The organism is Paenibacillus violae (genome assembly GCF_032461945.1).
Classification (GTDB): Bacteria; Bacillota; Bacilli; order Paenibacillales; family NBRC-103111; genus Paenibacillus_E; species Paenibacillus_E violae.
Map to the genome: position 1 here is coordinate 1 of NZ_JAWCUD010000009.1, position 230,686 is coordinate 230,686.

At 44.0% G+C, this 230,686-nt stretch carries 231 protein-coding genes, 1 tRNA gene, 1 other RNA gene, 4 pseudogenes and 1 riboswitch (1 of these 238 cut by a window edge); of the genes and pseudogenes, 78 read left to right on the plus strand and 159 right to left on the minus strand.

The genetic code is table 11. The annotated features are described in order from the left end of the window. Positions 1–153: 153 nt before the first annotated feature. A complete protein-coding gene (locus tag RQP52_RS23035) occupies positions 154–360 on the minus strand; it encodes a bacteriocin immunity protein (RefSeq protein WP_315954027.1) in 207 nt (68 codons plus the stop codon). 133 nt (positions 361–493) lie between these two features. Beyond that, on the minus strand, positions 494–868 hold the full coding sequence (locus tag RQP52_RS23040; protein ID WP_315954028.1) for a hypothetical protein: 375 nt from the start codon (positions 866–868) through the stop codon (positions 494–496). Between the two features lie 199 nt (positions 869–1,067). Between RQP52_RS23040 and RQP52_RS23045 the strand changes: the two genes are divergently transcribed. Beyond that, positions 1,068–2,192, plus strand: a complete 1,125-nt coding sequence (locus RQP52_RS23045; protein ID WP_315954029.1) for an IS110 family RNA-guided transposase — start codon at positions 1,068–1,070, stop codon at positions 2,190–2,192. A 500-nt stretch (positions 2,193–2,692) separates the two neighbouring features. On the opposite strand, the gene RQP52_RS23050 is transcribed toward RQP52_RS23045, so the two are convergent. The 13 genes from RQP52_RS23050 to RQP52_RS23110 all read right to left on the minus strand — a co-directional run bounded on the left by RQP52_RS23050 (position 2,693) and on the right by RQP52_RS23110 (position 14,740). Then, positions 2,693–3,139, minus strand: a complete 447-nt coding sequence (locus tag RQP52_RS23050) for a hypothetical protein (protein ID WP_315954030.1) — start codon at positions 3,137–3,139, stop codon at positions 2,693–2,695. 165 nt (positions 3,140–3,304) lie between these two features. Then, positions 3,305–3,694: a hypothetical protein gene (locus RQP52_RS23055; protein WP_315954031.1), complete on the minus strand. Its 390-nt coding sequence runs from the start codon at positions 3,692–3,694 to the stop codon at positions 3,305–3,307. Between the two features lie 98 nt (positions 3,695–3,792). Further along, on the minus strand, positions 3,793–4,152 hold the full coding sequence (locus RQP52_RS23060; protein WP_315954032.1) for a hypothetical protein: 360 nt from the start codon (positions 4,150–4,152) through the stop codon (positions 3,793–3,795). A 149-nt stretch (positions 4,153–4,301) separates the two neighbouring features. After that, positions 4,302–4,679, minus strand: coding sequence for a hypothetical protein (locus RQP52_RS23065; RefSeq protein WP_315954033.1), 378 nt, complete (start codon positions 4,677–4,679; stop codon positions 4,302–4,304). A 235-nt stretch (positions 4,680–4,914) separates the two neighbouring features. Beyond that, positions 4,915–5,256 carry a hypothetical protein gene (locus RQP52_RS23070; RefSeq protein ID WP_315954034.1) on the minus strand — a complete coding sequence of 114 codons (342 nt, stop codon included), beginning with the start codon at positions 5,254–5,256 and terminating at the stop codon, positions 4,915–4,917. 62 nt (positions 5,257–5,318) lie between these two features. Then, the gene (locus RQP52_RS23075; RefSeq protein ID WP_315954035.1) at positions 5,319–5,675 is read right to left on the minus strand and encodes a hypothetical protein; all 357 of its coding nucleotides are present in this window, start codon (positions 5,673–5,675) and stop codon (positions 5,319–5,321) included. A gap of 160 nt (positions 5,676–5,835) precedes the next feature. Further along, entirely contained in the window at positions 5,836–6,639 is an 804-nt protein-coding gene (locus RQP52_RS23080; RefSeq protein ID WP_315954036.1) for a class I SAM-dependent methyltransferase, read from the minus strand. Positions 6,640–6,882: 243 nt separating this feature from the next. Next, positions 6,883–7,374 carry a hypothetical protein gene (locus RQP52_RS23085; RefSeq protein ID WP_315954037.1) on the minus strand — a complete coding sequence of 164 codons (492 nt, stop codon included), beginning with the start codon at positions 7,372–7,374 and terminating at the stop codon, positions 6,883–6,885. 594 nt (positions 7,375–7,968) lie between these two features. Next, positions 7,969–11,655: a rhamnogalacturonan lyase family protein gene (locus RQP52_RS23090; RefSeq protein WP_315954038.1), complete on the minus strand. Its 3,687-nt coding sequence runs from the start codon at positions 11,653–11,655 to the stop codon at positions 7,969–7,971. A 527-nt stretch (positions 11,656–12,182) separates the two neighbouring features. Continuing rightward, entirely contained in the window at positions 12,183–12,482 is a 300-nt protein-coding gene (locus RQP52_RS23095; RefSeq protein WP_315954039.1) for a hypothetical protein, read from the minus strand. Between the two features lie 131 nt (positions 12,483–12,613). Then, on the minus strand, positions 12,614–13,429 hold the full coding sequence (locus RQP52_RS23100; protein WP_315954040.1) for a hypothetical protein: 816 nt from the start codon (positions 13,427–13,429) through the stop codon (positions 12,614–12,616). Positions 13,430–13,652: 223 nt separating this feature from the next. Beyond that, positions 13,653–14,252, minus strand: a complete 600-nt coding sequence (locus RQP52_RS23105) for an SMI1/KNR4 family protein (protein WP_315954041.1) — start codon at positions 14,250–14,252, stop codon at positions 13,653–13,655. Between the two features lie 161 nt (positions 14,253–14,413). After that, positions 14,414–14,740 (minus strand): HIT family protein, encoded by a 327-nt coding sequence (locus RQP52_RS23110; RefSeq protein ID WP_315954042.1) that lies wholly within the window; start codon positions 14,738–14,740, stop codon positions 14,414–14,416. A gap of 9 nt (positions 14,741–14,749) precedes the next feature. Here RQP52_RS23110 and RQP52_RS23115 point away from each other — a divergent pair, with 9 nt between their 5' ends. Further along, positions 14,750–14,941: a hypothetical protein gene (locus tag RQP52_RS23115; protein WP_315954043.1), complete on the plus strand. Its 192-nt coding sequence runs from the start codon at positions 14,750–14,752 to the stop codon at positions 14,939–14,941. Here RQP52_RS23115 and RQP52_RS23120 read toward each other — a convergent pair. The 6 genes from RQP52_RS23120 to RQP52_RS23145 all read right to left on the minus strand — a co-directional run bounded on the left by RQP52_RS23120 (position 14,925) and on the right by RQP52_RS23145 (position 18,551). Then, positions 14,925–15,440, minus strand: a complete 516-nt coding sequence (locus tag RQP52_RS23120; protein ID WP_315954044.1) for a hypothetical protein — start codon at positions 15,438–15,440, stop codon at positions 14,925–14,927. The genes RQP52_RS23115 and RQP52_RS23120 overlap by 17 nt on opposite strands. Positions 15,441–15,688: 248 nt before the next feature. After that, complete coding sequence (locus RQP52_RS23125) at positions 15,689–16,195, minus strand: hypothetical protein (protein ID WP_315954045.1); 507 nt, start codon at positions 16,193–16,195, stop codon at positions 15,689–15,691. A 224-nt stretch (positions 16,196–16,419) separates the two neighbouring features. After that, on the minus strand, positions 16,420–16,779 hold the full coding sequence (locus RQP52_RS23130; RefSeq protein ID WP_315954046.1) for a DUF7674 family protein: 360 nt from the start codon (positions 16,777–16,779) through the stop codon (positions 16,420–16,422). A 256-nt stretch (positions 16,780–17,035) separates the two neighbouring features. Continuing rightward, positions 17,036–17,515 (minus strand): hypothetical protein, encoded by a 480-nt coding sequence (locus tag RQP52_RS23135; protein WP_315954047.1) that lies wholly within the window; start codon positions 17,513–17,515, stop codon positions 17,036–17,038. A gap of 125 nt (positions 17,516–17,640) precedes the next feature. Beyond that, on the minus strand, positions 17,641–18,132 hold the full coding sequence (locus RQP52_RS23140; RefSeq protein WP_315954048.1) for a hypothetical protein: 492 nt from the start codon (positions 18,130–18,132) through the stop codon (positions 17,641–17,643). A gap of 68 nt (positions 18,133–18,200) precedes the next feature. After that, complete coding sequence (locus RQP52_RS23145; protein WP_315954049.1) at positions 18,201–18,551, minus strand: hypothetical protein; 351 nt, start codon at positions 18,549–18,551, stop codon at positions 18,201–18,203. A gap of 496 nt (positions 18,552–19,047) precedes the next feature. On the opposite strand from RQP52_RS23145, the gene RQP52_RS23150 reads away from it, so the two are divergent. Both RQP52_RS23150 and msrA (RQP52_RS23155) read left to right on the plus strand, forming a co-directional pair. After that, positions 19,048–19,251 (plus strand): peptide-methionine (R)-S-oxide reductase, encoded by a 204-nt coding sequence (locus RQP52_RS23150; RefSeq protein ID WP_315954315.1) that lies wholly within the window; start codon positions 19,048–19,050, stop codon positions 19,249–19,251. A 1-nt stretch (position 19,252) separates the two neighbouring features. After that, on the plus strand, positions 19,253–19,780 hold the full coding sequence (msrA, locus tag RQP52_RS23155; protein WP_315954050.1) for a peptide-methionine (S)-S-oxide reductase MsrA: 528 nt from the start codon (positions 19,253–19,255) through the stop codon (positions 19,778–19,780). A gap of 284 nt (positions 19,781–20,064) precedes the next feature. On the opposite strand, the gene RQP52_RS23160 is transcribed toward msrA (RQP52_RS23155), so the two are convergent. Next, complete coding sequence (locus RQP52_RS23160; protein ID WP_315954051.1) at positions 20,065–20,403, minus strand: winged helix-turn-helix transcriptional regulator; 339 nt, start codon at positions 20,401–20,403, stop codon at positions 20,065–20,067. 266 nt (positions 20,404–20,669) lie between these two features. On the opposite strand from RQP52_RS23160, the gene RQP52_RS23165 reads away from it, so the two are divergent. After that, positions 20,670–21,557 carry an alpha/beta fold hydrolase gene (locus RQP52_RS23165; protein ID WP_315954052.1) on the plus strand — a complete coding sequence of 296 codons (888 nt, stop codon included), beginning with the start codon at positions 20,670–20,672 and terminating at the stop codon, positions 21,555–21,557. Positions 21,558–21,611: 54 nt separating this feature from the next. Beyond that, entirely contained in the window at positions 21,612–22,007 is a 396-nt protein-coding gene (locus tag RQP52_RS23170) for a dihydrofolate reductase family protein (protein WP_315954053.1), read from the plus strand. 70 nt (positions 22,008–22,077) lie between these two features. On the opposite strand, the gene RQP52_RS23175 is transcribed toward RQP52_RS23170, so the two are convergent. The 5 genes and pseudogenes from RQP52_RS23175 to RQP52_RS23190 all read right to left on the minus strand — a co-directional run bounded on the left by RQP52_RS23175 (position 22,078) and on the right by RQP52_RS23190 (position 26,191). Continuing rightward, positions 22,078–22,479 carry a DUF2398 family protein gene (locus RQP52_RS23175; protein WP_315954054.1) on the minus strand — a complete coding sequence of 134 codons (402 nt, stop codon included), beginning with the start codon at positions 22,477–22,479 and terminating at the stop codon, positions 22,078–22,080. After that, positions 22,476–23,828: pseudogene (locus RQP52_RS23180) on the minus strand (TIGR02677 family protein). Before RQP52_RS23180 ends, RQP52_RS23175 begins: the two are co-directional and overlap by 4 nt. Before the next feature lie 345 nt (positions 23,829–24,173). After that, positions 24,174–24,995 carry a hypothetical protein gene (locus RQP52_RS23185; protein WP_315954055.1) on the minus strand — a complete coding sequence of 274 codons (822 nt, stop codon included), beginning with the start codon at positions 24,993–24,995 and terminating at the stop codon, positions 24,174–24,176. Positions 24,996–25,529: 534 nt separating this feature from the next. Next, positions 25,530–25,910: pseudogene (locus RQP52_RS36520) on the minus strand (TniQ family protein); the annotation flags it as partial. A gap of 11 nt (positions 25,911–25,921) precedes the next feature. Continuing rightward, complete coding sequence (locus tag RQP52_RS23190) at positions 25,922–26,191, minus strand: hypothetical protein (protein ID WP_315954056.1); 270 nt, start codon at positions 26,189–26,191, stop codon at positions 25,922–25,924. A gap of 166 nt (positions 26,192–26,357) precedes the next feature. Between RQP52_RS23190 and RQP52_RS23195 the strand changes: the two genes are divergently transcribed. Further along, positions 26,358–26,702, plus strand: coding sequence for a helix-turn-helix domain-containing protein (locus tag RQP52_RS23195; protein WP_315954057.1), 345 nt, complete (start codon positions 26,358–26,360; stop codon positions 26,700–26,702). A gap of 266 nt (positions 26,703–26,968) precedes the next feature. Here the strand turns inward: RQP52_RS23195 and RQP52_RS23200 are convergent, their stop codons facing one another. The 6 genes and pseudogenes from RQP52_RS23200 to RQP52_RS23225 all read right to left on the minus strand — a co-directional run bounded on the left by RQP52_RS23200 (position 26,969) and on the right by RQP52_RS23225 (position 32,639). Next, a complete protein-coding gene (locus tag RQP52_RS23200; protein WP_315954058.1) occupies positions 26,969–27,190 on the minus strand; it encodes a hypothetical protein in 222 nt (73 codons plus the stop codon). Between the two features lie 225 nt (positions 27,191–27,415). After that, positions 27,416–28,144: an AraC family transcriptional regulator gene (locus RQP52_RS23205; RefSeq protein ID WP_315954059.1), complete on the minus strand. Its 729-nt coding sequence runs from the start codon at positions 28,142–28,144 to the stop codon at positions 27,416–27,418. 34 nt (positions 28,145–28,178) lie between these two features. Then, positions 28,179–28,685 (minus strand): annotated as a pseudogene (locus RQP52_RS23210) (ADP-ribosylglycohydrolase family protein); the annotation flags it as partial. A 108-nt stretch (positions 28,686–28,793) separates the two neighbouring features. Continuing rightward, positions 28,794–29,768, minus strand: coding sequence for a TniB family NTP-binding protein (locus RQP52_RS23215; protein WP_315954060.1), 975 nt, complete (start codon positions 29,766–29,768; stop codon positions 28,794–28,796). A gap of 2 nt (positions 29,769–29,770) precedes the next feature. Further along, entirely contained in the window at positions 29,771–31,831 is a 2,061-nt protein-coding gene (locus tag RQP52_RS23220) for a Mu transposase C-terminal domain-containing protein (RefSeq protein WP_315954061.1), read from the minus strand. A 160-nt stretch (positions 31,832–31,991) separates the two neighbouring features. Next, on the minus strand, positions 31,992–32,639 hold the full coding sequence (locus RQP52_RS23225) for a TnsA endonuclease N-terminal domain-containing protein (protein WP_315954062.1): 648 nt from the start codon (positions 32,637–32,639) through the stop codon (positions 31,992–31,994). Positions 32,640–32,957: 318 nt separating this feature from the next. Here RQP52_RS23225 and RQP52_RS23230 point away from each other — a divergent pair, with 318 nt between their 5' ends. Next, the gene (locus RQP52_RS23230) at positions 32,958–33,203 is read left to right on the plus strand and encodes a helix-turn-helix domain-containing protein (RefSeq protein WP_315954063.1); all 246 of its coding nucleotides are present in this window, start codon (positions 32,958–32,960) and stop codon (positions 33,201–33,203) included. A 38-nt stretch (positions 33,204–33,241) separates the two neighbouring features. Here RQP52_RS23230 and RQP52_RS23235 read toward each other — a convergent pair whose 3' ends face one another. Beyond that, positions 33,242–35,023, minus strand: coding sequence for a TniQ family protein (locus RQP52_RS23235; RefSeq protein WP_315954064.1), 1,782 nt, complete (start codon positions 35,021–35,023; stop codon positions 33,242–33,244). A 247-nt stretch (positions 35,024–35,270) separates the two neighbouring features. Further along, positions 35,271–37,922, minus strand: a complete 2,652-nt coding sequence (locus tag RQP52_RS23240) for an adenosylcobalamin-dependent ribonucleoside-diphosphate reductase (RefSeq protein ID WP_315954065.1) — start codon at positions 37,920–37,922, stop codon at positions 35,271–35,273. 322 nt (positions 37,923–38,244) lie between these two features. On the opposite strand from RQP52_RS23240, the gene dat reads away from it, so the two are divergent. Next, positions 38,245–39,072, plus strand: coding sequence for a D-amino-acid transaminase (gene dat / locus RQP52_RS23245; RefSeq protein WP_315954066.1), 828 nt, complete (start codon positions 38,245–38,247; stop codon positions 39,070–39,072). 289 nt (positions 39,073–39,361) lie between these two features. Here dat and RQP52_RS23250 read toward each other — a convergent pair whose 3' ends face one another. Beyond that, on the minus strand, positions 39,362–40,201 hold the full coding sequence (locus RQP52_RS23250) for a lipoate--protein ligase family protein (protein WP_315954067.1): 840 nt from the start codon (positions 40,199–40,201) through the stop codon (positions 39,362–39,364). Positions 40,202–40,459: 258 nt separating this feature from the next. On the opposite strand from RQP52_RS23250, the gene RQP52_RS23255 reads away from it, so the two are divergent. The 3 genes from RQP52_RS23255 to RQP52_RS23265 all read left to right on the plus strand — a co-directional run bounded on the left by RQP52_RS23255 (position 40,460) and on the right by RQP52_RS23265 (position 44,318). Beyond that, the gene (locus RQP52_RS23255) at positions 40,460–42,250 is read left to right on the plus strand and encodes a DEAD/DEAH box helicase (RefSeq protein WP_315954068.1); all 1,791 of its coding nucleotides are present in this window, start codon (positions 40,460–40,462) and stop codon (positions 42,248–42,250) included. Beyond that, positions 42,247–43,236: a YqhG family protein gene (locus RQP52_RS23260; protein WP_315954069.1), complete on the plus strand. Its 990-nt coding sequence runs from the start codon at positions 42,247–42,249 to the stop codon at positions 43,234–43,236. Before RQP52_RS23255 ends, RQP52_RS23260 begins: the two co-directional genes overlap by 4 nt. A gap of 116 nt (positions 43,237–43,352) precedes the next feature. Beyond that, positions 43,353–44,318 (plus strand): hypothetical protein, encoded by a 966-nt coding sequence (locus RQP52_RS23265; RefSeq protein WP_315954070.1) that lies wholly within the window; start codon positions 43,353–43,355, stop codon positions 44,316–44,318. Positions 44,319–44,385: 67 nt separating this feature from the next. On the opposite strand, the gene RQP52_RS23270 is transcribed toward RQP52_RS23265, so the two are convergent. Both RQP52_RS23270 and RQP52_RS23275 read right to left on the minus strand, forming a co-directional pair. Continuing rightward, positions 44,386–44,577, minus strand: a complete 192-nt coding sequence (locus tag RQP52_RS23270; RefSeq protein ID WP_315954071.1) for a YqzE family protein — start codon at positions 44,575–44,577, stop codon at positions 44,386–44,388. 78 nt (positions 44,578–44,655) lie between these two features. After that, positions 44,656–44,937 carry a hypothetical protein gene (locus RQP52_RS23275; RefSeq protein ID WP_157325733.1) on the minus strand — a complete coding sequence of 94 codons (282 nt, stop codon included), beginning with the start codon at positions 44,935–44,937 and terminating at the stop codon, positions 44,656–44,658. 210 nt (positions 44,938–45,147) lie between these two features. Between RQP52_RS23275 and RQP52_RS23280 the strand changes: the two genes are divergently transcribed. Then, on the plus strand, positions 45,148–45,312 hold the full coding sequence (locus RQP52_RS23280) for a hypothetical protein (RefSeq protein ID WP_315954072.1): 165 nt from the start codon (positions 45,148–45,150) through the stop codon (positions 45,310–45,312). Positions 45,313–45,376: 64 nt separating this feature from the next. On the opposite strand, the gene RQP52_RS23285 is transcribed toward RQP52_RS23280, so the two are convergent. From RQP52_RS23285 to RQP52_RS23295, 3 genes are all read right to left on the minus strand, one after another. Continuing rightward, positions 45,377–46,030, minus strand: a complete 654-nt coding sequence (locus tag RQP52_RS23285; protein WP_315954073.1) for a Bax inhibitor-1/YccA family protein — start codon at positions 46,028–46,030, stop codon at positions 45,377–45,379. Between the two features lie 97 nt (positions 46,031–46,127). After that, entirely contained in the window at positions 46,128–46,946 is an 819-nt protein-coding gene (locus RQP52_RS23290) for a DUF695 domain-containing protein (RefSeq protein WP_315954074.1), read from the minus strand. 135 nt (positions 46,947–47,081) lie between these two features. Continuing rightward, a tRNA-Leu gene (locus RQP52_RS23295) sits at positions 47,082–47,165 on the minus strand. 122 nt (positions 47,166–47,287) lie between these two features. Here RQP52_RS23295 and RQP52_RS23300 point away from each other — a divergent pair. After that, positions 47,288–47,467: a hypothetical protein gene (locus RQP52_RS23300; RefSeq protein WP_315954075.1), complete on the plus strand. Its 180-nt coding sequence runs from the start codon at positions 47,288–47,290 to the stop codon at positions 47,465–47,467. Between the two features lie 97 nt (positions 47,468–47,564). On the opposite strand, the gene RQP52_RS23305 is transcribed toward RQP52_RS23300, so the two are convergent. After that, entirely contained in the window at positions 47,565–48,287 is a 723-nt protein-coding gene (locus tag RQP52_RS23305; protein WP_315954076.1) for an adenosylcobinamide amidohydrolase, read from the minus strand. Beyond that, complete coding sequence (locus tag RQP52_RS23310; RefSeq protein WP_157325741.1) at positions 48,274–48,537, minus strand: hypothetical protein; 264 nt, start codon at positions 48,535–48,537, stop codon at positions 48,274–48,276. Before RQP52_RS23310 ends, RQP52_RS23305 begins: the two co-directional genes overlap by 14 nt. Before the next feature lie 145 nt (positions 48,538–48,682). Here RQP52_RS23310 and RQP52_RS23315 point away from each other — a divergent pair, with 145 nt between their 5' ends. Then, positions 48,683–49,000, plus strand: coding sequence for a hypothetical protein (locus RQP52_RS23315; RefSeq protein ID WP_315954077.1), 318 nt, complete (start codon positions 48,683–48,685; stop codon positions 48,998–49,000). Between the two features lie 82 nt (positions 49,001–49,082). Here the strand turns inward: RQP52_RS23315 and RQP52_RS23320 are convergent, their stop codons facing one another. Beyond that, positions 49,083–49,409 carry a hypothetical protein gene (locus RQP52_RS23320; RefSeq protein WP_079413697.1) on the minus strand — a complete coding sequence of 109 codons (327 nt, stop codon included), beginning with the start codon at positions 49,407–49,409 and terminating at the stop codon, positions 49,083–49,085. A gap of 80 nt (positions 49,410–49,489) precedes the next feature. After that, the gene (locus RQP52_RS23325; RefSeq protein ID WP_161409454.1) at positions 49,490–50,059 is read right to left on the minus strand and encodes a xanthine phosphoribosyltransferase; all 570 of its coding nucleotides are present in this window, start codon (positions 50,057–50,059) and stop codon (positions 49,490–49,492) included. Between the two features lie 262 nt (positions 50,060–50,321). On the opposite strand from RQP52_RS23325, the gene RQP52_RS23330 reads away from it, so the two are divergent. After that, a complete protein-coding gene (locus tag RQP52_RS23330; RefSeq protein WP_315954078.1) occupies positions 50,322–51,050 on the plus strand; it encodes a hypothetical protein in 729 nt (242 codons plus the stop codon). A 65-nt stretch (positions 51,051–51,115) separates the two neighbouring features. On the opposite strand, the gene RQP52_RS23335 is transcribed toward RQP52_RS23330, so the two are convergent. Further along, the gene (locus RQP52_RS23335) at positions 51,116–51,721 is read right to left on the minus strand and encodes a DedA family protein (protein ID WP_315954079.1); all 606 of its coding nucleotides are present in this window, start codon (positions 51,719–51,721) and stop codon (positions 51,116–51,118) included. 142 nt (positions 51,722–51,863) lie between these two features. On the opposite strand from RQP52_RS23335, the gene RQP52_RS23340 reads away from it, so the two are divergent. Next, positions 51,864–52,904 carry a YkvI family membrane protein gene (locus tag RQP52_RS23340; RefSeq protein ID WP_315954080.1) on the plus strand — a complete coding sequence of 347 codons (1,041 nt, stop codon included), beginning with the start codon at positions 51,864–51,866 and terminating at the stop codon, positions 52,902–52,904. Here the strand turns inward: RQP52_RS23340 and RQP52_RS23345 are convergent. Genes RQP52_RS23345 through RQP52_RS23365 form a run of 5 tightly spaced genes read right to left on the minus strand, consistent with a single transcriptional unit; the run spans position 52,845 to position 59,366 of the window. Next, positions 52,845–53,276: a hypothetical protein gene (locus RQP52_RS23345; protein WP_315954081.1), complete on the minus strand. Its 432-nt coding sequence runs from the start codon at positions 53,274–53,276 to the stop codon at positions 52,845–52,847. The genes RQP52_RS23340 and RQP52_RS23345 overlap by 60 nt on opposite strands. Before the next feature lie 28 nt (positions 53,277–53,304). Next, a complete protein-coding gene (locus tag RQP52_RS23350; protein ID WP_315954082.1) occupies positions 53,305–53,616 on the minus strand; it encodes a hypothetical protein in 312 nt (103 codons plus the stop codon). A gap of 46 nt (positions 53,617–53,662) precedes the next feature. After that, positions 53,663–56,896, minus strand: a complete 3,234-nt coding sequence (locus RQP52_RS23355; protein WP_315954083.1) for an AAA family ATPase — start codon at positions 56,894–56,896, stop codon at positions 53,663–53,665. Beyond that, positions 56,893–58,170 carry a metallophosphoesterase family protein gene (locus RQP52_RS23360; protein WP_315954084.1) on the minus strand — a complete coding sequence of 426 codons (1,278 nt, stop codon included), beginning with the start codon at positions 58,168–58,170 and terminating at the stop codon, positions 56,893–56,895. The genes RQP52_RS23355 and RQP52_RS23360 overlap by 4 nt, the downstream gene beginning before the upstream one ends. A 20-nt stretch (positions 58,171–58,190) precedes the next feature. Continuing rightward, a complete protein-coding gene (locus RQP52_RS23365) occupies positions 58,191–59,366 on the minus strand; it encodes a glycosyltransferase family 4 protein (protein ID WP_315954085.1) in 1,176 nt (391 codons plus the stop codon). A gap of 172 nt (positions 59,367–59,538) precedes the next feature. On the opposite strand from RQP52_RS23365, the gene RQP52_RS23370 reads away from it, so the two are divergent. After that, positions 59,539–60,675, plus strand: coding sequence for a GGDEF domain-containing protein (locus tag RQP52_RS23370; RefSeq protein WP_315954086.1), 1,137 nt, complete (start codon positions 59,539–59,541; stop codon positions 60,673–60,675). Between the two features lie 59 nt (positions 60,676–60,734). On the opposite strand, the gene RQP52_RS23375 is transcribed toward RQP52_RS23370, so the two are convergent. The 5 genes from RQP52_RS23375 to RQP52_RS23395 form a co-directional block, all read right to left on the minus strand. Further along, positions 60,735–61,034 carry a DUF6509 family protein gene (locus RQP52_RS23375; RefSeq protein WP_127454422.1) on the minus strand — a complete coding sequence of 100 codons (300 nt, stop codon included), beginning with the start codon at positions 61,032–61,034 and terminating at the stop codon, positions 60,735–60,737. A gap of 68 nt (positions 61,035–61,102) precedes the next feature. Further along, positions 61,103–61,903, minus strand: a complete 801-nt coding sequence (locus tag RQP52_RS23380) for a polysaccharide deacetylase family protein (RefSeq protein WP_315954087.1) — start codon at positions 61,901–61,903, stop codon at positions 61,103–61,105. A 192-nt stretch (positions 61,904–62,095) separates the two neighbouring features. After that, positions 62,096–62,614: a peptide-methionine (S)-S-oxide reductase MsrA gene (msrA, locus tag RQP52_RS23385; RefSeq protein WP_315954088.1), complete on the minus strand. Its 519-nt coding sequence runs from the start codon at positions 62,612–62,614 to the stop codon at positions 62,096–62,098. A gap of 323 nt (positions 62,615–62,937) precedes the next feature. Continuing rightward, on the minus strand, positions 62,938–63,042 hold the full coding sequence (locus RQP52_RS23390; protein WP_127454428.1) for a YjcZ family sporulation protein: 105 nt from the start codon (positions 63,040–63,042) through the stop codon (positions 62,938–62,940). 93 nt (positions 63,043–63,135) lie between these two features. Next, on the minus strand, positions 63,136–64,329 hold the full coding sequence (locus RQP52_RS23395) for an MFS transporter (protein ID WP_315954089.1): 1,194 nt from the start codon (positions 64,327–64,329) through the stop codon (positions 63,136–63,138). Between the two features lie 299 nt (positions 64,330–64,628). Between RQP52_RS23395 and RQP52_RS23400 the strand changes: the two genes are divergently transcribed. Next, entirely contained in the window at positions 64,629–65,510 is an 882-nt protein-coding gene (locus tag RQP52_RS23400) for a LysR family transcriptional regulator (protein ID WP_315954090.1), read from the plus strand. A 40-nt stretch (positions 65,511–65,550) separates the two neighbouring features. Here the strand turns inward: RQP52_RS23400 and RQP52_RS23405 are convergent, their stop codons facing one another. Next, the gene (locus RQP52_RS23405) at positions 65,551–66,246 is read right to left on the minus strand and encodes a DUF421 domain-containing protein (RefSeq protein ID WP_315954091.1); all 696 of its coding nucleotides are present in this window, start codon (positions 66,244–66,246) and stop codon (positions 65,551–65,553) included. Between the two features lie 32 nt (positions 66,247–66,278). Then, positions 66,279–68,234 carry a PAS domain S-box protein gene (locus tag RQP52_RS23410; RefSeq protein ID WP_315954092.1) on the minus strand — a complete coding sequence of 652 codons (1,956 nt, stop codon included), beginning with the start codon at positions 68,232–68,234 and terminating at the stop codon, positions 66,279–66,281. 182 nt (positions 68,235–68,416) lie between these two features. On the opposite strand from RQP52_RS23410, the gene RQP52_RS23415 reads away from it, so the two are divergent. Further along, on the plus strand, positions 68,417–69,571 hold the full coding sequence (locus RQP52_RS23415) for an S-layer homology domain-containing protein (RefSeq protein ID WP_315954093.1): 1,155 nt from the start codon (positions 68,417–68,419) through the stop codon (positions 69,569–69,571). A 75-nt stretch (positions 69,572–69,646) separates the two neighbouring features. Here RQP52_RS23415 and RQP52_RS23420 read toward each other — a convergent pair. From RQP52_RS23420 to RQP52_RS23435, 4 genes and pseudogenes are all read right to left on the minus strand, one after another. Then, positions 69,647–69,991 (minus strand): annotated as a pseudogene (locus RQP52_RS23420) (VOC family protein); the annotation flags it as partial. Positions 69,992–70,082: 91 nt separating this feature from the next. Further along, on the minus strand, positions 70,083–70,538 hold the full coding sequence (locus tag RQP52_RS23425; RefSeq protein WP_315954095.1) for a DinB family protein: 456 nt from the start codon (positions 70,536–70,538) through the stop codon (positions 70,083–70,085). Next, a complete protein-coding gene (locus RQP52_RS23430; RefSeq protein ID WP_315954096.1) occupies positions 70,535–70,843 on the minus strand; it encodes a DUF1330 domain-containing protein in 309 nt (102 codons plus the stop codon). Before RQP52_RS23430 ends, RQP52_RS23425 begins: the two co-directional genes overlap by 4 nt. A gap of 186 nt (positions 70,844–71,029) precedes the next feature. Then, on the minus strand, positions 71,030–71,905 hold the full coding sequence (locus RQP52_RS23435) for a LysR family transcriptional regulator (RefSeq protein WP_315954097.1): 876 nt from the start codon (positions 71,903–71,905) through the stop codon (positions 71,030–71,032). A gap of 404 nt (positions 71,906–72,309) precedes the next feature. On the opposite strand from RQP52_RS23435, the gene RQP52_RS23440 reads away from it, so the two are divergent. From RQP52_RS23440 to RQP52_RS23450, 3 genes are all read left to right on the plus strand, one after another. Next, positions 72,310–73,467 (plus strand): MFS transporter, encoded by a 1,158-nt coding sequence (locus RQP52_RS23440; RefSeq protein ID WP_315954098.1) that lies wholly within the window; start codon positions 72,310–72,312, stop codon positions 73,465–73,467. Positions 73,468–73,708: 241 nt separating this feature from the next. Beyond that, positions 73,709–74,500, plus strand: coding sequence for an SDR family oxidoreductase (locus RQP52_RS23445; RefSeq protein ID WP_315954099.1), 792 nt, complete (start codon positions 73,709–73,711; stop codon positions 74,498–74,500). Between the two features lie 41 nt (positions 74,501–74,541). Next, entirely contained in the window at positions 74,542–74,883 is a 342-nt protein-coding gene (locus RQP52_RS23450) for a nuclear transport factor 2 family protein (RefSeq protein ID WP_315954100.1), read from the plus strand. 308 nt (positions 74,884–75,191) lie between these two features. Here the strand turns inward: RQP52_RS23450 and RQP52_RS23455 are convergent, their stop codons facing one another. The 7 genes from RQP52_RS23455 to RQP52_RS23485 all read right to left on the minus strand — a co-directional run bounded on the left by RQP52_RS23455 (position 75,192) and on the right by RQP52_RS23485 (position 81,235). Beyond that, positions 75,192–75,956, minus strand: a complete 765-nt coding sequence (locus RQP52_RS23455) for an SDR family NAD(P)-dependent oxidoreductase (protein ID WP_315954101.1) — start codon at positions 75,954–75,956, stop codon at positions 75,192–75,194. A 44-nt stretch (positions 75,957–76,000) separates the two neighbouring features. Then, entirely contained in the window at positions 76,001–77,062 is a 1,062-nt protein-coding gene (locus RQP52_RS23460; protein ID WP_315954316.1) for an LLM class flavin-dependent oxidoreductase, read from the minus strand. A 45-nt stretch (positions 77,063–77,107) separates the two neighbouring features. Next, a complete protein-coding gene (locus RQP52_RS23465) occupies positions 77,108–77,587 on the minus strand; it encodes a MarR family winged helix-turn-helix transcriptional regulator (protein WP_315954102.1) in 480 nt (159 codons plus the stop codon). Between the two features lie 15 nt (positions 77,588–77,602). Then, positions 77,603–77,953, minus strand: coding sequence for a DoxX family protein (locus tag RQP52_RS23470; RefSeq protein WP_315954103.1), 351 nt, complete (start codon positions 77,951–77,953; stop codon positions 77,603–77,605). Positions 77,954–78,341: 388 nt separating this feature from the next. After that, entirely contained in the window at positions 78,342–78,962 is a 621-nt protein-coding gene (locus RQP52_RS23475; RefSeq protein WP_315954104.1) for a response regulator transcription factor, read from the minus strand. Continuing rightward, entirely contained in the window at positions 78,959–80,095 is a 1,137-nt protein-coding gene (locus RQP52_RS23480) for a sensor histidine kinase (protein WP_315954105.1), read from the minus strand. The genes RQP52_RS23475 and RQP52_RS23480 overlap by 4 nt, the downstream gene beginning before the upstream one ends. 72 nt (positions 80,096–80,167) lie before the next feature. After that, the gene (locus RQP52_RS23485) at positions 80,168–81,235 is read right to left on the minus strand and encodes a fatty acid desaturase (RefSeq protein WP_315954106.1); all 1,068 of its coding nucleotides are present in this window, start codon (positions 81,233–81,235) and stop codon (positions 80,168–80,170) included. 323 nt (positions 81,236–81,558) lie between these two features. Between RQP52_RS23485 and RQP52_RS23490 the strand changes: the two genes are divergently transcribed. Both RQP52_RS23490 and RQP52_RS23495 read left to right on the plus strand, forming a co-directional pair. After that, the gene (locus RQP52_RS23490; RefSeq protein ID WP_056625586.1) at positions 81,559–81,759 is read left to right on the plus strand and encodes a cold-shock protein; all 201 of its coding nucleotides are present in this window, start codon (positions 81,559–81,561) and stop codon (positions 81,757–81,759) included. 65 nt (positions 81,760–81,824) lie between these two features. Continuing rightward, on the plus strand, positions 81,825–82,055 hold the full coding sequence (locus RQP52_RS23495; RefSeq protein ID WP_315954107.1) for a cold-shock protein: 231 nt from the start codon (positions 81,825–81,827) through the stop codon (positions 82,053–82,055). 860 nt (positions 82,056–82,915) lie between these two features. Here the strand turns inward: RQP52_RS23495 and RQP52_RS23500 are convergent. Then, positions 82,916–83,122 carry a helix-turn-helix domain-containing protein gene (locus tag RQP52_RS23500; RefSeq protein ID WP_315954108.1) on the minus strand — a complete coding sequence of 69 codons (207 nt, stop codon included), beginning with the start codon at positions 83,120–83,122 and terminating at the stop codon, positions 82,916–82,918. A 462-nt stretch (positions 83,123–83,584) separates the two neighbouring features. Here RQP52_RS23500 and RQP52_RS23505 point away from each other — a divergent pair, with 462 nt between their 5' ends. Beyond that, entirely contained in the window at positions 83,585–83,989 is a 405-nt protein-coding gene (locus RQP52_RS23505) for a helix-turn-helix transcriptional regulator (RefSeq protein ID WP_315954109.1), read from the plus strand. Between the two features lie 74 nt (positions 83,990–84,063). Here RQP52_RS23505 and RQP52_RS23510 read toward each other — a convergent pair whose 3' ends face one another. The 3 genes from RQP52_RS23510 to RQP52_RS23520 form a co-directional block, all read right to left on the minus strand. Beyond that, positions 84,064–85,032 (minus strand): peptidoglycan-binding domain-containing protein, encoded by a 969-nt coding sequence (locus tag RQP52_RS23510; RefSeq protein WP_315954110.1) that lies wholly within the window; start codon positions 85,030–85,032, stop codon positions 84,064–84,066. A 214-nt stretch (positions 85,033–85,246) separates the two neighbouring features. Beyond that, entirely contained in the window at positions 85,247–85,549 is a 303-nt protein-coding gene (locus RQP52_RS23515) for a Dabb family protein (protein ID WP_315954317.1), read from the minus strand. Between the two features lie 101 nt (positions 85,550–85,650). Further along, positions 85,651–86,556: an ATP-dependent DNA ligase gene (locus tag RQP52_RS23520; protein WP_315954111.1), complete on the minus strand. Its 906-nt coding sequence runs from the start codon at positions 86,554–86,556 to the stop codon at positions 85,651–85,653. Between the two features lie 327 nt (positions 86,557–86,883). Here RQP52_RS23520 and RQP52_RS23525 point away from each other — a divergent pair, with 327 nt between their 5' ends. Further along, the gene (locus tag RQP52_RS23525) at positions 86,884–87,351 is read left to right on the plus strand and encodes a ferritin-like domain-containing protein (protein WP_315954112.1); all 468 of its coding nucleotides are present in this window, start codon (positions 86,884–86,886) and stop codon (positions 87,349–87,351) included. A gap of 118 nt (positions 87,352–87,469) precedes the next feature. On the opposite strand, the gene RQP52_RS23530 is transcribed toward RQP52_RS23525, so the two are convergent. The 6 genes from RQP52_RS23530 to RQP52_RS23555 all read right to left on the minus strand — a co-directional run bounded on the left by RQP52_RS23530 (position 87,470) and on the right by RQP52_RS23555 (position 92,222). Then, complete coding sequence (locus RQP52_RS23530) at positions 87,470–88,243, minus strand: RnfABCDGE type electron transport complex subunit D (RefSeq protein WP_315954113.1); 774 nt, start codon at positions 88,241–88,243, stop codon at positions 87,470–87,472. Further along, entirely contained in the window at positions 88,244–89,137 is an 894-nt protein-coding gene (locus RQP52_RS23535) for an FAD:protein FMN transferase (RefSeq protein ID WP_315954114.1), read from the minus strand. It abuts the gene before it with no gap. Continuing rightward, the gene (locus tag RQP52_RS23540) at positions 89,137–89,562 is read right to left on the minus strand and encodes an FMN-binding protein (protein WP_315954115.1); all 426 of its coding nucleotides are present in this window, start codon (positions 89,560–89,562) and stop codon (positions 89,137–89,139) included. Before RQP52_RS23540 ends, RQP52_RS23535 begins: the two co-directional genes overlap by 1 nt. An 89-nt stretch (positions 89,563–89,651) precedes the next feature. Continuing rightward, a complete protein-coding gene (locus RQP52_RS23545; protein WP_315954116.1) occupies positions 89,652–90,956 on the minus strand; it encodes a sensor histidine kinase in 1,305 nt (434 codons plus the stop codon). Next, the gene (locus tag RQP52_RS23550) at positions 90,956–91,648 is read right to left on the minus strand and encodes a response regulator transcription factor (RefSeq protein WP_315954117.1); all 693 of its coding nucleotides are present in this window, start codon (positions 91,646–91,648) and stop codon (positions 90,956–90,958) included. Before RQP52_RS23550 ends, RQP52_RS23545 begins: the two co-directional genes overlap by 1 nt. 25 nt (positions 91,649–91,673) lie before the next feature. After that, on the minus strand, positions 91,674–92,222 hold the full coding sequence (locus tag RQP52_RS23555) for a hypothetical protein (protein WP_315954118.1): 549 nt from the start codon (positions 92,220–92,222) through the stop codon (positions 91,674–91,676). Between the two features lie 255 nt (positions 92,223–92,477). Here RQP52_RS23555 and RQP52_RS23560 point away from each other — a divergent pair, with 255 nt between their 5' ends. Together RQP52_RS23560 and RQP52_RS23565 are read left to right on the plus strand one after the other, a co-directional pair. Then, entirely contained in the window at positions 92,478–93,389 is a 912-nt protein-coding gene (locus RQP52_RS23560) for a CapA family protein (protein ID WP_315954119.1), read from the plus strand. A 121-nt stretch (positions 93,390–93,510) separates the two neighbouring features. Continuing rightward, entirely contained in the window at positions 93,511–94,278 is a 768-nt protein-coding gene (locus RQP52_RS23565; protein WP_315954120.1) for a YheC/YheD family protein, read from the plus strand. 198 nt (positions 94,279–94,476) lie between these two features. Here RQP52_RS23565 and RQP52_RS23570 read toward each other — a convergent pair whose 3' ends face one another. Beyond that, positions 94,477–95,574, minus strand: a complete 1,098-nt coding sequence (locus tag RQP52_RS23570; RefSeq protein WP_315954121.1) for a threonine aldolase family protein — start codon at positions 95,572–95,574, stop codon at positions 94,477–94,479. 99 nt (positions 95,575–95,673) lie between these two features. Between RQP52_RS23570 and RQP52_RS23575 the strand changes: the two genes are divergently transcribed. After that, positions 95,674–95,970, plus strand: a complete 297-nt coding sequence (locus RQP52_RS23575) for a Rieske (2Fe-2S) protein (RefSeq protein ID WP_315954122.1) — start codon at positions 95,674–95,676, stop codon at positions 95,968–95,970. 75 nt (positions 95,971–96,045) lie between these two features. After that, positions 96,046–97,458 (plus strand): amino acid permease, encoded by a 1,413-nt coding sequence (locus RQP52_RS23580; protein ID WP_315954123.1) that lies wholly within the window; start codon positions 96,046–96,048, stop codon positions 97,456–97,458. On the opposite strand, the gene RQP52_RS23585 is transcribed toward RQP52_RS23580, so the two are convergent. After that, a complete protein-coding gene (locus RQP52_RS23585; protein WP_315954318.1) occupies positions 97,373–98,002 on the minus strand; it encodes a LysE family transporter in 630 nt (209 codons plus the stop codon). The genes RQP52_RS23580 and RQP52_RS23585 overlap by 86 nt on opposite strands. A gap of 165 nt (positions 98,003–98,167) precedes the next feature. Here RQP52_RS23585 and RQP52_RS23590 point away from each other — a divergent pair, with 165 nt between their 5' ends. Next, positions 98,168–98,935 carry a MerR family transcriptional regulator gene (locus RQP52_RS23590; protein ID WP_315954124.1) on the plus strand — a complete coding sequence of 256 codons (768 nt, stop codon included), beginning with the start codon at positions 98,168–98,170 and terminating at the stop codon, positions 98,933–98,935. A 174-nt stretch (positions 98,936–99,109) separates the two neighbouring features. On the opposite strand, the gene RQP52_RS23595 is transcribed toward RQP52_RS23590, so the two are convergent. The 3 genes from RQP52_RS23595 to RQP52_RS23605 all read right to left on the minus strand — a co-directional run bounded on the left by RQP52_RS23595 (position 99,110) and on the right by RQP52_RS23605 (position 102,497). Continuing rightward, positions 99,110–100,492 carry an MATE family efflux transporter gene (locus tag RQP52_RS23595; protein WP_315954125.1) on the minus strand — a complete coding sequence of 461 codons (1,383 nt, stop codon included), beginning with the start codon at positions 100,490–100,492 and terminating at the stop codon, positions 99,110–99,112. A gap of 139 nt (positions 100,493–100,631) precedes the next feature. Continuing rightward, entirely contained in the window at positions 100,632–101,651 is a 1,020-nt protein-coding gene (locus RQP52_RS23600) for a Gfo/Idh/MocA family protein (RefSeq protein WP_315954126.1), read from the minus strand. A gap of 3 nt (positions 101,652–101,654) precedes the next feature. Beyond that, complete coding sequence (locus RQP52_RS23605; protein ID WP_315954127.1) at positions 101,655–102,497, minus strand: sugar phosphate isomerase/epimerase family protein; 843 nt, start codon at positions 102,495–102,497, stop codon at positions 101,655–101,657. A 154-nt stretch (positions 102,498–102,651) separates the two neighbouring features. On the opposite strand from RQP52_RS23605, the gene RQP52_RS23610 reads away from it, so the two are divergent. Continuing rightward, complete coding sequence (locus tag RQP52_RS23610; protein WP_315954128.1) at positions 102,652–103,557, plus strand: AraC family transcriptional regulator; 906 nt, start codon at positions 102,652–102,654, stop codon at positions 103,555–103,557. A gap of 309 nt (positions 103,558–103,866) precedes the next feature. On the opposite strand, the gene RQP52_RS23615 is transcribed toward RQP52_RS23610, so the two are convergent. The 9 genes from RQP52_RS23615 to RQP52_RS23655 all read right to left on the minus strand — a co-directional run bounded on the left by RQP52_RS23615 (position 103,867) and on the right by RQP52_RS23655 (position 114,571). Continuing rightward, positions 103,867–105,582 carry a hypothetical protein gene (locus RQP52_RS23615; protein WP_315954129.1) on the minus strand — a complete coding sequence of 572 codons (1,716 nt, stop codon included), beginning with the start codon at positions 105,580–105,582 and terminating at the stop codon, positions 103,867–103,869. Between the two features lie 37 nt (positions 105,583–105,619). After that, on the minus strand, positions 105,620–106,918 hold the full coding sequence (locus RQP52_RS23620; RefSeq protein WP_315954130.1) for an efflux RND transporter periplasmic adaptor subunit: 1,299 nt from the start codon (positions 106,916–106,918) through the stop codon (positions 105,620–105,622). Positions 106,919–106,930: 12 nt separating this feature from the next. After that, a complete protein-coding gene (locus RQP52_RS23625; RefSeq protein ID WP_315954131.1) occupies positions 106,931–110,044 on the minus strand; it encodes an efflux RND transporter permease subunit in 3,114 nt (1,037 codons plus the stop codon). 113 nt (positions 110,045–110,157) lie between these two features. Further along, positions 110,158–111,552 carry a HAMP domain-containing sensor histidine kinase gene (locus RQP52_RS23630; RefSeq protein WP_315954132.1) on the minus strand — a complete coding sequence of 465 codons (1,395 nt, stop codon included), beginning with the start codon at positions 111,550–111,552 and terminating at the stop codon, positions 110,158–110,160. Continuing rightward, positions 111,549–112,226 (minus strand): response regulator transcription factor, encoded by a 678-nt coding sequence (locus tag RQP52_RS23635; protein WP_315954133.1) that lies wholly within the window; start codon positions 112,224–112,226, stop codon positions 111,549–111,551. Before RQP52_RS23635 ends, RQP52_RS23630 begins: the two co-directional genes overlap by 4 nt. Positions 112,227–112,261: 35 nt before the next feature. Continuing rightward, positions 112,262–112,960, minus strand: coding sequence for a 7-cyano-7-deazaguanine synthase QueC (gene queC, locus RQP52_RS23640; protein ID WP_315954319.1), 699 nt, complete (start codon positions 112,958–112,960; stop codon positions 112,262–112,264). A gap of 112 nt (positions 112,961–113,072) precedes the next feature. Then, a complete protein-coding gene (locus tag RQP52_RS23645; RefSeq protein WP_315954134.1) occupies positions 113,073–113,753 on the minus strand; it encodes a 7-carboxy-7-deazaguanine synthase QueE in 681 nt (226 codons plus the stop codon). Then, the gene (gene queD, locus RQP52_RS23650; protein WP_315954135.1) at positions 113,753–114,226 is read right to left on the minus strand and encodes a 6-carboxytetrahydropterin synthase QueD; all 474 of its coding nucleotides are present in this window, start codon (positions 114,224–114,226) and stop codon (positions 113,753–113,755) included. Before queD ends, RQP52_RS23645 begins: the two co-directional genes overlap by 1 nt. Positions 114,227–114,289: 63 nt before the next feature. Further along, on the minus strand, positions 114,290–114,571 hold the full coding sequence (locus tag RQP52_RS23655; protein ID WP_246239435.1) for a hypothetical protein: 282 nt from the start codon (positions 114,569–114,571) through the stop codon (positions 114,290–114,292). A gap of 176 nt (positions 114,572–114,747) precedes the next feature. Between RQP52_RS23655 and RQP52_RS23660 the strand changes: the two genes are divergently transcribed. Next, positions 114,748–115,377, plus strand: coding sequence for a nitroreductase family protein (locus tag RQP52_RS23660; protein WP_315954136.1), 630 nt, complete (start codon positions 114,748–114,750; stop codon positions 115,375–115,377). A 67-nt stretch (positions 115,378–115,444) separates the two neighbouring features. Here the strand turns inward: RQP52_RS23660 and RQP52_RS23665 are convergent, their stop codons facing one another. The 8 genes from RQP52_RS23665 to RQP52_RS23700 all read right to left on the minus strand — a co-directional run bounded on the left by RQP52_RS23665 (position 115,445) and on the right by RQP52_RS23700 (position 131,503). After that, the gene (locus RQP52_RS23665; protein WP_315954320.1) at positions 115,445–116,521 is read right to left on the minus strand and encodes a hypothetical protein; all 1,077 of its coding nucleotides are present in this window, start codon (positions 116,519–116,521) and stop codon (positions 115,445–115,447) included. A 301-nt stretch (positions 116,522–116,822) separates the two neighbouring features. After that, positions 116,823–118,259, minus strand: a complete 1,437-nt coding sequence (locus tag RQP52_RS23670) for a tetratricopeptide repeat-containing glycosyltransferase family 2 protein (RefSeq protein ID WP_315954137.1) — start codon at positions 118,257–118,259, stop codon at positions 116,823–116,825. A gap of 6 nt (positions 118,260–118,265) precedes the next feature. Next, a complete protein-coding gene (locus RQP52_RS23675; RefSeq protein WP_315954138.1) occupies positions 118,266–119,978 on the minus strand; it encodes a hypothetical protein in 1,713 nt (570 codons plus the stop codon). 114 nt (positions 119,979–120,092) lie between these two features. Beyond that, a complete protein-coding gene (locus tag RQP52_RS23680; RefSeq protein ID WP_315954139.1) occupies positions 120,093–120,893 on the minus strand; it encodes a Cof-type HAD-IIB family hydrolase in 801 nt (266 codons plus the stop codon). Between the two features lie 115 nt (positions 120,894–121,008). After that, complete coding sequence (locus RQP52_RS23685; RefSeq protein ID WP_315954140.1) at positions 121,009–127,470, minus strand: PKD domain-containing protein; 6,462 nt, start codon at positions 127,468–127,470, stop codon at positions 121,009–121,011. Between the two features lie 556 nt (positions 127,471–128,026). Then, positions 128,027–129,073, minus strand: a complete 1,047-nt coding sequence (locus tag RQP52_RS23690; protein ID WP_315954141.1) for an S-layer homology domain-containing protein — start codon at positions 129,071–129,073, stop codon at positions 128,027–128,029. A 177-nt stretch (positions 129,074–129,250) separates the two neighbouring features. Beyond that, the gene (locus tag RQP52_RS23695) at positions 129,251–130,003 is read right to left on the minus strand and encodes a pseudouridine synthase (protein ID WP_315954142.1); all 753 of its coding nucleotides are present in this window, start codon (positions 130,001–130,003) and stop codon (positions 129,251–129,253) included. A gap of 6 nt (positions 130,004–130,009) precedes the next feature. Beyond that, entirely contained in the window at positions 130,010–131,503 is a 1,494-nt protein-coding gene (locus tag RQP52_RS23700; protein ID WP_315954143.1) for an RsmB/NOP family class I SAM-dependent RNA methyltransferase, read from the minus strand. Positions 131,504–131,649: 146 nt separating this feature from the next. Here RQP52_RS23700 and RQP52_RS23705 point away from each other — a divergent pair, with 146 nt between their 5' ends. Then, positions 131,650–132,159 carry a thioredoxin family protein gene (locus RQP52_RS23705; protein ID WP_127454514.1) on the plus strand — a complete coding sequence of 170 codons (510 nt, stop codon included), beginning with the start codon at positions 131,650–131,652 and terminating at the stop codon, positions 132,157–132,159. 42 nt (positions 132,160–132,201) lie between these two features. On the opposite strand, the gene RQP52_RS23710 is transcribed toward RQP52_RS23705, so the two are convergent. The 15 genes from RQP52_RS23710 to RQP52_RS23780 all read right to left on the minus strand — a co-directional run bounded on the left by RQP52_RS23710 (position 132,202) and on the right by RQP52_RS23780 (position 147,358). Continuing rightward, positions 132,202–133,299, minus strand: a complete 1,098-nt coding sequence (locus tag RQP52_RS23710; RefSeq protein WP_315954144.1) for a GerAB/ArcD/ProY family transporter — start codon at positions 133,297–133,299, stop codon at positions 132,202–132,204. Positions 133,300–133,310: 11 nt separating this feature from the next. Next, the gene (locus RQP52_RS23715) at positions 133,311–133,544 is read right to left on the minus strand and encodes a hypothetical protein (RefSeq protein ID WP_315954145.1); all 234 of its coding nucleotides are present in this window, start codon (positions 133,542–133,544) and stop codon (positions 133,311–133,313) included. A 4-nt stretch (positions 133,545–133,548) separates the two neighbouring features. After that, positions 133,549–134,748 (minus strand): Ger(x)C family spore germination protein, encoded by a 1,200-nt coding sequence (locus RQP52_RS23720; protein ID WP_315954146.1) that lies wholly within the window; start codon positions 134,746–134,748, stop codon positions 133,549–133,551. A gap of 14 nt (positions 134,749–134,762) precedes the next feature. Beyond that, positions 134,763–136,358: a spore germination protein gene (locus tag RQP52_RS23725; RefSeq protein WP_315954147.1), complete on the minus strand. Its 1,596-nt coding sequence runs from the start codon at positions 136,356–136,358 to the stop codon at positions 134,763–134,765. A 160-nt stretch (positions 136,359–136,518) separates the two neighbouring features. Beyond that, positions 136,519–137,304 (minus strand): ABC transporter permease, encoded by a 786-nt coding sequence (locus RQP52_RS23730; RefSeq protein WP_315954148.1) that lies wholly within the window; start codon positions 137,302–137,304, stop codon positions 136,519–136,521. A gap of 19 nt (positions 137,305–137,323) precedes the next feature. Then, positions 137,324–138,139 (minus strand): ABC transporter permease, encoded by an 816-nt coding sequence (locus RQP52_RS23735; protein WP_315954149.1) that lies wholly within the window; start codon positions 138,137–138,139, stop codon positions 137,324–137,326. Further along, positions 138,136–139,140 carry an ABC transporter ATP-binding protein gene (locus RQP52_RS23740; protein WP_315954150.1) on the minus strand — a complete coding sequence of 335 codons (1,005 nt, stop codon included), beginning with the start codon at positions 139,138–139,140 and terminating at the stop codon, positions 138,136–138,138. Before RQP52_RS23740 ends, RQP52_RS23735 begins: the two co-directional genes overlap by 4 nt. Beyond that, entirely contained in the window at positions 139,133–139,558 is a 426-nt protein-coding gene (locus RQP52_RS23745) for a DUF309 domain-containing protein (RefSeq protein WP_315954151.1), read from the minus strand. The genes RQP52_RS23740 and RQP52_RS23745 overlap by 8 nt, the downstream gene beginning before the upstream one ends. Positions 139,559–139,561: 3 nt before the next feature. Further along, complete coding sequence (locus tag RQP52_RS23750) at positions 139,562–140,359, minus strand: GTP pyrophosphokinase (RefSeq protein WP_127454532.1); 798 nt, start codon at positions 140,357–140,359, stop codon at positions 139,562–139,564. A 26-nt stretch (positions 140,360–140,385) separates the two neighbouring features. Further along, the gene (locus RQP52_RS23755; RefSeq protein WP_157322616.1) at positions 140,386–141,483 is read right to left on the minus strand and encodes a quinone-dependent dihydroorotate dehydrogenase; all 1,098 of its coding nucleotides are present in this window, start codon (positions 141,481–141,483) and stop codon (positions 140,386–140,388) included. 153 nt (positions 141,484–141,636) lie between these two features. Further along, a complete protein-coding gene (locus RQP52_RS23760) occupies positions 141,637–142,470 on the minus strand; it encodes a PRD domain-containing protein (protein WP_157322619.1) in 834 nt (277 codons plus the stop codon). Positions 142,471–142,527: 57 nt separating this feature from the next. Continuing rightward, positions 142,528–143,976 carry a PTS transporter subunit EIIC gene (locus tag RQP52_RS23765; protein ID WP_315954152.1) on the minus strand — a complete coding sequence of 483 codons (1,449 nt, stop codon included), beginning with the start codon at positions 143,974–143,976 and terminating at the stop codon, positions 142,528–142,530. Between the two features lie 138 nt (positions 143,977–144,114). Continuing rightward, positions 144,115–144,954 (minus strand): carbohydrate ABC transporter permease, encoded by an 840-nt coding sequence (locus RQP52_RS23770; RefSeq protein WP_315954153.1) that lies wholly within the window; start codon positions 144,952–144,954, stop codon positions 144,115–144,117. Between the two features lie 46 nt (positions 144,955–145,000). Then, the gene (locus tag RQP52_RS23775) at positions 145,001–145,906 is read right to left on the minus strand and encodes a carbohydrate ABC transporter permease (protein ID WP_315954154.1); all 906 of its coding nucleotides are present in this window, start codon (positions 145,904–145,906) and stop codon (positions 145,001–145,003) included. Between the two features lie 87 nt (positions 145,907–145,993). Then, on the minus strand, positions 145,994–147,358 hold the full coding sequence (locus RQP52_RS23780; protein WP_315954155.1) for an ABC transporter substrate-binding protein: 1,365 nt from the start codon (positions 147,356–147,358) through the stop codon (positions 145,994–145,996). Positions 147,359–147,727: 369 nt separating this feature from the next. Here RQP52_RS23780 and RQP52_RS23785 point away from each other — a divergent pair, with 369 nt between their 5' ends. Beyond that, positions 147,728–147,862 (plus strand): hypothetical protein, encoded by a 135-nt coding sequence (locus RQP52_RS23785; RefSeq protein WP_258567649.1) that lies wholly within the window; start codon positions 147,728–147,730, stop codon positions 147,860–147,862. Positions 147,863–148,020: 158 nt separating this feature from the next. Here the strand turns inward: RQP52_RS23785 and RQP52_RS23790 are convergent, their stop codons facing one another. The 7 genes from RQP52_RS23790 to RQP52_RS23820 form a co-directional block, all read right to left on the minus strand. After that, positions 148,021–149,466 (minus strand): L,D-transpeptidase, encoded by a 1,446-nt coding sequence (locus tag RQP52_RS23790; RefSeq protein WP_455430406.1) that lies wholly within the window; start codon positions 149,464–149,466, stop codon positions 148,021–148,023. Between the two features lie 235 nt (positions 149,467–149,701). After that, positions 149,702–151,321 (minus strand): stalk domain-containing protein, encoded by a 1,620-nt coding sequence (locus RQP52_RS23795; RefSeq protein ID WP_315954157.1) that lies wholly within the window; start codon positions 151,319–151,321, stop codon positions 149,702–149,704. A 23-nt stretch (positions 151,322–151,344) separates the two neighbouring features. Then, a complete protein-coding gene (locus RQP52_RS23800; protein WP_315954321.1) occupies positions 151,345–153,144 on the minus strand; it encodes a FecR family protein in 1,800 nt (599 codons plus the stop codon). Between the two features lie 32 nt (positions 153,145–153,176). Then, positions 153,177–155,024 (minus strand): adenylate/guanylate cyclase domain-containing protein, encoded by a 1,848-nt coding sequence (locus tag RQP52_RS23805; RefSeq protein ID WP_315954158.1) that lies wholly within the window; start codon positions 155,022–155,024, stop codon positions 153,177–153,179. Between the two features lie 164 nt (positions 155,025–155,188). Next, the gene (locus tag RQP52_RS23810; protein ID WP_127454548.1) at positions 155,189–155,422 is read right to left on the minus strand and encodes a ferredoxin; all 234 of its coding nucleotides are present in this window, start codon (positions 155,420–155,422) and stop codon (positions 155,189–155,191) included. A gap of 66 nt (positions 155,423–155,488) precedes the next feature. Further along, positions 155,489–155,995, minus strand: coding sequence for a molybdopterin-guanine dinucleotide biosynthesis protein B (gene mobB, locus RQP52_RS23815; protein WP_315954159.1), 507 nt, complete (start codon positions 155,993–155,995; stop codon positions 155,489–155,491). Positions 155,996–156,002: 7 nt separating this feature from the next. Beyond that, positions 156,003–157,304, minus strand: a complete 1,302-nt coding sequence (locus tag RQP52_RS23820) for a DNA polymerase IV (protein ID WP_315954160.1) — start codon at positions 157,302–157,304, stop codon at positions 156,003–156,005. A 213-nt stretch (positions 157,305–157,517) separates the two neighbouring features. Here RQP52_RS23820 and cimA point away from each other — a divergent pair, with 213 nt between their 5' ends. Beyond that, positions 157,518–159,137: a citramalate synthase gene (cimA, locus tag RQP52_RS23825; protein ID WP_315954161.1), complete on the plus strand. Its 1,620-nt coding sequence runs from the start codon at positions 157,518–157,520 to the stop codon at positions 159,135–159,137. A 60-nt stretch (positions 159,138–159,197) separates the two neighbouring features. Here cimA and RQP52_RS23830 read toward each other — a convergent pair whose 3' ends face one another. After that, a complete protein-coding gene (locus RQP52_RS23830; RefSeq protein WP_315954162.1) occupies positions 159,198–159,731 on the minus strand; it encodes a TlpA family protein disulfide reductase in 534 nt (177 codons plus the stop codon). A 134-nt stretch (positions 159,732–159,865) separates the two neighbouring features. Between RQP52_RS23830 and RQP52_RS23835 the strand changes: the two genes are divergently transcribed. Next, positions 159,866–161,185 carry an MFS transporter gene (locus RQP52_RS23835; RefSeq protein WP_315954163.1) on the plus strand — a complete coding sequence of 440 codons (1,320 nt, stop codon included), beginning with the start codon at positions 159,866–159,868 and terminating at the stop codon, positions 161,183–161,185. A 44-nt stretch (positions 161,186–161,229) separates the two neighbouring features. Beyond that, positions 161,230–161,655 carry a M67 family metallopeptidase gene (locus RQP52_RS23840; protein WP_315954164.1) on the plus strand — a complete coding sequence of 142 codons (426 nt, stop codon included), beginning with the start codon at positions 161,230–161,232 and terminating at the stop codon, positions 161,653–161,655. Here the strand turns inward: RQP52_RS23840 and RQP52_RS23845 are convergent. The 3 genes from RQP52_RS23845 to RQP52_RS23855 are packed head-to-tail and all read right to left on the minus strand — an operon-like array spanning position 161,649 to position 164,934. After that, positions 161,649–162,383, minus strand: a complete 735-nt coding sequence (locus tag RQP52_RS23845; protein WP_127454562.1) for an exonuclease domain-containing protein — start codon at positions 162,381–162,383, stop codon at positions 161,649–161,651. The two genes, RQP52_RS23840 and RQP52_RS23845, sit on opposite strands and share 7 nt — an antisense overlap. A gap of 44 nt (positions 162,384–162,427) precedes the next feature. Continuing rightward, on the minus strand, positions 162,428–163,510 hold the full coding sequence (locus RQP52_RS23850; RefSeq protein WP_315954165.1) for a DUF294 nucleotidyltransferase-like domain-containing protein: 1,083 nt from the start codon (positions 163,508–163,510) through the stop codon (positions 162,428–162,430). Between the two features lie 38 nt (positions 163,511–163,548). Beyond that, complete coding sequence (locus RQP52_RS23855; protein WP_315954166.1) at positions 163,549–164,934, minus strand: ammonium transporter; 1,386 nt, start codon at positions 164,932–164,934, stop codon at positions 163,549–163,551. A gap of 304 nt (positions 164,935–165,238) precedes the next feature. Between RQP52_RS23855 and RQP52_RS23860 the strand changes: the two genes are divergently transcribed. Both RQP52_RS23860 and RQP52_RS23865 read left to right on the plus strand, forming a co-directional pair. Further along, complete coding sequence (locus tag RQP52_RS23860) at positions 165,239–165,679, plus strand: MerR family transcriptional regulator (protein ID WP_127454568.1); 441 nt, start codon at positions 165,239–165,241, stop codon at positions 165,677–165,679. Positions 165,680–165,700: 21 nt separating this feature from the next. Further along, positions 165,701–166,393 (plus strand): zinc metallopeptidase, encoded by a 693-nt coding sequence (locus RQP52_RS23865; protein ID WP_127454570.1) that lies wholly within the window; start codon positions 165,701–165,703, stop codon positions 166,391–166,393. Between the two features lie 55 nt (positions 166,394–166,448). Here RQP52_RS23865 and RQP52_RS23870 read toward each other — a convergent pair whose 3' ends face one another. Then, a complete protein-coding gene (locus tag RQP52_RS23870; RefSeq protein ID WP_315954167.1) occupies positions 166,449–167,333 on the minus strand; it encodes a LysR family transcriptional regulator in 885 nt (294 codons plus the stop codon). A gap of 160 nt (positions 167,334–167,493) precedes the next feature. On the opposite strand from RQP52_RS23870, the gene tpx reads away from it, so the two are divergent. Next, complete coding sequence (tpx, locus tag RQP52_RS23875) at positions 167,494–168,012, plus strand: thiol peroxidase (protein WP_127454574.1); 519 nt, start codon at positions 167,494–167,496, stop codon at positions 168,010–168,012. Between the two features lie 48 nt (positions 168,013–168,060). On the opposite strand, the gene RQP52_RS23880 is transcribed toward tpx, so the two are convergent. Both RQP52_RS23880 and RQP52_RS23885 read right to left on the minus strand, forming a co-directional pair. Next, positions 168,061–168,450 (minus strand): DUF1499 domain-containing protein, encoded by a 390-nt coding sequence (locus RQP52_RS23880; protein WP_127454576.1) that lies wholly within the window; start codon positions 168,448–168,450, stop codon positions 168,061–168,063. Between the two features lie 145 nt (positions 168,451–168,595). Further along, on the minus strand, positions 168,596–169,945 hold the full coding sequence (locus RQP52_RS23885) for an Nramp family divalent metal transporter (RefSeq protein WP_315954168.1): 1,350 nt from the start codon (positions 169,943–169,945) through the stop codon (positions 168,596–168,598). 161 nt (positions 169,946–170,106) lie between these two features. On the opposite strand from RQP52_RS23885, the gene RQP52_RS23890 reads away from it, so the two are divergent. Together RQP52_RS23890 and xylB are read left to right on the plus strand one after the other, a co-directional pair. After that, positions 170,107–170,607: a GNAT family N-acetyltransferase gene (locus RQP52_RS23890; protein WP_315954169.1), complete on the plus strand. Its 501-nt coding sequence runs from the start codon at positions 170,107–170,109 to the stop codon at positions 170,605–170,607. 135 nt (positions 170,608–170,742) lie between these two features. Further along, positions 170,743–172,275 (plus strand): xylulokinase, encoded by a 1,533-nt coding sequence (gene xylB, locus RQP52_RS23895; protein ID WP_315954170.1) that lies wholly within the window; start codon positions 170,743–170,745, stop codon positions 172,273–172,275. A 70-nt stretch (positions 172,276–172,345) separates the two neighbouring features. On the opposite strand, the gene ssrS is transcribed toward xylB, so the two are convergent. From ssrS to RQP52_RS23910, 3 genes are all read right to left on the minus strand, one after another. Beyond that, a non-coding RNA gene (gene ssrS / locus RQP52_RS23900) (6S RNA) lies at positions 172,346–172,527 on the minus strand. 50 nt (positions 172,528–172,577) lie between these two features. Further along, positions 172,578–173,417 carry a YesL family protein gene (locus RQP52_RS23905; RefSeq protein WP_315954171.1) on the minus strand — a complete coding sequence of 280 codons (840 nt, stop codon included), beginning with the start codon at positions 173,415–173,417 and terminating at the stop codon, positions 172,578–172,580. 208 nt (positions 173,418–173,625) lie between these two features. Continuing rightward, positions 173,626–175,233, minus strand: a complete 1,608-nt coding sequence (locus RQP52_RS23910; RefSeq protein ID WP_315954172.1) for a DEAD/DEAH box helicase — start codon at positions 175,231–175,233, stop codon at positions 173,626–173,628. 291 nt (positions 175,234–175,524) lie between these two features. Between RQP52_RS23910 and RQP52_RS23915 the strand changes: the two genes are divergently transcribed. The 5 genes from RQP52_RS23915 to RQP52_RS23935 all read left to right on the plus strand — a co-directional run bounded on the left by RQP52_RS23915 (position 175,525) and on the right by RQP52_RS23935 (position 178,465). Next, the gene (locus tag RQP52_RS23915) at positions 175,525–176,061 is read left to right on the plus strand and encodes a DUF4178 domain-containing protein (RefSeq protein ID WP_315954173.1); all 537 of its coding nucleotides are present in this window, start codon (positions 175,525–175,527) and stop codon (positions 176,059–176,061) included. A gap of 52 nt (positions 176,062–176,113) precedes the next feature. Beyond that, positions 176,114–176,803, plus strand: a complete 690-nt coding sequence (locus RQP52_RS23920; protein ID WP_315954174.1) for a DUF4247 domain-containing protein — start codon at positions 176,114–176,116, stop codon at positions 176,801–176,803. 149 nt (positions 176,804–176,952) lie between these two features. After that, positions 176,953–177,777 carry a YitT family protein gene (locus RQP52_RS23925; RefSeq protein ID WP_315954175.1) on the plus strand — a complete coding sequence of 275 codons (825 nt, stop codon included), beginning with the start codon at positions 176,953–176,955 and terminating at the stop codon, positions 177,775–177,777. Between the two features lie 126 nt (positions 177,778–177,903). Further along, positions 177,904–178,098 (plus strand): hypothetical protein, encoded by a 195-nt coding sequence (locus RQP52_RS23930; protein ID WP_079413795.1) that lies wholly within the window; start codon positions 177,904–177,906, stop codon positions 178,096–178,098. Positions 178,099–178,228: 130 nt separating this feature from the next. Next, positions 178,229–178,465 carry a Sec-independent protein translocase subunit TatA/TatB gene (locus tag RQP52_RS23935; protein WP_315954176.1) on the plus strand — a complete coding sequence of 79 codons (237 nt, stop codon included), beginning with the start codon at positions 178,229–178,231 and terminating at the stop codon, positions 178,463–178,465. A gap of 46 nt (positions 178,466–178,511) precedes the next feature. Here RQP52_RS23935 and RQP52_RS23940 read toward each other — a convergent pair whose 3' ends face one another. Then, on the minus strand, positions 178,512–179,669 hold the full coding sequence (locus RQP52_RS23940) for an MFS transporter (protein WP_315954177.1): 1,158 nt from the start codon (positions 179,667–179,669) through the stop codon (positions 178,512–178,514). A 103-nt stretch (positions 179,670–179,772) separates the two neighbouring features. Between RQP52_RS23940 and RQP52_RS23945 the strand changes: the two genes are divergently transcribed. After that, on the plus strand, positions 179,773–180,957 hold the full coding sequence (locus RQP52_RS23945) for a putative glycoside hydrolase (RefSeq protein ID WP_315954178.1): 1,185 nt from the start codon (positions 179,773–179,775) through the stop codon (positions 180,955–180,957). Between the two features lie 146 nt (positions 180,958–181,103). Continuing rightward, positions 181,104–182,063, plus strand: a complete 960-nt coding sequence (locus tag RQP52_RS23950) for a D-2-hydroxyacid dehydrogenase (RefSeq protein WP_315954179.1) — start codon at positions 181,104–181,106, stop codon at positions 182,061–182,063. Positions 182,064–182,122: 59 nt separating this feature from the next. Here RQP52_RS23950 and serS read toward each other — a convergent pair whose 3' ends face one another. The 5 genes from serS to RQP52_RS23975 form a co-directional block, all read right to left on the minus strand. Continuing rightward, positions 182,123–183,406, minus strand: coding sequence for a serine--tRNA ligase (serS, locus tag RQP52_RS23955; RefSeq protein WP_315954180.1), 1,284 nt, complete (start codon positions 183,404–183,406; stop codon positions 182,123–182,125). 333 nt (positions 183,407–183,739) lie between these two features. Then, the gene (gene pfkA, locus RQP52_RS23960) at positions 183,740–184,708 is read right to left on the minus strand and encodes a 6-phosphofructokinase (protein WP_315954181.1); all 969 of its coding nucleotides are present in this window, start codon (positions 184,706–184,708) and stop codon (positions 183,740–183,742) included. A gap of 35 nt (positions 184,709–184,743) precedes the next feature. Then, positions 184,744–185,850, minus strand: coding sequence for a tetraprenyl-beta-curcumene synthase family protein (locus RQP52_RS23965; RefSeq protein ID WP_394358173.1), 1,107 nt, complete (start codon positions 185,848–185,850; stop codon positions 184,744–184,746). After that, a complete protein-coding gene (locus RQP52_RS23970; protein WP_315954182.1) occupies positions 185,801–186,433 on the minus strand; it encodes a hypothetical protein in 633 nt (210 codons plus the stop codon). Before RQP52_RS23970 ends, RQP52_RS23965 begins: the two co-directional genes overlap by 50 nt. 30 nt (positions 186,434–186,463) lie before the next feature. After that, positions 186,464–186,778, minus strand: a complete 315-nt coding sequence (locus tag RQP52_RS23975; RefSeq protein WP_315954183.1) for a hypothetical protein — start codon at positions 186,776–186,778, stop codon at positions 186,464–186,466. Positions 186,779–186,960: 182 nt separating this feature from the next. Here RQP52_RS23975 and RQP52_RS23980 point away from each other — a divergent pair, with 182 nt between their 5' ends. The 12 genes from RQP52_RS23980 (at position 186,961) to RQP52_RS24035 (ending at position 199,987) form a co-directional block, all read left to right on the plus strand. After that, positions 186,961–188,295: a multi antimicrobial extrusion protein MatE gene (locus tag RQP52_RS23980; RefSeq protein WP_315954184.1), complete on the plus strand. Its 1,335-nt coding sequence runs from the start codon at positions 186,961–186,963 to the stop codon at positions 188,293–188,295. A gap of 22 nt (positions 188,296–188,317) precedes the next feature. Further along, entirely contained in the window at positions 188,318–189,496 is a 1,179-nt protein-coding gene (locus RQP52_RS23985) for an MFS transporter (protein ID WP_315954185.1), read from the plus strand. Between the two features lie 25 nt (positions 189,497–189,521). Further along, positions 189,522–190,214 (plus strand): ABC transporter ATP-binding protein, encoded by a 693-nt coding sequence (locus RQP52_RS23990; protein WP_315954323.1) that lies wholly within the window; start codon positions 189,522–189,524, stop codon positions 190,212–190,214. Next, positions 190,211–191,560, plus strand: coding sequence for an ABC transporter permease (locus RQP52_RS23995; RefSeq protein ID WP_315954186.1), 1,350 nt, complete (start codon positions 190,211–190,213; stop codon positions 191,558–191,560). The genes RQP52_RS23990 and RQP52_RS23995 overlap by 4 nt, the downstream gene beginning before the upstream one ends. Positions 191,561–191,573: 13 nt before the next feature. Then, the gene (locus RQP52_RS24000) at positions 191,574–192,677 is read left to right on the plus strand and encodes an efflux RND transporter periplasmic adaptor subunit (RefSeq protein ID WP_315954187.1); all 1,104 of its coding nucleotides are present in this window, start codon (positions 191,574–191,576) and stop codon (positions 192,675–192,677) included. 80 nt (positions 192,678–192,757) lie between these two features. Further along, on the plus strand, positions 192,758–193,405 hold the full coding sequence (locus tag RQP52_RS24005; RefSeq protein ID WP_157322670.1) for a nitroreductase family protein: 648 nt from the start codon (positions 192,758–192,760) through the stop codon (positions 193,403–193,405). 503 nt (positions 193,406–193,908) lie between these two features. Then, on the plus strand, positions 193,909–195,009 hold the full coding sequence (locus tag RQP52_RS24010; protein ID WP_315954188.1) for an amidohydrolase/deacetylase family metallohydrolase: 1,101 nt from the start codon (positions 193,909–193,911) through the stop codon (positions 195,007–195,009). Next, positions 194,987–196,090: a DgaE family pyridoxal phosphate-dependent ammonia lyase gene (locus RQP52_RS24015; RefSeq protein WP_315954189.1), complete on the plus strand. Its 1,104-nt coding sequence runs from the start codon at positions 194,987–194,989 to the stop codon at positions 196,088–196,090. Before RQP52_RS24010 ends, RQP52_RS24015 begins: the two co-directional genes overlap by 23 nt. Position 196,091: 1 nt before the next feature. Beyond that, positions 196,092–196,847, plus strand: coding sequence for a 2-dehydro-3-deoxy-phosphogluconate aldolase (gene dagF, locus RQP52_RS24020; protein WP_315954190.1), 756 nt, complete (start codon positions 196,092–196,094; stop codon positions 196,845–196,847). Then, on the plus strand, positions 196,840–197,856 hold the full coding sequence (locus RQP52_RS24025; protein WP_315954191.1) for a sugar kinase: 1,017 nt from the start codon (positions 196,840–196,842) through the stop codon (positions 197,854–197,856). The genes dagF and RQP52_RS24025 overlap by 8 nt, the downstream gene beginning before the upstream one ends. Positions 197,857–197,867: 11 nt before the next feature. Further along, positions 197,868–198,581 carry a GntR family transcriptional regulator gene (locus RQP52_RS24030; protein ID WP_315954192.1) on the plus strand — a complete coding sequence of 238 codons (714 nt, stop codon included), beginning with the start codon at positions 197,868–197,870 and terminating at the stop codon, positions 198,579–198,581. A gap of 80 nt (positions 198,582–198,661) precedes the next feature. After that, on the plus strand, positions 198,662–199,987 hold the full coding sequence (locus RQP52_RS24035) for a GntP family permease (RefSeq protein ID WP_315954193.1): 1,326 nt from the start codon (positions 198,662–198,664) through the stop codon (positions 199,985–199,987). A 131-nt stretch (positions 199,988–200,118) separates the two neighbouring features. Here the strand turns inward: RQP52_RS24035 and RQP52_RS24040 are convergent, their stop codons facing one another. Together RQP52_RS24040 and RQP52_RS24045 are read right to left on the minus strand one after the other, a co-directional pair. After that, positions 200,119–200,316 carry a cold shock domain-containing protein gene (locus RQP52_RS24040; protein WP_028556542.1) on the minus strand — a complete coding sequence of 66 codons (198 nt, stop codon included), beginning with the start codon at positions 200,314–200,316 and terminating at the stop codon, positions 200,119–200,121. 127 nt (positions 200,317–200,443) lie between these two features. Next, a complete protein-coding gene (locus tag RQP52_RS24045) occupies positions 200,444–201,160 on the minus strand; it encodes a methylase (RefSeq protein WP_315954194.1) in 717 nt (238 codons plus the stop codon). A 254-nt stretch (positions 201,161–201,414) separates the two neighbouring features. On the opposite strand from RQP52_RS24045, the gene RQP52_RS24050 reads away from it, so the two are divergent. The 5 genes from RQP52_RS24050 to RQP52_RS24070 all read left to right on the plus strand — a co-directional run bounded on the left by RQP52_RS24050 (position 201,415) and on the right by RQP52_RS24070 (position 205,399). Continuing rightward, positions 201,415–201,606, plus strand: a complete 192-nt coding sequence (locus RQP52_RS24050) for a hypothetical protein (protein ID WP_127454723.1) — start codon at positions 201,415–201,417, stop codon at positions 201,604–201,606. Between the two features lie 273 nt (positions 201,607–201,879). Further along, positions 201,880–202,716 (plus strand): TerC family protein, encoded by an 837-nt coding sequence (locus tag RQP52_RS24055; RefSeq protein ID WP_315954195.1) that lies wholly within the window; start codon positions 201,880–201,882, stop codon positions 202,714–202,716. An 88-nt stretch (positions 202,717–202,804) separates the two neighbouring features. After that, positions 202,805–202,987: a hypothetical protein gene (locus RQP52_RS24060; protein WP_127454635.1), complete on the plus strand. Its 183-nt coding sequence runs from the start codon at positions 202,805–202,807 to the stop codon at positions 202,985–202,987. 248 nt (positions 202,988–203,235) lie between these two features. Then, positions 203,236–205,026 carry an oligoendopeptidase F gene (gene pepF, locus RQP52_RS24065; RefSeq protein WP_315954196.1) on the plus strand — a complete coding sequence of 597 codons (1,791 nt, stop codon included), beginning with the start codon at positions 203,236–203,238 and terminating at the stop codon, positions 205,024–205,026. 64 nt (positions 205,027–205,090) lie between these two features. Further along, positions 205,091–205,399 (plus strand): LapA family protein, encoded by a 309-nt coding sequence (locus RQP52_RS24070; RefSeq protein ID WP_315954197.1) that lies wholly within the window; start codon positions 205,091–205,093, stop codon positions 205,397–205,399. Positions 205,400–205,469: 70 nt separating this feature from the next. On the opposite strand, the gene RQP52_RS24075 is transcribed toward RQP52_RS24070, so the two are convergent. Then, positions 205,470–206,288 carry a DUF92 domain-containing protein gene (locus tag RQP52_RS24075; protein WP_315954198.1) on the minus strand — a complete coding sequence of 273 codons (819 nt, stop codon included), beginning with the start codon at positions 206,286–206,288 and terminating at the stop codon, positions 205,470–205,472. A 175-nt stretch (positions 206,289–206,463) separates the two neighbouring features. On the opposite strand from RQP52_RS24075, the gene RQP52_RS24080 reads away from it, so the two are divergent. Beyond that, the gene (locus tag RQP52_RS24080; RefSeq protein WP_315954199.1) at positions 206,464–207,654 is read left to right on the plus strand and encodes an HD domain-containing phosphohydrolase; all 1,191 of its coding nucleotides are present in this window, start codon (positions 206,464–206,466) and stop codon (positions 207,652–207,654) included. A 53-nt stretch (positions 207,655–207,707) separates the two neighbouring features. Here the strand turns inward: RQP52_RS24080 and RQP52_RS24085 are convergent, their stop codons facing one another. Further along, complete coding sequence (locus RQP52_RS24085) at positions 207,708–208,331, minus strand: fumarylacetoacetate hydrolase family protein (RefSeq protein WP_315954200.1); 624 nt, start codon at positions 208,329–208,331, stop codon at positions 207,708–207,710. A 17-nt stretch (positions 208,332–208,348) separates the two neighbouring features. Next, positions 208,349–209,596, minus strand: coding sequence for a CapA family protein (locus RQP52_RS24090; protein WP_315954201.1), 1,248 nt, complete (start codon positions 209,594–209,596; stop codon positions 208,349–208,351). A gap of 153 nt (positions 209,597–209,749) precedes the next feature. Here RQP52_RS24090 and RQP52_RS24095 point away from each other — a divergent pair, with 153 nt between their 5' ends. Both RQP52_RS24095 and RQP52_RS24100 read left to right on the plus strand, forming a co-directional pair. Beyond that, entirely contained in the window at positions 209,750–210,523 is a 774-nt protein-coding gene (locus RQP52_RS24095) for a metallophosphoesterase family protein (RefSeq protein ID WP_315954202.1), read from the plus strand. 82 nt (positions 210,524–210,605) lie between these two features. Then, the gene (locus RQP52_RS24100) at positions 210,606–210,824 is read left to right on the plus strand and encodes a hypothetical protein (RefSeq protein WP_315954203.1); all 219 of its coding nucleotides are present in this window, start codon (positions 210,606–210,608) and stop codon (positions 210,822–210,824) included. 90 nt (positions 210,825–210,914) lie between these two features. Here the strand turns inward: RQP52_RS24100 and RQP52_RS24105 are convergent, their stop codons facing one another. Beyond that, positions 210,915–211,550: an O-methyltransferase gene (locus RQP52_RS24105; RefSeq protein WP_315954204.1), complete on the minus strand. Its 636-nt coding sequence runs from the start codon at positions 211,548–211,550 to the stop codon at positions 210,915–210,917. 115 nt (positions 211,551–211,665) lie between these two features. Here RQP52_RS24105 and RQP52_RS24110 point away from each other — a divergent pair, with 115 nt between their 5' ends. Further along, positions 211,666–212,805 carry a THUMP domain-containing class I SAM-dependent RNA methyltransferase gene (locus RQP52_RS24110; RefSeq protein ID WP_127454649.1) on the plus strand — a complete coding sequence of 380 codons (1,140 nt, stop codon included), beginning with the start codon at positions 211,666–211,668 and terminating at the stop codon, positions 212,803–212,805. Positions 212,806–212,900: 95 nt separating this feature from the next. On the opposite strand, the gene RQP52_RS24115 is transcribed toward RQP52_RS24110, so the two are convergent. From RQP52_RS24115 to RQP52_RS24125, 3 genes are all read right to left on the minus strand, one after another. Next, entirely contained in the window at positions 212,901–214,079 is a 1,179-nt protein-coding gene (locus RQP52_RS24115) for a DUF2920 family protein (protein ID WP_315954205.1), read from the minus strand. Positions 214,080–214,449: 370 nt separating this feature from the next. Next, a complete protein-coding gene (locus tag RQP52_RS24120) occupies positions 214,450–214,791 on the minus strand; it encodes a hypothetical protein (RefSeq protein WP_315954206.1) in 342 nt (113 codons plus the stop codon). 559 nt (positions 214,792–215,350) lie between these two features. Continuing rightward, positions 215,351–216,127: a metallophosphoesterase gene (locus tag RQP52_RS24125; RefSeq protein WP_315954207.1), complete on the minus strand. Its 777-nt coding sequence runs from the start codon at positions 216,125–216,127 to the stop codon at positions 215,351–215,353. 314 nt (positions 216,128–216,441) lie between these two features. Here RQP52_RS24125 and RQP52_RS24130 point away from each other — a divergent pair, with 314 nt between their 5' ends. Beyond that, entirely contained in the window at positions 216,442–217,950 is a 1,509-nt protein-coding gene (locus tag RQP52_RS24130; RefSeq protein ID WP_315954208.1) for a copper amine oxidase N-terminal domain-containing protein, read from the plus strand. A 192-nt stretch (positions 217,951–218,142) separates the two neighbouring features. Here the strand turns inward: RQP52_RS24130 and gloA2 are convergent, their stop codons facing one another. The 8 genes from gloA2 to RQP52_RS24170 all read right to left on the minus strand — a co-directional run bounded on the left by gloA2 (position 218,143) and on the right by RQP52_RS24170 (position 225,628). Beyond that, the gene (gene gloA2, locus RQP52_RS24135; RefSeq protein WP_315954209.1) at positions 218,143–218,541 is read right to left on the minus strand and encodes an SMU1112c/YaeR family gloxylase I-like metalloprotein; all 399 of its coding nucleotides are present in this window, start codon (positions 218,539–218,541) and stop codon (positions 218,143–218,145) included. A 70-nt stretch (positions 218,542–218,611) separates the two neighbouring features. Then, complete coding sequence (locus RQP52_RS24140; RefSeq protein ID WP_315954210.1) at positions 218,612–219,526, minus strand: exopolyphosphatase; 915 nt, start codon at positions 219,524–219,526, stop codon at positions 218,612–218,614. Between the two features lie 130 nt (positions 219,527–219,656). Further along, positions 219,657–219,956, minus strand: a complete 300-nt coding sequence (locus tag RQP52_RS24145) for a hypothetical protein (protein WP_315954211.1) — start codon at positions 219,954–219,956, stop codon at positions 219,657–219,659. A gap of 103 nt (positions 219,957–220,059) precedes the next feature. Beyond that, a riboswitch (cyclic di-GMP riboswitch) is annotated at positions 220,060–220,153 on the minus strand. Positions 220,154–220,253: 100 nt separating this feature from the next. Then, complete coding sequence (locus RQP52_RS24150; protein ID WP_315954212.1) at positions 220,254–221,480, minus strand: MDR family MFS transporter; 1,227 nt, start codon at positions 221,478–221,480, stop codon at positions 220,254–220,256. 217 nt (positions 221,481–221,697) lie between these two features. Then, positions 221,698–222,489 carry an ABC transporter ATP-binding protein gene (locus tag RQP52_RS24155; protein WP_315954213.1) on the minus strand — a complete coding sequence of 264 codons (792 nt, stop codon included), beginning with the start codon at positions 222,487–222,489 and terminating at the stop codon, positions 221,698–221,700. Between the two features lie 21 nt (positions 222,490–222,510). Further along, complete coding sequence (locus tag RQP52_RS24160; RefSeq protein ID WP_379171649.1) at positions 222,511–223,761, minus strand: MFS transporter; 1,251 nt, start codon at positions 223,759–223,761, stop codon at positions 222,511–222,513. 37 nt (positions 223,762–223,798) lie between these two features. Next, positions 223,799–224,500 (minus strand): FadR/GntR family transcriptional regulator, encoded by a 702-nt coding sequence (locus RQP52_RS24165; RefSeq protein WP_315954215.1) that lies wholly within the window; start codon positions 224,498–224,500, stop codon positions 223,799–223,801. 126 nt (positions 224,501–224,626) lie between these two features. Continuing rightward, on the minus strand, positions 224,627–225,628 hold the full coding sequence (locus RQP52_RS24170) for a glycine-rich domain-containing protein (protein WP_315954216.1): 1,002 nt from the start codon (positions 225,626–225,628) through the stop codon (positions 224,627–224,629). Positions 225,629–225,763: 135 nt separating this feature from the next. On the opposite strand from RQP52_RS24170, the gene RQP52_RS24175 reads away from it, so the two are divergent. Beyond that, positions 225,764–226,654 carry a TIGR01777 family oxidoreductase gene (locus tag RQP52_RS24175; protein ID WP_315954217.1) on the plus strand — a complete coding sequence of 297 codons (891 nt, stop codon included), beginning with the start codon at positions 225,764–225,766 and terminating at the stop codon, positions 226,652–226,654. 24 nt (positions 226,655–226,678) lie between these two features. Next, positions 226,679–227,173, plus strand: coding sequence for a glutathione peroxidase (locus tag RQP52_RS24180; protein ID WP_315954324.1), 495 nt, complete (start codon positions 226,679–226,681; stop codon positions 227,171–227,173). 46 nt (positions 227,174–227,219) lie between these two features. Here the strand turns inward: RQP52_RS24180 and RQP52_RS24185 are convergent, their stop codons facing one another. After that, complete coding sequence (locus RQP52_RS24185) at positions 227,220–227,441, minus strand: DUF1450 domain-containing protein (RefSeq protein ID WP_127454674.1); 222 nt, start codon at positions 227,439–227,441, stop codon at positions 227,220–227,222. After that, positions 227,441–227,743, minus strand: a complete 303-nt coding sequence (locus tag RQP52_RS24190) for an iron-sulfur cluster assembly accessory protein (protein WP_315954218.1) — start codon at positions 227,741–227,743, stop codon at positions 227,441–227,443. Before RQP52_RS24190 ends, RQP52_RS24185 begins: the two co-directional genes overlap by 1 nt. A 249-nt stretch (positions 227,744–227,992) precedes the next feature. On the opposite strand from RQP52_RS24190, the gene RQP52_RS24195 reads away from it, so the two are divergent. The 3 genes from RQP52_RS24195 to ytvI are packed head-to-tail and all read left to right on the plus strand — an operon-like array spanning position 227,993 to position 230,269. Continuing rightward, positions 227,993–228,352 (plus strand): winged helix-turn-helix transcriptional regulator, encoded by a 360-nt coding sequence (locus RQP52_RS24195; protein ID WP_145659322.1) that lies wholly within the window; start codon positions 227,993–227,995, stop codon positions 228,350–228,352. A 32-nt stretch (positions 228,353–228,384) separates the two neighbouring features. Next, a complete protein-coding gene (map, locus tag RQP52_RS24200; RefSeq protein ID WP_315954219.1) occupies positions 228,385–229,131 on the plus strand; it encodes a type I methionyl aminopeptidase in 747 nt (248 codons plus the stop codon). Positions 229,132–229,156: 25 nt separating this feature from the next. Continuing rightward, positions 229,157–230,269, plus strand: coding sequence for a sporulation integral membrane protein YtvI (gene ytvI / locus RQP52_RS24205; RefSeq protein ID WP_315954220.1), 1,113 nt, complete (start codon positions 229,157–229,159; stop codon positions 230,267–230,269). A 46-nt stretch (positions 230,270–230,315) separates the two neighbouring features. Here ytvI and RQP52_RS24210 read toward each other — a convergent pair whose 3' ends face one another. Further along, positions 230,316–230,686, minus strand: the 3' portion of a protein-coding gene (locus tag RQP52_RS24210) for an AraC family transcriptional regulator (RefSeq protein ID WP_315954221.1). Its footprint extends 412 nt past the window's final position; only the last 371 of its 783 coding nucleotides appear in the window; the start codon falls outside the window, past its right edge; its stop codon occupies positions 230,316–230,318.

The window sequence follows — 230,686 nt, forward strand, 5'->3', positions numbered from 1 at the left end:
AAGTGACCCACAGCAACGGGCTGTGGGTCATAATATTATGAATAACTGCCCGTTTAGGTGAGCGAAAGGCTGCCGATCGTGCCTGCAACCTCCCATTATTGTGTATTAAACAAACGTTCCCAGATAGTTCAACACTATGCTCAATGTTTACTGCTAAATGGGCTTATAACTTAGTGCTTGTTCAACGACTTCTTCTGCAGTCAGTTCATTTTCATTCCAGTAAATTAAATCACTAACTTCAGGATGTGGGACGCTAAACTTGAGAAATTCAATCATATTATCGATTTCTTCCTCACTACCTTCAACGCGCATTATTTTTCTTACTAACTCGATCAATTGATCTTTACTTAGAGCCTTCATTATGGCCACCCATCCTCTAAATGATGAATAAATTATTTCTGCGTAGTCATTGCGCCATCCTGCCCTTACACTGCGGCCACAGACTCAAGCCGACTGTTACGCCGAAGCTATTTGCTCTGGATCACCGATTGTATTATCGGTACTGGTTCGGATCATATGGTTTAAAAATCGGTTCTTGATTCTTAAAATACCATTCTACCACTCTATCAGTTAAATCATCATATATGTCATCTTCTAAATAGGGACTATTGAATTTCCTAAGCCTCTTTATATTGCTCTTAATTTTCATTTTCTGTAGCATGCTAAAAACTCCAGAATTACATAAATTTATTTCCAGAAAATCACAAAACATTTCGAAACAACTATCCCAATTGCCATTTCCGTTCCTCTGAGCTTCATCCCTTAATTTCTCTATAGCTCTTATTAACTCACCTTGTACTGTCTCTGATTGACCTTGCTTTGGTACAAAGGATTTCCATAAATGTTTTGCCTCTACGAAGTATTTCATAAAGAAACCTCTTTTATTAGTTGTATAGTAATGGAAATATTCTATCACAACTTTGTTCAGGTGTGTTGCGTTAAACTCCCGATAGTCATAATGAACGAGGCGGCCCCATTTCGCTTATCGTAGGTTACATTTGGTAAAAATGTGTAGTGGATTCTACTTAAAACCAAATGCAGAGCTACATTCGAAAGGAGCCGCTACTATGAAGGATTACACAAAATTTGTTGGTTTAGACGTATCAAAAGATTCAATTTCTGTTGCTGTTGCAGACACAGGACGTGGTGAACCACGTTTTCTCGGCAACATTCCGCATACACCTGAAGCGATTCGCAAGTTGATGAGAAAGCTAGGCACTCCCGAGCAATTGCAAGTATGTTATGAGGCAGGACCAACTGGGTACGCTCTTTTCAGATTTCTCATCTCCTTAGGAATTGACTGTATCGTTGTAGCTCCAACACTTATCCCTAAGCGTGCAGGAGACCGAGTTAAAACGGACCGAAGAGATTCTTTGAAACTTGCAAAGCATCTTCGATCTGGTGAACTTACACCTGTTTGGACACCAGATGAAGATCATGAAGCATTAAGAGATCTCGTTCGTGCTCGTCATGATGCTAAGGAAGATTTGCATCGCGCTCGTCTTCGTCTTGTCCAATTTTTGCTTCGTCATGATCTGCGTTCTCCAAAAGGAACACGAAATTGGTCGCTTAAACATCGCGAATGGTTGAATAGTCTGCATTTTGAAAGATATTCATTACGAATTGTTTTTCAAGAGTATCTTCATGCTATCGATGAAGTCGCTGATCGAATGAAGCGCATCGAAGCTGAAATACATGAGCAAGCCATGAGCAGTGTTCATGCTCCTGTTATCCAAGCTCTTCAAACCATGCGTGGTGTTGCAGAAGTAACTGCAACCACATTGGTAGCCGAAATTGGACAGTTCTCTCGTTTCTCAAGCCCCAGGCAATTAATGTCTTACGCGGGACTAGTTTCTAAAGAATATTCAAGTGGAACTACCAGATGGCAAGGCTCCATCACCAAGGTTGGAAATGCTCACATTCGTCATGTTGTCGTAGAATCGGCTTGGGCATATCGTCACTCGCCATCATTAAAAGGCCAACTCCTTGCTCGACAAAATGGACAAGACCCTGAGGCCAAACGCATTGCGTGTAAAGCTCAGCACCGTTTGCATAAAAAATATCATCAAATAACTTCTCGAGGGAATGCCGGAAAGAAGGCCGCCGTTGCTGTTGCTAGGGAACTCATGGGGTTCATTTGGGCTATTGGTTGTGAAATTGAAAAGCGAACGGAAACTGTTGCAGCAGGTTAATTTTTATTAAAACCCAATTAGTTTATGGGAATAGTTTTGAGGTTTTGGCTCGGAGGCAAAGCTCTGGTAAGGAGAACCCTCATGTTAAGCTATGCACTAGGTCTGTTTATTAACCGAATGTGCGCCGTTAGTCCGAGGCAGCTCCACGACGGATGGAATGAAATGCGGTAACCAACCCGCGCATATCAGACTGTTAACCACCGTCAACTACTTTGCCTTCGTGCTAAGATCTTAAAGCACCTCTTTTTCAGCGCGGCCATTATATCCTTTCTCTCCGTTTGATTGTCAAGGACGCAAAGTCACCGTCCTTGACAATCACTTCGCGAAAGAATCTTTAGGTTATTAGGCTGAAAAAATGAAAGTGAAGAACTAAGAAAACCTTCCAAAAAATGGGGTGTTGACCGCCTCGTTCATATCAGCTTAATGACAAAAGGAGCGGCTGCCGCGGCAACCTGCTCCTTGGTTAGTTTGAAATACGTTACCTGTTAAATGGAACGAAACTATTTCTGTTTTGATTCTGTAATGTTAAAAGTACCCGTTCCCTTATTAATATGGTTTCCTTCGAGCCAATCCACTTCTACCGATACAGGTATATTAATCGGCAGATCTAAATCGGATAATGTTATCTTTTCATTCGATTCTAATTTTGAAACAATTGTTTTTGAATCAGCTTTTACAGTTTTACCTGCAAGCTTTTCTTTTGTATCCACTCGGTAATATACAACTACACTTTTAACAGAAGCGCTCCCTATATACATAAATTCAATATCGTAACCCTGTTGTCCTAGAGTATTGATTTTTGGAATCATTACTAATTTCCAATTTTCTAAGCCGTTTTGATTGGTTAATGCAGTAACGACGGGAAGAATTTTAGAATCTTTATCAGTATTTTTTGAACAACCCATAATAAATATGATGCATACCATTACGATCAAAAATTTTCTCATTACTTCATCACCTCTTTTTCTTATACGAAAAACAAGTAAATTTGTTTCATTTTTCCAGAGTTAAATACGAGCTGAGAACAAGCAAACCTCCGTTATTTCAACAGACAAAGGAGGCAGCTTTTCGTGCGCAGCTACCTCCTTTGTCTGTTGAAGTATAGTTCCCAATTAACTTAATCCATAATAACTTCTATAAAACTCCAAAACTTTATCCCTTCCTATTGTTTTAAGCTTCTTGAGATAATCTAATTCATTTTCCGCTTCAGCGGTTTTTAATGTTCTTAAATACGAAATGGTTTCTTCTAGTCCCGCACCTATTAGCAATTCCCCATCAATATAACAACCTGTATCGAAATTAATATTTTTTGCCTTCCATATCTGCAATGTATCCTCAGCAATTCCATAAGTATATACAAGGATACAGAGTGTTTTCAGGTATTCATTATCCTCACGTTCCTCATTTAAAGACTCGCTACGTAGCAACTCTTTAAGAATATCCCTATGTTGTCTCATTGGTTCTAAGCCATACTGTTCAAGTAATAGCTCCGTTCTGTCCATGGAATCATCACCGTTTCAAAATATTATTAATTGAGCTAACGTCCTCTCGTTAGTGCAATCATGTTTCTCATATAAAGCACCAATAATACTATCTCTTATTACTTTATAAATTCGGGATAGAACCAATGCAAATCAAAGAATAATTTTTCTAATTTTTCGAACCCATCACTTCCATCAAACACTCTATTCCATTGTCTTTCCGCCTCATAAGTATCAATGTATCTAAATTCTAATTTATTACTTTCTAATTGTCTTACTAATAGTTTAGGCCCTTCATAAGGATAATTCACTTGATTTTGAACAATATATAAATCACAAACTGAAGTCCATCCATAAATATGATTTGAATATTTAGAATCTCTAACAGATACCACCAAGTTGTAGATACTAAAAAACTTGTTTTCTTTATTACTTAATCGTTTATAATCAGAACAAATATCATCCCATTTTCTTATCATAGCAATTCTCCATATACAGTTTTTCATTCTCAACTAACACAGTATGATACCATCCCCGAGTTAAAGATTTCACCGCCACACTATCGTTCCCAGTTAGTAGAACTGAAACCGCTAAAAAAACCACAATACGGGAACTCGCCATATTGTGGTCAGAAATCACTGGAATCAGATGGAATTATCCACTTCTCTTCGTATCCGCCTAGGAGAGCGGTTGGGTTTTTACCATGTATGTTATTTACTACACTTACTCCCCTATACCATGCTACAAGTTCTGCCTTGGACTTACTATATGTAACTTTATAGATAACATTACTTTTATTAGAGTCCTCTGCAAACGGGCTGACGTTGGGGTCTACTCTCTCAATTTTCATTACTTTCCCCCCATTGGAAGAGATAACCTTTCTTATTTCTTCTTCATGTTTCTTTTCGAGTGAGTGTAAGCTAATAATCAACGCGATAGCAGTTATCCCTAGAAGTATTAAAATAATAATAGTTATCCATTTTGAAAACCTTCGTTTATAAAGCATCTAACACACCATCCATTTCAACCAAGCATACTTACCCACTCTGAGTGTTTATTTTAGCACTAATTTCCCAGCTTTATTAATGTATTGCTGAATTATATGTTTATGAGTAGCAACAATTACAAGAGACTTGATATCATCTTGTTTCAAGAACAAGTCCACCGATCATGCAGGCAGTCTCCAATAAGTGTGTTTATTTAACAAACGTTTTCCGTTTGAATGGATAGCTGTTTAATGACTAGATGTCGTCTGGAGGAGCATCTCCTGGTTTACTCCAGTATTTTAACCCATCCATAGCTCTTTCTAAATCATCCATATCATCTTTACCTAATGTGTTATCAAACTTTTCGGACAACACACCTCTAACTTTAGCAAGCCTATTCGTTACCTTCCATTCATCAATGAAACGGGTGGTTTCCTTTTCATATTCCGAATTGTCTTGTATCAACTCTCCTTCTTGATATTTTATAGCATAATAAGAACCCATCTTGTGTAATGATGTCATAATTAACTCAATCTCTTTAAGCACCTCTATTATTTCAGAGCCTGACATACTTATTTGCTCATTTGCTTTTAGCATTTTCGCATCTCCCACTCCTTTATTTGTTCAACTTTAGTTCTTACGTTAGCACAATCTTCTTTTCAAAATTTTAGTTCGTTCTTTGCTAAATCCAAAGCTACGGCTATTTTAATCTGATTCGTTTTACTATGTCCCTTAATCAAATTCTCTATTGGATACACTTCTAAAATCGGAGCTATTTTATCATCGTATCGATCCAATTCAATATTCATAACTGTGTGTGTATCCACAAGAAAAGTGATAATATCTTCCCCCTGCTCAAGTGTCCAGTATAAAATGTACGCAGTTTTCATTGTGGGAAAGGTATCTCTAATAATGTTCAAATACCTTCGCATGGATATATCATCGAGAAGACGAATTCTTGAGGCTTGTAATTCTTTTCTATACGCCTGTTCTGTAATAGTCCCCCTAAGTTTCATGATTTGCCTCCTATTATAAAAAAGACTACGATTATTTGTACATAGCTTATTCATGACAATTCCACGCAATCCTGCCCGTTACTTCAACAGACAACGACAGCCATTACCGGCTGCCGTTTTAGCAATGTTTGAACTATAGTTCATCGTTAATAGAATTTAATTACGAAGCTTTTGCTGTTAATAAGTGATAATAATTAATTATTTTCAATCCTTTTGAAGTTGCATATTTATTAAAAATCCTCTCTACATCTTGCAAGCATTCCTGCCAAACAATATCTCTAAGTTTTTTGCTCTGTCCAAAGCATTTTTTAATTAGAACATCTTCTGGTGTAGATAGGTATTCTATTTCTTCAAGTAGCTCTACATTAATATCCGTTAAACCACTTCCATGAAGATTAAGCACACGCAATATGTCATTTGCTTCTGGTTTTGGTATTTGGGAATATAGGCCTGGGAATAATTCACGTAAAGCACCGTGGCTACCAGCATGGTAGAACCCTATAATTGTCCCACCTGCTCTAACAATTCGATTACCCTCGTGATACCAATCTCTTGGACCTTTTTTTGTATATGCTACATCGAAATAATCATTTGGAAAGGGCAAATTACCATTCCCATCAATAATTAGAAAGTTGATATTTTCTACTGATTTAGTTTTATTACCCTTTTCAATAAAACCCTTTTCTACATCAATCCCTACAACTTCTTTTGCATTTAATGCAAATTGAAACGCAAATTCACCATGACCACATCCAACATCCAATAATCGACCTTCACATAGGGAGGAATTTATTTTTTCTGCCAATATCATTTCAGCTCTCGGTTCATCAAACGTTGACTTCCAAGGATATTTATATTCTCCCACTTCTCCAAACAATTGTTTATACCACTCTGGGCTATGGGGTACTACCCATTCGGGGTGTTTCATTGGGTCAAAAAGAATTTTTTCCAAGCCATCTGACATTTTATTCCCTCCATAATCTTATGTATCTCTTCCCTATATTATTTTCTGGAATTTTGTGGAAAATCCTTTTATTGTTTCAAGAATAATTGATTCAGCAATCTTGCCAGGTCCTTTAAACTTGCGTAGCTTTCCGCCACGGTCTACTGCCCGTTAGCGCAACGCGGCTGCCGATCCATGCCGGCTGCCGCGTTTTAGTTATTTATTCAACTATCGTTCGCCGTTAGTTGAACACTGAATAATCCTTTAATAAACGATTAAACTACCCGTAGGCCATTTCCCTTGATATCCACAGGGAAAGTTTCCTGAAGTATAGATATTTAATAAGTCCTTACTATAAAAGCCTCTTATTCCTTTTGGTACTTTCTTTTGGTATGAATATTCCATCACAATGGATAGCAAATCCCATTTCACACATTCAATAAACAAATTATTTATTGAATGTGTTTCTTTATAATCGTAAATCTTTGGAAAGATTCTCGTTTCCAAAAATATCTTTGCTTCTATGACTAGCTTATTCCAATAAGAGTATTCTATTTGATATTTATCGTGTAAGAACTGTGTTAGTTCGTTATGAGCGTATAATGTCGTTTCTTCCCAATTGCTATCAGTGAAGTATTTAGTTGCTTCATTCCAAGAATAAATATATATGCAATCAAAATCCTTAATTGGATTTCCACAATTACCAAACCAATTAATGTAACTTAAACGATAGCAGATTTCTTCATCTAACTTCATTCACCGATGCCCCCAAACAAAATGCTTTCTTCTCCATTGTCAGTTATATGGTATCACATTAGGAAAATAATGTATTGGGGAATTGTTGCCGAGTTTCCGCTATACTGCCCTTTAGTTGAATAGAAAAAAGAGACCCACAGCAACGGGCTGAGGGTCTAAGGTTATAATTTAAAGGGGGTCAAGTTATATTATAGGCTTAATTCATTAATATCACATGAATGTAAGATTTCAATTATGTTACATCCGCTTAACTCTCGTGTCCCGTTAGCGTAACGAGGTTTCAGTCTACAACTATTTTTCAATCTAACACATTTTATTTTCACCGAACACATTTTCTTGGATTTCATTTCTTCTATCATTCCTTTACATAAAACAAAGAAGAACCTTGTGAGATTCTCCCACAAGGTTCTTCTAATTCACTTCATGAATAGTAGCACGAGAACCTTCACATATCATCAACTGCTTTCATTCAACTGTTGAGGAGCGGGAGACGACGATTCTAGGTTTACTCTTAAAAATTCTTTTACTTCCTCTTGAAGATATTCATAACCAAATGGATTTTGAGTTGGATCGTTAGCCGGTTCTCTTCGTCGTTTATTTCTTGTGTGATTGATCGTGCGGTACACTGACATTAACAGACTTAATGGTTTGATTTCCGGCTTTATCGGTCGCCGTATACATGATGGTGTACATCCGTCCTATACCTTGACCCGATCGTTCCGCACGTAGACTGAACGATGGGTCAAGGGTTCCGTATTCGGCATTTTGGATATCGTTTGGCTGATCATCGGCGCCTGTCCCTTGATCCGGTTCGTTGCTCGTAATTGAGGTCAGGACGATCGAATCGATACCGGATATGTCGTCGCTTCCGTCAACTTGAGCAGTTACTGAAACGAGTTTATGATTGGCTGGCCAAAGCTGTGTATTATCTAACGAGACATTCAGATTAGGTGCCGTTTTATCAATTTGGATTGAAACCGTGTGCGTCTTTTCTACGTTTCCGGCATTATCTGTGCTCCAGTAAACAAGAGAATGTATGCCTTCCTCTTTAATGTTAACCGTCGTTCCCGTCTGCTGGACGCCTCCGTCCAGTGTATAATATGTCGCCGCAACGCCGGAACCAATATCACTTGAAGTAAAAGTAACCGAAACATCATTGTTCACCCAGCCAACAGGTGCATTATCAGAAGTTGTTGGTGCTGTAATGTCAACTAGATAGATATTAGGTATTGGCGGCTTCTCCATACCGTTGCCAAGATAGAAGCTCGTATGCGGCGGTTGATTATAACCGGTGTTCTGCCAAGCGACGCCGAGCCTGTAGACGGGGTCATGCATTAAGGTGTAAATCCGTTGATCCGTCACAGCTGTTGTCGAATAAATGCGAAGCGCGCTACTGTCTTCCGTCCTTACCATGACCTCTTCTCTCCAATCCCCCAGAATATCCGCTTGCAGTGACGGATTTCCTTTGGTGCCGTTATTGGAGAAAGTTCCGTTTAGCGTGGCGATACGGGATAATTTATTGTTCTCATAATCCCATTTATCGATCTTCGGAACACCATTTGTTCCGTCCCAATCATGATCCAAAAGTTCCCGGCTTAAATCTCCGTCCCACCAGACCGCGAAGTTCGAAGTTGGGATTTTGCTCGAGATTCTCGTGCCATCGGTATTGAACATAAAACCGTTCGAATTGGTCTCCGTGGCTGCTGACTTGGTCGCATCTATCGCCCAGGACTCTTCTCCCACGTACCTCGGATCCACATCGGCCGAAAGGCCTCTGCCCGTGTCCGCGCCAACTTGGAGTTGACCATACAGTACTTTGCCAGTTCGGGCATCCAACATAGTCGCAGAATATGGACTGTTCGTCTCCTCCTGTACCGTCCACAATTCCATGCCCAAACGGGCAGGGTTCAGATCTCCCAGATGCATGGCATCCCCATGTCCCAAACCGCTGGCCCATAACAACGTACCGTCATTGTTAATGGCCGTATTTCCAGTAATAATTTCATCCTTGCCGTCTGCATCCACATCCGCTACACTCAGCTGGTGATTTCCTTGTCCATGTCCCGGATTAGGAGAATCGAATTCCCACTGCTTGGTCAGCTGACCATCTCTCCAGTTGTAGGCAACCAGCACCATACGGGTATAGTATCCTCGTTGTAAGATAAGACTCGGTCTCTGTCCATCCAGATACGCAATTGCTGCACCAAAACGGTCCACACGATTGCCGTAGGTATCTCCCCAGTCACCGACATTTCCTCTTGACGGATCGTAATTTGCGGTGTTCAGCGCTTTGCCAGTTGCACCTTCGAATATCGTGAAATATTCAGGGCCAGATAGGACATAACCGCTTGAATTTCGATAGTCCGCTGTAGCATCACCGATTACCGTTCCTATTCCGTCAACGGTGCCGTCAGCTGTTCGAGCCGCTACCTCTGCTTTCCCGTCTCCATCCAGGTCATAAACCATAGGGTGCAAATAATGAGCACCAGCTCGGATGTTTTTCCCCATATCCAATCTCCAGAGGCGGGTACCGTCCATCTTATAAGCGTCCAAATATGTATTGCCAGTAATCCCGGACTGTGAATTGTCCTTCGAATTGCTCGGGTCCCACTTCAATACAATCTCGTAATTGCCGTCGCCATCCAGATCACCGACGGAAGCGTCATTAGCACGGTAAGTATAAGCTTCACCTGTACTGGTGACCCCATCCGCAGGTTTTTGAAGCGGCACAGTGAGGTAATTCGCATTCCATGGTTTTACCGTCTCGGATTGGTTCTTTTCAATTCCATTGATAACGGCACGGACAAAATAAGAGGAATCCGCTCTGCCTTCAGGATCCAGATAATTGGTGCTATCTGTTATCGGAATTGAATTCATTTTGACACCATTACGGTACAGGTTAAAAGCTATATTTTCCGGCTCTGTTCCGAGCAATCGCCATCCTAAGAATACATGGCCGCTGTCTTGAATGGCTACGAGACCTCGTCCCAAATCCTCCATCTGTCTTGCCGGTAGCAATTTTGGTGTAGCGCTCAGACTTACCGCTAACGACTCCGATAGACCTTCATTTTCATATTGGTAAATACCGGTTACTTTGAAGGTATAGGTTATACCGTTCGTTAGCCCGTTTATGGTAGCGACGTACGTCCCTTTCGGTACTGCAGCTACTAATGTTTGAGTTTGATCTGGGCCCACTACATAGATATGGGCTTCTTTGTATGCAGGATCCATCGGCGCTTTCCATCCGACAAGAACTTTTGAATCACGTCCTTCCGCATTTACATCCATGACTGCGGGGGACTTTTCCAGCTTGTTTACATTGATCGTATAGGTTCTGGACACATCCGTATATACGTTAGAAGTAACCGTAATCCCGATGGAAGAAGATGCTCCGGTTAATGGCACAGAAATCGAGGATCCGCTAGCCATACTTGAAGATCCAACCTTCAAATTTACATTAGATGCGTTGTTTGCAACCGGAGCTATTGTTAGATCATTAACAGAATAGGGAACATTAATGGTGTAGTTCTCAATGGTTGGGTCAAAAGAAAACGGCGGAACAAAATTTCCAGAACTTAGTTCCACACTTTTCAACGCAAGGTCCAGCGAGGTTACTTTGAAGTTAGCTAAATTGAATTTGCCTCCACCCGCGTTGGTAAAAAATCCAAAACTACTGATTCTATCTCTAGCACTATAGAAATCATCCGTTGATGAGACCGTACTTCCTGTGTTCAAATCGAGAATGCTGACCGTATATTTTTTCTTTGGAATATTGAAGATCATAGTAAACCGGTACCAATGCGTCGGATCATAGTTCATGAGGGTTGGACCATTATTACGCTTAAAAATCCCAGCATCCATCTGAAAGCGCATTGCTGCAGCAGTTGTTGCATTCACCTTCCCGTCCATCACCCAGAAGGTTCCACCTTTATTAGTTGGGAGGTTCACATCAAATTGCATGATAAAACCTCCGGTCTGTGGAGCAAACCGTTGTCCGAAATAGGAAGAACCAGTTAAATCATGGCTGATGGCGGCATAAGTCAATCCCGTCACCGTATTTTGTACGACATTGACGACCGGGGCGGTTCCTTCCACAGTCCAGTTGTTAGCGCTTCCGATTTTTACAGACCCCAATGGATATGTACTGAAATTCTCATTTACAAAGGTCGTATCTGCCGCTAATACGGGGGCAACGTTTAAAGGCATCAATAACGAAAAGAGGAATAAGGCGATAAGCAGCTTAGATACACATGAGTAGCATGGTTTTTGAAAAAAATACATCCCTTTCAACCTCCTATTCATAGATCAACTTCGTAGAACCCAGCCTTTGCTGACTTAGCTAAAGAATCCGATTTCCGGTTTACTGAACCTCCTCTCGTATTCTCGAGCTAGTGTCCAAGCACTGGAGCAAGCTCATTATAAGCAATCTATTCCACGTATTCTATGCAAAAAACAGTAATAAATCTAAAAAAAACAGTGTTTATTGCACATAAGAAAAAACACCGTAATCCCGAAAATCTTAGCGGTGTTGAACACAAAAGGAGTTCGCGAATCAAGCTTCACCACTCTCCCTTCTCGTTACTTTTATTGAAAATGAAACTAAGCTTAATATTCGCCTTTTACTGGTTACTCATTATGTGCAAGAAAATGTTTGTTAACAACTTCATTTATAGGAGTATCTCCAGATATTTCACCGTTTTTCAACTTAAAAATCATGAAAACAAGGAGCAGCTGCTGTGGCAGAACTACTCGTTGTTTAGTTCAACTATCGTTCCTCGTTAGTTCAACGAGATGCGCGAGTAACTATCTTACTGAGTAATTCTTGTTGTGCTTTTAGAAGCTAGTTGTTGTATTGGGTACTCAATATTGCATACATCACAATGATAAGCATAACTTCTAACTATTCGTTCTGTATGTGTATACAGTGTTTTACCGTCAACACCTTGATCAACAAATGACTTATCGCCAAGCGAGTGGTCTTTAATTTTTTTCTTCATTTTTGCCCCACAACCTGGACACAATTTCTTTTTAAAAAACATATATATAAATTCCTTCAAAGTAAGACTTGCTTCTATTCTCTTCCCACCCATTGACCAATTAGTAACCAATTTCTTACCCCCAAATATTAAAAAATAATTGAATATCACTAATAAAAACAACCTACTCAAACCCGTTACATTGATGAAGAAATTGTATTAAACTATAGTTCCTCGTTAGTTTAGTAATTGATCTGAAAATTTTATATGAATCTAACGGGTTCTGGTCTGTACAGCTTTATTTTATGTTTCTGAAAAAGCTCTTTCACTTTTGCACTCACAATCAATAAGCGGGTTTCGTACACATTCAGATATTCAAATGTCAAATTAAAGTCCCGAAACTTTTCCATCTCCTCTTTCCTATAAATCATTTCAGAACGGATAATCCCTTTGAACCTGCATTCACAACAAATGATAGGATGATGTCCATAAGACTCAAAACGTACCTGATCGTCTAATGGAGGCAAAACGTTTTTTACAACTAACTGATACACCTTTTGTACATTCCGATTCTTATAATCACTGGCAGGAAGGATATCACATCCAGTAAGCTGATTGCTTTCAATTACTTCCTTGGCGTAATCAGTAATTATTAATTCCGGCTTGATTTGTACAAAATGTTTCGTTCTGATCTTCTTCACATCTAATTTCAATTCAGAAGCCTGAATTTTACCGCAATACTCGCAGCAATGATCGTTAGCAAATTTGTACTTCGTCCCATAATGCTCAGCATCCTTGAGAGCATCATGTTCCCACGGATAGTAAACTCCCACATCAAAAAATGCTGCTTCCTTCATTTCTTGCTTTGTGTATTCCCGATTCTCTGCATAGGTGTGACTCAGGTTCTCATTCTTGATCAAAGAGATTAAATCTTGATATCCAGACCTGTCTTCATCTGTTTTTATTTGGAGACCACTAGGTTGGAATGAAATCTCATCTAATCTGTCCTCAAAAAGGCTATGAATTTTTTGAAGTGTGTCACTACTATCTCTAATATGTATAAACGCTGTGCGTTTCACTAAAACACCTCTGAACTAGTTTTTATGCAGAAACTGAACAAATAACTAAGAATAATTTCGTCGACTTTTTACTTATTCCTTTTTTCCCAACAAATCTCCGTTACTTCAAAGAAATCAAAAAGGAGCTACCGCAGCAGCTCCTCAGCTATCGTTATCCGTTAGCATAATTCGTCAAGCCTACATTGATAAATCAAACGCTAAATAGCTTTCTTCATTAGCGTGTTTACTGTCTTTTACTTTTGAATTTTTCAACCAATTTTAGAAACTCAGGTGTCGTCTTCACACTAACAATACCAAGATCCTTGGGTAGATTTTCATCCTCTACTATTTGAAAACTTAGGATAAACTCCGAGAATGAATTTGCTATTAAGTAAACATTATTCCATAATTCTTCTTCGCAGGGGTCGAAGTGTTCTTGGTCATGATCCCAAAAGTAAATTTTTCCCCTTACATCCTCAGTAACTCCAATACAAAGTTGATCCCCACCTGTAATATCCGCAAATGGTATCATGCTTTCAGGCATTCGCCCTAGATAGCGTTCGATATTAGTAATTAAATCATTATTGTCATTTTGTAAGTTATAAAAATACCCCATTCTCCCTCGTTCATCGTGCTTTGGAATGTTGGTTAATTGTGAATAGCTTATTTGATGGTTATAGTTTATTCTCCCATATGTCAAAAGAAATTCTTTATAATCTTGAGGCAAGTGAAACCCATATTTCTGCTCGAATGAAATAATTAAATTATCAGAGTGAATACCACTTTCACTAGTGATGCCTACCTCTAATAATTTCTGTTTTACCTTTTCAAAACTAATCTGCATCTTTATTCACTCCACCCATATAGAGACACATTTACTGGAAATATCTTATCACAAATTACTTATACTTAACTACGTTAACCTACCCTTTAGTTCAGCAAAGGCTGCCAATCAGCCGGCAGCCCATTTTGATTTTTATTTATAAACTAACGTTCACCGATAGCTTAATCGATTTTCTGATTCTTTTTAAATAAATATCGAATACCTTTTCCGGCCATTAATTCGTCAGCATAACGAGGAATTACATGTAAATGTGAATGAAAAATATGTTGTCCTCCCACATGACCACAATTCCATCCAACATTGTAGCCATCTGGCTTGTAATTTTGATCCAAATACAGTTTTACTTCTTGTAGTAACTGAAATGTTTCATTCCATTCATCTTGAGTTAAGTCAAAAACAGTTTCCCTATGTTCTTTCGGGACAATTATACCAGCCCCTTTAATCTCTTGTTCTTTAAGTAAAGTATAAGTGCAACTTTCATTGCTCATTATGACTTCATGACTGTTATCATCGGAAATATTGCAATATGGACAATTAAGCAAACTCCACACCTCACAGAAAATGCTGCTGATCCTGATTATTATTTTCTTTTCTTCACCGTAAAGCTCTTAATGATTGTGACGGCAGCTTTTTCACTCAACTATCGTTCGCCGTTAGTTCGACAAGCTAATTCTATTTACAAGGTGTAATTGGCGCGAAATAAGCTAGTACTCTTTTCGTTCCTATTAAATCAATGAATTTCACTTTAAGTTCTGTATCCTTACCTTCGCCAATGATCTCAAGAACTTTACCTATTCCAAATTTAGCATGTTGAATCTCATCTTCGACCCTAAGTGATTCAATAAATTTTAATTGCTCATCCGGGATACTTTCGGACTCATAAATTTCTACTACTGAAGCTACTCTAAGGTACTCAGGCGGTTCCGGATATGACTTATTGGTATTATCGTAATATTCGCCTTCATCACCTTGAACTCGAGCGCCAATTCTATTTGCAATTGTAATCATTAAACCGATCACCGTATCATTAGCACCACATAGAGTAATTCTGCCGTCTTGAAAAATAAATGGTATCCCTTTATAGGTGTTTAGAATATCTGCAATTTTTATTACATCATCTTTTGTTATTGGGTTTTGCTCACTAGCAATCCAGTGTTCAGCCTTTGTAATATGTAGATCGTAACTCATCGAAACCACTTCCTCCGATATTTGTATTTAAAAGAGATATTCTCCATTACAATTTAATCCACCTTCTGCTTACATATTAACCTGCCTTTTATTTCAATGAAAAAAAGGGAGCAACTGCCGTGGCAATCTACTCCCTGGTTATTCAACTATCGTTCGCCGTTGAACAAAGGCAGCCGATCAATGCTGGCTGCCGTCATGTCGTGATTGAACTATAGTTTTTCGTTAATTGAAACAGCTTCGGATATCGACTACCTTTGCATTCTCCGAATACGATATAATCGTATTAATATAATGCCTACAATTGCTATTATAAAAATAACGAACACAAACCAGTATATTTGATTTCTATTATTCGCAGACTGCTCAATTGTTAATTTCCCTGTATTTAGATCTTTAATTTGTTTTTTATTTACCTCAGACCAATCTCTTGAATTACCACATATATTAGCTTCTAAATGACCATCACGCTGACTTGCGAATATTAAGTAATCTTGACCTTCTATAATTTCCTTCCACATGTTACCTATAGAAATCCCTTTTTCAATAACATCTGTACTTCCTTTCCAAAGCGTCTTCAAACTAAAAACAACAGTAAAATCGTTTTCTAATGTATTAGAATTAAGAGCTGTACCCATAAGTACAATCGAGCTATTCGCAAACTCTTCTTTTATTGATTCTGGATGTGCGCATGAAACTGCACTAACAGGCTCATTCAATACAATACTAAACAACAAACATATAACAAATAATGGCACAATACATATCCTCATCTTATCACCTCTTATATATATCTTAGATAAGTTTCAAGAATGATACTTGTTTGAAACTGCCCGCTTAGCCGCATGAAGGGCTGCAACGCTGCAACCCTTCATTGTTTAACTATAGTTTCTTCGTTAGCGTAATGAATCTTGCCGAATGACAGATGCGTGAATGCGGATTTAGAGGTTGACGGTGGCTTCAGAGATATACATAGAAATTCTCATAATCTCCCCCATGCTCTTTCAATATTATCCGACGCTTTTCTGGTTTCCTTACCCATGTATCTATAAGCAACTTCTAGTATTTCCTTTTCGTCCCCAAGCCTCTCTAGAATAGTACAAGACAAAACTTCTTTAACTAAAGTATCCCCCTTTAATTCCATCCTCTCATAAAATTCAAACAATCGTATTAGTAACTCGGGTTCTATATCTTTTCTTAGTAATTCGATCAAATAATCATTTAAGTCACCAAAAAACACATGGTTAAGAACTTCTTCATATAATGCTTCATGATCAGTAAGGTTAAGCCTGAATTTTGGAAATTCATTAACAAATATTTTTGAAAGTTCATTATATTTCAAGCCTATCCCACCTTCTTAAATTCTAATATATTCGCCTGCCTTGCCTAAGATATTCGCGAAGTTATTGAACTATCCTCCCATTACGTAAAAAGGGAACAGTCTACCGGCCACGGCGTTCTGTTCCCATGTTATTCAACAATCGTTCTTACGTTAGCTTAATGATCCGATGTGGTAGGTTGTGCAAGTTGTCTGCATTAATCTCTTCATCGATAATTCCTGGTGGATCAATGAGTCTAGAAATTGCATTAAAATTGGTTTATAGTTTTGTATAACTTTCTTCATTAAAAGATATTCCTCCTCTTGCAGTTAATCCAAGTGATTGCTCACCAGTTAGAATAGGTTTTCTCCTAATAAATTGTGTATATCCAACGGATTTAAAAGTGATATCTCCTTGATTAGACGAAATATACCAAGACCATTCAATATTTCTATTAATGTATTCTTTATTTCGAGGTTCTTTAGGTTCACTCCTAAACACTTTATCTATCTCAAAACCACCAAATATAGATAAATTAATATCTAGATCATAAACATTCTCAAATACCAGTGTGGAAGGTGCCACCCAAAACTTGAAGTAAATGTTGTCCTTCTCTGGCTTAACCCATTCTAAAATATAATCTATATCAAATATTAGTTTATAATTTTCATTGTCAAAACCAATTCCATACACCTTACAATCATGCCAACTCATGTTATCAAAATCTTCATCATTCCATAGATACTTATTAGTTTGCATGTTTTATCTTCCTTAATTTAGATTTCAGGTTTTTTTACATAACGTCTTATTAATAAACTTTGCACATTTTCGGACAGTTGCCGGTTACGGCGATCTGTCCCTTGTTTTTGCGCTATTGTTTCCTTTTAGTTAAACGAGTCTTCATTCAAAATGACACAAAACTCCTCAAATCTTTTTAATTCATCAAGCGCATCCTGCACTATATCTTCTACCTCTCCGTAAATACCTGCAGTTGCTAAATAATATCCGTCACTTAACCGATCTAAAAATGAAAACTCATTTAACTCTTTATCAGAGGTGCATCCATGTACATACAATGCATAAATATAAGAAAAGAAATTTACTATCGATATTTTCTCATTAATAAATTCTGATCGTATTTTACCCAATATTAAATACATTGGATGTTGAAAATCATGCTCTCCGTACAAAGATTTTAAAATTGAAAGCATGTCGGTAATCTTCTTGGAACTGGAGAGAGATAGTTCAATAAAATTATATGGAACATCATATCTTTCAATACAATTATCCGCCCATTTTATGATATCATTTTTATTTTTATAACCCGTTGCTAATGCGAGATAATAGAAACCTGCAAGTAATCTCAAGTTATTCATATGCACTTTATCCTTCGCAGTTTATTATGAAACGTTCTGCTTTTAGTTTAATCAATTAATATGTATCGTCACCATTCGGTTCCCCAGCAAATTGAGATGTAAGGTTTCGTCCGAAGAGTTAAGATCTTAAGATTTTTATCACGGAATAATAGCTGTGCGAATTCAGAGGCTCCTTGTTTTTTTATTTCTATTCCATAAACTTTCTCCAAAGTAAGTTCAACTAGAACATTATTTTCTTGATGCCATCTTATATGAATAAAACAGTTGCTCGGTTCGATTTCTATCTCTAAAACATCAGTTCGCCTTTTTAGAATGAATCTCCATTGATTGTAGTATTCGGGAATGTCTATTTCATCTAAAAATTGTGGCTCACATTCAAAAAGCCCAATAAGTTCGTGTTTATCAGGAAATATCTCCATTCTTTAACCCGCTTACAATAACCGACATTTCCCACATTATACCACATATGGATTGCGCTAAACTGCCCGTTAGCGTAACGCGGCCACCGTTTCACGCTGACGTTTTTATTTAGCTCCCCCGCCAGTTAGATCAACCAGGAACTGACGTGATTAAGAATACATAGATATACAATGCTTAGTGGGATCCGTCGGGAATGTCATAATATTCTTGTCACCCGACAAGCGTAAATCAAATGTCGTTGGAAAAGAACATATATCTATTACCCCCTAATAGAAAAATTCCCCGCTTTTTTAAGGGGAATGCAAAGTCATCTTTTATATTCAGAATTCAGAATACACGTTTGCTTTTTTATGGTAAGATAGTTCTTCAACAGTAAAAAACAACAGGTTTGAGTCACGCATACCGCGGGTATAATGGTTGAGGATCTAACGAAGCTCTAAGTTAGTTAGAAAAACATTGCCTTTCCAATGCGGATATGGGACATCCTAGACAAGGATCTTCGAGTCCCATAAGACGATAAGGACCGAGGTTAGATTCACTCACGGCGATAGCTATCTCGGTCACGTCTTCCCGGATGGCTGGGCTAATTGCGGTGGCCTACGCTACTGCATCAATTCCGCGTCGCTCCGATTCATCCATCGCGGCGACACGGAGAGCGAGGGCTACGGCAAATATCTCGATCAGATTGAGGAGGTTTAACATGCAGCAGCGCGCTGTACTCGCTGGGGGATGCTTCTGGGGAATGCAGGACTTGATCCGCAAGATTCCCGGCGTCGTCTCAACTCGCGTCGGCTATACTGGCGGTGACACTCCGAACGCGACCTATCGCAACCATGGCGCTCATGCGGAGGGGATCGAAATCGTCTTCGATACTGCGGAGACGAGCTACCGGCGCATCCTGGAGTATTTCTTTCAAATCCACGATCCTACGACGCGGAACCGTCAGGGCAACGATATCGGCACAAGCTACCGTTCGGCGATCTACTATGCGAGCGACGAGCAGAGAAAGATAGCAGAGGAAACGATCGCCGACGTGAACGCGTCGGATCTGTGGCCGGGCAAGGTCGTCACCGAAGTGACGCCTGTCGGCGACTTCTGGGAAGCAGAGCCGGAGCACCAGGACTATCTGGATCGCTATCCGAACGGCTACACCTGCCACTTCCCGCGCCCCAACTGGGTCCTTCCCAGGCGGGAGGCCAGTGGCGCCCCGTCAAGTAGACAACAATGAAATAAGAGCACTAAGCAGCCTTAGTTCGGTACTACACCGGACTAAGGTTGTTTAACTTCTTCTCTGAAACCGCTTGTGGTTGTAAAAGTGAATGTACCGGTGGACCTCATCGATGAGCTGCTTCTGTCCCTTCTTTATTCTGACTACAGGGTGAAATCCTACGAATTCATAAGTCTGAGTGAGGAAAAAGAATCATTTCGAGGGAGTCCAATATGCAATAATTTCCCTTGGCTTAGCTTTTGCATTTTGAGTCCTTCCGCTCCCATGCTTCGTTTCATTCACTTCTATGTCATCTCTCCTGCCCCACTCTCGGTTAAGCTATTTTCCTTAACCCATGTCCACATAGCCGCAAAAATAGGTTGCAGATTCCACCCTCGCTCAGTTAGCTCATATTCGATGTGCAGGGGCACACCGGGGTATTGAGTGCGCGTTATTATCCCCTTCTCCTCCAGCACCCGCAGTCGATCCGTTAACGTCTTCGGGCTAATCGGGTGCAGCTTTCGCCGCAGCTCTCCAAATCGCTTGGTACCGACAAACAACTCTAACAGAAGAGGGAGAGTCCATTTACCATCCAAAATTTCCAACAAAGGATCAATGGCTTCGATACAAGAGCGATCCAACATTTATGTTTCCTCCATAGTTCATTTTTTGAAACTATTGCACTTTATTGTAACTACTTTTCAAATATACCACAGTGATGTAGTCTTATATAAGAGCCATAACACAAAATTCTAATACATATCGATATCAACCCCTAAGTGGTGCGCGCAACCGGGATGCTCAATCGATATAAGCAGGGCTTTGAATCACAATTAATATCTGAATATTCAAATAAGTATTCCGAGAAATTTAAACGCCGTTTAAAACAATTGGCAGAATGGAGGCATAAATGCAAAGACCGTTTGATGTAGATGCATCGGAGTATCCGTTTAAGGACCACTGGATGCCTTACCGCGATGGCGTAATTCATTACATTGACGAGGGACAGGGTCCTGTCATTCTTCTCCTACACGGAAACCCCACCTGGTCTTATCTTTACCGGAACGTCATCAAAGAATTGAGCGATGAATGCCGTCTGATTGCATTGGATTACCCAGGACTCGGAATGTCACGAGCTCCATCCGATTATGGCTATACGCCAAAGGAGCATTCTGAGGCGGTCACAGAATTTATCCGGCGACTGAATCTCAAGGAATTCGTACTAGTTGTCCAAGATTGGGGGGGCCCGATCGGATTCAACTACGCCGTAAGGCACCGTGAGAACCTGCGCGGAATTGTCGTGATGAATACCTGGGCATGGCCGGCCACGCTCCCTGCGATGAAACTATTCTCGTTAGCCATGGGTGGATGGCCCTTCGGGTACTGGCTTCAGACAAGACGAAACTTCTTTGCCAAGAAGATTGTCCCGAATGGGATCTATCATTCCGAGAAAATCACGGATATCTTGAGAAATGCCTACACCGATCCATTCCCAACTCCAAAATCTCGGAAACCTACATGGGTATTCCCGAGGCAGATTCGTAAAGCGCGTGCGTGGCTCGCGGAAATCGAGGCGAAACTGCCAGTTCTATCGAATTTGCCAGCACAGATTCTGTGGGGAATGAAGGATAGCGCAGGCTTTCCACCCGAAGAGATGGCTAAATGGCAAGGTTATTTGAAATTAAACGAAACCGAGTCGTTAGACGATGCCTCTCACTACGTGCAAGAAGATCGGCCGGACCGGGTGGTCGCATCCATCCGCAGAGTCCTTGAACGGACATCGCGGCATTCAAGATAACTAGGTTGAACTATAATCACCGTTTATTTTAATCGATTTTTAGGAGGCAATCTAATGAAAACAATTCTTTGGGCAACACTAACAGGCAATGGCAACTACGCTCAATCGAGTCCGAATAATCCCCCAAAAGAGGAAGCGCTCGGCGATTTTGCGACACATGTTCAAGCAGCCGGTAATTTCATTGTCGGAAGAGGCACTTTTGAAGGAATGCAGGCGAGCGAAGACGGGTGGGCTTTTACCGGAATGGATATCGTTGTCGTATCGGCAATTGTGAAAGAAATTCCCGGTGTGACGGTTGTCGGCTCACTGCTCGAAGCCTTGAGCTACCTGCGGAAAAGAGGCTATCAAACCGCCCTCGTCTCGGGGGGCGCGGACCTTCACAATGCTTTTCTGGGTCAAGGTCTTGTTGACGAGCTCATATTCAATGTCGCGCCGGACTCAATCTATTGATTGACACGGAAAAGTACCAATACAAAGAAGTGAAATTGTTAAACTTCAAATCACTCGGCAGCGGCGTCGTTCAATGGTGTTTTTCTAAAAACTTATCGTCTTGCTCCCCAAGAGTTGAACGGAGTTCTTCGCAGAAGTCGCTAATTAGAAATGTTTCGTCATATCTTCCTTCAAAGAAAGCAAACAATGCAAACAGAACAGTATAGTCCATAGAGCTTTTAAAAACATCGGGTTCCAAAACTGTATATTCGTTTGCTTCTGCAGGTATCTTCTCAAGCCTGGCGAACACTTTGCGGTGAATTACGAGTTCAAGGCCTAGTTTTTCCCTAAACCAGGTCTTTAACTGCGATTCGTATTTTTTCACCAAATCAAATTCTTCCTGTTGTTCCTCCCGGACAATCCAATACTGCTCTAAAAGCAATCTTGAATCTCTCTTTAAATCATCCTTTTTTGTATCACCCGTTGTTCTCATACAACTGCTACTCCTTTACCATGCTTTTGCAGAAGTAAAGTACCGCTCGGCATAATCAATTCTCCATCCAAACACTGCAACTTTATACTACCGTTTCCAGGAACCCATTTTAATGTGTGTCCCCATTCTGTCCGGCCAATACTATCCGCTGAGTGCATACATCTGTTTACAAGTTCCAAAATTTTTCGCCTCTGAGGTCTAGCTAAGATCGGAAGTTCTTCCACCACGATCTTGCCCTCTTGTATTAGTAACTGAAAACTCTGCTTAATCTCTTCTTGTTCCCTCATGTATGTTTCGAGCATTTCTCTTTGCTTTGCTTTATTATCAGCAATCCCACTAATTTTGCCTTTAGTGCGGAATCCCGGTTTCCGTGAGCCCAGTTCAATTGGTTCCTGATCAATGTCCCAGAAGCTTTCGATCCTACCGGAAGTATCATTTTCTTCGCAGGCGAAATGCTTTGTATACGCGACTCCGATTACCAGTGAGGCCAATTTATGAGCATCTTCATCACTACCGAGTTCATAAAAATGTTTGGCTAAATCCCAAAACTCCTGTTTTCTGCTTCGCAAATATTGCTTACTTTCCATAAGCCGGCTAGCAAAACGAAGCATTTTCCGTATAATTTCTCCAGTCTGCGTCATAACACTTTACGCATCGCTGTGTTCACCGCAAAACCAGATAAAGATGGAACTCCATTCATCTTGCAGTCTCTTTCTCATGGCTTCGGGAGACATTTTTTCACCAAAACGAAAAATCGATTGCTGATAGGACACGAGCTGTTCGATGATTTCTTCTAGCCATTGTTCATGAAACTTTTGCTCCAACATGTATTGCAACATCGGAATTTTTTTCTGAAGCACAAGAATGAAATCACGCAGATAATTAACAAGATCTCGACGGCGAACCAAGAAAACCTCACTGAGCATTTCATCTTCTGCTTGAAATGAAGAAATATGAGCTAGATAGTCGCTGGTTTTTCGATCAAGTCTACGGAAGAATTCCATTAAATCTTCCCATCTACGATATACCTCTTCAGGTTGTGTTGAGACATCTACTGAATGTAGCTGCTTAAGTGCTTCCATGATTCGATCGAATAACGTTTTATCCAACGACCCGCCACCAAAGTCTGTTTTGTTGGTCTCAAGCGTTTCTAAAAAGCGCTCTATTTAAATTGTATAATTTGTAGCCTGGTATTTAAATCTCTTAGATTTGAACTCTTCGATAGTATAATAGTCATTCGCCTCTTGACGTGTAGTGACGTTTTTCCATCCCTCAAGTACATCTAAGTCTTTTTTTAAGTCATCTATTGTGTAGGAATTAAATTCATCAAATTGTTTTAAATGCTGCAAAATGTCCTCTGCCTTTAGCTGCGTTCGGTAACCATACTGCTCATAAAAAAACGAAGAATAGGACGGTAGCGCCAAGTATTCATTGTATTCATATAGTTCATTTCTTCGATTTTGGCCGTGTACATATTTTGCATAGTGATCATCCTTTTATTAGAAATCTAGTTTTATTATACTATAGACTTCTCACAATCTACCTTGCCTATTATGTGGCATTGGGCGGCATCGTTACTCCCCTAGGGGCTATTCTACAAAGAACTTTGACGTCCGATACTAAAAGAAGGATGGCATGGCTTACTCCTTCCTTCTCTTTCGAAAGTCCAATGCTAAGTTACAGTTCAAGCCATATCACGCAATCTCCAGACGCTCGTTCTTCATTAATAATAAATTATCAATTCTCTTTTTATTAAATAAGTACCTTTTCCTCCCATCCTTCATTTCGATAATTTGATCTGGTACTAGAATCCCCTCCTTCATCCACTGTCGCGCTTTCTTCTCCCCAATATTTAATTGATCAATAACATCCTGAAGGTAATAACCCTGTTCAGATTGGTTTTCCTTTTTAATCAAATCTATACATTTCTGCAGTTCATCAATTTTGTAGTAATTTTGAGATAATGTACCTTGAATACAATCATTCATCGGCTTTAGTTCATCATTTAATGTAAACTTGATTAACTTAACAATACTTAAGCCGCATACTGAATATGTAATTAAAGCCTCATGGAACCGTATATATCCCTTCTCAATATCTGACCCCAATTCACCGCGGCATCTTTCCAGCAGCCTCTTTACTTCATCGTAATTTAGTAATTCATATCGATTTGATTTTTTATGATAAGTTTTCAGAATCCCAGCCGTAATTAACTTTGGAATAGAGTCTTTTTGGATACCTAACATTAGTGCTGCTTCACTCTTTGTAATATAATACTTTTCGTCCTCAAGTTTCTTGTCAAAAGAATTCCTCTCCACGAAATATTGTTTTCTTTTCCCCTTCTTTATTTTTATCATCTGGATTTCATTGAATTCACTCAACTGAATTAACTTTTCATAGCTCATTCTTTCTTTGGTTCTAATCTCTTCCTTTCTAATAAATTTACGTTCACTTAGCAATTCTGGACTTTTTTTAAAGACTGAAAAATCCCTACGGATCAGTCCCTTATCAATCATTTTTAGCCAAAACTTATTGTAGGCCTCCGACACTTCTCTAAATTGGTTCTTTTCAAGAATTACTTCAAATTGCTTCTTTTGCTCATAAATGTATTTGGACGGTTTACACTGTACAAAATCACTAAGCACCTTGTAAAAGTTATGAGGAAAATTTTGATACATCCAAAATACATTATTAAATGCATGTGATTGATTTTCGCTTTCTCGCTGATTATTCTTTTTTTTATTAAAACATGAGATTATATGCTCGTCACCTAAAAAGCTTTTCAATCCTTCAATTATGTAATAACTTGATTCAGCTAAAATTAAGAAGTCTAAAATACAAAGATTTAACGGGGGACACTGCGTACGTAACGGGTTAAACAATTCGTTATATAAGTATAACTGAGGAGTAATAATAGTCTCTAAAGGTACAGTTCTGTTTAAATTTGCTTGACTTAAATTAAAGTTACAGACTTTACAATTACCGTTTAGTACTGATTCTAAACAAATCAATGAATTACAACGTGGACATTTTTCAATAAGGGAGATCTTATGCTTCGTGCAGATATTCAGAGGATATAATAGCCAAGATAATCTATGATGCTTATTTCCAATTAAACAAGCCGGACAATATTTAATGCGGTTTTTCATAAGTAGTTTATCAGCGAGATCTTTTCCCGTTAATTCCTCAATCCTTATATTTGAGTGCTTTAGCAATAACTCTGGGGGCTTTGAAACTAAAACTCCCACCTGGTTTATTTGATGACTATTAAAAGCATTATTATTAAATTTTGAAATCGTCATTTTTAAATCTGATACTAGATACGAGTAAGACACGTACCGATTTAGTTTAGAAATTCGACATAAATAACTTGTTAAACTCTCTTCTTCATTTAGATCTGCTCGCTTGCAAAACATTCTCCCTTTGAACATAAAGTGTCCCCTCACGAGACATCTCTTCGAATTGATCTTCTTACGAATTCAGAAATCTTAGATGTATCTGGTACAACGTTTGCATTGAAAATCTCACCATCATAAATAACCCTAATGCTATCAATCGAATCCTTCGAATAGATTACGGGTATTAACCAAGTTCCACTTGTTGCAGCTCGAAGATACCATTGCTCTTCAATGGCTCTTGCGCATGTGTAAAAAGTTCGGTTAACATAAATACCCATTGGAGTTACAAAAGCAAAAGAAAATGTTTTTCTCATTAGATAATCTCCTTCATTAGGAAAATTTAAATTCTATAAATCTAGTACTAGTTATTCCCCAACCCCGCGATTTTAATACTTATAAATAGTAAATACTATTTTTATATTTATAAGATAATGTTTCTGTTTCGCTCCTTTGTCTACACTTTAAATAGAGGTGTTTACAATGGGCGGCGACATTTTAAAAATAGTTGGAGCAAGAGTAAGAGATATTAGAAAAGCACATGGATTAACACAGGAACAATTAGCTGAAGTTTCTGGATTTCATTTTACTTATATAGGTGCAGTTGAGCGTGGCGAAAAAAATATCACTTTGCTTAATCTAGAGAAACTAGCTGAAGCTTTAGAAACAGAAGTTCAAGAATTATTTGGATATGCTGAGTTGAATATTGGAAAAGAAAATAGTAAACAAAGAGATCTACAAGATGTGCTTGACCTCCTTATTCGCCAATCAAATGATGAGATTAAAAGAGCAAAGTTTATTTTGTCTGAACTTTATAGAAACAAATAAGTTATGATGTATAATAAAACTAAATATGCCTTGGTGTTATTTTCCAACTCTCGATCGGCTGAATAATAACAATGTAATAAAAGGAACTCATTTCAAAAATGAGTTCCTTTTGCTTTGTAAACCAATTCAAGTTCTCTAAACTTTTTGAGGTTGTGAACACGAAGCAAGGTCAATTCCAAAATAGGTTAGTGCGCAACCTGCCAAAAAGCAATCAGCTAATGTAAAAAGACTTGATTACTCAAGCCTTTATAATGAATTTCTTTTTATTAAGATGTAAATCCCCAATACAATCGGGTAATGCTTTTCACCCGTTTCATGATTTGAAGGAATGCATCAAAATCCTCCTGGGAGAGCGAATCATGCTCGCCTGTCTTGTGACCTTGCAGCGTAAGGCGGAGGAACTCCAGGTAGAAGCAGTGGGTTTGCCCGCGCTGCCTCGCATTCAGCTCCACGAGGTGGAGCTGGTGTGGCAACGCTTGGTGTCTCAACAGGCAAGCTGGGTGACACTGAACCCTAGACAAGAACAGCAACCAGTAAGCGATGGTTCACAGTGGAAGCTATAACGAAAAAGGAGCAGCTGCCATGTGGCAAACTGCTCCTTTCTATTTTCATCAATGTTCGGATCATCATATCTAAAAGGTACAGCTGCGGCGGTATTCCTCGGGAGACTGCAGCACGTATTGCTTAAAGTTGAGGTAAAAGGTCGCCATACTCTAGAACCCGCAGTCGTAACAAATTTCGGTGACACTCTGCTCTGACCCGGCCAGCAACCGTTTAGCATGTTGGATGCGAAGGGTAAGAAGGTGGTTCTTAAATTTCCTGCCTGTCGCTTCTAGAATCAAACGAGATATGTGGGACTGGCTGAGATGAAACAGCCGGCCTAATTGAAGTAGATCGAGATCCTTCTGATAATGTTCCGTGATATAAGATAAAACAGGACGAATATGCTCATAGTTTCGTAGACCATCATTCCATTTCGAACTGCTTATCTCCTGTTTAGACAGACGAAGCAACTCTACACATAGCGACAGCAACAAGCTTTTGATAGCTGTGCGAAACCCGGGAGCCATCCTTTCCTTCTCCTCCCACATATGCTGGATAATTAGACGCAATCGCGTCATACTCTCCATGTCCCCCTTCAGGAGATTACTGAAGTGGAAGGGGTAATACCGAAAAGGAACCATCAACTCAGGTTCTTCCTTCTCCAAGAGTTCGGGATCGAAATTAATAAACACGAATTCACACGGATCGTCCTCATCCGCCTGTGCAATATGATTCTCCAGCACATTCACAATGAACGTATGACCCTGAGCAATAGGATAAGTCCGGTTCCCAAAATGGAATACCCCCAGCCCTGATAAACACAAACCGATTTCAAAGCTGCGGTGATGATGTTGGATCTCCAAGACGGTTTGGGGAACCCATTTAAACTTCGCTCCCATGCAAAACGCTCTTGAAACGCCTATTTGATTATCGTTAACCCTTTAACTTCCTGAACACATCATAACTTCTCCGTGCGCACTCGGATATTGCAATCGGATGGAACCCTGTCACCTCGGCGTACAACGTATCGTTCAGTGGCTTCACCCAATGGTTCGGTAGCTGCTGGGCCCCTGGTGCAGCCCCCATAATCGAACCGACCGTGGCGCCGTTACAATCCGTATCCCCCCCACCCAATACGGATGTGGTTACTGCGACGTTGAAGCCCCCTTTTGCAAATACAAGAGAAGCCGCCACCAACGCTGCATTGTTATTCGTGTGTACAGGATCGTAATGCTTGAATGCTTCCCAAATCTGTTCAACCAAAACAAGCCGATCGTTGGTACCTTGTGCGATTTTCACAGCTTGCTTTACGTCTTGAGCAAGTCGGCAGTTCCGTGGAATCTCACTCAAACCAATTTCTACAATTCGGAGCGGGTCAGATTCTACGAATGCCGCAGCGATCATCGCAGCAACGAACATTTCCCCGTAGATATCGCTTTGATGAGTCCGATCGTCCCAATGGAGATCAAATCTTCGAGATCTTCTCCTGTATTGTCGAATTTTTTGAGGTTAAGAACTACAGACAGCAAATTGAATCACCTTTGTGAATTAATTAGACGAATTTTTGACATCCCTCTTCATTTTATTTCGCTCTTCGGCAATCGCTACTTTAAAATTAAAAGATGTGTCGTTGAATGGATTTACAACATGAGGTCTAGCTGATAGTTCAATCCCACTAAACCCAATGTATAAATCATCTTCAGTTAATTTATTACGATTAGCAGCTACCGCTTCAAATGTTGCACTCTCAATTAAACGCATTAAAATACGCATATTGCCTTTAGTTGCATAGTATAGCTTTTCTGTCATTTTTGGGTCTGACAGGTGCGACGATTCAGTAAATGGATGGGCTTCATCAATTGCTTTTAATAACCCGCGAAAATCCTTATTAAATTTAAACTGCTGCAACCTCAACCTATTTGTAAAACGAGTATCCAGTTGAATGTTATATCGAAAGATTTTTTCAGCAGATGGCACGCCAGATAGTATAATTGGTACATTAACACTGTTTGCCAAACCTTTTATCCAATCTGCCACCTTCTGTAAGACCCGTTTTGTATCACTATCAATTAGATGATTAAATTCATCTAAAATAACTAATTGTACACCACAATTTTGAATAAAGTCTACAATTCGAACTTTCATTGTTTTTTCTGTTCCTTTGTCAAAATAAGGATCTCCAAGCTCAAATAATATTTTCGATGCAACATCCTTTGGTGTTGCACTTGAAGGGAGCTCTACAATTAATACAGGAATAATCGAACCCTGACTTTCCTCACGTCTTGGAAACTTATCACGATAAAGTTCAAGTACTGTTGTCTTACCTGTGCCCGACTCACCAAATATGCACAGACATTCAGATTTTGCCGAATTTTTAGATAACATATGGCACTTGAACATTTCTTGATATATTTTTTGAAACATTGGATGGAAAACAATTAACTTTTTTACTTTTTCCATAGCCTCCTGCTGTCTTTGTAAAAGCTCAGGATTCATATTGAAGTCCTCGTAAAAACTTTCCATCTTTAACTCACTCCTCGAATTGTTTGTTTAAATGTTGGTAACTCCTCTTCCACTCCGTCGTCTAACTTTATATCCACTTCAGGTGATTCTTCACTACTTGAATCCGAATTGCTCTTTTTAGCTCCCTTCTTTTTGCTTTTAGGTTTTTTAACTTGTTCATCCATCTCTTCAATTGAGTTAATTGAATACACTTCATCGGGACAACCTAAATCATTGATAGCACTACCTAACTCAGTGAATTGCAAAATTTGTGCTTTGGTTTCCTCTAATGTATCGGAATATCCATTTAACATATCTTTCTTCTGTTGACTAATAATCTGATCTACTGCGCGAGCTGCATATCCAACATGATCATCCTCATATTTAATATGCTTTGTAAGTTCACCGCTTTTTTCAATTGAACGAAGTTGGATTTGGTAGAAAGGTACCGGAAGGTCCAAGCGGATCTTCTTATCCATCAAGATATCTTCATCTGGGTAAGCCTCAATAAAGGTTTCATTAAAAGGATCACGAATATATATCACGCGCAGATCATCTTTGTCGAATCTAACTCTCACTTCTTCATTGTCCCGATTAAACCTCACCAGTTCATTTTTGAGATCAGCAAGTTCTTCACTTTGAAAGTTTACCGTTTCAAGAGTAATCCCCTTATTAGTAATGGTTCTAAATTCTAAACCGGAACCCATTACAATCTTTAATTCTTTCAAATTTCGTGGAATAGCAAGTTTTAAATGTGGGTTTTCCTCTAAACTTTTTTGCCACAACTTATGTGGAATACCTGCACGAGTTACTGAATGCCTCCAATCATGAGAAATCATATCGACTAAAGCAATATGTACAAGATAATTAAATGCTTGTAGGGTTACGCATGCCTCCCCCTCTGAATCATATTCCCCTCTTTCAAATGGATTAGAAAATGTGGTACCTGGAGTTGCGTGTATCAATTTTTCATTTAAAGTGCGAAAAGCACGTTCAATAGTACCCTTCTGATGACCTGATGCAATGCTGCAGTACTGAATATCTATTCCGTAAATTCGACAAACGTCTTGCAAATCGTAAGATTCATTAACTTTTGCATTATCTAGTACAATCTCTTTTGGAATACCATACGCATTCCACTCATTCCTGATGAGGGGATATACTTCTTTTATATAAGTTTTTGGTAAGAAACAGTGAAGCAAGCACTGCTTAAAAGCAGCTGTATTAGGGACCTCAAATGTTGTATGGAATCCTAGTGGCTGCCCTGAATGAACATCAATTGCATAAACGATCCATGGTCGCTGTCTTTTAAGTGTTATAGGATTTACCAGCAAAATATCTGCTTGTGTCCAATCAATTTCAACACGCTCCAATATTCGTTCTGTGTGTATCCTCCCCTGCGAGCCTTTTTTAATCAAATCGGCCTTTTGCTTTCCATACTTCTGCGAATTCAATTTGTGTATATCTTTTTCTTTTTGGTGAATTCTCCAAAAAGTAGTATAAGAAAATATCTCTTCTTGTTCAGCCTCCTCCCGATACTCGTTTAATTCTTTGATCCTTAGCTTAAATTCTCTATACATTTTGTGTACTGAAGTTTTCACTTTTGTATAGGCCATTTCTTTTACCACATCTTGTGCAATTTGAATAACTTTTAGGCTCGAAGTTCGATCTCTAGGGCCGCGTTTATTTGGGACTAGATGCCGAGTATCTCGATATCTCATCCAAACTCGTAACCAGTTATAAAAGGTACCCTGTGATATTTCATGTTCCTTTAGATGGTCATTTAAATTTGCATACGTTTTGTGGCCTTTTATAAATGGTTCAAGTACAGCGAACCTTCGTTTAGCTTCTTCTGGTAAGAGGTCAGAATCATACTCAATCTCTCTTTCAGGATTATTCGACGTTATTTTAAATTTTAGTTCACCAGACATCCAAGCTTGTAATAGTTCATCAATTAAAAATGTCCCTCTGACTCCAAAGTGTACTTCCTCCAAGACCACTTCTCGATGATTAGCTTTTTTAACAACGTACTCTTTATCTTTCATCAAAAATACTGAACCATGAGAGAAATCGTGAACTGACATCTCAATCCCCCCATTCTATTCGGCTGGATTTTTGACTATTAAAAAAAATTTCAATGCCAATTATGCATTTGGTAAAATGATCAGTTTTAACCTTTAAAAATGGTCTTACTTCACCTACAAATAAGTCTAGCTGTACTATCCCGGAATTTCCCATCATTTATCACCAATCCTTCTTTTCATTAATCTCGATTATTGAAAAATCATTTATACGTTGACTCAACATGTCGGTTTTACAATATTGATTCAAAAGAAGTGTGTACACAGCCGCGTTTACTATTCCTTTTTCAACATTTGGAAATATCAGATGGAGATCTTTAATCATAATTTGTCCAAACATTTGAAAAAGTTCATATATCGCATATTGCAGTCTTATATCGATATTGAGGCGTTTAGCATCGAGTAACAAAGACACATTGTATTTCAACTGACCTTCGTATAAATCTCTATCCGTTATAACTTTAAAGGACCACCCCTTTTCCTCACAAAATAATTCACCCACTTTGAACTTAATTAGATTTTCTTGATCTTTTGTTCTGCTTAATGGTTTAATTTCAACCAATATTTTTTTCCCATCAACTTCCGTCAGCAAAAAATCGGGATAATACTTTCTCCTTTCCCCTCTATAATTAAACGCGATGCAGAGTGGTTGATATTCGATTCGAGAAATTGTTGGTAGGCAATTGCAAAGCTTGATGAAGTCTCTTTCCAACAAACTTTCACTAAAAACCATTTTTTCATCTTCGGTAGTACGACTTACTAAACATCTTCTGTTGACTCCTTTCTTGGGGCCAATCTTTCTTGCAGGCATTGTTTTCCCTCCACAAAGATAATATTTTCCTGATTTTGGTTATTACGAGTTACATCATTAGTAATAACCAAATGTACTATGAACTTATACATAAGTATCCAAAAACCTTATTATCCTGCGGATAATTCTTACAAAACTAAACACTCAAAACCCTTATCCCACAAGGCCTCACTTATAGTGTCTATAGTAGTGTCTATAAGGAATATCCATCCAAGTTCAAACATACAATCTATTAATATTTCACAAAACAACCTAAAGGTATACTAGGTTTATAGAATGGAAATAATCATGTTATAAATGCAAAAGGAGGAGTGAATCATGGCAAGTTTAAATTTCTGGAGAGCAGAGGATTTAATTTATCAGGAGATTGGAAGAAGGGTTAAAAGCACAAGAAGGAGACGCGGGTTAACACAAACTGAATTTGGGATAAAAATAAACTTATCGAGATCGTCAATTGCAAATATTGAGAGTGGTATTCAAAAAGTAACTATTCATTCTTTGTACCAGATTGGCTATGTATTAAAGGTTTCAATCTATGATTTACTTCCAGAAAATAAACATTAATTATCTTAGTATAATCCCCCCCTTCAACTTATTGTTTACTAAACATTAATTGTGTCTAGTGGCAGTTCTAATCCTACATTTGATAGGTATTCATTTAAACGCTCACTTCTTTCTAAAAGGTACCTATCTCCTGGGGCTGTTATGGAGTTAATTGGGAAAACCCCTATAGCCCCCAAAACCCTTAGTAATTTCTCACTTGAACCTATACTGTTATGTATTCGTACAATTTCTACGACAGCTACAAAATTCATTCGAAATTTACTGTAATCATTGATTGTTATCAATTGATGGTTTCCTGAGTTCATTGTCTTTTCAACATTTATGTACCCCTGCTTTACCCAGCGTTCAACTGAATTTCGTTTTACTTGTAAACGTTCAGATATCTCCTTTATACTGATAAACCCATTTTGGAGGTATGATCTAATTTTTTTTTCATCAAAATGATATTTTGAAAGTCCTTGACCGTCAACTTTAGAACTTGCATTTATGTTACCCTGTAGTATTTCGTATAAAAAGTCAGCCATACTCAGTTCATAGTTGCCTGCTATTTGTGAGGCTCGGTAAAAACCTAAACTTCTTACTGTAATACCCATTGACATTTGGTTTTCAACTTTTTCAAGGATGGTGTGGATTTCCGCCTCGCTAAATTTCCAAAAAGGATTCCCGTCTACTGTAGGTCCAGAAATAGGAGTAATAATATTTTTTTCTCTAAAGTAATCGATCTGGTCCAATCCAACTCCAAGTAATGTAGACGCTTGCTTCTTAGAGATACCACCAAACTGATTAGCTTTCTGTTCACCTCTTAAAACTCTTGCAGATATTTTGGCAGATATTTTTTTATAACTATTATCATCCATTGCAATTTGTTTAGTGAATCCATTCTGCCAATGATTCATAAAATAATAGTCGACTTGTTCGTGGATAAAGGAAAATACATTATCATTAATATTTTCTTTTAGAATTTTGTTTATATTCCCAATGCTATTGTACCTATTGTTTGAAATTCGTAGTTGGTCAATAAACACAAAAAAATTATTCGGCCAATCCCAAAATAACCTAAATCCCTCATCAATTGCATTCGTAAGATTGCTTTGAATCAAAAGCTTGGAGAAATTACTTTGTACATGGCTAACTTCTTTCCCATTAATCCACTTTGCTGAATTAATAATTAGGAGTAATAGGTGAAAAATACTAAGATTATTAAGTTCAATATAATCATCGCTTACATAAGCTTTATTATTAAACCTGTCCGTAAGGTAACTAGAAAACAATGAATCCATACATATTACTTCTGAATTTCTAAAATCAAATCCACATTTACAAAACAGTAATTCCTTTCTGTAAGGATCAATATTTCTTCCGCACTCCTTACAAAAGTCCACCATTAAGCATTTATGAGTTGGGCAAACTGTTAACAATGATATTTCCCAAATACTTTTGTGGAATTGTTCCATTTTAAAGCATTCGGGGCAAATTCTTTGTTTATTTAAACAAGTTCCCAAATGTCGGATTTGTTTTTTCATATTCTCTGATTGAATCTCTGTACTAATCTGATTAAATAACAACATTTGATCAAGTTTATATTGATCAACTCCTAGAAGGATACTTAACTCAAACAAATTAATATTTACTTCTTCATCTGGAATTAATATATTTTTTGTCTTATTATATTTTTTAAGTCCAACACTTTTGTAAATTATCATACAATCAGGTTCAAGTAAATTCCTCTCAGATATCCTGAGAATGAATCCTCTCAAACTTTCCCCCTCCATTGGCTCTGAACGTTTCAAAAGGTATTTATTTCTAACACTAAATTCCATGCTACCGACAGCTCCTTCTTAAATTTTATTTTTAATTCTGTATATCCATGATCAACAAACTATAAACATCCAAAGCCAAAAATGGCCAAGATACATAATGAGTATCTTAGCCATTTTGAATTTGCATATTTATGCATTTTTTTGTATGGAGGTTTTTTTGAAAAAATACCTACAGTAATATTTGGAACATTTACAGTTTATTATGAAAAATCACAAAAAAAACCAGGGGCTCCCGCCCCTGGTCCTCTTATGAGCAGCGACTGTAGCCACAGTTCGCGCAATTCTTACACCCTTCGCTGTTAATCAGCGAAGCGGAACCGCAAGACGGGCACAAGTCCTTCGTCGCGGCGCTAGCAGCGTTGCTGCCATGCGCGCTATGTGCGGTGTGCCCGCTAACAGCAGCCACCGGTGCCGGAGCTGGCGCATCCAGCACTTCACTCGTCGCGGTCACGTAGTTCCGCGCGTCGTCTTGCTCGTTCATCACTTCGTCGTGCTGCTCGAGCGCTTTGGCAACCGCGTCAGCGATCGACTCGACACGGTTCGTGCCAAATCCAATGGCGCCGGAGCCGCCAATGCCTTTCAAGTGCTTCACGAGCAGCTTCACTTTGTCCCCATGGTCGCCGTAACGCAAGAACAACGAGCACACGCGGCCAAGTGCTTCAGACATCGCAAAAACGTCTGATCCGGCTTTCCCCACGTTGAGGAATATTTCACTCGGCGTTCCGTTCATATCATTAATCGTAATATACGCCATGCCGAATGGAGTATTCACTTTATAGGTTGCGCCTCGCAGAATTTGCGGGCGGCGCTTATATTGCTTATCGAAAACTTGCTCTGTTTTGGCGTCAACATTAACCGCAAGCTTGCCTGAAAGATTCGTTAAGCTGGCTTCTTCTTTCACAGCTTCCGCAGCTACAGCAACAGGTGCTGCTTCTGCCTTCTCAACTTTCTTCTCCTCTTTCTTGTCTGAACTTGTGCTAAGAACTTGCACATCACGGCTTCCATCACGGTAGATGGTAACGCCTTTACAACCCAAATCAAAAGCCAATTCATACAACCGTTTGGTCTCTTCAACTGTGAAATCGGATGGGCAATTCGCTGTTTTGGAGATCGAGCTGTCAACCCATTTCTGGATCGCTGCTTGTGCTCGAATATGATCTTCAGCCGTTAAGGTCATGGAAGTTACAAAGTAATCCGGCAATTCCTGATTCGGATTAGCGTCCTTCCATTCTTGAGCAATCGGCACATATTGTTTATCAAAGCCCAGACGGCTTTGACGGAAATATTCAAAGGCAAAATACGGCTCAATCCCCGTCGAAGTGCCAACCATCGTCCCTGTGCTTCCCGTCGGAGCCTGCGTGATGACCGTTACGTTGCGCATTCCGCTGTTCTTAATGGCTTCGCCAACTTCCGGGAATACCTTGGTCATATTTTTCATAAAGCCGCTTTCCAGGAACTTATCTGCAACAAACGCTTGGAAAGATCCTTTTTCAGAGGCGATTTCCGCTGATGCCAGATAAGCTTCTCTTGCCATGAAGCCGTAGATTTTGTCCAAAAATGCTAAGGATTCCGGACTGCCGTAACGAATTTTCAACTTAATCATTAGTTCCGCCAAGCCCATTGATCCTAAGCCTACGCGGCGTTCCTTCTGTTGATTCTCACGGTTTTCTTCAAAATGATAAGGCGTTTTGTCAATGACATTATCAAGGAAACGCGTCGAGTAGCGAACAACCGTAGCCAGATCAACCCAATCAACATCATGTTTCTCTGCATCATAAAATTTGGATAAGTTAATCGCCGACAAGTTGCAAACTCCCCAAGCCGGAAGCCCCTGCTCCCCACACGGATTCGTACAAATAATCGGATTGAAATACCAGCTATTCGACATTTGGTTGTAGTATTCCATGAACACAACACCAGGCTCAGCCGATTTCCAAGCGGACTCAATAATCGTGTGCCACACCTCACGAGCTCTTACTGTGCGGTAAGGCTTGACGGCTTTGCCAAGTTGTTTCCAAGCTTCCAAATTGCCGTCCCATTTCTCGTTATATTCAGGATCCGTCGTATCCGGGAAAACGAGTTCCCACTCCAAATCTTCCTTCACGGCCTTCATAAATCCATTGCTTACGCAAACGGATAAATTGGCATTGGTGATTTGTCCCATCGTTGACTTCACCGTAATGAAATCTTCCAGATCAGGATGCCAGTCATTGATCATCAGCATGAGTGCGCCACGACGGCTTCCGCCTTGCTCAATCAGACCTGTTGTATAGCTAAACAAGCCGCCCCAAGATACAGCACCGCTCGAAGAGCCGTTAACTCCTTTGACAACGGAACGGCGTGGTCGAAGGGAAGACAGATTGATTCCCACACCACCGCCGCGTGACATGATTTCCGTCATTTCTGAAAGTGTGCTCATAATGCCGCCACGGCTATCGTGAGGAGATGGGATCACATAACAGTTGAACAACGTTAACTCGTCGCTTGCATCCGCTCCTGCTGCAATTCGTCCACCTGGAACAAGTTTCCAATCATCCAAAATATATCTGAATTTCTCCGTCCATTCCTTGCGTTTCTCGGGTGTCGTTTCCACGGATGCCATGGCTCCGGCCAAACGATCCCACATTTCTTCCGGTGTCTTTTCTATGTTTAATGTAAGCTTCTCAACTGCAGATTTGACTGTCTCGCCACTGCGTGTTCTTACTTGCACGATGTCGCCTTCACGGCTAATTATTTCGCCTACTTCTTTGGCTGGGAATTTGGGATCATCCTTCGTCAATACGAGTACGGTGTCTCCCACTTTAGCAAAGCTCGTATCCGCATTCTTAAGCGCATAGCGATCCAAAAATATTTTCTCGCTTAACCCTTCCAGCCTCTTACCTGATTGCGAAATCCCCATTGATAAATGCCCTCCCAATAAGCTACAGATTCAGCTCCAACTAAATTGAAAATTACAATATCTGGTGTGAGAAATCCATTATACAACACTAGATATGGACCTTCGAATGGCCAAAGGACCAATTTTGTTTAATAAAACAAGTAAATATCGCTTTAGCTAGAATTTCCTCGAAATCTCTCTTTATTTTATAGAAAGCGAGCTGGCGGTTCGTTGCTTTTGACGATAGCGGATTCCTCTGCTAACCTGTATTTAGGATACCACAATTCGCTCAACTTTAGAACATTTGTTCGTTATTTATTTTTCCTAAGGAGAGGTTAGAGACATGTATTTTTATAAAAATGAATTTATGAATAAAGATGATATTCAGCTCTCGCCCGATGATCGCGGTTATTATTTCGGAGACGGTATTTATGAAGTTTTCCGTGTCTATCGGGGCCAACTGTATGAGCAAGACGCCCATATGCAGAGGCTTCAAAGAACCGCCAGCGAGGTGCGGCTTACCCTCCCTTATACCATCGAAAAAATCGGTCAAATTCTCACAGAGCTGGTGGACAAAAATAAGCTGATCGAAGGCACCTTATATCTGCAAATCACCCGAGGGGAAGCTCCACGCGCGCATCCGTTTCCGACTCAGGCAGAACCGATCATGCTGGCCTATTGCACGGAAGTCCCTAGACCAACGGCAACCATACATAACGGGATTAAAGCTATTACGTTTGCCGATATTCGCTGGTTAAGATGCGATCTCAAAACGCTCAATCTGCTGCCCAACGTCATGGCCAAGCAAGCAGCGCTCGATCACGGCGTGCAGGAGGTTGTACTGCATCGAGAAGGTACGGTGACGGAGTGCAGCGCATCTAACCTGATGATGATCAAGGATGGCGTGCTTTATACGCATCCTGCGAATCATTTGATTTTGCACGGTATCACCCGAGCAGTCGTATTGCGTTTAGCTGGAGCTTTGGAAATACCGGTTAAAGAAGAGGCTTTTACGACGAAACAGCTTATGGCGGCTGACGAAGCCTTTATTACAGGAACAACGGTAGAAATAACGCCAATTCTGGAAGTGGATGGCCTCACGATTGGAGCCGGCACGCCAGGGGCATATACCCGCAAGCTGCAAGAGGAGTTTGTTCGCACGTTCTCGTAATCAGCAAAAAACCTAAGGCATCTGCCTTAGGTTTTTTAAATCCTCACACGAGGAACGCCAGGGCGCTATTTCAGCGAAATCCACCGTGTGTAGCGACGGAAGGGAACTCCAGGCCGTTATTTCGGAGCTTTCATACGAATATGCCCGCATTTTCCAGAAATAAGACCCTGGAGTTCCGTTCAAGTCCCCCGACAACTACTTTACCCCTAAATAGCGTCCTGTAGTTCCCCTATTTCCCCCTATCCTACTGGTTCAGCTACCCAAGCTTAGCAAACCCCACGCCTCACCATTATCGCCGAAAGTTCCACTCATCCGTCCCATACTTCTCTTGCACAAGACGATTGGTCAATTCGATCTCAAACGGTGTCAACGAGTCCTCAACCAGCTTCACACCTAAACCGAGACCAATTTCACGGCGGAACGCTTCTTCAACTTGCCCCAAGGTAACGGCTTCTTTCCCCTGCGCCCGCAGCAGCTCGTTAATCGCCACCGCTTTTTTCGAAAAACTCTTCTTCATCCGCTCTGCCACCTTCTCATTAGAGAAACGCAGCATACGGAACAGTTGATCCGTATCCATATCCAGCAGAATCGAGCCGTGCTGCAGCACGACGTTCTTTTGCCGTACCTGCGCGCTGCCGGCGACTTTACGCCCCTCAACCACGAGCTCATACCAGGATGGAGAATCGAAACAAGCGGCTGAGCCTGCCGATGCATATTTCTCTTTCTCCTCATCGCTTGCAAGCTGCACCATTTCAGCGTTAAGTCCTAACGCACGGAAACCTTGCAGCAGCCCCTCGCTCAAGACGCGGTAAGCATCCGTCACATTTCGGGGAATGCCCGGATAATCCTCGGCTACAATAATGCTGTAGGTCAGCTCCTTATCATGCAGAACCGCTCTGCCTCCTGTTGGGCGGCGTACGAAACCAATCCCTTCATTGGCCACGGCCTCCTGATCGACCTCGGCTGCTTTTTGGAAATAACCGATCGACAGGGTTGCTGGATTCCATCCATAAAAACGCACCGTAGGAGGGACGATTCCCTCGCTATGAGCGGTCAAAATCGCTTCATCTAAAGCCATATTTTCAGCAGGAGAACGATCTCCCGTATGTATAAATCGCCATGCCGTCATCAAAATCTTCACCCTTTCTTTCCAACCATGCTTGTCAAAAGACAACCTCTATCATACCACATAACCGCCTTAAGTTACGATTCCTCTCCCTCTCCAAGCTCCCGCCCTGATCCCCTCATCTGTTTTACCATGGAAAAAGTTATGAAAGCGCCTCTTATGGACATACTAACACGTATTCGGCGTTTAGCGCCCGTGCTTCATACAAGCTTAGGTTCACGAAGTCAGTTTTCTTATGAAAACTCTTAGGAGGGCACAACGATGCGTCAACATGAACAGCAAGAGAACATTCGCCCCATTCATCATCGGTTGGACATGCACTTTGAGAGGGACTGGTTTACTGAGCTGGATCATCGTGTGCGCGGAGGAGGGCCGTGGGACGATTGGACTTTGTACCAGCTCGCCTACGAATCGGAAGAGTCGGGGCTTATTTCTACGTTTGATGAAATGCAGTGCCTTCCTCATCTGGGGCAGCTTGAGCCTATGGCTCATCAGATAGAGACAGCGAAGCGAGTACTTAATGAAATGCGCGGTCGAGCCATCTTGGCCGATGAGGTGGGACTCGGGAAAACGATTGAGGCTGGGTTGATTTTAAAAGAATACATGATCCGCGGGTTAGTCCGCAAAACCCTTATTCTGGTGCCGGCATCCCTTGTCCTGCAATGGGTCCGTGAATTAAACACCAAATTCGGCATTCCAGCCATCGCCCATAAAAAAGCGTACATGTGGCAGCAAAGTGACATTATCGTTGCCTCCATGGACACCGCCAAACGCGATCCTCACCGGGAAATCGTGATGGGCCTGGAATACGATATGCTGATCGTCGATGAAGCTCATAAATTAAAAAATAAAAAAACGACCAACTACACCTTCGTCAATGAGCTGCGCAAAAAATATTGCCTGCTGCTCACCGCCACACCGGTTCAGAATGATTTGAAAGAGCTTTATAATCTCATCACCCTGCTCAAGCCCGGTCAACTCGGTGTTCACAGCTCCTTTAAGTCCAATTTTGTTGTCGGCAAAAGGATCCCGAAAAATGAGATTCAGCTGCAGCAGGAGCTGTCCAAGGTGATGATCCGAAATCGTCGTGGCGACGGCGGTGTTCATTACACCAAGCGGGTGGTGAAAAATATCCCGCTGACGCTTTCACCAGACGAGCAGGCGCTCTATGACGGCGTCACCAATTTCGTCCGAACGCGGTATGCAGAGAGCTCCGGCGATTTAAACAGCATGCTTTCGCTCATCACCCTCCAGCGCGAGGTCTGCTCCTCCAGGGATGCCGTCTTCATTACGCTCGTGAATTTGTTCAAAAAAACAGCGGAAGATTCGCCTGTACGCGCCAAAATATGGGAGCTTGTCGAGCTGATCCGCAGCATCAAATCGAATAGCAAAGCGGAAACCACCATGAAGCTCGTTCAAGAGATTAATGATAAAGTCATCATTTTCACGGAGTATCGCGCTTCCCAGGAGTATCTGCTCAACTACTTGAAAGAACATAAAATTACAGCGGTCCCCTATCGCGGCGGCATGAACCGTGGCAAAAAAGATTGGATGATGGATTTATTCCGCAATCGCGTACAAGTGCTTGTTGCGACGGAAGCTGGCGGCGAGGGAATTAATCTGCAATTTTGCCATAACATGATTAATTTTGACCTGCCGTGGAACCCGATGCGCGTGGAACAACGGATTGGCCGTGTGCATCGACTTGGCCAGACGCATGATGTGAACATCTATAATCTATCGACAAATAATACGATTGAAGAGCACATTCTTTCTTTGCTGCATGAGAAAATCAATATGTTTGAGATGGTTATCGGGCAGCTCGATACCATTTTGGAGAAAATCGAGAAGAAGGGATCTCTTGAAACCTCGTTATTCCGCATGGTGATGGAAGCAGGGTCACGCGAGGATATTCGCAGGAAAATCGACGAGCTGGGTCATTCTTTTACCGAAATCAAAGAAGAAATCGAACACAATCCCGTGTATGGAACTGAGTTTCAACATATCCTTGATGCCGTAGGCGGCGCGCAAAGCGGTGAGGTCAGACCATGAACAAACGAAACGTTCATACCTTTGTCATGCGGTTTCTTGAAGCTTATGATTGCACCATTCTAGAGAAAAGCCCATCTTACGTCACAGCCAAGCTGTCTCCGGAAGCAGATCGGGAAATGACGGGCCGACCTTATTATTGGAGCTTCGTCGAGCGAACCGGGACGCCTGCAGAAACCATGACCTATAAATTCGTATTCGATCCGGAACAAATGAGGCTCGATGCCAAGTCCAAGGCAGCACCGACGGCTGTGAAGAGTCCATCTAATGCAGGCGCGCAAGCCGCACCGAACCAGGAACAAGCGCCTGACGGCTCCTCCGACAGCATTCTGGGGCGTTATTTCGGCTTCGTTCCGACGACCATCACAGCGCGTGTTCCGCAGGATGATGTCACTTTTGGCAGCAGACGATTGGAGCAAATGTTCTCTATCGTTCGGGAACGCGGGAAATTCGTGCATCTGTTTGAGGAGCCCTTTCCTACGGGAGCCACCTATCACGCTGCGCTCGTGTATGATACGTGGTTTTGCATCAATTACAAGGTTGAACTCGCCTGCGACCGCAAACGAAGTGAAATCCACTCCCTTGCCATCCAATTGAACAACGGAGAGATTCGCGAGAATTTTCATAAGCATCTGTTGACCAAAGGTCTTTCTCCTAAGCTTCCGGCGAATAGTCATATTTTGCCGGATACGATATCGCTGACCAAAGCCGTGAACCTGCTGGAAACGACGCTTGAACGTAAAATAAGCGCCTATGACCATAGATGGGCGGACGAGGCGAATGAGCAGCACCGCAGCGAGATTGACCGTGTCGAATCCTACTACAACGGCCTTTTGCTAAACGCAGAGCCGGATAAAAGGGATGAAATCGAAACGCAATGCCGCAACCGCCTCAGAGAAATCGACTGGCAGCATAAGCCGCGCATCGCCGTTTCTGTCATCAATTGCGGATTGTTTCATTTAACCGCCGGGCGATCGCCTAGGAACTGACGATAGTCGCTAAAACCTCGCAAATTAACGCTGCAGGTTCTAACAATCTTTTTATAGCATAAGAATTACAATAGATTCATACAAATGAGAAGTTAGCGATAGGCAGGTGAACGCGGATGAAGCTGTGGACTGCATGGACAGCAACTTGCTTCATATGTATTGGCAGTCTCTTATTCATACCCTCCCAAAGCTCAGCGGGCGATAATCCAGATCGGACAAGCCTCGTGCAATCGGTAGGACAACCCGCAGCGATCAGCAGTCAATTAGCTGAAACTGCAAAGCCAGTGCCGGATCTGCGAAGCGAATCTACTTTAACAGCTACGGTTGATAAGTGGAGGATGGCGCTCGCTCGCGAAGAAGGATTCCACAACTGGCAATCAGCAGTTTGGAACAGTTACCCACTTGGTCCAGGGACACATGGCTGGGTCGTGATTCTCACGGATCATGGCGAGGAAGTCGGTTATATGATCGTACAGTCTGTAGAAAATGGCTCCTTCCGATTAATGGAATACGGGACAGGCAAGCATCCACTTTTCAGTTTGACCACGCTGTATCGTTCGTTGGTACAGCAAGAACTCATTCCGGCAACAATTACTTATTCAGATTTTATCGCCAATGAAACGATCGCCAAAGACCGCTTATATATGGACGGCTTAACCGCTGTTTGGAGAATCAAGCTTGACAATCAATTGTACTATGTGGATGCCAAGTCAGGCGAGGTACTCCCTATTAAAGAAGACCCGACCCCCAAGCTTGTGACCGATGATAGCACACGGATGACGACAACAGAATTAAAAGAAGCAAGCACCATCATGCATCCAGCCTTTGATCCTTATGAAAGGATGCCATGGATTGTCGGCTCACCGCTTCCTGTGGCTGGTCTGAGTGAACTCCAAAGCGCTCTTGCCTCCGATCAACATCTGACCTTTGTGACAGCGTTATACGATGGTCAGGTTACTCTGCCACTGGCCGTATTAGGCTATCAAGCATGGCAGGATGGGTTACCTTATCTGGTTCTGGATCACGAAGGACCAAGATACATTCAACTGCCTACCGCTCTGGAAATGGGGCATATTTATTAAAATGAAAAAGGACTCTCCGTCAAGTAGACGATTCTACTTATCGGGCAGCCCTTTTTTTTGTGACTTTTTATTTTTTGGGTTTAAACTGGTCAAATAACATCCGGGCTGCCAAGGGCAGCATGCCGAACCAACGTGTCTGCCAATGCTCCCGCTGTTCTTTATGCATCGCTTTTGCTTGTTGGCGAACATCTCTTGGCGTGTCTATAAACGTCACGACCTGCTGTGTTATGTACTTGACCAAGTCATCACTTTTGGCCATACGCCCACCTGCCTTTTTCTCCCTATTGTAACCAGAGAGCCCCGGACTTAAACGGTAAGGCAGGTGGAAGACATGGATTCAACTGACTCTTCCGCCGCTCTCCGAAATAATTTTATCCGCAAATGTCTTAATCGTGCTACAGCCGAGCAGCATCGGTTTGTTATCGCACTGCAGCAGCAAGGTCTGTGCGTTCATATCCCAAGCGTATTGGAAACCAACGTTCATGCCTACCACGGTAATCATGAATTTACCCGATGCAGCATTGGGAATGGTGAAGCCTTGTTTTTTGCCCACTTGTTGTAACGAACGAAACACCGAAGACGAAATCCCTCTATACGTCCAAGCATTGCAAGCCGCCATAGGTCAATCTCCTCTCTCCCCATATAGGATCACTAAATTGTATGAAGTGAGGGCTTAAATCGTGCTTGTTTCAAAAAAATCAGTCCGGCGCTGCTAGCCTTCAAACACGCTTCTAACCTCGTCCCTGCTGCATATATTAAAGTAACTAGAGAGAAAGGGGTGCATCGAATGTGGGAAGAGATGCTCCTAACTGAACAGCTCAACATCCACATGGATAAATCCAACCACATGCTGGAATTGAGGCTTCGTGACCACGAACAGGAAGATACGTTCTCTACAGTTCAGCTAAGCCATGCTGAGCTCATTTTACTTCTCCATACCCTGCTGGAAGTGAATCGATGTTTTCGCGGGGATGTCCCATATTTTCAAAACTAAAAAAGCACCTTCGATTCCCGATAGTGGGTGTCGAAAGTGCTTTTTTCCTAGCCATTTCTATCTCTTAGTCTCGGCTAACTCCAACAATGGAAGCCAAAAAGCGCAAGATGTACAAGAAGAGATTGATGAAATCCAAATAAATATTAAGTGCAGCGAGCGGAACCTCTTCGGCCGATACGCCATTGCGGTATTGAGCCACATCATACAGCACCCAACCGCTGAAAATCAGAATGCCGAGCATCGACCAAATCAAGTTCGTCATCGAACCAAAGTTAATAAACATGCCAATGACACTCATCAAGACAAGGCCAATCGTTCCAGCGAACAAAAAGCCGCCGAGGAAGCTGAAATCACGTTGTGAGCGGTGCGCATAGAAGGCTAGTCCGCCAAAAATCGCCGCTGTCGCGAAGAATGCGCCCGATACCACGTTAGCTCCGAGCATACCCCCGTAAGCCATAATAACCGGATATAGGGTTACACCGGAAATCGCCGTAAAGGCATAAAGAAAACCATATCCGATATTTTTGCCGCGAATCCGAATGACGATGGCTGCCACCAGCATGGCCACTTCTGCAATGACGAAAAGCATAATCATCGAAGGCGGAACGACCATAGCGCCAATCAGTGTCCCCAGAAAGGAAACCAAGAGGGAGATGGCAAATGTTTGAAGCACATGAGCAAAACTGCCTGAATGAGAAACCGTGACCGTTCTATCCATGAAACTGTCAACTCCTTTTGTTAGAAAACATGTACAATCTATACTATGCATTATACCTAAACTTCATGAAAACCGCTATACGCCTGGACATTAGGCACTATTTGAAGGCGGAGATCATCTTAAGGAATATACGTTTCAAATGCGCACGAAGTTTCGCAGGAAATCTCAGGATAAGACGCGTCCCCCAGCCGTCATAAGTTCCGCCGACTTCTGCGGCCAGAACGAACAATTCTTTGGTAATCGCATTGACGGTCGGAACATCCAGCGTGTGTAATTTGCTCAGGTGAAGCACGTATGGCTCCACCTGACGTGTCGTATCAAATTCGGAGACAATGACCCTGTAGCCAAGTGCGCCCACTTTGCTTTTCATCGCATCCATCCGGGTTGAATCCGGAAAATGCAGCCAATGCTGAACTTCCCTAGCTTTCTCCAGATTGTCTCCCCGACGCTTCAGCGCATAGGCGATCTTGGCATTGCGCATCCACTGCTCTTCCAAGGGTGAAGGCGCCATTTCTTCCAGGTAGAAGCTCCAGTCTGCGTCCAAATTCATCGAGAAATAATAACGGAAGTTAGGAAAATCCGCCAGTATCCGTTTCATTTCCCGCTCCCAATCCCAGTCATCCTTGGCGTAAAAGTACATTTCCATTTTATTATTTGAAGAAATGCGCCCGGCATAGAGGGCATATCCCTGATCTTTCATCCGCGAAATAAGCTTGTCTTCGAGCTCATAAAAGGCTTGCTGCGCCTTCTGCGTTGAGCTGTCCGAGAGGTCCCACAAGCTATACATATTAAATACAATTGTAATTCTTTGTCCATATCCTATGAAAGGAGCTTTCTGCTTCAAAGCAGTGTTCATAAAGACTAGAACCTGCTCCCGATCCCGGATGCGTTCGAACAAATTCCAATCTTCTTCCATAGGATGACCCCCTATTTCCTTTCAAGATAATATTTATTATATAAGTCTTAGGCCTAGCTGCCTACCCGTCTGTGCATGATTTCCTAGGAAATAAAAAACAACCCCTTCAGAATCTGAAAGGGTTGTTACGGTTGATGCGATCAAGAGGACTCGAACCTCCACGGGGGTAAGCCCACACGGACCTGAACCGTGCGCGTCTGCCAATTCCGCCATGATCGCAAATGATGTGGTGACAAAAATAAATATAACATGGGACTCGAAAGCTCGTCAACGAAACTTTTACAATCCATGCATAAATACAAACCCCGCTCCTAAACCTATTCCCAAAGGAGGGATGACGAATGGATGAGGAAGAAATCAAAGCTCTCGAACCCAAATACACAGGCAATCAGCGACATCTCACAGAAGGTGAAGCTGAAGGCATCGTACATGATCCCAATTTCAAAAATGAAGACGAAGATCCGGATGGCGTTGATGTGTATCCTGCCGGGCTCGCCTTCGGCGTTTTCCGCAAACCGTAGATAGGCGTGGCATAACAATGTTATTCATCGCTGGATGTGCCTCCGGCAAGCACCGATGTGGACATACAAAACAAACGCCCCACTGTATCCTCACGGATCAGTAGGGCGTTTTCTCATACAACTGTCCCGATGCCAAGATAGCCTCGTACACGGTTCTTCCAATCATGTTTCCCAGCGCTGTAGCCGTGCCCGCATAGCTGTACAAGCGGCCGCGGCATGTCGTGGCGATAAGCACCGCGTCCGTGGTCGTTCCAGTGGCCGGATGTCCGTCCACTTCAACGCCTAAAGCTTGAAGCGCAGCCGCCTTGGCTTCCGTCGCGGTAATCACCGCGTTGACCATCGCGGCATCCGTTAATTGCCCATGAATAACGACAATGGTATTTATCGTACCGGGATAAAGTGAGGCAGCAGGCACCTCGGCGCCAGCCCTAGCCTTGTTCCCGAGCCCTACGGTGACCCACGCACAAACGTGCAGTGGATTCGTCTCATTCTCGGTATCCTCTGCGCCATCTTGCGTCCACGTTAGCGTACTGTACCCAACATCCTTCACCCAAGCTGCAGTTAGCATACCAGCCGTCTCTTGAGGATTCAACCCTTCCCGTTGGATGAAATCATCCATCTCGCGAAGGGGATCAGCCTCGTTATATAGCTTGTGTACCTGCCTGTTCATCAACGATCCATGCATCCCGAATCCTCCGCCCCATGGCGAAGAATTCAACGTACGCATCGGACTATCGCTACGAATTAGCACGTAACTGCCGTATTCGGAATTCACCAAATCCATCTGGATGCCCGTGATGGGAACCTTATTCTGATTCATCCGCAGCATCATCCGGTTCAATCAATTCTTGCGGAAGCATATATTCCGGTGGCCGTTCAGCTTCATAAGGCTGATACACATAGCTGCGTGCGAGCTTGACCACTCTGCGATTTTTTTTGCGGATTAAAACACTATCATCATCCCAAGCGACAACAATGCCGCGGACATCATTCCTTGGGCTAACATCGCGAATCACGCGAAGCAATGTGCTTTCAACACGATAAAGATCCAATTGATCTTCTGTTATCATTTCTCATACCTCCAACCATGCAGTTTACACCTTAAGCATACACCAATTCCTGTCTAGTTGAAACTTTACATAAATCCATTAGATCAGGGTTAACTTAATCATGACGAAGAAATAGAACGCCATTATAACCTTGGGGGTTTTTATATTGGACAAAAAAACGTATTACGTGAATGTCGGGACAGGTGAAGTATTGGAAGACAGCACCGCGCTCAATTATGAATTTGAGATTTCCGCTACTGAGGAGGAATTTGATCAATTGCAGGAGCTCTTTGAGGAAACAGATAACACGTCCCAAGCCAGCTATGCGACCTCTTGGCTCCCTTGGTCGGTTTATTACTCCAATGAGACCAATCAAGAATATGATTATTATTTGACGGAAGTGTATCGCACCTTGCACCGATTAGGGAATGAACAAACCAAAAGGCATATTGAAAGTATGAACATACTAAAAAATGGTGTCTAACGAGATCTCTCCGGAAGACTGCCTATGGAATGAAAAAAGGCCAACGAATCCATAACGGATCCATTGGCCTCTTGAATTTACATTAGCTTACATGTTCCTTGGAATCATTCGTTTCAAACCAGAAATCAAGGACCTTGCTTGACATGACACGCTTCTGAATATATTCCACTTGCGCTGCGGAAAATTGCTGTTCCCATTCAATAGTCAGCTCTGTGCAGAGCTTGACGATCGTTAACAACTCAGACCAAGCGACATAGCGTTTGTACCAGAAAAATTGAGGATGTTCGATCATATACGGATATAGATCATCAAATTCTGTATGCTTACAATCAAGAGCACGTTCAAAATGTGTTTTGGCTTCCCCAAGCTTAGTCATGAAATATTCAATGGAACCATTTTCGATACCCATAGATGTCAGCCTCCTCTCTTACCTTGTAACCATTATAATGGATAATTGGCAATCAGGGAAGTCAAAGACTAGATGTAAAATCAGTCAAAAGTGATTTGCCCGTTCTCTAGCGAGGCAATTCTTGCTAACGATTCCACCCGAATGCCGCGTTCTCTAATCGAACTGCCGCCGGATTGGAACGATTTCTCCACCGCAATGCCGACACCGACGAGTTCAGCCTCCGCTTTCTCAATAATGCGAATTAAGCCGCGAGCCGCGTCCCCATTTGCAATAAAATCATCAATAAGCAGCACACGTTCACCCTTATGCAGCAAATGCGAGGAAACCATAATGTCGGTCACAATGCCTTTGGTAAAAGAAGGCACACGCTCGCTGTACGTATCTTGATCCATCGTTAATGTCTTCTTGCGGCGTGCGAAAATCATAGGGATCTCAAGATGCAATGCTGTTGTAAAGGCAATTGGAATACCAGAGGACTCTACGGTTAACACCTTGTCCGGCTTGGTGTCTCTGAAAAGTCTTGCAAACTCCCGTCCCATCTCCATGGTCAAAACCGGATCCACCTGATGATTAAGAATGGCATCCAGCTTAAGTACTTTATCCGATACAACGACACCGACTTCTTGGATCCGCTGCTTTAACAATTCCATGATACTGGCCCCCTTAATCCTGTCTATTATGAGTAAGTTACCATAATGATGAAGTAGGTTTCAAGTCCCAATTTGCGAATATTGCTCGTGGAAGTGAAACTTTTATTGCTGAATAGGTGTCTATAATCATATAGGGTTTAACTTTTTCAGATTTGTTTTAGAAATGCTCACATTTAGGCAGCAAGATCCATTGAGATTGACAACCCGAACGCAGTATGATTAGTAATATTATTTTAAGACAACTATTCGGCAGAAAGGAAAGATGATGATGAACAATGCGATGAGACCCGTCATGCTTGGCTTTGTGCCTGTTGCATTTTCCTTGCTTATCGTAGCTGGCTGCCAAGAGTCATCTGCTCCTTCCGCTCAGCCTACTATAGATCCATCGGTTCATGTTCAGAAGCAGAATCCAAGCACAACCCCGGCCAGCACGCCTGCCGTGCTGGCTGTAGAAACTCCAGCTGCTTCCTTGGCACCGGAGGATACGATAGCCAAGCATGAAGCGCAAGTTGCAAACACGAACAAAACGGACTTATCGGATCTACCTCAGAGCTCTGCAAGCGCCAAGCCAACGACAAAACCGCGGGTGAAGGCTGAAGATGCTTACCAGCAGGAGAAACCGACTCTAATGGGCTTAAAGCTTGGAACGAGCAAAAACCTGGTGCTGGACCGATTCGGCAAAGCCAAGAAACAATTCGTTATGGATGAAGACGATGATGCGATTCAGGTCTACGATTTCGGCGATTTCTCCGTTGGCTTTAATGTCAAGGATGCCCTTGAATTCGTGGATGTACACTCCACTGATATTGATCCAGGACTACGCGGCCTGCACCTCGGTCAGAAAGTAGAGGATGCCATTAGCATTCTCGGCAAACCGGATTCCAACACAACGTATGTGCTTTCTTACAAATCACAGGGTACGCTTCTGAAGCTCGATGTCGACCCGAATGCCAACACGATCCAATCGATCAAGCTTTTCGCAGATCGTTAATACCGCACTAAAACCGAAGACCATACCGTCATCCATAGGATGATAAGTATGGTCTTTATTTGTGTTCAGATCGCTCTTCTTTTTCGAAAGCGGAAATAAATCACCGCTCCTATCGCAGCCACAACCGCAAGAATAATGAAACTGACCCCCATATATTTATGTATCAAATTGAACAATCCATCCAAATTGCTGCCGATAAAATGGCCTAAGGTCAAGAAGGTTGTACACCACAGCAGCGCTCCTGTCCCCGCGTAAAGCATATATTTGTAGAATTTCACTCCGCTTACCCCGGACAAATAGCAGGTGAAATGGCGGACTCCCGGCACAAAATACCCGAAGAATACGGTCCACAGCCCATACTTATGAAACCAACCTTCCGCTCTTTCGATCCGGTCCGGCGTCAATTTGAACCATTTTCCATAGCGGTATAAGAAGGGCTTGCCCACCCGGTGGCCAATGAGATAACTCACAATCATCCCCGTCATCGTACCTGCATAAATCACAATTAACGTTGTCCCATACTCAAAAGGACCTCCAGGCGCGGTCAATGAGCCCACGAAAGCCATCAAAGTTTCATCGGGTATAGGTACGCCAACAATGCCGGCAGATAACAAAATGTACAGTGCAATATAGCCATAATGTCCAATAAAATCATAAAGAGCTTCTTTCACAAAAGACACACTCCCAATTTCTTACGTCTTTCTGTTCCTATCCATTTTATCAAAAACCAGGGCTTGCCCCAAGTTGCAGTCATGCTACTGTCTTCGTGAACATACCTTGTACTATACCAAACGAAAGAAAGCGGGGCAATCCATGCGAAAAGGATCACAGATCGTCCGTATTGCCTTTACCTATATTGGAACTGTCGTTGGAGCAGGTTTTGCTTCCGGACAAGAGATTTTGCAATTTTTTACGCGTTACGGATGGATAGCTTCATTGACGATCGCTTTATCCAGCATCCTGTTCATCTGGATTGGCATCAAACTTATGCTCATGGCTCATACATTGAAAGCCACATCTTATGAGGATTTAAACCGGGTCATTTTTGGGCCGAAAATAGGAAATTGGATCAGCTTGTTTACGATGATCGTGCTGTTCGGAATCACAACCGTCATGCTTGCCGGTGGCGGCACTGTATTTGAGGAGCAGCTTCATCTTTCCTATCAGACTGGACTTTTGGTCACGTTGGTTCTCTCCTATCTCGTATTATCGCGAGGAATTGGAGCCATCATGACGGTCAACTCGATTGTCGTTCCTATCATGCTGCTTTTTAGTGTGGTTATCGTCGTCTATACGTGGCATTCACCGTCTTCGGGAAACTGGCTGAGGATCACAACAGATGATTCGCTTGGTAAAATATGGTTTGCCCCATTTCTCTACACAGCTTTCAATTTGGCCATGGCACAAGCCGTTCTGGTGCCGATGGGATCTTCCATCACGAAACGCTCCGATCTATACTGGGGCGGACTTATCGGTGGAGCGGGCATTGGACTGCTGCTCCTCTCCGCCCACTATGCGCTTTCAGCGCAAATGCCTGGCATCGCACAGTATGAGATCCCCATGGGGAATATCATTAACAGGCTGGGCTCAGCCCCTCAGATCGCCTATTTGCTCGTGATTTACGGAGAAATTTTCACGACATTTATCGCTGACGCGTATGGCTTGTCTTTGCAGCTGCAGCAACGTACCAAATTAAACCCTAAGCTACTGCTGCTAAGCATCTTAGGACTTAGTTATCTCGTCAGCCAAATTGGTTTCAAAACACTTCTTGCCGCTCTGTACCCTGTATTCGGCTTAATTAGTGTTGTCTGGCTCGTGCTCATGATCTGGCGCAACCGTAAACGTACGGTGTAGAGCTCCTGTTTGAGCGAAGCCGAGAACGACAATCAAACGAACCATCAACAAGAGCATCCCCATCGCGCATAAAATAAGGCCCGTGAGCAAATAGGAAAAATGAAAAGCAGCCGTCGTCGCCGTTTGATCGCGCAAGATCGCGAAAAGTTGCGCTAACAATAGCAGCAAACCACTGATAAAAAGTCCGATCACCGTATAATCCATCACCGTCCAACGTGAAAAATAGCTCACCGCAATCTCCACTTGGCTCAAAGCTTTTGGCGCTGCCGCCTGCTGACGCCAAAGCTGATGAATCATCCAAGCCGTGTAAATGGCGACGCCCGTTACAAAAAGGCCTAACAACCCGCCAATTATCGCTAATAGCATATTCATGCCCTAGTCCCCCCTTCTTAATTGTCGACTATCCATGCCGCAGACCATAAATGAGGATAAGCGTCAAACCAAAGCAAAGAACCGGGAGCGCATAAAGAAGGGGGAACAGCATCCAGCTTGGGAGGTTCATCGCTGGTTTCCATAGGAGCTGAAGCCGCCTCACTTCAGCCTCCTCCGGGCTTTCTGCAGATTTGAGTGATTTAACGGATAAGGTCTCCGCTGCCCCTTCGTTCCACTCGATCTTCCCTTTTTTCCAACCAACCTGGTACGTAATTTCACGGTGTTCTTTCTTCTTCTCGCTTCCTGGCTCCACTTTGATTCCTCCAGCTTTTTTCTTCAACTTATATGAGTTTGAACCGGTTCTCATGCCATGCAGGACAACCGTTCTACAAGTTTATTAATTGATAGTTGGGTATAACGCGTGCAGCCGCATCCCGCACATGCCCGTGACACGTAAACAACAACACTTGATGCCTGCTGCTTAAGTCAGCGAGCACACGCAGACAGCTCTCCATCCGTTCCTCATCGAAATTGACCAGAATATCATCCATAACAAGCGGTAGCACCGCTTTGCCGGCGTATTCTTCCACAAGCGCAAAGCGCATGGATAGATATAGCTGCTCCGCCGTTCCGCGACTAAGTTGACTCGTGTCCACGGACTGTCCATTGGATCTAACCGCAACAAGACGCTGTTCTCCAAACGGAGCTTTGACATGGGTGAATGCTCCATTCGTCATCCTGGACAAGTAATCGGATGCTCGTAAAAGCACACCGGGTTGTCGTTCCTGCTCATAAACTTCGCGCGCTTTCTTCATGAGCAAGGAAGCGAAGGATGCCACGGCATACTGATCGACCTGTTCCCGAATCGAAGCCCGGTAAGCTTCAGCCTGAAGCTGGCCATCGGCTTGCTCAGCGCCTTGCTCCAGCTGTTCGATACGTGCCGTCAACTTACCAGTCGCTTCGCGAAGTTCATTCGTTAAGGCCGCCGTTTCCGCCATCTGCTGCTCAAGAGTCTCCAAGCGGTAAGCAATATCGGCTTCCCCTTGCGTCTCCAACAGCTCCGTATAACTGGCAAGTGACGCACGGCTTAGCAAAGCCTCTAGCGAAGATTCCAACAGCTTCTGTTCATCGGTCAACTTCTTGCGCTCTTCCTGCTCTCTCTCCTGCAAGCGGAGTGCTTCGCCATCTTCTGCAGAGGCTTCCTGCAGCAAGATGGCAAGCCGTTCACGCGTGCGCTGCTCGGCAGCATCCAGAAGCTGCAGCTCTTCTGCGACCTCTGCATAAAGCGCTTCGTTATGCTTTCTCGCTGCAAGCAGCTTCAGCTGCTCTTGCTCCTGCTCTTTCCAGCGTTTGAGCGCAAATAAAGGCTCTTGCGCTGTGGATAGTCGAAGCCGGCATACAATAGCTTCTTCATACTGCTCTACACTTTTTAACAATGCCGCAAGCCTTGCTTCCAGTTTATGGAGCTGACGGAGACTCTCCTGCCCCTGCTCAATCGTCTGAATGGTTTCCATCGCGGCATCAGGGGACAATCGCCCGCTTAAGCCAAGGGATACAAGCCAGCTGCTCCAATCCCTTTGAAGCTGCTCAGACTCCGCTACGTGCTGCTCATACACAATCCCTCGCAGCCCTTCTTGATGTTGTAGGGAGTCGCGCATTTCCTTCGCATCCTGCAGCTTGTCCACCTTGCGCTGCTGCTGGTCCAGCTGTTGCTTGTTGTGCTGGGCTTCTCTCAACCAGGCATCCAACTGAGGCTGAAAGCTATGAAGAGCGTGCGATTCAGCACGACTTCTTTGCTGCGAAGCGTGCAAAGCGGATGCCGCCGCAGCTTCGTTAAAGCCAATTTGCGTCTGGCTGGATTTCATGAACGCACTAATTTGTTCCTGCAAGCTTCGTTCCAATTCTAGAAGTTCACGAGCGGTCGTTTCATTCGGAGAGAACTCCTGGCTGGGAGACGCCGTCATCGTGCGGGAAGCCCTACGATCCGATGCCGAGCGGTCGCCGAACTGGATGTAGAGTGCCGCACCTGCAAATAGCAGAAACGCACAAACAGCTATTGCCCAACTGCTCTGCCATGCCAACAGAATGGGAACAATAATCGCCAATGCGCCGAAGAAAAGCGCCATACGTTTTCGAAGCTTTCGCGAGGCCGCCTTCCCTGCCTTGGCGGCTTCCTCCAGGCTGAGCTTGTATTGATTCTGCACAGCTTCCCGCTCTTTGTGATGCTGAACTTCCCTGACCAGAAGCTGCCACTGCGCGTAATCTCTTGCGATTCTTTGCAGCGCCGTTCCCGGGTCGATCCCTCCTGGAAATGAGGGGGCTAACCGGACATCGGCTTCCAAGAGGCGAATGGTATCTTCTACCCGCAGAAGCTGCTGTTCCAGACTTTCCAGCTCGGTTCGAACGCGCAGCTCATCCCCCCGGATCTTATGGAACTGTTCCTTGAAAGATCGAATCTGTTCGCGGAGGGAGATGGACACGGCAAAGGCGCCGAGATCCATCTGACTTTCCCCGTCTGCGCCATCTATTTGCTTCAGCAGTCTGTCGATCTGCGCGCGTGCGTGTTCTTGTTCCACACGCAGCCCGTCCAAACTGCGCTTCTGTTCTTCATACGTGGCTGCTTGTTCCAGCCAATGATTCAGCTCCGTCTGATGCTCGAGCACATCAGGATCGATGCGGATCGCGCCCAGCTGATCCGCAAGCGTCTGCTGCCGCAGGCTGAGCCTTGCGCGCTCCGCATGGAGGCGCTCCAGCTCCGCTTCTAGCGCGTCCAGCCTCGTCGAGGCGCGCTCGGGGAAGCCAGCCAGCTCCGGCAGCGCCGCGAGCTCCTGGCCGATCTGCCGCAGCCGGATCCATCCGCTGCGCGCCTTGCCGGCCAGGCTGAGCCGGAGCTGCTCCGCGCGCAGCGCCTCCTGCTGCTCCTCCAGAGCAGCAATGCGCTCTTCCGCGGAGCGGCGCTCTCCCTGCAGCCGATCATAATCGGCTGCCAAGTCACGGCTGCGGCGCAGCGACTGCTCCAGACCCTCCAGCTCCTTCAGGAGACGATTCATCTCCTGATTGCGACCGCGGGGTCTGTACAGGCCGTCGGCCTGCGCCGTCAGCTTGCGTTCGGCTTCCATAATCGCCGAACCGCTTACACCAAGCCCAGCGCTATATAGATAGCCGCTGAGCTCGTCCGTCTGCAAGGTGCGAAGCTCCTGCAGCTCGGTTAAACCAAAAGCGAACAAGCTGCGGAAGAGGTCGGCCGATAGGCCGCCCAGCAGCGTGTTCAGCAGCTCTTCTCCCCCGGTGGTGCCATCACCGAGGGTAACCTTGACGTGCCCCGCTGAGGCACGTTTGCCGCCTGCGGCGGGCGCGTCATAGCGCTCGACGCGAATGAGCTGACCCTGCTCATCCTGCAGGGTCAAAGCGCCGCCATGGGCGCCGCCGCCCAGCGGCTCGTAGCGTTCCGACCGGTTCTGCCGGGTCGGAAAGCCGAACAGCACCGCGCGGACGAAGCCCATGAGCGTGCTCTTGCCCGCTTCGTTGGCACCGTAGAACAGCGCCAGCGGGCTGTCCGTGTCGAGCTGCCGCTGCCGCAGGCTGCCGAAGCCCTCTACCTGGATGGATACGATCTTCATCCAGGCCACCCCCCTTCCGCGGACAGGAGATCCGCGGCCATTTCTTCCGCAGCGCGCAGCCATTCGCGCAGCCGGTCGGGATCCGCCGCAGCCGGATCGCCGGCTGCCTGCGGCAGGCTTTGCAGCGCGGCGAGGGCTTCGCCCGCGAACGCTTGCAGCGCGGCGTCGTCTGCACGCAGCCCAGCCGAAATCCGCAGGAGGTCGCCAAGAAAGCTCTTCTCCTGCTGCAGGGCCTCCAGATCGAGCTCACTGGCCGTTCGGTCCTCGATCGATTCGATCCAGACGAAGCGGCTCCGCTCCGCTTCGTCCGAACGCAGCTCAGCGATCAGTTCCTGAAGCATCCGCCCTTTGCGGAGCATGCCGGAGATTGCGCTTCGCCCTTCCAAAACGATACGGACGACAGCATCGCGTCCGTCTGCTTCAGCCCTGGCCCGTTCAAGTTGGTCCCCGATCTTGTCCTTCAATTCTTGCTCTGTCTGAACGCCGGCAACAGACAGCCGCATCTGGAACCAGCGCACCTGGTCCAGCGCACGAAAGGCAAGATCCGCTCGTCCATTATCCGACATATCAACGATATAACAGCCTCGCGGCCCTGTTTCCCGAATATTTCGCCCCTGCAGGTTCCCCGGATACACAATTGCCGGCTGCTCCAGAAGCACATTTCTTGTATGAACGTGGCCTAAAGCCCAATAGTGCATACCCGCCTTCAGCAAATCTTGCTTGCTGCATGGTGCATAGTTATCATGAGCCGGGTCACCATCGACATTCGTATGTAAAAGCGCAATTTGAGCCGCATCTTCGAGGCCTGGCTTAAATTGTAACGCTAAGTTCTCCATCACCGCTGCGCTGCGATAAGAAATCCCATGAATCTGGGCGATGACGCCGCGATCCGGTTTCGTTACCGTCAGCGTCTCAACATGATCGCACGCAAAAAAATGGACGTCTGCCGGCCAAACCAGCTTTGCGGCGCGTCCATCCTCCGGGTCATGATTTCCATGAATGATATAAGTAGGGATTCCTTGCGCAGCCAACTGCTCCAGCGCTTTCTGAAAGCGAATTTGTGCGCGAAGGGAACGATCCGATAAATCGTAAACATCCCCGCTGATAAGTACAAAATCCACCTGCTCTTGAATAGCTGCCGCCACGAGTTCCTTGAGCGCACCGAACGTCGATTCTCGCATGCGCTCACGAACGCGATCAGGCAGCGCCGACATGCCTTTGAACGGGGAATCCAAATGCAAGTCGGCGGCATGCATAAACCGCAGTCGTTTCATGTCTCAAGCGCCTTCCTGCTTTAGTTATTTTCGTTCTGATCTTCTTGCTTTTCCGCTTTAGGATCCTGTTCCGCTATTTGATAACTCTCATAGACACTTTTCAATTGGCGAAGAACACGGTTCAACGAATAAGTTTTCTTCGCTTTTTCCCAGGCGGTACGCGCCAGGTTGTAACGGAACGTTGGATCTATAACCACCTTCTCCAAAGCGTGGCTTAATGCCATGGCATCTCCGACAGGCACCAGCAAGCCGTTGTGTCCATGTTCAATTTGCTCTGCAATCCCTCCGACATCGGTCCCGATCAATGCAAGCCAGCATAACGCGGCTTCTGCAAATACAGAACCGAATGCTTCCGCGCGAGACGGCAATACGAAGACATCAAAAAACGGCATGAATTCCTCCGGATGCAGCATATAGCCATAAAAAATCGTTTCCTCATAAATATTATGCTGAATGGCCAGCTTCTCCAGCTCTTCCCGGCTAGGTCCATCCCCGATAATGTGTAAAACAAAAGGATGGCCGCGCTTTTTCAGTTCTCCGCATGCGATCAGCAGTGTATCCAGCCCCTTGGCAGGTACAAGACGGCACACCGTAATGAATTGTGTCACTGCATTTTCATGGGAAATCGGGCGGAAACGTTTCTCATCAAAACCGTTCGGGATTACGCCAATCCGTTCGCTATCCTGCACATACTCGGCGATATATTGTTTGAACGAGTTCGACACCGTAATAATCTGATCGACCTTTGTTTCAAGCTCCTCATAAATCTGAGTGAGAAACTGATGTTCCACGCCATTCTCTTTAATGCGACCGTTCAGTACAAGCTCTCTCTCAAAGCTGGAGTGAATGGTCAAAATCACAGGTGTTTCCGGATAAATCTCCTTCATCGCCATCGCCGCAATCGGGTGATGCGCATGAATAATGTCATATTTCTTGGTCACTCGCAGCTTCGTCCACCAAACATAATCCTTGTAAGTCTGAATGTATTTATCAACGATCGGGTTACCGGCATACTTCCGCCAATCGAAAGTGACGAATTCCACTTCCTCTGTGCCTTTATTGCGAATCCGCTTAGGCAGCGAAAATAGTTCCATTTCCCATCCCTTTTTATTAAATCGGTCCAAAATATAGGGAACCATGGATGACACCCCACCCGGTTGTTCCGGTGGGAAAAATAATGCTTGCAAGATGTTCATTGCATGAGCCCCTCTCCCAAAGCCTTGAGCTTTACCTTCTTATTGTAACTTGTGCGCGCCGAATATAAAAGAGAACAACTTTAAGCCGCTTGAAACGATTCTATCCCTCTCTCCCATTTTCCTTTATAATAGAATCACATCTTGTCGAAAAATAGGGATTTTGGGGGAACGCATGAAAGCTGTTGATCTCTTGTTCGGTGATTTAGCTTCATTATTATCGCATGTTATTGTATTGGTTATTGTGACACTAATGTTTGTCATTTCACTACGTTTGTTTCTCGATCGCCGTAAAAAAGGCTACATGTCGATGACCTTCTCCGTTATCTTCGTCGGCATTCATTACCTGCTTAAGATATACGTCTTGCTCACGGCACTAGATACAAGCTTAACGGCTTACGTATTGTTAATGCTGAAAATCGTATCCTTCGTACTTTTGAATTTTGGAGTTTATCAATTATACAACCGAACGCACCGTAAACAGTACATATTTTTTTATGGTTTGATTATTATGGGATTCGTTGTCTCTATTCTTCATTTTAGTGTGCCTCAAATGTACAGCGGCACGATTCAGCAGGTTCGGCTGCTGCAAGACATTGCCCTGGAGCTTTATGTTTTTGTGCTAATCTTCCTGTGCTTTTACATGATACCTCCTTACATTGGCCAACAAGCGAAGTATCAATGGGCGCTTACCATCTTTTTCCTGATCCAAACCTGTCATTTAATCAATGTATATATGTATGGGAATGAACAGATTTGGCTCACCCTGGCGGGCAATATTTTGCCCATCGTTTTTTACTTTTTATTATTTATCATGCTGTTTGATCGTGTTGTTGAGCTGATGCAAGCCATCTATAATTCATCCATCACGGACGGACTTACTCGTCTGTATAACCGCAAATTTTTCTACAATCGTGTTTCGCAGTATGTCGGGAGACATCTTCCTATCTCTATTTTGTTCAGCGATATTGACAATTTCAAGAAACTGAATGACACGAAGGGGCACCAGATGGGCGACGATGTGTTGAAGCAAGTGGCTCAAATTATGAAGGAAGAAGCCGAGGAATGCGGCATTGCAGGCCGTTACGGCGGGGAAGAGATGGTTGTGATGGTAACGGATCCAAGTGTGAAAATGGAGGCTTTCGCGGAACGCGTACGCAGCCGGATTGAGAAAGAGACCATCGTAACCGCCAGCATCGGGTATAGCAAATACAAAAACGGCGTAAGCGCCGAAGAGCTTATCAAGCAAGCGGATGAGGCCATGTATAAGGCCAAAACAACAGGTAAAAACAAGGTCGTCAAATACGCTTAAATTAAAAAGGGCTGTCTCCAAGGTCTTTAAATGACCCCCAAGACAGCCCTTCATTCTTTTTACTCGTCGTCTGCTTCAAGCACATGCGCTTTGCAAAATGCTTCTACTGCCGCGACTTCATCATCCTCAAGATCAAAATCCAGATAGATTTGCGTCGTTTTCTCATAAAGCTCGTACTTCAATAGCCCTGATTTGTCTTCGTCAACATTGTAGATCGCACGAATGTACAATCCGCTTTCGGAGTACAACTCATCATCTTCCTCAACTTCGATATCTATAAGAAATTCGTATCGTTGTCCGCTCAAAATACCAAACGGATCTTTGATCACTTCAACCGTATAACTCGTAATCGTAAACATCGTATCCCCCCCTTTTTCATCTGCAAGGCTTTAGTATACCTGATTATAGGAAGAATCGCACATAGGCCTCAGACCAGCTTCACGATTTGTCCCGCTGGAATTTCGACGGAGTCACCCTCCATACTGATCCAGACTGAAGTGGCTGTGGGATTATGTACAAGATGGCGATCAACCGAGTAACGCAATTGTTCCAGTGCCTGTAAGTAGGTATAAATCTCCGCATTCGTCGCGTACCAAATGTTGTTGTGCCCGCCTATCATCTCGCCAAAACGATCGATAAGGTCCCAATTGTTATCGTTTTCAAATTCATAGCTATGACCCCATACATAGAAAAGCGCCATCCGCGTGTGCCTTTGCTCAAGTTTGGCGAACTGCTCGCCATACTCCAACATCATCTTATGATGACAGGTAGGATGCCACCTTAGAAAATCGTCGGGAATATGAAATTTCCCATGGCTTGCTACGGTTCTCGCATATTCAACACCGAGAGTCGGCAGCATCGAAACAACTCGATCGCTATGTGTTCCAAACGGATAGCTCATTCCCTTAACGGGATAGCCAACCAGAGACTCTAAAACTCTGCGGTCGTCCATGATTTCCATGACGATTTGTTCATTCGGAGATTGCTCCAGGAATGGATGATCAACTGTATGCGCCGATACCTCGTGTCCTGTGAAAAGAGAGACAACTTCTTCCGCTGTAATATAGTCGTCTTTGCCCAAAAAACCACTGTTCAAGTGGAAGGTTCCTTTGATCCCGTATTCATTTAATTTCCCCACGAATCTACGGTCATGCACTCTTCCATCATCAAAGCTAAGGGTCAAGGCTTTGTGAACCCCGCCAGGAAATCGGTCATTGCGAATACGCATTTGGTTTCCCCCAATAAGTACTTCATAAAGTTATTCCCATATTTTACTTTTGGTTCTCCAATTTTTGCAAGTGATTTCCGCCACATCTTTGTTTAAGGGAACAGCTGGCCTCTATTTGGAGAAAAGACGAGCAACTCCTTCCATGAGCGAAACTATGGGGTCTTATTTCGGTTCCTTGGCTCATCACTCCGCTTATTTCCAATGTTTATCAATAAAAGCATCACGCCCCGAGGAAATCCGTTCTTCTTTATACTCCTTAGGGTTCTTGATGTGATAATTCTGGTGGTATTCTTCCGCCGGGTAAAAGGCAACAGCTGGCCTGATCTCCGTTACAATCGGCTTATCAAAACGTCCGCTTTGCGCAAGCTCCTCTTTCGATTTGGCGGCAAGCTTGCGCTGCTCTTCGTTATGATAAAAAATAGCTGTACGATACTGGCTACCACGGTCAATATACTGTCCTTCATCATCCGTAGGATCTATCTGTGGCCAGTATAACTCGAGCAGTTTTTTATATGGGAAAATAGCTGAATCAAAAGTGATTTCGACTACTTCCAAATGACCGGTTTGCCCAGTTTTCACTTGTTCATAAGTAGGATTCTCTACTGTGCCGCCCATATAACCAGATACAATACCGTGAATCCCTGGTTGTTCTTCAAATGGACTTACCATACACCAGAAGCACCCACCGGCAAAAGTCGCTTTTTGTATCATTAAAATCCCTCTTTCATCATGTATGATAGGATTGTTTGTATAGCTATTTATTATAATTATTTGCGGTTAACAAGTCCATTTTCCCGGAGCTATAAAGCGTTACTTTCAATAAAAAACAGGGAGCAACTGTCTACGACAGTCCACTCCCTGCTTCATTCACTTCGTTCCATATCTAATTACCACACAAACGTCATAGTAACAATAACCAATAGAATGAACAGAACCAAAATTGCGGCTGCACTTGTGCTACCTGCTGTATAACCCATAGATCCCATCCTCCTTTCTAAAAAAACAATCATTCGTTGTTGAGGAGGTGTACGACCTTACACACTAACTGAAGTTAGAATGATAACAAGTAAGATGAATAGAACAAGGATAATCGCTGCCGAAGTATACCCTCCACCATTGCATCCAGCTGTATAACCCATTAACAGATCCTCCTCTGATAAAGAAAAGTGTAACGACCTTATAAAGTACGAAAATTTTTGAAAAGTTGCTTGGACGAAATAACCAGTTACATGTTACCTATTTTGAGTCCCCGTTACAGCTCGAACGGTTTGCCTCCGATGATGGAACAAGTAATAAATAATAAGCGTTAAAATCATAATAAATCCACCGATCAGGAACATCGTATGATAGTTTGTCTTTGCTGCAATCACCCCGAGTAAATAGGAGCCTACTCCGTATCCAGAGTCAAAAAACACGAGAAACGTACTGATAGCAACTCCTCTGCGATGACCGGGTGAAGCTTTAACCGCAATGGTCATAAAGCTGGGAAAGATAGCCCCATATCCGACTCCAATTATTCCGGCTGTAATAAGAAACACAGGTGCCGTATAAGCTTGGCTCAACCAGATCATCCCGATAATGAATAAAATAATCCCCGGATAAGCAAGAATATGCTCTCCTTTTCGATCAAACAATCTTCCGGTAAAGGGCCGGGTTAGGAGGATCATCAAAGCAAGAATGATAAAAAAGTAGCTGGCAATACGCTCTAGCCCCAACGTTTTGGCATATACGGAGATAAATGTAGATAAAGCACCATAAGAAAACGCAAGGACGAAGCCGGCTATAGAAATCGGTATGGCAGACACCTCAATATAGCGTCGAACCCCCTTGATGACCACTTCCGACGATGGACGGTTCACATGTTTCGTGAATCTTGTAAGCATCCCGCACAATAAAGACAACAGTGAAAAAACAGCAACCATCATGAACATGACTACATAGCTAATATGTGTTGTTATCCATAAGCCTACAAAAGGCCCTATAACCATTGCAAGGCTCATAAACAAACTAAAATAGCCAACTCCCTCTCCTTTCCGATGTTCAGGAATAATATCCAGAGCAATGGCTGAAGTGGATGTCGTCACGATCCCAAAAGCAAAACCATGAATAAACCGCAAGATGAGTAGGACAGAATAGTTGTCAATCCATAGATACGACAAACTACATATCGTAGAGATAATTAATGCAAGATTTAAAAGTTTTCTTCTGTTTATCTCTTCTAACCACTTTCCGGTTAAAGGCCTTGAAATGACCGCCGTGATAACAAAAAGCGTGATAACAAGACCAATGCCTTGTTCGCTTCCGCGCAGCTCATCGAGTACAAATTGCGGCAAAGTCACGGCCAATATATAAAAGGTCATAAAGATAAAAAAGTGACTAAAACTGATCATTAGGAAATCCCGGCTCCATAATCTCTCTTTCTCCACTTCGATCCCTTCTTTCTCTCTGTAGTATCTTTAGTATCCAGATGATTCATACAACTATGCTCCTCCGTTGCATGTAAGCATTGTAGTAAAAAAATCATTGATAGATCAATACTTATATTTCAATAATAATCATCTAAAATTTCAATGATGATCATGTTAGATCGATTGAGCCCCTTCCACAAATCAATAGAATTCTTCTATCATTTCAAAAGAAATCACGCTATTGATAAATGAACTTTCATAATCTACAATGCAGGGTAGATGCTTTGAGCACGAGCAGAGGGAGGGATTTGTTGCCCATGGAGTTAAGACAACTGGAGTGTTTCAAAATGATATGCGAGGAACTTCATTTTACCCGTGCAGCTGAAAGGTTAGGAATTACGCAACCCACGTTAAGTTATCAGATTAAACTTCTCGAAGATGAATTGGGCGTCCCCTTATTTAGTCGAATCGGTAAAAAAATCGCGGTCACCGAAGCTGGCAGCATTTTATACAACCATTGCAGTACTATTTTCAGTTCCTTGACTGGGGCGCGTGAAGAGATTTTTGAGCTGCAGCACATTGAGCGCGGTACATTGTCGATTGGTGCACTAATTGGCGAAATCAACGAGTATGTGTCCAGTTTGCTGGTGGACTTCCATAACATGCACCCGAGAATTCAAATCAAACTAAATGGCGTGGTAGATGTTCTAGAACCTCTGATTCAAAACGAACTCGACTTCGCGGTTACCATTTTGCCTGTGGAAGATGAACGATTCAAAACCGTGCCTCTTTATGTAGAAGATTTTTATTTTGTGGTGAAGTCGGATCATCCCTTTGCTGATTACAAATCCATTTCTTTTGAAGTGATTAAAAATGAACCTGTCATTATGTTCCCGAGCAATCATCGTTGCCGCAAAATGATAGATCTTGCTTGTTCGAGCCTCGGTTTTGACTTAGACCCCAAAATTGAGACTACAACCATCAGATCCTTGTTGATGCTGGTCCGATCAGGTGCAGGAGTGTCTATTTTATCGAAAACCCTGTTAGAGATGTACCCTCATCAAGATTTGAAGATGATTCCCATAACGAACCCTTCGTTGCGCAGGGAAATAGGTGTGATTTACCTGAAAGATCGCTATATGGAGAAAGCTGCGAGGGAGTTTATCGATCTAATGTTAGGACGTCCGTACCCTCTTTGAACAACGCCGACGCAAAAAAAACAAGCCCTAAGGCTTGTTTTTAAGCATGTTTTGCTTCCTTAAGCTGAAAATACAGACCACTGGAATCCGACCATTCCGCGAAAAGCACACGCTCATGATGCGGAATTCCGCTAAGCTGCAAAAGCCGATCCACCCAGAGCTTGTCTCGCCCTAAGCGCTGCAATGAATCTTCATTGATGCTGCCGTTTTCAATGATGTAAGCGGGAAGGCTGACGCTGCTCTGCTGGTCTTTTGCGTTGCCGCTGATGCCTTCCGGGTCATTCTGGCGCAGCACACTGATGCTGCCATTCGTCTCGAACAAGGCATAAGCGACTTCGCGCAGCGAGAAAATATTATTTTCCCGAAGCAGCATGCCCAACTGGGCGAAATCAAGATTGTTGCGCTTCATCGCCTTGAAATCGACCACACCGTTCCGGATAATCAGATCGGGCGTTCCCGCGGCATAGCGGGATAGTCTGGGGAATCGAGCGATAAACTTTTCCAACCCCAGCGCAAGAAGCGTCCAGATTATCAGCGCGAAAACCAGATGGCTAAGATGAACTTCCTCATCATAAATCGTATTGCCTACCAATTCGCTGAGCATTAAAGAGGAAACGAAATCAAAAGCGGTCAACTGAGAGATCTCTTTTTTTCCCAGCAATCTGGTCATGATTAATAGACCTATCAAAGCGACTGTAAGTTTGACACCGATACTTACATATAGATTGGCATTCACTTTCATCTTCCCCTTCGTAAAATCAAGTGACCCTATGAGTTCATTTTTTCAACTCTTTCAATAATTTCCGATATCGCATCCATGCTGATGGGCTTGCTGATGTAAGCATCCATACCTTCGGATAAATATTTCTCACTATCGCCTTTAATGGCGTGAGCTGTCACTGCCACAATGCACGGTCTTTTCTTCCCGTTTAACTGCTCATTGATAAACTTCGTGGCCGCCAAGCCATCCATCCCGGGCATTTGAATATCCATAAAGATGATGTCATACGAATATCGCTTGACAGCTTCTACAGCTTCTTTTCCGTTTTGGACCACGGTCGTTTTGTGCCCGAGTTTCTCTATCATTTTCTTTAACACAAGTTGATTTACTTCATTGTCTTCGGCAATTAATATTTTCAAAGACCAATCTTTTGAATTTTCGGCAATGTCTTCCCCCTCGCGCCAATCATCAGATGGAGATGCGTCTGAATGAATCAATTGGACCCGAAAGTTCGCTGTGAACAGGAACGTTGATCCGATTTGATCTTTGGAAGCCTCATACCAGATCTCACCGTCCATGAGCCCAACAAGCTTTTTACAGATAGCTAATCCTAAACCCGTCCCCTCTGTTTTCCGAGTCATAAAATGATCAACTTGATAAAAAGGTTCAAATAAATGACCCACCTGATCTTTCGGTACTCCAATCCCTGTATCCTTGACGGCAAATTGAAGCCGCACATGATCCAATTCTTGCGACACCGTTTCAACGCTGATAGAAATCGCCCCTTTAGGGGTGAACTTGATGGCATTGCTGAGTAAATTCAGTAGAACTTGTCTTAACTTCGTCGTATCTCCATAAACCAAGTTAGGAACTTTAGGACAGACCGATGTTGTTATCTCCAGATTTTTCTCAAGAGCTCTAGACATGACCATATACAATGTTTCTGATAAAACAGTTCTCACACTCAACGGTTCTTCCACTAATTCCGTCCTGCCGGATTCAATTTTGGAGAAGTCCAGAATATCATTGATGATCGCGAGCAACGTGGCGCCACTTTTTTTAATAATTTCTACATATTCAATCTGCTCTTCATCCAAATCCGTCTCCAAGAGCACTTCCGTCATACCAATAACCCCGTTCATCGGCGTACGGATTTCATGACTCATCATAGCTAAAAACTCACTTTTGGCTTTATTCGTCTTTTCAGCGGCTTCTTTTTCAATGATCAACTTCTTTTGTTCCGTCATGTCTTTCGCTATGATGTAAAAGCCCATAATTTGCGTCTGTATAATGATTGGAACCAGCGTTACCAATACTTCAACTGAATGACCATTCTTATGTTGAAAGAAAGCGATATCCTTTTCGACATTTTCGATAGCATGATGATTGTTTATATGATTTTTTAAAGCCAAGAGCAACTCGGTTGAATTTTTTTCGCCAATTAATTTGGACATTCCACTGCCAATCAACTCTTCAATCAGATATCCGGTCATTTGCTGCACCATATTATTGCCATTCATAATAATGCCGTCCAAACCAAAAGAAATAATCGCATCGTGGTTGTATTTCTTTAACGACGTATACCGTTCAATACTTTCCTGCAGCTTTAGTTCAGCTAGCTTATTCTTGGTTACATCAATAAACTGAGCTATAAAATATAAGGGCTTCCCCCCCTGATCATCACGAACTAACGAAACATGGACAGAGGCCCAAACGACGTGGCCGTTTTTATTAAAATACCGATTCTCCAATTCAAATGATGGAATGTCCCCATCCAATAGCTCAGTAAGCATACCTCTGCTGTTATTACGATCATCGGGATGCCGGATATCATCTAATGTAAAGTTCCTGAACTCATCTTCCGAATAGCCGAAAATTCGGCAAACCGCCTTGTTAACATTCAGCCATTTTCGTTCCAGAGAGATTACAGCGATCCCAATCGGTGCATTTGTATATATGTGGCCAAATATAGCTTCAGAGTCAAAAAACTTCAAATCCTGCATCCATACATTCCTCCTTTTGCATTAACGCAATATGAACTTCTTATTCATATTTTACCATAAAAGAGGGACCTGTCCGTCAGCCTGATAAAAATCGAAATCATTCTCTCCTCTGACCCTGCAACATTTCCTGTTAGCCTGTCGTTTGAGATACTGAATGCAAAAACTCAACGAGGTGATAGATCTTGAAATCCCGCAAAAAACTACTAAGCTTATCCGCAGCTGCCGTTTTGTCTTTATCCTTAGCAGGTCAAAGTTTTGCAGCAACCTCAACGTTCACCGATTTGGAGCAGGTTGCGGCCAAAGATAAAATTATTTCCCTACAATCGCAAGGTCTCGTATCAGGAGTCAGCAGCGATCTGTTTCAGCCCGATGCAGCGCTAACGGCCTCCCAAGGCGTTCAAATGATTGTCAAAGCGCTTGGGTTGAACCTCAACGCAATTAATTTCTTCAAAGCACCTCAGGCAACCGACTATTTTGCGAAAGCCAACAATGATGCCTGGTATGCGCAGAGCTTAATTATTGCAGCGAATAATGACCTGAAGCTTGATACTGAACTTGATCCGAACCAGAAATGGACGAAGGAAATGTTTACAAAAGAATTGCTCATTGCCTTGGACGGTCATAATATCATGCACATGATGAAGCTCCCGCCGATCGCCATTAAAGACAAGGACGACATTACCCTTGACGCTCTCGGAGCGATCCAAGCCGCCATTTACAAAGGGATTACAACGCTTGACGCCGACGGTAATTTCCATCCGCAAGCGGATATTACACGCGCACAAGCTGCAGAAATGATCTATAACTCGCTTAAATACATCCATCCTGCTACAGGTCAGATTTCAACACCGGATTCAACGGGTGATGTTCCAAGAAATGGACAAAGCCAACCGATGATCCCTGCAGATGGTCAAACGGGTCAAGTGAAAGCCGATTCCAACGTGTATGAGAATACCCAATACGGTTTTCGTTTCACGCTGCCAAACAGTTGGAAAGGTTACACCATTGTAACGGACAAGTGGGAGGGTCTTTCCGTATCGGATACGCAAGCCGCGAACGTAGTTGAAAGCGGCGCGAAGATTAGCATCCGCCATCCCGAATGGACATCCGAACAGCCAAGACAGGATATCCCCATTCTCGTCTTTACCGTTGATCAATGGAATGAGCTTCAACAGGACAAATTCCATATCGGCGCAGCTCCAATCGGGCCTAGCGAGCTAGTCCGTAATGACAAGTACGTATTTGCGCTTCCGGCGCGTTATAATTTCGCCTACCCTGAAGGCTACCAAGAAGTAGAGGACATCTTAAAAAGTAATCCGATTCAGCCGATTTCTTAATTTAAAACGAAGAAAAAGACCAAGAATTAGTTATCTTCTTGGTCTTTCATATGCTTTAAATTATTAGCTGTAGTCTCATTTTATCATGCCTTCGGGATCACGGATGTAGGCGGGGCGATTGGTGTCCCTGTATTGAACCACTTCGCCAACCAGTTCTGCGCCATGTGCAAGCAGGCGCGCTATTACGCCATTGATATTATCGACGGCAAACATAATGCGGCGGATGCCGAGTTCGTTCACTGTAGTTTTCTCAATCCCAGTTCTGATAGCATCCGGCGTATGGAACTTGTCCAGCTCGATCCGACCTTGACCGTCCGGTGTGCGCATAAACACGAGGGTATCACGGACATTCTGAAGTGCAATGAGACGATCTACGGAGGTACCTTCGACGGTCGTTTTGCCCTCCAACTCGAATCCTAGTTGGAGAAAAAAACTTTAACGGCTTTATCTACAATATAGCCTATAATAACAAATGAATATATACTCACCCATCGTGATGGGTCTGTTAATTTTAAATTAATATTTGAAGCATAGCTGTAACTACACCCGTATGAATGGCTAAGTGTTGAGAAGTTGCAAAGAGTAATTCTCTATAATTATTAGCTTTCAGAATATTATTTCTTACGGGTGTATCCAGCTTCGTCTTTAATGATGTGTGAATCAGATTACGTAGTTCTTCCAGCTGAGCGATCAATCGCTCCCATGATGGTGGTTCTTTAGTCCAATTTGCTGGCTTTGTACTATATGTGAACATCTCTTGATATAACTTTGGAAGATTAAGTGGTTGATCTATAGAACCAAACACATGGTACTCAGTCACAGTAAGAACATGTCCTAAGTGCCAATGAAGATTAGTTTCAAAACCATCAGGAACTAACTTACGTTGATTTTCTGGGACCTTATTCATCAATTCAATAAAAGCGTCAAGTTGTTTGTCAAACAAGTAGAACACGAAATCTTCTTTCATATTTCCGAACCTTCTTTCACAAAACCATCTACTATAATACCTCGATATGTGCCACCCTTCATTCGATGCTTAACAGCATCTTGGTAAGCAGGGCTATAGTACCAAGACTTCGCTTCCTCGATACCTGGAAATTCCAACACAGCTGCTCCTTCTACTTCCGGTCCTTCAATGACTTCATGCATACCGTACATGACTAGAGGCTTCAATAAATGACCTTGAAGGGCTGACGGAGCTTTAGACGCGTAGATTTTTAATTCTTCTATATTAGTTGTCTTTTCTCTGATAAAAATAACGTAAGCTGGCATTGGAACATCAAATCCTTTCCATAATGAATATTAAAAGGCCCCGTAATAACTTAATTGGAGACATACGTTTTCCTAAACCAACTATACACACATGAATTCATATTGTATAATTTATAATTTTCATAATATTAATTAATACAAGTAATGTATGAGGGCCACAGCGCCTGTTTGAGCTAAAGAGAAGAATTAATTAAACTTTTCTTGCATATAACTAACGAATTTTTGAGCAGCCGGAGATAGGAATCTGTTTTTTTTGTAGTGTAGACCAACTTCCCAAACCCAGCCTTTTTCCTCAATCTTGATCCATCTTAAGCCATTCAGTTCCAGTCCAGCTGTTTTTGGCAATACAGATACCCCTAGACCTGCCGATACGAAGCCTGCCACTGTTGGTAGATCTTCAGCATCGTAAGTGGAAACTAAAGTGAAATTCATGTGGTGAACACGGGCCAAGAGTGAATCCTTTAGCGAACAGTTTTTCTTTAAACCTACAAACGGCTCTCCGGTTATCTCCTTCAAGCTAATTGATTCTTGATTAGCAAGAGGGTGCTGGGATGAGACGATAAGATACAGCGGTAGCGAGAGAATGGACAACCATTCATACGTATCGTCTACAGGTCTTTCAGAAGTTATCATCAAATCCGAATCACCGGTCTCAATCCGATCAAGAATCAAGCCTTTGTCTCCTTGCGTTAACTTAAAAGTTATTTTGGGATTAGCTTGTTGATATTCACGAATGAGATGTGGAATGAAATCAACTCCCAAAATATTTAAATACGAAAGATGTATGACGCCCGAATCAGGGTTTGAGTATTCTTCAATTTCCTGTTTTCCACGCTCCACTTCTTTCAATATGGTCTCCACACGCTTCGCAAACATTGTTCCATATCGATTAATCTGCAGATTTCTGCCCTTACGTTCAAATAAAGGTACACCGAGCTCAACTTCTAGCTTTGATATTGAATGACTTAGAGCGGGTTGTGTAACTGATAATGATTCTGCCGCTCTTGTTAAATGCTCCATTCGGGCAACTTCTAAGAAATATTCTAATTGTGTAAGTTCCATAAATTCCTCCTAAACTTATTCTCGTTCTAATTTCAGTTATCATCATACATACCGTATTTGATTGAAGCAATAGCAGCCATGACAGTGCAATACAAGCAAAGACGCAATTGGTGCGTCCTTTTTCTATTCTCTAAAATCGTAGATTACATGAAAATAATTAATGTAAAACATAGATATCATGCATTAGACTGATTGAATGTACATTGTTATGATAATTCAGGTGTTGCGCATAAGAGTGTTAACATCATAAACAAATTTGCTTAGAAAGGACGATCATGCATGCAATTCTATCTAGTTTATTGTTTGTTAACTCATTAGCCAAACAGGTGTGTTCCCTGCTGCCAATTAATCAGAATTTAATGCAGTTGCAATGAACTAACACTTTATATAAAAGGGGTATAAACATGTCAAACTCATTGAAAATTTTACTTCTAGCGATAGTTACCTTTTTCGTTGGAACATCTGAATATGTTATTGCTGGCTTCTTAGATATCATTGCTAAAGATACAGGAATATCTGTTGCTTCCGCGGGTCAGCTGATTTCTATCTTTTCACTCAGTTATGCAATCGGCACACCGATTCTCGTAGCATTAACAGCTAGAATGGATAGAAGAACGCTACTTATTGCGTCACTTGTTACATTTGTAATCGGTAATGCCATGGTTATTTTCTTGCCAGGATACTTACCTTTGCTTTTATCAAGAGTAGTTCTTGCTCTCAGCGCGGGTATTTTCCTGACTGTAGCAATTACAATGGCTACAAAGTTAGCTAAGCCTGAAAAAATCGGAAGTGCTATTTCTACAGTGGTAATGGGCTTTAGTACATCCTTTGTTATCGGTATTCCGCTTGGAAGACTGGTTGCCGCGAATATGAACTGGAAATTAAACTTTGCTGCATTGGGCATTCTTGGCTTTGTTGCTGTTTTCATTTTGATGGCTGCTATTCCACGTACGGAGGGTGAAACACCTATACCGTTAGTTAAACAACTCGCATTCCTTAAAAACCCAAAAATATTGATGGCACTCGTTGTAATTTTCTTCTGGATTTTAGGTTACTCGATTGCTTTTACTTACATCACACCATTCCTCCTAAACGTGGCCAATATGAGCACAAGCACGATCAGTGTGGCTTTATTCATATTTGGTTTTGCAAGTATGATTGGAGCCAAAATTGGTGGATCTGCAACGGATAAATGGGGTGTAAGAAAAACATTGCTTTCTGGACTCATCATTCACGCCATTTCTCTTGCTCTTCTTGCGCTAAGCGCCCACTCCATTGTTGCTGTACTCTTAGTTCTTGTTCTCTGGTCCTTGTCACTTTGGTCTTCTGGTCCAACCCAGCAGGTTAACCTTGTGAGTCAGGCTCCAGAAGCATCCAGTATTATGATCAGTTTGTATTCTTCCACTCAGCAGCTATCCATGGCAATTGGCGCGGGTCTTGGTGGTATTGTGCTTAAGAACATGCCAATAAGCTCTGTTGTATGGTTTGGTGCACTTGGAGTAGCTATTGCTGCTGTTCTTGCAATCCGCGTGATTCGCCCAGTCGTCAAAGTATCAAATTAAAGTATGGAATTGTATAAATCACGAGGTATTTCAGGCAATCATCTATATTTTCTTCAACAAACGTTAAATATATTATTTGACCTGAATTGGCAAGAGAGTACTTATCACTTTTAAATATTGCCCATTCATGAAAATAAATAATAAAATTAATTATTATTATCAATTAGAATTATCGTTATTGTAGGGGTATGCTAATACTTGTGATCGAAAATAATTAATTTTTATAAAGGGGATACAACAAATGAATCTTTCATCTTACGAACATGAATTTCAAGGCAAACGGGCATTAATAACGGGAGGAACAAAAGGGATGGGCTATGCGATTGTAAAGCGTTTGGCCCAAGCTGGAGCCACAGTGCTTACAACGGCTCGTACAATTCCGACGGATTATGACATTCCAGGCGTTCACTTTATTCAAACTGATATCACGAAGCCTGAAGGCACCGCGCTTCTTGTTGAGGCTGTGAAAGAAAAGTTAGGCGGTATCGACATTCTCATCAATACAGTCGGAGGTGCTTCGACTCCTCCTGGTGGTGCATTGGCATTAACTGAGGATGATTGGCTAGAAACTTTGAACATGAATTTACTTGGATCTGTCCGATTGGACAGAAGTTTACTACCAATGATGGTAGAGCAAGGAAAGGGTGTTATCATCCATGTAAGCTCTATCCAAAGAAAGCTGCCACTGTATGAAACTACCCTAGCATACGCAGCTTCAAAAGCAGCGTTGACCAATTATAGCAAAGGATTATCTAAGGAGTTTTCTCCAAAGGGGATTCGAATCAACACGATTGCGCCAGGCTTCATTCAGACGGAAGCAGCAGATCGGATGATTGACCGCATCGCGACAGTTGCTGGTAGTCGCGAAGCTGCGTTAGAGGAACTTATGGACTCGCTTGGAGGCATTCCAATCGGTCGTCCGGGACTACCTGAAGAAGTAGCGGAACTTGCAGCTTTCTTGGCATCCGATCGCTCAGCTTCCATTACGGGAAGCGAGTATGTAATCGACGGTGGTACGATTCCGACGGTTTAATTATTTTTCTGTTTCTTTTACAAAAAAAGGAGGAGTTATTTATGATTCAATTACCAGATTCCGTAAAAGCATATTTCGATGCATCAAACATAGAACATTTAGATTCATTTCTTGCTGCATTCAACGACGATGCCTACGTCTTTGACGATAACCGGGAGTTTAGAGGGTTAGAAGCCATTCGAAATTGGAGTAAAACAGATATCTTTGGTGCTCATGTTCGCTTTGAAATAACTGAGGCCACGGAACATGATGGCGTATACGCCGTTATCGCGTCGCTTGACGGCGATTTTGATAAAACCAATCTCCCCAGCCCATTCTTTTTAAAACATACATTTAAGCTGTCTGGCGGTAAAATTAATGAGTTACAAGTATCCTTACCTTAATATGGAGGAAAGCAAATTCAAATCGGCGCATATCGATGCGCCGATTATTTCTTTTTTAAAGAGGATTTCGACCGATTTTATCACCTTGTTAGTTCACTCACCTCACCACGCAAATCTGCCTTTTGTTGAGCGCTGCCGCGTGAGTCTAATAGTCTATTTTCTCAGTCTAGAACTCTATTTTTCAGTCTACTACTATATTTTCACTGACTACTATTTTTCGAATAAAATCACACTCCATAACAATGAGATTAAATGTAAAAAAAAGACGCGAAAATCGCGTCTTTAGAGAGTAAACTTTATATTCAACTTTACCAAGCGGTTGCCCCGCCGTCGACGACGTAGTTAGCTCCTGTGATGTACGACGCCCGATCAGATGCCAGAAATACCGCTAATTCAACGAGCTCTTCTGGTTTACCAAAACGTTTGAGAAGTGTCTTCTTCGTTATCGCATCTCTGGCCTCTTGGTTGTCCCCAAGATCGCGATCACTAGCCGGGGTTAGGAATGGCCCCGGGCTGATCGTCACAGCACGGATACCGTGGCGTGCGCCTTCAAGTGCCAATTGTCGCGTCATGGCAATTACGCCGGCTTTCGCTGCGCTGTGTCCGATCATCGGAGGAATTTCCCCGGCGATGACCCCTGAGATGGACGCGACATTAATAATGACGCCACCACCGCGCTCAACCAGATGCGGCCATGCGAATTTCGAGACGAAGAAAGGAATGTCGAGTTCGCCGGCGATCGTTTTCCGCCAATCTTCAACAGAGAAATCCGGCATCTGTCCGAAGTACTGGATTGCCGCATTATTATATACGACATCGAGCCCGCCATAAGCTGCCACGGCTTCTTCCACCATTTTCCGAGCTTGTTCAGGATCCGTAAGGTCAATCGGTGCAACAGCCGTCATCTCACCCCCGGCTTGACGAACAAGTTCAACAGTCTCATTGTTGGCATTAACATTGATATCAGATCCCACTACTTTGGCCCCTTCTCGAGCAAAGGCAAGTGCCGCTACGCGTCCTAAGCCACCGCCGGTACCAGTAACCAATACGACTTTATTGTCAAGTATTCCCATGATTGAATCCTCCTTTGTTGTAAAAACTCAGCAGATCGTCATTTTTATCTGGAGTCTTGCTCCATTGCTTCCAATCTTGCAACCTCTTCCCGAACGCGAGGGGCTACTTCTGTCCCCAACAGTTCAATGGCTCTCATCACTTGCTCATGCGGCATGGTACCCACAGGTAAGTGCAAGAAGAAACGGGAGAAGCCTAAATGCTGGCGCATATAAATGATTTTGTTCGCCACTGTTTCGGAATCGCCGACGTATAACGCACCTTCTAACGTGCGTGAGGCATCGAAACCTGCACGAGTATATTGAGACCAGCCGCGCTCTCTCGCAAAATAATTAAAAGATGCCTGTGTGGGAGGGAAAAACTGATCTACTGCAAGTGAAGTACTATCGGCAACGAATCCTAGCGAGTGTACAGCTATTTTTAATTTGGCTGGATCGTGTCCTGCTTGAGCGGCCGCTTTTTTATAGAGTGGAATCAACGGTGCAAAATGTAAAGGACTACCACCAATAATAGCCAATACCAGAGGTAATCCAAGCATACCGGCTCTTATAGCAGAACCTGTATTTCCCCCGCTGCCCAGCCAGATCGGCAGTTGATCCTGAACTGGACGAGGGTACACGCCTAGATTCGTAAAGGCCGGACGATGTCCTCCTCGCCATGACACTTTCTCCGACTCCCTTAACTTTAATAACAGTTCCAGTTTCTCCTCGAAAAGTTCTTCATAGTCTTTCAAATCGTACCCAAACAATGGGAAGGCATCGACCATGGAGCCTCTACCCGCGATAATTTCCGCGCGGCCGTTTGAAATTCCGTCGAGTGTAGCGAATTGCTGGAACAACCGAACAGGATCAACAGCGGAAAGTACCGTTACCGAGCTCGTTAGTCGAATTTTTTTCGTCAATGCCGCACCTGCCGCCAAAATAACAGCCGTAGCGGAATCCGCAAATTCCTTCCTATGGTGCTCACCGACGCCAAAGACATCCAGCCCAACCTGATCCGCGAGCACGATCTCTTCCACAACCTCACGCAAACGCTGTGCATGGCTTATCGTTTCTCCTGTTTGAGCATCCGGTGTGGTTTCAACAAACGTATCTACACCAATCTCCATTTTCATTTTTCATTTCCCCCTTGCGCAAAATTGTAGTTCTTTCTATTAAACAGAATCATCCTTGTTTGCCGTGGCTTCACGTTCCTTTATGCCATATCCGATCTTCTTTAGCACATGAATCAGCCCAAGCTTCTCTTCGTCTGTCGCGAAAGAGAGACTGTCGGATATTAATTGCGCATGCTTGGGAAAAATGGTATCGAAGTAGCTTCGCCCTTCCCCCGTCAAGGCTACATTCGTCTTACGCCTGTCGCCTGGGATTGGAAGCCGTTCTACGAGCCCCTTCTTCTCTAATTTATCGACGACGTACGTGATGCTTCCGCTTGGGATCGAGAAGGTTTCACTTATTTTTTGGATTGGATGCGGACCTTTGTTGTAAAGAAACTCGAGGATCTGGAAGGTTTCCCTGTCCAATCCATAGTTCTCAATATCGCGTTCCAAGCTCCCATACAGAGCATTCACCATGTTCCTTAATACGCGCGAAAGTCTTAAATCAAGAGCTTTCCCTTCAGCATCCCGTTCCGTCATTCAACTACCACCTTTTTATAGAGTATTCCAGTTCAAGCTGATGACAGCTAAGGCCAGTATCAACAGGATGAAAGGCATCATTGCTTTTGCCGCTGGATCTTTAACACGAACTAAATGGACAAGGACTGCAACAACCATCGTTACTGCAATCAATATTCCTCCTACCAGAGCATATGGATCAACCCAAATGCCAATAATAATAATAACGGCGGAAATGATTTCGACTAAGCCTGTAAAAATCCTTGTCGCTGATGACAGCCTGTATCGCTTAAATTCTTCAACCATCTGCTTGCCAAATTTCATGAGGCCAAATAACACAAACCCGATACCCAAAACGCTCTGTAGAATAATAGATAAAATATGCATCTTACACCCACTCCTCCGTATTAATTTTAGTTAGAATTATATATCCTATAATTATTTATTCTAACAATATGAAATATAATACGATTCTTTGAAGCTGTCAACATGTAAATAGTCATTGGACCGAGACATAAAAAAACCAGATCGATGATTACAGCGACCTGGTCTTCTATTTCGTTATCTTTTAACTACTCAGCTTTCGTAATATTTTTTGAGTTTCAATAATGCAATATAAGAATGATAAATTCATCATACAGTCAATGATAGCGCCCAGCAGTACTACCCATTAGGCGAATAAAAAAAGAGACCCTCAGCAACGGGCCGCGAGTCTAAATTACAAAAAGGTACCCACATACCTGAACACCTTTTTTCAAGTGCCAGCCTAGGGTACCTATTCACCTTTTTTGGGCTTGTCATTAAACCATCCCTTCTCTTTGAAACGCATAATAGCCTCAATTCGATTAGTGACATTGAGCTTATCAAGAATAACGGAAATGTAGTTGCGAACGGTTCCGCTTGTAATGTACATATGACTAGCAATTTCCTTCGTATTTTTACCGTCGGCGATCAGGGTCAGCACTTCTTTTTCCCTCTCCGTCAAAGGATTTTCTTCCTTATAGGTCTCATCTACTAACTCTGAGGCATAGATTCTCCTGCCAGCCATCACACTCCGAATCGAGGTAGCCAATTCCTCGCTTGGGCTATCTTTCAACAAATAACCGTTGGCACCCGCCTTCACGGCCCTTTCAAAATACCCAAAGCGGGCAAACGTGGTCAATATAATGACTTTACAACCCAATCCCTTTAGCTCCGCAGCCGCGTCTAGACCGTTCATTATTGGCATTTCGATATCCATGATACAAATATCTGGCTTATGCAGTTTAACAAGTTTTACAGCATCCTCGCCATTGCTTGCTTTACCAACGACTTGCATATCCTCTTCCAAATCAAGTAAGGATGCAAGTGCCCCTAACAGCATCCGTTGGTCCTCGGCAATCACAATTCGGATCATATCCGCACCTCCCTTTCTGGTGGTATGATGGCATTCGGCACTTTAATAACAATCGTTGTTCCATGATCTGAGACAATTTCCATATAACCGTTTACAAACTCAAGTCGCTCTTTCATGCCTCGTAATCCATTTCCAAGTAACACAAGACATTCTTTCGTCATGCCAATCCCATTGTCCCCAACCTTGATAACAAGATCGCTTGGTGATGGCTCAATGGAGATTGAACACTTAGTAGCGCTGCTATGTTTGATAATATTCGTAACCGATTCCTTCAAACACATACTCAGCACATTTTCATTAATCAAGGAAGTGTTAGTTAACTTCGGATCTCCCTCCAAAATAAGCTCAATCTCGGCAGCCTTCAAAATCTGTTTTATTCGAAATATCTCTTCCACTAGTCTAGTGCCGCGCATTTGCGTTACGATTTCCCGAACTTCCTTTAATGCAATTCTAGCCGTCTGACGAACATCATTGATTTCGATTTGTGCTTGGGTTGGATTATTGCTAATTAATTTCCCAGCCAAATCACTCTTCAGACCAATTAATGATAGCTTCTGACCAAGTGTATCGTGTAAGTCGCGGGCAATTCTCTGACGCTCTTCTAGTTTTACCAATTCGGAAATCCGCTTATTTGCATCCTCTAGTTGTCCTTGGAGTTGCTCACTCCTGTTTCGATTGAACGTAGTGACTGGAATGAGAATAACAGCAATGACACTAATAATGATAAAAGGCAATTGGTCAAAATACACAGGATTTTGTGATACCAATCCATAGTTAATCGTAACAATCGTCGTTACTAGATGAATGCAGTACAATGTGATAAATCCTGCCTTACTTTTCATGGTGCCAATAAAAAATGCTAAAAACAGAGAGAAATACACATAACTGAATACGATTGCCATGATAATCGAAATAATAATTTGTATACTAGTCCAAAAGTACACAATCCATCCTTTCGATACGAAGGACAGCACATAACAACTAAAGAAAACCATAATCATGATTGTGCCTAATACAATGTGATAGAGGGTCGAAGAACGAAATATGAAATAAAAAGGGAGGATATAGAAGACAACCCACACATACGGACTAAGACCGGTGTTTTTGTGAAAAATTTGATACCACTTTTGCATAGTCCGTTTAGCCTCTTTTTCTTCAACATAGATTTAATTATATTTTAGCATAAACATGAAACGATGTATTTACTACCCTTGCAAGCTTGATTTACGCACTTTTACTTTTATTGAGTTAGCAAAAGTATCATGCTCATCTTCCTTAAGGTGCACCTGTTTACTATTTTTATAACCGACAAACATTTTATTACGCTCATCCCAAAGACGGAAATTTAACGCCTTCAAACTAGTTCCAATTGTAATGGTCGTTGCTTTATGAAGCGGAGGCGTTGCATTATGCGCCTTTTCCAGATTATAATTTGGCACTTTCGGACTCAAATGATGGACATGATGAAATCCAATATTTCCAGTAATCCATTGCAAAAGCTTCGGCAGCTTATAGTAGGAGCTTCCATCTATCGCGGCTTTCACATAACTCCACTCATCCTCATTCTCGAAGTATGAGTCTTCAAACTGATGTTGCACGTAAAATAACCAGATTCCCATCAAACCCGCTATGAACATGATTGGAGCTTGGATTAGAACAAACGACTGCCAACCAATTAACAAGATCAGTCCCCCATATAAAGCAAGGATGAAGACATTCGTCATATAAGTACTGATTCTTTCCTTGCGTCTTGCACCTTTTGTATTAAAGCGGTTCGTAAATAGGAACAAAAAGACAGGACCAAGTCCGAACATAATAAATGGATTCCGATATAACCGATACGCAATTCGGACCCATAAGGAAGATGCCGCATATTCATCGACGGTAAGTACCCACATATCACCTATTCCACGTTTCTCGAGATTACCACTCGATGCATGATGGATAGAATGACTATTCTTCCATTGCTGATAGGGAAAAAGTGTAAGAATACCCGTAATCGTGCCGATTATTTCGTTAGCTCTCCGGCTTTTGAAGAACGATTGATGACAACAATCATGGAAAATGATAAAAGTTCGTATAACGAAACCGGATGCGATAATCGTAATCGGTAGTGTGATCCAATAGGATATAGAAAGGCTAAGATAAGCAACTGCCCATAGAAGGATTAATGGTCCTAAGGTGTTAATTAGCTGTTTGATACTAGCCCTCGTATTTGTTATTTCATAAGGGGCAACCTGTTTTTTTAAGTTAGTTAGCGTTGATTGTGTCATCGTATTGTTCCTCCTCGGTATGGTGCGCAGGACATGAAAGCGAATACCAGTTGTATTGTCCTATCTTCATTATAGATATCGCTTTCAATTCGTTGCAGTCATAAACATCATGTAGATGGTATGACATATGTCATATAGGAAAGGGAGAACAATACAAATTTGCTTATCACACTTTTGTGTGTTATCATTAACTAGTAAACATTTTTGACATAAACTCACATATTGAAAAAGTGATCATTTGTGTAATGTAATGGTACCTTTTTCAATGTGTGATTTTTTTGTTTAAAAAAGCATGTTAATAACAATTTGGAGGTAATTTTATTATGGAAACAGGAACAGTGAAATGGTTTAACGCAGAGAAAGGCTTTGGATTTATTGAAATGGAGGGCGGAAATGACGTATTCGTTCATTTCTCCGCAATTCAAGGGGATGGATTCAAGTCGTTGGACGAAGGACAACGCGTTGAATTTAATGTAGCTCAAGGCAACCGCGGTCCTCAAGCCGAAAACGTTGTAAAACTGTAATTCACAGTGAACTGTCCTTAACAAGTGTTAAGGGCAGTTTTTTTATCTAAGGAGGAGAGAAAACTATGTATTTTCGAAGAAAATCGTTAGAGGTGCTCATTCATGAAAACACGAAAGTCTGGGCATGCGATAAAGAAGATTGTAATGGGTGGATTCGGGACAATTTTTCGTTTGAGTACGTCCCCACTTGCCACCTCTGCCTTTCTCCCATGATTAGTAGCTTGAAAATGCTCCCTATCATTTCTAACTCCAATAAAAATATGAAGTCTCTTCATAAAGGCAGACTAATCTTCTAGTCAGTTTATGGCATATGAACTGGCTACCGTTTTTAAGACTTTTTTCATACAAATGTTCATTTGAGTTGCTCCCACGTTAAAGATTCATATAATATAACGCAATCCCACTTACTTTTTTGTTCGAGTAGCCCAGTATATTCAGAATTATCCCAAATAAGAGTGTTAGTATGCAAAGAATACAGCTAATCGCTCTCAAAAGCACTCCCATGCATTTCCAAGGACCAATTCCAAAAGGGATTTCCGTAAATAATCATACATATTTTCCTTAGATTCTTCTCAAAATTAATATTCTATTGAGAAAAGATTCTCTTCCGTTCCGTTAGTGAAGTCCATAGACAACACAAGCGGAACAAAATGTATGTAACAAATATTTATTAAATTTAGCTGCTGTAATCTGTGGATTTAAGCCTCACCAATATTTTTGTAATCTTCTGAGATACATTTTGGGCAGCACCTAATATCATTTGAAATGAATTTTCTTAATAAGGTAGCAACTGGATTTATTGCATAGATTTATTGCATACCCACTAAACATATATTTTTTTAATTTCTCAAGTTGCGAATTAAAAACGAAATAATGAGTGGTAATAAAGTATTATTATAAGACATCGTTTCTTTTTCTCTTTGTAACTATCCCTTGCTTTACTAATTAACCCATTTAAATTATTTGGAACTAACCCAATTCTTGCAGAGTTTTTATTAAAAAGTTCTTTATTCGTTTTATTTAGAGTAGAGTGTGATGAATACTTGTTATATCTAGCAACTACACTTCAGTAGTCTTCCTCTGGAAAAATCGAAAAAAAAAAAATTGATTTCGTGCATTATTTTCCCCTTTCATAAACCCTTTATTTTCTTAATCACTAATCAATCCGAAACACATCCTCCAAATCCTTTCCCAATAAATCACTTAACTTCTTTGCTGTTGCAGGTCCCACTGACTTTAGTGATCTTTCCAGTAGACTGATATAGGAATGACTTAACCCCGAGTGTTTTGCCAACTCCCTCTGGGAGTATCCTTTAATAATTCTAGCCCGCATAAACGAGTCGGTTTTAGCCTTTATCCTCATATCCCTGCTCTCCTTCAACTATTAACTTGAACGCTTATTAAAAAAACTTATGATATGTCATTTAAAACTTATCTAATAAAATGTTCTTATTAGGACCGTAACCTTCAGGAGACTGAATTATCTGAAATAAATTTTGATAAGTTGCACACACTTCTTCATTAATTTCGCCCAAAACCACTTGTTTACAAAAGTTAACAACGACTAACAAACTTTATTTTCCAGTAACGATCTTTATTTTCCCAGATCATCTGTCAGTAGTTTCTGCTCCCCTCCCGTTCTCATTTTGTTCCCCTAGTTTCTATTATATCACAATATTTAACTATTGCAATCAAAAACGTTTACTCGAAATAACAAACTTCCGGCCATCTTTCAGCCCACCGCTCAGTATACTTACTTTTGTATACATGATATTATTAAAATGTTTACTACTGTTTACTTTTCGAATCGCGAGGGTGAAAACACATGTATTTCTATGATAAATTACGAGATTTACGTAAATTAAAAGGGTTTACTTTGCGGGAGTTAGCTGACCGCTCTGGCGTTTCTGCGGCATACATCTCCCAGTTGGAAAACGGAAACCGCGGTATCCCCTCTCCGGATGTGTTGATGAAACTTTCGGAAGGACTCAACACGTCGTATTCTGAGCTTATGGACCTCGCCGGGTACTTGGAATCATCACCTTCCACTGAGAAATTTCAGAGCAACCCCGTCAATTTACGGAGGTTTCTGCGCGAGAATGAGCTGATGTTCGATGGTTTTCTTTTAACCGATGAAGACAAAGAATGGGTTGAGCGGATGCTGACCGTTTTATTTTGGAAGCAGCGTCAGGAATCGAAACTTGAGGATGGGCAAACAACTCAGGGATAAACAACTAAAAAAGCCCATTTCATCCTATAAGAATGAAACAGGCTTTTCCGCATAGTTACTCTACTATATCCCTATTAGTCGTCGTCATTTGACAGACTACCGTTACCATTGTTGCCGTTGCCGTTGCCGTTGCCGTTTCCATTGCCATTGCCATTGCCATTTCCGTTACCGTTGCCGTTCCCATTACCATTTGGTGCTGGTACCTGTCCCCCGTTACCATTCGGTGCTTTAAAGCCATTGCCGTTCGGTGCCGGCGCTACATTGCCATTTGGCATCGGTGCCTGCCCTCCGTTACCATTCGGCGCTTTATAACCATTGCCGTTCGGTGCTGGCGTCGGTGCTACATTGCCATTAGGCATTGGTGTCTGTCCTCCGTTGCCATTCGGCGCTTTATAACTGTTGCCGTTCGGTTCTGGCGTCGGTGCTCCTTGGCCACCACCTTGCCCTTTGCCGCCTCCGCCAAAGCCCTTACCTTCACCCTGACCTTGGCCTCCGCCTTGGCCACCTTGTCCGCCTTCGGTTCCACCTTGCCCTTTGCCGCCTCCGCCAAAGCCCTTACCTTCACCCTGACCTTGACCTCCGCCTTGGCCACCTTGTCCGCCTCCGGTTCCGCCTTGACCTTTGCCACCTCCGCCAATGCCTTTACCTTCACCATGACCATGACCATGACCACCGCCTTGGCCGCCTCCGGCTCCGCCTTGACCTGCTCCTTTAGCCCTTATATAAGCATATGTGATTGATTCGAGGGTTCGGTTATCTACCGCGCCAGTCACGGGAAGTCCGTGTTTTTTCTGAAAATATTTAACTCCCCTGACTGTCACATCATCATAATATCCGTTAATTTCACCTGAATAGCTGCCAAGTGTCTTCAGCATTCCCTGAATGACATATACGTCAGGACCATGCGCAGGTTTTCCAACTGCCCCTGCCAGGTTCGGCACATACAAGAGAAGCATGACTGACAGTATCACAACACCAAGATATTTTCCTGCAAAACCAGTGATTCTCTTTTTTTGCTTGTCGCTTTCCTTCCATTGTTGCACTAGCAGACACCTTCCTTAAGTTGAAAAATATTTTACAGCGATAATACTTTTCCCAACTCTCTAACGTGCTACTTCATTTCTATTATGGGAAATAAGGGTAAACTCGCGGTCTTCCATTCCCTTAAGGTAACTGGTCTTTACCTGCAATCGAGTTTCCCCAAAAGCAAAAAAGGACCGGCAAAAATCGCCAGTCCCTTCTATCAATCTGCCAACGCTATTTAATCGGGTAATCAATGACAATCACATTATCAATGATACCTTTGAGTGACTGCACAAATTCCTGATGAAGAGGATGGGGGCCATATTGCTGTAAAGATTCGCGATCTTCGAAAGTCACCCGCAATCCCAGTGTGTATCCCTGCCTATTCCCTGTTTCTTCCGTCTCATTCACACCTGCGGTAATTTCAACAATGCCGGGAATCTGACCTTTGAACGACAACAATTTCGCTATCAATTCCTGTTCCTTCTGCGCTGCTAATGCCTCTTTAAATTTAAAACAAACCATATGTTCAAACATCACGTAGATCCAACCTCCTAATTGTAATTGTTCCTGCCATATCATCCATTTTATCAAGTTGAAATGTTGCATGGAAAGGCCGCTGTTATTGTTAACAAGTCTCAATACGGCCATACGCAATCCTCAGCCCTCATATCTAAAAGAAATCCCCGAAACGTCGTCATTTCCAACTGATGCATATCCGTTCGATCCAGATAATCAATGCGGCAGCATAAACGCGGCTCCATCCACTGCGTGTTTCCCTCTCTTACCGTGCATAGCGGTCCAGCCAGCGTAAGGAATAATTCCTTGTCCGCGGTCGTAATACCCGTTGCCACTACACCAACCGGTTTATGCTTCACCGTCCTGAAATTCAGTCCGATGACCAGCTCGAAAGGGTCTATTTTATACCCCAATATTTCCACATGGATCGATTTCACAACTTTTATTTTAAGCCACTCGCTGCTTCTGTTGCCTGGCACATAAGTCGAGCCCTTCCGCTTGGCCACGATCCCTTCCATCTGCCGTTCTTTCATCATTTCGAAAAGCGCCTTCCCGTGCGTCTCCACAAACAACGTCGGCATCAGTACCGGTGTAGCATCAATAGAATCCGATAAACGCTTTTTCCGATCTACTAAAGGCTCATTTAAATGCTCTCTATCCGTATACAAAAGGTCAAACGCAACAAAAGTCACCGGATGCGTATGCACAGCACGGGCTATTTTCACTGATTGACTGATCCGGTCCCGATACATAAAGTCATCGAACGCAGGTATACCGTCACGCAGTACAATCCCCTCGCAATCCAAAATTGCAGAAGACGTCCTAATCGCTCCTAACGCATCCTGTAACTCCGGGAATTTGTGTGTGACCGCTCTCCCGCTTCGCGTGTAGGCTTCAATGCGGCTTCCCTGCTTATGGATAAGGATTCGAACGCCATCCCATTTCGGCTCAAAAATAAAGTCGTGATCGTCAAAGGGCTCCCTTCCAGGACTGACGGTCATTGGCTTGATGGCTGAAAACAACATAAAAACCCCCTCCTGTTACCAGTTTGGGGATTTCTTTGGCGATCTAAACGCCGGTTTCTCTCCTTTGACTCTCCAACCACGCAAAAGCTTTCTTAAGTTCTTCCTTCGGTACGTGGGCATACCGATCACCGATTGAAACCCATTGGAGTCTTTTGAATACAAAAAGTAGACCCACAGCAGCAAGCTGCAGGTCAAAGTGGATCATCCGAGCAGCAGATCCTGACCAATCGTTTTTCCTATTTTTATTTAGTTCTAAGCATTTACTTAGAACAATAAGAAATATTCGTACATAAAATGATCTCATTATAGAATCATTGGAGGATCAAAATGTATTGGATATATCCAAATGAATATCGTGCCACATTTCAGCCAATATGGAATGTAAACTTACAACAAGCTTTAGAATTAGTGAAATCATCCGTACAGGGTGAAAGAAATGATGAGTTGTTCTACGATGAACTTATTAAGCTTGCACCAACGTCTGAACAGTCAGCCCTTATTGCCTCCATACGTGATGATGAACGAGGACACAATCAGATGTTTCGCGGTATTTACAAAGATCTTACTGGACAGGAGATCTATGGTGTCAGCAATGAACTATACCCAAAAGTACATTCTTATACTGAAGGATTAAAACAAGCTATCCAAGGTGAATGGTCTGCAGTTGAGAAATATCGGTTAATATGGTTTGGTCTCCCTTCTGGTATTTATCGTGATACCTTGTATGGCATTATATTAGATGAGCAAAAACATGCAAGTAAATACAACTATTTGCTCACATTGAATCGGAAATAATTGATCTTATGTATATAAAAAGCCAATTTGTTTGTCTAAAGACCGACGATATTGGCTTTTTATATTAAACAATACAGAGATTTGTACCGAAGATTTGCTCTTTTGGTTTTCAGTAGCGTTATTTTTTCCTCGATCTAACCACCTGATAGGCATTACTAATAAGCAGTCCGATAAATAAGTACATTAGGCCACCAAAAAAACCATAAATAACAACACCTACTATTGCGCTTAGCACACCAAAAATCACTTGATCCTTATTGGAGACTGGCGAGGTCGGTGGGTCTGTCAGCATAAATAGAGCAAAAAACATTGAAGCGTTTATAAAAGGCGGTCGAAATGCATCGGCAGCTTCTCCAACATGCATGAACCCCATTAGTAGCAATAACAAAAAATACGCACTAAGAAATGCAAACACTTGTGGGAATTTGTTCACACGATTGGTAACTACGTAACCGCCTACTAAAAGAAATCCAATTGTCCACACCGGTAGATCCCCGAATGCTCCCCACCAGCTCTGCCCAGTTTGAAAAAAGAGAATAGACAATAGCAGACCGAAGGCAGCTGGGTTAAATACTGGTTTTTTCTTAAAAACAATAAGGTGCTTAGATAAAATAGCCATGATTACAGTAATGGCTACCAAATACCACGAAGTTGTTGTGCTTAAAATTAAGCCGATAATGAACCCTGTTATAACAGCACCGTCGGCTAGCCATTTTTTTCTTTTCCCAAACAGAAAACAGATTCCATCCATCCCTACTGCTGTTACCAGAGCAATTATAACATTATAAATTCCTTTTATATCTGATAATAATACCTCAGCTATAACTAGAAAGGCTACCAAGCAGATAATAACATAGCTCTTTGGTTTTTTATGCCATGGATGAGTAGACATTTATATCCCTCCAACTCTTTCCACATGTAACTTAGATGTAATCAATATTCCCTTCAATTCCATTTCAATCATCAATTTTTGGCCTTGATCCAGCCCATATAGACATATGACCGTTGAGAAGACATCTGCCATCATTGCATAAGGTGCCACAATACTGCAGCTAATCAACTCATGAGGCGATTGCTTGCTGTTCGGGTTAATAATATGATGGATCTCTGCACTGACTTTGCTTTTACGTTCGTAGCCGCCAGATGTACATACTGCTTCGTTCGATACTTCAATGGTTTCTATGATATGATCCTTGTGTACTGGATGCTGAATGCCAATTCGCCAAGCTTGGCCCATCTCATCTACCCCACCAGCATAAAGATCTCCACCAGCATTTATAACGAAGCCCTGAAAACAAGCCAGCGTCTGGGAGGCGATGTCGATAGCAAATCCTTTCGCAACCGCACCTAAATCAATTACCATTGGTTTATGCAAATACATCGAGCAATCTTGCTCTCGTAAGTCGATATCTCGATAAGTAGCCTTATCTGAAGCTAGATTCGAGCTGATTTCCCCTGTTAAATAATGCCGATTAAATCCATAATACTCCATTGTTTTTCCGATTGTAGGGTCAAATATCCCCTGTGTCCATTCCGCCATTTCCAAAGCAAACTTCAATGGTTGAAATAACCAGGAGCTGATCTGAACATGAGTTCCAATCTGTTGAGAAGCCTTCATTAATTCACTATCCGGAGAGAAACGGCTGCATGCCAGTTCCACATTCCGAAATGCTTCAAATGCTTGCTCGATCACCGGTTCGACCTCAGTCACTGAAAGGGAGCTAACGACCTTTATTTCAACGACCGTATCCATAAACAACTTAGTTTTTTTTAAAATACGAACCATTAGGCATTCCGCGCTTGTGTCAGTGCATTTTCAATAGCATCTTGAAATGCTTGTGTACTATATGTTGCGCCTGAAACATTCTGTACTTGAGCGCTTTGTTTTTGTATTACTTCTTCTGGCAATCCAACAACGTCTTTTTCGGAATAATGCATGGCAAAGTGACTGATTTCGACGTCGGTTATTTTATCATTTGTAATGGTCACTTTTACTCCAATGGACCCACGCCGATTACTGCCACTTCCCTCGAAGGTGCCACTCTTATATTGACTTTTGATCTGGCTTTTAACTGTATGAGTATTGGTTTGAATTTGCTGCTGTGGTTGCGATAAAGCTGCTTGCGTTTCTGTCGTTATATATCCAGCACAATACATGACGCCAATGGCTGTCGTACAAAGCGCAATCCATTTTTTATCCATTTTAGCCATATTCATTCCTCCAAGTTATACAAGAAGTACTTGTGATATCCTGCTTTACTTTTCATCTACTTCAAACATGATACATTATGTAAATGAAATTAAACTGAAATCCGCTCAGGCTGGAATTCAATTTCGAATAGACTTCCTTTCCCTTCTTCACTCGTTACATGAATGTAAGCACTGTGACTGTTCAGGATGTCCGCGGCAATAGATAGACCTAATCCAGCGCCACCCAATTCTCGTGAACGTGCTTTGTCTACTCGGTAGAAACGCTCGAATATGCGTGCGAGCTCTTCCTTGGGTATACCAATTCCCGTATCAGCTATTTGTAAAGTTGGTCTACCGTCTTGTGAAGTGAGAAATGTGATCGTTACTTGTCCGCCAGGTGGTGTATACTTAATCGCATTATCAAGTAAGATATAAACTAATTGCTTTATTTGATCGAGGTTCCCGTGAATGAATGTAAGTTCATGTTCAATTACTGGGGCATCCAACTTTAAAATAATTCCTTTCGCAAGTGCCAGCGGCTGTATCGCCTGATACATATGATGAGAAACTTGAACTAAATTAACCTTATCCATCTTTATCGGAAGTGATTTCGAATCACTGCGGGCTAAAGTTAGTAATGACTCTACAAGTCGGATCATCCTTTTCACCTCATCCTGCAAACTATCCAGGATATGCTGTTCGAACTCGGGTAATGTATCCTTGCATTCCTCCAATAATTCTACCGATGAATGAATAACACTCAGTGGTGTCCTTAGCTCATGAGATGCGTTCGTTGTGAACTCAACCTGGCGAGCATAGGATTTTTTAATAGGGACCATTGCTTTGCCAGCAAAGAAATAAGCTAACCAGATCGCAATGGATAATAAAACAACAGTAGAAAGCATGAGGATTAGCCTGATTGTACGTAGGAGCGCTTCATTTGAGGATATGTCTATGGCCATCCAATATACGCCGCCAGCATCATTTAAAATTTGAGAACTGACTAGAAAGGTTTGCTTTTTTTCACTTTCATCCATATAAAACCGTTCACCATTCTCACGTTTCATTTCATATCGTTGTGACCAATTTAAGAGTTGATTGGACATTGCTGTGTAATGACTAGGTGAAATCTGGGTTTTCTGATCCGGACTCACCCAAACAATTAATTCATCAGAAAGTAAGAATATCCACTCAACATTCTTACGGTCCATTGGTCGAATTCCTTTTGCTTGCTCCTCTATGCGATGCTCCCATTGCTGGGCCATTTTATTTTTGAGATCATCTAATTTCTGAATTTCATTGTGTTGAAGGCTTTTCTGTAGAAGCAGATAAAAAAAAGCAGTGATTAGGATGATAACAACGCCAAGGATACTGCCGAAGAATATCGTCAGTTGCTTTCTTGTTCGCTCGAACATCATTCTCCCCCCTCTACAACCAAGCGGTAACCAAGTCCACGTACATTTTGTATAATTTTATCTGAAAAGGGGTCGTCCAGCTTCTTACGCAGTAATTTAATGGTGGCATCAACTGTATTCAGTGTAATTTCCGCATCTATGCCCCATACTCGATCACTTAACTGCTCTCTACTTAATATTTGTTTTGGATGCTGTGACATAAAAGACAACAATTGAAATTCGCGGCGCGAAAGAGGAATCGAAACCCCGTTTCTACTCACTTCAAATGTACTATGGTCAATGACAAGTGTATCGCCAAATATTTTAGTATCCGCTTCCCAGTTCGTTTCCTTTCTACGATATAAGGCATGAAGGCGAGCAATCAATTCCTCAAAATCAAATGGCTTCACCAAGTAATCATCTGCACCGGCATTTAATCCTTGAACGCGGTCAGTAACGGAATCTCGTGCCGTTAGCATAAGGATAGGCGTCCGATTCTTCTTCATTCGGATTTCTTTGCACAGTTCAATACCGGTTTTGTGTGGAATCATCCAGTCCAATATATAAATATCGAAGGTCACTCTTTCCATTAAATCCAATGCATACTCCGCATCTAATGCCCATTCCACCTGGTACAGTTGCTTTTTAAGCTTATATTGAATCAGCTCGCCAAGCTTCACATCATCCTCAACCAGTAAGATATGCATAGCCATACCACCAACTTCCTCAGTTTAATCGCTATAAAAATGCATGAATCAAAAATAACACAGCAAAGGCTAGTCCACATCTAAGATGCCATTTCTTATCGAGTCTTCTGTAGCGGAATAAACCCGATATCGGTACCGGTAATAGGACGATTAGTGCAAGAAGCCCGCTAATGTTGTTGAAATCCCATTTAAAACCATACATAAAAACGGCAACTGCATGGAGTGTAATGAGTGCAAGCGCCAGAATGGCTATTGCAGCATGAAATTTTTTGGCAATGCGAAGTAACATAACCAACCCTTTTTTCATAGCAGCTAATTTCGTCCAAATCCGATGTTTTATTATAAGTGCTAAAACGTAATTCGCTAACACTACGAATAAGGCTATCCGGGCATTAGATCCATAATCTTTGAATGTATGCTCAAAACGACGATTGTGAAGCGTTGATGCTGGTAAGTGAAATAGACTCCAAAGTTGCCATATCACATAGATTGTAGCTACTCCCATCGCACTAAATACCCACAAGCGTTCTTTCTTAGGAATCCATGACTGTTTTACTTCTTGATTTTGCTGAGCGCCCATCTTACTTCCTCCACCTTCATTATGAATAGTTGTAATATACCCTATCTTTCTGAAAATGAAATGAAAAGCACAAAACCGAAAATAGTCCGTATTCGATTAGTAATGAAAGGCGTCAACCTTGAGAGGGTTAGAATGTAAAAACTCACGCGGATCCAGACATGGGTCTTTTCCTTCTGACCGTACCGGGGATGCCTAACTTACAAGCATTTCGCTATTCTATCGCATAAGGTGTAATCATGAAAGGAGTGGCTGAATGTGAAAATCACAATCGCAGCAGTCGGGGATTTGTTGATGAAAAAGCAGATGATCGCCTCGGCCGCACGTGAAGGCGGATTCGCCCCTATTTTTTCAAAAGTGAAGCCTTATCTGCGGAAATCTGATTTAACGATAGGTAATCTTGAGACGACCTTCTCCGGCAAACATTTCCGCGAAGAGCCCGGAAAACTGTTATTCAACTCTCCGGACAAATTCGCTGCTACGCTCCGGAACGTGGGCTTCGATGTAGTAGGCACAGCCAATAACCATTGTATGGACGGAAAGCTATCTGGTTTGAGGCGAACATTAAATGTCCTCGATCGACACGGTCTGCGACACACGGGCACGTATCGCTCCGCCGGGGAAGCCCGCCGGAAACTGATTGTTAACGTAAAGGGAATTAGAATCGGAATATTGGCTTATACGAAAGGAACGAACGGGATTCGAGTCCCGAAGCCGTGGTTAGTCAACCGGCTTAACCATAAAAAAATCATAGCGGACGTGCGCAGCTTGAAGAGTCGAACAGATTTTATCATCGCCTGCCTACATTTCGGGAAAGAATTTCGAACTTATCCCGACCGCAAACAAATCCAGCTCATTCAGGTGTTGTTTCATCATGGTGTGAATGTAGTACTGGGAGCGCATCCCCATGTGCTGCATCCGATAAGAATGTTTAAGGTGACGGACATCGACGGACTTACTAGAAATCGGGTAGCGGCGTCTTCTCTAGGAAATTTCGTATCCACCGAACTTCCTCGGCATACAGCTAGACTGAGAGGAACAATCTTGATGTTAACCTTGACGAAAAATGCAAAAGGGATCACGGATGTGTTGAAAATATCATGTGTGCCAACCCGTATTTTACAAAATGTAGAGAAGAAAAACGTTTATCGGGTTGTTCCTGATCGATAGAGTTAAACATTGTAGAACAGACATTGTGTGGACATAAATGTGCACTAAAGGAACCTTGGTTGTAAGTATATAGTTGTGGAGTCCAAACAACCATTAACTGTTCTTCATAATACTAAAGAGTATGAATACTGATGCTTGGGGTGAAGGCATGGTTTACTGGAATAACAAGTTAGGCAAATACAAAGCCTTACTAACAAATGAGGAAATAGCTCTTAGTCTGCCACCAACAATCCTTGCAACCGAAGCAAACGTGGAGGGGATGTTGGAAAAATATCGAATCGTTTATCTAAAGCCGAGTAATGGCACCGGTGGCTATGGTATTTTCAAGTTGTCTCGCACGGACACCCGATATCGGTTGGCGAATGGCACGCGGCACCGTTCATTCTCAACCTTTAAGGGAACGTATAGCGCATTTCAGCGTGCCAAAAGGAAGAAAGTCTACTTGGTGCAGAAGGGCATCCCCTTACTCCACTATCACGGACTTCCGTTTGATCTGCGCATTATGGTACAGCGAAACCGACAGCGTAAGTGGGAGGTAACCGGAATCGTGGGACGATTAGCGATGCCTAATAAGGTCGTGACCAATTACCATAGCGGGGGTAGGCCGATGCCAGTGGAAAAGCTGCTTTCCCCTTTTATGTCTAAAAAGGAGCAAGTTTCCTATGTGGAGTCGCTTAAGGCGCTAGGCATTAGGATTAGTAAACATATGAGTGGCATTTTTCCGAAATTTCGTTCATATGGGATAGATATAGGCATTGATAAGGAAATGAAGCCTTGGATCATAGAGGTCAATACACGTCCAGATAAATACATTTTTAATGCCCTTTCCGATAAGCGGATGTTTCGTAAAATCATACGATACGAAAGATTCACCAAATTAAGTAGATGACGTAATTCAGCTCTGGACAATAGAGGGGTAAGAAAACTAATTCAAGACACTATTTAACTCAGATACTTACCATTAAGCTAATTGCCCTTTTTCTTGAGTTGCATCTTCTCCCCTCCAGGACTGACGGCCATTGGCTTGATGGCTGAAAACAACATAAAAATCCCCTCCTGTTACCAGTTTGGGGATTTCATTGACGATCTAAACGCCGTTTTCTCTCATTTGATTCTCCAACCACGCAAAAGCTTTCTTAAGCTCTTCCTTCGGTACATGGGCATACCGATCACCGATGGAAACCTCATAACAGCAAGATGTTTCGTTTATTTCTTTTACATAATGTGTGAGTCCAACCCCAGTTGCTTCATATAAGTTGATTAACAGGGATTCCATCTTCTCTTTTGGCATTTGGATATGTACGTGGAACATATTCGTGACTGGCTGAACAGGGTTCGTAACAATGCCAGGAACCTGATTATACAAAGCAGCAAGTTCTATGGCTCCCTCGTAGTACTGCTCCATTTTATCTACACGCTGCTTGAAATAGTGACTTGCACTAACGATATATGGGTACAGACTGATTAGATCGCCGCCGTGACGTCTTTTCCATACTTTAGACTCTTTCGTAAACGTCTCGTCACCTGCAAGAATTGCCCCGGCAATGCCGCCAATCCCTTTGTAGAACGAAATATACACACTATCAAACAGCTCGCAGATTTCGCGTGCAGACTTCTGATAATAAGGAAGAATTTCGTATAGTCTAGCCCCGTCCAAATGTAATTGGATGCCCCGGCTGCGGCAATAGGCAGAGATCTGAATAAGTTCTTCATAATCCGGAAGCTGCCCGCCAATTTCCCGCTGTGGCAGTTCCAGCAAGATACAAGCGACATCCTCTTTTAGTTGTTGCACATCTTCCAGACGAATTAAACGATCTTTCTCACCAAGTAAAATAGGCTGGATGTGATGAAGTTCTTTTAATCCGTCTTCCTCGTGAATTTCCAGATGGCTGAGCGGGTGATAGGCAACTTTCTTGCTCCCTTTGCGGTCGCACCAGATGCGCAGAGCAATTTGCTGCGCCATAGTCCCACTTGGGAAAAAGACGGCCGATTCTTTTCCAAGAAACGTTGCCATTTCCGCTTGGAAATCTTCAATAAGCTTACCATTCCCGTAAGTATCTCCATCCGTAAGACCATCAACATCTTGCAAGGCGTCTATCAGAACTTGAATATTTCTTTTGCCATGCCCACCCAATGGGTAGCTAGTTTGTTGGAACGCTGCTAATAATGGATTGATTTTGTTCATTTGTATCGTACTCCTTTGTTTGTCATGGCTCACTCTTGGTCTCTGAAGGGCAGTGGATTATAATCAATCTAACGCTATTTCGAAAAAGGAGATTCAAACATGAAGGAAATCCTCATCGGTTCCATTGATCAATTTACTGCTTTTCCTGTGGAGGTTGAGCTTGACCGTGATCTATATTTTTTGATGCAGGTAGACGATGACCAGTACACCCTTTACTCAAGTGTTTGCCCTCATGGCGGCTACACCGTGGATCTGATTGACGGAGAGCTTGAATGCCCTCTGCACGGTTGGACGTTTGAAGTGCACACAGGACGGTGTCATAATGTGCCTAGCGCCAGACTCGCCTCCTATAACGTCATCCTTCGTGACAACCAGCTGTTCGCTCAGATGGCATGATCCTACGTATATTTTACCAGTGGTCAAGCTATAATAACAGCTGTTGTTATCAAATGAACGGCTTTAGGAGGCTTCATGTCCGACAAGATGAGTACGAGCAAGCCCCAGGGAATGAAGTGGTGGCAGTTGACTTTACTCGGAGTCGCCTGCACAATAGGTACCGGTTATTTCCTGGGCTCCGGAATCGCGATTCAAATGGGCGGTGTCTCCGTCCTTTTCATGTTTATACTCGCAGCTTTCGGCACTTATATTGTCTATGACGTTCTGGCCAAAATGACGGGCAAGGAACCTGCACAAGGCTCGTTTCAAACCTACGCCGCCAAGGCTTTCGGACGCTGGGCAGGCTTCAGCAGCGGCTGGGTCTACTGGTGCTCAGAACTATTAATCATGGGTAGTCAGTTAACAGCGCTATCCTTTTTTACCCGCTTCTGGTTCCCCAGGTTCCCGATGTGGGTGTTTGCCACGGCTTATGCGCTCTTAGGACTTGGTGTTATTCTCCTGGGGACCAAAGTTTTTGAACGTGCTGAGCATATTTTTGCCATTATCAAAGTATCCGCCATTGTGATGTTTGTGATTATCGCGGGCGCGGCGGTCTTTGGATTCCTTACAGGGACCTACCCGCCAAAGTTTCCGACTTCCAAGCAAGCCTTTTTGCCAAAAGGGGGAGTCGGTATTTGGTCATCCTTCATCTATGCTTTTTATGCATTTGGCGGCATTGAAATCATGGGCATTATGGCCGCCAGACTTAAAAAGCCTGAAGAGGCCCCGAAAGCCGGGAATTCGATGATTTTTCTTTTAACCATCATCTATATCGCCTCGTTAGCGCTTGCCTTGACACTGATCCCACTGAGCGGTCTGCAGGGAAAGGAAAGCCCTTTTCAGGTAGCCTTAGGTTCCTACCAACTCCCATTTGTTCCTCATGCCTTCAATGCGATATTAATCATCGCAGGGTTTTCGACCATGGTCGCTTCCCTATTTGCGGTTACCACGATTCTTGTCGCACTAGCTCAAGATCACAATGCTCCCGCCATATTTGCTAAACGAACAAAGGGCAAACGCAAAATGCCGTTACCCGCCATCGGATTTACAACTGGCGGAATAACGGCAGCCGTGCTAATGGCCTTATTTCTGCCTGAAAAATTGTACGCCTATATCACCACCGCGGCAGGCATCATGCTCCTGATGAATTGGCTCTTCATCCTGCTCTCTTCAGGACGATTACTTCAGTTATCCGTATGGGGGAAAATTAAAAGATACACAGGCATGCTTCTGATCCTAGCCGCTACCACAGGAACGGCCTTTCACCCGACGAGCAGACCCGGCTTCTGGATCAGCTGCTTGTTCATCGGAGTGATTGGCGTTGTAACTTGGGGGCTCAGCTTTAAATGGAAGGAGCAACTCTCTATGAAACAAAGAGGGCATGAAACGCTTTTATTCCAAAATGCAAGCCAAAACCAATCAAGGATAAACCTGAAACGACGGAGATGACCGAAAGTCCGCGTGGCGTCAGGAATTTACGAAATACGCTGGCTAATGAAGCCATGATGAGATCCCATAGGATAATCCCCACGAACATGATCCCCGTATACAACAGCACGTGGTTTCTATCATACTTGGCGATGGTTTCAGCTAACACCGATCCATAGATTCCCAGCCAAAACAGGATCGACAAGGGAGAACTGATTGCCATGAGGAATCCGGTAAAAAAGGATTTGGCCAACGTTTCTTCGGATTTATAGCCCTCCGTTTTCAACTTGCCAGCACTAATGACGCTTTCAATCCCTGTATAGAGTAAAACAAAACAACCAAACAGCCATAGAAACGTCTTCATAAAAGGTGTTGTAAGGAAGTGGACAAGACCGAAATAAATGAGGACGATCATGATGACGTCAGCAAGCATGCCACCTGCGCCTACCATCCATGCATGCACAAAACCGCGTTTGATGCCTCTATCCAGCATCGCAGCATTAATAGGCCCGATTGGAGCGGAAAGCGACAACCCCAAAAGTAAAAAACTTAGCATCACATACATCTCTATCACCCATTCGCTCTTTATACATACAAGCCTTATGGCTCGTAATATCCTATTCTTTGAATAGGGCTTGTATAACTTTGATCCAGGTTTTGGACAATAAAAAAAGTCATTGACATTCACGCAGCGTAAAGCTGTAGAGTGAAGTTGTCAGGAGGTGAACAGATGGAATACACCGTGCAGAGTCTCGGGAAGTTAGCAGGTGTGAGCACCAGAACACTTCGATACTATGATGAGATTGAACTTCTTAAGCCGGCAAGAATCAATTCCTCCGGGTATCGCATCTATGGGCAGGCAGAGGTTGATAGACTGCAGCAGATTTTATTTTACAGAGAATTAGGTGTGAATCTTGAGCGTATTAAAGACATCATTACTGCCCCCACTTTCAATGAGGCCGATGCTCTTAAAGAACACTATACACAGCTTCTGGACAAAAGAGCCCAGCTGGATGCCTTGATTGCCAATGTGGAAAAAACGATAGCATTAAATGAAGGGAGAATATCCACCATGTCAAATACAGAGAAATTCGAAGGCTTTAAACAACAGCTGATTGATGAGAACGAGAACAAGTACGGGAAACAAATTCGTGAGAAATATGGCGACGAGCAAGTGAATAAATCGAATCAGAAATTGAAAAATATGACGCAAGATGAGCATGACGAGGTTACGAGACTGACCCAGGAAGTCATCTCCACACTTGCAGAAGCTTTCAAAACGGGAGATCCGGCTAGTGAGGCCGCCCAAAAAGCCGCGGAATTGCACAAGCAATGGCTTTCCTATTACTGGAGCGAATACAACAAAGAGGCACATGCCGGTCTAGCCCAAATGTATGTGGATGATGAGAGATTTAAAGCTTACTATGATGATAAACAACCAGGAACCGCACAATTTCTGAGAGATGCTATACGCATTTATACCGGTTTTAAGGATTAATCGCCTAGTGTACGGGACACTAGCATTTTTTCTATCATATCCTTCAAACATCCAGTTATTTAGAAGAAACCTGAATAGAATAGTATTACACCAGCCAGCCACCAGCAGCCATGTGTATGTCAACCCCTCGACCCAAAAAAGCACAGGAACCCTTAGGGGGCCTGTGCTTTTCGGTTATGAGTTGGCTGCTACGCCGCCGCCAACAGGTTTGACCAGCGCTTTGCTTTCCCATACGCGGCTTCTCCACCGCAAATACATAATCAAGCCTCGCAACCACTCGTCGCAAGCAAAAGCAATCCATACACCTAGAAGTCCCATGTGCATGTGAATGCCCAGCCAATACGCAAGCGGCACCGCAATGCCCCACATGGAGAGAACACCCATGGCAACTGGAAATCTAGCATCACCCGCCGCACGGAGTGAATTAATAACAACGAGATTAAAGGTCCGTCCAGGCTCCAGAATTACACTTAGCAGTAGAATCCCTGATCCTATCCCAATAATCTCCGGATTATCCGTAAACAACCCGAGCAGCTCTTTGCGGAAGATAGAGGCTATACCAACAACCACAAAGGTCAGTAAGAAGGTCATTCTCAGACTGCGAATGAGCTTATGGTACGCTGCCTTAAACTCGCCGGCTCCAACCATATGACCTACGATAATCTCCGTGCCCATACCGATTGCCATACCAAGCGCCATAAAATAATTCGTAATATTCATCACATACACATGAGTACTTAACGCGACTTGACCGATGATATTAACAAAGCTCACAATCATTAAGTATTGAGATTGCCAAGACAAATGCTCTCCGGCAGCAGGGAGTCCGATGCTCAAGATTTGCTTCACAATACGTTTATCAAACGTGATGTAATCCTTGAAGCGAATCGGGAATGGAATCCGACGATATAAAATCACAAAAAGAACGATAAGTCCAAGTAAACGGCTTACAACCGTGGAGACCGCTGCCCCCGTTACGCCCCACTCAGGGAATCCGAGGTTCCCGAAGATAAGCAGAATGTTCCCTACGACATGGACCACGTTCACGCCTAGAGTCACGTACATCACATCTCTTGTCTGGCCATTGGAACGAAGTACGGAGGATACTGCATACGACAGAGCTTCAACCCATATAAAAGCACTGATGAGATTCAAATATTTCTTAGCTATGGCAATCTGGTCTGGAGCCAAGTTCATTAGCTGCATGATCGATTCGCCAAATACGACCAAGACGATACTGACGGCGATCCCGAATAATAAATTGATGGTTATCGCCAATGCCGAAATACGGCTCGCTTCCTTCGCCCTGCCTGCTCCTAAATTCTGGGCTACTGCTACACTTGTTCCGATTCCAACGAAACCAAACATCAGGATACAGAATACGATGATTTCATTGGCTAATCCGACAGCTCCGGTTACTTCATCCGAGATTCGACTGAGCATGAACACATCCGCGGTACCGAGCATCATCCGCAGAACGGAGTCAATGAAGATCGGCCACGTGATGGCGAATAGACTTAGCTTTTTCCAAGTTGCTGTTGACTGAGTGTCTATCATTTTCTTCTATGCTCCTCAATTTTCAAATGCCTTTAGTTTAGGATACGTAAGCGATTTCAGTCAAATGCTACTAATATCCAACAAAACAACCTTGGATTTTCTCTTTCGAGGAATTCCAAGGCTGTTCTATGATTTATAGCTATTTTACACGAACCCATGCACCGCGATTATCTGCCGATTCAATTTCAGCTTCAGCAATAACAATGCTGTCCATCGTACTGAAAGGTGTAGCTGTTGCTACGTCCTGTCCGGAAATCAGAGTCTCAACGAAATATTTGAGTTCCTGGTAGTAGCCCATTTCCGCAGAGATCTCTGGACTGAAGCCAGGACCGTCGTTCACATTTACTTTTAGCCCTTCTGAGTTGAAAATGATGTTGCCTTTTTCGAAATTAACGCGGAACTGCATATCGAAGCCATAATCCCCTTGCAGCGTCCAGTCCGCTTGCGCATTGATGACTTTGCCGTCTTCGTACAAATAGTTGGTTGAAACAACATCGTACCCGCTGCCTGGCACTACGTTACGAGCCAAGGTGGAGACGGATTCCGGTTTACCGAACAACCAGTTAATCATATCGATGTCATGCACGTGCATGTCGAGAAGAGCACCGCCGCTTTTCGCATTCTGCAGCAGCCATGGTCCCCAAGTCGGCGTTCCGCCGCCGCGGTAGAAATACCCAGCGAGAACTTTGCCATACGTTTCGTTTGCAACGGCTTGTTTCAAATATTCGTAAGCTGGCCAGAAGCGGAGGCATTGACCGATCATCAGCTGTTTCCCGTTTTGCTCGGCAGCTTCAATCATGTCTTTACACTCTTCGGCATTCAGCGCCATCGGCTTCTCACACAAAACGTGAAGGCCTTTATTCAAACATTGAATGGAAATCTCTCGATGCAAAAACGTTGGCAGCGTCATATCTACACAGTCCAGCTGCTCTTTTTCAAGCATGTCAGCAACACTTGTATACTTATTGTAAACACTGAAGTCAATGCCGGAGGATCCTGTATCGATGTTCCCACCGGACGCATTCCCTTCCAGCTTTTCGATATCAATATCGCATAAAGCAACGACTTTAATTGGAACCCCTTCGGCTTCAAGGCGAATGTAGTTTTCCAAATGGGTTCTCCCCATAAAACCTAACCCGATTAATCCGATTTTCAACATGGCTTATTTCCTCCCCAGAATTGCGTCCATAGCACCTGATGTATTATAAATAATTTGCTGACCGTAATGCGTATAGCCAGGAATCATCTCAGCGATCACATAATCTTCGTAGCCAATCGCTTGCAACGCCTTCACCACTTCCGGATAGTTCACATCGCCTGCAAGTAAATCTACGAATCCGTGCAAACCTCCCGCGGCGCGGCGATAATCTTTGAAATGAACTTTTTTGATACGGCTATTTAAAATGGAAATCCAGTGCTCCGGGTAACCGGCATATAAGACATTCCCTACGTCGAAATAGGAACCGACATATGGCGAATTGATTTTATCAATGAAATCTCTCATTTCCAGCGGTGACAACAAGAATTTATTCCAAACATTTTCAATGCCGATGGATACTTTCAGAGATTCTGCAATCGCAGACAGCTCACTGAACCCTTCCAGTGCATAATCGTAGGCTTTATCATATGGCACTACTTCAGAGTCCGGAATGAAATCTACGCCAACCGCACCAGGCACGACCAATATCGTGTCTACGCCTAAAATCGCTGCGCTTTCCAACTGCTTTTTGATGATATCTTTCGCTTTTTGACGCGTCCCTGCATGTCCACTCGTGATGGGGTACGTCCAATATAAACCGCTGGCTAAGCTCGTTAATTCAATTCCTTTATCGTCAGCAATCTTGCGGTATTGTTTGATTTCGCTTTCATTACTTTCAAGACTGAGCTCGCCTGTTTCGTTCAAAGCCAACTCGATACCGTCAAACCCGGCATCCTTCGCGACAGCTATACATTCCTCCACCTTCATGGAGCCTGGAAATGACCAAATATTTATCCCTTTTTTCATCGTTATCGCCTCCGTCTCTTACCTTTATTATAAAAGACGTTGGTTGGATAAGATTTATCCAAAAAGCCGATTTATTTGCACTTTTACAAAAATGAATATGATAAAATAAGGCTGGGTCCTATCACCACAACGACGCTAAGAAAGGACGGACAGCATGGAATTCCCACGCATACAGCTTCAAGAATCACTAACCATTCAAAATCTCATTTCCTTTCACTATTTTGAGTATGCAAAGGGATATGTGTTTGACGGCGAACAACACGACTTTTGGGAAATTCTATATGTCGACAAAGGAGAGGTCGAGGTTCGGGCCGATGATCACATCCACACGCTTCAGCAAGGGCATATGATTTTTCATAAACCGGAAGAATTCCATACCGTTAGCGTAAAACATGAACATAAACCGCCTAATCTTATTGTCATTTCCTTCGAATGCACGTCAGAAGCGATGTCTGATTTTGAAAATAAAATTGTGCCGCTGGGCGACAGGGAAAGAAATATGTTATCCCTCATTATCCAAGAGGGGTTTCATGCCTTTCTGCCTCCCTTTGATCAGCCTTCCGTACATCATCTGGAACGGAATCCGAAAGCCCCTTTTGCCAGCGAACAGTTGATCAAAACATATTTGGAAGCGCTGCTTATCACACTGATTCGCAATCAGAAGTCGGCCGCTTCAACGATAGATTCCGTCACCAAGATTAAGCAGTCCTCTCTGCAAAAAGAAAAAGCCGAACAACGCATTGTTCAGCAAATCATCGCTTATTTACAGGAAAATCTGTCGCAATCCTTCACCCAGGATCAGTTGTGCCAAACGTTTCATTTGGGAAAAAGCCGATTGAAGGAGCTTTTCCAGTCACAAATGCAAACCGGTGTGTTAGAAGCGTTCAAATCGCTCAAAATCGAACAAGCCAAAACCTATATCAGAGAGGGCCGGTACAATTTCACTGAAATTGCCGCGATGCTCGGATATGCCAGTATCCACTATTTCTCCAGAGACTTTAAGAAAACAGTGGGGATGTCCCCCTCGGATTATGCGAAATCGGTGAAGGCGCGTGTTTAACCACCTCTCACTGTAAAAAGAAAACATTGAGTTCATTGGACAAAATCCACTGAACACAATGTTTTAAAGGCCCGATTTGCCGTCTTATTGGATGAAATCCAATGCGATCGATAAATCGCGGCTCTAATGGGTTGAAAATGACCGTTCTATTGGATTTCGTCCAATGTATTGAACAATTTAGATGCGCTATTGGCGTTTACATTGGATATCATCCAGCGAGGCCACGATCCACCCCTGAATCACTGTTTAACACCGCTAATGGTTCATATATATATCAAAAAAAGCACCCTGAACGGGTGCTTTTTTCATTTATTTAATGACTTTCAATAAACGTTTTGCTGTACCATTAGCCGTTTCAATTGTTTCATACACATTCACAGTGAATGGATAGCTGAATTGATCCGTTGTAATGTTCGAAGCATCCAACGTCTGTACGCCGCTAATCAATTTATTGTCGCCATTGAAAGCTGCATCTTTGGAGCCAATAACGCGACCTGCGTTATCGACGATCTCGAATCTCAATTTGGAGAAGTTGTTGTCTACAACAACATTCTCTTTTTGCTCGATACCCAGATCAAGACGTACTTTGTACGTGTAAGTCAATTGAGGTGTCGTTACCGAGTTAACTGTCACATCATTGAATTTCAGATCAAATGGATACAAGGAAATCGTTGAGTCTGTGTCTTCCTGCTGCAGATCCGTTTGCAGTGCTGCAATTGTCGTTGTGTACGGCGCAGCAGCAACTGAATCAAGCAGCTTCATGGAAAAGCTGGTTCCCGTTTCCGATTGCGGAACGATGTACGAGTAGCTTACGACGTAGCTGAGACCCGGGTTCATCATTTGAGTCACATTAGCTTGGCGAGCTCCTTGGTAGGTTAAACCTTGCCTACTCACCAATTCCGATGCGAACGCTGGCAGCGCGATTGGCGTTGTGCTCGTGTTCGTTAGTTTGAACTTGGCTACGGCAGTTTTATAACCCTCGCCTGGGTTCTCATGCAGATGAAGCTCCATCAAAGAGACTTGTGTCGATTTGTCGACCACTTTCGTCAAGGCATCGAACGCGATCGGTTGACCGATCGTATAAGGAACTGCCGTTGAAGTGCCTTGCTCTTTCGGCCATGCAACAGCTAACTTACCTGTCGCTAGTGTCGCTGCATCAGTTCCACCTTTCGGAACATAGTTATCTGTTGACAAGACAACCAAGTTAGACAAGGTCACGCCATTTTCAACCGGGATTGCAAAATGAATATATTTTTGCTCACCGGCTTCCAAAGTAACCGGCTCTACTTCCGCACGTTTTCCTTCGTAGTTCTTCGTTTCGGACTGTGCATCCAAACGGAATGCTGGCACTGTTTCGCGGCCTGTGCCAGGGTTGCTAGCCAGAACAGTAACGACAGCTACACGGCCTGCGGTTGTATTTTGCATGGAAGCTTCAATTGCTGTATAGGTTAAGCCGGAGTTAACACCTGGGATCGAGAACGATTGGCCCCAAGCAATGTTAGCAAGACTTTGTAACGCTGCACTTCCCGTGGCGCCATACCATACGGAATTGGTTGGCATTGCAAGCAGCGTTTTTTCGACTTTCGGGTACGAGTAAACGTCAACGTTGACGAAGGAAAGCTGATCAATCGTGCCGATTTCCTTCGTATCAACGGCCGTCATATAAACAAGCTCGCCGATTTCTTTCGGCTGTAAGGACTCTTTATTGGTTCCACTTGGCTTCAGTGTATAGGAAACGCCGCTGGAAGTCTGCACGCGAAGCTCATGCTCAGGCACCCGGTTCTGTGTCACGCCTCCATTGTATAAACGAACTGTGACAGCAAGCTGTGAACCGGTAGCGGTTGGCGTCACAGCTACACTTTTCACGGCTGCGCGGATGTCGCTTGTCAGTCCATAATTGACTGAAGGGGCACTAACTGGCGCTGTTGGCGCAGCATCGGCTGCCCATACGGCGGTGCCGCCTTGAACGATCATGGCGCCAAGCATAATCGCGGTCAGACTGTTTTTCCATGGTCTTTTTTTCATGTATATACGCTCCTCTTTGTGTAGTTTCGCTGCTGGTTTATTTCGCTGCCGGTGTCGCACTTGCAGCTGGGGAAGCACTAGCGCTCTCTACCTTTTGTCCGTCCTTCAATGTGTTCTGTCCGGAAATGACTAATTTCTCGCCATCTTTCACGCCATCAATCACTTCTTGGAACTCCCCATTGATACGTCCAAGTTTCACTTTACGTTTTACATATTGATCGCCTTGTTCAACAAAGACAAACGTATCTGATTCTTCACGAATGATGCTTAACGTTGGAATTGCAACAACTTGCTCTTCAGTTTCCGTTGTCAGCTGCACCATAAATCTGCTACCCGGTTGAAGTTGGTGATCGCTGTTTGGCACTTCCAACTCAAGCGTGTATGTTTTGGTAGCCGCACTCATAATCGGAGCTAAATAGCTGATTTTTGCTGTTCCTTTTTTGTCCGGCGTATCTGGATTATAGTAAACTAGTTCTTGTTTCCCTTTGACAAGCTGGTAGTTGGTTTCGGTAAGCTCTGTTTTGATTTTAATCGGATCAATTTGCTGAACTTGACCGACCTTACCGGCTGCCGCGGAGATCGTCTGTCCAACGACCACGTTGAAGTCAGTTAGTACGCCACTGCCTGGTGCTTTAACTTCATAATTCTCCAAGGAGCGCGTCGCATCCTCTAAGGCTAAGCTGGCAGATTCTGCCTGCGTTTGAGCGGAAGTGATCGAATCGGAATTGTCAAAGGCCGACAGCTTGCTTTGTGCTGCTTCCAAATTCATTTGCGCACTGTCCAAAGCTTGCTTCATTTGATCCACTTGATGTTGAACCGCTGTACCTGCATCAAAATCATTGCGAGTTTTGTTATAATCTTGCTGAGCATTAGTCAAAGCGGTTTGAGATCTTGTCACATTGTCCGCCAAATCCTTGCGGTTGTTCACTTTGTTGTCTCGTGCTTGCTGTAAAGATTCTTGCGCACTTTTCAAAGCTAGCTCACTTTTCCGTTGTGCGGACAAGGCGTCTTTATTATCGATAACGAAAAGAACTTCACCTTTTTCCACGTACTCTCCGCGTTTTTTCACCACGTTCAGCACTTCACCGTTTGCTTTTGAAATAACATCAAGCGTCGTTCCTGCCGCTACATCGGCTACTTGCTCAATGGGATTGCTAATTTTTTGCTTCTTAACAGCCTCGGTTTTAACTGCTTTTGGCGCTAACGAAACCGTCGCAGCCCCCTTGGCTCCTGGCGCGGAACAGGCGGACGCTAAGACCGCAGCTGCGGTCAATAGCGCAATTACGCCCATCGAGCGATATTTAAATTTACGTTTTCTTGAACTATCGTTAATCATCTATGTGCCTCCTTATACCTCTATCGTACTTGTGGTTGTGTTTTGGTCATTTTTTTTACGATTGAACATACGACCCATTCGGTTCTTAATGCTTTCAATCAACTCGTACACAATAGGTACGACAACTAGCGTTAGAACAGTAGAGGTAATCAGACCACCGATAACGACAACACCAAGTCCTTTACCGATCAATCCGCCCTCAGCAGAAATACCTAAGGCCAGCGGCACCAAAGCCATAATCGTAGCTCCAGCTGTCATAATGATCGGACGAAGTCTCACTTTCCCTGCCTCAATTAAAGCATGGCGAACCGTGTAGCCTTCATGGCGCAGCTGCTGCGCACGGTCGATCAATACGATGGCATTCGTGACGACGATACCGATGAGCATAAGGAAACCAATCATAGATGTAACCGTTAGTGGCTCGTGCGCAATAACGAGTCCGAGCAACCCACCGATAACCGCAAGCGGTAGAGAGAACAAGATAGCGAATGGTGCACTTGCGTTTCCAAAAGCTAGAACCATGATCAGATAAACTACGAAAACCGCAGCAGCCATGGCGACGAACAATTGACCAAAGCTTTCATTAACGTCGTCGGAAACACCGGTCACTTTCGGTGTTACGCCTTCTGGCAATTCAACATCTTTTAATGCCGCGGTAAGCTTAGCACTTACGCCGGTTTTATTGGAATCATTAATTTTCGCGGATACTTTGACAAGCTGCTGCTGATCTTCACGTGCAAGGGATGCAGCGCCCTTCGTTTCGTTAATTTTGGCTACTTCCTTCAACAGAATCGTTGAACCATTTGATCCGGCTAACGGAATATTGCCCAGTTTTTCAAGCGTGTTTTTGTCCGATTTATCTAACGAAACCGTCGTTGTATATGTGATATTATCAAATTTCATATCTCCCAGACTTTGCTTTTGAATCCAGGCACGTGCTGTATCTCGAACAGATGAGGAGCTTAAGCCATAGGCTCTTGCTTTATTCTGATCCACAGCAATCTCTATTTCTGTTTTAGCATCACTTAAGTTATCTTCAATCTCAGAAAGCTCTGGGAAAGTTTGCAGCTTATCTTTAACCATTTTAGCTGCTTTCTCCAGTTGAAGTTGGTCATCGCCTTGCAAAGTGTAGGCAAAGTCCGTCGATGAAACGCCGAAGTCACCTTCCATCGCTTTTGGCTCAACTTCAGATCCGGCTGGCAATTCAGAGAGAATATAAGCCTTCATTTCATCTTTTACTTGATTGCCATCTACTTTGTCATTCACTTGAACGAAAATTTGTGACGCGTACGGTGTACGCTCATCGTCATTGCCGGCATAACCGACTAAGGATTCCACAAATTTGAAAACAGGCTCGCCAGTTGAATCTTTCGTATCTAACAAGACTTTTTCGATTTCCTTCGTTTTCGCATCCGTCGCTTCAAAAGAAGTTGAATATGGTAATTTCAGTTGGAAATACATTGTCGTCGCGGCACTTGATTCAGGCAAGAAGGCCACGGACAAGAATGGAATGGTACTGGCCATTGTCACAACGAGCATCAGCGCTGAAATAAGCAGCGTTTTGATTCTGTTTTTCAAACTCCAAGTCAATACTTTCTCATAGAACGTTGTTAACTTCGTTGGTGCGGACTCATCATGATGAACTTTGCTTGGTTTACTGCGAAGTACAAGCAGCTTAGCCAACATCGGAATAACCGTTAAAGCTACAATCAAGGAAGAAAGCAACGCACAAGCGATTGTTAAGGCAAAGGGTCTAAAGAATCCACCGACAACGCCCGTAACCAAAGCAAGTGGTGCGAATACCCCAACCGTTGCAAGTGTGGAGGACGTAATTGCCATTGAAACTTGTTTCGTTGCCAGAGCAATAACAGACTCATTACGCTCCTGTGCTTTCTGCAAGGAGGCATATATATTTTCAATAACGACAATCGAGTCATCCACGACCCGGCCTACGGCAATAAAAATACCGCCGAGAGTCATCGTATTGAGCGTTAAACCTAGGGTAGACATTAATAGTAAAGTAATCAAAATGGAAAGCGGAATCGAAACCAGAACAATAAGCGTCATCCGAACATTACGGAGGAATATCAGAATCATTAAGGATGCCAGAATAGCCCCTACAATACCTTCACGTATAAGTCCTGAAATTGATTCATTAATTTGGTCTGCGCTATCGTACGTATTCTTGAAAGTAACGTTAGGCAAAGTTGTTTTCCACTCTTTAATTTGCTTTTGAATCTCATCAGAGAAATCAACCGCATTCGCACTGCCTGCTTTGTACAAAATCATCCCAATCGCCGGCTTGCTATCCAGTCGACCGATGAAATCAGATTCCGTAATCGCTTTGACATTTGCAACCTGATCTAGCGTTACGATATCACCTTTTGGCGTTGTAATTTCCAGCTGCTCCAAATCGTATAAGCTGGTCAAGTTGCCCGTTACACGCGTCATCTTGTCATTGCCGCTGATTTCTACACTGCCAATCGGACTTTTCGTCGCAGCAGCATTAATCGCATTCGATACCATGCCTGGCGATAGACCATAAACATCAAGCGCGGCGGCATCCAGCTCAATATCCAGCGAGGTGTCTCTGGCGCCGATTACGTCCATATGGTCAATCCCTTTAATTCCTTCAAGAGCTGGCTTGATTTTGTCTTTAAAAGATTTATCAAGTTCCGTTTGGCTAATGCCGTTATCGGCATAAGCGACTAAATAGTTGGAAGGGAAGGAAGCCGCGCCGAAAGTTGAAGCTTTCGGTGTTCCAGCCGTAGCTGGAAGAGAAACTTCTGCAAGCATATCCTGTACTGCTTGCTTCTTCTTATCAGTGTCTACATTTTGTTTGAACATCAGAATAATCATGGAGAAGTTATCACTTGATGTCGACTGCATCGAATCCAAATCTTCGATATTGGCCAACTTCTTCTCAATCGGTGATGTAATTTCATCCATGACATCCTTTGGTGCACCTGTATACGTAGTCGTTACAGCAACTACCGGGAAAGAAACGTTCGGCATGTTCTCTACTTTAAGCTGCGATGAAGAATACAAGCCGCCTACAAAAAGCATGATCATGATAATGAATAATGCCGAAACATTTTTCATGGAAAAGTATGTGAGTCGATTCATTCCTTTACTCCCCTCATCTAATGATTGTTTCTATAAGATACATTTCAAATATGAACCCAATATGAACAGACATCAAAAAAAGCCTGGAAATAAAATTTCCAAGCTTTCACTGTTCATGATTTCTTCAAGGTATAGGTTAAAATTGGAAGAGTGACTAAAAATTGAGTCCCTTTTCCTTGTTCGCTTCGAACCTCAATCGTGCCTTGGTGCAGGTCAATAATTTTTCTTACAATGGCAAGCCCGAGCCCGCTTCCCGTATCACGCTGCCTAGCTTGATCTACTTTATAGAACCTCTCGAAAATTCGCCCTTGATCTTCCTCCGAGATGCCGATTCCGTTGTCCTGAACCCAAATCTGAACACGATCTCTTAAGGGGACAAGCTTGATAAATATATGCCCGCCCACTGGTGTGAATTTGACCGCATTCCCTATCAAATTCATCCAAACCTGATTCAATTGATCAGCATCCGCCGAAATTTTCACTCGTGGCAATGACAAATCCATATCAAGCTGTTTCTCAGACCATAATGGCTCATAGAAAACAACGATTCTTCGCAGCTGTTCATCCAAGTCAAACGTAGTCGGGTTAAACGGGTGATGCTCAGATTCAAGCGAAGCCAGTTTCAACAAATTATCACTTAGCCGGGATAACCGGTCGCTTTCCCGTTCAATGATTTCCAGGTAGCGCAGACGCTCTGACTCATCGATTTCGGACTCTCGCAATGCTTTGGAGAAGCCGCGGATCGACGTAAGCGGAGTTTGAAACTCATGCGATACATTCGAAACAAAATCCTGCCGCATCTGCTCAAGCTGCTTCAGCTCGCCAGCCATATGATTGAAACTGTCTGCCAGCTGCCCCAGCTCGTCCTTTTGCTTCACAGCAACATGCACGTTGAAATTCCCACGAGCGAGCCGCTGTGTAGCCACTGTCAATTTCTTCAGCGGATTGACCAAGTATCGCGAAGCAACGAGAATAAGCAGGCTGCCCACGACAAGCACAATAACAAGAACCGTAATGATCGCTGTCTGTACTTGACGACGGGTCGTTTCAGATAAATTCGGATGAATGAAGAGCGCGAATGTCTTCTCATCAAGCACAAGAGGAATGCCAACTTTCATATCCCCAAGCGGATCTTTGATCAAACCATAATCCAAGCTCTTGAATACGCTGCCGTTCAAAACATAGGCTACTTCCGAGGCGCTGATCCGGGGGACTCCGTGTTTATTTAATGAAACTGCCGTCATCGGATCGCCCTGTTCATTGAAAAGCGTGAAAATGTAATTTTCATTAAAACGATTGCTCTCCGTCACGAACGTATCCAGCTGCTTCACTTGCATATCTTCGCTAAGCTTAACGATCTGACTGCCTATCGTGAGCATTTCATCCTGAAATTCACTCGTTATTAAACTTCTGAAAAATAACGTTGCCAACGGAAAGGCTACAGACACACTCACGACCACAACAGCCAAGAAAGTCAGCACCACACGGAGGTAGAGCGACTTGATCATGCTTTCACCTCAAGTCTGTACCCCAATCCGCGGATCGTGGCGATCCGAAACTCTTCAGTCAGCGGCTCGAAGCGCTCCCGCAACCTTTTGACATGCACATCGACGGTCCGGTCGTCGCCTTCGTAATCGATCCCCCAGATCTGTTCAATCAACTGTGTTCGCGTGAAAATTTGAGCCGGATAGCTAGCCAGCTTGTAAAGCAATTCAAATTCTTTTAACGGGAGGGACAGTCGTTGATCCGGCAAACGCACTTCAAAGGCAGTGCGGTCAATGACGACATTGCCGACCGCGATTGTCTGCGAAGCGTTAATACGATAGCGTTTCAGTAATGCTTTGACCCGCATCACCAGTTCCAGAGGGTCAAAAGGTTTCACGAGGTAATCGTCCGTGCCAAGCTGGAACCCTTTCACCTTATGTACGGACTCGCTTTTGGCCGTTACCATGAGTAGAGGCAAGTCTTCGTATCGCGCTCTGAGCTCGCGGCATAATTCCCAACCGTCCATCAAGGGCATCATAATATCCAGGACGACTAAATCCGCCGGGGTCGTTTCGAGCATACTGAGCGCCTCAACGCCATTGCTCGCTTGCGTCACCGTCAAACCTTCTCCAACCAAATAGACGCGTATCAGCTCCCTGATGTCTGCATCATCATCCACCACCATGATTCTGGTCACGAATCGCCCTGCCTTTCATTCAGCTTTTGAACTACTTACAGATACGGAATCGGATCTTTCGAGCCCGCTTCTTCAAAGCCCTTCAAACGCAGACGGCAGCTGTCGCAAACGCCGCAGGCTTCAGCTTTTCCGTTGTAGCAAGAAGTCGTCAGCTCGTAGGGAACTCCGATTTTCAAACCTTCCTCGATGATTTTCGCTTTCGTCCAATCAATCAGGGGCGTTTCAATCGTGATGCCTTTCCCTTCCACACCAACTTTGGTTGCCAAGGCAATGACTTCTTCCACCTTATGAATAAATTCCGGACGGCAATCCGGGTAACCGCTGTAATCGAGGGCATTCACGCCTATGTAAATCGCCTCGGAACCTGTTACTTCCGCATAAGACGTTGCGATGGAGAGAAAGAGCAAATTACGTCCAGGCACGTAAGTTACGGGGATTTCGGATTCCTCCGCCTCTCCATTCATGACGTTCGGCACATCAATGCTATCGTCTGTTAAGGCGCTGCCGCCAAAATCACGCAGGAAATCAAGCTTAATGATTTTGTGACGCTGGCTCACTCCATAGTGCTCCGCGACTTGCTTGGCATTTTCAATTTCAATTTTGTGGCGCTGTCCATAGTCAAAAGAAATCGGATACAGGTCGTATCCCGCTTCTTTGGCAATTCCCATGCAAGTGGTACTGTCCAGGCCTCCGCTTAGAATAACAACGGCTCTTTTCTTCTTATCGCTGTTCATGCTCATCATGACACCTCATTTTTTCTTATTGTCGCAAGGATAAATGACTTCGTCGTCCTTTTAGGACGAGCGCGTTTCTACTGAAAAAAGGGATACCACGGCTGGGGCGCGGCTAAACGCCGCGCATCGCCGGATCCCAAATGATCTTGTGCAGCTGCATATTCAGCTTTACTTTGGAGAGTCCCGCCTCCAGCATATGCTGGACGAGTTTGTGCGGCGGCATCGTCTCCCACACCGGGCTGAACATCGGCAGCGCCTTCGTCGGATACTTCTCCAGCACGTCCACCGCGGTGCGGAAGTCGTGCTCGCTGCCGATCACAAACTTCAGCTCATCCTGCTCGCGCAGCAAGCCGAAGTTGCTGATAATCATCTGCTCCATCTCGCCGGAGTCGGGGAGCTTGAAGTCCATAATGTATCGCACCTTCGGCGAGGCAACACGCTCCACAAACATCGCGAGATCGATCGCGCCGTTCGTCTCGATGTGCAGGTCGTCGACCTGCTCCAGCTCGGCGAGCGCGTCGATCAACGCGAGCGACTTCTCGCCGTACAGGAGCGGCTCGCCGCCGGTGAGGCAAATATGCCGGGAGCGGAACGAAGTGACCTTGCTGACAATTTCAGCAATGGTCATGACGTTCTCCGCTTCCGCGGGTGGGTAGCTGTACTTGGTGTCACACCAGGTGCAGCGCAGGTTGCAACCAAAAAGACGGACGAAGACCGTTGGGAACCCGGCACGGGTCCCTTCGCCTTCAACCGTCTCGAAGATCTCGACCATCGGAATGCGGATATCTCGCATTACTCTTCCTCCTCCATCATCGAGCGAGTGATGGCCGCGTAGGAGGTCGGCGTCTCCCACAGCCGGATTTCTTCCAGCTTAATGGCTGGATACAGATTTTCATCCTGAAGCGCCTGATGAATCTCCTCATACATCCAAACAACCATATTTTCTGCCGTTGTATTCATTGGCGGCAGCACTTCATTCAAATATTTATGATCCAAGCGATCAATGACGCGTTCTTTTGCAATACGTTTAATATCCCCAAAATCTATTGCGATCCCCCGGCTATCCACCTTACCGCGCATAATAACTTGCAGTTTGTAGGTGTGGCCGTGCAGATTTTTACATTTTCCCTCATAACAATGCAAATGATGCGCACTGTCAAACGTAAATTCCTTAGAAATCAAAACGGATTTGTGATGATATTTCAATTGGTTCTCTGTGATGTCACGTCCCAACATTTGCACATCTCTTGGGATTTCATAGCTCATATCTATCACCTCTTAATTATAAAAAAAACAGTACTCTACATTATATCATGAAGTGAGCATTTCTCACAATCTATCAACATCTGGCGGATTCCGCCTTCGCTTCTGCGTCCAATCCAAGTGACCCCTGATTTCCTGCATCCGCTCGTTTTCATCACGCAAATCCGATTCAATCGTTGCCATCAAGCACTCGATTTGATCGATCACCGTCTCCGGAAGATCAACCTCTTCCAATGATTTTACGATATAGAGCAGGCATTGCAGCGTTTCTTCCATGAGGCTTTTTTTCTTGCCTGTCAGGACAACTTCCGATAGAAATACAAGGTGGCTCAACTCTTTTTGCGTCATTTTCAAGAGGGACAACCCCTTTCTCCCTTCCATTATCCAACATTTTCCGACAACACGGAAGACCTCTTGACAACTCTAACTATAACATTTATGATTACAGTAAATTGTTGTTTTTGAGTTACAACTTTTAATATATTTTTAATAATTTTACAATAATTATTTTTGGAGGCATTTCAATGAGCACACAAGTACAATCCGCTGTTTTGAAAGTTTTGGAAGACCGTCATTCCGTTAAGCAATACCAAGCAGGACACCAAATGCCGAAGGCTGATCTTGAGCAGCTTCTTATTTCTACTTCTCAAGCTCCATCCGCATGGAACCTTCAGCACTGGAAGCTGGTTGTTATTGACGATCAAGCGCAAAAAGAGAAATTGCTTCCAATTGCATACGGTCAAAAGCAAGTCGTAGAAAGCTCCGTAGTTATCGCTGTTCTAGGTGATCTTGAAGCAAACAAAAATGCTGAGCTTGTTTTCGGTCCTGCCGTTGAAGCTGGTCATTTGCCGAAAGAAGTGAAAGACACACTTGTTGCTCAAATCGAAAATGTTTATCAATACCCGCAAGTTGCTCGTGACGAAGCGATTCGCAATGCTTCCCTTGCCGCTATGCAGCTTATGATTGCTGCTAAAGCAATGGGTTATGACACTTGCCCGATGGGCGGATACGACGCGGCGAAATTCGTTGAAGCATTCAACGTTCCTGCTCGTTACGTACCTGTTATGCTAATCAGCGTTGGTTTGGCGGCTACCCCTGCTCGTCCATCCGGCCGTTTATCCTTGGATCAAATCACCGTTTCCAACACATTCTAATTCAATAAAAAAAGGCATGGCTCTCCTAGCAAAATGGGAGGTTCATGCCTTTTCTTTTTCTCCAGGATCAATGCAATTGATCGGTCTCGAACCAAATTTCATCGATCAATTTATTCCGATACAACATGGACACATTGAAGGTTTCGTACTCTTTTTCCTTATCCAGCTCTTCCAACAACAAAGCCGCAATCAGCTCGCGATCATCGGAATCCCCCGGCTCCCTGAAGTCAATAAAACCGGTTAACTGCCGGGAGCTAATGTCGATCGTTGCCGTCCCGATGGGAAGACCGCCATACGATTGCTGATAAATCTCATACGTCAACGTATCCCCGTCATCCCTGGCCAAAATAATCGTATAATCCTCTGGATTCGGCGGAATTAACGATTCTTCCCTAATGTCATCCACAAGCTCCAATAAATCTATGTGAGTCAGCTCTATAGTGTCAATCGTTTCACCATCAAAAATCATATTGAAAATGAACGTATCCGTTTCATCTTCATCATAATCGGCTACAACCAGTTCCGTCACCGTATCCATTTCTTCATCAAAAGGATCAAATTGCCAGGTGACTTCCCCAATCACATCTGAACCATACACATGCGTGATAACTTCAGCAACCAGTTCCGATTCTTTATCGTATACATGATATTCCACACGATTTCTATACTCTCCAACATTGACGAGCTCGTACCCCAGTTGCTGCCTGCGCTGCTCAATCATGTGCAAACTTTCGGGCCCGTTCGTTCCCTCGATATCATCAAATCTGGTTTCATCATCGTTCACCCATTCATAATCAGCGTCATCATCATCCAAATAGTAATGATTTGTGCGGTTATCGCTTTCCTCCATCACTGGCCCAATGGCGTGGTCGGTCGCGATCACAAAATCATAATCACTATAGCTGACTACTACTTCGCACTCCGTAATAGCCAGTGAATCAATGACATTCTGAATATACGACTGGACAAATTCATATACACGTTCTTTGTCCTCTTGTGCAATGGACTGCCGCTCCAGATGAATCGAGCCTTTAAGTCGATCCGATTCCCTGTAGACTAGCGTTAACGTACCGACAAACTCCCCATTGTACATAATATCGCAGACTTCTCCGCCTGCTGTTTTCAGGTCGGGTCTAAGCATCATATCGGCCACGACTTTCTTCGCCTCCTCTACAGATCTAATAATTCTTCTGTAGATTGTCCCAATATCGTCCAAAATATGAGTATACAGGATAAACGTCTATACACTTCTGTCCTTTACTTCATATGCTATCCTATAGAGTCAAAAGGGAGGGATTCTGACATGTCTGCTGGATACAATAACGTAGGTGCTATTTTAGTTCTTTTCATTTTGCTGGTTATCATTACTAGCGCATTTGTGCTTTAATTCTTGATTAATTAAAAAAGGCTGTCCCTTCATCTTCATGATGGGGAACATCCTTTTTTTATTCGCTTTGTTGATTTAAACGTTTCCGTTCGGTATCAATAGCCGCGAGTTTTTTGCTTATTAAGCCTGCCGTTCGTGGATGCTGCTTCAAGGTTTGCTTATATATCGCCTTGGCGGTGGATGGTTTTCCAGCTCTTTGCGCGATTTCTGCAAGGGCTAGATCGACCTTCCATTCTCCTATTTCATGTTCGGGCGAAACCATATGACGGAAAGAGTGAAAGGCTTCTCTCGCTCTTCTCATCCCTGCTTCTGCTTCGGTATACAGCTGATCCGCTTGCTTCATACGAATTTGAGCAATCATGTAATGGGCATCCGGGAAGTCGGGATGATGGCTTAAAGCCTTCGCACCGTACATCAGAGCATGTTCCCATTCTTTCCGATGATAACTTATTTCCATCAGATATTTATACACATCAAGCAGCCTGCCAAAAAGAGGTTGAGATAATGCTCTGCGTTCCGCCTCAAGAAGCGCTTCTATGGCTTCCAGTTCTTTGCCTGCCCCGAGCAGATCACGTCCTAGATAAAACCAAGCCGCGGGATTATCAGGCTCCTCCTGGACCATTCGATACAGTAACTTCAGGTTTCGTTCGATTTTCTGCTTGTTCTTCATGACCGATGGTTCATATCCATCATGCAGCACTCTTATTTTTACCTTAAAACGTTGTGCTTCGAGATTATAGACACCGGATTGTGTGCCCACCTGTTCATGAACCCGTCCCCAATACTTAAGGCCTTTTCCTAAAGGGAATAAGCGAGCTTGTGAAAAATTATGTTTAATGTGATTTTGAATGGAGTTGATTTGCCATAAACATAATATGGCGGGAATTGCCGTTTTGTGATAAAGACCAGCAGCTTCTCGTATAGCTTTCACATCTTCTTTAACCAAATGCTCATCCGCATCCATCCAAAATACCCAATCCGAATTCATGTGTCGAAGACCTTCATTTCTCGCGGCGGCAAAATCATCCACCCAAACAAAAGGAACAATCGTGACATTCGGATATTGCGAAGCAATTTCAGCTGTCCTGTCCGTAGAGCAATCAATAAGAATAATCTCATCAACAGCCCCTTGCAGTGAATCCAAACAACGCTCAATCGTGCTTTCCATGTTGTAGGTGATTATTCCGGCAGACACCGTTACTTTTCTTACATGGAGAAGTCCCTCAATATCTACCCTTTCATCACCAGCAGGGATTTCTTTGAGTGCATCGATTACCGGCACTACCCAAGTCGCTTCAGGATCGAGCAGCCAAGCACGATAAAACGCTTTGGTCGCTGCGCTCCCATAACCTTGATGCATGAGAGCTTCCCCAAGAAATACCCAGTTTTGCGCTTCTAATGAATTAGCCCGAATGCGCTCTTTGGCTGCGAGCTCCGCTTCTTTGTAGTTCTTCTGTTTTAAAAGTTCGCTGACGGATGGTTCCATTTTTTTCATCATCAATTAGGCTGGTCCATATGATGTATAGGGGATTTTATATACAACTTTCCCATTCTCTAAGGTGAGGATAACCGTCGTGCTTGTATTTGCAGGCAAATTGACACCTTGAACATATACGCCGCATCCATGTTGAATGATAAAATGTAAATCAGAATTTGTTGATGAAACTGTTACATCTTCACCTTCACTCTGCCAATCAAATAATTTGTCTGGAAATATAGTATAGTGTGAGTCATCTCGGTTGCGCGGAGCAATATTGATTCGATCTACATAGGTATGATGATTTACTAAATCTTTGGCAATAATCGTGAAATTATTAGATTCTTGTTCTTCTTCATACATGACACCATCTGCAGCATGTGCGTCCGCCGTAAAATACAACTTGTTTCCTTCAGTCAAATCAATTCCATATGTAATCGAAGTAACTGAAGGATTCTCATGATACACGGAATATTGAACAGAAGCCCCCGCCTCTTGCGGAAACATTTGATTTAAGTCAAACTCTAAGGTGCTGTTTTCATATAAAAAACTCTTGGATAATTCATTTTCATAAAGATCGTAATTCTCTTTAACTACAAAACAGATGGATTCTTGCTCGCTATCTGCCTTCATATGTTTAAATTTATAGATACCATTAAGCGGTGATAACGTAACATGAGTTCCGTTTATGCTGGGTATACTACCAAATCCCTCGCTAACATTCATAATTTCCATATCAATATAGGAACTGTCGTCTACGTTATTGAAATAATTGCGCATATCCAGGGTGATAGAAGCACGTTCCTCTAAATCAAATCGTTCCGAAGGCTGTACAAGAATGGGAACTGTCCCTGAAACAACACCACCCTCATTGTCATAAACGACTACAGGGAGATACACGGGTTCACTCGATGCTTTAAGTGGAGTCAGAGATTGGCCATACTCCGTATTATTGACCCGTATGTATTCGTTCCCTGAAGTTGGGAAAACAACATTTAAATATGAATTCTCATTGAACTCATTCGACTCATCGTCAGGATCCTCAAAAAACTGATGAATATCAAAAGATAGCGGACTTTCACCATAAGAATTAACATCCACATCGACACCAGAAAAAGCCTCAAACGGCATCACATTCATTTTTGGTACGGGCATTAAATTCCCCGGTTGACTATATGGATCGTCTTTCTTGATTGTTGGTGAGGCAAGATCAATATGTTCCATCAGCTCTTCAATCTTTGACTTTTCTGAATACTGAGATGAGAAATTCTGCAGCACGGAAACAACATTTTTAATATTAAAATTTGAACTAGTCCCGCTTCCGGAGCTTGGAACGATGATTACATTAAAGGTGTCGTCGAAAGTCGCCTCACTCTCATAAGGGGTTACCGTTACAGTAAATGTGGCGAGTCCTGTTGGAGAATTTGCTACTAGCGGGTTCGCGTTTATTTCTAAAATGCCATAACGTAGTAAACTTTGGTTTACAGTTGCCAGCGTCGAAGTATTATTAATTTGGAACTCCCTGCCAGCATAGTAGAGTGTGTGTAAATTAATATATTTTTTCCCGCCCTCAGGAATAACAATCGTCTGCAGCTTATCGTGGTTTAAAATTGGAATTTCCGTCTCCACATTCGCCGCAACAGGCACCGTCAGGAATGGCACAGCAATCATCGCGGTACTAGCAATGGCCCCTACCAGTTTCTTTTTTCTACTAAAACTCTTCTGTTCTTTCCCCATAATGACACCACCGTCGTCTAGTTATTTCCCTCATTCTACCATAGCCTGGTAATAGGAAGAACCCCCGAAACGACAAAAATCCCCAAAAATCGAGGATTTTATAGGAAATTTAACTTATAAACAATATTTAACTAGGGCTTTATGCACACCTTCATCATTGTTCGATGCGGTTACCGCATCCGCGGCTTCCTTCACCCCGTCCGGTGAATTTTCTACCGCGATACCAAGTCCGGCAAATGCCATCATTTCCAAATCGTTATAATAGTTGCCAATAGCCATAATTTCGCTCGGATCGATCTCTAAGGTTGCGGCTAAAGCCTTCAACGCGTTTCCTTTATTCGCCTTGGCGCTCATCACATCTATGAATAAATCGCCACTCCGAATCATTCGCAAATGACCATACAACTGCTGCTCATCCCATTCCTGTTGAACTCGATCCAGCATCTCCGGGTTACTAAATAGTGTAAATTTCACTATCGGCAACCCTAGTTCAGATACATCCGTTACGAGTTTGGGACTAACCAGAAACTTGGTATACATCTCTTTTTCGTATTCGCCAATTCGCTCAATGTACATATTAAAAGATGTGCAAACATCGAAATGAATGCCCTCTGTCCTTACGTAATCCAACATGGGGGCAATTTCCGGCAGCGTAAAGGAAAACTCATTCACTAATGTTTTGCCTCGTTCGTCTGCGTGAACCGTCGCCGCTCCGTTATGCGTAATCATCGTTCCTTCTAGTCCAAGTTGTTGCAGGATGGGCAGCGTGCTGTCAGGAGCTCTTCCTGTACACAAGACGATATGCGCCCCTTGATCATGCACTTCCTGGATCGTTTCAATCGTCTGCTCGGTTAATTCATGATCGTCATTCAAAAGCGTTCCGTCAACATCCAATGCAATTAATCGATAGTTCAAGGTTTTCTCGCTCCCTTAGTCATAGCCTTTTTATCGATAATTGTATCATAGGACAGCTTGGGATTCACCGTTTCATACAAAAAGCAGCTATCCGCAGATAACTGCTTCTTAGAATTTATTGAACCCTATGAACACCTACGGATTTATTGACATTGCCGATAATATTTACGTGAATATCTTCTGTTTTTATCACGCCATTGCGATATCGTATTCGAAAATGAATCGTTTGCAGACCTTCAGGTAATCCCTCCGAGAATGACTGAAATTTTGCATCGAAGATTTCACCCCAAAAAGATGTCGCATCCCCTGCCGGACTTAAACGCTCGGGTACATAGAGCAATTTACCGTCTAACCCTGTTGTATCTATCCATGCCGTAACTTCGTCAACAGGTTCCGGCGAGCTTTGACTAAATACCACAAAAATTTCACCGGAGTAAAAATCCTTCGGCGCTGCCACTGTTTGGTGACCACTTTTCTCATGTAAAAGCAGCCAATTGTTCGTATAAGTCACATTCGAGTGAATCGTCAATGGAGCCGCTGTAATTATTTTGACAATCGAGTTCGAGAGCCGTCCATCTGACACAGTAAGTGTCACTTTATAAACACCGGGAATAAGGAACCTGTAGCTAAATGTTGGTGAGGAAAAGAGAACCTCCGTCCCATTGGGCTGCTCCAGTTTCCATGCATAGCTCAGAGAATCCCCATCAGGATCACAAGAGGAATTTATGCTTTGAACCACATCGCCTTCCCAGACCGGCTTAGGAGTCCAGTCAAACTGAGCTACAGGAGCCCGATTGATATAAAACCAAGTTGGCGCTGAATAATCAGACCAAACAATGCCATCGAATACTCTTACTATGACACGCAGTTTCTGCGCAGGAGGGAGATCACGATTAACTTGCCAACTTCCCGCATTTGAAGCTGCACCTTGGTAAAACTGTCCAGAATCCAGAACCATCACGTCATTAGCCTCATTTGTAATTAGCAGCTGAAAATAAGTGAAAGTTGTGCCGGGATCTGGATCCGTTTGTGTCCATTGAAAAGTAGGACGAAGTTCAGTGTATATCGTAGGCGCAGCCTGCGTCCCATTTGGTACTGTCATCGTCACGGAGGGAGGTCTGTTCAAAGTGAACCATCCGGAATTGGACCATTTGGACCAGTACCTGCCGTCATTTACACGAACCTGAACTTGAAATGGGCCTGATTGGCCTTCAAGCACAGACAGGTCGAATTGTTCGATTGGATGAACCGTCCATGAGCTGCTTGTCGTTTCGTACTTGCAACTTCGCCATGAACCCGAATTACTATTATAGGTGCACAAATGAGCGTAGCTGCCTCCTTGAATGGCTTCATTCGTTACCCCATTATCTTGGTATGTGACCTGATTGCCATTATCATCAAGGATTCGATACTGGAAACTTTTATATTGCGTTGGAACGTCTGGATCTGATTGATTCCAAGAGGGTATGAGCAAGCCACTTGTTATCGGAGTAGGTGTAGCGTGTGTTCCATCGGGAAAGGTTAATACAGCAGATGGCGGGTATCCCTTGCTAAAGTATTTCTCCGACCACTGCGACCACATCCCTTTTTCATCCTGTACACGTATTCTCACCTTATAAACTCTATTATCCTGTAAAGTCATTGGAGCAATGTAGCTTAAACCAACCGTCGCTCCTTCGCTTTTTAGATGACTATTCTGAATAAGAGTTGGAGTAAACTGATTTACCCATCGATATTGCGGATTACTAGAATAATCGTAGTAGTAATATTGAACGTCGATTTCAGACTTTACAATGTAACTATCCGCATCGTAATCAACAGCATTCCAAGCAAACAGCGGGTTTGATGATGCTGCCCCTGATGGAAGATTAAAGTCAGAGCTGACAGGGTTGGTTATATCTACAAAAGGAGCATGATTGGCAGGCGGAGCGTCTAACCAAATATACGCCTCTGCCCAGTCTGACCAAGCGTTGTACTCATCTTTTACAGCTACCCTGAACGTATATAACCCGACTTCTTTGACATGATCGATAAGCCCCGGGACTGCAGTGCCGTCCGGAAGAATGTATTCATATCTACGATCAAGGACCCCTTTTGTTAAGGCATAGTTCATTCCTGTAGCTTCTGTAGAGTAATTTGTGGAACTTAACCATCGATCCGGATCATAGCTTTGTGAGTCATCGCATGTCACTTTATAATACAAATCTTGACTGCAAGAGATCTTACTGATTGGTTTGCGATGAATCAAAACATTTCTTGAATAAGGATCCGACTCCGAGACGTAATCGGCAAAAGTTAGATTAGGATATGTATAACCTAGTGGTGCGGGATCATCAACGCCAATATACGAAAGTTTATAGATACCAACTTTATCAAGTATTTTCGTTGGAGCGCCCATTAATGTCTGGCCATGATAGCTGGACAAGCCGCTTTTTCCATCGCCAGCATCCAAAAATTTGATCGAATTGGTATGCTCATACTTCCATTTATCTTTAACAATCAGATGCGGATCGTTCTCTGGGTCCTCATATGTGATCCCGTACGTCAATTCTTCCCCAGCTATTCCTATATCGCTTATTATCGTGTTATCAACAATAGGTATTTTCACATAAACGTTACGTAAATGAGAACCAAAGCCACCGATGAATGCTCCATAAGTCCCTGAAGTGAACGTAAAGTCCGATGCTTCAAAAATGGGAAGCTGACCTAATCTAACCTTGAATTTCGATCCTCTAACTGAAACTTTAAGGTTTACAAAATCTGTCGTGCTCAGACTAATAGGGCTGCTTCGCAGAACTATGCGATCCCCGTTCACTATTTTGCTAAGAGAAATCCAATTTGATGTCAATTCCAGCCTATACATATTCCTATTGTTCTGCGCCCTGAAAATAAACCCTGACGGTGAATTCAAGCTGTAATTCAAATTCGTTTGCATAAAGTCAAAGGAGTAGTCCGCATCGCTTATATCCGTGTCTTTCTTTAGAACTTGGCCGACCTCAGAAGATGCATACAATTTGGGACTGGCAACCGCCCCCTTTATCGTGTAGAAATAATACTTATTAAACGAACCTGATGAATCTTCGTCATAACTTGAGACGTAACTGCCAACACTGCAGCTGCCGCAAGATTCCCATACAAAATTATACCTTCGGAGCTTGTGATATCGTTCCTGGAGCTGTAGATAGTATTCACCGTCTGCCCCGAATCCTGATGATACAATCGTAAACTGCCTATTTTCATATAAGTATTGTTCATTGCTTGAGTAATCCTTGGGACGTAAATTTGCCGTCGTGAAGTCTGCAACTTTTGTGGCAAATTTATCAGCGACTGTTATTTTATTAAACCCATCTACGATGTACACATAGCCATCTTCAGAAACATCCCATTTTACTTGCACGATCGAGCTTGTTGTACGATCTGAGCCTTCTCCTCTAATAACACTTCCATCCCGGGATTGGCTGCTATCGTCTCGATTGACCGTACTTATATCTACTCGCTTCGTAACACCCGTTTGTTTGTTATACGAAGTCAGATAATTCGTGTAAATCCCTCTGTAAGCTGAGTTACTGCCACTATTTGAATAGCTGGAATTACTATAAGTACTCTTATAATCCTGATGCACATAAACGGTTACTTCGGAATCTTCATATACAGCCCCATCTCCTGAATTTGGCCTTGTAATTGTTACCGAAGGTACTTCAAAACCTGTTTCCACATCATACCAACGTGAAAGATCACCGCCACCACAATAAGAGCAGTAATTAGGATTAAAAAGTACATAAGGTATTTTTATTTTCGTGCCATCATCATTAATCTCCATGTTAGTTGCATTGCCAATGTGATTAGGCTGTGTTGGTAGAGCAAAAAAGCCGGCAACCGAAGGACTGTTACTCTCGAAGCTTTTCACCCACGAAACTTGACCAGATGCATTTTTCCTCGTATAGTCGCACCACCAATGATAAACATCGTCATCACTTGAGTAGTTTTCAAAATAATATTTGCAGGATAAACTATAGCTGCCTCCTTTGGCGTCAAATGTTAAATAATTGCCTGTATTGCTTGCTGTCAGCGGATCAATACCACTGAGTTGGGTCGTTGTAGGTTGACCAATCGGACTACCTTGCCAATCAACCTTTTGCACCGTGTAGGGGATTGCACCGCGAACGGCTACTCCGCTTTTTTTGCCTAAATATTGAGTGTCATACAAAGGTGGCATGCTAAAGCTGCTTCCCACGTCAAGTCCAACAGTCGCTGCAGCGTTAGTAAAAATCAAAGAGCTGGCAGGCGCTTTATAGGGCGACTTACTAAAATGTGAAGTAAATCCTTTCGTAATAGGGTTGTACGTGAAACCAATATCTTTTGTTTTATGTAAGTTCGCATTTGTAAGTGTAGAACCTTCCCATTGGTCCCCAAATGCCATTAGCAATTCGTTCTCAGATACGGTTTGAAACAAAGGAGGTTCGGGATTTGCACTAGTTACCGTGAATACGACCTCAGGCGAGTCATTTTTGATATCAATCACAAAAGATTTCGTATCCGTTAACCCCCAATCCTCCTTGGTTTTAACGGTAAGCTTATACTTCCCTATCTTCGCAGCCGGCAGCTGTGCTGTTCCACCAACTGCAATAGGTAAATTGAATGGCATATGATCATTAAAAATCCCATCATTATTACTGTCATAGACATAGTTAATCGTAGTTTCAACAATGATATCCCCATCAGGGCTAAATGAAATATCCCGAAATGGAATGTTCCCACGAACCGCGAAAAGCGGGAGGTTAATGACCGCAACAGGAGGTTTATCCTCGACGACATTAATGTTTTTGATCGCTTTATTCTCTGGTAGACTTCGTACACCATAGTTGTCTTTGACTTCGAGAGTAACGGTTTCCATACCGACATTTGGATAAACCGAAAGATTATTCGTCCAAAAATACTCTGTAATTGTCCTGTTCTTAGCTGGTCGGCTGCAAGCGCCGTTGATGGCATTAGGGGGAAGAGGTCGATTTTGCACGACGCGATTTGGAACATTAATGCATGGAACTGGTTCCGGACGCATGATTGTTATTGTCGCTTCCTTCTGCGTACATGCTCCTTTGTCATCGCACATTTTTGCCGAAATTGTATGATCTCCGGCTGTTGATGCCGTTAGCCATGTCAGTTTATCCTCTCCTTTTAAATAGCCCATAGAAGGAAAACTTTTAATCCAAGGACTTGAGCTGTTTGCAAACAACCATTCAAAAGAAACAAAATCATCATCAGGATCATAATGGTTCGGCGCAATTTCTGGCAGCAATCGTACATTCAGTTTGTCTCCAACTACCGCTTCTGACAGGGATGTGCGAGTGTAATAATCATTGTCCGGAAACCATCCGATTTCGAACTGTGGCGGTTTATTTGGAGGCTTAGGACCTAGCGTAAATTTCCCCTCATAAAAATAAGAAGTTCCTCCACAACTATCCTCAAGCTGGTAAGAAATATCCACCTGCCCACTTTGCATGTTGCCAGGATAGCCTATGAAACCCATCATCCCATAAGCAAAAATAGACATATCGTTCACTGATGTACTGCCCAGTGTACTCCAACCATATTGAACGTTTTCCCCCGTTGCTTGGGATAAAATAAAACGTCCTCTAACCGGTGTACAACTGGACGGAATTGTCCAATCCGCTTTTATCATATTAGAATCTTTCCATGTAATTGTAGGCTTGTCTGCCGAGGTTTTTCCGGAATAGCTACCGCCTTTAGGCGCACAGCTAGCTTGTGGAGTAATAATCTGGGAAAGCGTATTATTCGTGGAAGAGGTTTCTGAGATATCGTCATTAGTATCTACCGCTAACGTAATGCTCTTTGTACTATTGAAGGTGTAGGGGACTATCTCGTTTATGCTCTCACCTGGCGGAAGTCCTGCCGTGTAGGTAAAAGTCTTGAACACAGCGCCGTCAGCAGCTACTGTCATTTTGAATGTGCTGCCATTCGGGATGGACACACCAGCGTTTTTGAACTTGATGGTGAGGTTCGTGCTTGCACCCGAGAGGACACAACTGCCGGCATCGATTGATATAGCGGCTAGATCGGGTTTGTTTGGTGGGGTGTAGGTGACTTCGATGTAGGTTTGGTATTTGTAGGTTTCTCCTTTCCATAGGCCTATGGCGTACATGTGGTAGTTTCTTACAAGACCACCCGAATCGTCTAGATCTTCATGCTCCTCAATTTGTGAAACAGGGACACTCCCATCCAAAAGCATCATCGTTCGTATCATGCCTTGACCGGCTGAGTTCCCTTTACCCACTGATAATGGGATTGCTCCATAACCCGCATTTGGCTTCTCCGCATCATATATCTCTACAGTGCTCTGATCAATCTTATCACCATCGGAGATAACTGCACCTGCACTGGATATACTTGCAGTTGCCTCTGAGTCAAACCAATAGTTAGGCCTTGCTACTTCATACGCACTAGTAACCGCATACCCTTCTTTGTTATAATCTTTAACTTTATCACCGCTTGCTGCATGACCAGTTGCTAAAGATTGACCATCTTTTTTGTATTGGTCAGAGTCATAGGAATACCTCAAATCAGGCCCGTTATTTGACAGGTTAGAATAATCGAACTGAGCAGTCGTATACCTTACACGACCATATAATGGAATAGGTCCAGGAAAGTGAGATTTAGGGCTCCCATATGAACCATTAAATTCTACTGGAATTGTTTTGCTCCCCTTATGTTCCCATATTTGTCCTGCAGGCTGTCGATATATTTGATGCATCGGTTTAGTTTCAGACTTACCATATACAACTTTTCTATCACCACTTAAATCGTTAACCATTATAGAAGTTCCTGAAAAGGAAACACTCGAAGAACTGATTTGATTATTATTAAATAACGTTACATTTGTTATGTTTCCAGATACTAAGTTGCTAATCTCTCTAGTAAAACTCTTATTTGCTGATGCTGAATACTGTATCTCAACAGGAGTCTCAGTGTATGCACCTACTTCGAAGTTATAATATAGCCTCTTTAAACTGGCTGCTTGGACTTCGCTTGTTTCAAAAAATGAAGATAGAACTTCGAAGTGTAGTAAGAAAACCAATACAAGAAATATTACTTTTCTCAAAATGAGTTTCACCCTCTTATTTATTTGCAATAACAGTGTGTTTGCCGAGAATATCAAATTCTATAGTTTTAGATGCTAAATCTTTCTTCCCAGCAAAAGCTACAAATCCCATTTGCACTTGTGGTTTATTAAAAATAATCCATCGTTTCAGTTGTTCTGTATTCATTAGAAGTTGATTAGTAGTATCTAATAGTGTTAGGAGCTGGTATGGATGCAACTCACGATATTTATTAACTCCAGATTCACTAACAGTTACAGTAAAGTATGCTAATACGACTATATTTTTATTTTTGTCTGTTTCTCTATACCAACTATCCATATTAATCAATTTCATATAAGGATCATCAGGATCCGATGGATCAGCAATGATTAATTGGTTCAACTTCACTGTCACACCAGTGCCGTAAGGCCACTCAGTCCCTACTTCTCTCGCCTTCAACCCCAACATAGTCCCCACATTACTCCCAGTTGCAGCAATCTCAGCCGCACTCGCCGCGTACTTATCAACCTGTAAATTCTCTCCGTTCTTGGTTGCAAGAATCCGCTCAATGATCGTAATCGCCTGAGCACGCGTACTAGTTCCATACACGTCCAAGTCAGTCCTACTTACACCATGAATTAGCCCCATTTTCGTAGAATCAACCATAGATCCTTTCAATGTCTTATCGACACTTCGCACACTCAAAATAGACATCTCAAACCTTTGCAGCGGTTCGTTATACCGTTCTGGAAACTCAGCAGGAATAATTCCCTGCGACTTCAAACGATCCACATAGGGCTGAAACCACCCATCCCCCTCAATTTTATTGACCTTCTCCCCCATGGCCATTGCTAACATTTTGATAAATTCAGCACGACTGATCGGGACATCAGGTTTAAAAGTGCCATCTTCGTAACCGTCAACGTACTTCTTTTGAACGGCATTTTGAATAGAAGATTCAGCCCAATGCTGGTATGTGTCTTTGAATAGCGTGGGGCTCTGTGCAGAAGAATTCATGACATCATAGCCAATGGTTATTGCGCAAAGTACTGTCATTCCTAATACAGAATATCTTTTTCTCATAAATAACCCCTCTTTCCTGACTAACAGGATACAATTTTGGTAACAAACGCCTAAAAAAACATAAAAAACCACCCTGCCATCGCAATGAACGAAACTCAACGATGACATGGGCGGTTCTTCCGCACGAAATATTTGTATTACTCCAAAAATACCATATACTAGTATTTTTGTAAATCACTAATTTTGAAACTCGTGGGCATTTCTCAGAGCAGTAAGCTCCTCGTCCGTTAACTCTCTCACTTGGCCTAATGCTAGGTTTGGATCCAAAGCAAGAGGGCCCATGGAAATGCGTTTTAAGTAGGCAACTCTCTTGTCTACAGCTTGAAACATTCGCTTCACCTGATGAAACTTACCTTCCATAATCGTCAACTCAATCTCGGAAAGCACTCCATTAGCTTGCTTACCGACGCTTAGAATTTTTAAGATACCCGGCAGCGTCTCATACCCATCATCCAAGGTCACTCCATGCGAAAATGCCTCGATATCCTTCTCGGTAACCTCCCACTCAACCTTAGCAAAATAAGTTTTAGGGACGTGCTTACGAGGAGAAAGCAGGTTGTGCGCAAGCTTTCCGTCATTGGTAAGCAAGAGAAAGCCTTCGGTATCCTTATCTAATCGACCTACTGGGAAAACTTCAAATGGCGCATATGCCGTGTCCAATAAATCCACTACGGTACGATCACGATTGTCCTCAGTAGCGGAAACCACGCCTTGCGGTTTATTCATCATCAGGTAAACGAATTCCCTGTAACGCACGGTCTCACCGTTTACCTGGATGATGTCCTTATCGGGATTGACCTGCATCCCGCTGTCTTTGATTTTCGCGCCGTTCACATAAATTGCGCCTTCCTTAGCAAGGCGCTTGAGTTCAGAGCGCGAACCAATGCCCACGTGGGCGAGTATTTTATCGAGCCGTTGCGTTTGTTTCATGACCGCTTAGGTCCACCTCCAGCCGGGCGGGTATTCGTTTTTCAGCATCCCGTCGATCCATTTGCCCCAGCCGACGGGATGTTCGTCAATGCAGACAAGGCAGTAGCCTTTGGCTGCCTTGGTCACTTCCGGGTCGCGGATAATCTCGCTCTCCGCGACTTCGAGCGTCTCGCCCTTCAGGTACCGAAGGGCTCGCTCGTCGCTCGAAGCCAAGCTCAGCGCTCGCTTGGCTTCGCGCAAACGCAGTCCCATGGCTAGCGCATGGGACGGCTCGAATCGGCCGCGGTGCAGCGCGCCGATGTACCAACCGGGCCGCACGACTTTCAGTCCGTGCAGCTCGGGCAAACCCGCCGGCGACGCATACGCGTGCTCGCCGTAACAGACCAGCCGCAAAGCGGCGAAAGGCTCGCTGCGCAGCAGCTCGTCTTCGAACGCCTGAAGCGGCTCCAAGCTCACGCGGGACTCCGTCCCCGCGCGGCCCTTCCCACGCAGCGCATCACGACCGCCGCGTCCCACTTTCGATACCGACACTACGTCGGCATCCTGCCTTTCCCCAAAACCAACGCCACTCCTCAGCACAGCAACATAATGCCCCTCACCGCGCAACCGATGCGGCCAAAGCCGTGCAGTCCCCGCGACTGCTTCCCGAGCCTGAGCGGAATAAGTCTCCTCACACCAAGGTTCACGCAGCCAACCCGGCTGTCCATGGTCGAAACGGTCAATCGGCACCACATCAAACGCAGGATGTTTGTCCAAAAACTCTGCAATCTGCGCCTCGTTCTCCTCCGGTGAGAACGTACAGGTTGAGTACACAATTGTTCCGCCAGGTGCCAGCATTTGCGCCGCTTGTCCAAGCAATTCCCGCTGCATAGCGGCAAATTCCTGTACAGAATGGCGCTCCCACTGCTGCATCATATCCTCTTCCTTGCGGAACATGCCTTCCCCTGAACAAGGGGCGTCTATTAATATTTTATCAAAATAGCCTTGAAACACATTCAGCATCCGCTCAGGCCGTTCATTCAAAACAACGGCATTCCGAACACCAAAAAGCTCTAAATTTTTGACCAGCGCCTTCACCCGGTCTGAGTGGTTGTCATTCACGACAAGCACTCCCTCGCCCTGAAGTTTTGCAGCAATTTGAGTAGACTTCCCGCCGGGAGCTGCACACAAATCGAGCACTCTTTCGCCTGGTTGAACCTGAAGCAGCTCTACCGGCGCCATGGCGCTAGGCTCTTGAATATAATAAAGTCCTGCATGATAATAGGGATGCTTGCCAGGACGTTCTCCTTCTTCATAGTAAAACCCTTCAGACGCCCATGGCACAGGTTCCAATGCGAAAGGACTTTTATCCAGAAAATCCGCTTTCGTGATTTTACTTGTATTTACCCTCAAACCATAAGATCTTGCTTGGTCGTAAGAGGCCAGAAAGCGTTCAAACTCGTCTTCCCCTAATAAATCAATCATTTTATCCCTAAATAAGGGAGGCAGCTGTTTCGTCATCCGACATCTTCTCTTTCCTCTTTTATCTTCGCTATTATAGCTGAACTGTCACGAAACAGCCAATTATTTTCAAAATCTGAACAGGATATGCTATACTTTTTATCGAAAATAGTAGTTAGTATACAAGACAAGATGAGGTGCATGAAATGAAGAAGCTGCTTATTTATCTAGGCATTGTCGTTATTTTATTCGGGGGTTTATATTTCGTTAATCAACAGTCTACCAAATCATCAGATCAAGCCAATGCCGGTAATCCTTACGGTGTTGCGGCATCCAAGCTAAATCCCGAAACGGTGAAACAATTAAACGATCCGAACTACCAGAACCTAATTCTGCCTAAAGATCTCGATCAAAGGCTGAAAAACAAAGAAACCTTTTTTCAGTATTACTATGCATCCACTTGCCCGCACTGCAAAATAACGACTCCTGTCCTTGTTCCTATTGAAAAAGAGCTCGGTATTGATGTCAAACAGTTCAATTTGGAAGAATTCAAAGACGGTTGGGAGAAATACAAAGTTGACTCCACACCGACCCTGATTTACTACAAAGACGGCAAAGAAGTGGATCGCATCGTTGGCGGTGTTCCTGAAGCCGGCGCAACAGGCGGTAATACACCTGAAATGTTTAAAGCTTTTTTCCAGAAATACAAAGGTTAATAAGTACGGCAAAAGCAGCGGATAACGCTGCTTTTTTTCATTCTAATGGCTGTCTCTCTTTTTTCGAATCATAGCTAGGCCTAAGAGTAATAAGGGGATGACGAGCCCGAACGTTCCCGAGTAAAAGAGCCATATTTTAGATGCAAACTTGATAAAATAGGCGACATTCGGATAGGCGACAACCGACAGCACAACTAAAGTCATTCCCAAAGGAATATAGAGCTGCCGGATTTCACTCAGTTTAAAAACCTCTCCCAAGGCCACAGCAGACGCATACAGGCATAACGTTAGCTTAAAGTAAATAGTAATAAACCAAATCCCCGCCATGACAACCTCTAGACGTTCGAGGAAGCTGCCAATGGATATTCTTCTGGCTAATGAGAAGCTGGGATACATTTGGACCGATGTTAAATCGTCCCCTAGCACAAGAATAGAAAGAAGCGAAATGATAACAATCAAGGAGCCTCCGATGGAAACTCCTGCAAGAAACGCTTTTCCCAGCTTTTTGGTTTGATTGACGAAAGGTAGAATCATTAAAAAGACAACCAGTTCCAGATAAGGAGTGCCAATGAGGGGAAGGGAAGCACGTACAATCGGTTTGAAGCCATATCCAAGTATTGGCATTATGTTGTTTACTTTCATTTGCGTTGGCAGCAGGATGAACATGAGGAAGAAAAAGAGCAGCACCCATGGCAGGAAGATTTCCGATGTACGCGTAAAGGTTTCCAGTCCGTTTCGAATGCCCAAAATGACGATCGCCAAAAAGAAGATATGCGTAAATTGCAGCGGTGTATCAACAAGGACTTGGGTTGAAATAAAATCACCCAGATTACGAAGCACCAACGCGGCTAAAATGAAAAAAAAGCAGAAATAGAGCAAGCCGACGGCTTTCCCCACCCATTTTCCCATTAACTCCTCACAGTATTTAACCAGCGTTTGCTGAGGAAAGCGTTGACCAAGAGCCTGGTATAAGATAACAAGCAGCAGACCTGCTAGGAGTCCTAAAATGGCGGCAATCCAAGCATCCTGTTTGGCATCATAGGCAAGTCCCGAAGGAGCGATGAGGATAGCGCTGCCAATCGTAAATAAAGTAGTCAATATCGTAAACTGGTGAACACCTATCCTACCCTTCTCAAACATGTAACTCACCTCTATTTTAGAATGCCAAAAACAAATCGACTGACCGGTTGATAGACGTATGTAATCCATTCCAGCGGATTCGGAAGCTTCACTCTCTCAAATTGCAGAACGCAAAGCACGGATCCTATGAATAAAAGCGATGAAAATACCCAGATTTCCGGGATTTGTTGTTTGCGCATTAGCTGCGGGAGCTCAATCAACCCCGCGAGAGTCGCAATGATCAAAACCGTGACGATAACTCCCATGTCTTCACTCCTCTTCGCGGCGCATTATGATAGAGTTATTCGTTGTTCCTAGACGGCGTATGTGTAAATCTGCGGAGATATTTACTTGCAGCTTGGCGAATTCATTCTGCCAATCAGGCTCCATCTCTTTCCACAGCTTAGGGGACGCATCTTCAATCACCTCACCAAAACCGAAAATATCCGCTTTATTTTCTTTGGCTTTGTTAATGGAAGCATACATCACTTTTTTCAGGGATTTGACAGCGGTTTGCTCAAGTTCATGAATTGTCTCCGGGTCCAATAAATCGATCTCACACTGAACTTCACTTACATTTTCCTCTAAAATGACATGCACATTGATTTCAGGCTTCCCGTTTTTCACTACTCCTTTCATCTTGGACTTTGAACGAATAATTTCTACGGTTATCGTTCCGCCTTTGGGACATGCCAAATGCCCCATCGTGCTTTTGACGTTACCAACGATATAGTTGTATCCTTTGCTCTCGTCCTCACTAAGCCAATCAATTAATTTATCTTGCTTAAACAGCGCTAGCCCGGTGTACTGCAAGTTCGTGATTGGATTTGTCTCCGCTAGGGAGGATTTCGAGTTTCCCTTATTGGGATCTCCCTCGATTCGAATACCGGTTAACACCGATTCCGTCGTTGGTTCACTAAGCTTCGTTATGAACTGATCAATACGAACACTGACCGTTGGTGCCCACGCCTTTTCTGACGTTTCTAACGTCTTGAACATTTTGTTTGCTGGAATCCTCTCAATCGGCGTCAATATTTGCAGCACTTTGGATGCCGTTGTACCTCGGGCAACGATGATGTAAAAATCAGATCGGATTTCATGATCTCTGGTGATGCCATCCAAGACTTTAGCAACCCCTTCACGTGCAAGTTCCTCACCGATTACGACAATACGCAAATGGGATGCGAATAATTTACGCGGAGCCGAAGTCGTTAATTTCCTTGCCGCTTCCAGAATTGAAATTCCTCTCGCTGACAGCGTTGTGATGGGCGTACTGTAGCCTGCTCCCTTTTTTGATGCCACCTCATTAGGGTTCACAATTTGCGCAGTTACCAAGTATTCATCTCCGCTTTTATCGAAGCCCACACCAACCGTAATAGCCAAATCATTCAATTCATGCCGATCCCAACACCCTGAGAGTACAAGACCAAGTAAGCTTAGCGTACACAGTATACGACCTAATCTTTTCATTGGCCGATCCCCCTTTATCTTCGTTTTGGTTTGGTTGTCGGGGTATTGTTTTCGCGAATAATATTCTTCTGGTTAATAAATCGTGGCCTGGAGAAAAGGCTCCATTGTGGCAATCTGAGAATGGTGTCCTTCTGGTCAGCCATTACGAACGGAGCCATCGGAGACATGTACGGAACCCCGAATGAACGCAGCGAGCATAGATGTTGAACCATGGCGATTAAGCCCACGGTAATGCCAAATAGGCCAAAAGTAGCCGCAAATATCATCAAAATAAACCGGATAATACGTATAGGAATCCCCATACTGAAAGCTGGAATAACAAAGTTCGCGATCGCAGTAATTGCCACGACAATGACCATTGCCGGTGAAACCAATCCTGCATCTACGGCTCCTTGCCCGATAACAAGCGCACCTACGATGGATACGGCTTGACCTACCGTTTTAGGCAGTCGAACACCGGCTTCACGCAGGATTTCAAACGTCACTTCCATCAATAAGGCTTCCACAAAGGCAGGAAAAGGAATGCCTTCCCGCTGCGCCGCTAAGTTAAATAATAGTGAGCTGGGCACAAGTTCTTGATGAAACGTGGTCATTGCGATATAGAACGAGGGTGCCATCAAAGAGATGAAAAAACACATATATCGCAGCATGCGAATCAATGTCGCAAATTCAGCCCGCTGATAATAGTCCTCCGAAGATTGAAAAAACTGTGTAAAAATAACAGGGGCCTCGAGCACAAAGGGGGTTCCATCCACTAGAATGGCGACGCGCCCCTCCAATAAGCCAGATGCAATCACATCAGGACGCTCGGTATTGTAGATCGTTGGGAACGGCGTGAACGTTTCATCCTGAATCAGTTCCTCGATATTGCCGCTTTCAAGAATGCCGTCAATATCAATGCGCTCAAGCCGTTGCCGTACCTCATCTACAATTTTGTCATTCACAATCCCGTTAATGTACATCATCGAAACCGTTGTTTGCGTAACTCTACCTATTGTCATGCTCTCCAGCCACAAATTCGGGCTTTTGATACGCTTACGAATAAGAGAAATGTTCGTTCCTATCGACTCTGTAAAACCATCACGTGGTCCTCTCACAACAGACTGTGTCATCGGTTCCTCTACCGATCGCTGTTGTTCGGAAGCTGTATTCACGGATAATACCTGTGTATAAATATCGACAAAAATGACGGTTTCGCCTGACAAAATCCGATAACATACCTCTTGGTAGTCATGGATGGTTCTGACTTCCCCTAAGGTCTGAAGGATATTCGTCATTAAATCAGGCAGCTCATAGAAACCTGTTTCCAAAGCTTCCACAATTTCAGCCGATTTGGCGCTCAAGCCGTTCATGATATCCTGAAATAAGTTTTTGTCCACCATCTGCTCAAGAAAGGCGAAACCAACTCTGTAGTTGGCATCCAATTCCAAGTACATTTCCCCCGTCTTAAGATCGTCGCTGTTGCCAAAGGTCGCTTTGATCTGTGCGATATTCAATTGGCTGTCGCTAAGGAGGCTTATATGCGAAATAGGATCATCGTGCTCCTGGGAGCGCGTGCTTGGAATTCTTTTATGATTGAATAGTTGATGTAGCGTCTTGGACCAAAACATTGTTATTCTCGCCACCACCAAGCTCTTTTTGAAATCCGTTCATCTTGTGGGAAGTTTTCCCTTCCACCCTCAAAATTATGTATAAAGAACCCGTGACGAAGGAAAAAGGACCTCTGCCCCATAAGGCGAGAAGTCCTTTTAATTGCTACTACATTCATTTTCAACTGCTTGCACTTGTATAATGCCGCAAGGCGAATTTCCATAAAATACGTGTCAGCGTCAAACAAATAACTGCAATGGCGACACTCGAGGCAACTTGCCAAGGGCTAATACGTCCAATTAGCGCGGAAGCAGGAAAGGTTGTGATAAAAGCAATCGGAAATATATACGTTAACGTGAAGCGTAAAAAACCTTTATACACAGAAACCGGAAACCTTGCCGTTTCAAAAAATGAGCTGAATAAATAAGACAAGTTATCTACTTTGACTGCCCAGAAAGAAAACATCATCATCCCCATCCAAAGCGAATAAACGACGACAAGAGCTGCTAGAAATACGATAGCAAACTGGATCAACTCGACGAAGCTTGGTAAGGCATTAAGCTGCCAAAGTGCATAAGCAACTAAGCCAAATCCGAGCACAACGTCAGATAAGCGCCAGAAAACAAGATGCCTGAAACTAATATAAAACTGGCTATCTACCGGTTTCGTCAGAACAAAGTCCAATGTCCCTTTGCGAATATGATTAACAAGTCGCGACATATTAGGCTGTAGGATAAATTCTATAAAACCATGCACCGCATTGAATATGCCAAGCAAGACAAGCACTTCATAGAAATCCCAACCACCAATTTCCTGTGTCCGATAAAAATATAATTGCACAGTCAGGATCGCCATCGCCAGCCAAAACACGGTTGACAACATATTCGCTGCAAAATTAGCGCGATACTCAAACTCCTCCACCAAGCACGCACGCATAAATTCTCGAAATAGCCGAACATATTTCATCGCAGGGTCCCTCCCATCCTCATCCGCCTACAGCGCCATATTTCTTAATCCCTTTTCTCCACAGCAATCGAAATGTTATGAATAGCAGGATGAGCCAAGCAAGTTGAATCGTGAAGTTATGAAGGATTACGGGAGACCCCACCTCGATTTTACCTACCAGGAGTTCTACGGGGAAACCAACTGTACCGTAGAAGGGCAACCAAGCAGCAACCTTTTCAACCCATGAGGGAAACATGCTTAGAGGCGCGATTCGACCTGCAAGAAAGAGATGAAAGCCCTCGTAAAGGCTGTAAATCGCCGTGGCACGATTGGTCCAAAAGGCAAACAAGCCAAACTCAAAGCCGATCAGAAAACGGATGGCTGAGGACACCACGATAGCGCATATAAAAAGTAGCATTATTTCCCAGGAAATTGTTATCCTTAACACAGGGAATAAAGCTGCGGCAATCGCCCACGCCGGGATTAAGAGAAACGCGAAAAACAGTTTGTACACCAGATTTTGCGAGATGCTCCAATGTACGGGGTGGAAAGGGCGAACTAGTTTTGATGACAACGAGCCATCCTGAATACTGGCGTCCAACTCCCATACATCCCAAGTGCTCGTTAAACGGTCAACAACAAGAACACCAAGAAAATACACCATATAATCGTGAGCATCATACCCGCCGATAGCTTGATTGTTGCTGATCGACAGCCACACCGCCATGGAAACAAGAGGCTGTATAAAAGCGCCAACCATCCAGATCAGCGACTCACTGCGGTACGCAAACATCACCGCCCACTCCACCCGAATCAAGATGCGATATTTATGCCAAAATAGTGCTAATCCCTTCATGCTCCGGCGCTTCCCCCTTCGGTCCTTGCCTCAAATGCTTGGGCAATCACCGATTCCATGGATGGATCCTCGATCGTCAAATCCAGCACATTCAGCTTGGATAAAAGCTTTGCCGAAAGCTCCGAAACTTGCTCTCTAGGAACATCCACATCAAGATCCGGAAACGCATAGTGGACTATCGTTCCCATCCCGTGGACAACATCCTCAAGCTCTCGCTCATGCGCACGTTGAGCCAATTGAAGACGAATACGCTTGTTAGGCGCGTACTTGTCTATCAATTGATGGATCGCTCCATCATATAACAGACGGCCTTTACCGATGACAAGGACGCGTTCACATAATGCTGTTACATCTGCCATATAATGGCTGGTGAGCAGAATGGTCGCTTTATATTTACGGCTGTAATCTTGAATGAACCGGCGCATGACTTCCTGCATATTCACGTCCAGCCCAATCGTCGGCTCATCGAGAAACACGATTCTTGGCCGGTGCAGAAGCGCAGCAGCCAGCTCACATTTCATCCTCTCTCCTAGCGAGAGCTGCCTAACCGGCTTGCGGATAACTTCCTCCAACTCGAGAAGCTGTACCAAGTCCCCCAAGGTCTCATCGTAGATGTGATCGGGGATTTCGTAGATAACCTTGTTAACGAGAAACGTTTCTGCTGCGGGAAGATCCCAAATCAATTGGCTTTTCTGCCCCATGACCAGAGAAATCTGCTTCTTGAACTCTTTTTTATGCTGAAAAGGAACAAAACCGCCTACATTCACTTCACCACCTGAAGGATGCAGCAGTCCTGTGAGCACTTTCATCGTGGTCGTTTTACCAGCCCCGTTTGGTCCAAGAAAGGCGACGATTTCTCCTTCAGGGATGAAGAAGGATACATCATCTACGGCTTTCACCGTACGGAACTTACGGTGGAACAAGCTTTTAAGGGAAGCGATGAAGCCCGGCTCCCGTTCGTGCACTTGATACCATTTGCTCAGCTTACGAACCTCAATCATGGCCTTCCTCCTCATGCTGGGGTGGATGCTGTTTCATTTCAACCAGAAGATCGCGTAATTCCGGGTCTAAGAGATGAATGGTTAGATCATACGGTGCGAAGGGTTCTTCCTTGATCCGGTGCAGTTTCGATACATAAGTGTTGCTTTCTTCGATCAATTTTCCTAAATCGATTCCAAGGGAATCCGCCGGATATGGAGCCAACTTATCCAAACCTGCACTAAAAAGCTTAATGGAACCGCTTACGTTTCCATTCGCATGATGATAAAGGCCCACTGCAATCTGCAGTAGACCTTGATATAGAGGGCTCCGGCCTTCTTCCAGCCAAAGCTCCTCCATCACTTCATGGCATTCAAAATAATCGCGCAGCTCGTTAAAATAATATAAGTAAGCTACATATAATCGATCGTAAGCAGCCATAGATCAGTTTTGATCTCCTTTTTTCGCTCGGGCGATTGCAGCTTCAAGATCGGAGGACAAGTCGCTTAAACCGTCCTCCGTTTCCCAAATTTCGTTGAATCTCAGCTGAAATTGCGCTGCTTCCCGAACTCTGTGATAGAAATAAAGCTCCTGTATGTTGCTGAGCACTTTATTGACTAAGTTCGAGTTATCCTCAAACATTTTCTGCGATTCAACGATTTCCCCGCGAATGCTGGACATTTCCTGATCCAACAGGTAGGCAGCCTCTGCCGCCTTGCTCAAACGAGCCCTAACATCAGCCGGCAATTGCTCTTTATATTTATAATTCAAGGAATGTTCGATGGTAGCCCAGAAGTTCATGGCAAGTGTTCGAATTTGCACCTCGGCTAGTATTCGCTTCATTCCTAATGCCGTTTGTACCGGATATTCGATAATGATATGAAAACTACGATATCCGCTTGGTTTCTTATTGGTAATATAATCTTTCTCGTAGACAATACTCATATCCTGCCTGCTACGAATGAGTTCAGCCAGACGTTCAATGTCCGCAACAAACTGACACATAATCCGAATACCTGCAATGTCCTCAATGCCGGATTCCAATTGATCCATCGGTACGTTCAAACGCTTCGCTTTTTCCAACATGCTGGATATTTTCTTAACGCGGCCAGTTACGAATTCAATGGGGGCATATTCTTCCCTGCTTTTGAGTTCGCCGCGCAGCGTTTTAAATTTTACCTTCAACTCTTCTACCGCTTGTTCGTAAGGCAGGAGAAATTTTTTCCAGTCTCGTCCATCCATTGATTTTTCCTCCATTCCAAATGAAGTCAGTTGTGATCTGCACCGATTGCCTGGGAAATATGAGTATACCCATCTTTTTTGAGTAAATCTTGAAGTCCACGATTAATGTTCGTAAGAATGCCTGGACCTTCATAGATTAATCCTGTATAAACTTCAACCAAGCTTGCGCCGGCACGAATTTTGTCATAAGCGTCTTTCGCCGTAAATATCCCGCCAGCCCCAATAATCGGAAGTTTGCCTTCCGTTAGTTGGTAGACGCGTCTAATGACCTCCGTAGATCGCTGTGTGAGCGGACTTCCACTAAGTCCACCTGCTTGCGAACGGTTCGCATGCACGAGTCCTGCTCTGCTCAGCGTCGTGTTCGTAGCAATGATTCCGGATACTCCACTGTCCTTGATCGTGTGCACGGTCAATTCCAACTCATCATCCGTAAGATCCGGCGCTATTTTCACAAGAACGGGCTTACCTGCATCGCCATTCTTTTTCTGTTGAAGCTGCATCTCGGCCGTAACCGCGTCAAGCAATCGCTTCAAATCATTCCCATGCTGTAAATTACGCAAGTCCGGCGTGTTTGGTGAGCTAATATTGACGACAAAGAAGTCGCCGTATGTATATAACTCCCGGATACAAGCCCGATAATCCTCTTCGGCCTGCTCATTTGGAGTCGTTTTGTTTTTACCGATATTGATGGCAACTGGGATATCACGCTTGCCTGTCTGTTGCAGGTTGTACGCCATCTCGTCCGTCCCAACATTGTTAAAACCCATCCGATTGATTAGCGCCTTGTCCTCGGGTAAACGAAATAACCGCGGCAGCTCATTGCCTGGTTGCGGCTTGGGAGTAATCGTTCCAACCTCCATGAATCCAAAACCTAACTGAGAAAAACCTTTAACTGCTTTTGCATTTTTGTCTAATCCTGCGGCCAAACCAACCGGATTGGCAAACTCCAGTCCCCATATACGCTGGTTCATAAGAGGAGAGTTCTGCACTCCGTACATGGATTTAAGTAATTGCGCTCCGCCTGGGAAACGAGTTACCGCACTTAGACCGTCAATGGTCAGATGATGCGCCTTCTCAGGGTCCATTCGAAACAAAATCGGTTTGGCTAACTTCTTATACAGCATGTCCTATGCACTCCGTTCTCTAATGACTCTAACAGTCAGTTTAGCTGACAATGTCCAATTATGCAATCCGAAGTAAGGCATAAACTTATTTTTTCAAACAAAAAATCCCTGCTCCATGAAGGTTGCAAGGGAATAAATTTCACTGACCAAACTCTATACTTCCGAGCGCAGAAGCAGCCGTTCCAGATGCATCGTTAGATAACCGGTTTCGTCGTCAGGCACTTCCAATTGAAGTGCATCGCTGAGCATAAGCGACAGGACTTTCGCCTTCACATAGGTGTCCCCGTACTCTTCTTTGATTTTATCCAGCAGCGTATTTTGAAGTGTCTTTTTTTGTTTCACCCGTTCAATGACACCTTTCAAATGACTGATGAAACGCAATGTGGAGAAAGAGTCGTCGAAATTAAAGCCTAATTCTTTGGCCGATTCGATCGTTTTCGATACGATTCTGACAACCGCCAGGGAATCCGAAGCCTGCTCCTTTTTGCGCGCACTATTAAAGTGCATCGTCAAAAAAGCGACCTCATCCTCCGGCAATTTGACATCGAGATGATCGTTAAGGAATTCGACTGACTTCTTGGCTACTTTGTATTCCTCCGGGTAGAGATAACCAATTTCATAGGCAAAAGGATTTGTGATGAAAATGCCTCGTTTCTGCCGCTCAACCGCAAAATTGATATGGTCTACTAATGAGGCATGAATCGTCTCCGAGAAATCACCTTCCAACATGCTCTGCGCGTAAGCGATAACCTCTTCGGTAATCCCGATAATTTTCACATCAACGGCGTTTAGAATTTGTTCGTAATTCCTGAGCACCTCTGATGTATGCAATAGGAATTCTTGCGTGATTTCCGCTTCATCTATCGGCATGCCCGGTGTCTTTTTAAAGCCGATCCCCTTACCGAAAGCTATCGAGTTTTTCCCTGATGTCAGATGCGCCATCACCACATTGTGTGAGAGTACATGAATGATCGTCCGTTCAATCATAAGACACCTCCCTTTCTTTGTTTCGGGGTCCCCTCTTACGTTGCTTTGTGGGGATAGTTAGGCTTGTCCTGATTTGTCTTTATGCATGTGAAGCATGGGTTTAATACTTTCTCGAATCTGCTCGGACTCCGTTCCGAATACAACGTGTACATTCCCTTTTCCAAGCCGGATAACCCCTATCGCGCCGAGATCTTTAAGTTCATTGTCCAACACAAGCTTCTCTTCATTAACCAGCAAGCGCAGTCGCGTAATGCAAGCGTCAATTGAAATGATGTTGGAAGGACCACCGATATGTTTTAAAATGCGGGTTGGACGATCTTCTTTTGTCTCAATTGGAGGACCTGCTTCCTCCGTTTCTATTTCAGCCGTTTCATCGCGGGTGGATACTTTGATCGGGAAGAAATACAGATACACCCGGAACGTTACATAATAGAGCAGAAAGTAACCTACGCCAACAATGAGAATGAGATAAGGGTTCGTGGAGATATGCCAATTCAGTACAAAATCTATAAATCCCGCTGAAAAACCAAAGCCCATTTTGACTTGAAGCACGTTCATAAGCAGCATCGAAATACCCGTTAAGCAGGCGTGAATGACGTATAAACCAGGAGCAACGAACATAAAGGCAAACTCGATCGGCTCCGTTACCCCTGTTAGAAAGCTGGTCAAACCGGCGCTTAGCAAAACGGGGACAACCAATGGTTTATTGACCGTCGGTGAACTTTTAATCAAAGCCAAGGCTGCTGCTGGAAGTCCGAACATAATCACGGGGTAAAATCCTGTCATAAACATGCCCGCTTCCGGGTCGCCTGCGAAAAATCTGGAGATATCGCCATGAACGATTTTGCCCGTTGCGGTGCTGTAATCCCCTATTTGGAACCATGCGATATTATTAATAATGTGATGCAAGCCGGTAGGAATCAGCAGACGATTCATCATGCCATAGATGAGAACGCCGATATTCCCATTATCAACAATCCATAATCCGATAACGCTAATCGATTTTTGTACCGGTGGCCAGATGGAGCCCATCAGCAGCCCTAGAAAAACCATGACCATCGCTGTTAGCAAAGGAACAAAACGCTTCCCTCCAAAAAAACCTAATGCTTTAGGCAGCTGTATATGCTGAAAACGATTAAAGAGAGAGGCAGACAGGACGCCGACAAGCATCCCTCCGAGGACCCCCATATCCAAGCGTTCAGCCGAATCCGTACCTGTATGAAAAAGCTGTAAAACATTATTAAACACGAGATACCCTACCGTTGCCGCCAATGCCGCGACGCCATCTCCGGACGTCAATCCGATGGCAATGCCGATAGCAAAGATTAAGGGTAAATTGTCAAAAATCGCGCTTCCGCCTGACTCAAAAATATGAGCCACCTGCATGAGAAAAGGATCACTAAACGTCATTTTGCCTATACGCAATAGAATGGATGCCGCCGGCAGCACCGCAATCGGAATCATTAAGGAACGTCCCATTTTTTGCAAAAGATACATCGATCTCATTATGTCTCACCTATTAAGCCCACAAGTTTGGCCGTTTCTTGTTTGCTCTTTCCTATCCCAATTATAGTAGAAAGAACACCCTCCCGAAAGGATAAAATCCTCTAGGATAAGGTGTTTTTTCTATGCAACAGTTTGCTGTTATTTCACCGCTCCCGCCGTAATCCCGCTTGCGATTTGGCGTTGGAAGATGATATAGACAATCAGGGTTGGGAGGGTTGTAATCAGAAGACCTGCGAACAACGGCCCCCACTCCACACGATACTGCATTTCCGCTTGCATAACGGCTAGACCGATTGGAAGTGTGTACTTGGTTGGCTCATTCGTTAAAACAACGCCCAAGAAATACTCGTTCCAGTTATTGAGCATATTCGTAATCATAACCGTAATCAGGCCCGGTTGTGACAACGGCAGCATGACTCGGAAGAAGGTACCGTAATGAGAGGTCCCGTCAATGATAGCGGCTTCTTCAATTTCTTTCGGCAGCGATTTGTAGAAACCAACCAACAGGAAGATTCCGAATGGCAGGTTCAGCGCCGCGTAGACAAGAATCAATCCCAACCATGTATTGATCAACTGCAAATCATTGAGCAAGAAGAACAGTGGGATCAAAGCCAATGCGAAAGGAATCATCATCGATGAGATATAAATCGTAAAAATAATTTTATTTCCTTTAAAATCATACCTCGCTAAAATGTACGCCGTCATCGCCGCAAGAATCATGCCAAGCAGGGTGCTTCCAGCAGTAACAATAATGGAGTTCAGAAAATAAGTGCTGAAGTTATATTTGCTCCATACATAGGAGAAGTTGGACCATAACAGTGGATATTTCGGCAGCGCCCACGGGGCATTCAGGAAAAATTGCTCATTATTTTTGAGTGCGTCGAGCAGTGTCCATAACAAAGGATACAGGACGGCGACGCCCCAAATCAGAAGAATGATCCAGACAATCATTTTGGCTAACGGATTTTTAATCTCCATAAAATGGTTCCCCCTCCTTCAGAATCTTTCTTTTTCTAAGATGACCTTAATGCATTTCGATTGTTTCCTGGCGCATGACGCGCTGCAGAATAAGGGTTGTGATCAGTGAGACGATTAGGATCATAACACCGATGGCCGCTCCATAACCGAAATGATATTGTTGAAAAGCCATCCGATACAGGTAAGATCCCATCACTTGGGTTGTATTGTCAGGCTGCCCGCCGTTCGTCATGAGTTGAACAATGACGAAGGAACCGTTGAGCGTTGTGATAACAATGTTAACAACCGAAACTTTAATTTGCTCCCAGATGAGCGGCATCGTAATGTTGCGAAATTGCGACCATTGACCGGCTCCATCTATATTAGCTGCTTCGTAATAGGAAGCAGGAATATTCACGATTGCAGCAATCATCAAGATCATGTAGAAACCGATACCAGCCCAGATCGTAGGCGGCAGTAACATCCAAATCGTATGTTGAGGAAAACCCAACCAAGTAATATCAACCTTTTCACCCGTAAATAGCGACAGGAAAGCATTCAGGAATCCAATTTGCGGATTGTAGATGAAGTTCCAGAGAACGCCGATAACAACGACTGAGATTACATTAGGGATAAAAAAGATGGCGCGGAAAAATCCGGACCCTTTCACTCTGAAGCGTGTCAAAGCGACTGCGAAGAACGTGGCCAGAATCATAATGCCAATTACTTTACCAACGACCAAGAAATAATCATTCCCGATGGCTCTAAGGATAATTGGGTCTTTAAAAATCTCTTTGAAATTGTCAAAACCGATAAACGTGCTGTTCTCCGACATTCCTGACCAATCATAAAATGACTTCTGCAAGGCCTGTATAACAGGGTAGATCGTGAACACACAGAAGAATAAAAAAGTCGGAATGATGAATGAAGCGATGAACATATTCCTTTTCCACACTTTTGACTTAGCCTTCATTCTATCCTCACCGTCCTATCATTAAAATGGCGGAGAACGCCTAGGGCACTTAGCCTTATTTGTTCTCCGCACTGCCTCATTCCGTTGCTATTTCTTCTGCTTAGCGACGACATCCGTTACACGTTTTACCCACTCTTCTGGGGTAATGGTTCCGATTGTCAAAGCAACACTCGCATCTTGCATAGCTTTGTCAACGTCTGCTGCGAAGGAAACCGTAGGTACGACCACTGTGTCCGGTGAGGACAAGAATTTGGCAGCGTCTTTCACGAAGTTAGGTGCTTTGGAGGAAGAGATATCACCTTTAACGTTAGAAGGAGCACCGCTTAGCTCAGCCCATTGGGAAGCTTGCGTTTTGGAGAATACGAACTGCATGAATGCTTTTGCAGCATCTTTGTTTTTCGCTTTTTTCGCGATGGCAAATGTCGCTGTGGACGTGTTCGCTACCACTTTTCCACCTTTATCTTGCGTGATGGAAGGGATGAATCCGAAGTCGAAGGAAGCTGGAACGTCTTTCGCCATTTCGTTCGGCAGCCATAGGCCGTTCGGAATGAAAGCGTCTTTGTGCTGCAGGAACAAGGATTGGGAATCCGTGTGATTGATTTGAACGGATGCTTTATCGATGAATCCTTTATCACGCAATTGAACTATTTTGTTCAAACCTTTGATGATGGCAGGGTTTTTCCAAGCTTCAAGATTGTTTGTGGACATGTCTTGCAACAATTTGTAGTCATTGTTATTAGCAGATACGATTGCAGGGAATAGTACAGCACCATTGATGTAGTAAGGGTATTTACCCGTGTGAATGAAAGGATTAATGCCTGCGGCTTTAATTTTCTCGCTTACAGCCAGGAAATCTTCAAAGTCTTTTGGCTCAGCCCAAGCCTTTTCTTTGAATAGGGCTTTATCGTAGAAAATACCCCATGAGCTCATAACGAAAGGAACGTTATAGATTTTGCCATCAAACTCTTGTGGCTTTTGAGCAAGCAAATCAATAATTTTATCGCCATCAACGTTTTTCGCGTTTTTGATCCAATCGGTCAAATCTTCAAGTTGACCATCTGTCACCATTTGGCGATCGAACAATTCAGGTCCGTCGATATATACGAAATCAGGTGGGTTCCCAGCGATCCAACGGGGTTTCATTTGTTCGTTGATTTTTGGGCCCGCACTTTCTTTAATTTTCAAATCTGGATTTGCCGCTTGGAAATCAGCAATAACTTTCTTCCACCATTTGTCGCCGTATCCGCCAACAAAGTATTGGATTTCAAAATCACCTGTCAATTTTTTTGCAGCTGCCGCAGTTGGCGCAGCACTTGCAGCAGCTGTGGCTGCGGGTGCCGTTGATGCAGCGGGTTTTGTCGTTTCTGCCGGAGCAGCGGTTTTACCACACCCTGCTGCTACAAGTACCATAGATGCAGCAAGGCCCATTGTTGTCCATTTTTTCATGTTCATGTGTTCATCTTCTCCCTTTTTTAATAAATCTGTTTGGTTATTTTGGAGTAGCGAATTCCCGTTGTCCTGTCCATCCGACGTTTGTACGACCAACCCCTTTCAGCAAGCAATTATTGAAAAAAAATAAAAGGGCATAGTTATAGAAGAAGACTTGCATTCTTCTAATAACTAATGCCCTTACGGTAACATGTTATTAAAACTAACATATTCAGTTGTTTTTACTGTTTCGTGTGATTAAATCTTACAATATAATGACATAATCGTCAATACATGTTTCAAAAATTTCCTTGTGACTACTATATTCTATGATAGACCCATCTTGTGATATGATAGATCATATCGTTTAATCCTAAGTAAAGGGTGATTCCTATGTCCAAACGTAAACCAACAGCCGTTAATCGAAGAGTCAAAGAGGAAGTCAATAAGAAAGCCATCATTTGGACAGGCGCCATTTTGCTTGTTGTCATTATCGGCATGACATTACTGCTCATTTTGGACAAATGATTACAACTGAAATGATTGAATTTATCACATTTTGAATTGTAATCGCTTTCTTGATGATTGTCAATACAAATCCTACGCTGCTTGTATGAGCAGCAAATAACCCCGTCTGAATCAGATTCAGACGGGGTTTACTACGATCATTTATAACGCTGACAGGGTTAATCCAACCACTTATACTTCTTGCCTGGATTGCTGTCATTTGTCTGCAGCGGCAGCCCGAAGGATTGATTCGGCTTCCCTCTTCCGGCACCACTGCCAGGGGACCCTGACCCTGACCCTTCACCTGATCCCAGCTCAGGCAATATCCCCTTGCCAATCGTCACTTTCGTTTGATGTGTCACCATGTCATAGAGCTCTTCAACGTCCGCCTGCAGCATCCGAACACAACCGTGCGACTCATCTTTGCCGATGCTGGAAGGCTTGTTCGTCCCGTGAATAGCATACAGCGTATCGGATAACGTCATACCTCGACTCCCGAATTCACCATTCGATTTGCCGTTCGGATTGCGCACCTTTTCGCTAATGATAAAATCACCCTGCGGCGTTTTCTCGCCGCCTAACCCGACAGGATAACTTCGAATGATCTTATCTCCGCTAACTAAGGCAAGAAGATGCTTATCTGTGTCAATCATAATGCTGAGCGGTTCACGCAAAGGGTCGCTTGACGTTTTAGGCTGCGAGCTGCTCGGCATAGTCGCCTCTTTGCTCTCTGGGCTAGGCTGAGCTCCTTCCTCCGCTTGCTTCGTCCCCTGAGCCTGCCCTGGTGTGGCAGGGTTGGCTTTTAGCATCTTGAGCGTTTGCGGAAAAATCTCCTTCATCTCCGGCGTAAGCCCCGGGAGCAAATTATCCGGGTAGGGCTTGGATAGCTGATCAGGCGCCTCAGGCAGCGAACCCGTTTTCGCTTGATAAGCCTTCATCGCGCTCTGCAGCACTATTGCCTGTTCACGATCCCGCATCCATTGCTCAATAACAGGAACAAGCGCTGAGCTATCAGCAACTTGGCATGAGCAAATTTGCGACTGATAGTACTTCAGAGCAGACGAACTCCCGCCTCCACCTTCAGTCGTAACACTTAATAGCGGACTCACTGATCTGTTCCACTCGATCCATTTGCCATCTGCACTTCGCGGCGCTTGCATAATAACCGCTTCTCCGGCGCTCAAACTGGAAGAAACAAGGACCTGCTGAAGCTTTCTCCCCCAATCCCCTTCGGAGAAATATAACTTCGTCCCTGGCCCTGGCACTTCGCCTTGCATTTGAGCGGATTGCACCTCAGCGTGAGCATTCACGTTTTTTCCAGGTGCTGTCTTTGCAGCTTCAATGGGCATACCGCCATTCGCAGAGTCTATCGCGGCTGGAACTGCCAACAGCAGCAAAAGAACCAATAGCGGCATCCACTTCCCTTTGTTCCTCACACGGTTCGAAATCTCCGCCCCCTTAGTGTTCCCGGAAACGGTAGATGGGTCAGAAGGAAGCGGTCCTTCAATCGTTATTTTTTGACGCTCAAAAGCCTCATATATCTCACCAGACTGCGCAAAACAATAGGCTGCCTTGCCTTCTTTCCCTTGCGCAGCGTATTCTCGTCCCAATAAATACCAAGCCATTTTATGATCAGGATGCTCTTTGACATATTTCTTAAGATACAGCGGATCTTCGATCGGATTATGTTGGAAGAATCGTTCCAACTGATCTTGGCGATGATTATTTTTCACCCCGGATACCTCCCCCGCACGAATTTCGAGACTAACTCTCTCAAATTTATCGGCAGATGAAGCTTGGAGTTGAAGCTTAAAATAAAACGAGCCCAACAAGGTTCCCCTCGGCAGGCTCGCTTAGTTCTTATTTCACAAATGATTTTGTGCGTAAAATTGCTGTTTGCGTCGCTTCATCCCACTGCACATCCAACCCGATCTGTTCTGCAAAGAAACGAATCGGCACATACGTCCTGTCCTGCTTCACATAAGGCGACACATCCGTTGATTGCTTCACATCCGCTTGTCCCGCTTGTTTAAGCACAACGCCCGTTTCACCAATGGTTAACTCCACAGTCGTGTTGCCTTTACTTAACTGTACAATTTTTTTGCCTGCTTGTTCCGCATACTTGACTTCGAAACCAAATGTTTCACTGATTGCTCGAACCGGAACCATCGTCCGTCCATCCTGAAGTTCAGGCTGAGCATCGAAAGCAATCACTTTATCGTCATGTACGACCTTAATACCTTGGCTGGCTAAATTTGCAGGTAAATGATACGGCGTTATTTTACGGATTTTGTTGTTCGAAGCATCTGCAACGATCATATTTCCTTGAGCCGTTACAGTGACGTCACTAGGATTATAAAATTTAGCTGCCCGCTCAACCCCATCTGTCTCACCTGTTTGCGCCGTACCGGAAATGGTTGTCACCTTACCGTCCAACAAATAACGAATCACATGATTTAAGCTGTCTGCAATCAGAACTCCACCTTCTGAAGTCACAGTGAGTCCTTTCGGAAAATCAAACTTAGCTTTTAACGCTTCGCCATCGGCGTAGTCCCCGCCTGCATACAGCTCATTTTTTCCATAAATTGTATTGTTGCTTAATAATGCCGTAGATCCAGCCACCGTCTTCACGGTGCCAGCTTGCAAATCGATATAACGCACGCGTTGATTGCCTGTGTCGCTCACATACAGATTTCCTTTGCTGTCCAGAGCAAGGCCGGAAGGCTCATTGAACTTTGCTTCAGTTAAACTACCATCTTGGTACTCACCAGCAAATGACGCCTCTCCAGGATGAATCAGAATTGCACGAGTAGAAGCTGCATTCAGTGTTGAAACCGTGCCGTCTGTTTCAATTTTACGAATCACATGATTCAGCGAATCCGCTACGTATACAATCCCATCATCCGTTACCGCAACATCACTCGGATGATAGAAACTCGCGTCCGCTCCTTTGCCATCCTTTTTACCCGGAACACCATTTCCCGCAAGCGTTGTAACTTGACCGTTCGTGTCCACTTTACGAACCGCGTTATTCGCAGAGTCGGCTACATACACATTCCCCTTGCCGTCAACGGCCAACCCTGACGGCGCATTAAAAAATGCTTCAGAGTCCTTGCCATCTAGGAGTCCTCCCGTTGGAAATCCTTGGCTGTTCGTAGTAACTACAACCTCTGGTCCTGCGAACGTCGTGACTTTGCCTCCCGATACCTTACGAATAAGATGATTGCGAGTATCTGCAATCAGAATGCTGCCGTCAGGCAGTTGAAGAACACTGCCCGGGGCACGGAATCCGGCACTTAAGGCATCGCCGTTCACATCTTCAAAATCCCCAATTCCAGCGAACGTCGTAACATCCGCTAGAATTTGGCCAGTGCTTGAACGCAGCGCATCTGCAGACAAACCCGCCGCCCACGCGGACGAACCTCCTAGTAAAGTCGCAGCCGTAAACGTGGAAATAAGGATATATTTTAAGGGTTTCATAGGTTTCTCCTTTAATAATTCGATTAAACACCCGCAGGGAGATCTAAAGTTACCGGTTGAATGCTCGATTCGACAATGGGGATGGTTTGAACGGACGTGCCATTTTTCCGTACAATGACGATTTTCCCAACACTAACTTCTTGATGTCCATGACCATGCAAAGGAATTGTCACTAGCTTTTGAATATCAGAAACCTTGATATTGCCAGCATCCCCATAGCCCGTGACCGTGTAAAGCAGTTCTTTTTGACCATTGCCTTGATATTCTTTGATATGTTCGACATAATTGGTACTGCTTTCCCGCCCAAAAACGGTTCCATTGACAGGAGGCATGTCATCACTGTAATAAGTATTTGCGCCATAGAACAGGTGGACTTCTACGCCATAAATATCATTAGATTCAACGAAATTTTTCAAATTAATATCCAGGTTGTAAGTATTCGGATTTGAACTTGTCTCGTTTAATGTCGCTGTTAAATTCACAGCCGGCACTGGCGTATTAGGCGTTCCTGGATCAGGATTACCTGGATTTGTATTCCCGCCAGAGCTGCCTCCGGAATTCGAATCTCCGACGGTCGGTGGTGTTACCGGCGGCTTAACAGTTTCCGACGCCTTCAACTTCGCTAATGCATCCGCTTTAGCCTTTTCCTCGGCGGCTTTCGTAGCTGCCTCTAGCTTTTTCTTCTGCTCTTCCAGCAGTTTAAGCTGCGCCTCCAGCTGCTTCTTCAGCTCAGCTTGCTTTTTTTCCTGTTCAAGCTTCTTTTTCAATTTCTCAGCTTCAAGCTTCTTCAAAAGCTCTTGCTTTTGTTTCTCTTTTTCAGCATCTACACCCGCTGTTTTATCTAAATCCTTCACTTTGCTTAAATCTAATTTCTTGTTTTCCTCAGAAATCTTTTTATTGGCCTCTGCAATCACTTTATCCATTGCAAATTGATCCAGTTTCTTTTCAGCCAGTGCTTTTTTCGCAATATTTCCGATTAAATTATCGAAATTTTGTTTCACTTTATCGAGCTCATCCGTGCTTTTCACGACTAAATTCTCATCATCGGTTACATTGCCTTCGGCAAGCTCTTTTGCTTTTTTGGCAATGAAATCCTCATTTTCTTTATCGATTTCCGCTTTGTTCAGAATGAACTCTTTGATAACTTCAGGCGATGCCTGCTTTACGAAATCATCCAGATCGAGGAAATCCACTTTCAATGCCAAATCCTCAGTTTCACCTCTGCCATCAAGTGAAATTTGTTGCGTTGGATACAAGTAGGTAACAGCTGTTTTCTGCTCCGAATCCTCGCCCGTTGTTACCGTAGAAGCAGATACTTTACCTGCCCCAACCGCCATTTTGATGGCACCTGTTACCGGATCAACCATCACAAAAAACTGCGTTCCCCGAACACCCATGACGGCAGTTGGCGTTTCAACTTCAAATTCATCATTGGAACCAGCTAATGATTTCACTTTGACCCACAAGGAACCTGCCCATACTTTGAGCTTGGACTTCTTGTTTCCATCCGAAGTGTTGAGGTCGGACACATTGATTTCCGCATTTTCCCCCAAGGTTACATCCGCATCTCCATTGCTTAAATTAAGCGTTACAGATGAGCTCGCACCCGTATAAACCGTATCCCCTTGATTTAAACTCATACTCTCATAAACATCGTATGTTTTGGAGCCTCCGCCTTTTTTGACAGTTACTTCTCCAGATAATGCCGATACCACTGCTACCCTAACGGTTTTAGCGTCTACAGGCTTAACAAGCAGCACGGAGATCAAACTAAATATCAAACTTAAGCTTAAACATAATGAGACAAATGATTTCTTGGACATCCCCACATTAGCTTCCTCCCTAGTTTCCAACTTTACAGATTCCCGATTACTTCATATACCGCTACGGGTTTTTCTTTCCCTTTTACTTTGATTTCACCGATAGACGCAATTTCAAAAAGGTCTTTGACCCGCTCATACGTCTGCTCGCTAATGAGAATTTGCCCTGGCTTTGCATTCGATTCCAGACGTGCCGACAAATTCACGGTATCTCCGATAGCCGTATAGTCCAAACGAAGATCTTCGGAGCCAATGTTCCCGACTACAGCAGGTCCGCTATTGATTCCCAGACCGAATTTCACGCCGATCCCGTATTTCTCAATCAATTTCTGTTCAAGCACATTCGCCTGCGACTTCATTTCAATCGCTGCGCGAACAGCCATTTCCGGGTGATTGTCATATTCAATAGGTGCACCGAACATAGCCATAACACCATCACCTATGAACTTATCAAGCGTTCCATTGAATTTAAAAATCGCTTTCGTACATACATCCAAATATTCGTTCAAAACTTGAATGACTTGTTCGGGCTCCAACCGCTCTGACATTGGCGTAAACCCGCGAATATCAACGAATATCAGAGATATATCCTTGCGGCTTCCCCCGAGCTTGACATCTTCTCCAGATTGCAACAGCTCGTCTACTACCGACTTTGAAACAAATCTGCCAAAGATCCCTGTTACCCGATTGCGCTCTTTGCGCTCATCCAGGTAATGACTTACCAATGACCATATGTATATCGTGACTAACGCAAATTGCGGATAAACGAGTGGTGCAAAAGTTGAACCCGCAATATAAAAGGCTAACCATACGCCTCCATAAACCACGAACAAACCAATGAAAATAAATAGTGCGGTTTTCCCTTTGAATCTCTCAAATAAGTAAATAGCTAGTAAGGAAATAAGTAGAATAAGACCAATTCCCACTGGTGTACTTGCATCTTTATAAAATTTGCTTTCCAACAAAGTTTGGATCATATTGGCATGGATTTCGATCCCAAACATTTTGACAGAACTGATCGGCGTAGGATATTCGTCCTGCATCGCTGTCACGAAAGGGCCCACCAATACAATACTGCCTTGCAGAGGCATAGGATTTTTGCTATTCAAAACATCCACAAATGACAGCATCTCGTAACCGGTAGTAGCATCTACCTTCTGTCTAGGCAGCGTGAAAAACTCCGTCGTTACTTGATTTCTTTCATTCGTCGGCAAAACGACACTGCCGCGTCTCCATTTCCCCGTCGCTTCATCTCTCTTCACCTTCTCATTGTCGTCAAGAACGAGATTGGCAAGGGCGACGCTGAAAGCTGGTATGAAAGTCCCATCCTCATCCGGCAATCCAACCGGAAGCTTTCGTGCTTTTCCATCTTTATCGACAAACACATTAATATGCGCCATCTGCTGCTTATTTGTGGTTAAGGTTGTCGTTGGGTAGTCAACTCTCTCAGGCACAAGATCTCCTGCTTGCTGCTGTTTGGAGGGGTAATTGATTTGAACGGGCAGGATAACATTATGATATTTGGCTAGCACGTCAGCCAATGCCTTATCGTCTGCGGGGTTTTTGGAAGGTTCAGCTAAGACCACGTCTATGCCGATTGCAGCTGCGCCGGATTGCTCCAGCTTTTCTATCAGTTGGGCGTAGGTCGTTCGGTCCCACGGGAATTTCCCAATTGCTTTTAACGATTTCTCGTCAATCTTGACGATTTTGATCCGATCCTCAGGTTGGCGTTCTTCCACTGATTTGGCCTTACGCAACACATCTTGAAGGGGACCCTCAATAAAATAAAATAACCCGCTCGAGTTTACCGTGTAGAAATATGTCGACAACAGCATCAACACAAGTCCTGCTGCCAACGTATTGATCCATTTCTTTTTACCCATAAGAGCCTCCCCATGCATACTAGCTTCATTGTAAGATGGAGGGAAACAATTGGCAATGAATTGTTACAAAAAAATACAAATTGTAGCAGAAAAAAAGCCCAGTTCCTTTACAGGAACCGAGCTTTTTCGACATATTGTGGAGCACGCCACAAGTTTGGTTATGATTAGTTAAAAGGTGAATCCGCAACTTTGATGGAATCAGTTGGGCAACCATCTTGTGCATCCTGTAGATCATCAAACAGATCTTCTGGGATTTCAGTTACCCCTTTGTTGCCATCTCCATCAAAAATCACTTCTGCCAAGCCCTCATCATCGTAATCATAGATGTCTGGTGCTGTAGCTCCGCAAGCGCCACAAGCAATACAAGTATCTTTATCAACGAATGTATACTTTGCCATAGTTTAACTCCTCCTCATTTTATCCTCATTGTAAAATATAATATAAATGAGGACAAAGTTCAAACCTTAAAATGGATCTGCCTTAAAATACCTTTCAACAAAGTCTGCGAGAGCAAAAATGTCATTCAAATCAAGCATGGGCAGGGGTGATATCCGAGAATCCAGCGTCTCCATATCCGTTGCAATCGCTACAGGCTCGTGTTCTAGAGCTTGAATAATTTCACTCTGCTCTATTGTACGAAAGACAGCGATCTTTGGATGCTTTTCCCGCTTAAATCCTTCAACAAAAACATAATCCATGTGAGCATAAGCATTGATTTGCTCTTGCAAGTCAGGCTCGCTTTTTTTCTCATAGACATGAATAGAATCAGTAGAGATTGTTACGACAGCTTCCGCACCGGACTGCACAAAAATCGTAGAATCTGTTCCGGATGCTTCCTTATAGTGTCCATGTGCATCATGTTTCAATACAGCGACCCGTTTGCCGCGGCGTTTCATTTCAATGACTAGTTTAGCAATCAGGGTCGTTTTGCCGCTGCCGGAATATCCGGCAAAACCGATACAATGTGCCATAGTTGCCTCACTTTTCCTCTTCCTTATGCAGCGGATTGTTCTTCAAATGATCCATCTGCAAGGAAGTTCCTCTTGACTTATGGTTTCTAATAAAAGCAGAAGGGTCGTCACTCATCATACCAGCCGTCAGAATCGCATTCTCTCCAAACTTATCTCGGAGTCCATCCATGATCTTATTTAAATTTTCGCGTTTTGGCTGCTTCTCGTAATCAAATAAATCAAGCTGCACGAACGTCTCTTCTTTGCTTGTTAGATTTTGCAAGGTAATCCCCAACAACCGGACAGGATTGCCATCCTCCCATTGATGATCATATAGTTGGCAGGAAGTTCTATAGATATCATCCATATGCTCCGTCGGCGTAGGCAAAGTAACGGATCTCGTAATCGTCCTCATGTCCGGATCACGGATAGTGATTTGGATCGTCGACGTCATCAGCTCCTGCTTCCGAAGCCTTCTAGCCACCTGATCTGCAAGATTCAAGAAAACGCGGTGAATCTCTTTTCTTTCTATATAGTCCCTAGGCAGCGTAGTCGTATGGCCGATAGATTTGCTTTGCTCTTGCTCGGGATTAACCGGCGAGTTATCGATCCCATTCGCCGAACGCTTTAGATGTGGGCCCATAACGCCAAAATGCTTGCTTAGCAGTAACTCGTCGCCTTCCGCCAGTTGACCCAGTGTAAAGATGCCGAGCTTTGTCAGCTTGTCCGCTGTCTTTTTGCCGATGCCATATAAATAGTTGCACGGTTTGTCCCATAAGACAGTAGGCACGTCCCGCAGGCGCAGAACAGAGATGCCATTCGGTTTTTTCATATCCGAGCCCATTTTAGCTAATAATTTATTTGGTGCAACGCCAATGGAACAGGGCAACTGCAGCTCATTCATAATCCTTTGCTGGATGGTACCGGCAATTTCAAGCGGGGTCCCGAATTGTTTGGATCCTGTAATGTCAACAAAACACTCGTCAATCGACATCGATTCGACCATGGGGGAATAGCTGTAGGCGATTTGCATAAACCGTCTTGAAAAGCTGCGATACAACTCAAAATCAGGACGGATAAGCATCAAATCAGGACATATTTTCAACGCTTGTCCAACCTGCATGCCTGTCTTAATCCCCATCGATCGAGCCGCATAAGAGGAAGTAACAATGATCCCTCTGCGGAGCTCGACGCTTCCTGCAACTGCGATGGGTTTACCTCTATATATTTCTGGCTCGACAGCCTCATGGACCGAACAATAGAATGCATTCATATCGATATGCAAAATAACTCTGCCTTGCTTGGGATAGTGATGCTCGACCGTCGTCATTTCACAACCCCTTCCATATTCAAAAAACTAGATGAAAGTCATTTTCAGCATACAAAAAAATATGGGTTCAAGCAAACGCATTTTTGAGTTATGATGTCATTACCCGTAATATTATGTTATAATCGTAAATTATACATTAGCGCTTTAAAGCAAGCATATTAACCTACACATACGTATCCAAGTCATTTTTGCTAGCTTTTGAAGGAGGAACCCATGCCAACATCAGTCAAAATCTTCGACACTACCTTACGAGACGGAACTCAAGGAGAAGGCATCAGCCTATCTGTTGAGGATAAAATTAAAATTGCCCGTAAGCTCGATGAGCTTGGGGTTCATTATATTGAAGGCGGATGGCCGGGCAGCAACAGCAAAGACATCGAATTCTTTGAGCGTGTCCGCGACATGAAGTTCACCAATGCCAAGATTACCGCCTTCGGAAGCACTAGGCGCAAAGATTCTCTTGCTTCAGATGACATTAATCTGAACAGACTTGTTGAGTCAGGTGCGCAGGTAGCAACCATCTTCGGGAAGTCATGGGACTTCCACGTGCATACGGCTATTCAAACGACGCTCGAAGAAAACTTGGCCATGATCTATGACTCCGTTCTTTTTTTGAAAAGCTCCGGATTAGAAGTCATTTATGATGCAGAGCATTTCTTTGACGGCTACAAAAACAACCCGGAATACGCTTTGCAAACGATCAAAAAAGCCCAAGAAGCCGGTGCAGACTGGATCGTATTATGTGATACCAATGGAGGTTCGCTTCCTGGTGAAGTAACCGCAATCGTGACGGCAGTGAAGCAGCATGTATCAACGCCTGTTGGCATCCATGCACATAACGATTGCGAGTTAGGTGTAGCCAACAGCCTTGCTGCCGTTCAAGCTGGTGCCGGACAGGTTCAAGGTACAATTAACGGCTACGGCGAACGCTGTGGGAATGCGAACTTGAGCTCGATTATCCCTAACCTTCAACTGAAGCTGGGATACCACGTTATCACTGAAGAACAATTGAAAACATTAACACCGGTTTCCAGGTATATCAGCGAAATTGCCAACATGCATATGCCGATCAACCAGCCTTATGTCGGCAACGCTGCTTTCGCCCACAAAGGTGGTATTCACGTATCTGCAATTCTTAAAGACGCAAGCACGTATGAGCACACGAAACCAGAGCTTGTCGGTAACAAACAGCGCGTCCTTGTCTCAGAACTTGCCGGCCAAAGCAATGTGCTTGTCAAAGCTCAAGAGCTGAACTTAGACTTCGATAAAGAGCATCAGAAAACCAAAGAAGTGATCGAGAAGATTAAAGATCTGGAACATCAAGGCTACCAGTTCGAGGGTGCTGATGCGACACTTGAGCTGCTGCTGCGTGAAGCATTTGAAGGGCTTGAAGAGATCTTCACTTTAGAATCATTTAAAATGCTTGTTGAGAAATCCGCGAACCAATCCGTCGTATCGGAAGCCATCGTTAAGGTTAAGGTGCATGGCGAAACAATCTACACCGCGGCTGAAGGAAACGGTCCCGTCAACGCTTTGGACAACGCTTTACGCAAAGCGCTAATCCAGTATTACCCGGATATTAAGAACATCCACCTATCCGATTATAAAGTTCGTGTCCTTGACGAGAAAGGCGCAACAGCCGGTAAAGTTCGTGTCTTGATGGAAACAACAGACTTTAACACCACCTGGAATACGCTAGGGGTGTCCAGCAACATCATCGAAGCCAGCTGGTATGCGCTAGTGGACAGCTTGCGTTATGCACTGATCAGTAGACAACGTGTTGAGCCCGCTAACAAAGAGCAGAACGAGCGACTTGGTTTGATCAATCACTAAGACTAACACACAGACAAAAGCTGCAAATTGGCCCTCTGAGGCTAACTTGCAGCTTTTTTGTCATCCCTTGATGAGACCCGCAATCTTCTTATCCAACTCTTTTGGCGAAAGCACGTGAATAACCTCACGGACGACGCCATTTTTGTCAATCAGAAAACTGGTTGGAATCGCAACAACCCGGTACGCATCCGCGTTCGTTCCCTGCTTATCTAACAGCACTGGGAAAGGATATTTATACGTTTCCACGAACTTTTTGATATTCTCCATTTTATCCCCAGGCGTCACATTCACCGCGTACAAATCAAACTGTCCTTGGTATTTGTTATATACATTCACCAGATCCGGCGCTTCTTCCTCACACGGACCACACCAGGATGCCCAAAAATTAACGAGCAAAGGCTTCTCGCGCGGACCACCAATCGTGTACGCCTTTCCATCAAGCCCAGTCAAGGTAAACGAAGGGGCAAGGAAATTCACCTGAGGCGCTTGTTCTGTCGGCATTAGGGTCTGTTTATTCTTATGCTGGGCGTTTTGATAGATAGCTATCCCGGCTAATACGACGACCAATACGATCACAAATACATTCTTCTTCAAAAATGTGTTCACCTCCATTGTCTATATTATCTCCAATTCAGCCTAATTTCCAACATCGGCAAATCAACAAAGTATGCTTTCCCCATTTAAGGGAAAAGTAAGTCTACCAATTGCTCTGAAAGGAATAATCAAAAGTGAACAAAGTTGCAACATCCAACCCCAGAACGAAAAACAGATTTAGCGACCATGCCAGCAACGGCTCGAACAACTCGTCAAACAACAAATCGAACAGCAAATCCAAGGATAAGTCAAGCAAAGGGTCCATATGGGAATATATTGCGTTAGCAACAATTCCTTTAGTTCTCGTCTTAGGGAATTCCATGCTAGTCCCCATTTTACCTGATCTACAGGAAAAAATGGGCATCTCCCGCTTCCAAAGCTCCCTTGTCATTACACTTTTCTCGATTGCAGCAGGCGTCATTATTCCGGTATCCGGCTATTTGTCAGACCGCTTTACACGGAAATCCGTCATCATTCCATCACTTATCGTGTATGGGGCAGCCGGTGTTCTGGCAGGCTTCGGGGCTGTTTGGCACTCTTACCCCATCCTAATCATCGCACGTGCCATACAAGGCCTTGGAGCGGCTGGTACAGCCCCTATAGCCATGGCATTAGTTGGCGATCTGTACAAAGGCGGAGACGCAAGTAAAGCACTAGGGCTCATAGAAGCTTCAAATGGAGCAGGCAAAGTGGTTAGTCCGATATTAGGCTCATTACTTGCCATGATAGTCTGGTTTGCCCCTTTTTTCGCGTTTCCGATCTTTTGTGTATTAGCTTTACTGGCTGTTATTTTCATGATTAAAGAACCTCCGAATGAGAAAAAAGCAGAGCCTCTAGGCACCTACTTAAAACAAATCAGAGATATTCTTCGAGAAAAAGGGCGTTGGCTTATCCCTGCTTTTTTCGCCGGGTCGATCACCTTATTCATTCTGTTCGGCGTTCTCTTTTATTTATCTCAAATCCTAGAGGAAAAACCCTACAGCATCGAGGGAGTCCGCAAAGGGCTCGTACTGGCCATTCCCTTGCTTTGCATGGTTATAACCTCGTACACAACCGGCGCCAAAATCAAACAAAATGGCACCTTGATGCGATGGCTAATGAATATCGGACTGATTTTGATGACAGTCTCCTTAACATTAGCGATCTTTCTCAATACGAACCTGTATGTGTTCATAGGACTTCTATCGCTCAGCGGTATAGGCACAGGACTCCTGCTACCCTGTTTAAACACCATGATCACCGGTTCCGTGGAACGCGATCAGCGTGGTATGATCACGTCTTTATACAATAGCCTTCGCTTTATCGGTGTGGCATTCGGTCCTCCATTATTCGGATGGCTCATGAATATGTCGCATAAAACCTTGTTCATAACAGTAGCCTCCATGGCTTTCCTGATGTTAGCACTCGTCTTTTTCTGTATCAAACCGAATGAAGAACTAAAAGGAAAAGCATGATATACTAGCCTCAATCTTAGTCGTATTTTAAGGTGGAGGCGCCAATGGCAGTATATTTCAAAAAAGAACTCTTCAATCAGCTGCTGCAATTCAGTCAGCAAAAGATGCCTGAGGAAGCATGCGGCCTCATTTTAGGCAAATCCACGAGCCCAAAAGAAGAGCTTCTAGCCTCTTCTTTTGTTCCCATGCGGAATTGCTCCACCAAGCCTCGAATTCATTTCGAGCTGGACCCGGCGGAGATGATTCCCTATCTAACAAATAGCCAAAACCCTGTAATTGGCTTATTCCACTCACACCCAACAGCTTCCGCGGTTCCTTCCGCCGCGGACCTCCAAACCCTTTGGCATACGATTCCTACTCATTGGATTCTGTCTTTGGCAAACCCAGACAACCCTGAGTTAATGGTTTATCAAATAAAAAAAGCCTCATTAACCAGTTATCACAAACTCGCGTTTGTAATCGGTCAATGATGGCTCAAGAGGGCGTACAGATCACCCAACGTATCGACATTTCTCGCTTTAATCTCTTCCATAAATCGAGACCACAGCTCTGCTGTCATCAAGGAATCCTCTAGGGCGTGATGACGCTGAGTAACAGGAATATCATAGGCATGAAGTAGAGAGTCTAAGCTTAAATTTTTTCTTTTTGGCATCAGCCACTTCGCAATCATCATCGTATCCAGCACACGATGAGACAAACTGACCTTGGAAGTTCGCCAAAGCGCAGAATTCAGAAAATTTTTATCATGCCCGGTTGCATGAGCTACCAAAATTCGCTGCTGCACAAATTCCAGAAAATCGCTCAAAACGCCGATCAATTCAGGCGCATCCGCTACCATTTCATTCGTAATCCCTGTTAATTCAACGATGTCTTCTGGAATTTTACGTTTCGGATTTACCATACTATAGAAGGTATGATCTCTCTGAACTTCACCGCCAATGACGGAGACGCCGCCAAACGAAATAATTTCATCGCCATTATAAGGAGAAAAACCTGTCGTTTCCAAATCAAAAACTACAATTTCCATCGAGTGCAGCGGTATTTCAAACAGGGAATCCTTCCGCTGTTCTTTTAACATGGAGCGAATAAAAGCCATCTGCTGGGCACTTTGCACATCAAACATAGAGGTTATAGCCGGTGTCAGCCCTCCCATTTTGTACAACTGCCACATACGTCCGCCAGGCCGCATATCTTTCATCCCAATCCACCTCTCCCACACAAGAAAAATGCAATCCGATCTTTCTAACCCTTTTCTCTCTCTATGTGTGAAACAATCGATCTTTTGACATACTTCTGCAATTCAATTCCGGCACGTAAACATTGTTTCAGTTCCAGTTTGACTTCCTTGGTTAATTGATCTGCCCCCAGCTTTCCTCTGGTTGTATACATGTCATGCTCTAATTGGAATGGTGTCAAATCCCTAAGCCTAAGCGCTACACCGAATGCCTCTGACCACTCATCTGCCAACTGATCTGGTATAAAACCACTTTCCTTTAGTAACTTTATCCTTTGCAACGTGGATGAGTGCATGATTCCCGCTCGAATAGCAAGCAGACGAATGCCGTTCACGATAGGAATATACGCACCATATTTGATATCAAAACCACCTGCATCTTCGCCGTACCTCTCCGTGATCAACTGCCCAAAAACGCCTAACGATATTTTGTGGTGGAGCGTATTCGATAATAAATCGTTCAGAATGCCCGAGTTCTCCCGAACATAGGTTGAAAACGTAACTTTCAGTTGATCGACCAAATTTTGCGATCCGTATATACACCGCATATCCGCCATGATGAGCAGATAACGAATATTTTCCCACTCTGGTTCCTGCAGCCATTCCAGCATCATTTGGGTATATTCTGTTAACGGCTTACGCCATTGTATATTGCTAGAAACAACATTACCTTCACACGGCGGGTATCCTAACGCGTCTAGACCTTTCAAGATGCAATCAACCAATTTAATGAAGTATTCTTCTACTTCTTCCTTTGGATGCTGATCGCTTTCCCCATATACAAGCCCGTTGTCCTGATCGCTCCAAAGGGTTTGTTCACTTCGCCCACCGCTTCCGTACAGGATAAAAGCATACGGCACAGGCGGTTTCCCAAAGCCTTCATCTTCTAAAATGTGTTCAGCAAGCTCGATCGTTCTCTGTATAAAAGCATCATGAACAGCGTTCACTTTTCGACCTAATTCAGGTGTATGAGAGAAAAGGAGATGCTCCCGAAACATCTCATGCACCTGATCTCTGGTTATTCGCATCTCATCGAACTGTTCCGATAGGTAGATGCGCTCCAGGATCTGTTCCATTGAGAGATGTTTCATGTTGCATCCCCTTTGTCCAAGTAGAAAGTTATGTGATATTAAACGGACACGCCGTTTTGAGCTGCTTTTTTCATTTGCTCTGGGTAACCGTATGAACCATGTTCAGACAAGTCCAGACCAATGATTTCTTCTTCCTCTGTTACACGAAGACCAACTGTAGCATTAAGAATTCCTAAGATAATGAATGATAGTACAAGTACGAATGCCAATGCTCCGAAAACGCCAAGCGCTTGAATACCTAATTGGTGCAAACCGCCGCCGTAGAATAACCCCGCGCCACCGATACCAACTTTAGCCGAAAGATCAGGAGTTGCGAACAGACCCGTGGAAAGCGTACCCCAGATACCAGCGATACCATGTACAGAGAATGCGTAGATTGGATCGTCGATACCAGCTTTTTCAAACCATTGCGCCGTGAAGAAAGTAACAATACCTGCTACCGCACCGATAACAATCGCAGCCCAAGTGTCTACGAATGCACACGCTGCTGTAATTGCAACAAGTGCTGCAAGAACACCGTTCAACATGCTAGGAATATCCGCTTTACCAAAGTACATCCAGGAAATAATCAGTGCAGCAACGCCGCCTGCCGCAGCAGCCATGTTCGTTGTCAAAGCGATGTAACCGAAGAATCCATCCCCCATTGCACTTAGCGTACTACCTGGGTTGAATCCGAACCAACCGATCCAAAGAATGATAACACCGAGAACAGACAACACTTGGTTATGACCAGGAATTAGATTTGGCGTTTTATCTTTATTATATTTGCCAATACGTGGTTTTAACAAGATCGTAGCTACTAGAGCCGCTGTTGCACCTTGTAAGTGAACGACCGTTGATCCCGCAAAATCTTGCATACCAAGCTTACTCAACCAGCCGCCGCCCCATACCCAGTGAGCAACGATTGGATAAATTACAACGGTGAACAAAATTCCGAAGATAAAGTAAACCGGAAGCTTCGCTCTTTCTGCAAATCCACCCCAAGCAATGGCCAAGGATACACCTGCGAAAGCCAGTTGGAACAAGAACTTGATTCCGATAGGCACATCAGAAGCAGATAGGGACCCGAATGCCGCTGTAGCTTGATCTTCCAATCCTGTAACGAAGAACCCTGTTGTTCCGAAGAAGGCATTGCCATCACCGAAGGCGAAACCGAAACCGACAGCCCAGAATGCAATGGCACATAGTCCGAAGGTTAAGATTGTTTTACCGGCTACGTGACCGGCATTTTTCATTCTAGTCGACCCTGCTTCTAATAAGGCGAAACCAGCTTGCATGAAGATAACTAAAATTGCGGCTAACATGACCCAAACGGCATCGATTGCACTTTGCAATTGGGGAACTGTTGCTTCATCTGCAGCAAATGCGAGAGTAGGGAACAGCAGGGCCATGACACCAAAAGCTAACAACAACTTCTTAACCATACGACCACTTCCTTTAATGTTAGATTAAATAACATATAATGAAACTCTTAATGTCATTATATACAGGTTATATGGGTTTGACAATAGGATTTTCTCTAAAAAAATGAAAAAAACGAAAAATAACCTGACATCGAACAGGCATAATTCGTGTTTTCATTAATTTTTTGTGAAAAATGTTAAGATTCCTATCTTAGAACCCTTGTCAGGTATGCTAAGCATCACGTTTGACTGTACGGTTTGTAATCAGGTATCATTATTATAGAAGCAATTTATTATATGACATTGGAGTAGGGGTGAATGAAACATGGAAAATGAGAAGCTATACAAAATCGGGGAACTCGCCAAACTCGCCGATGTTAGTTCTCGGACCATTGATTACTACACCAAGCTTAACTTGATCGAGCCCGAGAAAAGATCCGATACGAACTACCGACTTTATAGCGATGAAACTTTGAATCGACTTAAACGTATTGAAACTATGAAGAACGAGAAATATACCCTAGAGGAGATCAAAGCGAACTTACAGCAATGGAGCAAGGTATCCCAAGATGACACCGTGAGAGATAAGCTGACATCCATTCAACTTCATCTTGAACAGTTAATGAAGGAAGCCAAAGAACTTGGGCCTATCATCCAACAGCTGAAGCCAAATCAGCTCAAAAAGCTCTATCGCATTCTAACGCAACCAACTGCAGCATGCATTGAAGCATTAATTGTTCTTCTAGGTAAAAATCCGTTCTCATAACGAATTACGGAGGCATGTGAAATGTTATTTTTTCATCCAATGGATTTTCTCATTATTATTGCATTCGCTCTTTCTTTGTGGGCTTCGTTCAGAGTTCGCGGAACATTCAACAAATGGTCTAGTGTCCCTGTCTACTCAGGAATGACAGGCGCTCAAGCTGCACGTCGGATGCTGGATGCCAACGGGCTCTATGATGTCCCAGTTGAAGCCGTACGAGGCACGTTAACAGACCACTACGACCCGACGGCTAGGGTAGTTCGATTATCAGAGCCTGTCTACTATGAAAGCTCCATATCTGCCGTTTCCGTCGCCTGTCACGAAGTCGGGCATGCGATTCAGCACAAAGTACATTATCCTATGCTCGTTGCAAGACATTACATGTTCCCTGTCGTAAATTTTGCATCCGGCGTAGCTCCACTTTTAATTTTAGCGGGGTTCTTATTCCAACAGATTCCATGGCTTCTCGGTCTGGGCATTATCTTTTTCGCAGCAGCCGTCGCCTTTCAACTGGTCACCTTGCCGGTAGAATTCAACGCTAGCTCCAGAGCCCGCGATTTGATGGTTTCCGAAGGATTCATCTCCAATCAGGAAGAACGCGGGGTAGCCAAGGTCCTTAATGCAGCAGCACTTACTTATGTCGCGGCAGCGTTAATCTCTGTGCTTGAGCTACTGAAATATATCATGATATTTACCGGTCGTAATAACGACGATTAATACAAAAAAGCTCTCCATTGCGCTGCAGCATAAGCGGCACACAGGAGAGCTTTTATTATTGAAAGTATTCTTGCAGAAAGCGCCTGAACACTTCAGCTACCAATGGAAGCTTTTCGCCTTTCCGGCTTATCAAGCCTACTGTACGTGTCACTTGCGGATCGGTAACACGGATTTTGGCAGGCTGCATCTGCCCACCTTCCATCAACGCCATCGCAGGCAGCAAGCTGACCCCCATCCCCGCGGCAACGAGACCACGAATGGTGTCCGTCTCTTCTCCCTCGAATTCGATTTTCGGGACGAAGCCGGCCTTTAAGCACGCCTCCATGACAATAGAGCGCAGCGTATACTCTTCACTAAACATAACAAAGTTTTCATGTTTCAACTGTTCGAGACGAATCGACGTATAATCAGCAAGAATATGATTGGCCGGAATAATCGCATATAATTCTTCCGTCAGCAGTAATTCCCCTGTCACATGCTCATGGGACTCTGGAAATGGCGAAATAAATGCAAGATCGATCTCACCTTTGGTAACATCTCGAATCAAAGATGTGTACGTCCCCTGGCGAAGCCGGAACTTTACATTAGGATGATCTTTCTTAAAAGAGGCAACGACAGCTGGAAGTAAATTAATAACTAAGCTGTGCGGGAAACCGATACGAATTTCCCCTGCCTCGGGATCGAGAAATTCATGCATCTCACCAACGGCGCGCTCCAGGTCAGTCAATATCCCCTCGATGCGGCTTAAGAATAAGTGACCAACCGAAGTCAGATGCAGGTTACGCCCTTTTTGAACAAATAAATTCACGCCAAGCTCCTCTTCTAACAGATGAATTTGGCGGCTAACAGCGGACTGAGCCACATGCATTTCTTCTGCGGCTTGGGTCACGTGCTGCTTTCTTGCAACTTTCACAAAATACTGCAATTGTCTTAATTCCACTTGGATGAATCCCCCGACTTTTCTTACAGGATTACGAATCTGTCAATATTTTATGCATTTAAATTATAGCCTCACAGCTTCAATTGGACAACCTAACTTCAAAAAGCTTATAATGAAAAAGTTGTTAAATTGCATGGAAATCAAAGGAGGAACTGTTCAAATGGCTCAAGACCGTACTGGTGTTGCTACAATCAAAGGCAATCCGATCACCTTGGTGGGACCTGAAATTAAAGTAGGTGACAAAGCACCTAACTTCACTGTGAACAAAGACTTGATGACACAAGTAACCTTGGCAGATTATGCTGGTAAAGTAAAGCTGATCAGCGTAGTTCCATCCTTGGACACAGGTGTTTGTGACGCACAAACTCGCCGCTTCAACGAAGAAGCAGCTGGCCTAGGTGACAATGTCACTGTACTGACAATTAGCGTTGATCTTCCTTTCGCACAATCCCGTTGGTGCGGAGCAGCTGGAATCGACAAAGTTATCACATTGTCCGATTACAAAACAAAATCCTTCGGTGAAGCATATGGCGTATTGATCAAAGAGCTTCAACTTGATATGCGTTCAATCTTCGTTATCGACGCTAACGATACCGTTCAATACGTGGAATACCTGGGCGAAATGACAGCACACCCTAACTACGAAGCAGCTGTAGCAGCTGTTAAAAAATTAATTTAATAGAAACAAATAAAACAGCAAGGAGGCCAAGCTTCCCTGCTGTTTTTATTATCCTTCAATTTTATATTGAGCTAGTTTACGGTCTAATTGTTTGTAAATATCTATAATTGTACGGTAGTTGGAACCAAGGTCCCCCATTGAGCCTCGGGATGCTGAATAAATATCCACTGCCGTTTTCACGGGATTAATCGCGAACAGTGTCAAAGTAACATCCTGTGTTCTGCCTGTCATTGTTTTGCGTTCTGCGAGAATTTCGCCTACACTTTGGACTTCGTGGAGCAGCTTATAACCCGGTGTCTTCTTCAAAACTGCCGTAACCTCTTCCCATACCTGCTCTTTGGGAAGCTTGTAATACCTTGTTTTCAGCAAAGGATCTTTGGCTTTATCTCCGGTCGTTTCGTGACTGCGAAGTAATCCGATTAAAGTTCTCTTAAGCAAAAGCCTTTTCCCCCTTCAATGAAGTGCATTTAGACCGCTTGCCTTCTCTACACTGCTCTCTATATTACCACTGTTTGGGGATAAGAAAAAGAGGGAAAATGAAATCGGTAGGATTACTCCACAGTCATTTAGACAAATTTACTCATTAATTTCCAAAAAAGGTGCTATAAAGCAAATAGGCATTTAGAGCTGCAATTAACACCGCTACGATCCAACTAAGCACAATCATCCACTTTGGTGTGATAAGTTCACCCATTTTTTTACGATCAGAAGTAAACTTCACTAGCGGAATGACAGCAAAGGAAAGCTGCAAAGACAGAATGACTTGACTTAGAATAAGCAAATCAGTTGCGCCGCTTTCTCCATAGATGCCAATGACAATAACAGCCGGAATGATCGCAATCATTCGGGTGATCAAACGGCGAAGCCATGGTGAAAGACGGATATTCAGAAAGCCTTCCATGACGATTTGTCCGGCTAATGTCCCAGTGAGCGTTGAATTTTGCCCTGAGGCTAGTAACGCAACAGCAAACAATACACTCGCGGCGCCGGTACCTAACATAGGTCCTAGCAGATGATAGGCATCCTGTATCTCAGCCACTTCTGTACCTGCTGAGTGAAAAGCTGCTGCAGAAAGAATAAGAATAGCCGCGTTGACGAATAAAGCCAGCATTAATGCTACAGTAGAATCAATCGTTGCGAATTTGATAGCCTCGCGTTTACCTTGAATCGTTGGTTCAATTTTACGCGTTTGAACGATCGATGAATGCAAATATAAATTATGAGGCATAACCGTCGCCCCGAGAATCCCAAGAGCAATATATAACATAGCAGGATTGGTTACAATTTCAGTTGTCGGAATAAACCCTGCTGCTACAGCCGCAAAATCAGGTTGAGAAAAGATGAGTTCCATGACAAAACAAAAAGTAATAAGTGCAATCAAACTTATAACCATGGCCTCAATATAACGAAAGCCTCTTTTTTGAAGCATCAATACCAAAAGAACGTCTATCGATGTTAATATGACACCATAAATCAATGGAATACCGAACAGCAAGTTTAAGGCAATCGCTGCACCAATGACTTCCGCTAAATCACAAGCGGCAATCGCTAATTCACATAGAACCCATAATACGAATGATACAGGCTTGCTGTAATGATCCCGACAAGCTTGCGCTAAGTCACGCCCTGTTACAATGCCCAAGCGGCCAGCCAAGGCCTGCAGGAGAATAGCCATGAGGTTCGAAATTAAGATGACAGACAAAAGGGTGTATCCAAACTTGGAACCTCCCGCTAAGTCCGTCGCCCAGTTCCCAGGATCCATATACCCAACCGCGACGAGATAGCCAGGGCCTACGAATGCAAGTAATTTACGTATGAAGCCTGCCTTTTTGGGTACTCGCATACTTTGATGAACTTCAGGTAAACTCGGCATCGAGGATTTACCTTTCCAGCCTTCACCTTCATGCTCAGCTTCTTTATATGCTATTGACATAGATATCTCCTTCTTTCGTAAGACCAATAATGTTGTCCTAAGGAAACATTTTATTTAGAATTATACTATATAAACCCATACTATGCTATAGGCAAACACTTATGTGCATACGAAATAAATTTTCCCATGGGAAAAACCAAAAATGAGGAGTTAATTCCACAATGAAAATTCGTCCAATCGCAAATGATCTAGAATTGAAAGCAGCTCATAATATTGAAATGAACGTGTATACTCAAGAGTCCGCTGCATCGTGGGATGCTTTTCAGATGAGGATGGAACTGTTCGGACGCTATTTTCTGGTAGCTGAATCCGATTCGAGTTCTGAGCAGCCAATTGTTGGTGTAGCCAATGGGGTCCGATTAAATCACAACAACCTCTCGGATGAGAGCATCAAACAGGGCGTTGATTATGATACTGACGGCCATTATTTTTGTCTGCTGACGATTGCCGTGCATCCTGATTACCAACGACAAGGCATTGCCGCTAATCTTCTCCAAGAAATGATACGAAAGACGAAAGATGATGGTTTAAAAGGTATTATTTTAATGTGTGAAAAACATTTGATTTCATTCTATGAAAGAAATGGATTTCGGTACATTGGCCCATCGGCATCGGAGCACGGCGGAGTTCAGTGGTATGAAATGAATTTGATATGGCAATAGACGAAAAAAATCTCATCAAAAGAAGGATTTTTATATTTTCGTACGAATAATATAAAAGATTCATCTTTGTATATTTATTAAACAAACAAAGATAATGAAGAACTACATTCTATTTTCAACAAAGGGTGAATGCTTATGTCGTATTTTATGGGGTTAGATTTAGGAACTTCTGCTGTTAAATGTATTCTAGTAGATAACTCAGGAAATGTCATTGGGAGCCATAGCGTCGAGTATCCGCTTCAGCAGCCTCATCCCGGTTGGGCAGAGCAGCATCCTGAGGACTGGTGGAACGCCACCGTCGAGGGGATTCGCGCGCTCTTAACGAAAACAAACATCCCTGGCAGCGATGTTGCAGGTATTGGCTTTTCCGGCCAGATGCACGGGTCGGTCTTCCTTGACGAGGCGCAGCAGGTCATCCGACCTGCGCTGCTCTGGTGCGACCAGCGCACTGCCGAGCAGTGCGCCTACATCGAGTCGACCGTCGGCGAAGCCGAACTCGGCCGACTTACGGGCAATCGGGCGCTGACCGGCTTCACCGCGCCCAAGGTCATTTGGCTCCGGCAGCATGAGCCGGAGAATTACGCACGCGTTCGGCATCTGCTGCTGCCGAAGGACTACGTCAGGCTGCGCCTGACGGGTGCGTTCGGCATGGACATGGCCGACGCAAGCGGCACGCTGCTGCTGGACGTCGCACACCGCAGCTGGTCGCAAACCGTCGCCGAACGGTTGGAGATTCCGCTCGAGTGGCTGCCGCCGCTCTTTGAGTCCGGCGACGTAGCCGGCCACCTGCTGCCGGAAGCAGCTAGCCTGACCGGCCTAGCTGCAGGCACGCCGATCGTAGCCGGCGGCGGAGACCAAGCTTGCGGCGCCGTTGGTGTTGGCGTCGTCCGCCAAGGCATCGCGTCGGTGGCGCTCGGCACTTCCGGTGTCGTCTTCGTTCACGACGACACGTATCAAGTGGATGAAGCGTACCGGCTTCATTCCTTCTGTCACGGCGTGCCTGGCAAATGGCACCGCATGGGGGTTATGCTGGCGGCCGGCGGCTCGTTCCAGTGGTGGCGCAACCACTTCGCGCACGAGGAGCTTGAGCGTGCGCAGCAAGAAGGCAAAGACGTCTACGAGATCTTGACGTCTGAGGCGTCCACTGCTCCCTTAGGCAGCGAAGGCTTGCTGTTCCTGCCTTACTTGTCCGGGGAGCGGACGCCGCACCCAGATCCCAAAGCCCGCGGCGCCTTCATCGGCCTGAATCTCAGACACGGCAAAGCGCATCTGACCCGCGCCGTTCTTGAAGGCATTACGTTTGGGCTGCGCGACTCTCTTCAATTAATAAGGGAGTCCGGCGTAGAGGTGACCGAACTTCGCGTGAACGGTGGCGGTGCTAGAAGCCCGTTCTGGCGTCAAATGATTGCCGACATCTTCGGCATCCCAGTTGTCACAGTTAACTCTACAGACGGGCCTGCTTATGGCGCTGCCATCATGGCTGCTTCAGGCGTCCTTGGAGAGGACATCACTTCGCTTTGTGAGAAATGGATTCAAGTCACAGACCGTGTAGAGCCGAATGTAGATAATCAAAATAAATATGAAGCTTATTATCAAATTTACCGTGGCCTCTACGGCACGCTTCAAAACACCTTCCACCAATTAAGCGACCTTGCCGGTCAATCTTAATTGAACTAAAAAAGCGGTTGAACAGGAAACTTTCCTGATCAACCGCTTTATTTGTACGTATGAAGACGCAAAGAAACCCGCCTATGCCGTCCGGTTTTTGTGCTTCAAACCCGCTCTCGCAGGTGGGTGTCCGCAGAAGTGTATTTGAGGTCCCCTTTCGAGGGCATGTCAGCCACACTTCGATTTAGGTCTCCCTAGAAACAGTCATTGGTTTAAAACAACTTAAAACCGTTACGTACATCGCAGGATTCTTTTGTAGTTCTTATTATAGTGCTGTACCGGCTGATAATCAACTGGTAGCTTTATTCTCTATTCTTTTCGTCATTTTTATGCAGACTAACCGCAGAATTTCTAGTTTCTGTTTCTTCTTCGACCCTATCTTCCGAGTTAGCTTCAGCTTCAGCCTCAGCTTCTTCAAGCTTCTGCTGCTCTTTCTCTTCGAGTTCCTGCTGCTTAATTTGCAGTTTGGTGAAACTGCGATTAAACTGCCAGAATGAAAAGGTTGCCATAATGCTTCCCATGAAGAACACAACAAGGAAGAAATTAAACTTCGTAACACAAATGTAGAAAATCGCTCCGTTACAAAGCAGCAACACAATGGAGTTGATTGGATTTCCAATTGAGATCAAGACGGAATTTTTCAAAATTTGGAAAATCTTCATATGCAGGTGAACCATAATGGAAAAGAAATTAAATAAGGAAATGATCATGATGACCGTGAATGCAATGAACAAAACGGCCAATATTTTGAGCGAACTTCCTTGTTTTAAGTAAAAGAAGTAATTCACGCTAATGATGACGAAGATTAGGACGAAGAAAATACCGCCGACCATACTCTGCACGTAATTTTCTTTATATCCGCGAAAAAATGTTTTCAGCAGAGGAACATCTTCTTCTCCAGTAACCCATTTCCTAGCAACTGCGAACATGGCAGTAGTCGCCGGGAATAAAGTAAACGGTGCCAAAATTGCGATGATCGGTAACATGGCTTTCAGCCCATCAGGAGATGGACTAACCAATCCCATAAAACCAAAAAAGAAAACCGGAATTGAACACAAAATCCATAAAAGATTTATCACCGATAAACGCATGATCCATTCTGATATTTTGTAAAGTCCTCCCATTACTCCTCTAAACTCCAAAACCGCTTCCTCCTTAGCGTTTCCTTCAGGAAACTTTCTACGTTGATAGTCCATAAATCTTCGAAAAGCTTGTCTCGCTAACCTTGGTTTAATTATAGCCTATTTTTGAACATATAGGTAGACGTCTAGTCGTTCTAGGTTCTTCAACGATTGAAAAAAGGCGAAGATCCTCCAAGGATCTCCGCCTTTATTTCGTGGGTGTAACCCCTTATTTATTTACCAAAGTGTCTTCGCTTTTACGAGGAGCTCTGGAACGATCGCGGTTGCCCGGATTGTTGCTTCCGTATTCACGGTTTCTGGAAGAGGAGCTGCGTCCTTCTCCGCCTTCTCTGTTTGAACCGTAATCTCTGCCGCCATCTTTACGCGGGTAACGGGAATTGGAACTTCCTGAACCGGATCCATATCCGCCGCCTTGACGACGATCGCTTGATCCAGAACCATATCCGCCACCAACGCGTCGGCCTGAGCTGCGCACGTCGAATTTTTTCTTTCTAGCACGGATTGGATCTTCCGGAGTCAACTCGATATTCAGTTCTTTTTTGTCGCCTGTCAAAAGCTTCATAGCTGCTGCAAGTAAGTTGACAGAATCGTATTGCTCAAGCATTTGGATAGCCAAACCTTTGAATTCGAATTGTGCATCATTTTGAAGCACATCAAGAATACGCTCAGCTGTCATTTTTTGCTTGCCTTCGATCGCTTCCGCCAAGCTAGGCAATGGCTTTTTGCTAATTTTGTGACGAGTAACTTTCTCGATGAAGTGCAAGTGATCGATTTCTCTTGGTGTTACAAACGTCCAAGCTGTACCTTCTTTACCAGCACGTCCTGTACGACCGATACGGTGAACGTAGCTTTCCGGATCTTGCGGAAGGTCAAAGTTGATAACATGCGTTACGCCGGACACGTCAAGTCCACGAGCTGCTACATCCGTAGCAACCAGCACGTCGATGCTTCCGTCACGGAATTTTCTCATCACATTGTCACGTTGATTTTGGGATAAATCTCCGTGTAAACCTTCTGCAGCATAACCTCTTTTTTGTAGAGCTTCCGCTAATTCATCAACGCGGCGTTTAGTACGTCCGAAGATGATGGCCAGTTCCGGAGCTTCCATATCAAGCAAGCGGCTTAATGCTTCGAATTTTTGTTTTTCGTGCAATTCGATATACGCTTGATCAATCAGCGGAGCGCTGACTTGTTTCGGGATTACCGATACATGCTCAGGATTACGCAGGAATTGCTGCGCCAATCTCTGGATGTTCGCCGGCATCGTTGCTGAGAACAACATCGTGTGGCGCTCTTCCGGAACGAGCTTCAAGATGGATTGGATATCATCCATAAAGCCCATGTCAAGCATTTCATCTGCTTCATCCAAGATAACCGTTTGAACATCATCAAGCTTAATCGTTTTGCGATTAATGTGGTCAAGTAAACGACCAGGCGTACCGATAATGATCTGAGGTTTCTTTTTAAGTGCACGAATTTGTTTTACAATATCCTGTCCACCATAAATAGGTAAGGAGCGAATGCCTTTGAAACGGCCGAGTTTCTCAATCTCTTCCGCAACCTGGATGGCAAGTTCCCGTGTTGGACACATAATAAGAGCGGAAATACGCTCTTCTTTCATATTAATTTTGTGGATTAGCGGGATACCGAAAGCAGCTGTTTTACCAGTACCGGTTTGTGCTTGACCGATTAAATCTCGGCCTTCCATGGCTAACGGAATCGTTTTTTCTTGAATCGGTGTGGATTCTTCAAACCCCATCTCCGTTACCGCACGTAGAATCGCCGGCTCTAAACCAAACTCCTGAAATGTTTTCAAATAAATTCAATCTCCTTTTGTACAGGGCAGGCTAATGCCTTGTATCTTTTTTACCCTTAAGTACGACTTCCTATCCGTGTCTATAGTTTCTTGGTGGATAACATTTCGATTCATCATCTTCCATGATCCAATTGGCCGCCCTTAAGAACATCTAAAGTATTATAGCACAGGTTATATGCACAATGCCAGAGGCTGCTTTCATGAGCACATCAAATGATGAGAACGAAACCTTAAGCATAAGCTAAACGTATTACAGGTTAGAACAACATTCGGAACAGAGGAGAGTTTTCAATGTCCATATTTAAACGTGTAAGCAGCATTTTGCGAAGTCAGAAACAAATACCGGAAACAACCCCCGCCGGCAACCCGCTTGAAGACGCCAAAGTTGGGGATATTGTAAATGTAGACTTAGAGGAATACGTCATATCCGGTAAAGTCGTTTATTTCGACCGCGGTTTTGCTCCGCATCGCTACGCCTATTATTTGCAAAGCGGCAGAAATATTCAGTGTCTGATTGTGGAAAAAGGACGAACCTATGATTGCTTCCTTTGCAGCTTTGTTGAAGGCGCGCTTGATGATCCTAATGATGTCCCGACACGACTTGAGTTAGATGACGATTTAACGTTCGACTTGGAGTTTCATCGTAATGATGTTACGCGGACGGAAGGAAATACCGATTTCCGAAGTGGTGACGATATCATCTTCTGGCGCTACTTCGGCCCTGATCGCAGATTCTTCTTCCTTCAATGGCAAGATGGCAAGTTTATTGCTCTCGAAGGGGAGCGGACGCCGGGGAATCAGATTAAATTTTTAAAATCGACGCATTAATCCACCTGTGATATCATTTTAGTCATACCCCAAAAGGAGGGTTTACTGTAAAGTGAAACGATGGACCTCATGGCTTTCCTTCTTATTGATCATCGCCCTTCTAACCGGGTGTGGCGCTGATGCCGTACGATATATCAAAGATGAGTATCCGCTTGTCAGTGTAGAAGGCAAAGGTACTAACCTTTCTAAAGTATATTTAGTTGAAGGGAAAAATGTCCCTGCCGTAGCAACTGAGCTGGCCGCGAAAGAGTCACCTAAAGAAAAGAGCAAGGAATCGGAAGATCAAATGTTCCTTGTTTATAGCGATAAAGTCATTAATATTCAGAAAGATCCGAACGAGAGCAAGAACACCCTGGTTCAGGTAGACAGTATTGAATATGCCAAAACCCATTATGATTCCTCCTTTTTACAAGGTTTTTTGACAGCGGCTTTACTGCAGAACCTTTTCGGAGGAAGCTGGTTCAATAATAAAGGGTCTTACGATTATCGCGGTTATACGAAGACACCGACGTATAATGCAGGCTCTGGCAAAGCTACCACGCCGACTACCGATACCTCCAAGGATAAGAAACCGACTACGTCAGATCGGACGGGAACTTTCAAGAGCGGGACGGCAAATCCTAGCTCAGGCAGCTCCTCTACGGATCGTAAAAACGACGGGTCAACGCCTAGTAAGGTAACGAAGCCTTCAACCAGTAAGCCGAGCACATCAAAGAAGACCGGCTCCTTCAAAAGGCGCTAGTCACTTGGGAAAAGCTGTTGTCCACGAAATGGACACAGCTTTTTTATTTCTGTTTATTTTAATTAAACGTTGGTTAAATAATGATTGAAGTTTTGAAAGAATGAATTATACTTGCATTATGCTGCATACTATTTTAGAGGTGATTTTTTTTGAAAAAAGCGCTGGATGCCTTCATCATTTTAGTTGGCGCTCTGCTTGTCGCGGTTGGCTTCAACATGTTTCTCATCCCTCACCAGCTGCTTAGCGGCGGGGTGTCGGGATTCGCCATGATTATCGGCTACTTTACGAACTGGAACATTGGCTTATTATATTTAATTTTTAACCTGCCCCTCATGATTTGGGGAATGATTGCGATCGGCCGCAGATTCATTATGATCAGTGTTGCATCCGTCATTCTAACTTCGTGGCTGATGCAAATCCTGCCTACTAGTTATGTTGCGCAGGAGCCTATTCTTGGCGCAGTTTTCGGCGGTGTATTGATCGGGATCGGAAGCGGTATCACCTTAAGGATTGGCGGTTCCACCGGCGGCTTTGATATTGTAGGCTTGATTTTGACCCGTAAGTTTGATTTTCCATTGGGTACGATAATATCCGGTATGAACGGTATTGTCATTGTGGCTCTCGGTTATTTTAAACATAATTGGGATCTTGCCCTCTTCTCCATGTTAGCCATCTATATCTGTGGGAAAGTCGTCGATACGGTACATATTCGCCATGTTAAGGTGACGGCGTTCATCGTTACGAAACAGAAGGATGAGTTGACTCATGAGCTGCTACAGCTTCCCAGAGGTGTCACACTAGTAAAAACAGAAGGCGCTTATACGAAACAACAACATGATATGCTCATGACCGTCACAACTCGCTATGAGCTCGCTGAGCTAAAACGAATTATTAAGAAGATAGATCCCAAAGCGTTCGTAAATATCGTTGAAACCGTTGGTGTCGTTGGCGAATTCCGCAAGCTGAAGTCGTAAATCGTGTAACCAGCCTCTTTCATCCGTATTAAATTGTGTTATAATGATTGTAATTTCATATAGTTCTGGTTTCATCGTGAGTGGTTCAGGCGTAGTTCTTATTCTAATCTTATGATTGGAAGGGTGATGCTTGTGGAAACAGTCAAATTATCCAGGATTGTAATGAAATTAACACCCGAGTTGTACCCCTTCTTAACCAGCTGTGAGCTGGACTCTGAGATCGTCCTTCGGTTTGGTATCGAGGCGCTCGAGGCAGAAGATGTCATGGAGATTATTCAATTCAGCATTTCGGAACATCATAAAGACGCCCTTTATCATTAAGGGGCGTCTTTTTCTGCGGATGCACATTTTTTACAACATTGTTATTCAATTTGTTATAATTAGACTATATAGGTTATTATAATAACATGATATAATAGTGCATAAAGATAAATTATTGGAGGTGTCTAGCATGGGAGCATTATCTCCTTGGCACATCATCTTAATCGCAATTGTTGCCCTTCTCTTGTTCGGGCCTAATAAACTGCCTGAACTTGGCAGAGGTTTTGGCAAAATGTTTCGTGAATTCAAAGATGCAACGAGTGGAAACGGCGGTAACAATACATCTGATGATCAGCCAGTACCGGCTCGTAAAGAGATCAATCCTGCTGAAGTGAACCATACAGAGACAGGTCAGATAAACAAATAATAAAAAGCACCCGGTAATATTCTTCTACAGGGTGCTTTTATTTTTTTTAACTTCTGCTGCGCATAACGGCCTGTGTGCCTAAGAACATCGCCGCCGCGATAGCCGACATGACTGTCGCGAATATATACATGCTGGCGCCTCCCCACTGTTCACTTAGCCAGCCCCCTATGGAACCTCCGATGATCCCTGCTAATCCCATGAACACCATGGCAAGAATGGATTGCCCCGTTGATCCAAACTGCTCCGGCAGCAATCGAACGACATATTGTACGGCAACAATCCATAACACGGCGAAGGTGAGCATTTGTGTCACTTGCAAGCCGATTAACACCCAAGGGTCGGTAATCACCGAATAAAGAATCCAACGGATTGTATAAATAATCGCAACAATTCCTAGAATGGTCAGCTCATGATAGCGGTTGATATAGCGATTAATTAAGGCAAATACAGGAATTTCGCTGCATGCCGCAATCGCCCATGCCCAACTAACCATCGAGTCCGTGGCACCCAACTTATTGAGATATAAGCCCAGAAGCGCATCATTCATACGATGCGGGATTGAAATAATCAAGATCATTAACATAAACCACAGGAAGCTTTTACTTTTAAATATGATACTTATGGCACTTAGCGTAATTCGCTGTCCACTGCTCTTCTCATCCTTAATAAAGGCTAGAAGCAGAAATGGAAAAATCCACAACACCCAATAAAAATAAGGCATTCTTGCTACTCCGCCCAATTGATCCAGCAGCAGTCCCGAAATTAGCGCAACCCCCGAGAAACCGATGGAGCCCCACACCCGAACTGAGCCATAAGACATTCCACGAACAGCCGTTGACTTCACAACCAAATTATCAATGAGTGGGATCGATGGCAGCAAAAAGAAATAGAGCAGCAGGATGAAGCCTAAGGTAAGTCCGAATCCACTCGTTAAAAAAAGCCCGATGCTGCCTAATAAGGATAATACCCATAACAGAAATACGATATTTTTCACCGAATTGAATCTATCGCTTACATAGCCCCAAAAGGGTTGAGCGAATATTGAGATAAAGGGGCCAATCATCATTAACAGTCCAATTTCTGCTGCTGTGTAGCCTTTCGTTTGCAAATACAGGGGTAAATAAGGCATTAAGATTGCGCTTGAAGCATAGTAAAAAAAGTTAACTCCCGACAAAGATACAATTTGCTTATCAAGTTTCAACAACGACTACCTTCTTTCTACAACTCTCAACAAATTTCCTCTGTGCGGAGCTTGCTGCTTGCTTTATAATAAAGCAGAGAACAAGATTGGAGAGGACTTATACATCATGGAAATTTTACTTGCTTCACTTGCCCTTATTTGGGGCAATGTTACTGCCGCTAACCCTGACGCAAGCTTCGAGCAGCTCGTACAAGCATCTTTGGACGCTAAGAATGCCGTAGCAATCGTTCAACCAGCTCCTACAAATGATCCAACTGATCCTCTCGCTCCAGTAAACAAACTAGATCCGCAAAAAGACGCTCCCAAGGTTAAAGGTATCTATGCGACTGCGCACAGCGCAGGAGGTTCCCGTCTCAATACACTTGTGAAATTAATGGACGACACCGAACTGAACGCAATGGTTATCGACGTCAAAGACGATTGGGGTTACATCACGTGGGAAACCGGCAATCCAGAGCTGGACGCAATGGGCACCACCCAGAAAATCATTGGCAATATGCCCGGTCTCATGACTACGCTTAATGAACATAACATTTATCCCATTGCACGCATTGTAGTTTTCAAGGACACCGTTCTTGCCAAAAAGAAACCGGAACTATCTTTTGTTAACCCCGACGGCACGGTTTGGGGCAATGGCAAAAATCCGCCGGACAGCTTCGTAAATCCATATAACAAAGAAGTATGGGATTACAATATTGCTGTCGCCAAAGAAGCAGTCAAGGCCGGTTTCAAAGAAATTCAGTTCGATTACGTCCGCTTTCCGGAAGGCTTTGAGAAAAGAGCAGACACACTCAAATACACCAAAGATGATCGTCCCCGCATCGATGCTGTAGCTTCTTTCGTCAAATATGCCAAAGAACAATTGCAGCCGCTTGGTGTACGTGTTTCCGTTGATATTTTCGGATATGCCGCATCGGTTCCGGCAGCTGAAGGGATTGGACAAGATTTCGAGAAAATATCTCAAAATGTCGATGTCATTTCCCCAATGATTTATCCGAGTCATTACAGTACGGGCTGGTTTGGAGCTAAAGTACCAGATGCCGCTCCTTATGTGACAATTAACGGTGCATCGAAAGATACAACGAAGAAATTAGAAGCCATTGACAAAAAAGGCTGGAAACCCGTCGTTCGCCCGTGGATTCAAGATTTCACCGCCTCATGGGTACCGGGTTACATTAAATACGGCCCGCATGAGGTACAAGAACAAATTCGCGCACTGAAAGATAATGGCGTAGACGAATTCTTGCTTTGGAATGCTAATAACAACTACACACCTAATGTTAGTTATTAATCAAGGAAACACCCCGAGGCTATATACCTCAGGGTGTTTTATCGTATAATCAAGAATATGTTACCAGATTTGATGCTAAGCTGTACACAAAAAGTTACTCAAAAGCGAATAGCAATAACAAAAGATACTCTGAAGGAGTTGAAGAAATGAAAATTGTCGCCATTACGGATATGAATCTTTCCCTGATGCAGGAGCGGATGCCGCAAGATCTAAAGGGCCGCACTGAGTTTCATTGGTTTAGATCTTCAAAAGATGCTCAAGAACATATTGCTGATGCTGAAGTCATCATTACAGCGGGCCGAATACATCCGGAATACGCCACCAAAGAAAGAGCCCCTAAACTCAGATGGATGCAAACTTTATCCGCCGGGGTGGACAAGCTGCCGTTACAAGAGTTGGCAGAACGTCAAATCCCGCTGACTAACGCACGTGGAGTACATACGATTCAAATGAGTGAGTTCACGCTCAGCCTTATGCTTCAGTGGGTGCGTAAATCCAACAAGCTGTATGAATGCCAGCTCCAGAAAGAATGGTATCAACGCATCTCCGTAGGCGAGCTTTCCGGTAAAACGCTAGGTATTGTTGGGGCCGGCGCCATCGGTGAAGCCGTCGCCCGTAAAGCGAAAGCTTTTGATATGTCGGTCATCGGTTTAAATCGCTCAGGTACACCACAGCCTGGTTATGATCAAACGCTTAGCGGTGATGAGGGGCTTCGCACTTTGCTAGCCCAAAGTGATTTCGTCGTTTTGCTGCTTCCTAGCACTCCGAAAACACGGGGCTTAATTACGAAAGAACATTTAAGCTTAATGAAGCCAAGCGCCTTTCTGATCAATCTTGCTCGAGGCGATGTGATTGATGAAGGTGCATTGACGCTTATGCTGCAGGAAGGCAAGCTCGCCGGAGCAGCGCTCGATGTTTTCGAACAAGAGCCTTTGCCAGCGACTTCTCCCCTCTGGAGCATGACGAACGTGATCGTCACTCCACATATTGCAGGTTCATCCTCGCATTATACAGAGCGTGTATCCGCGATCTTTTATCATAATTTGCGAGCGCTCTTGGACGGCGGAGAAATGATGAACTTGGTGAACATTCACGAAGGCTATTAAACCATAAACGCACCTTCATCTAACGGAATTGCTTCCGAAAGATAAGGTGCGTTTTATCGTTATTTGGCAGTTATCGCTGCTAAACCTCTCATATAGGGACGAAGAGCCGCAGGAAGATAGATCGAGCCATCCGCTTGTTGATGGTTTTCAAGCAAGGGAATCAGAATCCGTGGTGTGGCTACAGCTGTATTGTTAAGTGTATAGCAGTAGTGCAGTTCGCCATTCTGATCTCGGTAACGCAGTCCACTGCGGCGTGCTTGAAAGTCAAGCAGGCTTGACGACGAGTGCGTCTCGCCATAAGCATTACGGCTCGGCATCCATGTTTCGATATCGTACTGCTTATAATTTTTGGCCCCCATATCACCGGCGCACACGGCAACGATTCGATATGGCAGCTCCAACAGATCCAGTATGTCTTCCGCATTTCTCGTGATCTGCTCCAACATGATATCAGCCATCTCCGGATCATTCTTGCAAACAATGACCTGTTCAACCTTGGCAAATTGATGAACGCGATACAATCCACGCACATCTCTTCCCGCCGAGCCAGCCTCCTTACGGAAGCAATTCGATACCGCTGCCAGCTGAACCGGACCTTCCGAGAGATCTACAATTTCATTCGCATAGTACGAAACAAGCGGTCCTTCGGAAGTACCTGCTAACCATTTGTTCTCATCTTGCAACTCATAGGTCTGATCCTTGCCTGCCGGGAAAAATGCTGCGTTCACCAGCGTTTCTTCACGAACCATTAACGGTACATCCATGACCGTAAAACCACGATCCATTAACAAATCAATAGCCAGCTGTTGAACCGCCCGGTGTAAATACAATCCCATACCTTTGAGGTAATAATTGCGGGTTCCAGCTACTTTTACACCTCTTGGTATATCTAGGATGTCTAGATCTTCCCCGATTTGTAGATGATCACGAGGCTCGAAAGGAAATGATGCAGGCTCTCTTACGATTTTCACGACAACATTGTCTTGATCCGTAGCACCTTCTGGTGTGTCAGGCGAAGCAAGATTCGGCACTGTCAGCATGAGCACTTTGAACCGCTCCTCATAATGCGCAAGTTCCTCTTCGTCCGCTGCCAGGCTTACATTCCAGCTGCGAACCTGCTCCTTCAGCTTATCGGCCTCCGCTTGGTTCTTTTCAGCCATCAACGTTGCAATTTGTGCTGTAGCTCGATTACGCTCTGCTCGAAGCAAATCAACACGATGCTGCATCTGCCTCTTCTTCTCTTCTACTTCGAGAAGCTCTTCCAAGGGACAAGCGATTCCCTTTTGCTTAGCAGCTTCTTTCACCTGATCTTGATTGTTGCGAATCCATTTGATATCCAACATCTTCCGTCACCGCTTCCTTTTCGATTATGAGAAAAAGACAAAGAACGCCCCTGTCCGAATTGGGACGAGGAGCGTTCTGCTCGCGGTGCCACCCAACTTGATGACAGCAATTTCTTGCCATCATCCGCTTGGTTCCGCGATAACGGGCGGTGCCGGTTTACTTAGAGAGAGTCGATGCTTATTCAGTCATCAGCCGTTCCGATCATAAACGTCTCCGAGTTGGATGCTCTTCATAGACATAATGTCGCTTTGTACGTTGTTGGCTATTATAGACGAAGTCAATCCTCAGGTCAATAGGCTCTCTACTTACTCTACTTACTTTGCTTACTGAGCTTATTGGGATAAACGACTTGCCAATTCATACAACTCTTTGTTGAATTCACGCTTAGTATTAACAACTAAATCGATATCCGTAGCGACTAACTCGCCTTTGATAACGCCGCAAGCTTTGGAAGAATCGCCTTCCATCAGTCTGCGAACGGCAAAATCCCCAAGACGGCTTGCCAAGATACGGTCGTTATGCGTTGGTGTTCCACCACGTTGGATGTGACCTAGAACCGTAACACGCGGCTCAATACCGACTACCTCATTGATTTGTTTCGCAACTCCATCGCCAGTGCCTGCTCCTTCAGCGATCAGGATAATACTGTGACGTTTGCCATGAGAGAAGTTCTCTTTCATACGGTTAGCCACTTCGCAGATGTCAACTTCAACCTCTGGAACGATGATGGTTTCCGCACCGCTGGCTAATCCTGCATAAAGTGCAATTTCACCGCAGTGACGGCCCATAACTTCAACAACGGATGAACGCTCGTGGGAGGTCATGGTGTCGCGAAGCTTATTAATCGCATCCACGACGATACTTACCGCTGTATCGAAACCGATCGTAAAGTCTGTAAACGGAATGTCATTGTCGATAGTCCCTGGCAGACCCATCGTTTTGATTCCCAGTTTACTTAGTTTGTTCGCCCCTTGGTAGGACCCGTCCCCACCGATAACAACCAAGCCGTCAATCCCACGTCTACGCAGGTTTTCCGCACCGATTTGTTGGCCTTCCGGAGTCAAAAATTCTTTGCAACGCGCTGTTTGCAGAATCGTTCCGCCACGTTGAATGATATCTCCAACGCTTCTGAGATCCATTTTGCGAATATCATCGTTGATTAAACCATGATAACCACGTTGCACGGCATAAACTTCAAGTCCATGGAACAATGCGCTTCTGACAACCGCACGAACCGCTGCATTCATTCCTTGGGAGTCCCCACCGCTTGTTAAAACTGCAATTGATTTTACTGCTGACATTTCAATTTCCTCCTTCAAATTCTTGTGAATGACATTCATGATGTCGTACGGATATACATGCTATTTAGCCAGAAAAACAACCGGGTTAACGGACTATTTTTCATAAGACGCTTGGATATGTTTTTTACTTGCTGTTGTCCATTCACTTTAGGGTCTGACAAATAGAGCGCGAGCAAACCTTCGATTATCATACGATGAAATCGCGGATGTTCCAAGAACAAAATTTTGCTGCGCGCTTCCTGCACGATAAATGCAATCCTCTCAACCGTGTCCTCCATAGAGCTATAATAGCTGCAGAAGTTCAGATCTCCCCCAAGAACATCTTCTTCCTGATCAATTAAATAATCAAGCAAAATATGCAGCCCACAAACATAAGGAAAATAGGCCTCCCGAATCGCCTCCACCTGCTTGTCATTCAATTGAGTATCGCATGCCGCCAAGAACAACATAAACATCCCTAATGTGGACCCCGTAGCTGCCGCAAATTCATTCCAATCAATCTGGCGATAACGATGATGGTGAAGCTTCCACCACTGTTGAAGCTCTGGTTCTCGCATATCCTTGCGGATATGCTTGTACACTTGCAAATCGCAATATAAAGCAACGAAATCCCGCACCTGATCCGCGACTTGTCCATAAGACGGCAGCAAATCGATACAGGATTGGCACTTCAGAACAAGATCCCTCAGATAATTGCCATCCTCTTTCTCCTGTCTATACGCGTAATAATCATGCAGAGGTTTGGAAGGATCTACGGCATCAAGCATCGATTGATGCAATTGTCGGAAATCTTGAGGATCTAAAGAAGTGCTGCGATCGCATAAATTATCTAGATAATCGCTGATCGTCTGAAATGCAACGATAAGCGGTATAAGTACATGGCGCATCGACAAATTGGCAGCCGCATAGACGGCGCCGCCCTGACAATGAAACTTCTTCGTTGCTATGCTGGCTAAAGCTTGCGTACGCAGTTCAGTATCTGGAATGTTCTCCGCTTTTGTTTTCCAAATGGAAAGCTGTTCGCCTACATCCGGTAAAATGTACCGATATACCCTGAGCATTAACCGGAGCGGACCTTGCGGAACCTTCGTACTACTTTTGTCCAATTGCTTCAAGCAGACTTCCTCCACAACTTTGTTCATAGCAATACTGCAGTAGCAGTTGCATTTCATAACGTTGGATATGTCTCAGCCAACTATCGACTGTTGAATTTTGAACCAGGGATACCTGAAGTTCTACCACGTCAATAAAAACACAGGGGTTCCATACAGGAGAAGTAATCAGCACTTCCAGCTTCTGGCGCAACGCCTCATTGTCTAGATCCGCCAAGTCTTTCACACTCAAATACTCTCTTACACAGGCAATTAAATTTGAAAAAATAGGATGATGACCGACGTCATTAAACCAATATTTCGCATTGCTATAATCGCCTTCCATCCGGTGCATAAGAGCATGCCAATAGCTGCCTGTAGCATTTGTAATTTCCTGGGCAATATCGTGTGACTTGTCGAGACTTTCGTTCAGTAAATAAAGACCCGCTTTGATAGCCAAGCCATACATCTCTTGCTCCGGATTCCCTTGGCTCATAGTAGCAGGTAACATCGCTTCAATGTTCGCATCCATGGCTAAATCCCATTCTTCAATTGGATATAAGGCAGGTAGATGCTCCAAGAGCGGCTTCGCAATAGCTTCCAGCCAGTCTGCACCATCTTTATTGCTATGCATGCCAGTCACTCTCCCTTTCATTAGACGAACTTAATGGTGGGTCTTCGCTTCCAAATCCTGATTAATCCGGAACCAAAGGTGAAGATCATTTATAATCGATGCCAAATCAGCAATTTCGGAATTCAAACGACAGGAAGTTATAAAATCATCTTCTTGATCCAACTGGTTTTGTTTATGAATAATGACGCTTTCCAGCTTCATGATTCGATCGGGGATGACTCCTCGAATTTGTTCCCATTGAAACAGGATTTCAACTCGCACTTCAGAGGGGTAAGAATCCCAATCTTGTTCTAATGCTGGCGTCTCGATACCAAGTCTGGCATCGTATTGAAAATAGCAGCTCATTCTTCTGAATTACCTCCTTGCAGTAAAAACATGCTGCGATAGTTCAAGAAACATTCTACCTTTAAATGTATCACTTCAAACCTTGGGTTTCCAGTTAAAATTGTATGTCAACAATATTTCATTTTCTGATATACTTAAATAACGTTTTTAGAAGGGACAAATTGGTTAGGAGAGATACAGAAATGACCGCTTCAACTATGAAAAGAACGATCTCATGGAATCAGCTTATCTCCTTTTTTCTCCCCCTCGGTCTTTCCGCAACGTTAGTTACTCTCTCCCACGTTATCATTAACAGCACACTTGCCCGGGCTGATAATCCCGAGTTGGTCATTGCCAGCTATGCGCTGCCACTAAGTTTGTTAGGCATTACCGAGAGACCAGCTGTTCTGCTAAGACAAGCTTGTTCCGCCCTCGTCAGGGACCGCGTCTCATTCCGAGCCATGGCAGCTGTTAGCTCTTATGTATTTGCTTGTATCATCCTTCTTGGTCTCATTATATGCTACACGCCGGTTGGAGAGTGGGTATTTCTTTACTTCTTTGGCGTCGAACGCGAGCTATTGGACTCAACGATCAGTGTTTATCGTATCTTAATGTTCGTTAGCATTTTTTCCGGACTGCGATGCTTATTTCATGGCATTATTATTTTTAATATGCGGACCAAATGGTTAACCATTGGGATGGGTGTACGAATTGTCGCTATGTATTTATTATCGTTGTATTTTATTACAACTAATAATGTCACTAGCGGGCGAGTTGGCGCTATTATTTTTCTTATGGGCATGGTCATAGAAGCTTTAGTAGCCATCTGGGAAGGCACCAGCTTGCTAAAAAAAGTGATTCCTGAAAAGGTGCCCGGCCATCCCGTTGAAACCAAGAAACAAATTTTCAGCTTCTATAAGCCGCTCTTGTATTCATCTGTCATCGCCGTCATCATCGGACCCTCAATTAATGCGGTCTTAGGCAAAACAACGCACATCCACCTTGCTATATCTTCTTTTGCGATTGCCGGCTCTTTGACACAGCTGGTTTTAAGTTTTTTCTCTTATATTCATCAAATCGTGTTAAACTTCTACCGCAAAGATGCAAAATCCGTGCTGCGGTTCGTGCTTGTTCTTAGCTTTATTCCCGGAGCTCTTATCGCTATTCTTGCTTATACACCTCTTGGTCCTTGGTTTATGTCCCATGTGATGGGTGTTAATGCTGAACTAATGCGAGCCAGCTTGCATGCTATGCGTATCTTTATGATTATGACATTAGTATTCCCTTGGCTGGATTATATGAACGGAATTATTATGCTCCGAGGGCAAACGAAAATTATGGTTTTCTCGCAATCGGCAAATGCTACGATCACGGTCTTAACCCTTTTCATCTCCATTTCGACAGTACCCGACTGGAATGGAATGATTGGCGCATTAGCACAATCTGTTGGCACACTGGCCGAGTTGCTGGTCGTGGTTTACGTGCTCAAACGCACAGCCGAAGAACCGCAGCCCACCCTATCTCCAAAAAATTTGTAGCGAAAACGAGTGATAACCATCTATGAGTACGTCTAATCTTATAAAGTCACAACATCGCCTGCTCCGATTGTTCACGTTCTCCTTTTTTATGACAATGGGCATCGTCGTCACTTTTTTCCCCCTGTACTTTGATTACAAAGGATATTCCAAGCTTCAAATTGGATTGCTTTATGCCATTGGGCCGCTGATTGGAATCGCAACAAATTTATTGTGGGGTTTCTTGAGCGACCGTTTTCAAACCGTCAAAAAAATCATGATTATTCTGATCATCGGTCAACTCATCACGGCCATTTTAGTGTTTACAGCGGGATCGTTTTCCCTATTGTACGTTTGTTTAGCGATGTTTTTCTTCTTTCAGCAGCCGGTTAATTCGCTCAATGACAGCCAACTCATGTTGAGCATCCGGGCAAGTGGCAAAAGCTACGCCTCTTTTCGTGTGTGGGGCTCCATCGGTTTCGCTGTGTCCGCCGGAGGCTTTGGTTTGCTGCTTAGACATTACGGGACTGGCCTTACGCCAATTCTGTGTCTGTTCACCATTACATGCACGTTAATCCTTGTTTTCTTCTTAAAGGACGCGCGTCAAAGCGGCAAAAAAATGGCTTTAGGTGGCATGCTGAGCATTCTGCGTTCAAAGAAGTTTGTCTGGTTCTTAACCTTGATCATCATTATGTCAGTCTCTCACCGTTTTAATGATGGCTTCCTGGCCCTCTATATGCGGCAGCTCGGCGCCCCTGACTCTGTGATCGGTTACGCCTGGATGGCTTCTGCACTAAGTGAAATCCCCATGTTCTTCTTTCTAAGCAAGCATGGGCACCGCTTCAAAGAATTGCCGCTTCTGGCCTTTGCGGGAATTATTTACGCCCTGCGCTTTTTCATCATGGGCTCAATCCATAATCCGGTTTGGATCATCGGTGTTCAATTGCTGCATAGCTTAACATTCGGTGTATTCCTCATAACGGCCAATCGTTATTTGAGCCAAATAATCCCCGATGAATACCGCTCGTCCGGACAAGCGATTTTTGCTGTGGCTTGGTCAAGCATCGCTGGATTAATCAGCGGCACGTTGGGCGGCTGGATCTATGACGCTGTGGGGGGGAGCACGGTTTACGTCATTGCCGGCTGTTTATCCATCGTGGCAGCAATCGGTTTCCTTGCTACGCATCTATTCCAAAACGATGAGCGTTTGCCGGGCAGCAGATAGTTTTTTTATTGAAGGGAATGATTACGTGTTAGCCATTGAACGGTTATCTCACAGTTTCCGCACTGGGCAAGAGGATACACCCGTTCTGCATGAACTAAGTTTCCGGGTAGAGCAAGGCGAAATGGTCGCTTTGCTCGGGAGCTCAGGCTCCGGGAAATCAACACTGCTAAATTTGATGGCGGGCTTAATGAAGCCCACCCGAGGAAGTATTAGCATCGCAGGACAGGCCATTGAGAAAATGAGCGAAAACCGCTTGGCGGAATTTCGAAGGACGCATATCGGCTTCATTTTCCAATCTTATGAATTAATAGCACATTTAACCGTACGCGAAAACGTTGAGCTGCCCCTCGTCTTTCAAAGTGTAGCCGCCTCAGAACGCAAACAACGAGCCATGGCGCTTCTGCAACAAGTGGGTATCGGTGATAAATCGGATTTATTTCCTTCACAGTTATCCGGCGGACAGCAGCAGCGTGTCAGTATCGCTCGCTCCCTCATTACGAAACCTGCCATCGTTTTTGCTGACGAACCTACTGGTAATTTAGATACAAAGACGGAAGCCGAGATCATTGATTTACTCATTGATTTAAATGAGAATTCGGGCATCACCTTCGTGATCGTTACTCACGAACACGAAGTAGCGCGCCGTACGCGGCGGATATTACAGCTTCGCGACGGATACTTGCTGGAAGGAAATGAGCAGGATGGTGAAGCCGGATGAAGCTAAAAGATTACATTCGTCTTGGCTGGGACCAACTGCAGCGGCGCAAAGTCGTCACAGCATTATGTACCGTAGGTATCGCCATCGGTTCGGCTTCCATTATGGTGGCGCTCGGCTTCGGAGAATCCATTCAACATTACAGCCAGAAACAAATGAGCTTTTATCTCAAAACAGATGAAATTACAATTACAGATCAAAACAATGACCCGAACAGCCCGCCTAAACTAACAACGAGCAAGCTCGAACTCATTCGTACTTTTCCACACGTTAAATCCGTTGCTAGTTTTCAAGACTTAGGACAATTCAACTTCACAGTTGATGATGGCAAACAAAGCTACCTTCATCTGATTGCGACTGAGCTGAGCGCGTTGGAAGATTTCGATTCCAAATTTGGACAAGGCGGAGCTACGAATCAAGACAATCACATTGTGCTCAATTATGGGGCAACCCTCGGTGTTATGGACTCCAAGACGATAGAGACCAGAAATAAGCTGATGCAGCAAAATCCGACCAAGGAGCAGGCTGAAACTTACCGTCAAATGGGCGCGATTCCATATCCACTATATCAAAAGCAATTGCTGCTCAAAGCAAATAATTTCGAAGAGCAAACTGGAGGAAATTCGGGTACAAGTTTGGCTGAACCAAGGGAAGTGACACTGCGTGTTACTGGCGTCCTGAAAAAACCGGAAGGTCTGCCGGACTCCATGCTGCAAGGGAACAAAACGGCTTACGTATCCCCGCAAACCGGCCAGAAAATTTTGGAGGCTCTGAACAAGTCGGCCCAAAACGGTCGCGTTCAATATTCGGAAGTGAAAGTGAAAATTGACAATAGCGTCAACGTCAAGCAAGTGGATGAGTGGATAAAGAAACTTCAGCTCAACACGCAAACCAATTTATACCAAGAGGATCGGATGAAAGGCGAATTCGTTATTGTCCGATTGCTTCTCACGGGTGTCGGTCTTTTCGTGCTGTTCGTAGCTTCGATTTCCATTGTAGTTGCTATGACGATGTCCACGCATCAACGCCGGAGACAGATTGGCATTATGAAAGTACTGGGTGCAAATTTAAAACAAATCCGCAACATGTTTATTGTGGAATCATCGTTATTAGGCATGTTAGGCGGCCTTGTAGGTATAATGCTTTCCTATTGGGTTATATGGGGAATCAATCTCATCATTATCCGATTCGGATCTAATTCCGGAGAGCCCGCTGAAATTTTATTCATTTCCTTTTGGATTCTTCCAGTCGGCATGTTTTTCGCTGTGATGACCGGCGTTCTTTCAGGGTTATATCCCGCTATTAAAGCATCGCGCACGGACGCGTTGACAGCTATTAAACGAGAATAGGAGTTTGCCTAGCATGAGGAAAAAGAAAACATGGATGCTGCTAATCACAGCGCTCTTGATCATCGGGATTAGCAGCTTTTTATACATATCCAGCCATCCCAACGCCATGAAGAGAGCAAATACGGACAACACCGCCTCTCCCAACGCACTGCAATTTAAAGTAACCAAAGAGGACCTGGTCAACAGTGTTGAAGTAAAAGGAAAATCGTCCTACGAGAAGGAAACACGTGTCTATGCGCCTTTTGGCGGCGAAATTAAAGCATGGCAGATTGCTGACGGGGCTCAAGTTAAAAAGGGACAGCTGCTGTTCGAACTTGACGCCACGCCGCTAAAAAGTGAAATCGCAACCCTGCAATCCAATTTGAAAAAGCAGAAGCTCGAGGCTGATCTTGCGAACTTCAAAGCAGCTGGACCGGAAGGAGAAACAACCAGCACTCCGGCTGGCGCTGTAAGTGAGGATGATTCCCGGTCACGATTTGCTGCTTCCGAAGGACGCAGAATTCAAGAGCAGTTAAATCAAGTAAATGATGAATCCATTCAATTGCAGCTGGCAAAAAAGCAAGAGAAGGTGGAGCAGGCAGCTTTTGTTTCACCTGAGGACGGCATCTTTTTATTTGAGGATTCCGCCAAAATCCCCAAGTCTGTCGAGGAAAGCGTAAGAATCGGTAAAATCGTGGATTTGACGAAATTGCAGCTCGTTTGTACCGTTGGCGAGTTTGACGTTTTCCGGATTAAGCCAGGGATGTCCGTCCAAGTCAAAGTTGAAACCCTGAAACAGAAAAAGCTGCAAGGCAAGGTTGAGAAGGTTTCCAAATTTGCAAAAACAGGCACCGATCAAGGTTCGGCTTCCGCGCAATTTGAGGTAACCATTTCGCTTGAACCGGATGAGCAGCTTATCGCAGGACTCAGTCTTTCCGGGACAATTGAGACAGAGAAAAAAAGTGGCACAACGGTCGTTCCCACGCTTGCCGTGATGCATGAGAAAGATATCTACTACGTCATGTTGCAGACCCCGCAAGGCACAGAACGCCGTGAAATTGAGATCGGGTTGGAAACACCTGAAAAAACGGAGGTCCTCAAGGGGCTCCAAGAGGGAGATACGGTTGTGCTGCAGTGACAACTGTTTTATACTAGACTCTTAGGACCAAGTAATAATGATGACGAAAATGATGCAGCAAAGGCAGGTAATTGTTTTATATGAATTATGAAGATTTTAAATCTATTGTGTTAGAGCGCCGCAGCGTTCGGAATTTTACAGAGCAGGAAGTCGCGACCGAAGATATTCGTGAAATTATCGACTGTGCCCGCTATGCGCCAAGCGATACGAACTCCCAGACGTGGAAGTTTATTGCGATACGAAATACGGAAAAGATTAAACATATCGAACAATTAACTTGGGATCAGCTCCATCTCAGGGCGTCTGAAGCCGAGCAGAAAGGTCTTTCCCGAGAAGCACGTCTTCTTGTGAAGTCGTTCGGACCTTATGCTACCGCGTTTTCCAACGCTCCCGTGCTGATCATTTGCTTAGCAACACCTTACGAGTCAAAGTTCCGTGAGAGGATTTTTGATCCGATTGAACTTGTTGAGGATGCGGTATGGGCGGAAGAAGGCATTAAGAGCTCCTGCTTAGCCTCGCAGAATCTGATGCTTGCCGCGCACGCTAGAGGTCTCGCGACTTGTCCGATGACTGGCCCAGTTTTGCTGGCCCAAGATCAAATTCGCGAATATCTGAACATTCCGGAAGAATGTCAGATCAATATGGTCATTTCCCTTGGTCATCCGAAGGATCGCCCGGGCAAATTGGCCCGCAAAGAAATTGATGATATTCTTCAAATCATCGACTAAGATGAGGAGCTGCCGCTATTCGCGGACAGCTTCTTTTTCTTATGCTCGGGTTTAAATCGCGGCTATGCGAGTACACGAGCGGTTAGTTGATAGTGGCACATGGTGAACGGATGAACCGGAACTACGGTCCGCTATTCGAACCATTTTGGAGTAAATACACCCATTTGTGAGCAAATAAAGCCCTACAGTTCCGGCTAATCCGGGGATACCTCCATTTCAGCTCAAATAGCGTCCTGTCGTTCTCTTACTATAAGAAATCCAGATTTGTAAGCGCAATCAACAACTGACTTCTTGTAATCCTTCTCTCCCAAATCAACATGCCAAAATTACCACCACAAACATTATAACGTTATATTTACTTAAATAAATCGATGTGCTATTCTAACATTATAACGTTATATTCAATTATACAATTTACAACCTTCTCCTACATATTAGGAGAACTTAGAAGGAAGACTTAGTGAAAGCGTTCATAATTCGAGTTATGGAAAAAGGTGACAGGCATGCTGGAGCGTTTCGTCCTACACAATGTTAAGCAAGTAAACGGAGAATTTCTGGATATTGTAATTGAAGACGGAAAAATTGCGGAATTGACGGGTCCCGGACAAGGACAAGGAAAACAGATCGTTGATTATTCAGGAGCCTATGTTTCAAGCGGCTGGATTGACATGCACGTTCATGCCTTTCCTGCCTTTGATCCCTATGGCGATGAAATCGATGAAATCGGCATCAAGCAAGGTGTCACAACGATTGTTGACGCCGGAAGCTGCGGAGCAGACCGCATCGCCGAACTAGCGGCAAGCAGACAAAACGCGCTAACGAACTTGTTTGCTTTTTTGAACATTTCGCACATCGGGTTACAAAGGATCGACGAATTATCCGATATGACTTGGATTAACCAAGAGAAGGTTGTTGAAGCAGTCAAGGACTATGGGGACTTTATCGTCGGTTTAAAGGCAAGAATTAGCAAAAGCGTTGTTCGCGATTCCGGCATTGAGCCCTTGCGTGCTGCACGAACACTTTCCCTAGCGACCGGTCTTCCTTTGATGGTCCATATCGGTTCTGGACCGCCGAGTATTGAAGAAGTTGTTTCGCTTTTGGAAAAGAAAGATATCATTACCCATTATTTGAATGGGAAGGCTAATAATCTTTTTGATGACAACGGCAAACCCCTGCAGGTACTTACGCAAGCGATTGAAAGAGGCGTTCATCTGGATGTTGGCCACGGTACAGCTAGCTTTTCATTCAAAGTCGCCGAAGCCGCGAAAAAGCATCACATCGGTTTGGACACGATCTCAACGGATATTTATCGTGGGAATCGTTTGAAAGGACCTGTTTTTAGTATGTCCAATGTGCTTACGAAATTTTTGTATCTAGGCTATTCACTGGAGGAAGTCATTGCTGCGGTGACTACGCATGCTGCAAATTGGCTGAACAAACCGGAGCTTGGTCGGATTCAAGTTGGAGATACAGCAAATCTCACCTTGTTCACCGTTCAGAATGATATGATTCAGCTCACTGACTCTGAAGGAGACCAACGTACGGCAGATCAAACAATTCAATCTAAAGGAGTAGTTGTGAATGGCGCTCTCATTAAATGCTAAATACGGTCTTAAACGTGTCATCAATGCCAGTGGACGCATGAGTATTCTCGGGGTATCCGCTCCGACCGACACTGTTATGGAAGCCATGAAACATGGCGGACAAAGTTACGTTGAAATTGCAGATCTTGTTGATAAAGCCGGCGATTATATCGCCAAAATTCTTGGCTCCGAAGCGGCTGTTGTCGTCAACTCGGCATCCAGCGGCATCGCGCTTTCCGTAGCAGCCATAGTGACCCGGGGGAACCGCCGTGCAAGCGAGCGGCTGCATCAGGACCCTATTGCCAAACGTGATATTATCATTCTCAAGGGTCACAACGTACAATACGGCGCTCCTGTTGAAACCATGGTTTACCTTGGTGGCGGCAGACTCGTCGAAGTTGGCTATGCCAATGAAGGCAAAGCGGAGCATATTGAAGACGCGATTAACGAAAATACGGCCGCTATTCTTTATGTGAAATCCCATCATGCGGTCCAAAAAAACATGATTTCCGTTGAAGAAGCATGGGATATTGCACAGCGCAATAACGTACCGCTCATCGTAGATGCGGCTGCGGAAGAAGATATTCAAAAGTATGTGAAATACTCCGATTTAGCGATTTACAGCGGTTCCAAAGCCATTGAAGGTCCTACTTCAGGTATTGTCGGCGGCAAACGCACCTATATTGAGTGGCTTAAAGTTCAACTGCACGGCATAGGCCGGAGCATGAAAGTCGGCAAGGAAACTTCCTTCGGCTTGCTTCAAGCACTTGATGAGTATGGGGTTAAAGAAGACAAAAGCGAGCAAGAAAAAGCAGCTTTACAAGTGCTAATGCCGCTCAGCGAATTAAAAGGAATTAAAGTGACGATTGTTCAAGACGAAGCAGGCCGTGCCATTTTCCGCGGACGCATTCAAATTGATCCGGAGCAAGCCGGAACGACAGCGAAAGAAGTCGTTAATGGGCTTCGCGAGGGCGAAATCGCCATCTATACACGTGATTATGGCGTGAGACAAGGCTATTTTGATATCGATCCACGTCCGCTTCAAGGCGATGACATTGAGGTTATCGCTGCTCAAATACGCAAACTAGCAGGAGGTCAATAACATGTCCAACATGGCAAAAAGATTGTATAAAGGCCGCGCAGCGCTAAACGTGCTCGCTAACTCGGTTGAAAACGCGAAAGAAGTATTCGAAGCGGCTGAAGGTTATGTGCTTGTCGGCGTTCTTTCGAAAGACTACCCAACCGTGGAGACAGCTGTAGCCGCAATGAAAGAATACGGCAAAGCGATTGACGAAGCCGTATCCATCGGTCTAGGCGCTGGCGACAATCGTCAAGCTGCTGTCGTTGCTGCGATTGCTAAGCATTACCCAGGCACTCATATCAATCAAGTGTTCCCGGCAGTCGGTGCTACACGCGCTAATCTTGGCGAGCAAGACAGCTGGATCAACAGCTTGGTCTCTCCTACCGGCCGCGTCGGCTATGTCAATATCTCAACAGGTCCAGTAAGCGCGGCTCAACCTGAGCATGCCATCGTACCTGTTAAAACAGCCATCGCGCTTGTTCGTGACATGGGTGGAAATGCTCTCAAGTATTTCCCGATGAACGGCTTGAGCCGTGAAGACGAGCTTCGTGCCGTTGCACAAGCTTGCGGCGAAGAAGGCTTTGCTCTTGAGCCAACTGGCGGTATCGACATGGAAAACTTTGAAACGATTCTGCGCATTGCGCTTGAAGCCAAAGTTCCGCAAGTCATCCCTCATGTGTACTCGTCAATTATTGATAAAGCTACAGGAAAAACAAATACATCCGATGTACGCGAACTGCTCAGCATTATGAAGAAACTGGTTGATCAACATGGCTAAGCGAATTGCTGCTTTTGGAGAGGTTATGATGCGCCTGCAGGTGCCAGGTTATGAACTCTTGTCCCAAGCCAGCTCGCTTAACTACACGTTCTCCGGTACAGGAGTGAATATCAGCTCCGCACTTGCTCGCTTCGGGCATTCCGGGTTCCTGATCTCCAGATTGCCTTCCAACGCAGTAGGAGATGCTGCAGAAGCTTACTTACGTAAATTAGGCATCAACTCGTCAATGATTACTCGCGGCGGCAACTATGTCGGCATGTATTTTTTGGAAAATGGTTTCGGTGCGCGGCCCAGCCGCGTCACTTATTCCAACCGGCAGGAAAGCAGTTTTAACACGGCCCCGGAAAGCACTTATAATTTTGCTGAAATTGCTAAAAATATCGATATGATCCATTTCTGCGGGATTACTCTCGCCATGAATGATAACGTGCGCCAGCATATGAAGGCCTTGGCCAAACAAGTCAAAGCTAACGGGGGCACTGTTGTTTTCGATTGCAATTATCGTCCGGCTCATTGGGGCGAAGGCGGTTACGCGAAAGCAAAACCTCATTACGAGGACATGCTGCAACTCGCTGACATTGTCATGATGAATGAGAAAGATGCCATATATATCCTGGGCATGCATACCGATCAAACCGAACGTCAGGATCAACTGATGGAATTGATTCCAGCGGTTGCAGATAAATATCAGATCGGTGTCATTGCAGGAACGCATCGTCATATCAACAGTGACAACACCCATTCTCTACGTGGATTTATTTATAAAAATCAAGCGTTCACCTTTTCTAATCTACTCACATTTTCTATCTATGATAGAATTGGTGCTGGAGATGCCTACACAAGCGGTATCGTACATGGGGAAATTCAAGGATTTTCACCTGAAAAGACAGTCGGGTTTGCAGCTGCCGCCGGTATGCTCGCGCATACCATTGTTGGAGATACGCCTATGTCATCGGAAAGCGATATCCTTCGTGCGATGACGGAAGCTGTGGGCGATGTAGAAAGGTAGTGAACGTTTAGGTGAACTTATCCCGTAATAAACGCCCCTTATATTTACAAATTATGAATATCCTAAAGGATCGCATCTTACACGGTGTGTATCCTTTGGGTACCAATATTCCATCTGAACCCCAGTTGGAGCAAGAATTTAATGTTAGCAAGATCACCGTTCGAAATGCCATCAAAGAGCTGGCACAAGAGGGATATTTGGAGAAAGGCAGCGGTAAAGGAACCAAAGTCATTCGCAATGCTTCCCTATCCAAGCTGTCTAAATGGAAACGGTTCACAGAAGTGCTGGTTGAAGAAGGCCACCAAATTCACAAGCAATTGCTCCGCGCTGAAATTGTTTCGAATACACCTGGAACATTGCCTTATCAGCTGTTTGGAGAGCGGTGTTTCTATATCGAACGCCTTTATCACTTAGATGACAGACCCTATATTCACTATTCCCATTATCTCTCACTGCAAATGGCCACCATCGAACTCACGGATTTGAACGAACAATCCTTGTACGAACTTCTTGAAGATCACGGCATTGCCTTAGAGAAATATCGGGATGAATTTGCTGCTGTCACCGCCTCTTCCCATGTAGAGGATATGCTGCAAGTGAAAGCAGGCACGCCCCTACTGAACAGATTGCGTTATTCCTATGATGAACAAGGCACTCTGATCGAATTCAGCGCAGGGCATTACAGTACCGAAATGCACAATTATGTAGTTAATTACGATACTTAGGAATACTGGCTTCAGCTTGTTTCCTTTTCTCGTCGACACCTTGATAACGCTTACTAACATTTTGAGAAGAGGGATCCCACATGAATATGTATCTACTGATCGTTACCCTGCTTGCTATTGTCATTGTTATTCTTGGCGTAGCCTGGTGGAAATGGCATGCCTTTATTTCTTTAACCGTTGCGAGCTTGTTCCTGGCGCTTATGGCGGGTCTTTCTATGGATAAAATCGTTGGCGCATATGAAACCGGCGTCGGCGCTGTGCTAGGGCATTTAGTCGGCATTTTGGCCTTAGGTACAATTTTGGGTAAAATGATGTCCGATTCCGGGGCAGGCACCCAAGTCGCCAATTTCTTTATTCGCGTGTTTGGTGAAAAACGTTTGCCATGGGCCATGCTGCTATCCGGTTTTATTATTGGGATCCCTGTATTTTTTGACGTCGGGATCGTTATGCTCCTGCCACTTGTGATCTCCATTCACAAATCAACGAAACAAAATATATTGCTCATCGGTTTACCGGTCATTGCCGGATTGTCCATTGTTCACGGTCTAGTACCACCGCATCCAGGCGCTATGACAGCCATCGGTATTTATAAAGCAGACATCGGCAAAGTACTAATTTACTCCCTGATCATTGCGATTCCAGCTGCGATCATTGCAGGCCCATTGTTTGCCAAGTGGGTAAACAAACGTGTTGTTCCTCAGAATGAACCTGAGCTTCTGGATTCAAGCACTGAGCCTGAAAAATTGCCAGGCGCCGGCATTTCCTTTTTCATTATTTTGCTGCCTGTTTTGTTGATGGTTTTGTCTGTCATTGCACCTTACCTGCCGGTTCCAAGTGGAATCATGAAATTCCTTGCTTTTATCGGGAATTCCGTGATCGCGCTGCTCATTTCTTGTTTCGCTGCCTTCTACTTCCTGGGCATTCGCCAGGGTATGAGTAAAAGTTATATCAGCAAATTGTCGCACGATTGCCTGCTCCCAGTTGCTTCGATTATTTTGATTATCGGTGCCGGCGGCGGATTCAAACAAATCCTTATCGCCAGCGGCGTAGGTACCTCTATTGCGCAAATGGCCGAGAATATTTCTCTCTCTCCTATCGTATTAGCTTTCATGGTTGCCGGATTAATTCGTGTCGCAACCGGTTCGGCGACGGTCGCTTTAACAACAGCCGCGGGCATCGTCTCTCCCATTGTTGAGCATATGTCCGGCGTTAATTTGGAACTGCTTGTTATTGCCACAGGCGCAGGCTCGCTGATGCTTTCCCATGTCAATGATGCTGGCTTCTGGATGGTTAAGGAATACCTCGGATTAACCGTCAAAGAAACGTTTAAAACGTGGACTGTCCTAGAAACACTCCTTTCCTTCATTGCATTCGGAACCGTGCTGATTATCGATATCTTCGTTTAAATATAAAAGCCTGTGCACCTCCTCCTAGGATGTGTACAGGCCATAAAACAGCAAAAAAGACAGCCCCACATGGGACTGTCTCTGTTGTTTGTGCTATGACACTCTATTTATAAGTGGGGACTCCCAATTTCTTATAATTTTGTGACGTTAGCTGCTTGAGGACCACGGTTGCCTTGAGTAATGTCGAACTCAACGGATTGGCCTTCTTCTAATGTTTTGAATCCTTCGCCCTGAATTGCGGAGAAGTGAACGAATACATCGTCGCCTCCATCAACAGAAATGAAACCGTAGCCTTTTTCTGCGTTGAACCATTTAACTGTACCTTTCAAGTGAACAACCTCCTAAAAATATCGCCATCTATGACGAATAAGGAAATTATACCATCACATCTGGGATAAATCAACGCATAAAAAGCTCTGGACATGCTAAAATTTGTTGATGTACCAACGTTTTCCTCTATGCGAAGCCCCTCTTGATTATGCTTAAATATTGATGAGAATTTGGTAAAAAAGGTAGGCTTGCCTCTCTTTTTTCAACCAAATGCCCCTCGTTTGCCAAATCATTTATTAAATCAGGCAGTCTGCCATATTCCTCTGTTCGAAAACTGAGCAGCGGATAAATCTTCACTTCACTGCCAAGCTTCGCAACGCGAAGCAGCTCCCGCACCGCCTTCAGATGGAAGGCATAGTCGAACTGCTCCTCATATAGAAAAAGAAAGTGGCTGCACAGCACAAGATCAAAGGAATCTTGTTCAAACGGCAGCACCGGAAGACAAGCCACATGATACCTTGCCATGCCATCACGGCTTGAGAAGTCCTCTACGAACCTTTCTAGGCCTCTTATACGTCCCGCCGTATGGTTTTGAAGCGAACCATAAAACGACCAGTCATAGACGTCCTGGAGCTTCTCCATCTTGGCCGCAACAAGCCCGATTTCTTGCCTGCCATGCTGGTCTATCTCCTCCGATGATTTCTCGTACAAAGGATCGACCGCTTCTGCGAGAATACCAAGCTGCCTTGCTTCTGTTGTGAAGGAAGACGCACCGCCAGCAACATCCAGGACTCGTTTCCCTTGCAAATGTTCCGACTGCAGCATAAACATTTTCTCATACTCAGCATACGATCTGGAGGTCATCGCGACGCCGACTTGCTCATAAATACGCTTTTGTTCCATGCTCATCTCTCCTCAGCTCTTCTTTTCTGGGCAACAGCCCGTCTCATAACCCGTTTCCCTCTGGAAAGGATTAGGAGAATATTACCATGGGCAACTGTCTATGGCAATAGGGATTTCTTTGATGCCCTGTTTGGAAATCACGTCTATTTATGATACGATTGCATATATCTTTAAGCTTACTACAGAAACGAGGAACAACCGTGTCAAAACAACCTTTCAAGAAACATACCATCTACAAAAAAGATAAATGGAACATGCTGAATGTCGAAGTCCAAGGAACCAAAATTGTGCTGACGGAGATCTCCGACCAGTGGGGTGAAGAGTGTCACACGTTCATCGGGCGGCCAGCGATGCTGCACTGGGCTAATGAGCGATTTGCTAAGGATAAGTTCGATGGTACGGAAGAAGAATGGCAAGCGATTATGGACGCATTCAAAGAAGTATAAACGGATTAGACCAAATGCCTTGACTTTCATTCTCTATCTTTTTATAATCAACTTATAAGTTCATACGTAATACTCCAAAGGGGAGTAGCTGATACAGTAAAGTCGTCAATTCGGATCCTCATCAGATCCCGGCTTTATTGGCAACGACTATCGTTGTTAGCAAGACCTTTGCCAAATTTTTGGTGAAGGTCTTTTTTGATGAATTAGAGCCTTCACCGGTCGTCGGTGTTGGGCTCTATTTTTTTCAAAAAAATTGCTAAAGGAGTGGTCGTTGTGGAATGGTTATCAGCAGGCTTTTTCGTTTCATTACTCAGCATTATCCTCATTGATTTGGTACTTGCAGGAGATAACGCGATCGTTATCGGTATGGCGGCACGTAATTTGAAAAAGGAGACACAAAAGAAAGTCATCATTTGGGGAACCGTAGGCGCTATCGTTATTCGCGCACTGGCGACCTTGATCGTGGTAACGCTTCTGAAAATTCCCGGTCTTCTCTTAGCGGGCGGCATATTGCTCCTCTGGATATCGTATAAGCTGCTCAGCGAAAAGAAAAATCACGAACAAGTTCAAGCGAAGAGCAGCATGTGGGCTGCCATTCGCACGATTATTATTGCCGACGCCGTGATGGGTCTGGATAACGTCATTGCTGTCGCTGGCGCAGCTCATGGAAATTTCCTGCTCGTCATTATCGGTTTGCTGGTTAGTGTCCCTATCGTGGTCTGGGGCAGCACCTTATTCATCAAATGGATTGAAACTTATCCATGGATCATGTATATCGGCGCAGGCGTGCTCGCATTAACGGCAGGTAAAATGATTACCGGCGAGAAATTCCTCTCCCCTTATTTCGCTTCAAATCCGCTTGGCAAATGGCTGCTGATCGGACTGCTCGTCATCATCGTGCTTGCGGCAGGCAAATGGTCCAAAATGGTCGGCTACCTCGTAGAAGTCGGAGACCGCGGACAGTTAAAACTGCCTAAAGAATTAAGCGATGAAGCTCAAATTGCTCCGGAAGATCGTTTTACAGTCAAGATGGATTCCCGAGGCAAGTTGATTCTGGTGAAAACAGAAGATGATGAAAATCCCGATGAAACGATGCAGCATGCCGGCTGAAAAAGGAGTTTGCCTACAGGCAGCGAAACTTACTATCATGCAGTAATTAGCAAGTGTCATATTCTATAGGGATAAGGATGATTCACCAATGACCGAATCCGGTTCTATACTCACATTTATTCTCGTATCCTTCTGCCTAGCCATCATTTTGATTATGAAAAAAGACAGCCTTCCCGCCCAAATGAAACGATATCTCGCTTTATTGGCAATCGTCATGGTCTCGTTTTCGTTTGTTCTCATCTTGATCAGCTTCTTTGGCGCCGGAAAGTAAATTTACTTCCTTCCAGCTTTTTCTTATAATCATAATTGAGTGGGTTAACGGTCATACTAGGTGAAAACCATGAAGTGGGTTTAGATCAAAATTCCCCCACATGGGTATAAGCCGGGAGCGTGACCGTAATGCGCTGGATCTATGTAACTGCAGCGATGGGACTTCTCCTTAGCTCTGTCCCAGCAGCTGATTTGCATGCGAAGGAAAACCGTTTAACCCAAACTCAAAACAAGGACAGGAGGGCTCCCATGGCTCAACTATTGGAACGCAAACAAGTACCTGCCGAGCACCGTTGGAATCTGGAAGATTTATTTGCCGATGCGAAGGCTTGGGAAAAAGAATTTCAAGATGTTAAAGGCTCGATCAGCAAAATCAGCGCCTTCCAAGGAAAACTTAACGACGCCGCTGCCGTCAAGCAATGTTTCCAGTTGGAAGATGAGGTCTCTCTGAAGACAGAAAGACTTTATGTGTATGCCAACATGAAACATCATGAAGATACTGCAGAGCCTACTTACCAGGCCTTATCCGATAAATCGAAAAAAATCAGTGTCGAAGTGGGCGAAGCTCTCTCCTTCATTTCGCCGGAAATTTTAAGTTTATCCGATGAAAAACTGCAACAATTGGTCAACGATCCTTCTTTATCTTTTTATAAAGACACGCTCGAAGAAATGATTCGCCAGAAGCCGCACACGTTATCCAAAGAGCAAGAAGCACTTCTGGCTCAAGCAGGCAATATGGCGGGAGCGCCGAGCACGATCTTCGGCATGCTGAACAACGCCGATTTGAAGTTCCCGAAAGTTAAAAACGAAAAAGGCGAGGAAGTCGAGCTCACCCATGGAAGTTACATTCAATTCCTGGAGAGCCGTGATCCGGAAGTTCGAAAAAATGCCTTCCATGCCGTTTACGAAACTTACCGCAACAACAAGAACACGATCGGCGCTACGCTCAGCGCGAATATTAATAAAAACATTTTTTATGCTAAAGCACGTCACTATCCTTCCGTTCTGGAATCGACTCTTTTCGGCGATAACATTAAGAAGGAAGTCTACACGAACTTAATTTCCACCATTCACGACTCTCTGCCTGAGCTACAGCGTTATTTGAAGCTCCGTAAAAAGCTGCTGAAAGTCGATGAATTACATATGTATGACCTCTTTGCTCCGCTCGTTGAAGAGTTCAAAATGGATATCACCTACCAGCAAGCCAAAGAAGAAATCAAGAAAAGCCTGGCTCCGCTTGGCGAAAATTACTTGAAAATTCTTCAAGACGGCTTCGACAACCACTGGATCGACGTTTATGAGAACAAGAATAAGCGTAACGGTGCGTACAGCTGGGGTGCTTACGGCACACATCCTTATGTGCTGCTCAACCATAAAGACAATTTAAACAGCATGTTCACACTGACGCACGAAATGGGTCATGCCATCCATTCCTATTTGTCCGACGAAAATCAAGAATACCGCTATGCGCAGTATACGATTTTCCTTGCAGAAGTCGCTTCCACTCTGAACGAGGCGCTCCTCATGGACTATTTATTGAAACGCGTGACGGATCCAAAAGAGAAGCTTTATCTGCTGACTTATTATGCTGATCAGTTCCGCACTACGGTTTTCCGTCAAACGATGTTTGCCGAGTTCGAAATGATTACACATGAGAAATCGGAACAAGGCGAGTCGCTTACTCCTCAAGAGTTCAGCGAAATCTATTACGGCTTGAATAAGCTGTACCATGGCAACGACATGGTTGTGGATCAAGATATTGAGATGGAATGGGCACGTATTCCTCACTTCTATAACAGCTTTTATGTCTACAAATATGCAACAGGCTTCTCGGCGGCAACCAGCTTTGCGAAGCAAATATTGGATGAAGGCCAGCCGGCCGTTGACCGTTACTTGGGCTTCCTGAAAAGCGGCGGCAGCGACTACTCGCTGAACATCCTGAAGAAAGCCGGCGTTGATATGTCGACACCGGAGCCGATCAAGCAAGCCATGAGCGTCTTCAGCTCTTTGCTCGATCAGATGGAAGAACTTACGAAGTAAGGAAACAAGTGAGGTTGGAGGCCCGAGCCTTCAACCTCTTCTCCATGGAAAGGATGAATGCTGGATGAAGATGCAATGGATTCTGATCTGCGCATTAATATTCGCCCTCATCACAGCCGTTTTTGCGGTTGTGAATGTCGAACCGGTGCAAGTAAATTTCATATTCGCCCAAACATCCACGCCACTCATTCTCGTTATTTTAACATCCACCCTATTAGGCGGTCTGATTGTTGGTCTCTTCGGAATGGTTCGTCAGTACAAACTGAATCGTAAAGTCAAGCACTTGGAAAAGCAGTTGCAAGATGCCGTCTTGCCTCCAGCCGCACAGCCTGTGAAAGAAACAGCAGGTGAGGCTTCGCCTACCGTGCACTAAAGTTAAAAAAGTGCAGCAAATCTATTGAATTCGAAAATTTATAAATTTGCTGCACTTTTTTTCCACGTTCTTATAGCTGCGCCGATACAAGCCACAATACGTAGCACACTACGCCTCCAACCAGCGAGGAGAGTGCATTCACCCGGTCATTGGTCATGAAGCGGAAACCGCGTATTTGCTTCGCATTCTGACCACAGTGGACTTCTTTCTCGATTGTTTTTCCGCAAACCGTACACTGATACATCACCTGCCAGGTTGCTCCTAACCAAGAATCAGCTAACGAACCAAGCAAACCTGAAAGGGCACCGAATATAATTAAAACAGGAGTTGCGACTATTTCGTAGTCCATATCGCCGATGGTGCTGAACCAACCGCTGAGACATCCAATGAAAGCTCCTCCCACCACAGAAGCCAGCACGCCAATCGTGCTAATACCGCCTGATGTTCCAGCTGGAACCCGCTTGCCATTAAGAATCGACCTCGGCTCAGACGAGCTCATTCCGCCAATTTCCGTGGCCCACGTGTCCGCTGTGACGGTTGCCATCACGCCAACGAACAACACCCACCAAACAGGATCAGGCCAAATCGCATTGCCTATACAGAGGACTAGACCTAACCCGCCATTAGCCGCAACTTGTCCGGCGTCGCGCCTTCCGCCCTTGGCATAACCGCTTTCCGCAGCGGCTTTACGTTGATGCTTAAGCTTCGACAACACGCTCGAAGAAATAAAAAAGGCGATCAGCGTTCCAAACCAAGCTAAGCTGCCAAATACAAACATCAAGGTCCCAAGAATAATCGCAGAAATCAAACCCGATACAGAGAGGGATCCTCTCCAGTAGGCAGCGCCTGCAATAAGCAAACTGCCGGCTAAACCCCAAATCCATTCCATTTGAACACCTCAATTTCCACCTATAATTGTAGCATAGCACAGTTCCCAGAATCTTCCTAAGAGCACTCTGCTATTTTTCGACAAAATCAATCATTTCTCGTGAGATTCTAGCAGGAAGTTAACCTTTTTACGAGAATAATATGGTAAGATAATTTCCGAAAGATAGGAGGCTGCTATGGATAACGACCAGATTACAACTAGATCCCAGATAAAACATGACTTGGATCCGCAAGAAATGCTGCGCGTTATTTTTGATTATGCAGCCAAAATTGCCAATGAACGAGTACTCGAGAATGTCCTTATGTTGATGGCGGATATGGGCCGGGAAATGATTGTCTCTGATCGCTGTACGGTTTGGCTGTTGGATAAGAGCAAGAACGAGCTCTGGTCCAAAGTGGCTCATGGACTCGATGAGATTCGTATCCCAAGCACGGCAGGACTTGTCGGGTATGCGGTCACGCATGATAAAGCTGTATTTATTGATGACGCCTATACGAATGAACAATATAAAACCTACCTGCTTAATGGCGCACTGCATACGGATCAGCAAACAGGCTACCGTACAAAAGCCTTGATGGTTATTCCGTTCCGCGACAGCCAAGGCGAAATCATGGGCGCTTACCAGGCCATTAATAAACTAACGGAATGCCAGCAATTTTCGGATAAAGATATGGAGTATTTAACACTTGCCTCCTCTTATGCGGGCAAATCTCTAGAATCGGCGCTGCTCACCAATGAGATCGAAGCTACCCAGAAAGAAATTATTTTCCGCATGGGCGAAATTGGCGAGAGCCGGTCCAAAGAAACAGGGAATCACGTTAAGCGTGTAGCCGAGTATTCCTATATTCTTGCACGTGGATTTGGTATGAGTAAGGAAGAATCGGAACTCCTCAAAATCGCTTCACCGATGCATGATATCGGCAAGGTAGCGATTCCCGACAGTGTGCTCAATAAACCCGGCAAATTAACCGAGGAAGAGTTCAAATTAATGCAAAATCACACCGTGATCGGGTACAACCTGCTCAAAAACTCCAATCGTCATATTCTCAAAACGGCTGCGGTGGTCGCCTATGAGCATCATGAGAAATGGAATGGTCGCGGATATCCCAGAGGAATCAAAGGGGAAGACATTCACATCTACGGGCGTATTACGGCGATTGCTGACGTTTTCGATGCGCTTGGCAGTGAGCGTATCTACAAAAAAGCGTGGGACTTGGATCGCATCTTACAGCTTTTCACCGAAGAGCGGGGCGAACATTTTGACCCTCAAGTCGTTGATGTGTTTTTTGAACAATTACCGGCAATCCTTCACGCGCGTGAACAATATGCCGATAGTGCGCTAGAGGATTCGGCGGATGTAAAATAAAAAGGGCAATTCTCTCAGGTCAGCTATGACCGTAAGAGACTGCCCTTTTTGTTTTATACGCGGATAGTTACTGCTCCGAATACTTCTTCGCCCCATGCTAATTCCAAGAGATCGCCGTTATTTACAGGTCCAACGCCCTCAGGAGTTCCCGTGTAAATGATATCGCCTACGCCCAGCCCGTAATGCTTAGCGATGTAATCGATGATCGTTTGCAAATCGAAAATCATGTTGCTGATGTTGCCGTTTTGAACGACTTGTCCATTCTGACGAAGCTGGAAGTTCTCTTCCGTTAGTTTGGAAGCCCCCGGGAACGGGCGGAATTCCGTCAGTGGCGCAGACTTCAGGAATCCTTTGGCTGGCAGCCAAGGTTGGCCTTTTTTCTTAATAACAAACTGTACATCTCTTAGTGTAAAATCGATGCCCAGTGCATACTTATCAACAATTTCATCAACCTGAATACCTTCGCGATAAGGCTTTGCGATATGCAGCACCAATTCAGCTTCATAGTGAATTTCACCTTGATCACCTGGAAGCTTCAGCTCCCCGCCACTCATATCCGCCAAGGCATGCGTTGGTTTCGTAAAAATCATCGGCTGATCCGGAACATCATTCCCCAGCTCGGCGGCGTGTGCCCGGTAATTGCGTCCTACACAATAAATATTGCGAACATCTGTCATGTCGTTTTCTCCTCACATTATTTCTTGCTAACATTACCTTCGGCATCTACTTTCGAACCAATCGAAATTTGGCTTAACCGCTGGAACAGCTTGGAGCCGTCTTCCGAACTCATGGGTGTAGGAAGTGCAAATTTGCTTAAAATAGGAACAAGATGAATATTGCACGATTTATCTTTCGAGCAGGACGCTTCCAAGATAACCGTTTCCCATGTCTTAGAAACATCATTCGTTGTAAATATAAAATTACCTAAACTATATGCGATCCATTTGCCTTTGTACTGCTCGAAACCTTGTAACACATGTGGATGGCCGCCAACGACCAAATCTGCGCCGGCATCAATATAACGGTGTGCCAAATCCGTCTGATACTTATCCGGATGGTCGCTTCGCTCAACGCCCCAATGTGCAACAACGACAACAAGATCGGCACTCTCTTTCGCTTTTTGAATAGCTTCGACAGGCGGCTTGTAATTGTAAGTTTCCGCCACCCCGATGCGTCCGGGACCTGCTTTCCAAGAAGCTTCAGGAACAACACGGCTAAAGCCGAAAAAGGCGATTTTCATGCCGTTTTTTTCCAGTATGACCGGCTGATAGGCTTCATTCAAATCATTGCCCGCTCCCATGCGCTTAATCCCCTCTTGGTCCAGCGCATTCATGGTGTCCTGTAAACCTTCAGGGCCATAATCCATGACATGGTTATTCGCTAAATTAACAAGATCGATGCCAGCATCCTTGAGCGGAGGTAAAGCCAAAGGTGATGAGCGGTAAACGTAATCCTTTTTCTGTTCGGTACCTTTAGTTGTTATAGGTGTTTCCAAATTGGCGATGGTGAAATCCGGTTTGGTCAAATAGTCTTTTACATTCGTATAAGGATAATCATAGCCTTTTTGTTTCAAAATATCTTCTACCTTAGAGGCTAGCAGCACATCGCCTACAAAAGTGAGATTCACTTGTCCGCTACTACTCGTTGGCTTGTCCGAAACTGCCGGTGACGACGACGGTACGATTGCGTTTGCTGTAGCTGCAGGACTGGGCTGGCTACTTGCTGCATTCGTCGGTTGAGGCGAATTTACGGACACCGATGGTGAAGATGCCTCTTGTTCTTCGGTAGTTTTGCTATTCGACGTCCAATAGGATGCACCAATTCCAATCGCGAAACAAGCGACGGCAGCCAAAGTGAGTCCTCCGATCATTTTCAGCGGAGTTTTCTTCTGAGGCGCGCGCACTACCTTCACTTTACGGTGACGCTCTACTCTGGATTCCATTCAAAACCTTCCCCTTTCCCCTCACAAATTATAGCAGAAGAATCTAGCATTGGGTAATAGTCAAGGACACTCATTTTCAGAATGGAATCCGTATGATATAACAGAATCAATGAGATTTACACTTGAGACCAGCACGGAAAGGAATTCATCGTTTTGGAAAAAATTGCGATTATTTCAGATATCCATGGAAATTTGCCTGCCCTTGAAGCCGTACTTGCTGATATCAAACTGCGCGGCATTGAGCGAATCTATTGCTTAGGCGACCTGGCCGGCAAAGGACCTGATTCGGCAGCCGTTGTTGACTCAATACAAAGGACCTGCGAGGTTGTCATACAGGGAAATTGGGACCTAGGCATCAATATGCCGCAAGACCAGCCGGCGGGCATTTGGCAGCAGCAGCAATTAGGGCCTAAAAGGCTTGCTTATCTGGCAGAATTGCCATTCTCCGTTGATTTCTACCTTAGCGGCAAACTGTTCCGTTTATTTCATGCTTCCTCACAAAGCGTTTACCATCGTGTTAAGCGTAAAGCTTCCAAAAAAGAGCGACTGGCACTGTTTCAAAATACAGAAATGACCGGTGCGGCCCCTGACGGAAAGCTTCCCGATATTGTTGGCTACGGGGATATTCACATCCCTTTTTTGATTACGATGAAAAACCCTTCAGAAAAGAGCACCGCAAAGCGTGCCGACAGCGGTCTAATGCTCTTTAACGTGGGCAGTGTAGGCATTCCCTATGACGGCATTCCACAAGCCTGCTACTGTATTCTGGAGGGCAATATGAATAGTCAGCAGCAAGCAGGATTCTCCCTTCAATATGTACGCGTACCGTATGATATCGATTATGCTATCCGTAGAGCTCACGCTGTGAATATGCCTGAGACTGAGCGCTATGCGTTTGAAGTTTCAACGGGTCTGGTACATAGATGAGAGATTGCACAAAAATTTATTATGGAAATTAATTCCACTACATGATAATATAGGTGCATCATTGAAAGCGAGGATACCCTCCATGAAGCTGAATTGGCCCAAAATTGCTTTTATCGTTTTATGTGCGGAGATTTTGCTTATTTACTGGAATGGGATGAGCGCTACACCTTTCAAGAAGCAGCAAAATGTGCACCCTATATCCACGCTGCAACCCGCTCAGCCTGTTACCCAGGTAGAAGAGAAAGTACCTTGGCAAATAAACGAATTTAAATTTTTTCAAGTGCATCAGTTAACTTCTTAAGATAAACTTTCACATCTGCCCTATTCAATGGGCAAAGGGCTACCTGGAACGTCTTCTCAGACACTTCAGGTAGCCCTTGCTATGTACGCCTTATTTCACCCGAGCCAGCGCTAAACCGTCATAGGCTGGTAGGATTGTACTTTCCAAACGCGGGTCTTCCGCAATGAGCTTATTGAAGCTGCGCATCGCTTGCACGGAAGCTTTGGTTTGGTTTGCGTCAACCACTTTGCCTCTCATCAGCGTATTATCGCCTGCAATGATGGCCCCAGGATTCGCTAATTGAATGGCAAGCTCCAAATAGTTTGGATAGTTTACTTTGTCCGCATCGATAAAAAAGAAATCAAAACGCTCCCCTTGCGCAAGCAGCTCGTTGAGATGCGTCAACGCTTCGCCTATACGATACTCGACAAACTGGCCAAGGCCTGCGTCGGCTACATTTTGTTTGGCTACATCGGCAAATTCCTGTTTCAACTCAAGCGAGATGAGTTTGCCGCCTTCTTGCAGCCCTCTAGCTAGGCAAATCCCGCTATAGCCGCCTAAAGCCCCTATTTCCAGCACCTTTTTTGCGCCAATCATCGTCACTAGCATCGTAAGCAGTCTGCCGTAGCCCGGGGCGATTGAGATTTCTGGCATATTATTTGTTCGTATGACTTCCTTCACCCGTTCAAGCACGGGATCATCCGCATATAAGCCTTCCATATAGCTCTCAGCTGTTAGGGTTTCCATGTCATTCCTCCTAAGAGTTTGCCGTTTCGTTTGTAAGTATATCTTATTTGTCCTATACTTGTTAATTGTATGAGTTTTATGAACGAAGCACAACCCGGATGGAAGGAATCTAAACATGCCACAATCAATCGAACTAATTGCAACTTGCCCAATGGGACTTGAAGCTATCGTTGCGCGCGAAGTCCGCGACCTCGGTTATACAGAGGTTACCGTTGAGAACGGCCGCGTACGCTTTATGGGAGACGAGCTGGCCATCTGCCGAGCCAATCTATGGTTACGGACAGCAGACCGGATTCTCGTGCTTATGGGCCAGTTTAAAGCTCTGACCTTTGATGAGCTTTTTGAAGGCACAAAAGCGCTCGCTTGGCCCGACTGGATTCCGAACGATGCCGAATTCCCTGTGCAAGGGCGTTCCCATAAGTCACAGCTTTCCAGCGTCCCTGCCTGCCAAGGCATCGTAAAAAAAGCCGTCGTTGAAAAGCTGAAACTTCAATACGGCACCGAATGGTTCCCCGAGAACGGAGCACGTTACGTGATTGAAGTGGCGCTCCTGAACGATATCGCGACACTCACGATCGACACCACAGGCCCAAGCTTGCATAAGCGCGGATATCGCAAGCTCGTGACCGAAGCGCCGCTGAAGGAGACCATGGCCGCTGCCATGATCCTGCTCAGCCGCTGGAGCGTCGATCGGCCGCTCTACGACCCGTTCTGCGGGTCGGGAACCATCCCGATCGAGGCCGCTATGATCGGCTGGAATATCGCGCCAGGCCTGCGGCGCAGCTTCCCCAGCGAGGCGTGGGGCAATGTGCCGCGCAAGCTCTGGGACAAAGCGCGCGACGAAGCGTTCGACGCGGTTCGCGATAATGTGCCGCTGCACATCATCGGCAGCGATATTGATCCGTCTGCCATCGCAGTGGCAGAGGCCGCCGCGAAGTCGGCCGGGCTGACGAAACAGTTCCAGCTTCGCGTGGAACCGGTAGCCAAAGCCCGCCCGCGCGGCGACTATGGCTGTTTGATCACCAATCCGCCTTATGGAGAGCGGCTTGGTGAAGCCAAGGATGTCGAGGTCGCGCTGCGCGAACTCGGGGCACTTACAGCTCCAATGCCTTCATGGAGCATGTTTATTCTCAGCCCAAGCACACAGCTCGAGCACTATATGAACCGCCGCGCTGATAAGAAGCGCAAGTTGTTTAACGGACGGATTGAGTGCAACCTTTATCAATATCTTGGGCCATTTCCTCCGCGTAGGTAGGACAAGTATTTTTTGCAAAAATAGCGGCAAGCAAAGACTTATAGAAGTCAGAGCTGCCGCTGTTTTTCAAATCTTATATATGATTCCTTGTAAATCTAATTCAATATCTCTACGCGAATCTGATAATCATTCGAATAACTGAAACGATACGATTTATTTCCGCAAACAAATGTATGAACACTCGAACGGTCGAAGTCCGTTAGTTCTTCACTTTTCTGCAACTTGCCGCCTGCTTCTTGAACTAGATCGAAAATGCCTCGAAGTGATGCTTTCATCCCATGCGACAAATCCTTAAACACTCTGCCATCAATATCATCTGCAGTCACTTTTTTAAAGTTGACCTGATTATATTTTTTCAGTATGTCAACAACTTGTTCCTTTTCAGATGTCGGGCATACCTTATCCTCATCACCATGAAATATATAGTATGTTGTATCCGACGTGATGCGGTGTGCTTCTTCCAACAGACTACGAATCGCGCGACAGCTGTCCGAGAAATAATTCGGATCGAGCTCATCTGAAAGCGTCCAAGGTTCATCTGCAATAGCTTGAATCGTTACTCCATCATGCCGGTAAACCAATGGTCCCAGCCTGTAATCCTTTGTGCAGATGTCAACCACACTCGCCCGCGAAAAACCCGAATTATCGATAATCGCCGAGAATGTGTGAGGGGCAAACTTTCCAAGTAATAAGGCGATATATCCCCCATATGACGATCCATAGGCGATGATACGGCGCCGATTGATCGTGTGCTTTTTCAAAATATCGCCGAGCACCGACAAATAGTCGAGTGCCGGAAGAAAGCCGAACGACTGATATTCCCCTTTTAAATGATACGACAAGAGCATGTACGGTGAGCTATGCCCGAACAAATACTGAATGCCCCGCTTCTTCAGGTGAAACGCCAAAATGTCCAAGCAATCGTCTTGCAGCGATCCGTCGTTATTCAGGAAATCCGTCCATGGGATACCATATAACGAACTCAGCGTTGCAAAATATGTGTTATCAAATTTGACTGACTTAATCTCATTGTCTACTCCCCAGTAATGAACGCCGGCCACAATGCAGTTGCTCTTATTCGCCAGGTATGGCCGCAACTTATTGGCCTGATATTCAGATGATGGAGTATCGCCAAACGGCGTAATAAAGAGGATCAATCCGGTTTCTTCGTTAACCCCTGCTTCGGGGAACGTAAGCTGATATTCCACGAGTGAGCGCCTGTAGCCGAGCTCCACATCAGGATGAGGTCTTACATAAAACGTATTACTTAACATTCGTTCCTCCATTGCTTCACGCATCTGAAATTATTAAGAAACACTTATCAAACTAGGTATGAATTCAAATAACTACAACTTATGTATACTTCACGCTTTCATTCCAATCATCCAATCTCTTCCATCCCCTTCCAAGTCTAACACACCTTAGAATAGACTTAAACAGATTTCTACAAAAATCATCATTTTTCGTGTTTATTCTTACAAATTAGACGAGGAGGATAAGTAATAAACATCAATATATAACCTGTCATCCTGTATCAGTATCTTGGGCCTTTTCCTCTACGTAGGTAGGATCCAAATCAAACAGCGGCGCTGTGACTTAGATTTAAAGTCATAGTCGCGCCGCTGTTCGATTTGAACTAATGATTCATTTGAGTCTCTCTTCTTTTGGGGTGGAGTCAATGAAAAAGTTATCATTTAAAGTTGAGATAACTGCTTTAAACAATTTCTGTTGTAATTCTAATATTTGCGTTGAATCATGTATAAAGCTAAATTGCTTACTTACCTCGAAGTATAAATAAAAAAGTTTATAAGAGAGGCTCCGAGAAATAACGTTTTGACCACTCAATAAATCTTTTGTTTTTTCTAAATATATAAACAGTTCTAAAAAGTCATCAAACAATATTTCTTTTTTTGCTCTTAGTGGAGGAAGAACTTTCAACATTTTTTCTCCTATTAATTCCTCCAAAATTTCTAGCTGCTCACTCAAATAATACCCTCCCCAATGTAGATTTATATTTAAAACTAAAACATACTGAACAACTTATTCAAGGAAATTTTATAGTTTTCCTGCACATTAATACAAATCGAGAGTACATAACCTGTCATCCTGTATCAATATCTTGGCCCTTTTCCTCCGCGTAGACAGGAACGTAGGCAGCACGAAAAAGAGGCAGCTGAGACTTTACGTCTTAGCTGCCTTTGTTTATAGATGGCTCTTATGTGTACTCCAGAAACCCGTGTTAAAGTCAAAGTTCGAGCTGTCCCGCCAGCACTTACGCTAACGGACACAGGAGCCTTTATTCGGCGTGAAATCGCCGATTTAGATTTCTAACGGACCCCAGCGCTGCTATTTGCCTATTTTGCAGGCAATTTGGCCGCATGATGGGCAAATAAGAGCGCTGATGTCCGTTAGGCGCGAAATCATAGGAATATCAGCGCAATAACGGCGCTGGTGTCCGTTAGCTCAGTTTACATGGAGTAGTAACGCAACGCACGAAATGAACAGAGGGAGTTGAGACCTTTAGATTTCAGCTCCCTCTGTCATTTTATAAATAATGCATGGTTACTTCGCTTCTGACAAACAATCTGGCATTGACTCCTGTTTGCCCAATACCTTTAGATATGTAGTAAGCCCCATATTGATGTTTATGTAATCCCTTGTAAATCCCCATTCTAGGCAGCTTACCTGCGTTTTTGATATGAAAGAAAAATGGAATATTAAATTGTTTACCATGGAGATGTCCAGCCATTAAATAGTCATAGCTTTTATTTAAATGGAGGACTACATTAGGATCGTGGGTAATAATGAGTTTCGTTCTGCGATCATCAACAGCTCGAAAAGCAGCCTCAATGTCACTTTTACCAGAATCGAAATCATCAATACCAATTAGTTCAAATCGTTCTAAATGAATCGACTCATTCCTTAACAAATGAAGCCCATTTTTTCTTAAAAGCTTGATAAGATCTTTGACATTTTTCTGCTGATAATCATGGTTTCCAAGAACGCAATAAATGGGCACGTTACAAATCGCCATTGCTCTTAGGTACTCTTCTAGTCTAGGAAGCATTTTTCGGTATTTGGTAAAATCACCCGTAATAAATATATAATCCGGTTTTTCATCATTAATGATAGCGGCTATTCTGGAGGGACTAATTCTTAATCTTTCAACATGCATGTCACTTATTTGCAGGATTCTCAAATTTAGATTAAGAGGATAACTTATCCGCTCAATTTTTAGCCATTGCGTCGGCAAGATAAAGATGAAATAGCAAATAAATAGAACTAAAACTAGGTAGAGGCAGTACATTAAATATCCTTCCAAGCGCATCCTCCTCACCAAAATTGGGACCTCATACAACAGGGGTCGTTAAGTTTTATATGCTAAATTTTATTATAAAGTTATTACATTAATGCCACATGAGTATAAGAGTTCAATTTTGTTGTCTGATTTTACTTCCTTCATCTACTTTCGATCTCTTCTATTAGACGAACTAACCATACAGTTCGTTTATCCCCCTCAGTTTTTCATGTCCAAGGCTGTTAATGGAAAGAGGAAAATGTAACAATATGTTGAATATACATTATTCATAAAGTGGAATCTCCGCTTTTAAATCATTGAAAACGAGGAAGATAACCGTGTTTCATCAAAAAATCGCAAAGCTTCTAACACTAAGCATCAGCTGTATTTTTCTATCTATTCAACCTGCTTTTGCACAAGACTCATCAGCTACTAAGTATCAGCATGAGCTAAAGCTTAAACTGAATGAGCAAATTGTTACCGTTAATGGTCAAACTCAAACACTGCCAGTCCCGCCTATTTTAATGAACAGCGTGACCATGGTGCCGCTTCGTTTTATTGCTGAGACTCTGGGAGTTACTGTCCAATGGGATGACGCTGCACGGATCATTACACTGACTACAGCCAAAACCAAGATATCTCTCGCAATCGACAGTAAAGATGCCGTGATTAACGGTGCTTCTACTTCATTGGAGCAGCCTGCTACAATACTCAATGATACGACTATGGTCCCTCTCCGCTTTATTGCTGAAAATATGGATCAGACTGTTTCGTTCGATGGTACAACGCAAATGATTACAATCACTAATAATCTCATTCAACCTGCACCTGTAAATGAAAAACGAGACAAGCCAACTGTAGATAATTTATCGATAGAACGACCAATTACAGAAAGAAGTAATGTAAAAATATACGATGTTATTTCAGACTCGAGCAGCAATGTATATATGATAGATTATGACGTCAAAAGCCAATCCTACCCTTACGGGATTTTATCCTATAATCAAAATAATGACGATGGAAAAAATATACAGCACACAACCTTTATAGATAGTAAATTTGACGTGCAGTATAAAGATTCAAAAGGTGCTGTGCAACGTGTATCATATCAAAATATCACACCTAAAAAACTGTATTACGATAGTTTAACTGACAAATTGTATTTGATGGCACATGCTGCGAGACCCTTTGTCGAAGAAGCTGTGATTATTTATGAGATACTCCCAGAAGTTAAAATGGTAACTTTTAATTTAGAAAGTTCCATGAATGAAGAAAACAATTTTATCTCGTTTTTAGATCAAGATCACTTTTACTACAGCAATGTATTTTTGGGGAAAGTATTCGACTTTCAGGTACCGAACGAGAGTAAAGTAATTGGACTCCTACCTGATAAGAAGGCAAGTTACGTTTCTTTAAACACAGACGGGAAAATGTATCTCCTTGATAAAACGAATAAAAAAATCAGCAAGGTTAACTTGGACGGCACTATTACTGAGGTAGCGAGTGTTAATTTGGATCAAATAACAGGAGCCTCATCGAGGAATGGATATTTCTACATTTCAGATACTACTAAGGTTTATCAAGTTGATGTTGCTGGTAAAATGGATGAGTACACTAATGTTGCTCTTTTGACCTATAACAAGGGTTTATATGATCCGAAAACACAAACCTATGAGCAGCCCGCCGAAAATGATAAAATCATTGATGGTAAATCCATTACCGATCAAGTTAATGGTCCTGGCGCTTTAAGCTTCAAGGGCAGTTTCCTTTTTACTATCGATCATCATGGTAACATCGTGATTTATGACAGCCTAAACGGAATTATACGACGCATCAACGTTTACTAGTTTTATACCACCAATAGCCAACAAAAAAAATCCCCCAACCGCTAATCCGACCCTGTTCAGTCGAGCGTTTGAGGGATTTATTTTTTCATCAATAGCCATATGATTATGGCCCAAAGCGGAATAGACAGCAGAATACTCCATAGGCATCCTATTGCAAATCCTAATTTTGTTTTTTGCTCATTTTTTGATAAATCATCGTTCGGCATGTTCCACCAACTCTAACGGGAGTCCATCTGGGTCTGCAAAAAACGTATACCGATCACCTGTTATGGGATCAATTCGTACCGGTTCAACCGCAATTCCCTTGCTCTCTAGTTCCTTGACGCTTTCGTCCATATTTCCAACTACAAATGCCAAGTGTCGAAGTCCTCGCGCTTCCGGTCTATCCACTCTTAAGGGTGGATTAGGGAACGAAAACAACTCAATCTGCTGCTCTGTTTCTCCTATGCGCAAATCCAGCTTGTAGGAATCACGTTCTGCCCGGTACAACTCATTTACGATCGTCATTCCTAGTAAATCAACATAGAAATGCTTCGACTTTTCGTAATTCGAGCTAATAATGGCCACATGATGAATGCGATCGATTTTCACTAACATGCCTCCCGACTCCATAAATAAACCGCATTCCGGGAATTACCCATCCTGCGGCTCGATTCTTATTTTATCCGTCTGCTCTCATCGTTTCAACAATTTTCTTCAAAATATTCTCTGCTTGCGCATATTCTACCTGACACGTACCTGCTGCGTGGTGACCGCCTCCACCATTTTGGAGCATCAAAGTCCCGATGTTCGTTTGAGAGGTGCGGTTCACAATGCTGTGTCCACAAGCAAATACACAATTTTGTTTGTTACGTCCGTCCACGATCCAAATGGATACATTCTGCTCTGGATAAAGCGCGTAAACCATGAAACGGTTACCAGGATAGATGGTTTCCACATCACGAAGATCCGTAATGATCACATTTCTTTCTGTATATGTATGCTTTGCAAGCATTTCACGGTATAGAGCATCCAATTCATAATACCGTTCAACCCGCTCCTTAACGTCCGGAAGCTCCATAATTTGATCGACCGTCATCACTGCACAGTGATCCACAAGCTCTTCCATTAGTTGATAATTGCTAATTCGATAGTCCCGGTAGCGTCCTAAACCCGTACGGGCATCCATGATGAACGATAATAAATCCCAACCCGTTGGATTCAAAATATCTTCTTTACTGAATTGTGCAGCATCCGCTTTATCTACGCCTTGCATAATATCGTCAATATCACCAAAGGTTTCTTGCCCACCATAATAATCATATACGACGCGTGCTGCGCTTGGTGCAATACGGGTTTCCCCTTTGAAAGCTACTTTCTCACCCATCCGCTCAAGTTCACTGGAATGATGGTCAAACCATAATCCGCAACCTGCAACATAAGGCACATTCGCCAAAATATCGTTCTCGGTAACCTCGATCAGACCATCCTGCATATCTTTGGGATGAACGAATTTCATTTCATCGACCATGTTTAGCTTTTTGAAAAGCATTGCGCATACTAAACCGTCAAAATCCGAACGCGTAATTAATCGCATAGCGCAAATCCCCCTACGAAGTTAGTACTTAAGAACTATGTATGAATATGTGTATCATTATATCAGTACCTGTCGATTTGTGACAATCATTTTGTCATTAGAGCTTTTGGGATAAAAAAAAACAGTTCGCCTATATGGGCTGAACCGTTCTTAATTTGGAAGTTAAAATTTGGTAGAGTCTAGTCATAAATGCTTCAATTTGCGGCATCGGAGGCATTTTCACAGAAAGCTTAACTTCACCTTTCCAATAGAAAATCAAAATGCTGTTGCTTCTCCCCTGAAACATTTCAACATCCCAGCAAGATTCATTAAGCGCGTACTCTTCTAAATTAATCAATAGCTTTGGTCCATCCGAGGATGGCACCAAACGGGCAACATGATTGCCGCAAAGTGATGTTACTTTTTGCTCTTCATGTAAATCAGACTGCATGCTGCTTGGTCCTCCTTTTATCCATAGTTTATGAAAGTTATGACAGAGAAAAACCCCACCATAGTGTACCGATCGGAGGGGATCTAAGTTGAATACCCAATCGTTCGGCAGCTGGCTGGCAACGAGTCCGATTCATGAACAAGGTAGCCCCTGTAGCTTTGCGTCACTGACTTTCGTCAGTTTTGCCATTGTCGAGATGTGTTGTGAAGTCTTTTACAAGAAATAACTACACTCTCAAGAATAAGGGAAGTTCTTTTGAAATCGTATAGTTCGCAAGAACTAATTTTGCATTATTTATCAAAAAACTTCTTTTTTCGACCTATTTTTGGGCAGTGCTTGTAGATTATTGGCACCTTTCCAATAAAAGAGAGATCCCGCAAGGGTTACAAAGGCGATGACCAGATAAAGTGCAGTGCCCCCATACGCTACGAGCAGAAAGCCGCCAACCCAAGGTCCCATAAAATGACCTACGTTGGTTAACGTTTGTGCACCAAAATAAGTACCGCGCATATGTTCCGGTGCCAGCTTATCAATCAGCATGTTGGCCGCGGGGTAATTCAATATTTCTCCTAGTGTAAAAATCGCCATGGAAATAATCATGGGTACTAACGAATGCGAGAATGCAAAACCGATATCGCCTAACGCAAACATCAAATTTCCTAAAATAATCGCTACAAGTGGCGAGTACTTATCAGAAATCCGTGTAAGCGGTATTTGCATCGCAATTACCACAATGGCATTGACACTCATGAGGACAGCAAACATTTTAACACCTTCAGTGAAGTTCTGCTCCAAATATTGCGATAGTGTCACCATGACTTGCGAGTAGCCAATAGCCCCTATAATTCCGCCAAGAATAAAATAGCGAAACGTGACATCACGTTGAATAACCCGCAATGCAGAGACAAACGTAACAGGTTGTTTCTTCTCCCCTTCTATTTGCTTAATACCAAAAACGATAAGGAGAACGTAGAGGGTAACCGCATAGATAAAATATACGATTCCAGTGAGTAGAAACGGCAGTGCTCCGTCCATTGTTGCAAAAAAAGCACCCAATAAAGGTCCTACAGCAACACCAACATTGATGGCCATGTATCTCATTGAAAACACACTGAGTCGCTTGGCCGGCTCGGTCAAATCCGCCATCAAGGCTTGCGAGACCGGTTCGTAGAAGGAGCGGCACAAGCCGTTCAGCATGTTCAGCATCATGAACAAAACCGGTAGTTTCACGATACTAAAACCTACAAACACAACCGCCCATCCAAAAAGTGCAGCGAGCATGATAATGCGTCGGCCGAATCGGTCCGATAAATTACCGCCGATAAAACCTCCGACTGTTCCTGCCAAGGCTCCCATTCCAATTACGACCCCAATCATTACTGCGCTCATCGACGTATGTTTAGCTAAGTAAATCGCCAGAAAAGGCAGACTCATGGAAGACGCCGCTCTGGCCATGACCGTTCCCAAAATTAACGTATGTACAATCGGATGATACGAACCAAGAAAACCACGTAATCGATTCATCTGTCAGAACTCCTCTCGCTGATAATTTACCAAAGGTTAAGAAATGAGATCAAGAACTCATTATACACGAAAAACGGTAGTTCGTGTCCTTTATTATATGTTTTTGTCGAATAAAAAAAGGACTCCCCAAAGTCGCATGGGAAGCCCGTTTTAATCATGTTTTGTGGCCTAGAATTAAGCACTTCTATATCGAAAGTGCCCTTAGAACGTTCACGCATCACTGATCACTGGCAGGAATCGAAAGCCATGGGCGTTCTCGCTGCCATTTCACTTCAACCTCCGTCTCAAAGAAAGAGGACAAACCTTCACTTGTCAATACATGGCGCGACAGCCCTTTTGCGAATACCTCACCACGACGAATCAATAAGGTTTGATTAAAAACAGGTAGAATTTCTTCAATATGGTGAGTTACGAATATTAATGTCGGAGCATCCGGTTCCTTGGCTAGTTCTTGGATGCTGGACAGCAATGCTTCCCGAGAAAGGAAGTCTAATCCGTTCGTCGCTTCATCCAGAATCAGCAGCTTAGGGGAGGCCATCAATGCGCGTGCAATTAATAGTTTTTGCTTTTCACCCTGAGAGCACGATTGATAAGTCCGGTCGTATAGATGCATACAATTCAGCCGCTGCATATGTTCTTTGGCTTGCTCAAAATCTTCTGCACTCGGTTTCTCATATAGCCCGATTGACGCATGTTTACCGCTTATTACGACATGCTGCGTTTTATCGGAGGCATACAACTTCTCCTGGAGGGAGGAACTTACCCAGCCAATCATTTTACGCAAATCTCTTAAATCTACCGTTCCAAACGGATGGCCAAGTACAGCCATTTGCCCTTGGCTCGGCCAGATATAACCATTGATCATATTCAATATGGTCGTTTTGCCTGAACCGTTCAAGCCCAGTACGGCCCAGTGATCATTTTTGGACACCTGCCAATCCACTTGGTTAAGAATCGTTTTATTCTCTCTATACCAGGAGACGTTATTCATTTCAATAATTGATGGCATTCGGTTTCACCCCGTGATTAATTAAGCTTTCACTACATTTTGCGGTAGTTCAATTTGTGTCATATTCAATTTTTTATCCGAAGGCAGGAACGCAGCCAATAACCCGATTAGCGGCAAGAACGCGCAGAGTTTAATAACAAACGAGATGCTGGTTGCATCCGCAAGTGTACCCAGCACGGCTGAACCAATTCCGCCAAGTCCGAAAGCCAAACCAAAGAATAAGCCGGATACCGTCCCGACTTTGCCGGGCAGTAGTTCCTGCGCATAAACGACAATGACGGAGAAGCCGGATAGCAAAATGAATCCAATGCATGCACACAACACGCCCGCCCAAAATAAATTGGCATATGGTAAAAGCAGTGAAAACGGAGCCGTTCCCAGAATGGAAAACCAGATCATGTTCCGTCTTCCGAAACGATCCGCCAGCGGACCGCCCATGAACGTACCGACTGCTCCAGCAGCAAGCAAAGTGAATATGAATAGCTGCGCTTTTTCAACGGAAAGTTGATTGTGTTCAATTAAGTAAAAAGCGTAAAAACCCGTCATGCTTGCCACATAAACAAACTTGGAAAACAAGAGCATGATCAAAATCGAAATGGCATAGGTAACTGTCTTACACGGAAGTGGCTGTTTGCTGACAGAAGCTTTACTTGAAGCTGCTGAGCGGCTGCTGCCCGCTTTACGATACCATTTGGCCACGAAAAACTGAACGACAATCGCTGCAGCAGCGACAAACGAAAACCAAATAATGCCGAACTGACCGAATGGAACGAAAATCAGTGCTGTAAAAATGGGAGCAAGTGCCTGCCCGATATTACCGCCTGTTTGGAAAATGGACTGCGCCAAGCCTCTTCGAGGTCCGGCAGCCAAGTAGGCAACGCGCGATGCTTCGGGATGAAGAACGGAAGAACCGAGACCTACAAGTACAACAGCTCCAAGCACCTGAACAAATGAAGAGGCTACAGCAAGCAAAATCACACCTAATAACGAGAAAAATACGCCTGCGGGCAACAAAAACGGCTTTGGCTTTTTATCTGTATAAAGACCAATCAAAGGCTGAAATAAGGAGGCTGTTACGTTTAGCGTAAAAGCAATCCATCCGATTTGAGTAAAACTCAACTGCAGCGAATTATGAAGAATCGGGAAAACGGCAGGTATAACGGATTGAATGGCGTCGTTCAATAAATGGACTAAGGAAATCGAGAACAAAATCGCATAAACCGTATGATTGCGTACTGAACTTGAATCTGACACTGTTACTACCCCTTTCATCATATCATCTGATGTTTAAAGACATAGGAGAGTCAAGCTACTCCTGGTTTACAAACTGTTTAAGCTGTGTGACCGTTTCATCCAGATTTTTCATGGTCCAATACTCCGCTTCCGCGACGTCCTTGTCTTTGATAGCTTTGTACATATTCTCGTGAAACAGATGATGCGGATCTTGCAATGTCACGATCAATTTTTGCGATGCCTCGAAAAGCGCCGATGTGAAAGATCGATACAGGTCGATGGCAACACTATTTTTGCTGGCAACAGCGATCGCTAGATGAAATTTCACATCTTCACGCAAATACGTGTCTGTGTCGCCTTTCTCCAATGCTTCATAACGTTGATCCAACGCACTCCGCATTTGCTCGAGGTCGTTCTCGTCGCGGCGCTCAGCAGCCAATCTGGAGATTTCTAACTCAAGCATCCTTCTGACCTCGTAAACTTCCAGAATCTGGGCTCTACGGAGCCTGTGATCAAGCGGTTCCTGCATGGCCGACTGCGCCTTCAGAAAAGTACCGAAGCCCTGTTTCTTCTCAAGCAGGCCAGCGTGCACAAGGACACGGACCGCTTCGCGGATCGTTGAACGTCCCACGGCAAACTGCTGCATCAATTCCGGTTCCGTAGGAATCTTATCCCCAGGTTTTATTTCTCCTTCTGAAATCTTCTTTTGCAGTTGATTCACTACATCGTCTACCAACTTTGGACGGTTCAGCGGTTGGAAAGACATTTTAGAATTCATCTGATCATCTCCTGTTTGAACATGAGTATAGCATAGGGCATCTGAATTTTTCCAGACTAAATTTTAGCATGCCCTTGCATACGAAAAACACTTCCCAGAATTTTTCGAGGAAAGTGTTTTAAACCTTTAACTCGAACCGCAGCTGGAACTTGAACAGGAGGAGCTTGAGGAGTCAGATGAACAAGATGAGCTGGACGAGCAGGAACTGCCTCCCCCTTGATCTCCAGAGTTATCGCAGCTTCCCACAGAACTTCCGCAGCCCGAAGAAGAGCAGCTGCTATGCTTATCGCGCGGATCTTCAGAGGAATTCTCCGGGAAATTCGTATTCATATCATGGGCATAGCTTTGTGGACTTTGGATGGAGAAGAACATCATAGCGCCTGCCAGATAGAGCATGGAGTTCGGGTTAGCTGTGGAATAATCCCAGCCCGTATCCTCGAGACGGCGGCTTTCTGCAGCCTTATTAGCTTCCAGAATGGCTTGCTCAACCAAGAGGCGAATCGTTTGTGCAACCTCGGGATATCGGCCTGCCTGCTCCAGATTGAACAAGCTTCGGGTAATCGCATCCACATTGCCTTCACGAAGCAGTTCTGTACGGTCAGGATCCAAGGCATTGCGGAAAAATCCGTTCCAGCAGCGCTTGCTGCTCGGCGCAAATTCGAACAAGTGAGCATACACCCAATCAAACCAAGCACGTTCTCCAGGCATCAACTTCGGTTCACGTTCGGGGGAGTGATGAATAACACCACCTGCAAACTGTTCTCCAAAACGCTGATATTCCCTTGTAAACATTAGCATTTCGTGCCATAGGTCATCGATTTCGCTGCTAAACATCGGAGTCGATTTCAAAATGAGACCCATGACAAAATAACGCTTTAATTCAAACCATTTGCAAGCATATTCGTCTTCTGTCATACGTGGATGCTCGGCTTTCACCCGATATTGAATTCTTTCCGCATAATCAGCAGGAATTGAACTATTTAACTTCGTAACAATACGATCTAACGGAATACCTTCAAGCAGCCCCAGACCATTAGGCAGTTCAGACGCTCGATAGACGGGCTTAGCTTTACCAAGTCGACTGCGCTTTGGCGGTTTAGATGATTTTCCAAATAAAAAACGAAACATAGGCATCCCTCCTTTTCCCAATATACCATTTGCTTCCTGATCCATGTCAATGCCGTAATATCGAGGCTAGTTAACCCGCTTAGATGACATGCAAATTTTGTAAATGATATAATAACTAGAAGGAGGTGTTCATCGATGAAAATTGCGGTAACCGGCGGAAGCGGCTTTATTGGCAGACGTTTAATTGCCTACTGGCAACAGCGCGGCCATGAGATGATTACGATTTCCCGCTCTTCGCAAGCCGTCGTACAAGGTGCGCGCACGGTAACATGGGCAGAATTGCAAGACGCCCCTGAGAAGCTTGAAGGACTGGACGCCATCGTCAATCTGGCCGGTGAATCCATTAATCAGCGCTGGACGGCTGCCGCTAAACAGCGCATCTTGGAGTCCCGGATTGCAGCAGCCCGCCAAGTAGCGCAGCTTGTGGAACGTTTGGACAAGAAACCTAAGGTCGTCGTTAATGCTTCAGGTATGTCTATTTATGGCACGTCAGAGTCGGCAACCTTCGATGAGCGAAGCCCGCACCATACGATGGATTTCTTATCGAGTGTCGTGGACAAATGGGAACAAGCGGCTGACCAAATCAAAGGCCCGCGACTCGTCAAAGTTCGCGTTGGGCTTGTGCTCGACGGGAAAGAAGGAGCATTTCCAAAGATGGCTTTCCCTTATAAGCTTGGAGTTGGGGGCCCTATCGGCAGCGGCAGACAATGGTTGTCTTGGATTCACATTGAAGACATGGTAAGATTGATCGACTTCTGCATCCAAAACGAGGAAATCAGCGGGCCTGTCAATGCGACAGCGCCAAATCCTGTCACAAACAAGCAGTTCGGGGCGCAGCTAGCCCAAGCACTTCACAGACCGAATCTGTTTCCTCTCCCTGCTTTTGTCATGAAGCTTGCTTTCGGCGAATTATCCACACTGCTTCTTGAAGGCCAGAAGGTGCTGCCGCATGTACTGCTCCAACATGGCTTTAGCTTTACATATCGTTCCGTTGACAAAGCGCTGGCGGATATCGTGAACAAATAAAATAACTGTGAAAAGGTGATTCTTTTGACCGTTCATCAATTTTCAGCCCGGACAATTCGCGGTGAAGATAAGTCGCTAGCTGACTACAAAGGACAAGTGCTGCTCATTGTTAATACCGCAACCAAGTGCGGATTTGCCCCTCAATTTACGGGACTACAGGAGCTTCATGATACATATAAAGATCAAGGTTTTAGCGTACTGGGCTTTCCGTGCAACCAATTCAGAGATCAAGAGCCCGGAAACGATACAGAGGTTGAGCAAGCGTGCCAAATCAATTTTGGTGTGAACTTCCCTTTGTTCTCCAAGATTGATGTTAACGGCGCTGACACCCATCCACTTTACCGCTACTTAAAGCAGCAGGCTTCCGGTTTGCTCGGCTCCAGCATCAAATGGAATTTCACTAAATTTCTCGTGGATCAAAACGGCAACGTGATAAAAAGGTTCTCACCAACTACAACGCCGCGTAAAATTGAAAGCCAAATTCGCCAACTGCTAGCAAAAGCCACCACGCATGTATAACAGATAGAAAAAACCGCCAGGGCATCGATCGCCCAGACGGTTCTTTTTATTTGACGTATTTTTTAGCCTTTTCGATTGCTTCGTCTTCCGTTGCTCCTGTCACATAGCGGCCGTTAATGAATATAAAAGCAAAACGAGAACAAGGACCACAATACGATTTGCAGGCAACTTTGACTTCGGCATCAGGTGCAATGACTTTAATTTTTGAAAGTGCAGATTTCACTTTCATATGTTTGCATTTATCACAAATGCGAATATCATTGCGCATTAGTGATCTCCGTGGTTCCCCTTGCTTGGGTTCGTAATCATGAAACCTTCTTCTGGTGTGTAGAAGTAATCAATACGGATTCCGTCAAGCAATGGTTCGTTTCCATCCAGCAAAACATCAATGCCCTTGTCCGTGCTGACAACGACATCATTTGCAGATTTATCGTCAAGACCCAAGCCATAGTGAGCGTGGTCGCCATGTTTATGAGTCACTTGTACTCGAACCAATAGACCTTTGTTTTCTTCTTTATCAAGCTCCAATTGAAGTACTTTCGCTGCATTACGAGAAATTTTGACGTTCATATGTACACATCTCCTGAAACAATAATTTTATTTCTTATTGTAAAGAATCTAAGGCGCGAAATCAACCTTTGACAGCATCCGACTTAAAAAGCGATTTACAAATGCAGCAACCGCGCTGCTATTGCTAATTGCCTTCACGAACTTTAAAATACATAGTAGTGGAACTATTTTACCCTAAATACAAGCTGGTAACTTACTTACTTCATGGATAGTTATGTACATTCCAAAATGGAAAGGACGCGTTTCTGAATGTCAACTCTTGAAAATGAAAAAGTCGCCCCGCTCAGCAACTATGTTCCTAAAGTGCCTAAAGAAATTGAATGCTCAATTGAACGTACACTTGAAGTGATCGGTGGCAAATGGGCATTTCTCGTGCTTCGGGAACTTTTTTGCGGTACGAAGCGTTTCGGTGAACTGCAGCGTCAAGTGACTGGAATCAGCCCGAAATCTCTAACCGATATTCTCCGTCATCTTGAGGATCACGGTGTTTTAGAGCGAATGGCATACCCTACTGTCCCTGTTACCGTTGAGTATACCTTGACACCGAAAGGCCAGGATTTGCATCAAATATTAAAAGAAATGAAGCTATGGTCTGCAAAATGGACATAATGATTGAATAACAGCTGAGGAGTTGGACTTACGTGATTACCATTAAAACAAAAGAGCAAATTGAAAAAATGGGCAGAGCTGGACGTATTCTAGCCGATTGCCATAAAGAAATTGCCAAAATGATTCGCCCTGGCATTACCTCTTGGGAAATCGACCAATTCGTCGAAGGCTTTTTGGCGAAGCACGGCGCAACACCGGAACAAAAGGGCTATCACGGCTATCCTTACGCTACCTGCGCATCTGTTAACGATGTGATTTGCCATGGGTTCCCGAAGAAAGAAGCTTTGAACGACGGCGATATCGTCACCATTGATATGGTTGTTCGGATTGATGGTTGGTTGGCGGACTCCGCTTGGTCCTACGCCGTTGGGAACATCTCTCCTATTGCTGAGAAACTGCTTAAAGTAACCAAAGAGTCGCTGTACAAAGGCATTGAGCAAGCGATTCCAGGAAACCGCATCGGCGATGTATCGCATGCAATCCAGGTGTATGCGGAATCACAAGGCTTCTCCGTCGTCAGAGACTTTATCGGACACGGAATCGGCTCCGAAATGCACGAAGAACCGCAAGTTCCGCATTACGGACCAGCTGGCAAAGGGCCGCGTATTAAAGAAGGCATGGTGTTCACCATTGAACCGATGCTGAATGTCGGCAAATATCATTCCAAGGTAGATAGCGACGGATGGACAGCAAGAACTTACGACGGCAGTCTATCTGCACAATATGAACACACGATTGCGATTACGAGCCAAGGACCGGTTATTTTAACGGAACAATAAACATTTAAGCCCCGGAGGAACATGCATGATTTCTTTTTACAAGAAATATTGGAGAACTGCTTTTGACATTGCTCTCATTGTTCTAACCGTCTACCTCTTCATGCTGTTGTTCAGCTATTTGTATCGCATCGCGACACCTATCTTTCTGGCTCTGATCATTTTCATGATGATCGAGCCTTTTGCTAGGTTTCTGAATCGGAAAGGGATGCGAAAGTCGATTGCATCAGCGATCTCAACACTCCTCTTCGTCCTGATCATCTTGGGTGCGCTGGCGGGTGCCGCCGTTATTTTCACAAGCCAGATCATGAGCCTTGTCGATAAAGTAGACGATTATCAAGCCGTTTTTAATGACCAAATCATACATAAAATTAGCGAACTAAATAATCGCTTCCAAACGTTGCCCCCTGATGTCATTGTGAAAATTAAAGAATATGCCGGACAATTTGCAGGTAATGCATCTAAATTCATTATTTCTTTCTTATCCGGACTAGTAGCCTCGCTGACTTCCTTTTCCACCTTCATGTTCAACTTCATTGTCGGAATCATTTTGGCCTACTTCCTCAGCATAGAAATCGACTCCTGGAAACGCCTTGCCAGTGAGAAAACACCAAGAACATTTAAATCGGTATTCTTTTTTCTAAAGGAAAATGTCGTGAAGGGGATTGTCTCTTACGTAAAAGCTCAATTTAAGCTGATTTCCCTAACGTTTGTCGTCGTTTTTGTCGCTTTGCTTCTGCTCGACGTCAATAATGCTTTCTCTATCTCCTTGCTCTCGGCTATCTTCGATGTTTTGCCGCTGCTGGGTGTCTCCACTTTGTTCATTCCATGGATCATTTACTTGTTTATCGTGGGTCAGACAACACTTGCAATTTGGCTTAGCGCGCTACTGCTTGTCGTTATTCTTGTCAGACAAATCATGGAACCCAAAATTACGGGGGAATCCCTGGGCGTGTCGGCCTTTACGACGTTAGCCTTTATGATCGTGTCCCTTTCATTGTTTGGCGTTGCGGGAGTCATCCTTTCGCCAGTTTTGATTATCTTGCTCAAAGCCCTGTATTCACAAGGCTATTTCCAACGTTGGATACGCAAGCCTGAGGACGAATATGCGCAGAGCAATCTACCTACGAGTGGTCCATAAACGTATAAGCCCATCCTTCCTTCCTGGAAAGATGAGCTTTTTTGTATTAAACGCGATATATACTGCGGTACACCGATGGAGCCATCCCCATTTTTTGTGTAAACACGCGACTCAAATAAAAACCGTTTTCAAATCCGCAATTTCCAGCGATAGCATCTAACGTTAAAGTCGATCCTTCCAACAAATGGCGCGCTCTGGTTAAGCGTAATTCATTCAGAAATTCAGACGGCGTTTGCGAGAAAGCTCTGCGAAACCTTCGCGTAAGCTGCACGGGAGTTAGCCCCAGGCTCTCCGCCAAATCCGACATGGATAAACTTCCGTAAGCGTGATCCGTTACATATTTGCGTGCTTTTTCCATCAAACTATCCGTTTCTGAGGTAAGATCCTCTCTGAGTTCTCGTTCAATTGCGACTAATC

What these genes read in the sequence shown, in the direction of transcription:
- RQP52_RS23035 (WP_315954027.1), bottom strand. Translation starts at nt 360, where the DNA reads ATGAAGGCTCTAAGTAAAGATCAATTGATCGAGTTAGTAAGAAAAATA.
- RQP52_RS23040 (WP_315954028.1), bottom strand. Translation starts at nt 868, where the DNA reads ATGAAATACTTCGTAGAGGCAAAACATTTATGGAAATCCTTTGTACCA.
- RQP52_RS23045 (WP_315954029.1), top strand. Translation starts at nt 1,068, where the DNA reads ATGAAGGATTACACAAAATTTGTTGGTTTAGACGTATCAAAAGATTCA.
- RQP52_RS23050 (WP_315954030.1), bottom strand. Translation starts at nt 3,139, where the DNA reads ATGAGAAAATTTTTGATCGTAATGGTATGCATCATATTTATTATGGGT.
- RQP52_RS23055 (WP_315954031.1), bottom strand. Translation starts at nt 3,694, where the DNA reads ATGGACAGAACGGAGCTATTACTTGAACAGTATGGCTTAGAACCAATG.
- RQP52_RS23060 (WP_315954032.1), bottom strand. Translation starts at nt 4,152, where the DNA reads ATGATAAGAAAATGGGATGATATTTGTTCTGATTATAAACGATTAAGT.
- RQP52_RS23065 (WP_315954033.1), bottom strand. Translation starts at nt 4,679, where the DNA reads ATGCTTTATAAACGAAGGTTTTCAAAATGGATAACTATTATTATTTTA.
- RQP52_RS23070 (WP_315954034.1), bottom strand. Translation starts at nt 5,256, where the DNA reads ATGCTAAAAGCAAATGAGCAAATAAGTATGTCAGGCTCTGAAATAATA.
- RQP52_RS23075 (WP_315954035.1), bottom strand. Translation starts at nt 5,675, where the DNA reads ATGAAACTTAGGGGGACTATTACAGAACAGGCGTATAGAAAAGAATTA.
- RQP52_RS23080 (WP_315954036.1), bottom strand. Translation starts at nt 6,639, where the DNA reads ATGTCAGATGGCTTGGAAAAAATTCTTTTTGACCCAATGAAACACCCC.
- RQP52_RS23085 (WP_315954037.1), bottom strand. Translation starts at nt 7,374, where the DNA reads ATGAAGTTAGATGAAGAAATCTGCTATCGTTTAAGTTACATTAATTGG.
- RQP52_RS23090 (WP_315954038.1), bottom strand. Translation starts at nt 11,655, where the DNA reads ATGTATTTTTTTCAAAAACCATGCTACTCATGTGTATCTAAGCTGCTT.
- RQP52_RS23105 (WP_315954041.1), bottom strand. Translation starts at nt 14,252, where the DNA reads ATGCAGATTAGTTTTGAAAAGGTAAAACAGAAATTATTAGAGGTAGGC.
- RQP52_RS23110 (WP_315954042.1), bottom strand. Translation starts at nt 14,740, where the DNA reads ATGAGCAATGAAAGTTGCACTTATACTTTACTTAAAGAACAAGAGATT.
- RQP52_RS23115 (WP_315954043.1), top strand. Translation starts at nt 14,750, where the DNA reads ATGACTGTTATCATCGGAAATATTGCAATATGGACAATTAAGCAAACT.
- RQP52_RS23120 (WP_315954044.1), bottom strand. Translation starts at nt 15,440, where the DNA reads ATGAGTTACGATCTACATATTACAAAGGCTGAACACTGGATTGCTAGT.
- RQP52_RS23135 (WP_315954047.1), bottom strand. Translation starts at nt 17,515, where the DNA reads ATGCAAACTAATAAGTATCTATGGAATGATGAAGATTTTGATAACATG.
- RQP52_RS23140 (WP_315954048.1), bottom strand. Translation starts at nt 18,132, where the DNA reads ATGAATAACTTGAGATTACTTGCAGGTTTCTATTATCTCGCATTAGCA.
- RQP52_RS23145 (WP_315954049.1), bottom strand. Translation starts at nt 18,551, where the DNA reads ATGGAGATATTTCCTGATAAACACGAACTTATTGGGCTTTTTGAATGT.
- msrA (WP_315954050.1), top strand. Translation starts at nt 19,253, where the DNA reads ATGCAGCAGCGCGCTGTACTCGCTGGGGGATGCTTCTGGGGAATGCAG.
- RQP52_RS23160 (WP_315954051.1), bottom strand. Translation starts at nt 20,403, where the DNA reads ATGTTGGATCGCTCTTGTATCGAAGCCATTGATCCTTTGTTGGAAATT.
- RQP52_RS23165 (WP_315954052.1), top strand. Translation starts at nt 20,670, where the DNA reads ATGCAAAGACCGTTTGATGTAGATGCATCGGAGTATCCGTTTAAGGAC.
- RQP52_RS23170 (WP_315954053.1), top strand. Translation starts at nt 21,612, where the DNA reads ATGAAAACAATTCTTTGGGCAACACTAACAGGCAATGGCAACTACGCT.
- RQP52_RS23175 (WP_315954054.1), bottom strand. Translation starts at nt 22,479, where the DNA reads ATGAGAACAACGGGTGATACAAAAAAGGATGATTTAAAGAGAGATTCA.
- RQP52_RS23185 (WP_315954055.1), bottom strand. Translation starts at nt 24,995, where the DNA reads ATGATTGATAAGGGACTGATCCGTAGGGATTTTTCAGTCTTTAAAAAA.
- RQP52_RS23190 (WP_315954056.1), bottom strand. Translation starts at nt 26,191, where the DNA reads ATGAGAAAAACATTTTCTTTTGCTTTTGTAACTCCAATGGGTATTTAT.
- RQP52_RS23195 (WP_315954057.1), top strand. Translation starts at nt 26,358, where the DNA reads ATGGGCGGCGACATTTTAAAAATAGTTGGAGCAAGAGTAAGAGATATT.
- RQP52_RS23205 (WP_315954059.1), bottom strand. Translation starts at nt 28,144, where the DNA reads ATGGGAGCGAAGTTTAAATGGGTTCCCCAAACCGTCTTGGAGATCCAA.
- RQP52_RS23215 (WP_315954060.1), bottom strand. Translation starts at nt 29,768, where the DNA reads ATGGAAAGTTTTTACGAGGACTTCAATATGAATCCTGAGCTTTTACAA.
- RQP52_RS23220 (WP_315954061.1), bottom strand. Translation starts at nt 31,831, where the DNA reads ATGTCAGTTCACGATTTCTCTCATGGTTCAGTATTTTTGATGAAAGAT.
- RQP52_RS23225 (WP_315954062.1), bottom strand. Translation starts at nt 32,639, where the DNA reads ATGCCTGCAAGAAAGATTGGCCCCAAGAAAGGAGTCAACAGAAGATGT.
- RQP52_RS23230 (WP_315954063.1), top strand. Translation starts at nt 32,958, where the DNA reads ATGGCAAGTTTAAATTTCTGGAGAGCAGAGGATTTAATTTATCAGGAG.
- RQP52_RS23235 (WP_315954064.1), bottom strand. Translation starts at nt 35,023, where the DNA reads ATGGAATTTAGTGTTAGAAATAAATACCTTTTGAAACGTTCAGAGCCA.
- RQP52_RS23240 (WP_315954065.1), bottom strand. Translation starts at nt 37,922, where the DNA reads ATGGGGATTTCGCAATCAGGTAAGAGGCTGGAAGGGTTAAGCGAGAAA.
- dat (WP_315954066.1), top strand. Translation starts at nt 38,245, where the DNA reads ATGTATTTTTATAAAAATGAATTTATGAATAAAGATGATATTCAGCTC.
- RQP52_RS23250 (WP_315954067.1), bottom strand. Translation starts at nt 40,201, where the DNA reads ATGACGGCATGGCGATTTATACATACGGGAGATCGTTCTCCTGCTGAA.
- RQP52_RS23255 (WP_315954068.1), top strand. Translation starts at nt 40,460, where the DNA reads ATGCGTCAACATGAACAGCAAGAGAACATTCGCCCCATTCATCATCGG.
- RQP52_RS23260 (WP_315954069.1), top strand. Translation starts at nt 42,247, where the DNA reads ATGAACAAACGAAACGTTCATACCTTTGTCATGCGGTTTCTTGAAGCT.
- RQP52_RS23265 (WP_315954070.1), top strand. Translation starts at nt 43,353, where the DNA reads ATGAAGCTGTGGACTGCATGGACAGCAACTTGCTTCATATGTATTGGC.
- RQP52_RS23270 (WP_315954071.1), bottom strand. Translation starts at nt 44,577, where the DNA reads ATGGCCAAAAGTGATGACTTGGTCAAGTACATAACACAGCAGGTCGTG.
- RQP52_RS23275 (WP_157325733.1), bottom strand. Translation starts at nt 44,937, where the DNA reads ATGGCGGCTTGCAATGCTTGGACGTATAGAGGGATTTCGTCTTCGGTG.
- RQP52_RS23280 (WP_315954072.1), top strand. Translation starts at nt 45,148, where the DNA reads ATGGATAAATCCAACCACATGCTGGAATTGAGGCTTCGTGACCACGAA.
- RQP52_RS23285 (WP_315954073.1), bottom strand. Translation starts at nt 46,030, where the DNA reads ATGGATAGAACGGTCACGGTTTCTCATTCAGGCAGTTTTGCTCATGTG.
- RQP52_RS23290 (WP_315954074.1), bottom strand. Translation starts at nt 46,946, where the DNA reads ATGGAAGAAGATTGGAATTTGTTCGAACGCATCCGGGATCGGGAGCAG.
- RQP52_RS23300 (WP_315954075.1), top strand. Translation starts at nt 47,288, where the DNA reads ATGGATGAGGAAGAAATCAAAGCTCTCGAACCCAAATACACAGGCAAT.
- RQP52_RS23305 (WP_315954076.1), bottom strand. Translation starts at nt 48,287, where the DNA reads ATGAATCAGAATAAGGTTCCCATCACGGGCATCCAGATGGATTTGGTG.
- RQP52_RS23310 (WP_157325741.1), bottom strand. Translation starts at nt 48,537, where the DNA reads ATGATAACAGAAGATCAATTGGATCTTTATCGTGTTGAAAGCACATTG.
- RQP52_RS23320 (WP_079413697.1), bottom strand. Translation starts at nt 49,409, where the DNA reads ATGGGTATCGAAAATGGTTCCATTGAATATTTCATGACTAAGCTTGGG.
- RQP52_RS23325 (WP_161409454.1), bottom strand. Translation starts at nt 50,059, where the DNA reads ATGGAATTGTTAAAGCAGCGGATCCAAGAAGTCGGTGTCGTTGTATCG.
- RQP52_RS23330 (WP_315954078.1), top strand. Translation starts at nt 50,322, where the DNA reads ATGATGATGAACAATGCGATGAGACCCGTCATGCTTGGCTTTGTGCCT.
- RQP52_RS23340 (WP_315954080.1), top strand. Translation starts at nt 51,864, where the DNA reads ATGCGAAAAGGATCACAGATCGTCCGTATTGCCTTTACCTATATTGGA.
- RQP52_RS23345 (WP_315954081.1), bottom strand. Translation starts at nt 53,276, where the DNA reads ATGAATATGCTATTAGCGATAATTGGCGGGTTGTTAGGCCTTTTTGTA.
- RQP52_RS23355 (WP_315954083.1), bottom strand. Translation starts at nt 56,896, where the DNA reads ATGAAGATCGTATCCATCCAGGTAGAGGGCTTCGGCAGCCTGCGGCAG.
- RQP52_RS23360 (WP_315954084.1), bottom strand. Translation starts at nt 58,170, where the DNA reads ATGAAACGACTGCGGTTTATGCATGCCGCCGACTTGCATTTGGATTCC.
- RQP52_RS23365 (WP_315954085.1), bottom strand. Translation starts at nt 59,366, where the DNA reads ATGAACATCTTGCAAGCATTATTTTTCCCACCGGAACAACCGGGTGGG.
- RQP52_RS23370 (WP_315954086.1), top strand. Translation starts at nt 59,539, where the DNA reads ATGAAAGCTGTTGATCTCTTGTTCGGTGATTTAGCTTCATTATTATCG.
- RQP52_RS23375 (WP_127454422.1), bottom strand. Translation starts at nt 61,034, where the DNA reads ATGTTTACGATTACGAGTTATACGGTTGAAGTGATCAAAGATCCGTTT.
- RQP52_RS23380 (WP_315954087.1), bottom strand. Translation starts at nt 61,903, where the DNA reads ATGCGTATTCGCAATGACCGATTTCCTGGCGGGGTTCACAAAGCCTTG.
- msrA (WP_315954088.1), bottom strand. Translation starts at nt 62,614, where the DNA reads ATGATACAAAAAGCGACTTTTGCCGGTGGGTGCTTCTGGTGTATGGTA.
- RQP52_RS23390 (WP_127454428.1), bottom strand. Translation starts at nt 63,042, where the DNA reads ATGGGTTATACAGCTGGATGCAATGGTGGAGGGTATACTTCGGCAGCG.
- RQP52_RS23400 (WP_315954090.1), top strand. Translation starts at nt 64,629, where the DNA reads ATGGAGTTAAGACAACTGGAGTGTTTCAAAATGATATGCGAGGAACTT.
- RQP52_RS23410 (WP_315954092.1), bottom strand. Translation starts at nt 68,234, where the DNA reads ATGCAGGATTTGAAGTTTTTTGACTCTGAAGCTATATTTGGCCACATA.
- RQP52_RS23425 (WP_315954095.1), bottom strand. Translation starts at nt 70,538, where the DNA reads ATGAAAGAAGATTTCGTGTTCTACTTGTTTGACAAACAACTTGACGCT.
- RQP52_RS23430 (WP_315954096.1), bottom strand. Translation starts at nt 70,843, where the DNA reads ATGCCAGCTTACGTTATTTTTATCAGAGAAAAGACAACTAATATAGAA.
- RQP52_RS23435 (WP_315954097.1), bottom strand. Translation starts at nt 71,905, where the DNA reads ATGGAACTTACACAATTAGAATATTTCTTAGAAGTTGCCCGAATGGAG.
- RQP52_RS23440 (WP_315954098.1), top strand. Translation starts at nt 72,310, where the DNA reads ATGTCAAACTCATTGAAAATTTTACTTCTAGCGATAGTTACCTTTTTC.
- RQP52_RS23445 (WP_315954099.1), top strand. Translation starts at nt 73,709, where the DNA reads ATGAATCTTTCATCTTACGAACATGAATTTCAAGGCAAACGGGCATTA.
- RQP52_RS23450 (WP_315954100.1), top strand. Translation starts at nt 74,542, where the DNA reads ATGATTCAATTACCAGATTCCGTAAAAGCATATTTCGATGCATCAAAC.
- RQP52_RS23455 (WP_315954101.1), bottom strand. Translation starts at nt 75,956, where the DNA reads ATGGGAATACTTGACAATAAAGTCGTATTGGTTACTGGTACCGGCGGT.
- RQP52_RS23460 (WP_315954316.1), bottom strand. Translation starts at nt 77,062, where the DNA reads ATGGAGATTGGTGTAGATACGTTTGTTGAAACCACACCGGATGCTCAA.
- RQP52_RS23465 (WP_315954102.1), bottom strand. Translation starts at nt 77,587, where the DNA reads ATGACGGAACGGGATGCTGAAGGGAAAGCTCTTGATTTAAGACTTTCG.
- RQP52_RS23470 (WP_315954103.1), bottom strand. Translation starts at nt 77,953, where the DNA reads ATGCATATTTTATCTATTATTCTACAGAGCGTTTTGGGTATCGGGTTT.
- RQP52_RS23475 (WP_315954104.1), bottom strand. Translation starts at nt 78,962, where the DNA reads ATGATCCGAATTGTGATTGCCGAGGACCAACGGATGCTGTTAGGGGCA.
- RQP52_RS23480 (WP_315954105.1), bottom strand. Translation starts at nt 80,095, where the DNA reads ATGCAAAAGTGGTATCAAATTTTTCACAAAAACACCGGTCTTAGTCCG.
- RQP52_RS23485 (WP_315954106.1), bottom strand. Translation starts at nt 81,235, where the DNA reads ATGACACAATCAACGCTAACTAACTTAAAAAAACAGGTTGCCCCTTAT.
- RQP52_RS23490 (WP_056625586.1), top strand. Translation starts at nt 81,559, where the DNA reads ATGGAAACAGGAACAGTGAAATGGTTTAACGCAGAGAAAGGCTTTGGA.
- RQP52_RS23495 (WP_315954107.1), top strand. Translation starts at nt 81,825, where the DNA reads ATGTATTTTCGAAGAAAATCGTTAGAGGTGCTCATTCATGAAAACACG.
- RQP52_RS23500 (WP_315954108.1), bottom strand. Translation starts at nt 83,122, where the DNA reads ATGAGGATAAAGGCTAAAACCGACTCGTTTATGCGGGCTAGAATTATT.
- RQP52_RS23505 (WP_315954109.1), top strand. Translation starts at nt 83,585, where the DNA reads ATGTATTTCTATGATAAATTACGAGATTTACGTAAATTAAAAGGGTTT.
- RQP52_RS23515 (WP_315954317.1), bottom strand. Translation starts at nt 85,549, where the DNA reads ATGTTTGAACATATGGTTTGTTTTAAATTTAAAGAGGCATTAGCAGCG.
- RQP52_RS23520 (WP_315954111.1), bottom strand. Translation starts at nt 86,556, where the DNA reads ATGTTGTTTTCAGCCATCAAGCCAATGACCGTCAGTCCTGGAAGGGAG.
- RQP52_RS23525 (WP_315954112.1), top strand. Translation starts at nt 86,884, where the DNA reads ATGTATTGGATATATCCAAATGAATATCGTGCCACATTTCAGCCAATA.
- RQP52_RS23530 (WP_315954113.1), bottom strand. Translation starts at nt 88,243, where the DNA reads ATGTCTACTCATCCATGGCATAAAAAACCAAAGAGCTATGTTATTATC.
- RQP52_RS23535 (WP_315954114.1), bottom strand. Translation starts at nt 89,137, where the DNA reads ATGGTTCGTATTTTAAAAAAAACTAAGTTGTTTATGGATACGGTCGTT.
- RQP52_RS23540 (WP_315954115.1), bottom strand. Translation starts at nt 89,562, where the DNA reads ATGGCTAAAATGGATAAAAAATGGATTGCGCTTTGTACGACAGCCATT.
- RQP52_RS23545 (WP_315954116.1), bottom strand. Translation starts at nt 90,956, where the DNA reads ATGTTCGAGCGAACAAGAAAGCAACTGACGATATTCTTCGGCAGTATC.
- RQP52_RS23550 (WP_315954117.1), bottom strand. Translation starts at nt 91,648, where the DNA reads ATGGCTATGCATATCTTACTGGTTGAGGATGATGTGAAGCTTGGCGAG.
- RQP52_RS23555 (WP_315954118.1), bottom strand. Translation starts at nt 92,222, where the DNA reads ATGGGCGCTCAGCAAAATCAAGAAGTAAAACAGTCATGGATTCCTAAG.
- RQP52_RS23565 (WP_315954120.1), top strand. Translation starts at nt 93,511, where the DNA reads ATGAATACTGATGCTTGGGGTGAAGGCATGGTTTACTGGAATAACAAG.
- RQP52_RS23570 (WP_315954121.1), bottom strand. Translation starts at nt 95,574, where the DNA reads ATGAACAAAATCAATCCATTATTAGCAGCGTTCCAACAAACTAGCTAC.
- RQP52_RS23575 (WP_315954122.1), top strand. Translation starts at nt 95,674, where the DNA reads ATGAAGGAAATCCTCATCGGTTCCATTGATCAATTTACTGCTTTTCCT.
- RQP52_RS23580 (WP_315954123.1), top strand. Translation starts at nt 96,046, where the DNA reads ATGTCCGACAAGATGAGTACGAGCAAGCCCCAGGGAATGAAGTGGTGG.
- RQP52_RS23585 (WP_315954318.1), bottom strand. Translation starts at nt 98,002, where the DNA reads ATGTATGTGATGCTAAGTTTTTTACTTTTGGGGTTGTCGCTTTCCGCT.
- RQP52_RS23590 (WP_315954124.1), top strand. Translation starts at nt 98,168, where the DNA reads ATGGAATACACCGTGCAGAGTCTCGGGAAGTTAGCAGGTGTGAGCACC.
- RQP52_RS23595 (WP_315954125.1), bottom strand. Translation starts at nt 100,492, where the DNA reads ATGATAGACACTCAGTCAACAGCAACTTGGAAAAAGCTAAGTCTATTC.
- RQP52_RS23600 (WP_315954126.1), bottom strand. Translation starts at nt 101,651, where the DNA reads ATGTTGAAAATCGGATTAATCGGGTTAGGTTTTATGGGGAGAACCCAT.
- RQP52_RS23605 (WP_315954127.1), bottom strand. Translation starts at nt 102,497, where the DNA reads ATGAAAAAAGGGATAAATATTTGGTCATTTCCAGGCTCCATGAAGGTG.
- RQP52_RS23610 (WP_315954128.1), top strand. Translation starts at nt 102,652, where the DNA reads ATGGAATTCCCACGCATACAGCTTCAAGAATCACTAACCATTCAAAAT.
- RQP52_RS23615 (WP_315954129.1), bottom strand. Translation starts at nt 105,582, where the DNA reads ATGAAAAAAAGACCATGGAAAAACAGTCTGACCGCGATTATGCTTGGC.
- RQP52_RS23620 (WP_315954130.1), bottom strand. Translation starts at nt 106,918, where the DNA reads ATGATTAACGATAGTTCAAGAAAACGTAAATTTAAATATCGCTCGATG.
- RQP52_RS23625 (WP_315954131.1), bottom strand. Translation starts at nt 110,044, where the DNA reads ATGAATCGACTCACATACTTTTCCATGAAAAATGTTTCGGCATTATTC.
- RQP52_RS23630 (WP_315954132.1), bottom strand. Translation starts at nt 111,552, where the DNA reads ATGATCAAGTCGCTCTACCTCCGTGTGGTGCTGACTTTCTTGGCTGTT.
- queC (WP_315954319.1), bottom strand. Translation starts at nt 112,960, where the DNA reads ATGAACAGCGATAAGAAGAAAAGAGCCGTTGTTATTCTAAGCGGAGGC.
- RQP52_RS23645 (WP_315954134.1), bottom strand. Translation starts at nt 113,753, where the DNA reads ATGCGAGATATCCGCATTCCGATGGTCGAGATCTTCGAGACGGTTGAA.
- queD (WP_315954135.1), bottom strand. Translation starts at nt 114,226, where the DNA reads ATGAGCTATGAAATCCCAAGAGATGTGCAAATGTTGGGACGTGACATC.
- RQP52_RS23655 (WP_246239435.1), bottom strand. Translation starts at nt 114,571, where the DNA reads ATGACGCAAAAAGAGTTGAGCCACCTTGTATTTCTATCGGAAGTTGTC.
- RQP52_RS23660 (WP_315954136.1), top strand. Translation starts at nt 114,748, where the DNA reads ATGAGCACACAAGTACAATCCGCTGTTTTGAAAGTTTTGGAAGACCGT.
- RQP52_RS23665 (WP_315954320.1), bottom strand. Translation starts at nt 116,521, where the DNA reads ATGATGCTTAGACCCGACCTGAAAACAGCAGGCGGAGAAGTCTGCGAT.
- RQP52_RS23670 (WP_315954137.1), bottom strand. Translation starts at nt 118,259, where the DNA reads ATGAAAAAAATGGAACCATCCGTCAGCGAACTTTTAAAACAGAAGAAC.
- RQP52_RS23675 (WP_315954138.1), bottom strand. Translation starts at nt 119,978, where the DNA reads ATGGGGAAAGAACAGAAGAGTTTTAGTAGAAAAAAGAAACTGGTAGGG.
- RQP52_RS23690 (WP_315954141.1), bottom strand. Translation starts at nt 129,073, where the DNA reads ATGAGAAAAAGATATTCTGTATTAGGAATGACAGTACTTTGCGCAATA.
- RQP52_RS23695 (WP_315954142.1), bottom strand. Translation starts at nt 130,003, where the DNA reads ATGAAACAAACGCAACGGCTCGATAAAATACTCGCCCACGTGGGCATT.
- RQP52_RS23700 (WP_315954143.1), bottom strand. Translation starts at nt 131,503, where the DNA reads ATGACGAAACAGCTGCCTCCCTTATTTAGGGATAAAATGATTGATTTA.
- RQP52_RS23705 (WP_127454514.1), top strand. Translation starts at nt 131,650, where the DNA reads ATGAAGAAGCTGCTTATTTATCTAGGCATTGTCGTTATTTTATTCGGG.
- RQP52_RS23710 (WP_315954144.1), bottom strand. Translation starts at nt 133,299, where the DNA reads ATGTTTGAGAAGGGTAGGATAGGTGTTCACCAGTTTACGATATTGACT.
- RQP52_RS23715 (WP_315954145.1), bottom strand. Translation starts at nt 133,544, where the DNA reads ATGGGAGTTATCGTCACGGTTTTGATCATTGCGACTCTCGCGGGGTTG.
- RQP52_RS23720 (WP_315954146.1), bottom strand. Translation starts at nt 134,748, where the DNA reads ATGAAAAGATTAGGTCGTATACTGTGTACGCTAAGCTTACTTGGTCTT.
- RQP52_RS23725 (WP_315954147.1), bottom strand. Translation starts at nt 136,358, where the DNA reads ATGTTTTGGTCCAAGACGCTACATCAACTATTCAATCATAAAAGAATT.
- RQP52_RS23730 (WP_315954148.1), bottom strand. Translation starts at nt 137,304, where the DNA reads ATGAAATATGTTCGGCTATTTCGAGAATTTATGCGTGCGTGCTTGGTG.
- RQP52_RS23735 (WP_315954149.1), bottom strand. Translation starts at nt 138,139, where the DNA reads ATGAAGGGATTAGCACTATTTTGGCATAAATATCGCATCTTGATTCGG.
- RQP52_RS23740 (WP_315954150.1), bottom strand. Translation starts at nt 139,140, where the DNA reads ATGATTGAGGTTCGTAAGCTGAGCAAATGGTATCAAGTGCACGAACGG.
- RQP52_RS23745 (WP_315954151.1), bottom strand. Translation starts at nt 139,558, where the DNA reads ATGGCTGCTTACGATCGATTATATGTAGCTTACTTATATTATTTTAAC.
- RQP52_RS23750 (WP_127454532.1), bottom strand. Translation starts at nt 140,359, where the DNA reads ATGGATGGACGAGACTGGAAAAAATTTCTCCTGCCTTACGAACAAGCG.
- RQP52_RS23755 (WP_157322616.1), bottom strand. Translation starts at nt 141,483, where the DNA reads ATGCTGTATAAGAAGTTAGCCAAACCGATTTTGTTTCGAATGGACCCT.
- RQP52_RS23760 (WP_157322619.1), bottom strand. Translation starts at nt 142,470, where the DNA reads ATGATTGAACGGACGATCATTCATGTACTCTCACACAATGTGGTGATG.
- RQP52_RS23765 (WP_315954152.1), bottom strand. Translation starts at nt 143,976, where the DNA reads ATGAGATCGATGTATCTTTTGCAAAAAATGGGACGTTCCTTAATGATT.
- RQP52_RS23770 (WP_315954153.1), bottom strand. Translation starts at nt 144,954, where the DNA reads ATGGAGATTAAAAATCCGTTAGCCAAAATGATTGTCTGGATCATTCTT.
- RQP52_RS23775 (WP_315954154.1), bottom strand. Translation starts at nt 145,906, where the DNA reads ATGAAGGCTAAGTCAAAAGTGTGGAAAAGGAATATGTTCATCGCTTCA.
- RQP52_RS23780 (WP_315954155.1), bottom strand. Translation starts at nt 147,358, where the DNA reads ATGAACATGAAAAAATGGACAACAATGGGCCTTGCTGCATCTATGGTA.
- RQP52_RS23785 (WP_258567649.1), top strand. Translation starts at nt 147,728, where the DNA reads ATGTCCAAACGTAAACCAACAGCCGTTAATCGAAGAGTCAAAGAGGAA.
- RQP52_RS23790 (WP_455430406.1), bottom strand. Translation starts at nt 149,466, where the DNA reads ATGGCTTGGTATTTATTGGGACGAGAATACGCTGCGCAAGGGAAAGAA.
- RQP52_RS23795 (WP_315954157.1), bottom strand. Translation starts at nt 151,321, where the DNA reads ATGAAACCCTTAAAATATATCCTTATTTCCACGTTTACGGCTGCGACT.
- RQP52_RS23800 (WP_315954321.1), bottom strand. Translation starts at nt 153,144, where the DNA reads ATGTCCAAGAAATCATTTGTCTCATTATGTTTAAGCTTAAGTTTGATA.
- RQP52_RS23805 (WP_315954158.1), bottom strand. Translation starts at nt 155,024, where the DNA reads ATGGGTAAAAAGAAATGGATCAATACGTTGGCAGCAGGACTTGTGTTG.
- RQP52_RS23810 (WP_127454548.1), bottom strand. Translation starts at nt 155,422, where the DNA reads ATGGCAAAGTATACATTCGTTGATAAAGATACTTGTATTGCTTGTGGC.
- mobB (WP_315954159.1), bottom strand. Translation starts at nt 155,995, where the DNA reads ATGGCACATTGTATCGGTTTTGCCGGATATTCCGGCAGCGGCAAAACG.
- RQP52_RS23820 (WP_315954160.1), bottom strand. Translation starts at nt 157,304, where the DNA reads ATGACGACGGTCGAGCATCACTATCCCAAGCAAGGCAGAGTTATTTTG.
- cimA (WP_315954161.1), top strand. Translation starts at nt 157,518, where the DNA reads ATGCCAACATCAGTCAAAATCTTCGACACTACCTTACGAGACGGAACT.
- RQP52_RS23840 (WP_315954164.1), top strand. Translation starts at nt 161,230, where the DNA reads ATGGCAGTATATTTCAAAAAAGAACTCTTCAATCAGCTGCTGCAATTC.
- RQP52_RS23845 (WP_127454562.1), bottom strand. Translation starts at nt 162,383, where the DNA reads ATGAAAGATATGCGGCCTGGCGGACGTATGTGGCAGTTGTACAAAATG.
- RQP52_RS23850 (WP_315954165.1), bottom strand. Translation starts at nt 163,510, where the DNA reads ATGAAACATCTCTCAATGGAACAGATCCTGGAGCGCATCTACCTATCG.
- RQP52_RS23855 (WP_315954166.1), bottom strand. Translation starts at nt 164,934, where the DNA reads ATGGTTAAGAAGTTGTTGTTAGCTTTTGGTGTCATGGCCCTGCTGTTC.
- RQP52_RS23860 (WP_127454568.1), top strand. Translation starts at nt 165,239, where the DNA reads ATGGAAAATGAGAAGCTATACAAAATCGGGGAACTCGCCAAACTCGCC.
- RQP52_RS23865 (WP_127454570.1), top strand. Translation starts at nt 165,701, where the DNA reads ATGTTATTTTTTCATCCAATGGATTTTCTCATTATTATTGCATTCGCT.
- tpx (WP_127454574.1), top strand. Translation starts at nt 167,494, where the DNA reads ATGGCTCAAGACCGTACTGGTGTTGCTACAATCAAAGGCAATCCGATC.
- RQP52_RS23885 (WP_315954168.1), bottom strand. Translation starts at nt 169,945, where the DNA reads ATGTCAATAGCATATAAAGAAGCTGAGCATGAAGGTGAAGGCTGGAAA.
- RQP52_RS23890 (WP_315954169.1), top strand. Translation starts at nt 170,107, where the DNA reads ATGAAAATTCGTCCAATCGCAAATGATCTAGAATTGAAAGCAGCTCAT.
- xylB (WP_315954170.1), top strand. Translation starts at nt 170,743, where the DNA reads ATGTCGTATTTTATGGGGTTAGATTTAGGAACTTCTGCTGTTAAATGT.
- RQP52_RS23915 (WP_315954173.1), top strand. Translation starts at nt 175,525, where the DNA reads ATGTCCATATTTAAACGTGTAAGCAGCATTTTGCGAAGTCAGAAACAA.
- RQP52_RS23930 (WP_079413795.1), top strand. Translation starts at nt 177,904, where the DNA reads ATGCTTGTGGAAACAGTCAAATTATCCAGGATTGTAATGAAATTAACA.
- RQP52_RS23935 (WP_315954176.1), top strand. Translation starts at nt 178,229, where the DNA reads ATGGGAGCATTATCTCCTTGGCACATCATCTTAATCGCAATTGTTGCC.
- RQP52_RS23945 (WP_315954178.1), top strand. Translation starts at nt 179,773, where the DNA reads ATGGAAATTTTACTTGCTTCACTTGCCCTTATTTGGGGCAATGTTACT.
- RQP52_RS23950 (WP_315954179.1), top strand. Translation starts at nt 181,104, where the DNA reads ATGAAAATTGTCGCCATTACGGATATGAATCTTTCCCTGATGCAGGAG.
- serS (WP_315954180.1), bottom strand. Translation starts at nt 183,406, where the DNA reads ATGTTGGATATCAAATGGATTCGCAACAATCAAGATCAGGTGAAAGAA.
- pfkA (WP_315954181.1), bottom strand. Translation starts at nt 184,708, where the DNA reads ATGTCAGCAGTAAAATCAATTGCAGTTTTAACAAGCGGTGGGGACTCC.
- RQP52_RS23965 (WP_394358173.1), bottom strand. Translation starts at nt 185,850, where the DNA reads ATGAACAAAGTTGTGGAGGAAGTCTGCTTGAAGCAATTGGACAAAAGT.
- RQP52_RS23970 (WP_315954182.1), bottom strand. Translation starts at nt 186,433, where the DNA reads ATGCATAGCAATAAAGATGGTGCAGACTGGCTGGAAGCTATTGCGAAG.
- RQP52_RS23975 (WP_315954183.1), bottom strand. Translation starts at nt 186,778, where the DNA reads ATGAGCTGCTATTTTCAATACGATGCCAGACTTGGTATCGAGACGCCA.
- RQP52_RS23980 (WP_315954184.1), top strand. Translation starts at nt 186,961, where the DNA reads ATGACCGCTTCAACTATGAAAAGAACGATCTCATGGAATCAGCTTATC.
- RQP52_RS23985 (WP_315954185.1), top strand. Translation starts at nt 188,318, where the DNA reads ATGAGTACGTCTAATCTTATAAAGTCACAACATCGCCTGCTCCGATTG.
- RQP52_RS23995 (WP_315954186.1), top strand. Translation starts at nt 190,211, where the DNA reads ATGAAGCTAAAAGATTACATTCGTCTTGGCTGGGACCAACTGCAGCGG.
- RQP52_RS24000 (WP_315954187.1), top strand. Translation starts at nt 191,574, where the DNA reads ATGAGGAAAAAGAAAACATGGATGCTGCTAATCACAGCGCTCTTGATC.
- RQP52_RS24005 (WP_157322670.1), top strand. Translation starts at nt 192,758, where the DNA reads ATGAATTATGAAGATTTTAAATCTATTGTGTTAGAGCGCCGCAGCGTT.
- RQP52_RS24010 (WP_315954188.1), top strand. Translation starts at nt 193,909, where the DNA reads ATGCTGGAGCGTTTCGTCCTACACAATGTTAAGCAAGTAAACGGAGAA.
- RQP52_RS24015 (WP_315954189.1), top strand. Translation starts at nt 194,987, where the DNA reads ATGGCGCTCTCATTAAATGCTAAATACGGTCTTAAACGTGTCATCAAT.
- dagF (WP_315954190.1), top strand. Translation starts at nt 196,092, where the DNA reads ATGTCCAACATGGCAAAAAGATTGTATAAAGGCCGCGCAGCGCTAAAC.
- RQP52_RS24025 (WP_315954191.1), top strand. Translation starts at nt 196,840, where the DNA reads ATGGCTAAGCGAATTGCTGCTTTTGGAGAGGTTATGATGCGCCTGCAG.
- RQP52_RS24035 (WP_315954193.1), top strand. Translation starts at nt 198,662, where the DNA reads ATGAATATGTATCTACTGATCGTTACCCTGCTTGCTATTGTCATTGTT.
- RQP52_RS24045 (WP_315954194.1), bottom strand. Translation starts at nt 201,160, where the DNA reads ATGGAACAAAAGCGTATTTATGAGCAAGTCGGCGTCGCGATGACCTCC.
- RQP52_RS24050 (WP_127454723.1), top strand. Translation starts at nt 201,415, where the DNA reads ATGCTGAATGTCGAAGTCCAAGGAACCAAAATTGTGCTGACGGAGATC.
- RQP52_RS24060 (WP_127454635.1), top strand. Translation starts at nt 202,805, where the DNA reads ATGACCGAATCCGGTTCTATACTCACATTTATTCTCGTATCCTTCTGC.
- pepF (WP_315954196.1), top strand. Translation starts at nt 203,236, where the DNA reads ATGGCTCAACTATTGGAACGCAAACAAGTACCTGCCGAGCACCGTTGG.
- RQP52_RS24070 (WP_315954197.1), top strand. Translation starts at nt 205,091, where the DNA reads ATGAAGATGCAATGGATTCTGATCTGCGCATTAATATTCGCCCTCATC.
- RQP52_RS24075 (WP_315954198.1), bottom strand. Translation starts at nt 206,288, where the DNA reads ATGGAATGGATTTGGGGTTTAGCCGGCAGTTTGCTTATTGCAGGCGCT.
- RQP52_RS24080 (WP_315954199.1), top strand. Translation starts at nt 206,464, where the DNA reads ATGGATAACGACCAGATTACAACTAGATCCCAGATAAAACATGACTTG.
- RQP52_RS24085 (WP_315954200.1), bottom strand. Translation starts at nt 208,331, where the DNA reads ATGACAGATGTTCGCAATATTTATTGTGTAGGACGCAATTACCGGGCA.
- RQP52_RS24090 (WP_315954201.1), bottom strand. Translation starts at nt 209,596, where the DNA reads ATGGAATCCAGAGTAGAGCGTCACCGTAAAGTGAAGGTAGTGCGCGCG.
- RQP52_RS24100 (WP_315954203.1), top strand. Translation starts at nt 210,606, where the DNA reads ATGAAGCTGAATTGGCCCAAAATTGCTTTTATCGTTTTATGTGCGGAG.
- RQP52_RS24105 (WP_315954204.1), bottom strand. Translation starts at nt 211,550, where the DNA reads ATGGAAACCCTAACAGCTGAGAGCTATATGGAAGGCTTATATGCGGAT.
- RQP52_RS24110 (WP_127454649.1), top strand. Translation starts at nt 211,666, where the DNA reads ATGCCACAATCAATCGAACTAATTGCAACTTGCCCAATGGGACTTGAA.
- RQP52_RS24115 (WP_315954205.1), bottom strand. Translation starts at nt 214,079, where the DNA reads ATGTTAAGTAATACGTTTTATGTAAGACCTCATCCTGATGTGGAGCTC.
- RQP52_RS24140 (WP_315954210.1), bottom strand. Translation starts at nt 219,526, where the DNA reads ATGCGATTAATTACGCGTTCGGATTTTGACGGTTTAGTATGCGCAATG.
- RQP52_RS24145 (WP_315954211.1), bottom strand. Translation starts at nt 219,956, where the DNA reads ATGCAGTCTGATTTACATGAAGAGCAAAAAGTAACATCACTTTGCGGC.
- RQP52_RS24150 (WP_315954212.1), bottom strand. Translation starts at nt 221,480, where the DNA reads ATGAATCGATTACGTGGTTTTCTTGGTTCGTATCATCCGATTGTACAT.
- RQP52_RS24155 (WP_315954213.1), bottom strand. Translation starts at nt 222,489, where the DNA reads ATGCCATCAATTATTGAAATGAATAACGTCTCCTGGTATAGAGAGAAT.
- RQP52_RS24160 (WP_379171649.1), bottom strand. Translation starts at nt 223,761, where the DNA reads ATGAAAGGGGTAGTAACAGTGTCAGATTCAAGTTCAGTACGCAATCAT.
- RQP52_RS24165 (WP_315954215.1), bottom strand. Translation starts at nt 224,500, where the DNA reads ATGAATTCTAAAATGTCTTTCCAACCGCTGAACCGTCCAAAGTTGGTA.
- RQP52_RS24170 (WP_315954216.1), bottom strand. Translation starts at nt 225,628, where the DNA reads ATGTTTCGTTTTTTATTTGGAAAATCATCTAAACCGCCAAAGCGCAGT.
- RQP52_RS24175 (WP_315954217.1), top strand. Translation starts at nt 225,764, where the DNA reads ATGAAAATTGCGGTAACCGGCGGAAGCGGCTTTATTGGCAGACGTTTA.
- RQP52_RS24185 (WP_127454674.1), bottom strand. Translation starts at nt 227,441, where the DNA reads ATGCGCAATGATATTCGCATTTGTGATAAATGCAAACATATGAAAGTG.
- RQP52_RS24190 (WP_315954218.1), bottom strand. Translation starts at nt 227,743, where the DNA reads ATGAACGTCAAAATTTCTCGTAATGCAGCGAAAGTACTTCAATTGGAG.
- RQP52_RS24195 (WP_145659322.1), top strand. Translation starts at nt 227,993, where the DNA reads ATGTCAACTCTTGAAAATGAAAAAGTCGCCCCGCTCAGCAACTATGTT.
- ytvI (WP_315954220.1), top strand. Translation starts at nt 229,157, where the DNA reads ATGATTTCTTTTTACAAGAAATATTGGAGAACTGCTTTTGACATTGCT.